The following is a 209,185-nucleotide window of genomic DNA, read 5'->3' as shown; positions in this document are numbered from 1 at the left end:
AGACTTTAAAGCGATTCCTGTTGTCACTACGGCCAATGGTAGTCAGATTACATTGGGCGATGTAGCAACCATTAGCGACACGTTTGAAGAAGATACCTTCAGTTTATCCCGCTATAACCAACAAAACTCGATGGGCATCCAGATCGTGATGGATGAATATAGCGATGTGGTTTCTATCGTTGCACAAGCTGAGCAAGTGGTGGAGAACTGGAAAGCGAGCAACCTACTGCCAGAAGACGTGGAGATTGAAAGCTGGTACGACAAAAGTACGCTAATCAAAGAACGCCTTTCATTGCTGGTGAAAAATGCACTCACAGGTATCGCGCTGGTATTTATCGTTCTGGCTGTTTTTCTAAACATCCGTGTGGCGTTTTGGGTAGCGGCAAGCCTGCCGTTTGTATTCTGCGGTACTCTCTACTTTATGACCGACTCGTTTATGGGCTTAACCATCAATGAGATGACTACCTTCGGCTTTATCATGGCACTCGGTATTGTGGTTGATGATGCGGTGGTGATTGGTGAGAGTATTTACACCACTCGTCGTGAACAAGGGGATTCACTCAAGAGCACCATTATTGGTACGCACAAGGTTGCGGCACCGACTATCTTCGGTGTTCTAACAACGGTTGTGGCTTTTGTCTCGATTGCGATGGTAGAAGGCAAGATGGGGCAAATCTACGCTCAGTTTGCATCGGTGGTTGCGATTTGTTTGATGTTGTCTCTGGTTGAATCTAAGTTGATCCTTCCTTCACACTTGGCACATGTTAACACGCAGCGAGGCGAGAAAAAGGGCATTTGGGGCCACATTCAACAAGGCGCTGAGAGCGGGCTAGATTGGTTCAATCATAAGGTTTACAAGCGCGCGATTAAGCTCGCACTTAATTTCCGTTATGCGGTGGTGCTAGGCTTTATCTCTCTGTTTATCTTAGTGGTCGGCATGCCGATGACAGGCGCAGTGCGTGTGGCTTTCTTCCCGGAGATCGCAGGCGACACCGTGACCGCAGACATTCGTATGTACAACGATACCAGCTTTGGTCAAACGCAAACCAACCTGCTTGTGCTAGAAGAAAATGCGAAAAAAGTGGATGCAAATCTGCGCGCTGAGTTTGGTGGTGATGAACCCGCTATCTCAAGCCTTCAGGTGATTGCAAGTGAAGATAAATCAGGAACCGTCACTATCGAGCTCGATGGTGATGTGATCTATAGCTCGGGTGATTTTGCTGAGCAATGGCTGGCTATGTCGGGTCAAATGGAAGGCGTTAAGAAACTTAAAGTGCTATCCATGAAGGAAATGGTTGATGCGTTTAAAGCGGAGCTAAAATCGAATGACGAAGCACTGCTTACTGAAGCGGCCAATAAACTGAAAGCAGAGCTACAAACCATTGCTGGTGTAAGTGGTATTGATGACAACCTCGATCTCGGTGAGCCACAGTATCGCTTTGAGCTGACAGAGCAAGGCCGAGCGCTGGGAATGGATACGGCAACTCTGTCGAAACAAGTTCTCCAGTCGTTCGGTGGTGACATTGTTCAGCGTTTCCAACGCGGCAAAGATGAAGTAAAAGTGCGTGTTCGCTACCCTGAAGACGCACGTCAAACTCTGGCAGATATCGAGTCATCAAGCGTACGTACATCGGATGGGACGGTCGTACCGTTGACGAGCGTAGCCAATGTGTTCTCTGACTATCAGCAGTCTGAGATCACACGCATCGACAATCAGCGTGCTGTCTACATCACAGCCTCGGTAGACCAAGATAAGATCGCATCGAACGAGTTAGTGACACAGCTACAAAACAGTATTGTGAAGCAGCTCAATGCCGATTACCCAACCGTGAAGATCGACTTTGCAGGTGAAGCCGAGCAACAGAAAGAGTCGACCGATTCAATGCAATCCACGTTTGTACTCGCACTTATCGGCATCTTTGCTCTGCTGGCGATTCCACTAAAATCGTATGTGCAGCCGTTGATTATTATGGTCGCGATTCCATTCGGTATTGTCGGTGCGATTCTCGGCCACTGGTTGAATGACCTAACGCTGAGTATTCTATCGCTTAACGGGATCTTGGCTCTAAGCGGTGTGGTGGTGAACGACAGTTTGTTATTGGTTTCTCGTTTTAACGAGTTAGTGAAAGATAAATCGTTGTCAGTGAAAGAAGCGATTCAGCAAGCATGTACAGGTCGTCTGCGTGCGGTATTACTCACCTCAATCACAACGTTTGCTGGTCTTGCTCCATTGCTGAGTGAAACCTCGATGCAGGCTCAGTTCCTAATTCCTGCAGCGGCGGCTCTGGGCTACGGTATCTTGTTTGCTACCGTGATCACTCTTGTACTTACCCCATCATTGCTGATGATTCAAAATGATGTAAAAGTACTGATTAGCAAAGCAAAAGCGCGAATCTCGGGTCACAGTGACCAACTAGAGTTGGCATAACCAAACGTTTTAGCCCTGCGCCACAATCGCAGGGCTTATTTAATCAAATACGAGCAACAACGCCTTACAGGGGAATCAATCATGGCTGAGAATCTACAACTACTGCTGGTGGAAGATGATATCGACCTCGCCACAGCCATCATTGATTATCTTGAACTGGAAGATATCCAATGTGACCACGCTGCGAATGGTCTGTCTGGCTACAACCTTATCGAGAGTAATCAATACGATGTGGTGGTGCTCGACCTCAACCTACCAAAGATGAATGGCTTAGAAGTGTGCGAGAAGATTCGTTCACAAGGCATTGATGTGCCAATCTTGATGCTTACAGCGCGTGACACGCTTGATGATAAGCTCACAGGCTTTTCCAAAGGTGCAGATGATTACTTAGTAAAACCCTTTGCCATGGAAGAGCTGATAGTTCGTGCGCAGGTGCTTTCTAAACGTCGTAGTGGGCAGGTCAGCAAACTCAAGGTAGAAGACCTTGAATTGGACCTTCAAGAGAAAAGCGCGACTCGAAACGGACAAGTCATCAAACTCTCTCCTATCGGAATTAAGCTCTTAGAGTGTTTGCTGCGGGAAAGCCCCAATATCGTCTCTCGCGACAAGCTTATGCAAAGCGTCTGGGGAGATGAACAGCCAGACAGCAATAGCCTAAAGGTTCATATGTTTAATCTGCGTAAAGCGGTGGATGGTAAGGCTGAAGATAAACTGATCCATACCATCACAGGCCACGGCTTTGCGTTAAAGCGAGAGATCGAATAATGAAGATCAGACCGAGTATCCGACTCTACTTTCTCATCGCTATGCTGGTCACAGGTGTTGGCAGCATCAGTGTCATGACCGTATCCGCGGTTAACTACTTCTTCTCCGGTATGGATATCGCAATGACAGGGTTCCTGCGCTCACAAGCGATGGAAATCCCGTTGGGAGAAAACAATACCCCGAGACAACTCGATGAGCTCACCATCGCCGCCCATTGGGAAGATTTACCGCAAGTCATCCAAGACAACATTGACCGCAACGAATTAGTCCCTAACCAGCTATTGAAGAAGGTGGATGGGATACCGGTTCTATCACCGCCCAAATTTGGTTACTTTGCCATGAAGGTCGAAGATTCAGGTAAGGTGAGATACGTTTCAATCTCTCTGAAGCATATAGATGATAATGGGGACTTGTTCCATGAAGAAGTCCCTCCATTTATGTATATCGTTTTGACCGGAATAGGGGCGATTGTTGTATTTGCCGCGGTATTGCTGTTGGTTCAGAAGAAGATTGCGACGCCAGTTGAGCAGCTAAGAGGTTGGGCTAAAGATTTAGATAAGGAACAACTCACTCAGCCCGTCCCGAATTTTCACTACAGCGAGTTGAACTCACTCGCTGAACTGATTCAATCAAGTCTTCGCTCGGTGCAAGAAAGCCTTGAGCGCGAGCAACGTTTTTTGGGATATGCGAGTCATGAGTTGCGAACACCTATCGCGGTGACACGCACTAATTCAGAGCTGTTACGTAAGATGATAATGAAGGGCATCAGCTCAGAGAAACAACTTGCCGTGCTAGATCGTATCGAGCGCGCCGGCTTTACCATGACCGATCTGACAGAAACCTTACTGTGGCTTAATCGACAAGAGGGAAAGTCCCTACCGAGTAAAACAGTTTGTGTTGGTGAGCTGACAAAACAAGTAGAGTCCGAGCTGCATTATTTGTTGCAAGGCAAGTCGGTAGAGGTAGATGTCAGTATTGATGAGACCGAATTAGTGCTGCCAGAGGGGTTGTGCCGAATCATTATTACCAACCTTATCCGAAATGCATTTCAGCATACTCAAAACGGTGAAGTGGAGATTAATCAAACGGTTAGCAAGCTATCGATTACCAACCGCAACAGCGATACGCACACCAAACAAGACGACCTCGGATTCGGGTTAGGGCTAGAGCTGACACAGCGGCTTATCGCGCAATACGGTTGGTACTATCAAGTCTCACAAGGTGCTGAAGGTTGGAAGGTTGAGGTAGACTTCGTCCAAATCAGTTAATTTGCGCTACCTCACACTTTTTGTACTAGACTAAAAAGGTGACAAAAAGTGTAGTTTGATCCATGCATCATTTTTAGAACCTCTATAAATCTTTCCGATTAGTTGCTATCCATTTATAAAATAAAGAAAAAACGCGCCAATGTAACAGTCTTGTTACATTGGGGTTACGTTTCGTTTCGTTAATTATTTATTCCATGAATAGACTCAGTTGGAGTTAAGTAACATTTGCTTAACATAATCCAATATAAAACATGGAAGATAATAAAAATGAAAACATCGAAAACCCTACTTAGTTTATCTATCGCCACTGGCGTTTCTCTAGCTGCTGCAACGGGCGTCTCTCAAGCGGGTGAAGTGGAAGTACTTCACTGGTGGACATCAGGCGGTGAAGCGAAATCAGTCGCCGTTCTCAAGGACATGATGGAGAAAGACGGCCATACGTGGAAAGACTTCGCGGTTGCTGGTGGTGGCGGTGAGAGTGCGATGACCGTATTGAAGACACGCTCTGCATCGGGTAATGCACCATCGGCGGCACAAATCAAAGGACACGATATCCAAGAGTGGGGCGAACTAGGTTACCTAACGTCGCTAGAGGGCAGTGCTAAGCAAGAAGATTGGGACGGCATTCTTCCATCGGTGGTGACGGACGTAATGAAATACGACGACGAATACGTAGCGGTTCCTGTAAACGTACACCGAGTCAACTGGCTATGGGCAAACCCTGAAGTTCTCGAAAAGTCGGGTACAACCGTACCAACTACCTTGGATGAATTCTTTGCTGCCGCAGAGAAGATTAAAGCTGCAGGATATATTCCATTAGCACACGGTGGCCAACCTTGGCAGGACGCAACGGTATTCGAAGCAGTTGCACTTGAGGTACTTGGTAGTGAAGATTACAACAAAGCCTTTGTCGACCTAGATATGGACGTACTGTCTGGCGACAAGATGGTCGAAGTGTTCACCAAGTTCCAAAAGGTCCATGACTACATCGATTCCAACTCACCTGGGCGTGATTGGAACGTGGCAACCTCGATGGTGATCAGCGGTGAAGCAGCGATGCAGATCATGGGTGACTGGGCGAAAGGTGAGTTCACTGCGGCGGGTAAAGTACCAGGTAAGGATTACGTGTGTGCGCCAGCACCGGGCACCGATGGGCAATTTACCTTCAACATCGATAGCTTTGCATTCTTTAACATCAAGGGTGAAGACAACCAAAAAGCGCAACAAGACCTAGCGAAAACCATCCTAACCAAAGACTTCCAAGAAGTATTCAACCTTAACAAGGGCTCTATCCCTGTACGTTTGGATATGGACATGGCGAAGTTTGACCAATGTGCACTGGATTCAATGGCAACCTTCAAAGCCAGTGCGGACTCAGGCGACCTTGTTCCTTCTATGGCGCATGGCCTATCCACTACAAGTTACGCTCAAGGCGCGATCTACGATGTTGTGACCAACTTCTTCAACGATCCAAAAGCCGATCCAAAACAAGCACCCGCAAAACTGGCTAAAGCAGTCCAGTCGGCGCTCTAACCCTTCTATCAACTCAATAATATGAACGACACTCACTCTCTAAAGTAAGGGTGAGTGTCGAGTATCAAAAAGGATGTTGCTACAAGGAATTATTATGGAGCACGTTTTGACTCATTCCCCCAATAAACCATCACCCGTGGTAAAGAAAAGCTGGGCGGATCGCTTACAAGTGTGGTTGCCTAAAATCGTCTTAGCGCCCACCATGCTTGTGACTGTGGTCTGCATTTACGGCTATATATTCTGGACCGCAGCGCTATCGATGACTAACTCTCGATTCTTACCGAGCTTTAAGTTTGTCGGGCTAGCGCAATACGAAAGGTTGATGGAAAACGACCGCTGGATCACCTCAATTACCAACTTGGGTATCTTTGGTGGCCTGTTTATGCTGATCGCTATCGCGTTAGGCATATTGCTGGCGATCTTCCTCGATCAGAATATTCGCAACGAAGGCGCAATCCGAACCATCTACCTCTACCCAATGGCATTGTCATTCATCGTGACCGGTACAGCATGGAAGTGGATATTAAACCCAGGACTTGGCATCGAAAAATTGATGCAAGATTGGGGTTTTACCAACTTCAAATTTGACTGGCTGGTGAACTCCGAGATGTCGGTGTATACCTTGGTCATTGCTGCACTGTGGCAATCATCAGGCTTTGTGATGGCGATGTTCCTAGCCGGGCTGCGCGGTATCGATTCATCGATCATCAAGGCTGCACAAATTGATGGTGCGAGCTTACCGACTATCTACATGAAGATAATTCTTCCGTGTCTACGTCCGGTGATTTTCAGTGCGGTGATCATCACCTCCCACATCGCGATTAAGAGCTTTGACTTGGTGACCGCAATGACTGCTGGTGGCCCGGGTTACTCTTCCGATCTCCCCGCGCTCTTTATGTATGCGCACTCCTTTACTCGAGGGCAGATAGGTCTTGGCGCCGCAAGTGCGATGATGATGCTCGGTGGGATCTTAGCGATTCTTGTCCCATATCTTTATTCCGAACTTAGGGAGAAGAAGTCATGAGCAGCGTAGTTTCTCAATATAAAGGGTTTAACCTTCCACGACTATTTATCTATGCATCGCTGTTATTTTTCTGCCTTGTGTACTTGATGCCGTTGATCGTCATGGTATTAACCTCAGTGAAAACCTTGCCAGATATCAAAGCGGGCAACCTGATGAGCTTTCCAAACGAGTGGGTCTTTGATGCTTGGTACAAAGCATGGGGAACTGCATGTACTGGGGTGAAATGTGAGGGTGTGAAAGGGTACTTCTGGAACTCCTTCCAAATGGTGATCCCAGCCGTAGCCATCTCAACCCTGCTTGGAGCATTCAATGGTTATGTGGTGACCAAGTGGCAGTTCCGCGGCTCTAACCTGTTCTTCAGCCTATTACTGTTCGGCTGCTTCATACCCTTCCAAGTTGTGCTGCTGCCAATGGCGACCGTACTGGGCAAGTTGGGGTTAGCAAACACGACCGTTGGCTTGGTCATGGTGCACGTCATCTACGGTATGGCCTTTACAACCTTGTTTTTCCGTAACTTCTATATCGGTGTACCGGATGAGCTAATCAAAGCCGCCAAGCTCGATGGGGCAGGGTTCTTTACCATTTTCTTCAAGATCTTATTACCGATCTCCACCCCAATCATCATGGTGACCGTGATCTGGCAGTTCACCGCCATCTGGAATGATTTCCTCTTTGGTGTGGTGTACTCGGGCTCAGACACTCAACCGATCACCGTCGCACTTAACAACCTCGTGAACACCAGTACTGGTGTGAAGGAGTACAACGTCGATATGGCTGCCGCGATCATCGCAGCGCTTCCTACTCTAATTGTGTATGTACTCGCAGGGAAATACTTTGTCCGTGGATTAACGGCAGGGTCAGTAAAAGGATAATTACAATGGCAACTTTAGAACTTAACAATATCCGCAAAACTTACCCGAAAGCGGAACAAGAGACCCTTAAGGGCATAGACATCAGCATCGACTCGGGAGAGTTCTTGATCCTCGTTGGCCCATCGGGCTGTGGAAAATCAACGCTGATGAACACCATTGCAGGGTTAGAGGGCATAAGCTCGGGAGAGATCGTGATCGACGGACGCGATGTCGCCAGTGTCGAGCCGAAAGATCGCGATATCGCCATGGTGTTCCAGTCCTATGCGCTGTATCCCAACATGACGGTACGCGGCAATATCGAGTTTGGCTTGAAGATCAAAAAGATTCCCAAAGACAAGATCGACGCCGAAGTCGAGCGTGTTGCTAAGATGCTGCAAATCGACCACCTGTTAGATCGCAAACCCTCGCAGCTTTCCGGTGGTCAGCGTCAAAGGGTCGCAATGGGGCGAGCACTAGCGCGTCGACCAAAGCTGTATCTGTTCGATGAACCATTATCGAACCTTGATGCTAAGTTACGTGTAGAAATGCGTCATCAAATAAAACGTCTTCATCAGCAGCTCAACACCACCATTGTGTACGTTACCCACGACCAAATCGAAGCGATGACCCTCGCGGATCGAATTGCGGTAATGAAAGATGGCGAGTTGCAGCAACTCGGCACACCTAAAGAGATCTACAACTCACCCAACAACATGTTTGTGGCTGGGTTTATGGGCTCTCCTTCAATGAACTTCATCAAAACCAAGGTGATGATCGATGGTAATGACACGCCGGTAATCAAAGTCAGCACCGAAGAGAGCAGTGAGCAAGATATCAAACTCCCAGAGAGTATGCGTGCTCACGACGGACAAGAGATTGTGGTTGGTCTGCGTCCAGAGCATGTCTGCGACAAACCAAGTGATGATACCTCTGCGAGTACCTTGCTCAACATGAAGCTAGAGGTATTAGAGCCAACAGGGCCGGACACCATCGCAATGATTAAGGTCAACAACCAAGAGGTAGCGTGTCGTCTTTCTCCGGAAAACGACGTAACGGTCGGTGATACCGCACCGCTACACTTTGATCTCTCTAAAGCGGTCTTTTTTGATGCGCAAACCGAGCAGCGAATTATGGTCTAACTAGACAGATCTTAACCAAAGCCGTCTCATGCGAGGCGGCTTTTCTATGCTAGGGCATTTGAATCAAGGTACCTTATTAACCGAATCTGTTTAAAGTTGAAGTAACGATAAATATTTCATGATCGAGCATGAAAAAATAGCGCGATAAAATTGATAAAAATCAATTTTTCCATACACTTCGCCATGCCAACAAAAACAAGAAAGTGATGTCATGAAATTAGAAACTGTCGATTACCAAGCAGACAACGCTGCTGAGCTGTTCGTTCAATCCCTACGTGAAACAGGCTTCGGCGTGCTCAAAAACCACCCAATCCCAAAAGAGCTGGTGGAATCTATCTACGAGAACTGGTACCAATTCTTCACATCAGAGCGCAAAAATGAGTTCGTCTTCAATACAGAAACTCAAGACGGTTACTTCCCACCAAGCGTATCTGAAGTCGCAAAAGGCCACACGGTTAAAGACATTAAAGAGTACTTTCACGTGTATCCTTGGGGTCAAATCCCAGAAGAACTCAAAGAACAGATCTTAGAGTACTACCAACGTGCCAATGACTTCGCTCAAGAGCTACTAGGTTGGGTAGAAGCACACGCACCTGCGGACGTAAAAGAGAAGTTTTCTATTGCACTATCTGAGATGATCAACGGTAGCCAACAAACATTGCTACGTGTGCTTCACTACCCACCAATGACGGGCGAAGAAGAGCCAGGCGCAATCCGCGCAGCAGCACACGAAGACATTAACCTACTCACTGTTCTCCCAGCCGCGAACGAGCCAGGCCTACAAGTGATGAGCAAAGAAGGCGACTGGCTAGACGTACCTTGCGACTTTGGCAATCTCATCATCAATATCGGTGACATGCTTCAAGAAGCATCGGGCGGCTACTTCCCATCAACCACCCACCGAGTGATCAACCCAACCGGCGCAAAACAAGAAACCTCGCGTATTTCACTACCACTCTTTTTGCACCCAAAACCAGAAGTGGTGCTTTCTGATCGCTACACTGCTCACGAGTACCTAATGGAGCGTTTAAGAGAGCTGGGGGTTATCTAACTCACTTTCGACTTAGGGTCAGTGTCGGAGACACGCTTTGCTGCAACAGTAGAACGTCACCAAGTATTAAAGCTGTAAATAAACAGCACTTAGCACGTTAGACTTTCTGTGTATTGGTTGCTCTAAATCATACGGTGAATCTGTCCCTAAGTTTTTATGTCGCTTTGTGTGCTTTGGGCATCGACCTTAAGTTAATAGATCTGCCCCTAAACCTAAGGGGCAAGTAACCTACAGTTTTAAATTTGAAGCCTTAAAAGCCCGTCAAATTGACGTTGCTATTTAAAATAATAGGGTTCTTATGGTCCATCAATTTAAAAATTCCTTCCTCTCAATTTCATTCTCAAAAAGACAATAAATGATGGTCGCTAATTAAGTGTTTGTTATTTAGTGTTTTTATTTTGGGCATACGCTTTGCTCTGTTCGTTATAGACATGGATGAATGGGAGAGCGAACATAATGAGAATACTGACACCCTTAATTGCAGCTGGTTGTTTATTCCCAGGGATGACACTTGCGTTAACGACTTCTGACTTTTATTTCGAATCAGGGGAAGAGAGCTTTAATTATTCTGCCTTGGGCAAACCGAACGATACCTATTCGATTGCGGACTCACTCCCTCAAGACGTTCTGGCTAATGTCTATTCTATGCTCCCCGAGGGAACGTATGTAAATACCGATTTCATTGCTCCGGAGCGCTACTCAAATATTGATATTGATGACGAGCTAAACGGTGCAGAGTTCGCGACGGCTAAAGTGACTTTTTTGAATGAGGGAGCCGGCTATCGTAACGTGCTCGGCTATTTCGTTTATGACACCAACAACCCACCTGAATCTATCCAGGATATATCAGAACATACCATTATTTTTCCAAATACTTCCAAAGCGCCCGATGGGGGAATGGTAGAGGGCGATACCATTGAACTGAGCGCAGAGTTGAGTGCGGGGCAAACTTTGGCTTTTTTCATCATTCCAAATGGTTGGGGCTGGTCTGGCTCATACAATAACATTAGTTCACTTGGCCCTTGGGGTACGCCCCTGTATAGCCACTCACTTTTAAACCCAGAGACAACGTCAAACTTGCGTCGTCACAATGTGGCTTTTCTTGATAGTCAAAATGAATTTTTAGTTTTGGGATTCGAAGATATTGTTCGCCCCGGTGGGGATAACGACTTTAATGATTTGCTGTTCACGGTTGAAATTACCCCTTTCACGGCGATCGACGGTGTGAATACCGATGGTTCGACGGATTCAAAATACGAGCCTTTGGTTCAACAAGACAGCGATATTACGCTGACATCGGTGTATCCAAGTGGTGATAGCTACGCCACCATTGCGTTTGAAGATCGTTGGCCGTTGATGGGGGATTACGATTTTAATGATGTGGTTTGGCGATACCAAATTACTGAACAATTGAATGGGCAGCGCGCAGTGAAAAATATTACTTTTGACTATACCTTACAAGCGATGGGGGCTGGGTATTCAAACGGGTATGGTGTTCACCTTCCTGGTGTTGATTTAGCTAATGTCGCTGATACCACTTTAACAGTGAATGGTGTTCCCGTGGAGCATTCCATTATCAAGCAGGGCGAAGCTGACCTAGTATTGGTTGTTTCGGAAGACTTAAAAGTAGACTTACAAAACGTGGATGAATTATCGGGCGAGTGTAAGTTTTACCGAACGCAGAGTCAGTGTATTGATATTCAAACCCCTGGCGCGCTGCAATATCAGCTTTATGTCGAATTTACTGAGCCAGTGTCTCGGGATACGGTGGGCTACCCTCCTTATGATCCCTTCATTTTCGCGGCACAATACATGTATCACGGGGACTTTACCAGTGAGGCTCCAGGGTTCAGTTGGCAAACTCACCTGAAACAATTCTCTGGTACCAATGGAATGAATGCTGCGTTCTTCAATACTTTTGATGATAAATCCGATGGTTTGGCGTCCTTTACAACGGCCAACAATATGCCTTGGGCGCTCAATATTCGAGACGACTGGAATCATCCAATGGAGCGTGTCGATATCTGTGAAGCCTATTTGGGCTTTGATGACTGGGTGGTATCTAGCGGTGAAAGTCAAAATGAATGGTACAAAACAGGGCAAGTGGGCTCATTCGTCTCTGCGGTCGGTGAGTAAGGAGTTTAATATGAAAGTATCTATATCGATGGTCGGCTTAATCAGTTTTACTGTACTTACCGCCTGTGGAGGTGGAGGTGGAGGGGGAGGTAGTTCATCCTCAACACCAAAAGCATCAGACGTTGATGGTGGAAACTCTAGTGGTGCTGGTGTTACTCCTGCTCGCGCGGAAGATATTGTTGCGGCGCGGGATTTTTCATTCGATGTGGGAGAAACGATTACCTTATCATTGGACTTTTCAGATGCGAATGAAGGGGCGCTTCACTTGTACTACAAGGCCGCTTTTGTCAAAGAGAATGGTGAGGTTATCCCTGATCCTGTTTCAAGAGTAACGACGGTCTACCCGGATTTGACTGATGAGGTAGAGCTAGAGGTGAATGGCAATTGGGAAATGCTGTATGCGCGCTGGGTTCCTATGAATAGCAGTGACTCTGAACAAGTGTGGAGCTTGCAACTAGGTCAGCCGAGTAATAGTTATCACCTTGTTTATTAAAGTGTAAATGAAAGCGTTCTTGCTTGTCATGATTTTCTAGATGGACTGGAAGGGCGCTTGTTTCCTGCAATCATGCCACTGCTGAGTTTTGAATCTCCTCAAGCCTTTGCTGAATCCTGGGTAGTGGCTTCAAGAGAGCCTCAGTCAGAGGCTCTTTTCGTTTTTTGATACTTCCTGTACCCAAAGACCAATATGGTCGTCACAACAAGCATTCTCGGAAATGATGTGAATGGCACGCTAGATGCGATGCCTGAAACACAATGATCGAAACCCAATCTCCCTTATTCCTCCATATAACTATTTCATAGTTTCATATAACAAATTGATTTATGTGTACGTCGTATGCATTATTGACGCAGGAAGAATAGAGTGGTTAAATACACGCCATCAACTGATGAGCAACATGTACCGTAATGGATGACCCGTACTGCTCTAATCGTCTCGATACACCAAGAAGAGTGTTAAGAGAAAAAAGAATCCATTATATAAGGTACGTCTAATCATGAAAAAAGCATTTCTACTGTCAGCTCTTGCTTCTCTAGTAATCTCGAATACTGCAATGGCGTCTAAGCGCGAAGATGTTGCACAATATCGTCTAGATACATACTCACAGGAAGAGTTGTCAAAAGAAGTGCACGGCATGCCTTATGGAGATTTCCTTCAAGGAATCGTAGTCCGCGAACAATTCAGTTCAATCGAAGGCGCACAAATCATCTACACTGGCGGCGAGATGACCATCACTCAAGTATGTGACAGCATCCAAATCGGCAACTGGTGTGTGAACCTACCTGCAACTGCGGCTGGTGTTGTGATTGAACAAGTTCTTGCTGAAGCTGGCTTTGACTTTGTTGGTGGAAATAATGAAGGTAATAACTCATTCTTGCCAGCACCAAGCCCTGGTCAACCAGCTGACGGTATCATTATCGTAGACCCAATCGACCCAGGTTTTGGTATTGATCCAATTGATGTAGGTGAGCCRGAAGATAARYTGATTGACCCAATTGATGTAGGTGAGCCWSAAGATAAGCTGATYGACCCAATTGATGTAGGTGAGCCAGAAGATAARCTGATYGACCCAATTGATGTGGGTGAGCCAGAAGATAAATTGATTGACCCAATTGATGTAGGTGAGCCWSAAGATAAGCTAATTGATCCTCTACCGGGAGATCCAAACTTTAATACACCAGTAATCATTGACCCACGTGAACGTACTCGTGAAGTAGAAGACAAGTACCGTCTAGATAACGGTAATAAAGATGGTAAAGGTTGGGATCTGTTGCATGATATTGCTCGTGACCAACAAATGAAGAATGCAATTTACCGATTCTCTAATGTCGCGAACCATCGTGGTGATATCACTGATTATGCTGATGAAAATCTGGATCAAATCAATGAACGTTTAGTTAAGTTTGGTTTGGAGCCAATTGAGCAAGGTAGTGATGTATATAGCAGCCTGTGGGAAGCATCAATTCGCCAAATCATGAACAAAGTTGATCAACTTTCGACTAAAGAAAAGCTGATGGCGATGGCTGTTATGGATAATATTGGAGTTAAACATTATTCTGATGATTCAAAATGGGGTGAAAGTAAGAGCTTTTTAGATGCTTATATCTCTTATGCTCCTGATGAGAGTGAGTTGAAAAAGCTTTACGAAACACTACCTCGTTTTAATGACAGCGATAAAGTGGGTGATAACTACAAAGACATTGAAGCGTTCTTAGAGTTAACGAACCCTGAGAAAAAAGCAGCGGTAATTACTTATTTACAAGCAGAAAAAGAGCAACGCAAACAAAACGTTAAAGACAACTTGAAAGCTCGTGGTGACAACATTCGTGATATGGATAGCGTGGCTGAACAAGTTAAAGCAATCAATGAAGCATTTGAGCTAGCTGGTATGAATGCATCAATAATGCATGTAAACGGAATGTATATGATTGCTTACGGTGAACAAGGTAATCAAACAAGCGTTGTTATTAACAATAATAATATCGAAGATGTTAAATCTGCGGTAAAAGCGAATGTACAAGGAACAGAAGGCCAAGCTCGCCGCCAAGCTCGTAGAGATAACCGTGGTGGTAGTAAGGCAAATAAAAACTCAAGCCGCCGCGCAAGCTTAAAAAGCAAAGCGAAAGCGAAAGGTTACAACGGTTCTCGCGCTAGAAAAGCAGCGCAAAGTCACCGTAACAAATAAGAGTTAAGTTAAACAAAATCCCTGAGCACCAAAAGTGCTCAGGGATTTTTTGTATTTGAGACGTCAGAAATGCAAAGAGCCTCAATCAGAGGCTCTTTTCGTTTTTTGATACTTCCTGTACCCGTAGACAATTCCTATCTGCAATATCTTTATAGACATCCAGACCATCAAAATCTCCAGTTTTGGTATCAAAGAGAGTCTAGTAGAAGAAATCGAGTTTTGCAGAGAGTTTTTTGCATTCCCAATGAGGAAGTCGTTCTAACTTGGGGTCAGTGTCAGGAACACGAATAGTATCAACAACAGTGCATCACCAAGTATTCCCGGTACAAACAGTTTAGCGCGGACTAGACACTGACCCCGTCCGAGAGAGTTGACTCAATTTAACTTGGGGCCAGTGCCGGGAACACGCATAGTATCAACAACAGTGCATCACCAAGTATTCCCGGTATAAACAGTTTAGAGCGAACTAGACACTGACCCCGTCTGAGAGAGTTGACTCAATCTAACTTGGGGTCAGTGTCGGGAACGAGCAAAGTATCAACAACAGCGCATCACCAAGTATTCTCGGGATAAACAGTTTAGCGCGAACTAGACACTGACCCTGTCTGAGAGAGTTGACTCAATTTAACTTGGGGTCAGTGTCGGGAACACGAATAGTATCAACCACAGTGCATCACCAAGCACTCCCGGTATAAACAGTTTAGAGCGAACTAGACACTGACCCCGTCTGGGAGATCTTCGCCTATCACGCAAATCAACGCTTTAACCCCTCAACCCCCGGTCCATCTCAACCAGCATCTCTCTAACATTCTCAAACTCACCAATCTCTAGTGTAGTTGAGCGGATCTGAGTACCGAACTTCAGCACTAGCTCGTTGTTGGCGGTTTGGACGTGTTGGTTGAATTCTTCACTTGGGGCCTTGGTGTCGATGAGCACGAACTCAGCATCGGAAATCCTCGCAACCATCGTATGCTTTAACTCCAATTGCGTTAAACTGGCGGCGATTTTTTGTAAATTGTCATTAAGAATGCGGAAGTTGCGTTGTTCTTTCAGCTTCACTAGCTCAGAAAATTGGAACGCTGCAACAAAGCCACTTTGCTGATTGTTGAGCTGTTTTTCTACTATACCCAAGAAATAGTTACGGTTGGAAATCCCGGTTATCTTATCAAGATACGCGACCCGAGTGAGATTATCAGACTTAGACTCAAGATCAGAAATGAACTGGTTGAGTTGGTGAGACATCGTATTAAACGCATTCACCAGAGTGGCGACTTCTTTCGTTTTTGGCTGCTTAACAGGTTGGTATCGAAGGTTAGAAGGAAAGCTCACCATGTGATCTTTCAGTTCCATCAATGGGCCCAAATGGCGCTTCAAGATAAAGTGAAAGCCTCCAATAGCAATAATGTTGGCAAGCAGAGTGATAAACACAAAACCGACCGATGTATTCCATAGGCGAATATAGGTAAAAAGCGGACTGGCTTCGATCTCCAACTTGGCATCAACCGTCCAGCCTGACGAAACGGATACCTCATGCTTGATCGGGTCAACCGCTAACCACTTGATAAACCAGTGCGGAACCGGGATCGACTCGTCTGGATACAAACGAGTGAGGTTAGGGCGGTCATCCTTAAAATCCAGTGTAATACTGCGATAATGCGAGCTATCAAACAGCGAATTTAAAAGCGCATCAATCTGGCCAATAGAAGAGGACTTAATCACTGGCTTCAACGCATAGCCAATTAGGCGTGCTGTGTTATTCAATTCAACATCTTGTTGCGCCAACAAGTGGCGTTCCGTCGCCTTAAAAGTGATGGCGACCATTAATGCTGAAAGAACCAACAGAATAACGGTTAACGCCAAAACTAACTGTCTGTGGAGGGTCATTTAACTTGCCTTGTCCAAATTGATTATAGGAAGCGCCATCTCAAGGTTACGTGACGATTCAATCACACGCACCCAAGGTTTAATCGTCGTCGCCTTGCCAATGGACTGGCCCTGACCCATCTGCTTCATTAACCAGATTTCCTTAACGTCAAAAGCATAGATCGGTTCAAGATCGGTTCTTTTAGAAGCAGGAAGAAGACGCTTGTCAATATTATCGAGGATCAAAGGTTCATCACTAGGCGAGGCTTGATACGCCAGCACCATATGCGCTTCTTGGTACTCTAAGGCGTTCACATACGTCATCTGAAGCTGCGATGGGTCAACACCCAAAAACACCAACGTATAGAACTTTGCTAGGGTGAAATCTTCACAATCACCGCCGCCAGCACCAATAAATTCGGCCATACTTGCCCAGTAGTCATCCTTTCCCCAAAGCTCAGCATCATTAATAAAAGTGAGTTGATTGAAGAAATCATTCACCCCTTCGATCTTCGTTTCGAGGTCCTCATCGCGAAGTTCTTTAACCAGTTCAACCCAATCAAACGCTCGACGATGCGCTTTATTACCGTATAGCAACTCGATTTTAGATACAATAGCCGGTATATCATTTGAAGCGAACAAAACCCTCGCATTAGGGGAGAGCGATAGCAGCGCAACCGAGCCGAGTGCCAGTGCACTAAGGCTAGATTTTACAAGGGTCTTGAGCTTATTCAGTGTTCGACTATCCATGTCAGTATCACTACACTTGGGGTTATATGGAATGTTATCCTTTCGTTAATGAAGTTACCGTACTATTGACCTTATCGTCAATTGTTACCTGATGAGAAATGACAAAAATCGGGGTCTCTATTCCATTAAATTAAGCATAGTCGCCGTGCAGCGTACTGTTTTTATAAATTAAACAAAATGATCAAAATAAAGTATAGATTTGGGTTTACTTGCGTGCGCGGTTGCATTAATATCTCGCCATCAATGCGGTCATGGTACGCATTGTTAAGGAAGGGGTCTCTAAGGAAGGAGTGATGGTCATTAACTTGCGCACTCTAAGAGCAGTACCTTAGGGGCGATAGCATACTCAGGTAGCTATGAATACGTACAATAACATTCGACTGGGTGAACAAGAATCCAGCACGCTTTTACGCGTAATCGACAGCGTCATCATCGTCGCGGTGCTATACCTTGCTTCCATGGTTTACCTGGGCGAGTTTACCCGCACCTACTACTTCGTTGGTCCAATGGCAGCCTTGCTGTTCGTGTTCTTTGGCGAAAATAACGGCTTATACCGCGAGTTCACCTCGCACTCAACCAGCAGCCATCTATCACCGATCGCCGCTTCTTGGGTAAAAGCGATCTTGTGTATCCTGCTATTGGCCTTCTTTACCCACTGGAGCCAAATCCACTCACGCATTGTGATTGGTACCTGGATGGTCACCGTACCATTAGCATTAATGGGCGTTCGCTATGTAGCTGATTCGCTACTCAAGCTGCACTTTAAAAAACACGCCTACAAACAAAAAGCGCTGATCGTCGGCCAAACCAATACTGGTATTAAACTGGCGAACGATATCCAAAAAACACAAAAGCATGGCCTAAAGCTGGTTGGCTTTTTTGATGACAGAACATCAGCACGCGATATCGATGCAGAACAGCTGGCGAACACAGGGATTGAACTTAAGGGCAATATCCATGAAGCGTTACGCTTGGCAAAATCTCGCGCAGTCCGTCACGTTTACATTGCCATCCCAACGTGGAACGCAGAGCGTGTACAAAACATCGTAAAACAGTTTTCTGATACCACGGCGCACGTTTACCTAGTGCCGGATATCAACACATTTGAACTGATGCAAGCGCGCTGGCGCAACATCGGTGGCAGCCCAACAATCAGTATTCAAGATACCCCGTTCTACGGTTTCTCGAGTGTGGTGAAACGTGTGCAAGACATCGTATTGTCTTCCATCATCTTAACGCTGATTTCACCGGTATTGGCCTTCGTTGCCATGGGTGTGAAGCTCTCAAGCCCAGGTCCAATCATCTTCAAACAGATGCGTTACGGCCTAGATGGTCAAGAGATCAAAGTGTGGAAGTTCCGCTCAATGTCGGTGATGGATAACGGAGCCGTAGTAAAGCAAGCTACCAAGAACGACGTGCGCGTCACCAAGTTTGGCCGCTTTATCCGCAGCACCTCACTCGATGAGCTGCCGCAATTCATCAACGTATTACAAGGCAGAATGTCCATTGTTGGCCCACGTCCCCATGCTGTTGCGCATAACGAGGAATACCGTGAAATCGTCGATAAATACATGCTGCGACACAAAGTAAAACCAGGCATCACCGGGTTGGCGCAAATCAGCGGCTACCGAGGTGAAACCGACACCCTAGAGAAAATGGAAAAACGTGTGGAGTTCGATCTCAAGTACATCCAACACTGGAGCCTACTTCTCGATTTAAAAATTGTTTTCCTTACCGTCTTTAAAGGCTTCGTAAGTAAAACGGCGTATTGATGCTTGTCATCGAAACCGTCCATCACTAAGTCATTCACTCTAAAACATTAAGAGTTAACTATGTTTAAACGAACAATCCTATTACTGCTTGCACTTGCAGGGACTAGCGTCAACGCTGTTGCTGCAGAGAATGGCAATTACATCTTAGGACCAGGCGATGTAATCAATATCACAGTCTATGGAGAAGAGGACTTAACGATCGAAGAGCGTCGCATCGATACGCGCGAGATGCTGGAGTACCCATACCTAGACAAAATCTCGACCAAAGGCAAAACGCCGGATCAACTGCAACAAGAGATCACCAACGGCCTAAAAGGACGTGTATTGATCAACCCACGTGTGAGCGTGAGCATCGACCAATACCGCAACTTTTACATCAACGGCGTGGTGAATAAGCCAGGTGCGTACGAATACCAGCCGGGTCTCACCGTCGAGCAAGCCGTATCGATTGCTGAAGGCTTTACGGCTAAGTACCGTAACAGTAAAGGCATTTACATCATTCGTGCGAATGAAACCAAAAACATGGATGGCGATGAACTAGAGGCTTATCTAGAAGAGCAAAAAGAGTCACGCCTATCGGATCGCGTAGGCCCGGGCGACACCGTGTACATCGTCACTCGACTCTTCGGAATGAAGAGATAACCCAAACCTGAATTGAAGCTAGCGCCCTAGGCAACAGCATTCCATTTTTATCCTTATTATCGCCGAGTAATTCAGATGCAATTATTAGCAAAAGACCAAACCATGAATAATGAAGAGGTCATCGATTTAGGTAAATACCTAATCCTATTGAAAAAAAGTTGGCTAAAGATCGCGATGTTCACCATCTTGGTCACCGCCCTAACCACCCTAGTGGTGTTTTCAATCACACCAAAATACGAAGCAACCTCAACGCTGCTTATCGAAGCACAAGCGCAAAAAGCCGTTTCGATTGAAGAAGTGGTGGGTATCGACTCTACACAAAAAGAGTACTACCTCACCCAGTTTGAGATCCTAAAATCTCAACAAATCGCAGAGCGCGTGATCGAGCAGCTGAAGCTTGAAGAGCGCCTAGAGTTCAACGCAACCCTAAGCACTGAAAAATCTGTAAAGCAGATGATCAAAGAGCTGCCGTTGTTTCAAGCGTACACCAAAGAAGAAGCCAAGACAGAAGCGCAAATCAAAGAAGCGATCCGTCAAAGTGCAATAGCTATCTTCTCTGAGAACCTAACGATCTCACCAATTCGTAAAACGCAGCTGGTCAACATCACCTTCATCTCAGAAGATCCAGTGCTTGCAGCAGAAGTGGCGAACGCAGTCGGTAACGCATACATCGATATCAATGTTGAAGCGCGTCTAGCCGCAACCAAAGATGCGTCACTGTGGATCAGCAACCGTCTAGAAGAGCTAAAGCAGCAGCTGACTATCTCTGAGCAAGCGCTAACGGATTACCTAAACCGAGAGCAACTGATTGATGACAGCGGCATCGATGCACTCGCAAGTGCGGAGATCAGCAGCCTAACGGAACGCCTAGCAGAAGTCACAGACCGTCGTATCGAAGTCGAATCGGCATACCAAGCACTGCGCTCAGGTAAAGGTCAAGACATCGCAGCCGTGGCGTCTATTCCAGTTATCTCTACCCACCCACAAATCGTCGAAATCCGCTCGATTCAGGTAGAAGCAGAGAAGAACGTAAAAGAACTTTCACTACGCTATGGCCCAGAGCACACCAAAATGCAGCAAGCGCAAGCAGAGCTACAGTCGGTGAAGACACAAGGCCAAGTGTTAGTAGGTCAACTACTAAAAGGTATGGGTAAAGAGCTCACGGCACTGCGTGGTCAAGAGAACCTACTCAACCAAGCGTTAGACTCTAAAAAAGGCGAGTTTCAATCTCTAACGGTTAAAAAGCGTGAGTTTGAAACCCTAAAGCGTGATGTACAGACTAACCGTCAGGTACTGAACCTATTCCTAACGCGTCAAAAAGAGACGACGGCGACCAGCGACTTTGAAGCAGCGAACGCACGCTTTACTGATTACGCTCGCGTACCTCAAGAAGCTGCAGCACCAAAGAAAGGCCTAATCATGGCACTAGCGATGGTCGCTTCAATGGGTTTTGCGGTTGTGATGGTCTTCCTACTGGATGCACTGCGTAACACAGTCACCTCAGTAAAAGACTTTGAAGAACGCTTTGGCCTAGTCCCACTGGGCGGCATTCCACAAGTGCTAGAAAAGCGCTTTAAGAAGAAAGACCTAGATAACACGGTATTTGATGACAAAACTAATCTACAGTTTGCTGAGTCAATCCGCTCTATCCGTACGGCAATTACCCTAAGCCAAATGGGCAGCGGTCGTAAACGCCTAGCAGTCACGTCTTCGCTACCAAACGAAGGTAAGACGACAACAGCAATCAACCTAGCAATGGCGTACGCCAAGATGGAAGAAAACGTACTGCTGATTGATGCAGACTTACGTAAACCATCGGTAGCGAAACGCTTTGGTTTGAAGCAGTACCAGCAAGGTCTAACCAACCACCTGCTAATGGGTACAGACCTAAACCAGTGTCTATTTACTGATGACATCTCTGGCCTAACGATCCTGCCAGCGGGTATGCTAACGCCAACCCCTCAAGAGCTACTAAGTTCAGAGAAGTTTGCCAACCTACTGGACGAGCTAGAGCAGCGTTTTGACCGCATCATCATTGATACGCCACCAACGCTACCAATCAGCGACACGATGATCATCAGCAAACTCGCTGGCGGCGTAGCAATCGTAGTGAAAGCCAACAGCACACGCACGGCAAGCATGAAAAACACGCTAGCGCGCTACATGAGCCAAGGCATCAACATCGATGGCGTTATCATCAACCAGGTAACACAAAAAGCACTCAAGGGCGATTCAACCTACGGCGGCTACGGTAAGTACGGTACTTACGGCACCTACGGCGAAAACCCAGCCAAAGCCTAACCCTAACTTAGCTAACTTGGGGTCAGTGCCACTGCATTATCTGTGACTCAGCCCCGTCATTCCCTACAGTGAGGAACGAGCGAGATAGGGAATCTCGCTTTTTCTCTTTCTGTGAGCGAAGCGTTCTATAGGGCGCAGCCCGTCCTACAAGCGAAGTGACCTAGAACCTGTTCTTTGAACTCCTCCCCTTAACCCCGAAACCCAAGGTGCCACCCAAAGCCAATACAAGGGGAGGCTGGGAGGGGTTGCTAGCAATGAATCGGGGCTATCTTGGGGTCAGTGTCAAGAATGCGCATAGCTCCAACAACAGTGAACTTCGAAGTAACCACAATACTTTCAGCATAGAGCACACCAGACACTGACCCCGTTCACCGCCCTCAAATCGACCACCAACTCCAGGGGTCAGAGTCACCGCATGATTCCGAACATTCAATGCGTTCAGAGCCGACTGCAACTCTGACCCCATTCACGCACCCCCGCTCTTAACTCCTCCCCTTAACCCCAAAACCCAAGGGACCACCCAAGCCAACACAAGGGGAGGCTAGGAGGGGTTGCTAGCGATAAACCTTTGCTCTTTCCCGTTCTTCCCACCTCTATAAAATAAATTCAAATTTGTGTACAAGGTACGCTTTACAATCAACGCAACCTTATGTATATTCTTTTCCGAAATCAATGCGTACCAATTACTCATTAATTTCGAAAAGAATCAAACAAAACTCTGACCCCATGGACGAAAGTCAAGAGTAAGCAACACAGAACAACACCGGGGCCAGAGTCATTTCATACTCTCTGCATTAACGATGCAGACCCCACAAATTTCCGACACCCACGGACGACCGTCGAGTAAATAAGCAAGCTCCTCCCCTTGAGCATCAAAGCCAAGGGATCTCCCAAGTTGATATAAGGGGAGGCTGGGAGGGGTTGCAAAGACAAAACACTATTTGCCAATACGTCAGAGAATAAAGAACGATGACACAACTTGATCAAATGCGAAGAACGCACCTCAAACAACTAGAAGCGGAATCTATCCACATCATTCGTGAAGTAGCAGCCGAGTTCGACAACCCTGTAATGCTTTACTCTATCGGTAAAGATTCAGCAGTCATGCTACACCTAGCACGCAAAGCGTTCGCACCAGGTACACCTCCGTTCCCTCTGATGCACGTAGACACCAACTGGAAGTTCAAAGAGATGATCCAGTTCCGTGATCAAATGGCAGAAAAGATTGGTATGGACCTCATCGTTCACCAAAACCCTGAAGGTATCGAAATGGGCATCAACCCATTCGTACACGGCAGCTCAAAGCATACCGACATCATGAAAACTCAGGGTCTAAAGCAAGCACTAGACAAATACGGTTTTGATGCAGCATTCGGCGGCGCACGTCGTGACGAAGAAAAGTCTCGCGCAAAAGAACGTGTTTACTCATTCCGCGACAAAAACCACCGTTGGGACCCTAAAAACCAGCGTCCAGAACTGTGGAATGTATACAACGGCAAAGTAGATAAAGGCGAATCAATCCGAGTATTCCCACTATCAAACTGGACTGAGCTAGACATTTGGCAATACATCTACCTAGAGAACATCGACATCGTGCCTCTATATAAAGCAGAGAAGCGCCCGGTAGTAGACCGTGACGGCATGTTAATCATGGTAGACGACGAGCGTATGCCAATCGAAGAAGGCGAAGAGATCCAAGAAAAGATGGTTCGCTTCCGCACTCTTGGCTGCTACCCGCTAACAGGCGCAGTCGAGTCAGAAGCAACAACGCTACCAGAAATCATTCAAGAAATGCTACTAACCACAACCTCTGAGCGTCAAGGCCGAGCAATCGACCACGATTCATCAGGTTCAATGGAAAAGAAAAAACGTGAGGGCTACTTCTAATGAGTCATGCATCTGATCTAATTGCTTCAGACATCGAAGCATACCTAAAACAACATGAAAACAAAGATCTACTGCGTTTCATTACCTGTGGTTCTGTAGACGATGGCAAATCAACGCTTATCGGTCGGTTACTGTTTGACTCAAAGCTGATTTATGAAGATCAAATGGCAGCAATCGAAAAAGACTCGCAAAAGTTCAACACCACTGACAAAGAGTTTGACTTAGCGTTACTAGTAGATGGCCTACAGTCTGAGCGAGAGCAGGGCATCACTATTGATGTGGCATACCGTTATTTCTCGACAGATAAGCGTAAGTTCATCATTGCCGATACTCCAGGGCATGAGCAGTACACACGTAACATGGCAACAGGTGCATCAACGTCGGATCTAGCGATTGTAATGGTTGATGCACGCCATGGTATCCAAACTCAAACGCGTCGTCACAGTTACATCTGTTCACTACTGGGCATTAAGCACATTGTGGTTGCAGTAAACAAGATGGACCTGATGGATTACAGCCAAGAGGTATTCCAGAAGATCAAAGCTGATTACCGTGAAATGACGAAAGAGTTAGATATTCAAGACCTACGCTTTGTACCAATTTCTGCACTAAACGGCGACAACGTAGTAACACCAAGTGAGCACATGGATTGGTATCCAGGTGGCACGCTAATGAAGCTCCTTGAAACGGTAAAAGTTGAGCAAGATAAAAACCTTGAAGACTTCCGTATGCCAGTGCAGTACGTGAACCGACCGAACCTAGATTTCCGTGGTTTTTGCGGCACCATCGCATCAGGCGTAGTTCGCCCTGGTGATGTAATCACTGCAATGCCATCAGGCAAGCAAAGCACAGTGAAGAGCATTGTGACCTTTGAAGGTGGAATTGACCAAGCCATCGCAGGTGATGCGGTAACACTTACGCTAAATGATGAAATCGACGTGAGCCGTGGTGATGTGCTTGTTCACAGCAACAACCTACCTAAAGTAAGTGATTTAGTCCAAGCAAATATGGTTTGGATGGGGGAAGCACCATTACAGACCAATAAAGAATATTTGTTTAAGTTTGCTGCGAAAACAGTTGTTGGCCGAGTATCAAAAATTAACAACGAAATTGACGTTAATTCTCTTGAGCTTAAAGCCAATAGTAATGAGTTAACAGCTTTGAATCTTAATTCTATTGGTTTAGTGGAATTAAACCTTAATGAAGCGATTGCCGTTGACCTATATAAGCAAATTAAACAAACCGGTGCGTTTGTGGTGATTGACCGAATGAGTAATGTGACGGTTGGTGCGGGGATGGTTAGTAAGCTGACAGTCGACAGTGATAAGTTGGAAGTTAAGAGAGAGTATACTGAGGCGGAGATTGCGTTAAATAAGTATGTTAGAGAGTTTTATCCGGAGTGGAGGTGTCTGAACTATGAATAATGAAAAAATAGATTTCATTGTTACTTGGGTAGATCAAACGGATAGTTCTTGGAAAGAGGATTTTTTAAGACATAAATCGAATATACAAGGTTTAGCTAATAATAATGATTCGAGGTACAGAGATTGGGATCAACTTAAATATTGGTTTAGAGGAGTAGCAAAGTACGCAAGTTGGGTGAATAAAATCCACTTTGTTACTTATGGGCACGTACCAAGCTGGTTGAACATAAAACATCCGAAAATAAATGTGGTAAAACACTCAGATTATATTGATGAAAATTACTTGCCAACTTTCAATTCGAGAGTTATAGAATTACATTTTCCAAAGATAGCATCGTTATCAGAGAAGTTTGTATATTTTAATGATGATTTCTTTATTGTAAATGATGTTGATAAAATTGATTTTTTTAAGAACGGAAAACCTCTTGACTACCTAGTATGCAATGCTGAGTTTGGGTCTGAAGAAAGCCCGACTAATATGAATAATTTAAGCTTACTTAACAAATTGGTTAATAAAAGAGATAAGAAATTAAACGAACTATTTAACTATAAATATTGTAAGTACAATATTAGGAATTTATTACTTTTACCATGGAAACAGTGGACAGGTTTTTATGAGTCTCACTTACCACAATCATACTTAAAGTCTGTTATTAGTGATGTTTATAATAAGTGTGATTCAAGTATAAGATTTACATCTGAAAGCAAGTTTAGAAGTAAAGAAAATGTGAGTCATTACTTGTTTAGATACTATCAATTGGTTACGAATAACTTTATTCCCAAAAACCCTGATGATCTAGGAGTTTTCTATAACTTATCACCAGATGATATTGAGAATATAAAGTTATCATTTAAAAGTGAAAAAGTAATAGTGCTTAATGACAATGATAGTATAAGTTCAATAGAGTACCTTTCCATGAAGGAGGAACTTGAACGTATTTTTATAGAAAAGTTTCCGTTTAAAAGTGAGTTCGAAAATTGAGGTTTGAACAAAAATATTATCAAATATTTTTAGCTGTGATACTAATTTTATTTGCTAACCAACCATTTATGGGTACTTCTTACGAAGGGCTGTTATTTACGCTGCAACCTATAGTTGTTATATGTTGTTTTATATATTTATTATACTTATTATTGTTAGGAGAGTTGCCTAGAATAATATTTTTATTGTGTTTTATGTGCTTATTTATTTTTTGTTTAAGTGCTGTTATGGCTCATTTAAATTATGAACAACCGATAATTTACGGTCTTCTTAAACAAAGATATTATCTAAATGTATTTATATGTTCCACAATATATATTTTGCTTATAAAAAAATATCTAACATTAAGAGATGTAAAACTAGCACTAGACTTAATTAGTATAATATTACTGATGTATTTCATGTATAACCACATTTTCTCAGACCCTATAAATTTTGTTTTATCTGAAAACAAAGATATAAAACTTCTAGGGATATACAAAGAAGGTTTTGGTATAAAGTTTAAATTTGATAGGTTTGTTATTGCATATTTATATTTTAGTTTTCTTTATGAGGTTTTAAAGAACCCTATTAACAAAATTGGTTATATCATTTTTTCTTTAATATTCTTCTATATTTTCTTTTTGGAAAAAGGAAGAACATTCAATTTTGTTATTATCTACACTTCAATAATAATATTGTTCTTGGAAAAAGAATACAGAAAATTGAAATTAATTTCATTTACTTCTATACCGTTAATTTGTTATTTGTATTCCATTGGTTTTTTTGAACCTTTTATTGACGCTTTTAAAGTGGTATTAACTGGTGAATTTGGGCTTGATAGTTCTTCTAATGTCCGCATAGAAACTTTTACCATAGCATTAAACGAGATGAAAACGGGATTTAATTGGTTATTTGGTATGGGTAATTTGAGTAATAATTACCATGACGGATTTAGAACGTTTTACAATCATTTTTTTCCTGTAGATATAGGTATATTTGGAGGAATGTTCTTATATGGGTTGTTAGGTTTTTTATTATATTATTTACCCATAATGTTTCTATCTGTAAAGTGTTTATTCAAATTTACATCGGTAGAAAATAAGTTCATTAAGGTATTGTTATATTTGCTCTTGTATAACGTTTTATATATCCAGCAATCTGAAGTATATTTTCGCTCAATGAATTTAATATTGATTTTACTCATAATAAGGTACTATTCACGATATGAAAATAAGTACAAAAGATAAAAGGATTCTTTTTCTTACGACGGTTATTTTTGAAAATCCTAAAACCGGAGGAGAGTTAGTCACTAACGGTATTATCAAGGAGTTAATTGAAGAAGGTTTTGATATTGATATAGTCGGATTTGCGAGAGAGAAAGTCAATGACAGAAATATTAAACTATTGATAGAACGACCAATAGAGTCTAGAGAAAATTTGTTTTTTTCTTTTGTGAATTTAATAAGAAGTTACCTTAATAATACGCCATATACATATTCAAAATATTACCATGGTGATATTGATAAATTTATTAATGATAACTGCGAAGAGTATGAGTACATTTTGTTCGACCACGGACAAATGCTTCAATATGTTGAAAGTGTTTACAAAAATAGAAATGTCAAATTGGTCTATATTTGCCATAATAAAGAAGACGAAGTATATAAAGGTTTGTCAAATTCTACATCAAACAAAGCTTTAAATAAGATATATACCAGAGAGTATAAACTAATTAAAGAAAAGGAAAGGAAGTTATCAAGTAGTATTGATGGATTGGTAGTGCTAAAAAAGGAAGATTCTGATGTATTTGACACTGATTTACCTTTTGTAGAGTTTAATGTTAATTTTGATATTAATATGAATGATGTCAATGATAACCCTATTTACGATGTAGTTATTCTAGGAACATGGACTTGGGAACCAAATAGAAAAGGCTTGGATTGGTTTATTAATGACGTATTGCCTTTAATTGATGGGTGTATAAAAATAGGGATAGGTGGTAAAGGGTTAGATAATTATAGTTTAGATTCTAGATGTGATATTTTAGGGTTTGTTGATAGTTCTTCGGAATTTTTGCATAGTGGTCGAGTTATATGTATACCTTCGATCGAAGGAGAGGGTGTTCAAATTAAATCCCTTGAAGCAATTAGCACTAAAAAGAAAATAATTGGCACATCTAAAGCAATGAGAGGGATTAATTTTTCAACTGACCAAGTATTAATTTGCGATGATGCGCCCTCCATGGCTAAAATGATAAACTCTAGTTTAGATTTTGAAACCTATATCAGAAGCTATAAGAAAGATAATAATAAGAAAATAGGTGTGTTTTTAGAGGGTTTATTATGATTAAATTATTCTTGGTTGGTGTGCCGAGATCGGGGACAACATTACTTCAAAGTATGATCTACTCTTCAGGTCAAGTATATTCAATGCCGGAGACGCATGCTTTTCGTCTTGGTAATAACAAGAACTTTAGTTCTGCTTATTATAGGTTTAGATTTTTAAATAGATTTGGTTTCTCTCGTGCTATCAAGGGTTTAATTTATAAAAAGGAATTTATATACAAGATTATAGAAGAGTTTGATTCTAAATCTGAAGGGTATATTGGTTGGTTGGAAAAGACACCAGATCATCTCTTCAATGCGAAAGAAATTTATGAGGTAGATAATTCTGTTAAATTTATTTTAATTGAAAGGGATTATAAAGATAATATAGCTTCATTAAAAGATATGTGGGAGAGTAAAGAAAAGTTTCGTATAAAAACAGCAATAAAAAATACATTTATCTTTCTTAGATTATATCTAGAGTGTGAATCGGTTCATCTCTTTGATATCAGAGAAGGTTTGTGGCTATTCAGAGCGATAGACCACTATAGAAAAGCTGTGAATTATATAAATAATAACGATTATTTATTTTTTAAAGTATCTTACGAAGATCTAGTTAATGACGCAGAAAAAACTTTAAAGAATGTATGCGATGAAATAAATATAGATTATTCAAATGATATGCTCAATTTTGAAAAGAACAGCTGTTCTTTAATAAATGAACGTGAGGTATGGAAGTCTAGGAATAGATCTAATGAACTAAAGTTAACAAATAATAAATATAATTCTTTATCTATGCGATCAAAATATTTAATAACCAAATTGGTTAAAGGCTGATTTAATGAAAAATATCATTTTTGCAAACACTAGGTTTGACTTTATAAATGTTGAACAACTGATCGATAATATAATTGGCAATAATAAGAAACCTACACTTGTAGTTACTCCTAATGTAGATCATATAATTAGGTTGAATAAAAATGAAGATTTGAAAAATTTATATTTAAGAGCAAATTACTCTGTTAATGATAGTAGATTTTTGTTTAAGATAATGAGTTTTTTTTCGTTGAATTTACCTACTCCTATTCCTGGAAGTGAACTTACATGTTCAATAATGAAAAGGCTAGATATTGATACAAATAACCAAATTACTATAATAGGCTCTTCAAGTTCAACAGTGTCTATTATTAAAGATAAATTTAAAAACATAAATATAAAGCATTACAATCCACCTATGGGGTTTATAAATGACTCAAAAGAAGTGAAGAGATGTATTGATTTTATAATTGATAGTAATTCCGATATTTGTTTTTTATGCGTAGGATCCCCACAACAGGAAATCTTAGCTAATAAGGCTTTGGATTTCGGGGCAACTGGTTCATTTTTATGTGTTGGTGCATCAATGCTATTTTTAAGTGGTGAGGAAAAGCGTGCGCCATTAATATTTAGACATTTATCTATGGAATGGTTATATAGGCTTGTTCAGTCACCTAAAAGATTGTACCGACGTTATCTTATCGATGGTTGGTATATATTCTACTTAATTTTTAGAGAATTGATAATTATTAAACAAAGTGAAGCATCAAAGATAGGCGGTGAGCATGAATAATATTGTACAACCAGTAATCATGGCCGGTGGGTCCGGAAGCCGTCTTTGGCCTTTATCGCGTACAGAGCACCCAAAGCAGTTTCTTTCTATTACAAGTAACGAAACAATGCTCCAGCAAACTTTACACAGAATGGAAGGGCTAGACCACTGTGCTCCTTTTGTTATTTGCAACGATGTTCACCGATTTCTAGTAGCAGAACAGCTACGTCGCGCAAACGTGATGCACAGCGGTATTCTGCTTGAACCAGTAGGGCGGAATACCGCCCCAGCGATTGCACTGGCTGCCCACATGACCCAAGTAATGGGCGATGATGCACTCATGCTGGTGCTTGCTGCTGACCACGTCATCAAAGACACCGAATCATTCCATAAAGCCGTAGAAGCTGCGATCCCTTATGCACAACGTGGCGATATGGTGACATTCGGTATTGGAGCGACCTCTCCTGAAACGGGCTATGGTTATATTAAGACTGGCGCTGCTGTTGAAACGGGCGGCTCGGATAAAGGGTTTACAGTTGACAGCTTTGTTGAAAAACCTGATCTAGAAACCGCAAAACAATACCTCCGTGACGGTAACTATTTATGGAACAGCGGCATGTTCCTATTCAAGGCGTCAGTTTATCTTGAAGAGTTAGCTAAACACCGCCCAGATATTTTTGAAGCTTGTGCCAAGGCACACGATAGTCACTTCAACGACCTTGATTTTATCCGTATGTCTCCAGAGCTATTTTCGGCGATTCCTGATGAGTCTATCGACTTTGCTGTGATGGAAAAGACCGATAAAGCCGTTGTGGTGCCAATGAATGCAGAGTGGAGCGATGTGGGTTCTTGGTCTGCGCTCTGGGATGTTAACGATAAAGATGATAACGGCAACGCCACTCGTGGTGATGTGTTGGCTGAGGATACTCAAGATAGCTTTATCTATTCTCAGAACAAGCTAGTCGCAACGGTAGGTGTTGAAAATCTGATCGTCGTTGAAACCAAAGATGCTGTATTGGTCGCAGATAAAGACAAAGTACAAGACGTGAAATCGATTGTGAACCGTCTTAAGTCAGAAGGTCGTAGTGAGTATCTGCAGCACCGTGAAGTGTTCCGTCCTTGGGGTTCTCACGATACCGTTTCTGAAGGGGATCGTTTTCATGTTAAGCAAGTACATGTGAAGCCAAAAGAGAAAACGGCACTGCAAATGCACTACCACCGAGCTGAGCATTGGATTGTGGTTTCTGGTACGGCCAAAGTCACCAAGGGTGATGAAACTTTCTTATTAAGCGAAAACCAATCGACCTATATCCCGATTGGTACACCTCATGCGATAGAAAACCCAGGCCAAGTACCGTTAGAGCTGATTGAAGTTCGTTCAGGCTCTTACTTGGAAGAAGACGATATTGTTCGCTTCGATGAGCAGGCGTCTAAATTTGGTGGAGATTACTGATATGTCTATTCAAACCCAATTAATAGCAAGTGAAGTATTAGCGCAATCTGGCGTGCAATTTGGCACCAGTGGTGCGCGTGGCCTAGTGACTCAGTTCACGCCTGATGTTTGCGCGGCGTTTACCCATGCATTTGTCGATTCAATGCGTGGTAACTTCGGTTTCAATCAGGTGGCTATTGCTATCGACAATCGTCCAAGCAGCCCTGAAATGGTACAAGCGTGTATCGCAGCACTAGAGTCACTTGATATTGAAGCAATCTACTACGGTGTTATTCCAACACCAGCGTTGGCTTACAAAGCGATGCAAGATGGTATGCCTTGTATCATGGTCACGGGTTCACATATTCCGTTTGACCGTAACGGACTTAAGTTTTATCGCCCTGATGGTGAGATATCTAAGCAAGACGAGCAAGCGATTGTGAGCTCTCGAGTAACGTTCTCAGCGATTAAAACGCTAGCCGAGTTAGAAGCAAGGAGTGCTGCTGCAGATGCTTATTGTGAGCGCTACTCTAGCTTGTTTGCCTCTGACTTTTTAGCAGGTAAGCGCATTGGCGTTTATGAGCACTCTAGCGCTGGCCGTGATTTGTATTTGGGTTTGTTTGAATCGTTCGGTGCTGAAGTGGTTTCACTAGAGCGCACCGATACTTTTGTACCAATCGATACTGAAGCGGTATCAGAAGCGGATAAAGAGAAAGCACGCAATTGGTCTGAAGAATACAACCTTGATTTTATCTTCTCGACCGATGGTGATGGTGACAGACCACTAGTTGCCGACGAATCAGGTGAATGGCTGCGTGGCGATATTCTTGGGTTATTGTGCTCTAAAGCTTTAGAAGTTGAAGCGTTAGCTATTCCTGTGAGCTGCAACACTATTATTGCCCAGTCGCCAGAGTTCAAAACGGTAAAACAAACTCGCATTGGGTCGCCGTATGTGATTGCAGAGTTTGTATCTTTAGCCGAAGAACATAAAAGCGTGGCAGGTTTTGAAGCCAACGGTGGTTACCTGCTAGGCAGTGATACCGTAGTGAACGGCAAAATACTGAAAGCGCTACCAACACGTGATGCAGTGCTTCCAGCCTTGATGCTATTGGCATTGTCGAGCAAGACAAACATGAACATCAAAGATTTGGTTTCCGCTTTACCGCTCCGCTTTACCCACAGTGATCGCATCCAAAATTTCGCTACAGAAAAGAGCGTAGCCATTCTGGAGAAAGGTAGAGAGAACCCTCAAGCCTTGGTTGAACATCTAGGCTTTGAGAATATCGGGGTTGAGAAAGTGGATAACACAGATGGCTTGCGCATGACATTGTCTGATTTGACAGTCTTACACCTTCGACCTTCGGGTAATGCACCTGAACTTCGTTGTTATGCTGAGGCCGAAACGGTTAAGTGTTCGAAAGGTATTGTTGAAAAAGCTTTGGAACAAGTTCAAGCGTTGTAGTTTGTGAAACAAAAAGACTAATTTATGCAACTATTACTCAAATCAATACAAGTGTTTGCTGTTCGAGGCTTCGGCGCCGCCGCGGGTTTCTTCATGAGCCTCGTGGTCGCCAACACCACCGAAGTAAGCCATGCGGGGGTATTTTTCTTTGCTCTGGCATTAGCTCAACTCGGTGGTGGTTTGATGGCATTCGGCTCTCCGAATGCACTGCTGAAAGTGGTGGGAGCAGATTTTGGTTCTAGTTGGCAACGTATAAATCAAGATGTCTCGATTGTTCTCAAAGCAGTTACTGTTCTAGCAATTATCGCACTCATCTTCACTTTATTAGCTCCAAATCAGATTGCTCAATGGTTGGGTATGCCTGAGCTTGCACCTATGCTACCAGTGATTGCATTGGCTATGGGTATGTACGCTTTGGTGCAGATTACTGCGGCTTTGCTTCAAGGTAAACAAAGCGCTGTACTTGCCAGTACAGTGCAAAACGTTATTGCTCAGCTTTCCTTTGTTTCGATTCTAGCGATATTGGCATTACTTACTTTGGTTCAAACCAGCGCTACCCTGATCAATGTGTATCTTTTTTCACTAATCCTAGCAGCGTTATTAGGTGCGTGGTCTTGGTTTAAAAACCCAGGAACATCATTCGATATTAGTGCCAAACTTTCACCCGAACTGAAAGCAAGTATATCAGCACTATTTATTGCACTTCTCATGGGTATGTGTGCTCAATGGGCAGGGCAGTTAGCGACAGCCAAGTACCTTTCGAGCACAGACGTTGCATTTTTTGCCTCTGCGCAACGCACAGCAACCTTAGCGAGTTTTGTGCTCATTGCGGTTAACTTGGTAGTGGCCCCCAAATTTGCTCACGCTTTCGACAAAGATAACGCACTAGAAGTTAACAAGCTCTCGTTGCTATCTAGTCGTCTCATGGTAACGTTGGCTATACCGGTTATCGCCTTTATGATTTTTTTCCCTGAGTTCCTAATGGGACTCTTCGGTGAAGAATACAAGGCAGCTGCTCCGTTATTGCAAATTCTGGCCTTAGGGCAGTTTATTAATGTGATTACTGGGTCTGTGGGATATTTGCTTAACATGACAGGCCATGAAAAAGACATGCGTAACGTTGTGTTGTTCTCTGGCCCACTAGCTATCGCACTTGCTTTTGGCTTAACCAGTCAGTTTGGTTTGATGGGCGCGGCCTATGCGACGGCTATTTCAGTAGCGACCCAAAACCTGCTTGCGGTTTGGATGGTGAAAAAGCGACTTGGTTTTAACACGCTCAATATTTTTAGAAAGGTCTAGCTGTTAGCTGACCGCTATAGGCTTTACGTCGTTATATGATTGATTCTCAATGGTTCATCGCCGGTTTGCTTATCGCATTATTGGTTGCGTTAGCGGTGTTTCAACTTCGCCCATTGCTTGCGTTCGCAGCAACGGGCGCGGCTTTGTTTGTGTTTGGTCTGGTCGAGCAAGAGGTCTATCTAAAAGGCTTTGCCAATAATTCACTCATTACTTTAATGCTTCTGATTGTTTGCAGCCTTGCGGTGGAGCGTACCTATTATGTGAAGCACTTAGGCAAGGCGCTGTTTAATGGCTCGCCGTTGTTGAATTATGTACGTTTGTTAGTAGTGGCAAGCGTTACCTCCGGTTTTGCCAATAATACTGCCGTTGTCGCCACGCTTATGGGCTGCATCAAAAGCCATTTTGCACATCAGGCATCGCGCTATTTATTGCCGCTCTCTTACGCTTCAATTTTGGGCGGCACGCTAACCTTAGTCGGCACCTCGACTAACTTGATTGTTTCAGGCTTTGCAGAAGAGTATGGGTTACGCTCGCTCTCGATGTTTACTACTACGCCTATTGCCATTGTCGTGCTGTTCGTGTGTTTAGTGTGTTTATTGATTGGGATTAAGTTACTGCCTATCAGCAACCAAGCAGGTCAAGAGCACAGTAATCAATACTTTCTTGAAGCGAAAGTGACTTCGTCATCGCTAGCCGGCAAATCTATTGTCGATGCTGGTCTACGCGAACTAGGCAATTTGTACCTCACTGAAATCGTTCGTGGGGATGCTGTGATTGCGGTGGTATCGCCGGATGAGGTATTGCAGAAGGGAGACAGCCTGCTGTTTAGTGGCGATGTGAAAGCACTCTCGACCATAGAACAGGTAAACGGGCTAGATGTTGTTGGGTTAACTACAGAAGAGTCGAGCCACAGCAACAATACCTGTGAGGTCGTTCTATTGCCCGATTCAGTATGCGTAGGAAAAAGCATCAAACAAGTGAAATTCCGCTCACTGTTTAACGCATCGGTCTTGGGCGTGCGCCGAGGCGATCACCAAATCTCTGGTGGGCTAGGGAATATCAAACTCAGAGCTGGAGATATGTTGTTGCTAACCGTCGGTAATGATTTTAAAGATAGACACAACCTAAAGCGTAACTTTGTCCTGCTTAACCCTGAGTTGTTAATCAGTGAGCAGCAAGAGTTGCCTAAACGTCAGTCTCAATGGGTATTAACTGGGTTTGCGGCTGTGATCGGTTTATCTGCTTGCAACGTGTTACCGCTTATAAAGGGGCTATTGTTGCTGTTGGGTGCCCTTGTATTAAGTGGCGTATTGAGTGTGCAGTACGTTCGCCGCCGTATTCCATTTGAGATTATCATTGTGGTCGGCAGTGCGTTAGCACTCGCCAATGCCATGCAAACCAGTGGCTTGGCGCAATCCATCAGTTCAGGATTGTTAGCGATGACCCAAGGCTACGGGGTGTATGGTGCGTTTATTGGAGTATTCTTGGTAACGCTGTTGTTGACCGAGTTGATTACCAACAATGCTGCCGCGGCGATCATTTTCCCAATCGCGATGACCACGGCACAGCAGTTTGGTGTCGATACAATGCCGTTCATTATGGCGGTAGCCTTTGGTGCCAGTGCAAGCTTTTTGTCGCCCTTTGGCTATCAAACTAACTTGATGGTGTATTCAGCAGGTAATTACACAATGAAAGACTACTTTAAGCTGGGCTTGCCTGTTTCTGTTGTCTATTCAATTACGGTGATTTTAATGATTCCTGTTGTGTATCCGTTTTAAGAGTCTAGTTTTCAGTTTTCAGTTTTCAGTTTTCAGTTTTCAGTTTTCAGTTTTCAGTTTTCAGTTTTCAGTTTTCAGTTTTCAGTTTAAGCAGTGATAGGTTTTTTATGACGAGTCCTTATAACAACAAAGAAAATATTACCGATAAATCAAGTGATGTGGTTTGGCACAATGCGACGGTCACATCAGAGCAACGTGCAGAGCAAAAGAAACAAAAGCCGGTTGTGCTTTGGTTTACCGGTTTAAGTGGTTCAGGCAAGTCTACCGTCGCTAATGCAGTAGAAGCGAAACTCATGGCATTGGGTAAACACAGCTATTTGTTAGATGGTGATAACGTGCGCCACGGGTTAAACAAAGACCTTGGATTTAGTGATGCTGACCGTATCGAGAATATTCGACGTATTGGTGAAGTCGCTAAGTTATTTGTTGACTCGGGTTCCATTGTATTGACGGCATTCATCTCTCCCTTTATTTCTGATCGTCAACAGGTACGTGACTTGTTAGAACACGACCAGTTCTTGGAAGTGTTTATTGATACGCCGCTAGAGGTTTGCGAATCACGTGACCCTAAAGGTTTGTATAAAAAAGCCCGTAGCGGAGAAATCAAAAACTTTACGGGTATCAGCTCGGACTATGAAGCGCCGTTGAATCCAGAGATTCATGTTAAGACGGCAGAGTTCTCTATTGAGCAGTGTGCTGAGCAAATCGTTGATGCGCTTATTGAGCGTAAATATTTTAGCTTCTAGCTTCTAGCTTCTAGCTTCTAGCTATCCAACCATAGGATACCCCATGCATTACGATGTATTTAATGGTGATGCCGATGGCATCATCGCATTGCTTCAATTAAGGCTGACACAGCCTAAACAGAGTACGTTGATCACTGGTGTGAAACGCGATATTAAATTACTCGCCCAAGTATCAAAACGTGATGATGTGAGTTCAGTGACCACACTGGACATCTCAATGGAGAAAAACATCGAATCGTTACAAAGCTTGCTAGAGCGTGATATTGAGGTGTTCTATTGTGATCACCACCGAACGGGGGATGTGCCAGCGTCAGACAAGCTTACTGCCGTGATTAATCTAGATTCTGAAGTGTGTACTAGCCTGTTGATTCACCAATATTTGGAAGATACACATGGTGATAATCCGTATGTCGCTTGGGCGATTGCAGGTGCGTTTGGAGATAACCTTATCTCGACGGCAATGGCGTTAGCGAATGTACATGGTTTTACTCAAGCGCAGATTGAGTTCTTGAAAGAGCTTGGTACGCTGATTAACTACAACGGTTATGGTGCGAGTTTGAGTGATTTGCACATTGAGCCTGCTGATTTATATCGTGAGTTGTTGAATTACCCAAGCCCGTTTGCACTTCTTGATGAGCCTACGTCACCTTATTACCGTTTAAAGCAAGGTTATGAGGATGACTATAAAAACGTCAATGCGTTGGTGCCAATCTATAACAGCGATATCTGCGCGGTCTATGAGTTTCCTGCTCAAGCGTGGGCAAGACGCACCAGTGGCGTATATGGCAATGAGCTTGCAAACTTGTCTCCAAGTAAGGCGCATGCCGTTCTTACTCTGAATCCAAGTGGTGAAGATTACACCGTGAGTGTGCGAGCGCCGTTAACCAATCGTGTCGGTGCCGATGAGGTGTGTACTCAGTTCCCAACAGGGGGAGGGCGTAAAGCCGCCGCCGGGATCAATCAGTTGCCGTTAGAGCAGAAACAAGCGTTTATTGATGCATTGAACGGTTTTTATTTGAACTAGTTTGGTGGACGGGGTCAGTGTCAGGTGTGCTCTGCGCTGAAAGTATTGTGAATACTTCGAAGTTCACTGTTGTTGGTACTATGCGCATTCTAGACACTGACCCCAAGATAGTCCGGATTAATCACGAACAACCCGTCCCTGCCCCCCCCTTGGATTGGCATTACCGCTCTCAATAGTTTGGTGATTAAGGGGAGGAGTAAGAGCAGGATCGAGAATGGGGTCAGAGTTGCAGTTAGCTCTGAACGCATTGAATGCTCGGGCGCATGCGGTAACTCTGACCCCGGGTTTAGTGTGTGCGTTGGGCTAGGTTGACGGGGTCAGTGTCGGGTGTGATCTGCGCTGATGGTACAGAGAATCCTTTGTTGTTCGATGTTGTTGATGCTGTGTGTGCTCTGGACACTGACCCCAAGTGAGTCTGGATTCTTCGCTGTAACCCCTAAACTTAACTTTTACTAAATAAAACTATGTCTATTTTCGAATCTTTTATCTTGGCCCTTATCCAGGGGCTTACTGAGTTTTTGCCCATCTCTAGCTCGGCACACCTTATCCTTCCCTCGGCTATTTTAGGTTGGGAAGACCAAGGCTTGGCGTTTGATGTCGCGGTGCATGTCGGCACATTAGCGGCTGTGGTGATCTATTTCCGCAAGGAAGTAATGTCGCTGCTAACTGCGTGGTTTGGCTCTGTGTTTCAGCGTGAGCACAATAAAGAATCTAAACTGGCGTGGTTGATCATTCTGGCTACCATTCCTGCGTGTGTATTGGGATTGTTGTTAGATGACTTGATTGAGTTGTATCTGCGCAGCGCGTGGGTAATTGCTACAACGACAATTTTGTTTGGATTGCTGCTTTGGTGGGTAGATAAAACCGCCAGCTTTAAGCAGGATGAATACCAAGCAGGGTGGAAGCAAGCTTTGATAATTGGCCTTGCTCAAGCAATGGCGCTGATTCCGGGGACTTCTCGTTCGGGCGCGACAATTACGGCGGCCTTGTATCTTGGCTTTACTCGTGAGGCAGCGGCAAGATTTTCGTTCTTGATGTCGATTCCAATTATTAGTTTGGCGGGAAGTTACTTAGGTTTGAAGTTGGCGATGAGTGATGTGCCTGTGGCGTTGGATATGCTGTCGGTGGGTGTGGTGACCTCATTCATTGCGGCTTATTTGTGTATTCACTTCTTTTTGAAGCTTATCTCTAAGATGGGGATGACGCCGTTTGTGGTGTATCGCCTGCTGTTGGGTGTTGGGTGTTGGGTTGATGGTGTTTTTAGCTAGTCAAAAGTAATTCAGTTTAATTGCTAACCTCTCATCTTGGATTAGCATTGTCGTTCTCGATAGTTCGGTGATGAAGGGGAGGAGAAAGAGCGGTGTTTTAAATTGGCGGACTCTGTGTCGAAAGAGTTTCGTTTATAACACTTAGCTTGAAGAGATGGCTAAAAAGGATCTTAATTATATAGTTATTTCTTCTAAATTTTAAATTTCCAAAGATATTATATTTTAAGGTTTTTATGAATAGAAATTTACAGATTGACACGCTACGTGGTTTAGCTTGTCTACTGCTCGTTAGTTATCATGTAATTGGCTCTAATCCTTATAATGGGCTTAGAGTATTAGATGGTTTTGTTAGAGATTTTAATGACATATTGGCATATGTCAGAATGCCATTATTCACATTTTTATCTGGTTTAGTATATAGCTTTCGACCATTTTTAAGTGGTGCTGGTGATTTTATAATTAAAAAAGCTCGAAGACTTTTATTACCAATGATATTTGTTGGTACAACTTTTGCTGTTTTACAGTATTTAACACCAGGTTCAAACGATAGCATTCAAAGTTGGTATCTTATTCATATCCTGCCTGTAGCCCATTTTTGGTTTATAGAGTCTTTGTTTCTATTGTTTTTGATAGTTGTCATGCTAGAAGCAACGAGTATGTTCTCAAGTATTGGTAAGTGGGCTTTAATAACGCTTATTTCTATTGCTTTTTACTTGTCCTCAATAAACATAGTGTACTTTTCGCTAAATGGGTTGATCTATTTGATGCCTTATTTTTTAATAGGTATGGGTGTTAATAGATACAAATTAATTAGTTATCTAAGCAAAACAACTTCCACATTTATCTTGATTTCTATCACATTGTTATTCTCTGCGATTTATTTTGGGTTTATAGATTATTCAAATAAAAGAGAATTACTTCCATTGATAGTAGGAATGTTGTCCTGTTCTTGTTTATTAGCTTTAAAGTTAGAATCTAAGTTACTAGCTAGTGTAGGCTCTTATTCTTATTCTATATATTTGTATCATGTGTTTTTTACAGCTTTTTCTAGAATAGTTTTGTTAAAACTTGGTCTGGGTGAGTATTTTTATATCTTATTTATGGCTTCTTTATTTATGGGGGTTATTGGCCCTATTTTAATTGAGCTCACATTTAAAAAGTATAATATTACACGTGTGTTGTTTTTAGGTATGCCAAAGAAGAAGTTAGTGTAACCCTCCCCAATAACCGTCACACTCCTCCCCTTGGATTAGCATTGTCGATCTCAATGTTTTGGTGGTGAAGGGGAGGAGTAAGAGCGAGTTCGTGAATGGGGTCAGAGTTGCAGTTGGCTTCGAACGCATTGAATGTTCGAATCATGCGGTGACTCTGACCCCGGGCTTGGTGGTTAAGTTGGTCTAGTTGGACGGGGTCAGTGTCGGGTGTGCTCTGCGCTGATTATACCGAGAGTCCTTTGTTGTTCACTGTTGTTGATGCTGTGTGCGTTCTAGACACTGACCCCAAGTTGAGAGTGTGGTTTTGTCTATTGCCACGTTCTTAGGTAGCGGCTTTGTTGCACCTCGTGGATGAACTGCTGTCCCAAGTGGTAGTAGTGCTGCTTGGTTTGCTCACAATAGCGCTTTTGAACATCGATGAAGATGTTGGCGTTGCGAAAGTGAGAAACAAACGTCGACTCACTGGTGATGTTGAACTTCTGTTTGATCTCTGCGTGGGTTAATGCCCTTGGGTAGTGGCGCAGCAGCAGTTGTAAGAACTGCTTTATCCTGCTAACAATCCTTGTGATCTTTTCGGTTAACACAGCCTTCTTTTCTGCTTCTGTCATTGTCGCTTGGGCGATGGTGTTTTCCATGTTCTCTCCTCCTTTGAGTTTTGTATATTGTTAATTCGGTTTTTGCTTTTTTCTTTTGCTCCTAACTTCTAGCCTCTAGCCTCTAGCCTCTAGCCTCTAGCCTCTAGCTTCTAACTTCTCTTTTGTTTCAATCAAAGCCTGAATCCTGGCTTGATACGGGTTAGGGGCAGCGTCTTGCTCATACTCAGCCAGTGCCTTAGAGACAATGTTGAGCATGCCTTTGGGTTTGCTTGATTCCAGTAGGTCACGGTGATGGTTGGCATCAAAACGCGATGCTTCTCCCGAGCTTGTACTATCGTTACGTCTCGGTTTTCGCTCTGACCGTGGATTGGATTTGACCTTGTTGGCCGAGCGTAGCCTTGCATGGTTGGTTTTGGCTTGGCGGCTGCGGCGTAGCCAACCATTCACAAAGTGGCCAATGTGCTCGATGGGTTTGCGTTTATCTGGATTGATGTATAACCACGCTTGCATGGCGTGAAGCTCTTGCAATACATCCAGTTCAGGATAGCTTTGTTTGAGTATGTGGTAGAACTCTGGATAAATCGGTGCGTTGCCCTCACTGGCCAGTAGCGCCATGATGGGCTTGGATGATGCCTCTGTGGTGCGATCTTGTTTCGATGCTGTTGGTGTTGCTGTGGATGTGGCTTTGGAACTGGCAGAATCCGATTCGCTCAACGCGAGTGTGCGCTGCTTAGCGTGTCCGGTTTTCTCTGGTGCAGAGACTTTATTAACATCGCTTTCTCCTGTTTTATGTTCTAAATGACAGGTTATGTGTGCCACTGTGTCACCCTCTGTGCTAGTCACTCTGTCACCCTGGTGGGTGTCAGATTGGCTCCATTCTTCCTTCTTAAAGTGTGGTGTTTTGTTTGATTCAGATTCGATATCGCTCTGTTCCATGTGCATACCTTCTGGCATGCGCAGTTGGTATAAGATGCTGCGCTGTCGGCCACGCTCATCAAAGCGTTTTACTCGGCGAATAAAGCCTTGCTGCTCTAATGCAATGAGGTGACGTTTTACGGTCCGCAGCGACACCTCACAATACTGGGCAAGGTATTCAGAAGAGGGAAAACACACACCACGCGCATCGGCGTTGTCTGCCATCTTGAGCAGGATTAACTTGCTGGTTGCTGAGCCGGTTTTGAGTGGCATGAAAGCGAGGATTAGCGGGACGCTCATTATTGATATTCCTTATCGCGTTGTTGCATAACAATCTATTAACAACACGATTCGAGCATCTAGGGGCAGATAAAAGTGCAAATAGTTAGCACTTATGGTTGATTTTTTAAGCCAGGTTGTATTGTCGATGCAAACGATACATGGATATAAGAACGCTGTTCGAGCGACCTCTCATCTTTGTAAATTCTTATTTTTTTCATGGTCTTATTCTGCCCCTAAATCTTTTTTTCGGTTTATTTTGCCTTCGTTTATCGCTGCGAACGCTTGTAGCGGCGGCTTCTAACAACGACTTTTTCTTTCAACTAAAAGGAGTTCTATGAAGGCAATCATCTCTTTGTTTATTGCGATGTATAAACCGAGTTCGGGGAGTGTGGAATGTCAATCTTATGCCACGCCTTTCTGTTCTGATGGCTTGAATGGTGCGGTTGGTGATTCACTTTGGCATAGGGTGGACTACAGCGACTTGTGTTGGGCGTTTAGCCGCGCTCGAAAGGCGAGTCCGGTTGGCTATTGTGTGCTCTATCTGCGCTATGTGAATGCGCATCCGGGTTATGCCAAAACGGTGAGTGACTTTTGTCGTCAGGTTCGTGATAGAAATTCGCTCCCGGCGGATCAATTGAGAAAGCGGCTCTATACAGAGCTGCAACAACAGGAGGAGACATTTTGCCAAGCGCTCAAGCAGCAATTGACGGAATTAGGCGTTCATTAATAGTGGCGGAGCCGAGGGTGAGCCAACTCGATAGGTCACTTCGATTTATAACGGTGCATTGCAGTGCGACTTGTGCCTCGCAAGATATTGGTGTGGAAGAGATAAGACAGTGGCACAAGGCAAAAGGGTGGCGCGATGTGGGGTATCACTTTGTGATTCGCCGAAGTGGGGAGGTGGAAATAGGGCGGCCGTTGAATCAAACCGGCGCACATGTGAAGGGGCATAACACGGGCAATATAGGAATCTGTGTGGTCGGTGGTGTGGATGCGAATCATCAACCGGAGGACAACTTCACTCTCGCGCAAAGAAAGGCACTGTTTGGTTTGATTGGTGAGTTGCAACAGCGGTTTGAGATCAGCGATGACAACGTAAAAGGGCACAAAGACTGGGGAGTGGCGAAGGCGTGCCCGGTGATGAAGATTAGGGGGGAAAGAGTTTAGTGCGCTTCGCTTAAGAACGGATTTCGTCCTATAGAGCGCTTCGCTATAGAAAGAGATGAAAGAGCGAGATTAATGACCCCGGGTTTTGGTGCTCACGTTGGACTCGGTGGACGGGGTCAGTGTCGGGCGTGCTCGGTGTTGAAAGCATTGGGAATGCTTAGTGGTTCACTGTTGTCGATGCTTTGTACATTCTAGACATTAATCCCAAGTGAGTCCGGATTATTCGCTGCAACCCCTCCCTGCCTCCCCTTGGATTAGCATCGTCGATCTCAATGGTTCGGTGGTTAAGGGGAGGAGCAAGAGCGAGTTCGAGAATGGGGTCAGAGTTGCAGTCAGCGCTGAGCGCATTGGATGCTCGGAATCATGCGGTGACTCTGCCCCCAAGTGAGTCCGGATTCTTCGCTGCAACCCCTCCCAGCCTCCCCTTGGATTGGCATCGTCGATCTCAATGGTTTGGTGACAAAGGGGAGGAGCAAGAGCAAGTTCTCGAATGGGGTCAGAGTTGCAGTTGGCCCTGAACGCATTGAATGTTCGGAATCATGCGGTGACTCTGACCCCAAGTGGGGTTTATCAACAGTTCCGAAATCAATAACCATGGAGGTTTAATGACTTTATTTGGACGTATGTTTGGCAGTCAATCGACGATTGATAAAAGCTTAGATGCACTAACCGACACAGGAGATGCGATGTTTTTTACTGATGAAGAGAAAGCGCAGCACAAACTGGCGCTGTTGAAAGCGTATGAGCCGTTTAAGTTGGTGCAACGTTACATTGTGTTGTTGTTTACTATTCCCTATGTCTCACTTCATGTGGTGGTGATCTTAGGTTGCATGCATGGTTATGAGTGGAAACCATTGGGCGAGATGATTAATGAAGCGTTCGGTTATCCGGTGTTGGCCGCGATTGGTTTGTACCTGACAGGTGGTGTGGTGAAGGGCAGAACATAGATTTTAAAGCAGATTTAGATCGCTTCGCTTCCAGGACGGACTTCATTTGAGAGCAGAGTTTAGAGTCTAGAACGGACTTCGTCCTATAGAACGCTTCGCTATAGGAAGAGCTAAAAAAGCAGGGGAATGAGAACGGGGTCAGTGTCGGGTATGCTCGGTGTTGAAAGCTTTGAGAATACTTCCTGGTTCACTTTTGTTGATGCTATGTGCATTCTAGACACTGACCCCAAGTAGGGAATGGTTTTGTCGCTAGCAACCCCTCCCAGCCTCCCCTTGGATTAGTATTGTCGATCTCAATAGTTTGGTGATGAAGGGGAGGAGCAAGAGCGGGTTTGGTGTTCAATTTGGGTTAAGTGGACGGGGTCAGTGTCGAGTTTGTTCGGCACTGAAAGTATTTGGAATACTTCGAGGTTAACTGTTGTTGAGGCTATGTGCGTTCTAGACACTGACCCCAAGTAGGGAATGGTTTTGTCGCTAGCAACCCCTCCCAACCTCCCCTTGGATTAGCATTGTTGATCTCAATGGTTCGGTGGTGAAGGGGAGGAGTAAGAGCGGGTTCGAGAATGAGGTCAGTGTCGGGTGTGCTAGGTATTGAAGACATGGGGAAGACTTCGAGGTTAACTGTTGTTGAGGCTATGTGCGTTCTAGACTCTGACCCCAAGTAGGCGGCTTCATCCTTAAATCGAAAATGTCTCGCTAAGAGTCAAAATAAGGTCTAAAATTAGCTCTTATTTAAGTGTGTTAATTGGTGTTGATATGAGACAAGTTTTAGCTGATTGTTCAGCAAGTATTTCTGAATTAAAGAAGAACCCAACAGCTTTGCTTAATGAAGCTGACGGTGCTGCTATTGCTATTTTAAATCACAACAAGCCCGCTGCTTATCTTGTTCCTGCAGAAACCTATGAGTTTCTAATGGATATGCTTGATGACTACGAACTTTCGAAAGTCGTAGAAAGTCGTCGTGGTGAGTTATCTGAAGCTGTAGAAGTCGATATCGATGACTTATAAACTTAAATTTCTGCCCGCTGCAAAGAAAGAGTGGAGCAAACTTGCTCCACCAATTCAGAGTCAGTTCAAAAAGAAATTAAAAGAACGCCTAGAAAATCCACATGTCCCATCTTCTAAGTTGCGTGGTTATGATTCTGTCTACAAAATCAAGTTACGCACAGTTGGATATCGCTTGGCTTATGAAGTAATTGACGATGAAATCGTCGTCGTTGTGCTAGCTATTGGTAAGCGCGATAAGGATGCTGTCTACAAAAAGTTAGCCTCAAGGTTTTTGTAGTGGGGGATTCGTTGCTGGTTCCGTAAATGGGGTCAGAGTTGAAAGAGCAGGTTCTAGGTCGCTTCGCTTGCAGGACGGGCTTCGTTTAAGAGCAGAGTTTAGGGTTTAGAACGGACTTCGTCCTATAGAACGCTTCGCTATAGGAAGAGCTAAAGAGCAGGGAAGCGAGAATGGGGTCAGAGTTGCAGTCAGCTCTGAACGCATTGAATGCTCGGAATCATGCGGTGACTCTGACCCCAAGTAGAGTTTGGTTTTGTCGCTAGCAACCCCTCCCAGCCTCCCCTTGGATTAGCATTGTCGATCTCAATAGTTTGGTGATGAAGGGGAGGAGCAAGAGCGGGTTCGAGGACGGGGTCAGTGTCGAGCTTGCTCGGCGCTGGAATACTTCGAGGTTAACTGTTGTTGAGGCTATGTGTGTTCTAGACACTGACCCCAAGTAGGGTTTGGTTTATCGCTAGCAACCCCTCCTTGCCTCCCCTTGGATTAGCATTGTCGATCTCAATAGTTTGGTGATGAAGGGGAGGAGTAAGAGCAGGTTCGAGAATGGGATCTTGCGCTTTGTTTAGCCAGCGAATGACCACTTTTGGATACCTCTTGTACCCCAATTATAAAATTCTCTGCAAATCCTGTTACTTTTATTTGCGTACATAGTACTCATTGGGTATAATGCGCTCCATTGCATTACCTTCCTTTATTCACTTAAAGGCTAGTACTGAACATTGTTGGTTGGTGAGTCATGGATTTGACCCGTTAATTACGCTACAGGACTAGCTTGCACGTTTGCCACTCGGCATTGCATCCAACCTAAATATTCTGAATGTTTTAACAACGTCATGCTGCACACAACTTTACGTTTGGTGTGGTGTTCTGTATATTTGCGCTAGTTTTGTGTATGAAGTACACAAAAAATAAAAAGAAGAGTTCTCATGATCAAACATTGTTTGTTTCCTGCTGCGGGCTACGGCACGCGATTTTTACCTGCAACGAAGTCGATGCCAAAAGAGATGATGCCGGTGGTGAATAAACCGCTGATTGAATATGGCGTTGATGAAGCCATTCAAGCTGGCATGAACAGCATGGCGATTGTAACGGGTCGTGGTAAGAACTCACTGATGGATCACTTCGATAAGAACTACGAGTTAGAGCATCAAATCAATGGCACTAACAAAGAGACGCTATTGGATGACATTCGTGAACTGATTGATGGTGCGAACTTTACCTACATTCGTCAGCGTGAAATGAAAGGCTTAGGTCACGCGATTCTAACGGGTAAAGAGCTGGTGGGCGATAACCCGTTTGCTGTGGTTCTGGCAGATGACCTATGTGTGAACGAAGACCAAGGCGTATTGGCGCAGATGGTTGGCTTGTACAAGCAGTTCCGCTGCACCATTGTTGCGGTCGAAGAAGTGCCAGCCGATGAAACACACAAATATGGCGTGATTGCTGGTGAGCACCTGAGTGATGACCTTATTCGTGTCACGGACATGGTGGAAAAACCAGAGCCGGGCACAGCGCCGAGCAACCTGGCGATCATCGGTCGTTACATCCTAACGCCGGACATCTTCGAGCACATCGAAAACACCACTCCAGGTAAGGGCGGTGAAATCCAAATTACCGATGCAATCCTTAAGCAAGCCGATGAAGGCTGTGTGATTGCGTACAAATTTAAGGGTAAGCGTTTTGACTGCGGGAGCGTTGATGGCTACATCGAAGCAACCAACTACTGCTATCAGAACCTTTATCTTCAAGACTCGCAAGTGGAGCTGAAGAAAGCGCCAACAGAGAAGCAAGACGGATAAATGTCTGATACTGATAAACAAACTCAAACCAATTCCAAGCCTTCAATGATTGGCAAGCTAGCGATGTTGATCATCCTGGCGGTGCTGTCTGTTGGGGTGATGGGCTACGCGGGCAAAGCGGCGATTGGCAACCTGTATGTGTTGTCGCTTAAAAGCGAGATTAAAGGCGTCGAGTCCCTTGTTCAAGAGGGTATTGCACCCTCTGTGGTGGATGCGCGTCAGCTGACGGAGAGCGTATTGGCTTGGGATGGTGACACCCCGAGTACGCTCACGTATGTGGCAAGCTTTGCTCGTTGGTTTGATCATTTGTTATCTCAATCAGAATCTGCACAACCCGATTCCGTGGTGGGAAATTCGTCTGAATGGATTGAACAAGCGATTCAGCGTCGTCCCACTATGTCGAATCAATATTTACTAAAAGCGATCGCGCTTTGGCAACAAGGTAAGCCCAAAGCAGACATCGCCCAGCAATATCAACTCGCTCAGCAGTTCGGCCCTTATGAAAAGGATGTCGCGCTGGCGAGTTTAGAGTTCTACCTAGCGTATTGGCCGCAATTGAACACCGAAGAGAAGGTGTTGGCGAGTCAGTATTTGCTATCTCCAAGAGATTACCGACTGGGTTACCGAGAAATCGGCCGAGTGATTCAACGTTCACCCAATAAGCATCGTGCATGCAGTCTATTGAGTTTTAACAACATTAAGATTCGTGAATGCAAAAGCTAAAGCCTGAAGCGACGGCGTTGCTTAACCGCAGAACTTTAATTCTGTTAGTGCTTGTGCTAGCGGGTGGATTGGCGTCGATGGCGAAAACATTTGGTGTATACGGCAACCTAGTTCGGGAAACTGAGTTGTTTCTGGGTGGAGACTGGGCATTGCACGCTGTGCTGTCTACGTGTCTTGGCCTAGTGGCATCATGGGCGACCCCTCCTCAGTGGTTGAATCGTCCATTTTTCATGGTGTCTCCAATTACTTTAGTCATTTTGGCGATGGTGATTTTGGATGAGAGCTTGCAGGCATTTAGTCCATTACGTGAGTTTTCGTTTGAAGATATGTCCATCAATATTGCTGGAGTTTGGTTTGGGACACTGTGTTACCTGTTGTGGATTCGTCTTTTCTGCTCTGAAAAGAAAGGTGGGGTGACCCCGCAATAGGCGTGAGCGCCGTTGTCGGCGTTCATTGGTTAAACGTTAACAATAATAAGGTTGTTTTATGAAGTTAAAAGCATTGGCAGTAAGCCTTGCTTTTGGTGCAGCAGTGGCAGCAGCACCAACGTTCGCAGCACCAGCAATGGACTCTGTAAAGATCCAAGAAATGGTTTCCGCTTCTGCACTTTCTGCTGAAGAGCTAGTGGTTGAGCTTATCGCTCAGTACCCAGAGCTTGCAGCAGCGATCGTTGAAGCAGTAGTAAAAGCGAACCCAGAAGCAGCGGCAGAAGTAACAAAAGCGGCAATGGCAGCAGCTCCTGAAGCAGCAGCTGACATCGCTGAAGTTGCTCGCGTAGCGGAAGTTCCAAACAGCGCGATCACTGAAGCTGCACTTGCAGCGGGCATTGACCCAACAGACGTAGCTGAAACACCAGCATCTGGTGGTGCTCCTGAAGCACCTGCAGCTCCAGCACCAAGCACTCCAAGCTTTGGCGGTGGTAACGGTTCTCCAGTTTCTGGTAACTAATCGACCGATTTATTGGTTGTGTGTCAAAGCTCTGGTTTGATCGAGAGGTGAAATCAGGGCTTTGTTTCGGGGCCAAATCAATGGGTATCAAGTGCGTATTGATATGGGTCTGAAGCGTAACAGCTTAATAGAGTCTAGAGCGCTTCGCTTAAGAACGGACTTCGTTTGAGAGCAGAGTTTAGAGTTTAGAACGGACTCCGTCCTATAGAACGCTTCGCTATAGAAAGAGCTAAAAAGCAGGGGTTCGAGAATGGGGGTCAGAGTTGCAGTCGGCTCTGAACGCATTGAATGCTTGGAATCATGCGGTGACTCTAACCCCTGTGTAGTACTCAAGTTGGGTTGGTTACTTCGCTAGCAACCCCTCCCAGCCTCCCCTTGGATTAGCATCGTCGATCTCAATGGTTTGGTGGTGAAGGGGAGGAGTAAGAGCAGGTTCGTGGACGGGGTCAGAGTTGCAGTCAGCTCTGAACGCATTGAATATTCGGAATCATGCGGTGACTCTGACCCCGGTTTGATACTCAAGTTGGGGTTGGTTACATCGCTAGCAACCCCTCCCAGCCTCCCCTTGGATTGGCATCGTCGATCTCAATGGGTCGGTGACAAAGGGGAGGAGCAAGAGCGGGTTCGAGAATGGGGTCAGAGTTGCAGTCGGCTCTGAACGCATTGAATGCTCGGGATTATGCGGTGACTCTGACCCCAAGTTAAGTTCGTCATCCTCGAGCGCGAGGCGACGAGTACATCGGGGATCTTGTGTTGTTTAGTGGAGTGGGTTCGCTTTTACCTTTAACCCGTAGCGAAGCGTCTCGTCATCTATAACTCGTTATTTATTATTTTGGTTTTGTCATGATTCGTTTTGAAAAAGTCAGCTACGCTTTGCTGCTGGTATTGATAATTTGGTTACCGATTCCACTGGCGTCTAATCGCGTGTGGGCGTGGTCTATTGCCGAAATTATGGTGGCAATCCAAACCTTGTGCCTGGCGGTGAGTTACTTACCGCAAGAGCGTGCGTTTCCATTTGCTCGCTTGAAGCGCTTTTCTTGGTTGCTTGTGCCATTGACGCTGTTCCAAGTGTGGAATGCCGTGCAGATCATCCCGTTAGATTTAGGTCTGTTGGCGCAAATTTCGCCAGCAACAGCGGAGATCTACCAAGTCGCGGGCGCTAGCCAAGGCGCATTGTCGCTCGATGTTCATGCTTCGACGACCTCGCTGGTGAAAGGTATTACTTATACGCTATTGGCCTTTAATGCCGCGATCTTAATTCATACACCAGCTCGCCTGAAAACTTTGGCAATGACGTTGGTGGTGAGCGGCACACTACAGGCATTTTATGGTGCGATGGCGGTGCTATTGGGTTGGAAATACTCGCTGCTGTTTGGCTTTAGAGAAAGTGGTATCGCGACGGCGTCGTTCGTCTATAAAAACCACTTAGCCAACTACTTAATGATGTGTTTGGCGGTGGGATCAGGTTTGATTGTTTCTCAACTGCATATCAGCCCATCGGGTAGCTGGCATGAGCGTATTCGCCGTTGGAGTGATGGCTTGGTGTCTCGCAAGATGTTTGTCCGTTTGGCGTTGATCATCATGGTGATTGCCTTGGTGATGACTCGCTCACGCATGGGTAACACGGCGTTTTTTGCTGCAACTACCTTGGGTGGCGTGGTGGCGTTGCTGTTCTTCAAAGACAAACCGCGTGCTTTGGTCCCGCTCATCGTGAGTCTGATTCTGGTGGATACCTTAGTGGTTGGCACCGTGTTTGGCTTGGATAAAGTGAAAGATCGCTTAGAGCAAACTTCGGTACTCAAAGAGACGCGTGATGAGGTGATTCAGTGGTCACTGCCGATTGTCGAAGAATACCCAGTAACCGGCACGGGTATGGGGAGCTTCTATTCCATCTTCCCTCGCTATGCCGATTTCAATATTGGTTTTTATGACCATGCCCACAATGACTATTTACAGTTCGCAGTAGAAGCGGGTGTCCCTGCTACGGCCATGTTGGGTTTGATGTGGATTTGGGCGGTGATCATTGCGATTCGCTCGATGAGAAAACGCAACAGCAAAACGCTACGAGGCTTGGCATTAGGCTGCTTGATTGCGTTGATTGGCATGTTGATGCACATCTCGGTTGATTTCAATCTGCAAGCCCCAGCAAATGCGATGACCTTCATCCTGATCTTAGTGATGACGGGTTGTACGCAAAGCATCAAGATTGCTCGTCGTTAGGGCCTTGGCTTTAACGACTCAGTTAACGAATAGGTTTTTCTATGTTTAATAAGATTTTGGTTGTCTGCATTGGCAATATCTGTCGCTCGCCTTTGGGTGAGGCCTTGCTGGCTGACCTTCTGCCTAATAAGCAGATTGCGTCTGCGGGCATCATGGTTGAGAAGAGTAACCTGGTTGGCAATGCAGCGGATGGCAACTCTCAAGAAATCGCTCAATCGGTGGGGCTCGATCTCAGCACTCACTCAGCACAGCAATTAACGCAAGAGCTTTGTGATGAGCATGATCTGATTTTGGTGATGGAGTCGGGTCACATTGATTTGATTGCGGATCTTGTACCGAACGCTCGCAGTAAAACGTTGCTGTTCGGGCAGTGGAGCGGTGATGCCACCATTACCGACCCATATAAGCGTGACATGGCAGCGTTTCAGTTGGCGTATCAGCGCATCTATCGTGCGGCTCATGCGTGGGCGAATAAGCTGCGATAAGTGGGAAACGTACAGACGTTTAGAACGTTTCGCATATAGCACTCAAACTGGGGTCAGTGTCAAAACTACATGCAGCCTCAACATCAGAGAACTCCGATGGTTTTGCTGTACTTGCAGCAAGGCACAAACTAGACACTGACCCCGATTGAACAATTAATTAAGAAGTTATGGCTCGAATTACCCAAGAACAACGTGATAAGAACAAGCAAGTACTTGATGATCTTATCTGGAAAATTTTCACTAACGAAGGCTGGGATGCGATCACTTATCAGCGTTTGGCGGATGAGTTTGGCAGCAAGAAAAGCACTATGCAGCGTTACTATCCGTCGCAAGACGATTTTCTAGATGGGATTCGTGGCCGACCAATGAAGCTACTGGCTGAACAGCTCGACACGTCTAGTCCAGAGGCGCTACTTGAATCGTGGTTTTCTGCGATGGAGCACCCTCATCTCGCAAATGTTTTTAGCATGGCTTTGAGCACTGCCGTTGAGCAAACAGGTAATCAATTTGCGGCACATGGCACTCAAAATTTGCGACGATTTTTGAACCAACACTTTGCGGAAGCAACCGCAGAGCAGTTGATATACGACATGTATGGCGGATTGATCGTAAATACAGCGGACGCAAAGGTAAATGAGGATATGAAGGAAGTGAGTAAGTAAGAATGGCTAGAATCACAAGAGAAGCACGAGCGCAAAAGAAGCAGGCATTGGATGATATTGTGTGGCAGGTGTTTCGCACAGAAGGTTGGAATGCGGTGACTTACCAGCGTGTTGCAACGGAAATTGGTGGTACTAAGAGTACGATTCAACGCTACTATCCAACGCGTATGGATTTTTTAGAAGCCATAGAAGGTCGAACTTTCCCTCTATTTGCCGATCGTTTTGACAAGCAGTGCCCAGAGCGTTTTTTACAATCATGGATTGCGAACGCTGTTGATCCTTTGTTTAGGAACACCTTTGAGCTGATTGTGAAGGATTCATTGATTGGTTTGAATGGCCGTCAAGCGCAAGCTGGCTTAAAGAACTTGCGCAAATTCATTACTAAACACTTTGGTGCCGAGCAAACCGAGCCATTGACGAAACGCGCAATTGGTGGATTAATGATCGCCTGTATCGACACACAAGTAGCCGCGTAATACTCTCTGTTACTCTATTGCTCGGTCTATATTGACCGACTCCTGTCACATTTGACCAAATCATGACTTTATAAACCTTAAACTGGTTGATGAATGTGTTAATTTAACTGCAAAGCGTACCTCGTAAACATTTCAAACGAGGTCTACAGTTAAATTAAGTTTGATAATTGGTCACTTACCTATGGCAAAGATTACTGCAGAAGAAAGAGCTCGTAAGCAAGAAGCGTTGAATGAAATCGTTCTGGATATTTTTTGGAACGAAGGCTGGCCCGCGGTTTCTTACGCGGAAGTTGCGAAGCGCTTTGGTACAACGAAGAGCGCTATTCAGCGTTACTACCCAAGCCACGAACACTTTGGCTTGGCACTGCAAGGTAAGGTGATGCCGATCATCGCCGGCCACCTGGATTGGTCTTCGAAAGATAAGTTTATGCAGTCTTGGATGGATGCGCTATCGAATAAAGAAGACCTGCGCTTTCGCCGTGTTTTAGAGCTACTTTTCCACGAAACACTTCGTGAAACCCCATCACCTCAAACTGGCGTCGGTGTCGATCGCTTTATCGGCAAAATCGCAGAAGCCTTTGGTGATCGCAGCGTTGCTGACGAGCTGTTCGGTAAGACGTTCTATTTCTTGATCAAGAACTAAAGCCACTTCACTTCACAAGTCTTAAATCAGGCTTGGTGGTCGGGGTCAGTGTCGGGTGTGCCCGGCGTTAGCAACCCCTCCCTGCCTCCCCTTGGATTGGCATAGTTGATCTCAATGCTTTGGTGAAAAAGGGAGGAGCAAGAGCATGATCGAGAATGGGGTCAGAGTTGCAGTCGGCTCTGAACGCATTGAATGCACGGAATCATGCGGTGACTCTGACCCCAAGTAAGGTTTGGTTTCATCGCTAGCAACCCCTCCCAACCTCCCCTTGGATTAGCATCGTCGATCTCAATGGTTCGGTGAAAAAGGGGAGGAGTAAGAGCGGGTTCCGTGGATGGGGTCAGAGTTGCAGTCGGCTCTGAACGCATTGAATGCTCGGAATCATGCGGTGACTTTGACCCCAAGTAAGACTTACTTCCATCACTCGCAACCCCTCCCAGCCTCCCCTTGGATTAGCATCGTTGATCTCAATAGTTCGGTGAAAAAGGGGAGGAGTAAGAGCAGGTTCGAGAATGGGGGCAGAGTTGCAGTCAGCTCTGAACGCATTGAATGCACGGAATCATGCGGTGATTCTGCCCCCCGGTTTGGTGCTCAAATCAGGCTAGGTGGTCGGGGTCAGTGTAGGGTCCGTTCTTAAGCGAAGCGCTCTAAAATCTGCCCCTAAACTTTCGTATGAAATTTTTAGGGTAATCCGTACGCTTTATTGTTGATCGTGTCGTCAATTACGCTTACTATATCAACTAAAGGGTACTTGGTACGCATATGGATATCATGTTAGTGCTTAACTAAAATAAACGCATATAGCAGACATGAATCAACAACAATCTTTATTATCGGCTTATCAGCAAATCAATCAGCTTTTTACTGACCTTTCTTTGGGTATGGATAGTGAAGAGCTCAACCAGCGAGTGATTGACCTCGCCAAGCAGTGGTTTAACGACGCGACTGTTTTAATCCGTCGTTCCACTCAATCTCTGAGCACATTGAAGCAATCATTATCAAGCTACGAACTGGCACGCCAGTCGTATATGCAGCAACTTTCTGCACCTTTGACTTCGAGTCAAGGTCGCCACTTTGGTGAGCTGGTGGTGAACAAGGTAGGCAGCGAATCGAGCGATGATGCGCAGCGACTGCAAATGCTGGCAGCTTTCTACACCACGGCACTTGAAAAGTTGGCGCTTGATGAGGAAGTGCGATACCAAGCCGAGCACGATCCACTCACGAACTGCTTGAACCGCAAAGCCTTGCTGACCAAATCGAAGGCCAAGCTGCACTCGGGTGCTCGCTATGTCGCAGCGTTTTTTGGTGATGTAGATAAATTCAAGCAGGTGAACGATCAGCATGGTCATGATGTTGGGGATGCGGTGCTTTGTCAGGTAGGTGACGTGTTCAACCGCACCTTCAAAGGGGTCGGTGTTAATGGTCGTCTTGGCGGCGATGAGTTTGTCGGTATCTACTACTCAGATAGCTATGAAGACATTCTAGAATTTAAGGCGCTGCTAACCGCTCAACTTAAGAATCAACCGCTGCTTTCTAAGCTGGGTATTGGTCTAAGTGTGGGTATGTCTATTTCGGTTGCCCAAGAGCTGAACTCGATAGAATCCTTGATCAAAAGAGCCGACCAAGACATGTATAAGTTAAAGCTTGATTCAAAGCAGAGTAGTGAACCTAATGAGCAGGAAAAAGGGCCCCGTCTCGATTACACATTGATGTTTTCTTCGGTCTCTGATTATTCTTGGTCATAAAGATATAGGGCGAGAAACCCTCACCTTGTCGAATACATTTAATAAGCCGCTTTTTACTCTTCTCTCTCTAACGTTTCAAAGTGTAACATTTAACGGAATGATGTTCTAAATCAAGAAAGCAGCATGTATTCTTATGGAATGTCGTACTTTATGTCTCTGAGGAATTTATGGCTCGTATATCTACTGAAGAAAAAGCTCGTAAACAGGCAGAACTGAATGCAATCATTTTGGATATTTTTTGGAATGAGGGGATTCAAGCGGTTACTTATGCAGAAATTGCAAAACGCTTTGGAACGACAAAGAGTACGATTCAACGATACTTTCCAACCAGTGACCATTTCCCTCTAGCTTGGGAAGGAAAGATTGGCCCAATCATTTCTGAGTTTCTAGATTGGTCCTCTAAAGACAACTTCGAAGCCTCTTGGATGCGCGCATTAGAGAATGAAAATGATGTTCGATTTCGTCGTATTTTAGAAGTAATGTTTGTCGAAGCGGCTAAAGTGAAATCGACGGAGCCAGCCAAAGTCGGAGTTGAACGTTTTAAGACAAAAATTACCCAAGTCTTTAATGATGAAACGGTAGCGCATCAAGTCTTCGGCCGAACCTTTTGCTACCTCATGAACGATTAGAGTTTTCCCTCTCTTGCAGCACAACAGAGAAAGAGAGGGATTGATGGCTATTTCTTCAGCACCAACGAGAAATTGACCGGTACACTGGTTGATATCGCAATATCGCCAACGGTGTTGGACACTTTTTCTAAACTCTCTTTTGGTATGCCAAAATCAAGGCCGTTGATCACCGTTGGTTTAACGGTAGAGACCATCATGTGATCGCCTGATTTCATGATATTGACGGTAAAGATCACATCCATTGACTGGCCATAGAGCTTGACCGACGCTGGCACCATTTTCTGCATCACCATATCCCCCTCTTTCATTACCTCGTCTGGGACTTTGGCGGACACTTCTACGTTCGGAAATTGTTTATTGTTGAAGAATAGATCGTTGAGTCGGTCATTTCGGATCGATACACCGGTATCGAGTGAACTGAGAGGAATTTCTATCATCAACATTCCATCATCCCCGACCTGGCCTGAGACTCCTGTGATAACAGACGGCTCGACAATGTACTGCTTTTTGATGGTGGCAAAGTTAACGGTTGAGAGTTCTTCATTCACTTGATAATAACTGGCGGAGATGGTGGAAAAACTCGTGGTCGCCATAAGAAGTGAGAGTAGGGTTCCGGCCTTTTTCATCGTTCTTTCCTGTGATTGAGTAAAACCTTGCTAAGTATTGACCAAATCTTGAGGTTTGTAGTTTTGATTATTGGCGTAATGGACAATAAATGGTGACTTTGTTGGCTTTGCGTCGATGAGACTCATATCAATCACGGCTATTTCTGGACATCTCATTAATGAGATTGGTATAAGATTCAACACAATCTTTCAAAGGCAGGCCATGGATAACATCAGTAGGGCCGGTCTTTCTATTCAAATGGAATCAAAGATGACGTCTAATAATCAGGTTCATTCATTGAACTATGTTCACAGGCTTGACGTGAACAGCTTAACCGCCGGTGAGCATATTCTTAACTTCGCGGTTGCGACCAATGCGATTGGTCAGTGGCAACATTTACCTGTGCGAGTTTTTAAAGGTGAAACAAACGGTTGCCGTGTGATGATCACCGCTGGCGTTCATGGTGATGAGCAAAACGGCATCATGACGGCGATGAAAGTGGCGCAGCGCTTAGTTGACCAGAAGATCGCTGGATGTGTGACAATTGTTCCGATGATCAATTTAACCGGTATTTTGCATCACAGTCGTGACTTCATTGCGGTTGATCCCGATACCTCGTCTTCGAATTTAAACCGCTACTTCCCTGGGAGTGCTGAGGGTAATGAGGTAGAACGTTACCTTCATTCGCTTTGGAATAACCTGCTATTACCCAATGCAGATCTGGCGATTGACCTTCACACTCAAACCACCGGTACTTGTTACCCGCTGTATATTTTCGCCGATTATCGTATTGAGCAATCTAAAGCGATGGCGCAGCTGATGAACGCCGATGTGATCTTAAATGACCCAGGCGAGAAGGGTGTGCTAGAGACGGCGTGGAATACTCATCACGTACCGAGTATCACGGTTGAGGTTGGATCTGGGCGTTACTATGAAGCTGAGTTAGTCGAGCGCGCTGCTGATGGGGTGATGAACATCCTGAAGTCGAAGCATGTGATTGCTGGCACAGCCGAGGTTACGGCATCTCCGTTAGAGGGTACAAAAACCATTAGCATCAAAGCGAAGCAAGGCGGATTCATTGAACCACAAGTGACGATGATGCAAGAAGTAGAAGAGGGGGAGTTACTCGCGATTCAATATGATGCGCTGGGTATTGAACTCAGTCGATATTATGCACCAGAGTCGGGTACAGTGCTGAGCCACAACCTTGAAACCCTGCGAGCACCGGGCTCGCTGGTGGTGAGGTTGATTAAGTAAGCTTGTGGAAGCTAGAACGCTTCGCTTTAGAACGGACTTCGTCCTACAGAACGCTGCGCTACAGAAAGAGCTAAAAGCGAGATTCCCTATCTCGTTCGTATGTCACTGTAGGGAATGACGGGGCTAGGGTCATTTATTTTGGGGGCCGAGTTTCCGTAGGGTTTGGTTTGTCGTTAGCAACCCCTCCCAGCCTCCCCTTGGATTAGCATCGTCGATCTCAATAGTTTGGTGGTGAAGGGGAGGAGTAAGAGCGGGTTCGAGAATGGACTTGGTGGACGGGGTCAGTGTCGGGTGTGCTTGGCGCTGAAAATATTGGAGATACTTCGTGGTTCACTGCTGTTGGTACTAAGTGTGTTCTAGACACTGACCCCAAGTTAACGACGTTGTTCTCTACGCGAATCGGCGAAGTAGGGAATGAATTCACTTTGGGTCAGAGTTTCCGTAGGGTTTGAAGTATCCAATGCAGATAGACTTGCGATGACTCTGACGCCGATTAAGATTGCACTTTGTAAGGCGTAGCTAGAAGTTATCTTGAAGCCCTTGTAAAATACTTTCTACCCAAAGAAACTTAAGATAACAGTTGAGGTTATGAAAATGGGAAATCCAGAACGTTGGAAACAGCGACTGCAAAATTTAAGTAAAGCTCAGCGACGACTAAGTCGAGCCTGCGATCAAGAATCCTACAATGAGTTAGAGCTTGCAGGACTTGTTCAGACATTTGAATTCTCATTTGAACTGATGTGGAAGACGCTGAAAGATTTGCTTGAGTTTGAAGGGTTTGACGTTGCATCGCCTAGAAGCGTAATTCGCACCGCTCTAGAGGCTAGACATATTGATTCTGAGCAGTGCGAAACACTACTCGAAGCATTAATGAAAAGAAATCTTCTCTCTCATACTTATGACGAACAGAACGTTTTACAAGCCCAGGAGCTGATTAAGTCCCAGTTCTCTCCTGTGATCCACGAAATTACTAAGTACCTTGAGGGTAAAAGTGGAAACTAAAGCTATATCCCCATCGAAATTTGGGTTAAAGCCACACCATTTTGAACTGCTCAATGAGGTGGTTTTTAGTCACTCAAAGGTTCGAAAGGCATGGGTGTTTGGGTCGCGAGCATTAGGGACTTATAAAGATAGCTCGGACATTGATATTGCTCTGGAAGGAGAGATGCTAGATCTTTCTATTATCGCTGAGTTGGCATTTAACCTCGAACAATCATCATTACCTTTCAAAGTGGATCTTGTTGTTACAAGTACAATTACCACACCAGAGTTGCTCGAGCACATTCGAGAACATGGTGTGCGAGTCAAATGATCTAGAGCGCTTCGCTTACAGAAAGGGCTAAAAGCGAGATTCCCTATCTCGTTCGTGCCTTACTGTAGGGAATGACAGGGCTTAGGTCTCAAATTGGGCTTGGTGGACGGGGTCAGTGTCGGGTGAGCTTAGCGCTGAAAATATCGGAGATAGTTCGTGGTTCACTGTTGTTGATACTGAGTGTGTTCTAGACACTGACCCCAAGTAAGGTTTGATTTGTCGTTAGCAACCCCTCCCAGCCTCCCCTTGGATTGACATCGTCGATCCCAATGGTTTGGCGGTTAAGGGGAGGAACAAGAGCGGGGTCGAGAATGGACTTGGTGGACGGGGTCAGTGTCGGGAGTGTTTGGCGTTGAAAATATCGGAGATAATTCGTGGTTCACTGTTGTTGGTACTAAGTGTGTTCTAGACACTGACCCCAAGTTAACGCCGTTGTTCTCTAACGGGAATCGGCGAAGTAGGGGATCTTAAAAGAGTCTAGAACGCTTCGCTTAAGAACGGACTTCGTCCTATAGAACGCTGCGCTACAGAAAGAGCTTAAGTAGGGTTTGGTTTGTTGTTAGCAACCCCTCCCAGCCTCCCCTTGGATTAGCATCGTCGATCTCAATGGTTTGGTGGTGAAGGGGAGTAAGAGCGGGTTCGAGGATGGGGTCAGAGTTGCAGTCAGCTCTGAACTCATTGAGTGTTCTGAATCATGCTGGTAACTCTGACCCCAAGTTAACTCACTCGTTCTCGAACGCGAGTAAACGAAATAGGGAATGCCCCCGATTGATCTCATTAATCATCGTCATCGCCCGAATTACCGTTGATGCTAATATCTTCGTTGTCATCGGTATCTGAGTCATTATCGTCGTCGGCGTTAGCGCGATTGGTGGTTGCCAGGCCGTGGAACTTGCGACGACCAAAGGCGAGTTTTTGGTACTTTTGCCAGGTCTTTTCTAGCTTGCTTTCTGCTTCGGCTTCTCCGCTGAGGACTCGTATTAGTTGGTTTTCTTGATCGGACTCGGGGAGGAGTGACCCATCGGTAAGTTGCCTTAGCGTATCGCCATAGTGGATGAGGATGTTCTCTTCAGCGATGGTGAAATCACCGGACTTAGCAAAGCCTCGCTTGAACTTGTTGTTATCGTAAAAAGGTTTTGTTCCTACACGGACATCGAACTCTGTCATAGCATTTCTACTCGCAAAATCTTTCTTCAATTTTCATTCAATAAGTGTTCGCAACACTGTTAGCGATTTTTGTGTCAGGGTGATGACAACGCACCCCAACACATTTCAATCTGAGCATAGAAAAAGAGTCTGAATTTTGCCAAGTAGAAATTTAAAATTTCAGTCCTAATGCTTTGAGTTCGTGCTCGACTTGTTCACTGTTAGCAAATTGGATGGCGTGAAGGCCTTGGTCAATGGCGCCTTGAACGTTGTAGGGCATATCATCAAGGAAGACACATTCGTGGGGAACGAGTCCGTGCGTTGAGCATAAGGAGTGGTAGATTTCAGCCTGAGGCTTCAGTAAATCCACCTCTGCCGAGACGGTTGCTCCATCGAACAGCGGCCAAAAATCATAGGTGTTTTTCAGATGCTCAACAATTTCGGTGACGTTGTCCGTTAGGGCATAGACACCATAGCCAGCCTGTTTCACTCGAGTTAATAATTCGACCGAGCCGTAGAGCAAAATTTGAGTTTGCTTGACGTAGTAAAACAGCTTTTTGGCTTCGTTCGCGGTGAGAATACCTTGTTCGACATAGGCCTGTTGAGCCTGTTCTTCTGTTAGTCGCCCTTTATTGAGGTCGAGCCAAATCTCTGTTTGAAAGATGCTTCGGGCTTTACTTTCTGGGTCGTTGATTTCACCAAAGGTGAGGCGGGTGATCTCAAGTGGGTTCCAGAGAACGATTACGTTGCCGATATCGAAAATGACATTCTTGATGTTTGGGCTTTGCATGGGCGGTCCAAGATGGGTTTTATTTAGAATCGTTACAGTGGCAAAGTTTGAACAGGATTTCTCCGTAAGGATTCACAGTTCTACTACGGCACAAAAAAATGCCGACATCAATGTGCCGGCATTTTATCATTCTCTGCTCTCTAGCTCTCTAGCTCTCTAGCTCTCTAGCTCTTTGGCTTGTCTCGGTTTGTGAATGCATACAGGCAAGGCACGACGATCAAAACCACAGGCAGTGAGAACAGTAAGCCGTAGCCTAGGGTTAACGACATAGGCCCCATATAGACATCGGTCCCCCCTAATCCATACGCTAGCGGCAACAGACCAACAACCGTGGTGAGGGAGGTTAAGACGATAGGGCGCAAGCGACTGACGGACGCCTCAGTAACTGCATCGAGCACGTTACTACCTTCAGATCTTAACTCGTTGATTCGGTTGATGAGTACCAGCGAGTTATTGACCACTACCCCCGTCATACCGAGCACGCCAATCAGCGCAAACATCGAGAGCGCTTGCATGTGAACCACGAGTGCCATTAGGGCAGATATCACGGCAAATGGAATCACGCTCATGACTAATAGTGGCTGCAGCATCGAGTTAAACATCACTGCAAGCACGAAGTAGATTGCCAGTAGAGCCGCAGGGAAGGCAACCATAAAACCACTCAGGGTTTCATCGGTGTTCTCAGCTTCACCACCAACATCAAGCGTGATGCTAGGCGCGTATTGGCCAGCAAGTTCGTTCAGTACCTGTTCACTCAATGCGGTTGAGCTTAACGCTTCATCAGCAATTTGTGCGGTAACCGTTACTTCTCGCACACCGTTGTAGTGTTTGATGAGACGTGGTGCTTCGATCGTCTCTACTTTTGCCAAGCGACTCAGTGGAACTTGCTTGCCTTGAGGGGTATAGATCTTAGTGGTCGCAAGGCGTTGGATATCGCGGTATTGGTCGTCCATGATCACTCGTATCTCGACATCTTGATCGCCGAGCCATGAAGAACTCACCGTATCGCCCTCAAACGCTAAACGCAGCGTGCTGGTTAGGTCGGATACCGTCAGACCGTATTTGGCAAGCCAATCGTACTGTGGGATCACGCTCACTTGAGGATCTTTTAGAGCCTCGCTGTGGTTGACCGAGTGTAGCCCCGGATGCTGCTCAAACCACTCTGATACAAGCGTGACTGCGTGTTGTCTTTCTTCGTCACTACCGCCCAATACTCGAAGCTCAATCGGTTCTCCTGGTGGTGGGCCACCCGCATCGACCGACAGTTTGATGAAGACCTCTTCCGGCTGTTCGCCCATTGAGTCTTTAATTGCCGCAATGATGTCGTCTGCAGTACGCTCACGAAGTTCGTAGTTCGTTAAAGTAATCGTCCCCTCACTGACCGGCGATGCGTAGGCGATCTCATACGAGACCAGTTCATGCTCTGGCAGTGTCGCTAGTGCTTGCTCCAGCGCTTGGTGGGATTCTCTTACTCGTTCCACTGGTGTGCCGGGTTGCACTTCGGTGTATATCTTGACGTATTTTGCCGCTTCACTCGGGAAGATATCGACCTTAAGTGTTGTCACTAGGCCAACGCTGACGCTCGCCACTAGCAATGCAATAACAATCACACTTTTTTTGAAGTGTAAGCAGCGAGTAAGGAGCTTCTGGTAGGCTTTGATTATTGCTTCAAAGCGGTCGGGTTTATCTTGAGGTGTGTTTTTCGCTGCCATTGATTTAGACAAATGGGCAGGCAGCGTAAAGGTACACTCCGCAAGCGAGAATAGCAGGGCAGCGATGACAGTGACCGGAATTACCACCACGACTTTCCCCATGGCTCCCGGGATAAACGCCATTGGGATAAACACGAGTGCCGTTGTTGTCAGGCTGGCAATGATTGGCTTGATAACTTTTTGCGTTCCGCTGATCGCAGCCTCGATACCTGTTTTTCCTCTCTCTTTTTCTTGATAAATACTCTCTGCGACAATCACGGAGTCATCCACGATGATGCCGATTACCAACAACAGTGCTGCCAGGGTGATGCTATCTAGGTTCAGGCCCGATGCCGATAGAACGATCATCACACCGAGGATACAGAATGGAATTGAGACCGATACCCAAAACGCAACTTGGCGTTTTAAGATTAGGCTCAATACCAGTAACACCAGCACCAACCCGATGCCGCCGTTGACAGACACAATGGAAAACTTATCTACCATGTCGTTGGCGAGATTAAAGCCTGACTGGAAGCCAAATTTGCCCCCGAGTCGTTGGTTCTCAGACTCCAATAAAGCCTGAATGCTTGAAACTGTGGAAACAATATCCGCCCCACTGCTGTTATTGATTTTAAATAACACCGAAGATTCGCCGTTGATCACGCCTTGCTCGGTGGCTTTAGCAAAGGTGTCATGTACAGTGGCGACGTCCGAGACTCGAATGACAGAGCCAGAAGGGAGCGCTTTGATGACGATAGCTTCAATCTCTTCGGCTGACGAGACCTGCGTCATGGTGACGATCTTCTGCTCGGTGATCCAAGACTCAACAATACCGCCCGACTCTGACAGGTTGCGTTGCTGAATGGCTAATCCGATCTCATCGAAGGTGAGTTGGTAACGGCTTACCTTCAGTGGATCGATCTCTACCCAAAACTCTCGGTCGCGATAACCCGACATGGTTACCGTGCTCACACCAGGCAGGGCTTTGACTTTCTTCTCGAGTTCGTAGGCGTAATGCTGCAATTCGCTAGGTTCGGAATTGGACTCGGTGAGGTGCACCCCGAAGCCATAAGCACCAAAGGAAGAGGTGTCCTCTTGAGTCAGTACTGGAGGGTTATTAATGCCTTTAGGCAAGCCGGTGACACGATCGATCGCTTGTTGCAGATCGCGCATGACCTTCGCAGCATCTGCGCTTGCTAGAAACTCCACTTCGATTAATGAGCGCCCATCAGTCGACTGGGACTGATAGAAATTGATGCCTTGAACGCTGCGTAACTCTTTTTCTATCGGGTTGGTGATATTGAGCTCAATATCTTGCGCGGTTGCACCTGGGTAGATGGTTTCGATAGTCGCGTTTTCAAACGCCACATTTGGGTATTCTTGAAGCTTTAGGGTCATCAATGAGCCAGCGCCGACCATCAGTACCATGATAGTGATGATGCGAGCGAGAAACGGCCGTTGAGCAAAATAGGCGATGAGGTTCATCCTATGTATCCTTATTGACTGATGGCCGAGTTTGATGCTGCTGCGCTAGACAGCGTGGTTGTCGCATGAATCGACATACCTGGCTTGAATGCACCAGATGGGTTAGCGATCTCGATTTCGACTGGGTACGCTAAGGTTTGTGCGTCCATTTCAACGCCAATGCGTTTGATTTTTCCGGTGAGAGTTTGTCCCGGCACCGATTCAGCCCAAAGCTCGACTGGTTGGCCGATTGTGAGTTCATCTAAGTCATGTTCGCTTGCTAGCAGTTCAACATTGAGCGTGTCGATATTGACGACGGTGTATAGCAGGTCCCCTTGATTCACCCAAGCACCTGAATCAACCGAACGCATCACAATATGGCCTTGGATATTGGATTGAATCTGGGTGTTTTTTAGGTCAAGTTCGGCTTTTTGTAACTCAACTTTTGCCAACTCGAGCTGTGCTTGAGCACTTAAGTAATCGGCTTTGGCAATATCGAGCTCATTAGGTGAAATACTCTTCTTCTCCCTTAGCTCGATGTAGCGTTTGTAGATTGAGTTCTTGAGTTGCAAGTCTGCCTCTGCCAGCGACACATTCGCTTTCTGCTTAGCGAGCTCAAGAATGAAATCTTGTTGTTTGATGGAGGCAATGGTTTGTCCTGCATTGATGAAGTCACCGCGTTGCGCCGATGTGCTCTCGACCACGCCGCTCACTTCAGCGACGATCTTTTGTGGAGATTTACTGGTGGTTTGGCCGATCAGGTCTATTGCGAGTGCGGCTGGGGCGGTGATGATGCTTGTCAGAAAAGAGGTTAACAGAATGGTTCTCATTTGGGTTCTCCCACAGTTTTATGAATGTATTATGAGGAGAGAGGTGTCGAGTTTTTGTCGAATGGGAGTGTTTTCTTGAATGAAAAAGGGAAAGGATTCGATCTTAATCGACATTAATTCGACACGATTCAACTATGATGTGGGGGTGATAAATTGATGAGTAGAGACGTATGTTACAAGGCGCACAGATCTTAGTGGTGGAAGATAATCCTGAGCTACAAGGCATATTGGCTGATTTTCTTGAAGTGAAAGGAGCTGAAGTGGATTTTGCCGATAATGGCGAGATGGGCTTTAACCTTGCGGCGGAGAACGATTTTGATGCCATCATCTTAGATGTGATGATGCCAAAGAAAGACGGTATGCAGGTCGCTCAAGAGCTGCGTAAGATGGGGAAGACGACGCCAATTTTGATGTTGACGGCGTTGAACGGCAAAGACGATCTGCTCACGGGCTTTGAAAGCGGCGTTGATGACTTTGTGACCAAACCTTTTCAGTTTCCTGAGATTGAAGCGCGCCTTAATGCATTGATCAAAAGGTTCAAGGGCCAAGTAGCGACAACGACGCTCAGTTACGGTGACTTGGTGATCAACGAGAAGACGCGCCAAGTTGAGCGCCAAGGTGACAAACTGGTGACCACACCGGTTATGTACCAAATCCTCGTGAGCCTAGTAAAAGCGCAGGGTGAGGTGGTGTCGAGAGATGCTCTAATTCATACCTTATGGGGTGAAGATGTTCCAGATAAAGATGTGCTTAGAAGCCACATTTATTTACTGCGTAATGTTCTCGATAAACCCTATGAAAAGCCGATGCTGAAAACCGTGCCTAAGGTCGGTTTCCGATTGGAGTTGTAATGCTGTTTTCTAAGCCGCGAACCAACAATATTGCTGCAGTACGTAAGCGCCTGCTGGTGACTTATGCGCGCATCGCCTTGTTTACCGCGTTTGTGGTCTCTTTTAGTTTCTCGCTTTATTTGGTGATTGCAGAAGAGTATCGGATTGCGGATCACCTCAAATCTTTTGAGTTTGTTGCTGAGCGTTATTATCAGCTCGAGCAAAAACCAAGTGCTCAAATCAGTCCAAACATTACTGCTTATTACTCCGAAACCGAATTACCCGAGATCATAACCCAGTCGGCAACACTTGAAGAGAATGAGGTTCGCCGTATTGGCCGACTCTATGAAGAAGGCCCAATGGTGTATTACACCAACTTTGTCTATAACGGAGAGACCATTCCTATGTATCTCACTATTGATGCCAAGGAGTTGGATTTTGGTGATGAGAACTGGGAAGTGATCATCATTCTTTCTGTGTCGATTATTGCCTTTCTCTTGGTGGTTCTAAAATTCTCGTTAAAGCGAGTTTTTGATGGATTGATGTTGCCGGTCGATGAACTCTCTAAACAGCTCAGTGATTCGAATAGTCAAAGTTTTTCTGTATCCAAGCATGCGATAGATGAGCTGAAGCAGCTAGCGGATCATCTCAATCAATATACCCAGATGAAAGATCGCGTGGTCAAACAAGAACTGATGTTTGCCAAGTACGCCAGCCACGAACTTAAAACGCCGGTCGCGGTGGTATTAGGGGCAGCAAACCTTCAATCCATGAAAGACGATCCGGAGTTTCAAGCCAAGCAAAGGGCTAGGATCATTGGAGCGGCCGAACAGATGCAGACCACCATTGAGCTGCTGCTTAATATTGTGAAGCAAGAGAATTCAGAGCAAGCCAAGTCTTTGTTTCCCCTAGGAGAGAAAGACATCTCACTCGATAAACAGCGCAGCAAGCTAACGAGTGGCGTTGAGCTGAATGTTATTGTCGAGCCAGGGATGGAGATCAATATGCCGCCACAGGTGGTGAATATGATTCTCAAGAATTTGGTCGATAATGCGGTACGTTTTACCGAGCAAGGCAAGATAGATATTGAGATCACTCCAAATTCGATCACAGTATTAGACACAGGCTCTGGATTAAACGAAGAGAACAGTACTGATCATGGTTTGGGCCTGCTCATTATTAAGCGCTTGTGCGATACATTCGGTTGGCACTTTGAGCTCAAAGATCGCGAAGAGGGTACTGGTTGCGTCGCTCGACTTAGATTTAATCCTTCCTAAAACATTCAGTTCCGAAAATGGCTAGCGCACTGAGTAGGATTCGTTACACTGCTAGGGTCTGTTGGCCTTTCGAGGTTAAATTTTGTTCGAGATAAAATCGTTTTAGGCGCGGCAAGGGGTGTGTAGCCTAGTCACTCTAAGTAAATACCCCTTAACAAAGCATAAAACGATTTTTGCGGGGACGCCTAGTTCGAACCCTTCGGGCAGCGTTTGTGCTTCATTTCTACTGCGTTATCGGCTTCTCATGTAGGCTAGCTACACATCAAAGCCTCTGCCTTGTAGAAATTTCCCACAAACTGCTGCAAAAACCAGCTCGAAATGTCAACAGACCCTAGTATCGAATCACTGCAATAGTAATCAGGGCGCTAACTTCATGACTCAACCTCATTTACATCAAGACAGTAGTAATGCGAGTCAGCATCAGAACTCTCAATGTAAGAGTTCTCAATACAAGATCTCTAAATACAAAAGAGCTAGGATGGCACGCGACCCGCGTTTTGATGGACGTTTCTTCGTTGCAGTAAAAACCACCAAGATTTTCTGCCGACCAATTTGTCCAGCCAATCTACCGAAAGAAGAGAATGTCGAGTACTTTGAGCATAGTTCGCAAGCGCTAGAAGCTGGCTATCGACCCTGTTTGCGCTGTCGCCCGGATAGTGCTCCGCAATCTTGGGCGTGGAAGGGAACGGAGACCACCTTTCAACGTGCAATGAGTTTGATTGATGATGGCGCATTGCAACAAGGTAGCTTGGCTGAACTGAGTGAACGTTTGGGCATTAGCGACCGTTATTTACGGCAACTGTTTAACGAGCATCTTGGGCTGTCGCCAAAGCAATACGCACTCTACCAGCAATTGATGTTTGCCAAACAGCTGCTGCACACCAGTCAACTGTCGATTACCGATGTTGCCTATGCGAGTGGGTTTAATAGTGTCCGACGCTTTAATGATGCGTTTGTGAAATCACTTAAGTTGGCTCCGAATCAGGTGAGAAAAGATGCCAAAGGCAGTGCTTCGAATACGTTAACCTTGTCTTATCGCGGTCAACTCAACTGGCAGCACATGCTTGATTTCTATCGACTTAGAGCGCTAGACGGGATTGAAACGGTCATTGAGGATGCTTATCAGCGTCGAGTGGAAGTGAATGGTCAACAAGCATGGTTCAGTGCCAAGAATACGGGTAAGGCACTGGAGGTCGAGTTTGAGATTGAGGACTTGAAACAGGTTCGTCACTTAGTGAAAGGGATTCGTCGTTTATTCGACCTTGATGCGGATACGGACGTCATTGAATCGCACCTAAAGCTTGTCTCACCCGAGCTTGTTTCGACTCAGGGGATTAGAATTCCTGGGGTCTGGAGTACATGGGAAGCGGGTGTGCGAGCGATATTGGGTCAGCAGGTCTCTGTCAAAGCAGCGATTGGTCAACTTAACCTGTTGGCTCAGCAGCTTAATGGTAATCAGCACTTTCCTACGATAAGTGAAGTGGCTAATGCGGATTTAGATTTTTTGAGAATGCCTCAAAGTCGTAAAGAGACGCTCAAGCGCTTTGCCATCTATAATTTAGACAATCCCAATACACACCCACAAGAGTGGCTAACGCTGAAAGGTATTGGCCCGTGGACGGTGAGTTATGCGTTGTTGCGTGGTTTGTCTGAGCCTGATTGCTTGTTAGATAAGGATCTGATCGTGAAGAGAGTCATGGATAAGTTCCCGAGTATTACCACGGCTGCGGTATCCCCTTGGGGCAGCTACGCCACCTTTCATTGTTGGAGTCATACATTATGAAGAAGTACACACGTTTTAACTCTCCATTAGGAGATGTGGTTATCCAAGCCAATGAGAAGGGCATTACCGGGGTTTGGTTTGAAACGCATACCACTCAGCCAGATGATTTGGGTGTTCACGATGATTTTGATTATTTGCTGCAAAAAGCAGTCGCCCAGCTGAAGGAGTATTTCTCTGGCCAGCGTAGTCACTTTGACTTGCCGATATCCACTCACGGTACGGATTTTCAAAATAAGGTTTGGCAAGCCCTGACGACCATTCCCTTTGGTGAAACCTGGAGCTATCAAGACCTAGCGGATGCGATTGGTAGCCCGAAAGCGGTGAGAGCGGTAGGGGCGGCCAATGGTAAGAATCCTGTGTCGGTCATTGTACCGTGTCACCGAGTGATAGGTAAGAATGGAAAATTAACGGGCTACGCTGGGGGAGTCGAGCGTAAGAAGCACTTATTGGTGCTTGAAGGGATTGAGATATAAGAGCCCTTTGCTTGAGAACGGACTTCGTCCTGTAGAACGCTTCGCTCTAGAAAAAAACGAAATCCCCAACTAAGTCGTTCCTGATTCTTGAGTATGACGAATCCAAGGAGGAGTAATTACTCATATTTATAATGAGCGAAAATATCTTTCACCTGATTTAGTATCCATTTTAATGTGGTGTCATTGTTGCTCACTTTGCGGTGGCTGAGGAAGATCGGGATCTCGGCCTTTTCCGTGAATGGGAGTGGGTGGAGTGACAGCGACAATGAATCTTTAAATTGGCTTGCGTGATGACGTAACGCCATACACACTAGGTCGCTATTCGATACCATATAGAGTGATGTCAGCATCGAGTCGCATTGATAGACAATGTTACGGGTATCTTTTCTGTCTTGCAGTAACGCACTGAACATACGCTGACGGTTACGCCGCGTGGTGTAGGCGATGTAATCTAAATCAAAGAAGCCTTCTTCATCATCTAGCTTGTGACCTTGTGGGTTATCGCCACTGCACACCGAGACGATCTCTTCTCTCAGTAATAGTTGATTTTCATAACCTTGAAAGTGGATAGGTTGGGTAGAAATAATAAAGTCCGCTTTACGCTGAACCAGATCATCGATCCACAGTTCTTCGTTATTCCCGCTTGATATGTTAACTAAAGAAATATCAAATTGAGATTCTGTGATGCGATTTAGAAGTTGTGTGTAGAAGAGCAAGTCTACGTCTTTGTGGCTCAAGAACGAGATGGTTCGCTTTGCCTTCGCTGGGTTTTTTAGAGCATTAGCTTGTGTGGACAGTTCTTCTACCGCAGGTTTAACGGCGTGATACAAGTTTAAGCCATTGGTTGTTGGTACTAATGTCACACCAGAGCGAGTAAAAAGTACGTCATTATAAAAATCATTGAGTTTAGAAATATTTTGACTGACGGCAGATGGCGTCACTCCAAGAGCTTTTGCGGCGTTAGACACCCCTTTCTCTTCGATGACCGCAATAAAATATTTAAACATGTTTAGATCCATAATGAATCGTAACTCTTTGTAATTGAACGACGTTTTTTATTATACCTCAAATCTATAAAAATTACTTAAATTTAGATTAAGTACAGCTAAATATATAACTGGTACTTTCCTTCCCCAGTTAAACCAATCGTTTACGTGAAGGAATTTATTGTGAAAAAAACGATCCTAGCTGGCATCATTGCTACCCTTTCTGCAACTTCTATCTCTGCTGCTGAGCTATACAAAAACGAAGATACGGTTGTATCTTTCGGTGGTGAAGTGGATGCTTACCTAGCGACAACTGATATCGAGTCATTGGAAACAGAGAATGGTGTTCAAAAGAAAGTATCTTCTGACTCTGACTTAGATACAAACGTTTGGGCTAAGATTCAGCTGAATGCTGAGCAAAAGCTAAATGAAGAGTTTACAGCGTTTGCCTCTTTTGAGATTGAATCAGGCTCTTGGTACGACGGCACTGACAATGATGCTCGTTTTGATGACGTTTATGTTGGTGTTAAAACTGAACAGTGGGGTGTCGCTGTTGGTGAAGTGGGTGACCTTGCAGACTCAAGTGATGCTATCGAAAAAGACGATATCACGAACGAAGGTAACTACATGGGTGGCATTGGTGGCCACAACAAAGAATCTTCTGGGCATGGTATCGTAGCAAAAGGCAATATTGCTGATTTCACACTTGTTGCGGATATCCACACTGAGTCTGATGATGGTATCGATAACCTATACGGTGTGTCTGCAGATTACTCGGTTAATGGTTTATCTGTTGGTGCTATGTTCCAATCTGGCGAAGTGTACAAAACAGATAGCGATGACGATTTCATTGCTGGTACAGATGTAGATTTTCAGGTTTATGGTGCATCGGTTTCTTACGAAATTAAGGGCTTTTACGCTGCGGTTACTTACGCAAACTTTGAAGGCTTAGATGGTTTCGGTTTCTTCGATACGAAAAATGATGATTTCGTAGATGGTTCTTCTCTTGGTCTAGCAGCAAGCTACACAATCGATAAAGCACGTGTTTACTCAACTTATGCAATGGCTGAACTAGATGAGTACACTAAATCTGGTGTATCTGTGGGTGATGGCGACGTAACGAACTTCGTTATCGGTGCAGATTACGCGGTAGCATCTAACATCACAACTTTTGTTGAGTACCAAACGGGTGAAGCTGACAGCGACGTAGTTGGCTCTACACACGGTGATTTAGAAGGTGAGACAGTAGTAGCAGGTGTTTACTACGCGTTCTAACCTTAGGTTTCCCCTAACGCTATAGATTTTCATAATTTTTTTAGGCTTTTTTTGCTTTTACAGAAGTGTCAAACCGTACCTTGGGCACTTCTGTTTTTTCGTTTCTGGCACATAGGAATTGTTTTACAGGGTTAAATTGACCCAGAATAATAAAGTGTGAACTAGTTCAACATTTGTTACGGAAAGTGATTAGAATACGCGACTATTTTGACGGTTTGTTATTCTTAAGGCAGTTTGTAATATGTTGAAACGAGAGCAGTTTGAGCTTTTGGCTCCTGGTGGCGACTTAGACTCAATTAAAGCGGCGATCGCTGCGGGTGCTGACGCTATCTATTGTGGTCTGGACCGATTCAATGCTCGTAACCGTGCAACAAACCTCACCTTAGAAAACCTCAAAGGTGTGCTAGAACTGGCGCATCAACATCGATGCAAGATCTTCCTGACGCTTAACGTTCTTATCCTTGAGAGCGAAATTCCAGCGATAGTCCGTCTTCTAGCGCAGTTAAATACTACCAAAATTGACGGTGTGATCGTCCAAGACCTTGGTCTGGCTTATATTCTTAAACACCACTTTCCCGACCTCGATGTACACGCTTCAACTCAGCTTAATACCCATAACGAAGGGCAGATTGAGTTCCTCAAGCAGTTAACGGCAAGCCGAGTGAACCTGTCTCGTGAACTGAACATCAATGAGATAAAACACCTTGCGCAGTTTGGTTTAGAGCGCGATGTGATGATGGAAGTGTTTGTGCATGGTTCATACTGCATTGGTTTCTCGGGTATCTGCTACATCAGTTCAAACCGCAATGGCGCATCAGGTAACCGAGGCCGTTGTAGTCAGCCATGTCGTGAAGAATATGAAGTGACGAAAACGGGTAGCCACTATCCGCTCAACCTTAAAGACAACTCTGCTTTTGGTGATTTAGAAGCGTTGGTGGATGCAGGCGTTTATTCCTTGAAAGTGGAAGGGCGTATTAAGAAGTCGCACTACGTATTTACTGTGGTTGATAACTGGCGCAAGCAGATTGATCGTTTGTGTGAGGGTGAAGCGCTCTCTGAGGACACTACGGAGCTTTACACGGTCTTTAACCGCGACTTTTCTAATGCATTTTTGCAAGGCAACTATGGCAAGTCGATGTATATCGATAACCCACGTGATCACGCAGTAAATCATTTCTCTGAGGTGTATAAGTGTCAGTCTTTAGATGAAGTGAAGCAGGTAAAACAAAAGCTCTACGATGATAAGACGGCGATAATTCAGAATGTCGAGAAGCAGACGGCTGATTTTGAGTTGAAGTCGAGTGCCGTAAATGGCTCAAGCTTGAAAGGAGCGATCGATGTCCCGGAGATCGCTAATATCGCACCATCTAAACCATTGGAAACATCGCCTAGGCTCTCAGTGCTGATCTCTTCTGAGAGTGACGCTTATCTTTCAAGTCGTACTGACCTTGATGTTTACTTCCAAATTCCAATGGGGTTAGCGGCTGAATATGAACGCATGGTTGAGCTGTTTAATGAATACCCTCAGTTGAAGCCATGTTTCCCAGCGATTCTAATCGGTGATGACTTTGCTGCAGCAAAAACCTTTTTGGAAGAGGTGAAGCCGGCAGCATTAATCACCAATAATTCTGGTGTTGGCTTTGAAGCGAACAAGTTAGGTTTGGCTTGGATCGCAGGTCCACAGATGAACAGTGCGAACTCGTTCACGCTGAAGTGTTTGGAACAAGAGTTTGGCGCTAGCGGTGCGTTCTTATCGAATGAGCTGAACAAGAAGCAGCTTCGTCACATAAAACGCTCTGATGCGATGCGTACTTTCTATAGTATCTATCACCCGAACACGCTACTAACGAGTCGCCAATGCCTTTTCCAGCAAACCGAGGGCTGTCGCAAGATAAAGGTTAACAAAGGGTGTTTGCGTCGCTGCGATAAACGCACGTCGATCATTAACCTTAAAGACAATCCTTATGTGATCCAGAAGCAGAAGGGCAGTCATAACTCGATCTACGCTGAGCACAATACACTGAACTTAGATTTTATTAATGACTTACCAAATTTGTGTACGGATGTACTGATTGATCTTCGCGACATTCAAACTGAAACACAAAACAAGATGACCAAGAGTGCGACAATCGATGGCTTCTTGGCATGGCTTAGCAGTGATGTCAGTGAGCGAGAGGTGGTTGCTTCTGAGCTAAGCTCTGCTATCTACCCGACAGCTAACCGTCAGTATGTAAAAGGTTTATAGTGATTGGAAGAGCGACGAACGAGTCGCTCTTTTTTCTTCAAGTAGAAGTGTATTTAATTTAACTCGCCTTACGATGAGTGAATAGGTCGAGCTCATCGATGTAACTCAGCGGCATCGGCTTGTAGTAGTAATAGCCTTGTATCAGTGAAACATCGAGTGACTTCACTAGCGATACTTCTTCTTCTGATTCTACCCCCTCAACAATCACTTTAGAGCCACTCATTGCGGCAATCTCACAAGTGAGTTTCAGCAAGTTACGCCCTTTTTCTGTCTTAGAGTTGACCACTAATGAGCGGTCGATTTTGACTTTATCGAACTCAAACTTAGATAGATAGCCAATCGATGAGTAACCCGAACCAAAGTCATCCAGTGCAATTGAAATCCCTTTGGCTCTGAGTTGGCTGAGCACGCCAAAGGTTAGCGCTTCATCCTTGATGAGGAGATCTTCGGTGATCTCCAGTTCCACTTGAGTTGCATCCAATTGGCTGACACTCACCAAATCGAGCAAGATCTGAGTGAAGTTTGGAATCAAGAAGGTATCGGGTGAGATGTTGATGGAGACCTTGAAGTCAGGGTTACTAGCAAATTGTGCGCTCTCTTCGAGTGCTTGTTTTACGACCCAGAGATCCAACTCAGCCATCATCCCGAGATTGGAGAAGTGCTCGATAAAATGAGGTGGGGTTATCTTTCCATCGTGGCCTTTGTGGCGGATCAGCACCTCCATAGAAACCACTTTGCTCTTGGTGACATCATATTGGGGCTGATAGAACAAGATGAAATCACCAGAGTTCTGCAGATTGCTGACCACTTTTTGCGAGTTTACCTTGGCATCGAGTTGCGATAATACGCTGTTATTACGACTAAACTCGCTCAAACCTTGTTGATAGAAGAATTGTTCAGATTTGATCTTTGGTAGCACCACTGAATCACCGCTTAGGCTTTCCATTCGACGAAAAAAAGGCAAGTAAATGGCCATACCCACGATAAGAATGATCACCTGAAGTGCACCGCCTGCAATGCTGTTACCTGTACCTATGTACCCACTAATCACTGGTGGAGTTAACCAACTCATCAGTTCAGAAATTGGTGGAACAAGTCCAAAATAGGTTGCGAGATAAGCGAGAATTAATCCTACGACTGGTGTAATGATGAATGGAATGATCATGATTGGATTGAACATGATAGGCAGTCCATAGATAACGGGTTCGTTGATGTTGAATACGCTCAGCAATAACACCGTCATGCCAAGTTTGCGATAGGTGCTGGTTTTTGAAAGAAACAGCATACAAAGCACCAAGCTGAGGGTGTTGCCGGCGCCGCCCATTCCCGCATAAAAGTCGAAGAAGTTTGAGGTAAAGATAGGAATATCTGTCCCAAAGGTTTGGTAGGCCTGGATACTTTGCGCGGTAAGTTCGTAGATCTCAGATTTGTAGGTAGAGAAGATCACGTGCCCATTGATCCCCACCGACCACAATAGGTTTCGAACAAGCTCATAGAACAAACCGTCGACCAGCGAATTTGGATCGAGGTTCGGCATCAGGTTTTCCCAATCTACCCATGAGCTTGATACGTTTAGTAGCAGAGTGCTCGCAACTAACACGGTTGCGATTGCTGCGCAGCACAGTGTCACCAGGCGAATCGATTTGTCGACCACGCTCGGCAGGTTCGTATCCGCAGCGGCATAGCGCGAGCTAAATACTTGTAGCACTCTGCTCACCACGAGCGGTAAGCAAATCGCTAAGAAAGTGTTGGGTGGAACAATGACTTCTGCCGTCATCATGCCCCATTGATGACAAATCAGAAAATAGCTCACGAGGGAAGAGATAGTGATCCCTTCTTTATTTTGGTGCTGAATAGCAGCAATGGCTTGCGAGTAGAAAGCAATCAGCAATATAGGAAACAGCTGAGAGGTCAATGAGGTAGCGGCATTGACATGCGCGCTGTATTGGAAAAAACCTAACCAGCTTAAAGCATTAGAGATGAGTAGTAATAGAGCACAGATTACAGAGATGGGTAACAGCTTTATAAAGACGTTACACAAGCCAATAAGGTATTGGCTTCTCGATATTTTGGAATAGATAGACTCTGAAATAGGCTTCATTACAACAACTAATTACGGGGCGCTGTTCTATATTTAAACCAAAAAGGCTTAATTCGTCTAGAGAAAAATGTTTTATAGGTGTTATTTTTGTTAACTTTATCAATAAAAGAATCTGTTCTAAGGTCGTTTTAATTAGTCGTGTTGCACATACGATATTGCAGACTGAGATAGCAGCTTAGTAACGATAGCTTTTGATGGGGGCTTGGTTTGGGTTCAATGTCATTGCCAACAAGCTCGTTGCTTGGATGCACGGTGCAGAAGGCTCTGTACCAGTAACAGAAGAGGAAGTTTAGCCTGGGCTACAAACGGCTTCGTAAGATACAAAAAAGCTTCCTGGCTGTGATTACAGTGCTGGAAGCTTTTCTAAATTAATCCGAGCTGATGCTAAATAGTCAACTGAGTAACGGATTATCGTTGCGAGTTGTTCGCAGGGCGCTTGTTACCTGTTGGTCTGTTTTGGTTGGTATTGCCGCTTGGCTTGTTACGACGATTTTGACCAGGCTTGCTCTTCGCAGGCTTACCATTTCCACCAGGCTTACTATTTCCAGTTTTGCCATTGCCAGACTTATTACCTGACGGCTTATTTCCCGGTGTTTTGCTGCCCGCTTTTGAGTTGTCTGCCTGTGGCTTACCAAAGTGACGCTTGTTCTTACCCGCGGGTTTGTTACCCCGAGCATTGCTGCCAGAGCGTTGGCCGTCGTTGTGTTGCGACTTACCCTTTTGGTTCGATTCAGCACCTTCACCTTGAGGTTTGTTCTTCTTCGGCTTTTTCGGTTTCTTTGGCTTGATCGGGCGAGTATCCAGTTTCGATTCAGGAAGAACATTGGTTGGTTTGTAGCCTTCAAGCTCTATGCGAGGTAATAGCTGCTGGATCAGGCGCTCAATGCCAAATAGCTCCGCCGCTTCATCTGCACATACTAATGAAATAGCATGACCCACTTCACCAGCGCGACCAGTACGACCGATGCGGTGTACGTAGTCTTCTGAAATGTTAGGTAGGTCGTAGTTCACCACTTGAGGTAGCTGTGGGATATCGATCCCGCGCGCTGCGATGTCGGTTGCTACCAATACGCGAATATCACCCGATTTAAAGTCTGCTAGTGCTCGAGTACGTGCGCCTTGGCTCTTGTTACCATGAATCGGTGCCGCAGTGATGCCTTGATCGTTTAGGTAGTAAGAAAGGCGGTTTGCACCGTGCTTAGTACGACAGAACACCAGAGTTTGCTGCCAGTTACCATCTTGAATCAGCTTGACGAGCATTGGTGCTTTTTTGCGTTTGTCTGCTGGGTAAATCACTTGCTCAACGGTACGTGCAGTCGAGTTAGCCGGGTTTACCGATACTTCTACAGGGTTGTTGACCAAACCTTTTGCTAGCTGACGGATTTCATCAGAGAATGTCGCAGAGAAAAGCAGGTTTTGGCGTTTTGCTGGTAGCAAATCCAAGATCTTACGGATGTCGCGGATAAAACCCATGTCTAGCATGCGGTCTGCTTCATCTAATACCAGAATCTCGAGTTGAGAAAACTTGACCGCATTTTGGTTGTAAAGATCGAGCAGACGACCAGGGGTTGCAACCAGTACATCAGTACCTTGGCGCAGCTTCATCATCTGCGGGTTGATCTTCACACCACCAAAGACAACGTTTGAGTTTAGGCGTAGATGACGACTGTACTTAAATACATTCTCTTGTACCTGAGCTGCAAGCTCACGAGTTGGGGTTAATACTAGCGCACGAACATGATTGCCTTTCGCTCGAGTACCGTTATCGAGAAGTTCAAGAATAGGAAGTGTAAAACCAGCCGTTTTACCTGTACCCGTCTGAGCTGCCGCCATGACATCTTTCCCCTCTAACACTGCAGGAATGGCTTGTTCCTGAATTGGGGATGGTTTGTCGTATCCTTGTTCTTCAATTGCTTTAAGGATTGGAGCGGAGAGACCCAGAGAGTTAAAACCCATATAAATGTACTCAAGTAATGATTGATTAGAGACTCAACTAGGGTGCGAACAGCCAAAATTGAGAAAAGTGCGCCATTCTGAGTCTTTTGTTAATGAACATCAAGCGCAAAAGTGGACGGTATCAGGTTAAAAATGTGATCTATGTCGCTAGAGTAGGCAAGGTATAAACGTCTAATTTGCTCTACGTCTTGTGCGAGATCTCTCACAAGGCTTGTAATCTCTATCTGTATCTCTACGGGCGGTTTGTATGAATTGTTATGCTAAGTTTATGTATTAATTAACTATGTCTATTTTGTGTTCGTATGATACGGAAAGAAAATGTTTTTTACGCGGTAGCTAAACGGACGGCGATAGGTAATATTTAAGTTGTCGACAGGGAGTTGGCGGGAACAGGAAAAACCTAAAGGATTGGGTATCTTCAGGATGAAGATTTGGTTAATCAGGATGATTGATCAGCATGGAAGTTACGTACTAGGAAAGTACATTGCTCATTAGGATGATGAGTCTTAGGACACCGCTAGGATGGCGATGAACAAGGATCAGGTTAAAGGATTTAGCCGTTTGTCATGGAATGATGCAGGGAGCACCTCTGTTACACAGAGTTAAGTGGTAAGGATTGCTACGAAAGAACAGACCCCGTTTAGCGCAAGCTAAGCGGGGTTTCCTTTTATATGGGACTTATTACTGTCCCAAGTCTTGAGTCAGCTCTCTTTCTTTAGTTATTTTTGTTCGTCACACGAGCAAGTTTGTGGTGCGCGCTGGTGAAGTGGTTTGCACTCAAGGCACCAATAATAGATAGCTCTCCTGCCAGACATAGACCAGCCGTGACCTCAGCAAAGGCTTTGGCATTGCCGCTTCCTGCCAAGCCTACAATATCTAAGCATGCTTTTTGGCTTGGAAGACCAGTTCCTCCACCGACGGTCCCAACCATGATGTTTGGCAAAGTAACCGAAGCGTGCAAGTCACCATCGCTATTTTTCTCTAGTCGAGTGATACCGACGGCTGATTCTGCAACGCACGCAGCATCTTGACCACAAGCAATATAAAGCGCCGCTAAGCCGTTCGCATAGTGACCATGTACGCCGATCGATCCACTTAAAATGCCACCCGTTGCCGATAACTTACAATAGTTAACCATGGTATCGACATCGGTATGTAAGCGCTTCTTCACTAATTCTTTTGGAATGATCACCTCGGCACTGACTTTCTTACCACGCACGTTACGTAGGCTTTGTGCGGTGGCTTTCTTATCGCCCGATAAGTTGGCTTCGACATACGCGTAGGTCGGGGTAATAGGCGAGTACTCAAGGATATGGTTGTAAACTGCGTTGGTCGCAATCGTCACCATGTTTTGACCAGAGGCATCACCGGTTGTGAACTCAAAGATTAGGTAAACGTTATTGGCTTCGATGTTCACACTGATATCCACCAAGCGACCATGACGAGTGGTTTGCTGTGCGATCGCTTTGAAGGTGTCGTATTGACTGGTTACCCAAGCGACGAATTGGCCCGCTTGTGCTAGGTTTTCAAAGCAAAAGCCGGGCGTGCGCAATACCGCTTCGCTCAAAAGCATTGCACTCACACCACCAGACTCGCTGATAAGCTGGGCACCGCGATTGTAAGAAGCAATTAATGCTGCTTCTGTTGTGGCGAGTGGCAGATAAAAGTCGTCTTGCGCAAACAGGCCGTTAACTCGCAGCGGGCCAACAAGGCCAACAGGCAGTTTTGCTGTGCCAATGAAGTTCTCTATGTTCTTTTGATAAGCAAGCATATCCTGCTCGGTTTTCTCATCGAACAGTTCTTGTTTTGCTGATTCTAACTCAAGTACCTTCCAACGCTTTTCTACCTGTTTTGGTGACAGGTAAGGGTTTTTAGATTGATTGGTGCGTAAAGGCTCGTGGCTTGGTGTGAGCCTTTGTTCAATCTCATGATGAGTCTCATCGTTAAATGAAGGGTGCGTTAGGTCTTGTCTTTGTAGATTCAGTTTTGGCATAGAGTCGGTACAGCTAGTTGGTGTGGCGCTAGTCTATAGCAATAGCGTCAGTAGTTAAGTCCATTGAGTGACTAATTTGTATCATTTGATGAGCGTACACTCGTAAGCTATTCATTCTATAGGTAAAGAGAATGAAAAGAACTCGTACCTTAGGAGTAACGATATTTGTGCCTCTATATCTGTTTATAAGCGGGAAAGTGACGATCTCTATCTAGCTTGTAAGAGATCTCTCACAAGGACTGTAGGCATTAATCACTTTGTTGTTGAGAACTATAATAAGTAACCTACTTAAGTGATTGATAGATATGGATTAGTATAAAATTCATTCATAACGATAAAAGAATTTTTCTATTAATAGGCTGGTATAAAACGTCATAAAAGGTAATATTTAACTTGTCGACAGGGAGTTGGCGGGAACAGGAAAAGCCTAAAGGATTGGGTATCTTCAGGATGAAGATTTGATTAATCAGGATGATTGGTCAGCAAGGATGTAAAGTACTAGGACAGTACATTGCTCATTAGGATGATGAGTCTAAGGACACCGCTAGGAAGGCGATGACTAAGGATAAGGTTAACGGATTTAGCCAATTGTCATGGAATGATGCAGGGAGCACCTCTGTTATACAGAGTTAAGTGGTAAGGATTGCTACGAAAGAACAGACCCCGTTTAGCGCAAGCTAAGCGGGGTTTCCTTTTTTGCACATCAACAAATATTCTCCATGTATTTACTGTGACGCTTTAGCCGATTCGAGAACTTTGGCTCGTAGCCACTGATGTTTAGGATCGTGGTTTCGCGAAGGGTGCCAATACATATGTGCGCATAAAGGTTCTGCAAAAAGGTTGTTGCTAAGTACCTTTACTTTGTGTTGCTGAATGTAAGGTTCCATAATTTTGCGCGGAAAGATACCAATGTAATCCGTGTTTTCAACAACTGCCAACATTTCTAATATGCCACTTGAATAACAAGCTATGTCTCTTCTAGAGAGGAGTCCATTCGCGTGATATTCCTTAGCGATCAGGAAAGGTAATGAGCTTTGCACGACAGAGTGTACAACATGCTTTTCTTGTATGAACTCTTCTTTTGTTATGCTGTCATCTTTCAATCTTGGGTGGTGTTCTCTACACAAAATACAGATATCGTCTTCTAAGAAAACCTGAGAGTTAAGGTTTGGGTATTGGTTGTGCTCAACATCAAAGATCAGGTCATAATTTTGATTTCTCAACAGACTGACTGCGTCTTCATTCACTAATGGCTCGGTACGTAATTTTGCGTTTGGCGCTTGCGTATTGATGAGAGAAGCCAGTTTGGGGGCGAGCTTTAAGTCAAGAAGGCTCAATGCGGAAATAGTAAACACGTGTGCGCATGATTGAGGGTTAAACTTGACGCTATTTGCCGCGGTAAGGCGAATTGCGTTCGCTGCTTTGGACAATTCTGGGTAGATATCGATTGCTGTGGGGGTAGGCTTTATTCCCCGCTTCTCTCTTACGAATAATTCATCTTTGAAAAGCTCCCTTAACTTAACCACACTTTGACTTACAGCCGACTGGCTGATGCCGAGCCTTCGAGATGCACCGGTATAACTCATTTCTTCCATGATCGCGAGAAAAGTGGGTATTAAGCTGAAGTCGGTATGTTTCATGTTATTTTTCTTATATTTACTTTGCTAGAAATGTTTGAGCGTATGACTGGTTTGGTTTCACCGCAGTCTTGATTATAAATTTATATAATTTAATAGTGCTAACTAATATTTTAATTTTTAGTTACATAAGTAAGGTGATGTGTGTTATCAGCCTTCTAATCACAATGAGTTATAGAATGGAGTGCATTTTTGTAAAGGAGTAACCTGTTGTTTGAGCGACAGGGTGGCCTCACGGGGTTGAAAGGAAGCACAAATGTTAGATGTATATATGTCATTGTGGCTGTTGTTTTTACCGTTACTGTTGTTTGTTGTTTGTTGTTTGTTGTTTGTTGTGCGATGGAATCGCCGCCATAAGCTAGACATTAACCAACTTGAAGTGGAAGTAAGATGTAAATCTATTCTCAAAGAGGTGGTCTATAATCTCAATGCTTCTCGATTAGCCATCGTTGCAGGCGCAATGTGCTCAACTGAATCTCAATTGCTGTTTGATAAGCTGTAACACTATTTTGAATCCAACCAAGAGCTACTGGATGAGTTTTTTGAATTAACCAACCAGTCTCCATCAACACACGCTATCCACTTGCCTTTGGCGCAGTTTGAGCGTTTTGCTCAGGACACGGTTTGTCCTTTAATCGTTCTAAAACATCATGAAGCGCTAGCAAAGCAATATCGATCCACCTCTCAGTTCAATACAGAGCTCGACCAAGTGGTGCAGCCTCCACTTTACGAGGTTATTGCTGAGGTCAATCGACATGCTAAACAAGCTGTACTTTCTGTAGAAACCGCTCTGCAAAACGAGCTCGGGGGCGAGTTTTAGCAGTGACAAGTTAAGGCGTTAGTGCGAATAGAGCACGCCTTTACCCCGCCGCTTTGCTTCATAGAGAAAACCGTCGGCTTTTATGATGGCGTCTGTAACGTTTTGGTCGATATCAATCTTAGCCAGACCCGCAGACGTTGACATTGCCTTTCCACAAAGCTCTTTGAGAGCTTGGTCTGTTTTAATCTTTTCTTGTAAACGAGCCGCTAACGTAACGATAGAATGGTGGTTCTCACCCCATAATATGACAATAAACTCATCACCACCGACGCGATAACACTCGTCATATTGACGTACATTGGCATGTAAAATCTCACCAATACGAATGAGGGTTTTGTCTCCGACGGGATGGCCTAAAGTATCGTTGATAACTTTAAAATCATCCAAATCTAATACCATGACACTTACGCATTGATTTACGTTGGATTTTCTATTTTTGTTAACGCGACGGTCTGCAGTGTCTAAAAACCGACGATTATTTAATCCCGTTAAAGCATCTTGTGCAAGTAAGTCTCTATTCGACAGATAATAACGAGAAAACAGAATGATCATCAGATAAAAGAACAACCAGAGTATGAAGAGCTCAATAGCGATGACAGAGACACTTGGAGTTTTTGTTGCTGTCGAAAACTGTGCAAGGAAACTAAGCACACTTTCTTTGTGGTTGAAGGTGATTAAAACAGCGATGGAGAGCATAACAATGTGCTTTCCTTTGACAATCAAATTAACGATTTTCATAGTCAGCCTCTTCGAAACCTAATTGTTCAAGTTAGTCATATCACACCGAAAGGGCTGCTACTGAACCATTGACTGTGGCCGTAACGCGCAAGAAGTTGGTTCTGATTATTGCATTGAGACTTGTGTAATATGCTTTTTATTTGACTTCGTACGGTTTCTTTTGATACTTGCCTTATATTGGCAATCTCTGAACAGGTCCAGCCGCGAAGAATATGGTGGAATACTTCTGATTCGGACGCGGTCAGTACGGGGAAGCCGGGCTTTCTATTCGTGTAGGACAGGTGCTCCCAGGCATTGAGTAGTTTCTGGTGTGATACCCATGAATTCGCCCAGGCAATTGCTATGTCAGAGATTAGACGGAGCTTTGAATATTCGTACTGACCTAATAGTGTGAAGCTATGAAGTAATATTGTCAGGTTGAAGTTGTAGTTGATCTTATCGGTGACCATATACAGGTTGGGAGAAGGTTCGGTAATCGTTAAGTTGGTTTGACTGAGCAAGGTTTGATCTATGAGATAATCGATATCATGATGGATGACCTTCCTTTCGTGCTGCACACTTTTCTTTAAGTAAATGGTGAGATTACTCTCGACTTCAGAACAGAAGTTTAGGCTTACCGATATAGGTTCTAATGTTTTAAGCACGGGTTTGTTTATATCGGTATATATAATCAGCCCTACATTGACAATACCAATGGATTCAAGGTTCTCCCTTAACTCCTTCTCGAAGAAGGTAAATGACAATCCGAGTTTATTATCGGCTTGTTTGGACTCTACGCTTGCATCCATGGTGTTGCTCCCTTCTTAACACTGGCTTCGGTCGCCTTTCAAGGACATCGAGCAGCCGTTTTTATTCTTCCCTCAATGAAAATGATACCGTTGTGCTTATTATGAAATCATCACCCTGATGGGTTACATCTATGGATTACATTCATGAAGGGTCATATTTATAAGGTCATTCTGTTGGGAATGAGAGTAATAAACAATACGCAATTTCTTATATGTAGTATAAGTTGGGCTAATTATATGAGGTTTAATTATTAGGGTGGGGATATTAAGGTGAAGAGGTGAGGGGGAATTATTGTTTAGAGACTATGAGCAACACACCGTTTTAATGACATGGTTGCTCATATCGGTAATGAATTACGTTTACGCAAACTCTTTTTGCAGGTAGCTGACGATATCCGAAGACTCATACATCCACTGAGTTTCACCTTCTTTTTCAATTCTTAGACAAGGCACTTTGATTCTGCCACCACCATTCTCAAGGTCACTTCGGTGCTGTGGGTTGGTCTTCGCGTCTCTTAAGTCGACTTTGATAGATTGACGCTTTAACTCACGGCGAACTTTGACACAAAACGGACATGCATCGAATTGATATAGAGCCAGTTGGCTCGCTTTATTGTCGGCGAACTGTTGATCTTCAGAGCTGCGCTTTACGCCACGTGGAGAGAAAATAAAATTGAGCAATAGAATGATACGACCCAGTATCCATCGTACAACTTTCATGATTAATCCTTGTGTTTTAGTTATTTATTGAGCCATTGGATTGTATCAATCAAGAGACGAAAGATCCGCAAATTGATCTAGATTAATTTGAGGTTAAATTTTGTACAGTTTTTGATTGCAGATTCATCGATCTGCTCCTAGTTTTAATAAACCACTCACAAACGGGAACCATCATGAAACGTGCAAATTCATCCTATCGTCTACAACTTATCAAGGAAGTCGCATTACGTCATCAGCAAACCAAATACACTGATCCGATGGCTCTCCGAATTGAACAGATGATGCATGAACAACCTGAACTCAATGATTTTGACGAAACTAAGCGAAACTTTAATGGTTGTTACTATGATGAGCACGCTGGTGGCTGGTTAAACAAAACGTGGCACTCCAAGTAGTTGAAATTTAATACTCTCTTTTTAGTTAATTCCTTGTCCATTCTGGCAATAATCACAAGGATGTGAAGCGCCAGTTGTCCTATTAGCCGTGAAGATACAATTTTCTATCCGAAATGCGTATAATCGCGGCTCTTTACATTCTACCTAACTCAGAGCAGTGAATGACTTTTTCTAAACTTGGCCTTAGTTCTCCTATCGTCGATGCGTTGAACACGCAAGGTTACGATTCTCCAACCTCAATTCAAACCAAAGCGATTCCAATTGCTCTACAAGGCAAAAACCTGATAGCGGCAGCGCAAACGGGTACGGGTAAAACGGCGAGTTTTGTATTGCCTATCTTGGAGCGATTAAAAGATAGTGAGACGAAAAAGAAGAAGCGCATTCGTGCATTGATCCTGACCCCAACGCGAGAGCTTGCTATTCAGGTTAATGACAGCATCAAGGCTTACGCTAAGAACCTGAATCTGACTTCTATGGCAATGTTTGGTGGGGTTGATGAAAAGCCACAGAAGCAAGCGTTAATCGAAGGCGTAGATATAGTGGTGGCAACGCCAGGTCGTTTGATTGACCTGTACGGTCAACGCGCCGTTTACTTTGAAGAAGTTGAAACTCTGGTTCTTGACGAAGCGGACCGTATGCTCGATATGGGCTTCATCGACGATATCAATAAGATCATCGCTCGCTTACCTGAGGATGTACAGAACCTACTGTTCTCTGCAACGCTATCAAACCCTGTACGTGAACTAGCACGCACGGCAATTCCTCACGCTGAAGAGATTGCAATCGCTAAACAAGCGGCGTCTAAACCCAACATTGAGCAGTGGATTACGACGGTCGATAAAGATAAGAAATCCGCACTGTTGAGCCATTTAATTAAAGATAATGAGTGGAAAAAGACGCTTATCTTTATTGAAACCAAGCATGGTGCGGCTAAATTGGTGTCCCAGCTAGAGAAGCGAGATATTAAGGCAGAAGCCATTCACGGCGGCCGTAGCCAAGATGCTCGTGCTCAAGTGCTTAATGATTTTAAAGAAGGTCGATTGGACTTCTTGATCGCGACAGGGGTTGCAGCGCGTGGTATTGATATTGAAGAGCTTCCACGAGTCGTGAACTATGATTTACCGTTCCCTGCCGATGAGTACGTTCACCGTATTGGTCGTACTGGGCGAGCTGGCGCACAAGGTGAAGCGATTTCACTTGTTTCTAAAGATGATTTCAAGAACCTGTGTATGATTGAAAGCCGTCTGGATCATCTGCTTGAGCGGCGCGTCATTGAAGGCTTTGAACCACGTAAAGCCGTGCCGATTTCTATCTTGAACTACGTTCCAAAGCACAAGCGTCAAAGTTAGGTTTAAGTTTTTAGTTCCTAGTTTCTAGTTCCTAGATTTTAATCTCTAGGCACTAGGAACTATGCTCTAGCTACTATGCATTAGCTTCTTGATTCTCCAAAGGTATCCCCGTTTATGCAAAAGCTATTGGTCGTGCTCGGTAAACGACTTTCTGATGATCAGCTGACTTTAGAAGGGCAGGGGCGTGTTGAAGCCTTGGTTGATTACCTTCTGAAGGTGAAAGATCCTTCGCTTGTCATCGCTTTCAGCGGTGGTGTGACGCAGGGTAATAGTGTGTCTGAAGCACAGGTGATGGTGGATTACTTCTTTGAACTCATCCAAGCGCAGAAAAGTGAACCGCTGTACCACTCCATCATTCTTGAGCAAGAGTCATTAAGTACGGTGCAAAACGTGCAGAACATTGCGGAAAAGATTGTTGAAAGCGAGTTGTTCTCTTCAGAGCAACCTGTCGAACTGACTTTCATTTCAAACGACTACCATTTGTCTCGTATGATGCAGATCCAACAGTGGATGGACGAGCAGGGGCTATTAAGAGTTTTGACAGAGCGAGCCAAACAGGTTGGCATTGAACTGATCATCGGGCGCAGCTTATCTGACCATATTGTTCTTCCCTACCCACATACTTCGCTAGCAGGGGAGCTGTTTTTGTTGGTTGATGAGATGACACCTTATCGTGTATTGCTTGAAGGTATCTTGGCTCAGGTATTTGAACGAGAGTTATTGGACGTCGCTCAGCCATCACATCAAATGGCGCTAGAAGCGCTGACCAAGATCAAGGTGCTATTGGCCAGCAATGATGACTTCCCTATGCTTGAAGTGATGCTACCTGTACTAGAGCGAACCATAGAGCAAAGCCATCAAGAGCTATACTCAAGTCACTTTCAAGAACGTAAACCAAGTGAAGCCCTGATCAGCAGTTGTTTGGCGTTTTTGGATACCAACCTGACCTTACTGAATCGTTACACTGACCCTGAAGTGCAATGTAAAGCATCTTGGTGGAAGTAAAACGATTAAAAAGCAGCCTTAATCGTAACCATAGAAATAAATCTCAATAAAAATGTGACTTGGGTCTTGTTTTTGTCCTGGTTTGATTTATCATTACACCAGTTCTGAAAATTAATTACATTTTTGTAAGTGGAGATCATCATGGGTTACGAATTAGGTTCTGCATATTTAGGTCAAATCGTTGCTAAACAAATGATTGAAGAAGCTCTATACGGAAAGCCAAAGAAAGTTAAGAAGACTTCTTTCTTCAAGCGTTTTGCTAAGAAACTATCTAAATAATTTAGACGTTTATTGAAACAAAATTACAAAAGCCCGTTGCTGGATAGCAACGGGCTTTTTGCATGATAGTGCCTAGTGCCTAGTTCCTAGAGGCGTCATTCCCTACAGTGCGTTCACGAACTAAGATAGGGAATCTCGCTCTTTTTGTTTGAGCGAAACTCCCAGATGGATATATCCCAATTGTGGTCTTAGGCGCTGCGCTCCATATCCACGACATTATCTGGAATACTCAGCTTCTTTTGTTCCTCTAACCATTTTTCTAAGTTGTCTGCACCACCAACGTATTGGTCATTGAGCCAGATCTGAGGAACGGTGACAGGCGTTTTTAAACCGATATGTGCCTTCACTTCTGGAATCATTCGGTATAGCGCGGCGCTCTCTTTCACCACGTCGTGGTACTCGTAAGGAATGCCAGCTTCATCAAGCAGCTTCTTGGCTTTGACGCAGTACGGACAGGTCGCCTTGCCGTAAACCACATTGCCCTTCATTGTGTCTCGTTTGGTCCATTCTTGAATGATGGACTGAACTAATACACCGCGGTTTAAGGCTTCACCCTGGCTAATGACCTTACCTTCGACCATTAGAATCGGTGCGTGCCATGCCCCTTTGGCTAATGGCTCCCACCAATGAGAAAGCCAATCTTTCACTTCCAGTTCAACTTTCACATCGGCGAGTTCGTTTTCAAAGGTATCCTTGATGATGTCCTTTGTTAGCGTACATTCACCACATGGAATGTTGACTTTAAATGGCCCCCAAGCGCCGGCCCAACGGTAAAGTGTTACTTTGATTGGCTTTGTCATTGCTACATCCTTATTCTTGTTGTCGCCATTTATTATGGCTCATTCCTTAGTAGAAAGGTGCTAGTGCTTTTTTATTTCAGCGTTATGCAGTTTTTTCTTTGCGTCGTTTTCCACCTTCCCATTGGGTGATGAAGGCCACCGCCCCAATGATGATGAACGCTCCTAACCAAAGGCGGCCAGGTGGAACCCAACCAAACACCATCCAACCCGCGAGCACATTCAATGGCAGTTTTGCGTGGTCAAAGGGTTGTACGAAAGAAGCATCGGCAACAGAGTAAGCTTTTACAATGGCCCATTGCGCGAGCGCGGTTAATGCACCGGCAGCAAGCAATACCAGCCAAAGTTCACCTGAGTCAGGCATTTTCCATTCCGGGAGCGCTAAGAAGAGGTTGAAGGGGGTGATCAGCACTAGCAGGTAAACCACCATCGTCGATGGAGAGTCGTCAGAAGAGAGCTTTTTCACCATCAGTGAGTAACATGCCCAGAAGAACGCAGCACCGACAGGTAATAGCGTTGCCCACGTAAAGTCATCGCCCCAAGGCTCTAGGATGATCATCGCACCACTAAAGCCAGCGATTGTCGCCCCCCAACGAGCGGCGCCGACGTTTTCTTTGAGGAAAAGCCCAGAGCCTAGGGTGGCAAACAGTGGTGAGGTCATGAGTAATGCAATGCCTTGCCAGATAGGGACAGGGTAGGCGAGTGCCCACATCCATAGCTGGATACCAATAACCGATAGGAAGACGCGGAAAATGTGCAGGCCCAAATGGTCGGTTTTAAGGGAGTTGCGAATTCCTAGTGTTTTTAGATACGGAAGAATAACGACTAGAGCGATAGCGTATTGAATCAGTGCGACCATTGTTGATGATAGGCCGTGATTGATACTCGCAATTTGCGCAAGGCTATTAACAATTGCAAACGCTAAGCCTGCGGTAAGCATCCAAGAGGCGCCTTGGATAGGAGAGTGTTGTGACATAACTTTTTTATCTCGATGGAAACTACGCACATGATACGGCGATCACAAAATGAAACCAATGGAAAGTACCGAACGAGTTAGTCTAAAAAGTTGAATGTCCTTACAAAAATGAATAAGGCCGAGCAATTGCTCGGCCTTAGAAAGAATCTAAATCAGGTTAGATTAGAAGTCGTAGCGTAGGCCTAGACGTAGTGAGTCTTCAGCGTCATCTAGGTTGTTCAGCTTGTAAGCTACGTATGAACGGATATCGCTGTTGAACTTATAAGTACCAGTGATTTCGAAGAAGTCAGAGATGTCACCTTTACCAATAACTGTGTCTAACTCTTGCCATTGGTATGCACCAATTAGAGAGAACTGGTCATTGAATGAGTACTGAGCTGCTAGTTCCACACCCGAAAAATCGCTCTTAACGTCATCATCTAGTTCGCCAGTAGTGTAAGTTGCGCCTACATACAGGGCATCCATTGAGTAGTTCACACCCGCAATGATTGCATTTCCAGCGCCTTCACCTTCGCCATTATCGTTTGCTGAGTAACCCAGACCTAGGCCAAGACCCATTGGCAGTGTGTAGATACCAGAGATACCGAAGCCATCTGTGTCTTTATCTTCGCCCGCAATGTAGCTTGCTTTCAAAGAAAGGTCGTCATTACCATATGCATAAGCGATGGTGTTGTTAATCTGCTCATTACCGGCATTGATGAATGCTTTTTGATCACCTGAGTAGGTTGAAATATCTGACATTTGAGAAATTTGTACTGCGGCTGTATCTTGGCGACCAAATGAAACCGCACCAAAGTCACCTTTAAGACCTGCATACATGTAACGTTGTTTGAAGTCTGTCTCTGAAGTTTTGTCAGCAGATGACACCACACCTTGCTCCGCTTCATAAAAACCAAAGCCCGACAAGTCACTTGTAATCTCGCTTTCACCGCCTACATTCAGACGAAAACGGCTGTTGTTAGCCATTGTACCGTCGATTTCACCACCGCTAGATGTACCAACGAAATCACCACGGAACTCAGCGCGACCACCGATTTTTAGCGATGTGCCGTCAGAGTTGTAAACCTCTGCCGCTAATGCTGAACCTGAAACAAATGCTGCTACCACTGCAGACGCTAATACTGCTTTTTTCATAATTTACTTACCTTTATTAAAATCCGTGAGCGTTGTGCTCTTCCGTTTCGAATGAGGCTAATCTAGGGCAGCCAAATGACGTTTTGATTTCTCAAAAGTGACATTTATATGAATCAGTAAAATAAATGGAACTTTTCGAAAATGGTCATTTGATTGCACATAGAAAGCGTAGTACTCATTCATGAAATTTATGATTAGGTTTGCAAATATTTCCCTTGAATGTATGGATATTGAGAATGTTTCATTTTCATACACATAAATGTGATTTGATTAACCAAATGTAGGGTGGTGATAGATAAACTGTTTGTATAAGTAAAATTGATATTGGGGAATTTTAAGGTTTAAGCCTTTGATAATTTTCTTATCTGGGTCACACAGATCTGGCACACACACTTAATAAATGTGATTTATGTCACTATAAAAGCGTCTTTAGTCTGTTTTATGGGTGACTTTAGCTTTTTGATGTGTTTTTTATTTTGATTTAAGTGTTTGAATTGTATGGATTAAGTTCTAAAGGAGGGGGTGTTGTTCAATTTTTATATCGTTTTATGCGAGAGCTGTGAACTTTATCGCTAAAGTGCATAACCATGTTAACCCGGCGCATCAACAAGCGGTTGAAACTATCCTAACTGATTGTTTTGACAGTTTTGTTTAATAACTATGAATTCGCGCCAAAGCTATATGGAAATCGATAAGATGAACAAAAAACTACTAGCGGTAGCAATCGCAGCAGCAGCATTCGGCACTCAAGCAGTTGCAGTTGAGCTTTACAACAACGACGGCACTACATTCTCTGTAGGTGGTCACGTTTCTGTAAACCTAAACGGTTCTGAGCAAGGCGATACAGATGTAGGTGCAAACTCTCCACGTATCAACTTCAATGCAACTCAAGACCTAGGTAACGGCTTCACAGCTGATGCTCGCGGTGAGTGGGCAATTAACTACCTTGACGGTGGTGAAGATACATTTACAACTCGTCTAGGTTACATTGGTGTAACTCACGATGAGCTTGGTCGTGCTGTAGTGGGTACACAATGGGCACCTTACTACGACGTAGCGGGTGTTACGGATATGCCAATCGCGTTTGCGAACGATTTCCTATATGAGCTTCACGGTGAGCTAGGTACTGGTCGTGCGGATAACATGGTTTCTTACCGCAACGGTTTCGACTTTGGTGAAGCTGGTGAGCTAAAATTTGGTCTAGGTTGGCAGGGTAAGCAAACTACGACTTACACTGATGAAGATGTACTACCAAATGGTGACATCCAATTCGATCGTTATGATGTTCGCTACGGTGACCGCACTCAAGCAACTCTTTCTTACTCAATCATGGGTGTGACAGCTGGTTACGCATACAACACTGGTGACCTTGAAGGTGAATCTCTAGACTTCAACACGTTCAGCCTAAACTACGGTTCTTACGGTAAAGGTCTATACCTTGCTGGTGTTTACCAAATGATGGAAGTGGCAGACTTTGAACAAGATTCATACGAACTTCTAGCTGCTTATGCACTAGCGAACAGCCTAAACTTCAGCGTAAACTACGAGAACGTTGAAGAGAAAGAAAAAGGCTTTGCTAAAGAAACAGCACGCGAAGAGATGGCTCTACAGGTTGAATACAACTTCACGCCTAAGTTCGTGGGTTACACTGGTTACCAGTTCGACCTAAACGACGACAACGGTCGTAAGACTGATGACAAGTGGACTATCGGTGGTCGTTACTACCTATAATCGAATCGGTTAAGATTTGAATACTTGAAACCCGCCAATTGGCGGGTTTCTTTTTATATGTCGAAAGTGATTTTATTGGACGAGCTTTTGGCTAATGAGCGCTTCTAGCTGATTATACTGGTCATAAATCTTGGCATGTTTCATTCGCAGTAGAGACGAGTTGGTATAACCATCATTCGCCATCGAAAGGTGAGCGTAGTCTGAATCGACACTGAACTTTAGGTTTGACTCGACTGATTTTTGAAACTGGGCTTTTAATATTGGGTCGACCTGCGTTTCCTGTAACGCTTTTCGTGTATTCACTAACTTCTCACCAGATAAACCCTCAAGCTTTAGCTGAAACAGGGCATGCAATCGCGCGTATTCTGCAAACAGTGCTTTATTTTGATTTTTAGAGCAGATTGCAAAGCGATTTTTTGGAGAAATCAGTGAGCAAGAGACAGACTCTTGAGATAGGTATTTGATGGACTCGTTGATAATCAGTTTATCCTCAAAATCCAACGATCTAGCTAGTGAGAGACTGGGAAAGAGAACCGCCAACAGTAACAAGTTCCTCATGGGTTAAGCCTTATGTGTTTTGTTTTATATTTTCTGAAAGTATACCTCGGCTTACCGCATCCTGTCTAATATATGAATTTGTATTGGTAGGGGCATGTTCCTTAAAGCACAAAGCCCATCGAATGACGGGCTTTGTAAGGGCAGTGGAGGTTCTGATTTAACGTCTTAGATAGACTCACCGTTTACAGTGACGACAACATCAATGTTACCGCGAACTGCATTCGAGTATGGGCAAACCTGATGTGCGATGCGTGTCAGTTCCAACGCGTTTTCTTGAGGAAGCTCTAAGGTCACATCTAGGCTGACCGTTAAGGCGAAACCACCTTCTGCATTTGGACCAATACCCACTGTTGCAGTAACAGGTGCGTCTTTGATGCTCACTTTACCTTCACGAGCCACATGCAGGATAGCGTTAGAGAAACAAGCAGAGTATCCGGCAGCGAACAGTTGCTCTGGGTTTGTTGCTTTACCTGTGCCGCCCATTTCTTTAGGGTAGCTTAGGTCAACATTAAGTAGACCATCATCAGTTGCTACGTTTCCGTTACGACCTGCTAGTGCTGTTGCTTTCGTAGAGTATAGAGTTGTCATTGTCATCATCCTTTCATTGTTGAATTTAAGTTGTGCGCTATCTAATTGTTTGCAATCTTATAATGAAGCTATCATTTGATCAAGTAGATTGTGTGCAATTTATTTTTTGGTATGCTTAGAGCGAGAGAGCTAGAAAATCAGAAAGGTGAGAGATGGATACATTAACGACAGCGATTGAAACCGAAGAGCAAGCATTACATCTGGAGAATCAAGTTTGCTTCCCGCTATACAGCGCTGCAAATGCGGTAATCCGTGCGTATCGCCCGTTGCTGGATGCACTCGACCTCACTTACTCGCAATACTTAGTTATGATGGTGTTGTGGCGAGAGAACGGTATTAACGTTAAAGAGCTAGGGGCGAAGCTGTATCTTGATTCAGGGACGTTAACCCCTCTTCTCAAGCGCTTAGAAGGCAAGGGGATTGTAATTCGCAAGCGGAGTGAAACCGACGAGCGAGTACGAGAGCTTTATTTAACCGACTTGGGACAAGAATTGAAACAGAAAGCACTCGACGTTCCCAAAGCAATGCGCTGCAAAGTCAATCTAGAGTTAGACGAACTCATTCAACTGAAACATTTATGTGAGAAGCTACTGTCTAAGCTTAGCTAACGAGACGGTTTATTCTTATCCTTCATGACGAGATCAATAAACCTCAGTCGGTCACAGTAATCGTTTGCTTAGTTTGATAAATTGATTAGCTTTTCTAGTTTTCTAGTTTTCTAGTTTTCTAGTTTTCTAGTTTTCTAGTTTTCTAGTTTTCTAGTTATCTAGTTATCTAGTTATCTAGGTGTCTGTTCTAATGTCACAAGTCGTCAGTAAGGAGTGCTGAGTGAAAACGGTCCGTTTTGAGAATGAGTGTGTGGTTCCATCGAAGGTGATTTGCATAGGAAGGAACTATGTTGACCACATAACTGAACTTGGGAACGCGATACCTGATGAAATGGTGGTTTTCAACAAACCCAACTCTTCCATTGGCAAGGTCTTAAAAGTCTTTCATCAAGAGCCTCTGCACTACGAAGCGGAAATCTGCTTACTGGTTCAAAACGGAGAGTATGCCGCTGTTGGATTGGGACTTGATCTCACCAAGCGCGGGCTACAATCTAAGCTTAAAGAGAAAGGTTTACCTTGGGAGCGAGCAAAAGCTTTTGATGGTTCAGCGATATTCAGCCGCTTTGTGCCTATTTCTCCTGAACAATTACCACACCTGACCATCGAGTTGGTGATCAACAGTATGCGCATGCAGAAAGGGCATGTAGAGCAGATGCTGTATCCACCTCATGTCATTCTTTCCGAACTCAACCAATACACGACGTTGGAAGATAACGATATTGTGATGACTGGCACGCCAAAAGGGGTTGGGCAGGTTCACCCTGGAGACCGCTTCGTTGGCCGCATCCAATACAAAGAGCAAACGCTGATTGAGGTGGAGTGGATCGCTGCGTAGGCTCTACGTCTATTCACACCGCCATTTTTCCTGTTTCTATACCTTGATTAGTTGATTAGTTGATTAGTTGATTAGTTGATTAGCCGAGGTTTTTTAGTTCGTGTTTGAACGTATCTAGCCATCTGGCGTTAACAATCATATTATGATGGCTCATTAATACGTTATTGGAGAGTAACCAGCATGACAATGGTGATTGTTGGTCATCGAGGCGTTGCGGGGCATTACCCGGAGAATACCAAAGTAAGTATTCAAGCAGCGATCGATATGGGATTAAAGTGGGTCGAGATTGACGTTCAGCCAACCAAGGATAATGTTTTGGTGGTGTGCCATGACCATACGATTGATCGTTGTAGTGATGGTATGGGGCGAGTGGATCAATACACCTATGCAGAGCTTCAAGAGTTTGACTTCGGTGGTTGGTTTGCGGATGAATTCAAGGGTGAATCGATCTACACCCTAAAAGAGTTGCTTGAATTGGCTGCTGAGAATGACGTTGGCCTCAACATTGAAGTCAAAGTAGACGAGCATGACCCTGAAGAGGTGACTCGACACCTTAAACAGCTGCTCGATGCCTCTCCTTTGAGTGACGAAAAGATCATTCTATCGAGCTTTAGTCATCATATTATGCGCCAGCTGCATACTCACTGTCCGGGTTACAAACTTGGCGTGCTAAGTGAACGTTTACGGCTGAAAGATTGGCAGTTGCTTGAAGAGATATCTGCCTTTAGTTGCCACCTGAACTTTCGATGGACCTCTGTTCGAGATGTCGAAAAACTAAAGCTGGCGGGTTACCAGGTCTGGTGCTTTACCGTTAATAATCCAGTAAAACTTAAACACTATCCAATGCTAGATGGTGTATTCAGTGATTATCCAGATCGCTTCATATAACGGCACTTAACGCGAAAAGAAGCCACATTTATAGTTAACGCTAATGGGTGTCGAATTGGTCGTCGTTGGGCAATTTCGGCATTCACCTAGGTAATAGATTAAGGATTGAGAGTGAGAACACCCTGTAAGGCAGCCTGTAAGAATGACGGTGGTATTTGTAGTGGTTGCATGCGCACTATGGAAGAAATTGGCCAATGGCGTCATCTCAGTGATGAAGACCGTGATAGCAAAATGGCCATTTTGGACAAATCAGACTCCACTCACACTTGCCCAACCTGTGGCGAAGGCGCGCATTGCGATATCGCCAAGGGAAAAGAGACATGTTGGTGTTTTGACTTGGAAAAACGTGATACGAGCTCAATAGAAAAGAGTGATACGTGTATGTGTCGTTCGTGTTTGTCTCGATTGCCGATAGAATAAATCTCAGGCAATAAATGTACCATTAAGATTGTATGGCGCTTCGGTATCCACTCTCGCTATTTTCTCTCTCGCGTTAATTCGTTGGTTTATATGACTAATGGTTTGTTTGAGTGAGTGTGATAACCAAAGGTTATTGCGCTTATAAGTACTGCTAAATGTTCAACCGCTGTTATTTCGAATAATCTACGCTCGTTCCCAGCCAGTAATAGAGAGTTCGTAATGTTCAAGTATAATAATCGACTAAAATTTGTTTCTTTAGCTGCAGCGATGATGCTTACTGCTGGATGCAGTTCTTCTGCTTTCGACTCTGATAATGAAAACTCAGCGCGTAACCGTGGCGCTGCAGGCGGTGCACTGCTTGGTGCAACCATGGGTGCTCTAGCGGGTGATGCAACCTTAGCGGCTCAAGGCGCGGCAGTAGGCGGCGTTGCTGGTGGTGTTGCTGGCTCAATGAAAGACTTAGACGATTCTCGCCAAGGTGATCGCAACCAAGTACTTGCCGATGGCATCTCTCAAGATAATCGTAGTGATGCTGAAAAGCGCGTAGCTGAACTAGAAGCTGAAATTCGCATCCGTGAGCTTGAGCAAAAGCTAGCTGAAATGGAAGCCGCTGATAAAGCGAAGGATACCGAAGAGGGTTAATCTTTCTTTGGTTAGAACACCGATTACACTAATACAACGAACAGAGGCTAATAAGCCTCTGTTTTTGTTCATGTCTACCTTTTACATCGCCTCTTAGCTTATCTTCTTAATTATTCTCAAAAATGAGAACCTATCGCGCAAAATCTGAACTGTTATTTTTTCTGCCTATAAAATGTTCTATGTTGGAGTCTACAACGATAGTGCAGTTTACTTGGTCAATAATTGGATAGGAGTCTGATTATATGAAAAAAATAGCATTAGCAGTGGTGGGTATACTTTGTGTTAGTCATGCCTCATATTCGAGCCCGTACCTAGGGCTTAAAGTTGGTAAAACCTGGTTTGATGACGGTTGTTCCAACGTTACCGATTGTGAAGACGACTCTGGGTCACTGGGCCTCTATGGTGGGTATCAATTCTCGGATTTTCTCTCCTTAGAAGCAGGGTATGACTATTTAGGTGAATATACCTTACAAGATGTCGACGATGATCGTATCCATGCCTTTTCTTTAGCTCCGAAGCTGTCCTTTGCAGTGACAGAGAAGTTGGATTTGTTTGCTAAATTCGGTGGTGCCTATGTCGATGTTGCCGGTGAAAGTGACGGTACTTATTTAGGAGCGGCTGGTCTTGAGTATCAACCGAATCATTCAAGCTCGGTGAGATTGGAGTACCAACATTTGTCTGATGTGAGTAATGACTACTTTACTTCCAACGTTGATACGGTTTGGTTGGGTTTTGCGTTCCATTTTGGTGGTTCAGACGATGAAGCAGAACCGGCTGCTACTGCTGCAACTCAGTCAGTTCCAGAGCCTGTTGAAGAAGTTGTAGAAGAGTCTGTTGTCACAACGCCTGTGGTAAAAAATTACGAGATGAAGGTAGTGGATTCTGGAAGTTTTGCTTTGAATAGCGCGAAGTTGAAGCCTGATAGCCAGCCGATTGTCGATGATCTTGCCCAGTTCATGAATCAATACCCACAATCAACGGTTGAGATCACTGGGTATACAGACTCAACCGGCGCTGTGGATTACAATCAGCAACTGTCGGAGAAACGAGCTCAATCGGTGGCGGATTCTTTGATGGAAGAAGGTATCGACGAATCTCGTATTACCGTCGTGGGAGAGGGTGAAAACAATCCTGTGGCATCGAATGAAACCAAGCAAGGGCGTGAGCAAAATCGCCGCGTAGAGATTGTTGTCCCGCCTTTTGAAGCCGTTGAATAACAACTAAGCAGAAACAGTTAGCCTCATGTATATGAACTCATTGCATGAGGCTTTTTTAGTTCGTGTGTTTATTCAATCGGTTTTGGAAAGTACTCTCCGTACATTTCCATAAAATCTCGACGGATCTCATGTTCCAGGTGTGGCGCTTTGTCTGTTGGGCAGAAGATCATGAAGTGCAGAACTTGTTCTCCTGTTCCGCCGCTGGTGATGTGAATGTGTGGCTCTGCACCCGGTAAGTCAACGCCGGCACGCTTTTCTATGATCGCATTATATCGACGAGCCACTTCGTTGAACGATTGGCAGTGGTCTTCAATCTTACCCAGTAGCGGTGGCAGCATTGGGTATAGGTTATTGAACTCTGGTACCACAATGGAAAAGCTGTGGTAAACATAGCGCTTCATGAAATTGAGGTTCTTCACTGGATAGGTGAAGAACATGCTGTTGGGCAGTGTCGCTGTCTTACCCGTGTAGTGGTATTGACCGTGATGTAGGTCTATCTCTTGAATCACGGTAGCCATCATGTTGTGTTCGATGACTTCTCCACACAGTTTCCCGACCTCTATCCAATCGCCAATACGGAATGAACGTGAACTTGCGCGTTGAATTGAGCCCGTAAAACAAAGAATGATCTCTTTAGAAGCGACGACGATAGCAACCGCAATGGCCGTTACTGACAGCGCAAACTCACTGATCTCCGACTTCCAAAGAACAAACAGTATAATCACGCTAAGTGCAAAGGTACCGTTCTTGGTACGCGACATCCAGCTGCGTTGGTCCTCGGTAATGAAGTCGACATCACCACGGATTCGCCACAATACCAATCGACGCACCAGCATGATGATGGTGATGATGAGAAGAGTCAGGGCGAATTTATGCTGGGTGAAAAAGTCGATAATGATTTGTAGATACGCCACTGCAGTTCAATCCTTTATTTGACCGGAGGAAGGTTATGTTACCCCCATAACTCACCATAATGTCATTGTTTTGTTTAAATTTTTATATTTTTTGATATTGAGTAGAGGTGATATATTCACCAAAGGTTTCACACCAGATGATGACGCTGCTGTATTGAGTGACATCCACGCTGCTTGGCACTTCGAGGGTGAAGCGGTCGAATGTTTTCACATCGCCAATGTTTACCATTGAGTCTTTATGAGTTGCGAAATCGGCTTCGGTCTCGATATAAGTGGGTGATAGGTAAAGTTTGTAGTCCGGACCAGGTGCAAGCTCGCCTTCGAATGCGACCATCCCTTGAGAGACCGAAATCTCGCCTTCCCCCCAGTGAAGGAAATCGCTATCTGCTCGTTCTTTGCTGAATTGCCCCGAGAACATTGCTGATTGTTGTACGCTTGCGACGCTTTGTTGGTCTGGTGATTCTGGTTGGATCAAAATGGGTAGGGCATAGACACCGAGTGCAAAACCAACCAGCAACATGGCGCTGTGCGAGATGAGTAACATCAACTTCTTCATAGGAACCTACCTTTTAATATCAAAGACTTGATAGCTTGAGTTAACTTTATGTTAACAAAGGTGGCTTCGCAAGATAAAAGCCAGTGATAGCGCTTAGATAACGTATTGTTCTTTACCTCCACCAAGTGGCCGACCATAATTCGCTTATGCATATAGAAACGCCTGTACTTGCCCCTGATTATTATCTCGCTAACTTCCAGCGTTTGGTTCGTCACACCTTGGATTATTACTCTGATCTTCTAACCAAGAGCGAGCATGATTGGATTCAACGATTTCAGCAGTTAGACCACGATAGCCAATGCTTGTTGGTGCGCTTAATGTCTCGCAAAGGAAAGTGGTTTCGTAGTGACAAGCTCAGCTACGATGAAATCGCCTCGACGTTACTATCATTGGATGCATTGCAAGAGGCGAACTTTGTCTTGCTGAGCCCTGACTTAGGTGCGCGTGACCTTTCATTGAGCGTGCTGACTAAACCTGAGGTGTTGGCATTGTTTCCTGAACTCAATAAAGGTTTGTCGAAAGGTCAGTTAATCGAAACGCTCTCGGATGAGGTGTTTGACTACAAAGGGCGGTTGGCCTTTACGGTGGTTGAATTGTTGGCGGATGAGGTTATCGATGTGCTGCTGATTCTGTTTTTTGCAAATCGCTATCAGGATCTGAGTCAATTTGTGCTGGAAGATCTAGGTCTCCATCGCTTTGAAGACTATCCTCTCAGCGTTGACCTACGTTTCTTCAATAGTCGAGAAGATATTGAACAGTTGAGAGCGATAGGCGCGGTTGCTGAAGCACACTATTTAATGGGCTCAAGGGATAGCGAGCAGTTAAAGCGGTGGTTGGAGGCGTTGCCTGATGAAGTCAATCATCGCCACGTATTAAGACAAAAGCAGCGCTGCATGAATGCCATTGCTAGAGACCTCGAGCGTGAGAAGCTCTATCCACAGGCGATAGCGACTTTTGAGCAAGCCCAAATCCCGCCTTCTCGGGAGCGACTCGCACGTATCTATGATGCTTTGGATGATGTCGATTCAATGCAAGAGTGGGTGACGTTAATCTTGGATGCTCCTTGGGATGTTTCAGAGTTTGAAGTGGCTCAACGGCTAGAAGCAAGGCTTAAACGCAAACAAGGCATCAAGGTTCCAAGAGCAGAAAAACCGAAAGTCGATGAGCTTCGGTTAGACTTGGATTTATCACAACAACGCGTAGAAATCGCAACTTTAGAGCACCTGACTACTTACGATAACCAAGTACTTTACGCTGAGAATACTCTGTTTAATGCTCTATTTGGTTTGGCTTTTTGGGATGTGATCTTCGCGCCAGTTGAGGGGGCATTCGTCAATGCTTACCAACATCGACCGAAAGATCTCTATCGCCGTGAGTTTGCACAGAAGCGTCAGCATGAGATTGATGAGGTATTTAGTCGCATTGAATCAGGCTCTATCGATTACATCGTAGAAAACTACGACCGTAAAGTTGGGATCAGCAATCCGTTTGTTTCTTGGAAAGTCGTCAGTAAAGAGTGGATCGAAACAGCGCTAGTACATATTCCGATGCAGCACTTGAGCGAGATATTTAAGGTGATGCTGACCGATCTCAAGCTATATCGAACCGGTTTCCCCGACCTGATTGTGTTTCGACATAGTGGTGCGAGTCGGGATTATGAGTTGGTGGAAGTGAAAGGCCCAGGTGACAAATTGCAAGATAATCAATGGCGTTGGATAAGGCAATTTCAACGCATTGGCGTGCCGGTTTCTGTTTGTTATGTGAATCAATAGTTAATTGAATATTTTACGGGCGGATAATTAGGGGTATTTGTCCAATTTTCCCTCGTTTTTGACGCAAACGTTTGATACCTTTGCCGCACAAAATATCCTGCTTCCAGAATGCTATGCCAAGCCAGTTTAGAATTAATAAAATCGTCGAGATCGGTGACACCCTTCACCGCAGTGGATGTGCTCCATATAAAGTAGAAAAATACACGCAACATTATGCAAAAAAGCATGGTGTGGATGTGATGATCCAAGCGACACCAACGACGATCAATTATCAATTTCCTGACGATAATAATGCGGTTGTGATGAAGCGTTTACAGCCTGCATCTATTAACCTCAGCTTGCTTGCCAATACGATTATTCGTATCAATCAACCAAGCAGTGAGCCTATCCCAGAGCCGATTCGCTATCCTAAGTGGGTGTTTGCGCTTGCCAATATGGGCATTCCACCGGCTTATTTGATGCTGGTGGGTAGCACGTTAGAAGCGATTGGTTGTTCGGTCCTGCTTGGCTTGATGGTGTTTATGTGCCAAGAGCTACTTCATTCACGTCGTGCGATTGCCGCAGACTTTCTTGCAGCGCTACTGACAGGTATTGGTGTTGCACTGATCAGCAGTACAGGGGTGCCAGTACCGGTTTGGGCGCTGTGTATTGCCTCTATCGTTCTCTTTGTTCCTGGGTTATCCATTGCTAACTCATTAGAGTGTCTTGCGTTCAATGATTTGGTGTCTGGAACCAGTTTATTGGGGCAGAGCTTTTTGACCTTAATAAAGCTGTTTGTTGGTATTGTCATGGGGCTCAATATCGGTGAAGCAATTTGGGGGCAAGCAGAGTCGCTATCTTATACCAACCAAGTTCCTGATTGGCTACATGTACTCGGTCTGCCATTGATTTCGGTGAGTATCGGCGTGATGTTTAATGCGCGCCCGTTAGATATTCTGCTTGGACTTCCCGTTGCCGTACTCGGCATGTGGGGCCCATTCTATCTCGGCTTTGACAGTGGTTGGGTTGTAGGTACGTGGATTACCACCGTATTGATTACCCTTTACGGTACTTGGCTGGCGAAGAAGATGAACCTGACGGGTTCCATCTACATTGTTCAGGGGATCATTATTCTGGTACCGGGTAGCCGTGTATTGGTGAGCGCGAGTCAGTCGGTGTTTGAGCAATCTGTTTTGCCAATCCCGAGTATTGGGCTCTCGGCGCTGTTTATGTTCTCGGCCATTGTCGCAGGGCAGGTGACGGCGTACTCGATTTATTCGCCGAAGATAGAGAGATAAGTAGGTTGCGGGACGAGCTTCGCTCTATGGATTATAGATTGTGAAGATAAAATGAGTTCTAAAGCTCGGGGTCAGAGTCCACGTAGGTTCATCTGCATTGAATAATGATGAACTAACTGAAACTCTGACCCCAAGTAAAGTCAGTACTGTCTAGGAACTAGGACCTGTAATCTAGGAACTATAAACTAGCGACTCATTTCTACTCACCATACTCCTGCGCATCTTGCTGTTTGATTGTCTTATGACCGTCTTCTGATACGCCTTGTTTCCAGTAGCTGCTGATGTAGATGTTTTCGCGGTCGACTTCTTTCTCGTTGCGGAAATAAGTGCGCAGTGCGCGCATTGAGTCGAATTCACACGCAACCCAAACCGAGACTTCACCGTCTAGCCAATCAAGCTCACGCACTTTATCTTCTAAAGATTCTTCCGTTACCCAAATGACCTCTAGGTTTTCTGGCACTTCAAGTGGTTGAACATCAGTTTGCTCAAGCACCTTAATCACTGCATAGCCTTTTGTATCGGCTGGCAATAGACGCGCTTTTGCCGAAAGAGCGGGTAGGGCGGTCATGTCTGCTGCCATGAAGAACCAATCAACATCGGTATTCAAGTCTTGGATAGCACCTGGACCTGCGATGAAGATCTGGTCACCAACTTGTGCATTCATTGCCCAGCGACCAGCAAAACCACATTGCAGGTCGTGGGTAATATGACGAACAAAATCAACTTCAATCGTTTGATTTTCATGTGAAATACGACGAATGGTGTAAGTGCGCATAGACGGGCGTTGTCCTTCACCCATGTTAGCGAAATCGATGTCCGTGCCACCCTCAGCATTGAAGATTAGCTTGATGTAGCTACCTTCACAGTCCTGTGGGAAGTTAGCCAGAGCTTCGCCTTGTAGCGTGATGCGCTGCATGTTTGGAGTAATCTGTTGTGTCGAAGCGACGGTCATCAGTTTTGGTGAGGGCTTCTTCTTTTTCTTCTGCATATCTTTTTGCATAACGTCCTTCATTTTCTAATTAGCTTGCGTTACTGAGTTAGCTTACGTTATTGATTTATGTGCGCTATTGACGCGCTGTTACTGATGTACAGTTATGATTGCTGACGAAGTTGGTTTAGGTATTTGACCCAACTTTCAGCTTGTTTTGATGGCTTGATGTCATTGGCTGCTTTCGCTTGAACCACTGCCTTTTCAAGATCACCAAGTTTGTAGTGTGCACGTGTCTTGGCCAGTGCAACCTGCTCTTTTCTGCCTTTCACTTTATTCAGTGTAGTCAAGGCCTGCTGATATTGACCTTGCTGGAGCAACAACTGTGCGGTTTCCCAATGGTACTTTGCATCGATGGCTGCGGCTTTTTGCCAGATGTCGATTGAGTTTTGCCACTCTTTAGCCATCTGCCAGTAGCGGGCTTGTTCGACAAGTAGGTCAACGTCTGAGGCTGCCTCTTCCAACTCACTGATCTCTAGCGCTGCTCGTTCAGGGATCCCCCGCTTTGCATACAGTTGAGCCAGCAGGCGTCTGTCGTTCTGGCTCAGTTCTAACCCTTGGAGTTTGGCTAAAGCCAGCGTATCGAGTGCAGAACGATGCTGGTTGAGTTGCATGTGTAAACCGACTAATTGACGCCAAAACTCAACGTTTTGAGGTTCGATATCAATCAGACGCTTAAGGGTGCTGATTGCGCCTTTCCATTGCTTCAACTGTAGCTGCGCTCCAAGCTTCAGAGATAGCGGCTGCTTAGGCTCTTCTGGCTTGGTTGTCAGGTATTTATCGGTTGCAGGAATTACGCTTTTCCACTCTTCGACTTGATAGTGCGCTTGTGCAATACGGAACCAGATATCGTCACCGTTCTGGTTTTCTGGAATGTTTTTCAGTAGCGCGTAATAGTGTTTTAGTGAGTTTTTGAACTGCTGATCGGTGAGGTAAAGATCCGCAAGCATACGCTCGGTGATCCATGCGTTCTCATCGCGCAGTAAACCACTCTCTACTGCATTGTTAAGCTGAGGTATGGCAAGGGTGGTTTGGCCATTTTGCCAATAAAACACACCCAGCATACGAGCCACAAATGCTTGGTCGTAAGCGCGACTGGTATCGATTTCCTTGAGTTTGGTTATCGCTTCACTCAATTGCTCGTTTTGTGCAAGCTCGTTCGCTTTTTGTACACGTACAGCAGTGTATTGGCTGAGTTGCTCCGCAATGCTATTTGCTGATGCGACAAGTAAACTCAGAGCTAGCCATAATCTGATCATTTCGCCAACTTAAACTCTAATTTAACCGACTGACCGTATTGTGGTACGGCTTGGCCGCCCTCGGTTTTCGGTTGATATTTCCATTTGGTAAGCGCACGCTTTGCTTCGCGGTCAAACACTCGACTTGGGTTAGATTCCACCACTTCAATGTCGACCGGTTTACCCGTGGAGTCGATCGTGAACTTCATGATCACGTATCCTTCCAAACCACGCTTTAATGCTCGTTGCGGGTAGCGAGGTTCGACGCGATAAAGTGGCAACACTTGTTGGTTAACACCAAAATCTCCAAACTTAGGGGCGCTAATCGCCAAGCCTTCCACCGCTGTATTTAGGCCCAAAGCAGGCTGAGCCATAGGTGCTAGCTGAGTCTGCTGGGTATCAACTTGAGAAGTCGGCATTTGCTCAGGCACTTCTGGCGCTTTGGGTTGCTCTGGAACACTGCGCTTACGACGTTGCACTTCCTGTTCGTTTTCAGCCATGACCATGTTAAAGCTCAGAGCCTCGCTCGGCTCAGGAGCTCTGCGGTGGCTGGTATCAACCATCCAAGCCATGAAGCTAAACAGTGCAAAGGCGCTCGCTAGGGCTAATGGAGTGGCAAGTAATAGTCGAACCACTACTTCTTCTCCGCTGCTAAAGCGATGCTTTTCACACCAGCACCCTTGGCTGCGTCCATCACTTTTACAACGGTACCGTTGTATGAGTGCTCGTCTGCTTGAATGACTAACGAAGCATCAGGCTTATCCAGTAGTAAATGTTCTAGGGTTGCCTGAACACGCTCTACATCAACCATACGTTTATCGATGTAGATATCGTTTGAAGAAGTCACAGCGATGAAGATGCCCGCATCCTTTTGACTGACCACATTTGAGGCCTGAGGGCGGTTTACTTCTACCCCAGATTCACGAACAAATGAGCTAGTAACAATGAAGAAGATCAGCATGATGAAGACGATATCCAACATAGATGTCAAATCGACTTGTGCTTCTTCAGATTTGTGGTGACGTCGACCAAGTCTCATCGGTGGCTCCTTAACGACTTCTCGAGTTTAATTTCGCGCACTTGGCATGCTTTCACTAAGCGGGCATGGAAGAACATGCCAGTTAATGCAGCAACCATTCCCGCCATTGTCGGTAGGGTTGCAAGTGAAATGCCTGATGCCATGAGCTTAGGGTTGCTGCTGCCTTGGTTTTCCATTACGTCAAAGACAGAGATCATGCCGGTAACGGTACCGAGCAGTCCAAGCATTGGACAAATAGCAACGAGCACTTTAATAAAGTTCAAATTCTGAAATAGATGGCGTTGTGCTTGAGCTAACCAACCTTCTCGAATAGAGAGCGCATACCATGAGTTCTGGTCCGAACGCGCATGCCATGCATCTGTCCATTCTTTACGTTGCTTAGGAAATTGAACGAACAAATAGATGAGTCGTTCAATGATCAGTAACCAAGTCAGCGCCACTACTCCGGATAACCACCACAGAACTTGGCCGCCTTGCTGCATAAAGCTTTGCAAGGCGATCAACCAGTCACTGCTGGATAGGCTTACCGGAAGTAGGGAGAACAAGCTGTCCATTACGCCGCCTTACCGACAGATGGGTTAGCGTCTAGATCTTTCTCTGCTTGCTCAGCAACCAGAGCGATGCCTTGCTTCTCTAGAATGTTGCGAATGTTCTCTGCTTGAGAGCTCAAAATATTGTGAGCCAGTAGTAAAGGCATAGCCGCAATCAAACCCAATACCGTTGTGACAAGGGCCATTGAGATACCGCCAGCCATCACTTTAGGATCACCATTACCAAATTGAGTGATCACTTGGAAAGTCTCGATCATACCTGTTACCGTACCAAGCAGACCTAACATAGGAGCGAGTGCAGCAAGGAGTTTCAGCATCGATAGGCCGCGTTCTAGGTGTGCTTGCTCATCTACAACCGACTCAAGCAGACGAAGTTCAAGCGCTTCTACCGTGCGATTCTTTGATGGATCGTATACAGCTAGAATTCGACCTAGAGGGTTATTACCAGGGGTTTGTGGATTCTTAAGCTGAGCGCGGATTTTTTGGCGCGCAATGAATAAGCTCACACCACGGAACAGAGCAATGATCAAACCAATAGCAAGTAGACCGAGAATGATCTTACCCACGACACCACCGGCTTGCAGGCGATCCATCAGGCTAGGGGTTAGGGCAAGTTGCTCTAACATGATGCCTCGTGATGGGTCGACAACGGTAATTAGTGTTTGACTATCAACAACTGGCTGCAGTGACTGAGCTGTAGGGCCTTTTTCTGGCTGCTTTACATAAGCACGTGCTTCTTGCTTTTGGCCGTCCCAAGCAAGGTAACCCTGCTCTGAAACTAGCCCAAAAGCACCTAAACGAATCGCTTCCACTTGTTGGCTTTCACCGTCACCATTGATGAAGCGAATCGTTGTTTCATCAACTTGCCCTGTGGCTTTGACTTGCTCATCTAACGCATTCCAAAGGCCTGTCAGCTGTGGCAAAGAGGGCAGTTTAGTTGCCGCGACAATGTCATCAACAATTGCTGTGTAGGATTGAGAACCCGCAGAAGTCACCGAACTTTCCAGTTCACCTTGAAGCTCTTTTGCGTTTTGGCGAACAACACCAAATACTTCACCTAAGCTACCTGTCTCTAGGCGTAGCTTCTCTTCTAGACGCGCAAGCTTGTCTTCGTTTTGGCTAAATGTCGCGGCTAGCGCATCATTTTGTTTTTGAAGCGTTTCGCGTTGTTTGGTTAATTCTGTACGCAGTGCTTTGAGTTCTGCCTCGGTTTTGTTGAACAGAGACTCACGAGTCGAGTTGTGCTTCTGCTGTGCACGATTTTCGACTTGCGCTTTCTGAGCTAAAGTCGTCTCTGCGTTCGCTGTACCTGTGAAGGCAAGCATAAGACCCAGAAGGGCAGAAGTGATTAGAGGATGCTTCATATTATTGTTCCTCTTGCTGTGATGTTGATGTAACAAGAGAAACAGGTAGCGTCACTAAGCTTGGCGCAGTTTGTTGCGCCGCGATGCTGTATGCCTTATCTAGCTCAGTTTTCAAAGATGAATCCAATGACTGCCACTCTCGCTGATTTGCATTCCAAGACCAATAATTGAGGCCATTGAGACTACGCGCGATGAGAGATAGGCGACCCATGTGCAATATATCGACTTCAAGCTGTTTGTCGTGGGTTGTGATCTGACCTTGGTACAGGCCAAGCTTGGTGCCGTAATCCAACTCGATTTGGTACGCCTCTAGGATACGACGGTACTTTTCTGCATCGGCAATGTCGGCTCGCGTCATCATGCTATCCAGCTTGGCAATGCGTTCTGCACGCTGCTCGGGTTTGATTGGCACATCTTGCGCTAGGTTTTGCTTAAGACCCTCGATCATTTGGTACATCAAAGGCACCACACCTTGGCGTGTTGACTTGATTTCGTCGATTTGACCTTCAAGGCTCGAGACTTCTTGCTCTTGGCTGACAACCAAAGCATTCAAGTGGTCTTGATAAACCTGCAGGTTTTTCACTTCTTGCTGAAGCTGTTCAATCTCAGCTTGAAATTTGATCGACTGTTCAGCGCTCTTATCGATGCGCTGTTGGCTCGCCGCAGAGGAAGCATTCGTTTTGCTCTGTACGCTCTGTGCATTAGTCAGGTCTGACGCCATTGCACTGAAAGGTAGGGCAATGAGGAGACCTAATGCGATAGGTGTCTTAAACATGTGTTCTCAGTTTGTGTTCTTGGGCTCTAGCGTTGTGCTCAATATTGCCCAGTTCCTTAACGTTAAAAGCCCACGCAACCAAAGTTGCGTGGGGGCTTTATGAATTTAGCGAATTAGAAGTCAGCTGTCATGCCTACGTAGTAAGTTCTTGGCTCCATTACGTAACCTTGGGCTTCAAGTTCACTTGATACAGCTTCATCGGTTAGGTTTGAAATACCAGCACGGAGTCTAACATCGTCATTAACATGATAAACCGTACCAAAGTCTAACGTTGTGTATGCGTCTTGCGTGATGTCGGTGTCAATCTTGCGTTCACCACGGTAATTAGCGCTGACGAAAGTGGTCAAGTCGTAAGTTGGATTCCAATTAACCTTCACCAGACCAGAATGCTTGTAGCGTTCTAGCAACTCTTCACCAGTAGATTTGTCTTCTGTATCTAGGTAGGTGTAGTTACCGTTGATGCTCCATTGCTCGGTAATTTGGAAACGACCAGCGAGCTCCGCACCTTGTACTACTGCTTCTGCGATGTTTTCGTAGGTGCGGTACGCAGTATAAGTGTCAGTAGTTCCAGACACCACACAGCCAGGCTCGGTGCTGTCGTACTCGTCGCCGTCTTTACAAATGATATCACCACGGTCGATCATATCTTCGATTTCATTTCGGAACAGCGCACCTTCTATTTCCCAAGTCGGTTGGCTGTAGATAGCTGCTAGCTCGTAGTTCCAGCTTGTTTCTGGTTTCAGGTCTTCGTTACCGTAAAGGTCACAGCCACCTTTACAGCTTGCTACAACGTATCCTGAATGGTTTTGTGTGAGTGAGGGTGCTTTAAATGCTTTACCCGCACCACCTTTGATAACAAGGTTTTCCGTCGTTTGGTGCACCAGATATACACGTGGTGAGAACTCTTCACCGTACAGCTCGTGCTTATCTAGACGACCGCCCAATGTTGCGGTCAGCTTGTCTGTTACTGTCCACTGGTCTTGGATAAACAGTGCACCTTGGTACGCCTCTGCTGAGCTGCCAGTAATGTTTTCTTCGTTGGTCAACTCGCTTAATTGGTAATCTACACCAAAGGTAACCGTGTGGTTATCACCTAGGTAAGTGGTAGCTGATGCTTCAAGGATTTGAGTTAGTTCTTCAATATCGCGTGTAGAGTTGCCTACATCTGCTGCATTTTTGTCAATCACGTTCTCGCGAGAGTAACGAACTTGTGTATCACCCCAACCCCAAAAACCAGTATGTGTTAGGGCTTGGCTGTTTCGTTTTACATTGGCGTTGGATTCGTTAACACCACCTGAGTATTCTGCAGCAGTATCACGTTCGTCGTCACTATAGCCAAGGTCAAGGTCGATGATTTGATTTTCTGTCGCGTGCCAAGAAAGCGTACCGAATAGGCTGATGGTGTCTCGCCCTTCGAGTGCGGTGATATCAGAACGGTCAGTAATTTCGCCTTTGTCATTACGGATACCAGTATACGGCTGCCATGCATCACGGCTTGTTTGGTTTACAGAAAAACGAGCAAATAGTTCATCTTCGATTAGTGCACCAGAGGTGGTGAAACCGACAGAGTGTTGTTGGCCACCGTTACCATCATTTGGGGTAGCGATATCAGTACTCAGACTTGACTGCCACTCGTTAGTTGGGGCTTTAGTGATGATGTTGATCGTACCACCCATACCGTCTGAACCGTACAGTGCAGACATAGGACCACGGATGATCTCAACACGCTCGATAGAATTAGCAGGGATTGTCGCTAAGTCAAAATCATTACCACGAATAATCGCACTTGCAGAGCTCATACGACGACCGTTAACCATAATCAGCGTGTAATCTGCATCCATACCACGGATAGATACCGTTTGGCGGCCAGCGCGTGTGCTGTCTAGATCCACTTGAACACTGGTTGCCTCTGCAACGATGTCACCCAATGTAATGCCAGGGTTGTTTTCAATATCTTCGGCAGTAATCACCGACATTGATGCTGGTGCTGTCTTGAGCGAGGTCTCAGTACGAGTCGCTGTTACTACCATTTGCTCGTCAGTTTCCATCTGAGCGGTTTCAGCGTGCGCGCCGAAAGTGATTGAAGAGCAAATAACAGCCACTGCCGCTGCTAATGGTTTGCGAGTGAAGATTGAATTCCCTGACATGATAATATTCTTAATTGTGAGTGTTAATGAGAATGGTTTGCATTAGATATTTAATTTGTGGATAGTTCAATATGAGTTTCATTCTCATTTAACATTCTCAGTATTCACTTTATGAATATAGTGATTTTTTATTATTCAAACTCATAGTCTTCATATGCTTATCAACGTGCTACAAAAACTGGCGACTGGCTACTGAGGGTACGTTTGTTTGAATACATCGCGAATCCAGCGACACATAGGGTCGTTGTGGAAGCGCTTATGCCAGTATAGGTACACGTCTTTTTCAGGATGGCGAAGTGGCTCGGGAACACGCTTACACACTAAATCACGCTGGCTGCAGGCCTTTTCCGCGAACGGAGTTGGCAGATGAAAGATGATATCTGTTGTTTCTGCGATATCTGGAGCGACGTTAAAGTTTGATAACTGTACAGGGACGCTGAGCTTACGTTCTTTATTGATGAGTCCAAGCTCTTTAAAGCGCGACTCAATAGAGAGTTTCTTATCACCTTGAATAGAGATCTGACCAAAATTCGCCTCAAGCATATCTTCAACTGTGATCTCTTTATCTGCTAGAGGGTGATTTTTATGCATCAGCAAGCGGTAATCACGACTGGTGACAAACATCCGATAGAGGTTTTGCTCTGAAGCGGTAGGCTCATGGGTTGCTAAAACGAAATGCACATCACCAGAGAGCAGCGGTTCGAAAGGGCGCTTAGGAATCGAATCAATATCCACCACCATGTTCGGCGCTTCGCGACGAATGTGCTCCATTACTTTAGGCATCAAGTGCGTCATTTGGGGCACTAGGCCAAAAAAGCGCACTGTGGTATCGCTCTCCGCGGGGTTAAAGGTATCGCCGTGGACCAACTTTTCTAGTCGCGTCAGTACCGAGTTAAGGTCTTGTTTGATGGACTCGGCTTTTGGCGTCAGTTCATAGCCGTAAGCGGTTCTTACTAGTAAATCATCGTTGAATACATTACGCAGCTTTTGTAATGAGCGGCTGACGGTTGGTTGGCTCATGTCTAGCGCCAATGCAGTATTGGAAACGTGTTTTTCTTCAAGTAGATGTTTAAGGATGACCAGTAGGTTTAGATCGATTTGAGCTAAATTCATTATGTGGATACTCATTATATCAAAAATGCTATTGACGCATATTGAACTTGTGATAGTGTGAACGCAATTAATAATTATTCTTATTTTGATCTAAATCAATTAGTCATACGGAAACGGTCATGCTACACAAAAACATTAAAAAACTACTGGTTGGTTCAGCGCTTGTTGCATTGAGCTCTTCGCCACTTTTCGCAAAAACGTACCAACACAGTTTAGGTACGGTAGAGATTAATGAAGTACCACAGCGAGTAGTTGTTTTGGGTTTTGGTAGCTTGGATTACCTTGATGCATTGGGTGTGACGCCTGTTGGTATGCCAAAGAGCTTATTGCCTGAGAACCTTCAACAATATAATACCGATGAGTTCACCAACACGGGTAGCCTACAGGAAGTCAACTACGAAACTCTGTTTACGCTGAAGCCTGACCTAATCATCGCGGAAGGTCGCATGGCGAAGATCTACAAAGATCTGAAAGATATCGCTCCTGTTTACATGTACCGTATTGATAGCACTAACTACTGGGAAACGACTCAGCAGCACTGGAATAACCTAAGCGAAATCTTTGGTAAACAAGCGAAAGGTGAAGAGTTAGTTGCAGACGTTCAAGCGCAGATCGATGCTCTGAATGCTAAAAACACGGAAGAGCCTAAGAAGGCGCTGACAGTGATGAGTAACGGCAGCAACATTACATCATTCAGCCCGGTAAGTCGTTTCTCGTTCGTTTACCAAGAAGCGGGTTTTGAAACATCTAAGTCTGTGAATGTGGCAGCGGAATCCCGTACTCATGGTGACTTGATTTCGTTTGAATATATCGCCGATGCGAAGCCTGACGTCATGTTGATTCTAGACCGTGACCAAGCAATTGGTCGCTCAAGTGGTAAAGCTAAGCAACTTTTTTCCAATGAGCTTGTTGAATCTACGCCAGCGGCGAAGAATGAACACATGATCTATTTAGACCCAGCGGCTTGGTATTTATCAGCTGGTGGTTATCACTCAACACAAGTGATGATCAAAGACCTAAACCGCGCTATTCAATAATACCTTTGAAGAAATCAACCTGATGGCCTGACGATGGGCCATCAGGTTTTCTATTATCTACCTACTATGAAATTGAACCACCTACTTGCCACCTTTGTATTGGTGATGCTAGCAATCGCATCGCTCTCTGTTGGTGTGGCTAATTTTACCTTTGCTGATTTGCTCTCTGGCGACAGTCACGCAGTTAATATTCTTGTGACCAGCCGTTTTCCACGGTTGTTGGCCATTATGTTAGCCGGTGCGGGGTTGAGTATTGCTGGCCTTATCATGCAGCAGATCGTTCAAAACCGATTCGCAGCGCCTTCTACAACAGGTACCATTGATTGGGCGATGTTTGGCTACATGATGGCATTGATTCTCTTTGCCGACATGAGCGGGTGGGTACACTTAATCACCATCTTTGCGTTTTCTGTGTTTGGTACCGTGGTGTTTGTTCGTTTCCTACAACGACTCAAATTCAAAAGTACGGTTATGGTGCCGCTAATAGGCATCATGTATGGCAACGTGGTTTCAGCGATGACGACTTTCATCGCCTATAAATACGATCTGGTTCAGGCGTTGGGTTCATGGACGGTGGCAAACTTTGCCTCAGTTTTGCGTGGTAACTATGAGTTTCTTTACATCGCACTGCCTGTTTCTATTTTGGCGTATGCGTATGCGAACAAGTTCAGTGCGGCGAGTGTCGGTGAGACCTTTGCTAAGAACATCGGCCTGAATTACCAACGCATTGTGATGATCGGCGTTATCTTGGTGGCGGTGTTGTCTTCATCGGTGGTGATGATCGTCGGCATGATTCCTTTCTTGGGTCTGATTGTTCCTAACATTGTTTCGCTATTTATTGGCGACAATATGCGACGTAACCTGCCATGGACCGCCTATACGGGCGTGATTCTTGTCTTGGTCTGCGACATCTTGGGTCGATTGATTATCTTCCCTTATGAAATACCGATTTCTATGATCATCAGCATCTTAGGTGGCGCGGTGTTTATCTATCTAATCTTACGAGACAAATCGAATGCCTAGTTCAACTCGAATGACCGGCTCTACTGGTAAAATAAGCACGACTGCAACTCGCCAGTTAGGAATGAGTCGATTAAGCAAAGATGGTTTAAAGCTCACGGTACTTGCATTGGTCGCATTGGCGATTTGTACGCTGTTCCTTGGAAAGGGGCTAACACCGGATAACTATCAGTTCTTCTTGTCACGTCGTATTCCTAAGGTATTGGCGATTGTGCTTGCGGCAATTGCGATTGCTTCGTCGTCACTGATTTTTCAAACCATCACCACTAACCGAATCCTAACGCCCTCTATTCTTGGCTTTGACTCTCTGTATGTGATGATCCAGGTTTTATTAGTTGCTGTGTTCGGCGGATTTAGTGCTGTGGTGATCGATACTAAGATCAATTTCATCATCGCAACCGGCATCATGATTGTTTGTGCCATGACGCTGTTTCACTTCTACTTTAAGGGTCGACAACGCAACATATTTACCTTGCTACTCATTGGTGTGGTATTGAGTAGCTTATTCAGTAGCGTGACGGGCTTTTTCACCATGGTGATAGACCCTGATGAGTTCACCTATATTCAAGGTTCCATGTTTGCGAGCTTCAACAATATCAGTTCAGAGCTGGTTTATTGGTGCACGATTCCAATGCTTCTGTGCAGCGCATATCTGTTTAGGCTATCCAATAAGCTCGATGTGATGTGGCTAGGCGTGGATAACGCTAAGAGCCTTGGCGTTGATACTCACAAACTGACGATGCAAGTGATGTTTGTAATTACCTTGATGATTTCTATTTCTACGGCGCTTATTGGCCCGGTTCTGTTTTTCGGTTTGATCGTGGTTGCGCTCACTCGCCAGCTTTTCTCTGGCTACCAACATCGCTTCTTGATTCTGGCAAGTGCGGTATTGTCGGTGGTGATGTTAGCGGGTGGCCAGTGGGTCGTAGAGAACCTATTTGATTTTGACACCACCATTAGCGTGATCATCAACTTCCTCGGTGGTGGTTACTTCTTGTATCTGTTGATGAAACATAAATTCGATTAAGGTCTGCACTCGTGATTAAAATTAGCGGATTAAGTAAACAATATAACGATAAATACGTGGTGAAGAATGCAGATGCACTTTTCCCACAAGGCAAGGTAACGAGCATTATCGGCCCAAATGGTGCGGGTAAAAGTACGCTGTTATCAATGGCAAGCCGACTGACGGACAGTGATGCTGGCCAAGTCGTTATTGGCGACAAACCTTTGGAACAATGGGACAGTGCCGACTTGGCAAAACGTCTTTCGGTTCTTCGTCAATCAAATAACATCAACATGCGCTTTACCGTGCGTGAGCTGGTGGCATTTGGTCGCTTCCCGTATTCCCAAGGTCGCCTAACCCATGAAGACAATCGAATCATCGATCGCGCTTTGTATCATCTCGATATTACAGAGTTACAAGATCGTTATATTGATCAACTCTCTGGTGGTCAGCGTCAGATGGCATTTATTGCTATGGTTGTGGCGCAGGATACCGATTATATATTTCTTGATGAGCCACTGAATAACCTCGATATCAAGCACTCAGTGGATATCATGGGCACGTTGAAAAAGCTCGCGGACAAACACAATAAAGCGGTTGTTATTGTTATTCACGACATTAATTTTGCTTCTTGTTATTCAGACAACATCGTGGCGATGAAGCTGGGAGAAGTGATTAAGAGTGGTACAGTAGAGGAAGTGATTCGCGAAGATGTGTTGAGTGAGATTTACGAGATCCCATTTAAAGTTCAAGAGATTGATGGAAATCGTATTTCACTTTACTACCGACGATAATAGCCTGATTCCCGACGACAATTAATCGTCTGTTAATAACACGAAAGCCACATTTGATTTTAACTCGTAGAAGAGAATCACTGTGGCTTTTTGAGCTTTTGACCAGAGCTAAAGAGGGGAGTAGTACTCGTAAACACGCACTTCCCAACCATACTGCATGTATTCATTATGCAACACACGTGCGACGTCTTTCGTCACAACCACACGTGACCAATGATCTAAATGACTTGTTCTAAACTCGAGCGTTCTCACTGACTTACCTTTATTAATTTGTATGATTAATTAACAAGGGTAACTATTCAAACTAATAAAAATGGAATTGTCGAAATTCCTAGCAACGTTATACCAGTCTTACTAGTTAGGTGTTCCGGTGGTTGGGGGAATTGGTATTAAATGCGATTAGTAACAGATTCGCGTGTGACGAGTTTGCCAGTCACAGGTCGTTTCGCATCGACAACACGGCCATCAAGGCACGAATCTAATTGTTCCATCGCCATTTCGACCAGTTGTTCAGAAGGGTAGCTGATGCAAGTGAGTGGCGGGTTTAGCTGGCTTGCTAGCTGTGAGTCTTCCAATGAAATCAACGATACCTCATTAGGCGTCGATAGGTTGAAATTACGCAGTAGATTCATCGCCGTTGCTGCTTGGCTATCACGCATCACCACGATAGCGGTAAATGGAGAGTAGCTGTTCAACAAGGACATGATGGCTTGTTCACTATTGCCGTTCGCACTCACAATAAGCTGACGGTTGATAGGAATCGCTGAGTTCTGCAGGCAGGTTTTGTAGCCTTCAATCACTTGCTGAGAGGCTGGGTTCTCATCATCCACCACGATAGCAATGCTGGTGTGGCCTTTACTCGATAAGAATCGACACGCACTTTCGGCAGCAAAGCGGTAGTCATAACCAATCGCTTGTTCGCTGGTGTTCGCTCCGCTATCAATCGCGATAACCTTGTCGTTATCGACGTTGGATACATTACCACCTAAAGTAATGATGGCGTCACAGTGGCGTTGGTTTAGCTCTTCAATACTACGGCGTTGCTCTTCACTTGTTTCTGCAAACTGCACCAGCATGTGCTTGCCCTTCGCTTTTAGCGACTTAGCGAGGAGAGGGAGGTAAGTGGAGACTTGTCCAGCATCACTTGAAGAGAGAATCACACCAATATAGTCAGAGCGTTGATTAGCTAGCGACTGGGCTGCCGCATTCGGGCGGTAATTCAGTTCTTCAGCTGCTCTAAGTACCGCTTCACGGCTTTCTGCTTTTACGCCACGACTTCCGCTCATCACTCGTGACACGGTCGCTTTCGAGACGTTTGCCAGTAGAGATACATCAGTAATCGTTGCCATGAATTAGAACCTTGTCGCCGTGAAATTTTCTGAAAATGGGAAATCGGTTCCCAAAGTTTTCACCAGTGTACTACTTTTCGTTGTTATTAACCAACAAACAAGGGCATGTAAATATACATGCCCTTAATGTCTGGTCGCTAATTAAGCTGTTTTTTTATGTAAGTCGATAAGCTCGCTAACCAGTTCTTTTGCCAACATTGACGTCATTAGATGGTCTTGCGCGTGAACCATGACTAATGTCATCTTTGTTTTGCCGGTACCTTCATCGGCCTCGATGAGTTTGGTTTGAACAAGGTGAGCTTGGTTGGCAAACTCTTGAGCCTCTTTCATTAGGCCATCTGCTTCTTCAAACTGACCTTGCTTAGCATGGCGAAGCGCTTCGTAACATAAGCTACGAGATTGACCAGCGTTAATGATGATGCCCATTACTTGTTCTTCTAAATCGATATGTTCCATGTTCTTTACCTGTTATTTGCTGGATGTCCCCACCTTTGACTTGGTTAGCTAGCACCTTTGCCAAAGTGCAGGTGTGGGAACATCAAAATATGAATTGAATTTTTAGCTCTCTACGGTGTGACCAATTAGAAACCGTTGTTTTGTGAAACTTGCGCAAACCACTCGCCGCTCTTCTTCACAGAGCGCTTCTGCGTTGCAAGATCGAGCTGGTAGAAGCCGTAACGGTTCTTGTAAGCATTTGACCAAGACCAGTTATCAATGAAGGTCCATAGGTGGTAGCCGAAGCACGAAGAACCCTCTTCGATACCTTTGTGCAGCCACTCTAGGTGTCCACGAATAAAGTCGATGCGGTAATCATCTTGTATTTGACCATCAACGAGGAACTTCTCTTCGCCTTCAACGCCCATGCCGTTTTCTGAGATGTAGCAAGGCAGGTTGCCGTAGTTCTCACGTAGGTTTGTTAGGATGTCATACACACCTTTCTCGTAGATCTCCCAGCCACGGTGTGGGTTCATCTTACGTCCTGGCATTTCATAGTAATCGAAGAAGTGCTCAGGCATGAATGGCGCATCTGGATGTACTGCGTTTTCGCGCGCTTTAACACGGCGAGGTTGGTAGTAGTTCACGCCTAGTACGTCGACTTTACCTTGCGCGATTAGCTCGCAATCACCTTCTTGAATGTCAGGCAGTTGGTCGTGTGCTTTCAGAAGTTCAACCAATTCTTGCGGGTATTCACCTTTTACTGTTGGGTCTAGGAAGCTACGGTTGAACATTAGGTCACAGATGTTTGCGGCTTTTAGATCCGCAGGGTTCTGTGAGCGCGGGTATGATGGAGTTAGGTTCAAGATGATACCGATGTTGCCATCTTGGTTAAGCGCGCGGTATTTAGCTACGGCTTTCGCGTGTGCTAGAACCGTGTGATAAGCCACTGTCGCTGCACGTTTGAAATCAACAACATTAGGGTAGTGGAAGTCGTAAAGGTAGCCACCTTCAACTGGCACGATTGGTTCGTTGAATGTGAACCAGCTCTTCACACGGTCACCGAACAGTTTGAAACACGTTTCTGCAAAGTTTGCGTATGCGTCTAATACTTCGCGGTTTTCGAAGCCGCCGATTTCTTGCATCGCTAGCGGCATATCGAAGTGGTATAGGCAGATGAAAGGTTCGATGCCTTGAGCCACAAGCTCGTTGATGACATTGTTGTAGAACTCAACCGCTTCTGCGTTGACTTCACCCGTTCCCTGAGGGATTAGGCGCGCCCAAGAGATTGATGTACGGAAGCTGTTGTGGCCGATGTCTTTCATCAATTGGATGTCTGACTTGTAGTTCTCATAAAAAGTTGAAGCATCAGTAGAAGAAACACCATTATGGAAACGGTTTGGTTGCTCTTTGTACCAGTGATCCCAGATGCTCTCACCTTTACCGCCCGAGAATGAAGCACCCTCTGTTTGAGTTGAAGAAGCCGCACTGCCCCAGCGGAAGTTTTCAGGGAATTGGAAGTTCATAACGATTACCTTGTAAGAGGGGGCAAGGTCGCCCCCTGAATTCAAATAGAAATGTTTAGTTTTATGTTTTGATTCGATTAAGCGGTAGCAGGTTGACCAGCTGCTTCTTTATCTTTGCTTTCTTGAGCCGCTTCTTGGTCAAGTAGCGTCTTCTCGTAAGCTTTTAGGAACGGTAGGTACATCACCGCCGACATCGCCATACAGATGAAGCACATAATCACAGGACTGAATGCCCAGTTAGCTGCCCACGATGCACCGATAGGACCTGGTGTTGTCCATGGCGTTAGTGATACCACACGCTCTACAAGACCCATATCCAGTGCAAACCACGCTAGGGTTGCGTTGATCATTGGTACAAGGATGAATGGTAGGAAGAACACTGGGTTCATGATGATTGGTGCACCGAACAGGATTGGCTCGTTGATGTTGAAGATCGCTGGAACGCTACCCATTTTACCAATCGTTCTTAGGTGAACCGCTTTACTGCGCATTAACAGGAACGCAAGTGGAAGCGTTGAACCTACGCCACCAATCAGTAGGTAGTGGTCCCAGAAGCCTTGAACGAAGATGTGTGGAATCACTTCACCTGCCGCCATTGCTGCTTGGTTTACAGAAAGGTTTGCCATCCAGAATGGGTTCATGATGCCTGTTACGATCAGCGCACCGTGAATGCCCGCGAACCATAGGATTTGACACACAAGTACCGCTAAAAGTACCGCAGGTAACGAATCTGATGCAGCAACTAGTGGCTGTACTAATGCCATGATTGCTTCAGGGATGATCATGCCTGTTTTTGCTTCAATGAATAGGTTCAGTGGGTGAAGCGTTAGGATGATTGCCATCACTGGAATCAGGATTTCAAATGAACGCGCAACACCGGTTGGTACTTCTGGTGGAAGTTTGATTGTGATGTTGTTGCGTTTTAGGTAGGCATAGACCTCAGTCGCGTAAAGCGCTGTGATGATTGCTGTGAAGATACCTTGACCAGAGAAGTACTGCATTGACATGCTGCCGTCCGCTTGAAGCGGAGCCGCTACCAGTAAGAATGCCATCAGTGAGAGTAGGCCAGTCGTCACAGGGTCTAGATTGTGGTGACGAGCCAAGCTTGAACCTATCCCCACCGATATAAAGATCGTCATGATCCCCATACTCAGGTTGAACGGTAGCATCAGCTGTTCACGATAAGTATCCGAAAAGTTGAGCCAAGATTGAGCAAAGCCCCAGCTTGTATCAGGTGAAAATGGAGGGAAAATGAATACCAGCATGAAAGAGCCGACAATCATAAAAGGTAATGCGGCAATGAAGCCGTCACGGATAGAGGTAACGTATTTTTGTTGACCAATTTTGCCAGCGATAGGCGTCACCTTTTGTTCGATGACGTTGACCATTTTATCGTATAAAGCACTCATGGTTTAGTTCTCATTATTGATTTAGAAGGAGGGGTGCCCTAACTCTTAGCAGCAGCGAAGGAGTTTGTAGGGGCGGGCACCGAGTCAGGAGTTAGCCGATTAGTTCAAGTGCAAAGTCCAAAACCTTGTCACCCTTTTGCATGCCGTAATCCATCATGTTGATTGGCTCAACCTTGATGCCAAATTGATCCGCCACTTTTTGCAAATCACCTTGCATGTACTTCACTTGAGGGCCAAGTAACACCACTTCGTAGTTAGATACTTGCTCGTTGAATTCGCTTGCACCAAATGCCTTGATGTTGGCTTCAATACCACGCTCTTGAGCAGACGCTTCCATTTTTTTTACTAGCAGTGACGTAGACATACCTGCAGAGCAGCACAGCATAATTTTTTTCATTTTTTGTTTCTCCGAATCTTGGGTTCCTTTTTACTATGCATCTATGGAAATAATTTGGAAACCGGTTTCCAAGTGATTTCCGGTTGCTTGTGAAAGCGATCACGAGAATGTGTCACTGAGATGAATATTTCGTGATGGAGGTAACGATCTCTTGCCGATCTTTCAGGAACGGTTTCCGCAAGAGAGGGCACTGCGGTATTCTCTGCCTCGAACTGATAACCGGTAAAACAAAATGAACCATTCAATAATGCGAGTCTTTGCCTCGCAGGTAGAACAAGTGATGAATCCCGTCGCTAAGCTACTGATGCGCAGCCAACACCTGATGGCGCTGCGTGATGGTTTCCAGCTCGCGATGCCGTTTATCTTCGTTGGTTGTATGTTTGTACCAATTATCTTTCCGCCGTTTGCTAATGCAGAATCCGCTTTTTCGATTCGGTGGTTTGAATTAGCAAACACCTTAAGACCGGTTTTATTGCCGACCTATCAGCTGACGTTGGGCGTGGTTGGATTAATCGTGGCGTTTGGTATCTCTGCGAGTTTGGCTAAGCACTATCAACTGCCTGAGCGTTTGTCTGGTTTGACAGGTTGTATGGCGTTTTTGATGTTGATTGGCTTTGATTCGTTAGGGCCAGATCAGATCCGCTACTTAGGTGGGGCTGGTCTATTTACTGCAATCATCGCCAGTATTTATTCAATAGAAATTGTCCGTCTGTTCATTCGTCAGGGTTGGTATATCAAGATGCCTGACGATGTGCCTATTCTCACTGTGCAAAGCTTCAAGCTGATGATTCCGATCTTTGTTGTTGTCACTAGTCTGTCGATCTTCAATGTCGGGATGGAAGCAAAATTTGGCGTTCATTTTCCGCAGTTGATTGAAGCGTTATTTAGGCCGCTTGTATCAGCATCTGACAGCTTAGGCGCAGTGCTTATCTCGATCTTTATTTGCCAGCTTCTCTGGTTCATGGGGATTCATGGGGCCTTGATTATTACTGGGATCATGAATCCATTTTGGATGTCTAACTTATTGGAGAACCAAGCTGCTTTGGAAGAAAGTGCCGTAGCAGTTCTTCCACATATCTACCTGCCGGCTTTCTGGGATTTCTTTGTGTTAGTCGGTGGTGTCGGTTCTACTCTACCGCTGGTTTATTTGGCGATAAAGAGTCGTTCAAATCAGTTGAAATCGGTAGGTAAGGTGGGTTTGATACCGACGATATTCAATATCAACGAGCCCATTTTGTTTGGCTTTCCCATCATTATGAATCCGCTCTTTTTGGTTCCGTTTGTCTTCGTGCCGATGATTAATGCCACCATTGCCTGGTTCCTTACGTCAGCAGAGATACTCGATAGGGTAGTGATTATGATTCCGTGGTCTGTACCGGCACCATTAGGAGCGGCCTGGGCTGCCAATGGCAGTGTGGTCAATGCTCTTATGGTTTTGTTTGCAATCGTCAATGCCTACTTCTTGTATCTGCCGTTCTTTAGAGCGCATGAGAAAATTTTGGTTGAGCAAGAAGCAGAACGAGCTGAGTTGATGCGTCAGTACCAACAAAAGAGTTAGTTTCTATTAGACGACTGTTTTCGCTACATCATAGGTGCAAAAAAGCCCATACAGAAATTGTGCTGTATGGGCAAAATGCAGTGGGGGTGAATTAGGTTGAGGTTTAGCTTTCGTTGACATCTCGGATGTAAGCAAAGATCTGTTTTACTTCTTGCTCTGTAAGCACCGCATTCCACGCTGGCATGCCTTCATTGCCATTGAGTACCGTATCAATCAACTCACTTTCAGTTTCAAACCAAGATGTTAACCCATCGTAGATATTTGAAGGCTGCTCAGATAGAGCCTTTCCTGCAATACCATCGCCATGACCTTTCTCACCGTGACATGACTGGCATAAAGTCTTGTAGGTATCTTCTCCATTCATTCCCTCAATAGCAAAACTAGGTGCAGTGACAAGCATTAAACTCGCGCCTAACAGAGCACACGAAGCGGCTTTCGCAGTTTGCTTAGCGATCTGTTTTACAGTGTGCTCTTTGGTGTGGAAAGTCGCTTTCGTTGGAGAAGTTAGGTATTTCATTGGATAGGTTCCTGGTTTCAATCTTTAGTTGGCTCTTATCTTACTCAGGGTAAATTTACGTAAAGTGAGATGAATATTCATATTCTGTTCATAAACAGGCTGGATGTCGGTTTAAAAAGTTTCCCTACCAAGCTCACACATTCATAAATACTGATTGAAAAAATTAAACAAATGTTTATAGTGCAAACAAATGTTTGGCTTGTGCCATTTTCTAAATGAATGCTGTGAGGTCGAGATGACAGAGCGTGAAAATGAAATCTTAGCGCTGATAAAACAAGATCCGATGATTGCGCAGCAAACACTGGCTGATAAGTTAGGTTGCAGCCGCAGTGCGGTAGCTGGGCATATCATGAACTTGACTCGCAAGGGAATCATTCAGGGGAAGGGCTATGTGATTGCACCCGAGCAATACGCGGTTGTAATTGGTGGTGCCAATATGGACCTTTGTGGTCGTTCGGCATCTGAGTTGGTGCTGGGAGATTCCAACCCTGGTACGCTAACGAGTAGTGCGGGTGGCGTCGGTCGCAACATCGCGGATAACCTCGGTCGCTTAGGCTCGAAGGTTCAGTTCATAGGTGCCATTGGTGACGATAAATGGGGTGAACAGCTTCAACAAGCGTGTCGCTCTGCCAATGTCGGTGTTGACCACTGTGTGGTCGTAACCGGTGCAACAACAAGTAGTTATCTATCCATCCATGGGCCTGATGGTGAAATGCAAATTGCATTGAACGATATGGGTTTGATTGATCAACTGAACGCAGAAACGCTGTCTGACCGTGATGGTGTGATCAATTGTTCATCGGCCGTAATTCTCGATGCGAATCTGAGTGAGAGTGCTCTGGATTATCTGTTTAGTATCCATAAAGACAAGGCGATCTTGGTCGATCCGGTCTCTTCGGTGAAGGCGAGCAAGCTGATTCCGTACTTAGACCGAATCCACACGCTGAAGCCTAATAAGATTGAAGCCGAGCTTCTGTCAGGGATGAAGATCACCACCAATGATGACTTGCCTGTGGTTGCGGAATCTCTGCACAACAAAGGCATCAAAAACTTATTAATTAGCTTAGGAAGCGAAGGCGCGTTCTCTAGCTCTGTAAAACAAGTAATTTCGGTAGAAGAGTCAAACTCAGAAAAAGAGCAGCGATTCATTCCGCCATCAGCAACACAAATCAACAACGTCACAGGCGCAGGCGATGCCTTAATGGCAGGCTTAGCTCATGGTCACATGAGTGCATGGTCGTGGCAGCAAAGCGTAGACTTTGCACTCGCGGCTGCATGTTTGGCACTCAAGGCCGATAAAACAATCAATACAACAATGTCCGAACACTCAGTTCAACGTTTATTAGAGGAAAATTCACCATGTTAGAGAACTACTTAGACATTCAACCAGAAGTAGCAGAAGCTCTTGCGAACAACCAACCTGTTGTCGCTTTAGAGTCGACCATTATTTCTCATGGTATGCCTTATCCACGCAACGTTGAAACTGCACTATTGGTTGAGAAAACGATTCGTGATCAAGGTGCTGTACCTGCGACTATCGCTATCATCGGCGGTCGTCTTAAAGTGGGTCTAGACGAAGAGCAAATCACTCATCTTGGTAAAGCAGGCACAGAAGTAACAAAAGTAAGCCGTCGTGACATTCCATTTGTTGTGGCAGGTAAGAAAGACGGTGCAACGACAGTTGCAGCGACAATGATCCTAGCGGAAATGGCGGGTATCAAGGTATTTGCTACAGGTGGTATCGGTGGCGTTCACCGTGGTGCTCAAGAGACATTCGATATCTCTGCTGACCTTCAAGAGCTAGCAAATACTAACGTCGCGGTTGTGTGTGCAGGCGCGAAATCTATTCTCGATCTTGCACTGACTCGTGAGTACCTAGAGACTCAAGGTGTGCCAGTTATCGGTTACCAAACAGATAGCCTTCCTGCGTTCTACACTCGTGAAAGTGAGCACGGTATCGACTACCGCCTCGATTCTGCTGACGAGATTGCGCTTGCATTGAAAGCGAAGTGGGAAATGAACCTAAACGGTGGTGTTGTGGTTGCAAACCCTATCCCAGAAGAGTTCGCAATGGCGCCTGAAATGATCACGGAAGCAATTGAGACAGCGCTGAAAGAAGCGGACGAGCAGGGTATCTTTGGTAAAGAATCCACGCCATTCCTACTTGCTCGCGTATGTGAATTGACAGGTGGTAACAGCCTAGATTCAAATATTCAGCTAGTACTGAATAATGCGCGTTTAGGTGCAAATATCGCGAAGCAATACTGCGCATAATAATTCAAGTCAATTGATCCTATATTAAACCGAGGCCATCTCTAGGCCTCGGTTTTTTTATATCTGAATAAGACAGCGAGCAAGTATCCATCTCTTAGCGTATTGAAAGTTAAGCAAAAACTCAAAATGTGACAATCAATTGGTATGTTGTTTTGTTATTCGGCATTTTTTTCACATTGGCGCTGATATTGTTAATCCGTCGATTCAAGGTTGAATAATAATTAAGAGTATCTTATGAACAAAAAAACGATCGCATTGAGCATTTTGTTGGGTTTAACAGCCGTTGGTTGTACTAATACAGATAACATGGACGCACACTCTAATTTCCGTGGTGAGCAAGCACTAGAAGCTGACCAATCTCAGTGGTTCCGTGAGCTACGCATGGAAGACTGGGAGAAAGTGGTTCCTAAAGAAGATATTCGTGAGGTGTTGGCTCGCATTGATTCTGGTGAGAAGCTGCGAGATTTTATTAACACTGATGAACCTGGACATTGGACGTATGAGTTTACTCAAGCGGCGGACCAATTAGCAGACTCAGCGGATGACTATGATTCATACCGCAAAGCGTCAATGATGTACCTGATTGCGTCTTACCCAAACCACATGACGCAACAAGAGCATAAAGCGATCGAACGTTCAGTGGATGTTTACCTAAAAGCAGAAGCCTTGAGCACAACGATTGATGTTGAGCGAGTTGAGATGCCTCTACCGACCGGCGGTTCGATCACGGGTCTGTTACACCTACCTAAAGGCAGCAACGAGCCAGCCGTGATTCTTTACACCGGCGGTGTCGATAAAATTTTGACTGAGCATCGCGATGCGATTCAAGGGTTGTTGGAACAAGGTTATGCAGTACTGACATTTGATATTCCTGGTGGTGGTCTAAATAATAATATCCATATTGAGTTGGGCAAAGAAGACCAAGCACACCAAGCGGCATTGGCTTATGTGAAGTCTGATAAGCGCTTGAATAGTGAAGATGTTGGTGCGCTGAGTTCTTCTGGTGGTGGTGTGCCATTGATGACCTTTGCCATCAATACACCTGAGCTTAAAGCCGTGGTTGCTCGTTGTGCGGTTGTGACCGACGTTCTGACTGATACGGAAGTGTTCTATCATGCACCGCTTATGTCGTCGATGTCTTACGCGTACCGTATTGGTGTGGAAGATGTGAATGACTTGAGTACTTACGGTAATTGGACGGTTCCTCTCGCGTTGATGACGAAGGGCTATAAAAATGATGTGACAGACGTACCCGTACTGGCGATCAACACCAAAGACGATATGGTAAACCCGCCAGCAGAGATGCAATATACAGCTGGTCTGTCGACAAAGGGCGAGGTCGCTTACTACGGTAACTCTGGTCACTGTCCTGATGGTGCAGAAGCAGAGCTCGCGATCACAAACTTCTTCGATAAGTACATGTAATCAAACGATTAGAATGATGTCTTTAACAAGCCGCCAATATTCTTGGCGGCTTTACTGTTTTTAAGTCTGCTGTCATTTATCGTTCGCGAAATGAAGTCAGCTATGTATAATGCCAATCGTTTGCTTCGTATAACCCCAATGATATGGTTTGGGGGTCTCTACCAGTTCCCGCAAAGTGCTGATTACGAAGAGTTGAGATCGCTCCTGCGTCTTACTCTTTGTATTTATGGCATTTGAATAATCTTTAAATTTTCATCTATACCTAGAGTAAGTGCACCCAAATTTACGATTAGGTGAAATATGACAGCATTTATCCAAGGTCTTCCAAAAGTCGAACTGCATTTACATATCGAAGGTTCCCTCGAGCCTGAACTCGCTTTTGAACTGGCAAAGCGCAACAATATCGACATTCCATACGAATCCCCTGAAGCATTGAAACTTGCTTATGAGTTTGAAGACCTACAGTCCTTCCTAGATATCTATTACCAAGGGGCCAACGTGCTTCAATCAGAGCAAGATTTCTATGACCTCACCATGGCGTACTTGGTGCGTTGTAAACAAGACAATGTCATTCACACGGAAATCTTCTTTGACCCACAAACACATACCGATAGAGGGATTGCTTTCGAAACCGTGTTCAATGGTATCCACCGAGCATTAGACGTTGGCGAGAGCGAACTGGGTATCTCCTCGCACCTAATCATGTGTTTTCTGCGTCACCTATCTGAAGAATCTGCCATAGATACTCTTGAGCAATCTCTACCTTTCAAAGATAAGATCATTGGCGTTGGGCTGGATTCAAGCGAGCTAGGTCACCCACCAGAGAAGTTTACACGTGTATTTAATATGGCTGTAGAAGCGGGCTACTTAACAGTGGCGCATGCTGGTGAAGAGGGACCCGCGCAGAACATTATTGATTCTTTGGAAATGCTAAAAGTCAGTCGTGTTGACCATGGTGTTCGATGCGTCGAAGATGACAAGTTGCTAGCACGTTTGATCGAAGAAAAGACACCACTGACAGTTTGCCCACTGTCTAACATTAAACTGTGTGTTTTTGATGATATGAAGCAACACAACATCGTTGAGCTGTTGAGAAAGGGCGTGGCGGTGACCATCAACTCCGATGACCCTTCTTACTTTGGGGGCTATATGACGGATAACTTCTTAGCGGTGAATGAAGCTCACCCTATGACTCATCAAGAGTTAGCACAATTTACCCTCAACGCGATAGAGGGTAGTTTTATTTCTGATGAAATGAAGAACCGTTACCGTGAGCAGGTGATGGATTACGTTTCTAAATTCTAATCTGAAGTTTTAATCATGCTTCCCTCTAAAAGCGAGCCTATATGGCTCATTTTTGAGTTTATGGTTCACAAATTATTGAAAGGATTCGAGATTCGCGTAGCGGTGCTCTATTCTTCATACAGGTTAATAACAAGAAAAGGATATTCATGGTTAGGTTAACAATACTTGCAACGGCCATTGGTTTGGCATCATTCAATGTTTATGCGGACTCTCAAGTCGCCGATTCGGTGGCTCCGGAAGCAACCAACGAGGTTGTCTCAAAGAAAGCGGTGGAGGCTGAGGAGTTCATTGTTACAGCGGCACATCCACTAGCGGTAGAGGCAGGTTATGATGTTCTAAAATCTGGTGGTAGTGCTGCTGATGCGTTGGTTGTCGTTCAAACGGTGCTTGGTTTGGTTGAACCACAATCTTCCGGTTTAGGTGGCGGGGGATTTTTGGTGTATTGGGATGCCAAAGAGAAGAAACTCACCAGCTTTGATGGGCGAGAGACAGCCCCGTTAGCAGCCAGACCCGAGTTGTTCCAAGATGAGAACGGTAAACCTCTTAAGTTCTTTGATGCGGTTGTCGGTGGACGCTCCGTTGGGACACCAGGCACCGTCAAACTGCTTGAAACCATGCATCAAAAATACGGTGATAAGCCTTGGTCTGAGTTGATGCAGCCTGGAATCGTCTTAGCGAATAAAGGCTTCGAAGTATCACCGCGAATGGCGGCTTCTATTGCTAACGATCAAGAACGTCTTGCTCGTTATCCCGATACCAAAGAGTACTTTTTCACTCAAGACGGCGAGCCCTTACCTGAAGGGCATTTGTTGGTGAACAAGGCTTATGCTCAGACTCTAGAGGCATTGGCTAAAGGGGGCTCTGAGCCATTCTATTCAGGCCAAATCGCTAAAGACATTGTTGCTAAGGTGACCTCGGTTGAAGACAACCCTGGCGTTCTGGCGATGGAGGATTTTGCGACCTATAAAATCCTTGAGCGGGATGTGGTCTGTTCTGCTTATCATCAATATGATGTTTGCGGAATGGGGCCACCGAGCTCAGGCGCTTTGACTGTTGGTCAGATCCTTGGAATCTCTAGTCATTTTGATTTAGCCAAACTCGGCGCAGACAACCCTACATCTTGGCAAATTATTGGTGATGCCTCTCGTCTGGCGTTTGCGGACCGTGGTCGCTACATGGCGGATACCGACTTTGTTCCTATGCCAGAAGGTTTACTGGATTCAGAATACCTGAAGCAGCGTGCGAGTTTGATTGAAGAAGGTAAAGCATTAACTGAGGTTTCGGCGGGTGAACCACCTTGGAGTATCAAAATGGCGATGGCGGATGATGAGTCTATCGAGCTACCAAGTACGACTCATATCGTGATTGTCGATGGTGAAGGCAATATCATCTCAATGACCAGCACGATTGAGAATGGCTTTGGCTCACGTGTGATGAGCAATGGTTTCTTGCTTAACAATGAACTTACCGATTTCTCGTTTGCAGCGCATAAAGATGGCTATCCCATTGCCAATCGAGTCGAACCAGGTAAACGACCACGCTCTTCAATGGCTCCCACTATTGTGATGAAAGAGGGTGAACCTTATATGGCGGTGGGCTCCCCTGGAGGTTCACGCATTATTGGGTATGTGACAAAAACGCTGATTGCTCATATCGACTGGGGAATGCCAATTCAGCAAGCGATTGAAATGCCGAACATGCTGAATCGCTTTGGGGCTTATGACATCGAAGCGGGGACGGATGCTGAGAAGTTTAAAGCGCCACTTGAAGAGATGGGATTCAAGGTCAACGTGCGAGACTTGAACTCTGGCTTACACGGCGTGGTGTTTAGCGATGGCAAGATGATTGGTGGTGCAGACTCAAGGCGAGAAGGTATTGTGTTAGGCGATTAATCGCAAAAGGTTACAGCCGCTCAATATTCAGTCTATTAAAGAAGCCGCGATGCAGAGTGTTATGCATCGCGGCTTTGTTTTGTCTCATTCCTATCAGTATTAGCTACTTTTACTTGATTTCCAACACCGCAGCTTCATAAGGTTTTAGCTGCAACTCATACAGTGAAGAGATGCTCTCGCCGTAGTTAGAAAGCAAGGTGTTAGCAACCTCATAATCGTAAGTACGCGTTATCGTGTCACCCGTGAAGTTAGCCAAAGTTAGCAGCTTAGTCCCTTCATGTTCACGGATGTACGCATAAATCTGAGCATCTTGTGGGTCAAGTAAGGTATGCACACCATACACGACCGCAGGGCCATAGTTTTCACTCTTACGCAAACTAATCAGTTGACGATAGTAATGATAAACAGAATCTTCGTCCTCATGGTTTTCTTTGGCGTTGATCTTGGTGAAGTTCTCGTTGATCGGTAGCCAAGGGGTCCCTGTAGTAAAGCCAGCATTATCGCTGTCGTCCCAGTGCATTGGCACTCGAGCGTGGTCACGTGAGAAGTCATTCAAGAAAGCAATCGCGTCTTCTGGTGCTACGTTTCGTTCCATCATCTTTTGGTAGTGGAACTTAGCCATCAGATCATTGAATTCATCAATGTTGTTAAAGTGCTTATTGGTCATGCCCAGCTCTTCACCTTGATAGATATAAGGTGTGCCGCTCATCATATGAAGTACGGTACCCAGCATTTTCGCACTGGTTTTACGGTATTCGTCAGAGTCATTACCGTAACGGGAAACGGCACGAGGTTGATCGTGGTTACTCCAATAAACGCTGTTCCAACCATTACCATGCAGATCTTCTTGCCACTTGGTCATGATCGATTTGTACTGAACCAAGTCGAAAGGTCTCTTCACGGCATTGTGCTCTTCGCGATCAATGCTCACATGCTCGAACTGGAAGATCATGCTGATCTCTTTACGCTCTGGACAAGAGTAGAAGCGACCGTCTAGCGTGCTAGTAAATGGTGTTTCACCCACGGTGATGACATCGTAATGTTGAAGTACTTCTTCATGCATCTCACGTAGGTATTGATGGCAAAGCATGTTGTTTGCCCAGTGCTCCCATCCTGCAACTCCTTTGTCGAAGATGGTTGCATCTGGGAAGTCAGAAGGTTTACCTATCATGTTGATCACATCCATACGGAAGCCACCTAAGCCTTTTTTCAGCCAGAAATGCATCATGTCGTACACGGCGTTTCGAACCTCAGGGTTTGCCCAATTTAGGTCGGGTTGTTCGTCGGCAAACAGGTGTAAGTAATACTGCTCAGTTTCTTCATCCCATTTCCATGCTTTAGGGGTAAAGAATGACTCCCAATTGTTTGGCTCAGAACCATCTTCTTTTGCATCTTTCCAGATGTACCAATCCCGCTTTGGGTTGTCTTTGCTTGAGCGAGATTCTTGGAACCATGGATGTTGATCAGAGGTATGGTTGACCACCAAGTCCATAACGATCTTGATGCCGCGTTTATCGGCCTCAAAAAGCAGCTTTTCCATGTCAGCCATGGTTCCGAACTCGGGTGCGATTTCTCGGTAGTCAGAGATGTCATAGCCGTTGTCATTCATCGGTGATTTGTAAACAGGGCTTAGCCAAATCACGTTCGCACCCAAGTCACGAATGTGGTCGAGTTTTTCAATGATGCCAGGAATATCACCCACGCCATCGCCATTCGAGTCGTTAAAGCTTCGAGGGTAGATTTGATAGACGACGGAATCGTGCCACCAACGCAGTTTTTTGCCAGAATCGGATTGTTGACTGCTTGTCTTGGTCATTTGGGGTACTCCTAGATCAACATTGTTTTGAAGTTAAGTTTGGCGCTTTTTGAATAAGTTTTTCGTATTTCTTCGCGCGAGCTTAAATTAACCATTATCTAGGGAGGGTTTTGAATCTGATATGGCTCGCAATTTGATGTGATTCATAAAACGGATGTAAATATGCTCAATTAGTTGATCGGAAACACACATTGCGACTGTTTGGTAAACAATTTCATCTTTTGTTGTTTATGTTAGAGCTATGGCTTATTGGAATAAGTCTTTAACACATAACAAGAAAAACATCATTCTGGTTTACGTATGGCTGAGTCCCCTTGTTTGAATTTTGCCCTGCGTAGATTGGTACCTAGTATCCAATACACGGAGTTAAACAGATGAAAACTACTCTACTTGCAGGCGCAGTTGCCCTGGCTGTCGCTTCTACATCCGCTTTTGCTGCAGACCTCATGTACGCACCAGGAGAAGACGATAGGTTCAACTGGCAAAGTTATGAAGAACTTAAGAAAGTCGACCTGAAAGGCGAAGTCATCACGTTAAGTGGCCCATGGCTTGGTCCGGATAAGGCATTGCTAGAAAGTGTCATCGCTTACTTTGAAGAAGCGACAGGCGCGAAGATCGAATACGCAGGCTCTGACTCATTCGAACAGCAAATCGCGATTGATGTGCAAGCGGGTAGTGCACCAAACATTGCTATCTTCCCACAGCCTGGTTTAGCGGCTGATATGGCATCTAAAGGCTTTCTAACACCACTGCAAGATGGAACTAAAGAGTGGATTGAAGAGAACTATGCAGCTGGTTCTTCATGGGTAGACCTAGGTACTTATGCCAACAAAGAAGGTAAAGAAGAGCTTTACGGCTTCTTCTACAAAGTGGATCTGAAATCACTGGTTTGGTACGTACCCGAGAACTTTGAAGATGCGGGTTACGAAGTTCCTGAAACTATGGAAGAGCTGAAAGCGCTGACAGAACAAATCGTTGAAGACGGCGATACGCCTTGGTGTATTGGTATAGGCAGTGGTGGTGCAACGGGTTGGCCAGCAACGGATTGGGTTGAAGATATGATGCTGCGCACTCAATCTCCGGCTGATTACGATCGTTGGGTAACCAATGATCTTAAGTTTAACGACCCGAAAGTGATTGAAGCGATCGAAGAGTTTGGTTGGTTCATGAATGATGATTTCGTTGATGGTGGTGCTCGCGCTGTGGCTGCGTCTGACTTCCGTGACAGCCCTAAAGGTCTGTTTAGTTCGCCAGCGAAATGTTATCTACACCGTCAAGCGTCGTTCATTCCAAGCTTCTTCCCTGAAGGTGTTGAACTGGGAGCGGATGCTGATTTCTTCTACTTCCCTGCTTACGAGTCTAAAGACCTAGGTAAACCAGTGCTGGGTGCCGGTACGCTTTGGGGTATCACCAAAGATTCGAAAGGGGCTCATGAGTTCATCAAGTTCCTTCAAACGCCAATCGCACACGAAATCTGGATGGCACAATCTGGTTTCTTGACACCGTTTAAAGGTGCCAATGTTGATGCTTACGGTAACGACACACTGAAGAAACAAGGTCAAATCCTACTGGATGCAACCACATTCCGCTTCGATGGCTCTGACTTGATGCCAGGTAAGATCGGTGCAGGTGCATTCTGGACGGGTATGGTGAACTACTCTGGTGGCGAGTCTGCAAAAGAAGTAGCGGATTCTATCCAAAACACTTGGGACGCAATCAAGTAGTCCTTTGCTTAAACAGGTACGCTCAACAGCGTACCTGTTGCTTTAGTTTAAGATATTGATTTGTCGATAGATTATAAATTTATAATTTGAGGTTGTGCAATGGACCAACTCTATTCGTCTATCTTCATCATGGTGCTTGGCGTTGCTGGCTGTGCGTTTTACTTTCTTGGAAGTAATTGGCTACTGACCGTTCTGTTTCCTGTCCGTGGTGTTTCTAATGCACAAATGGCCAAAAACCTCACTCGCGCGGCGGCTATCCGTCCGTGGTTGTTTTTAGGTCCCGCATTAGCTTTCTTGGGGCTTTACCTCGTTTACCCTGTTTTTGATTCCTTCATTCTTTCTCTTCACGACCGCTCAGGCGAAGAGTTCGTCGGTTTAGATAACTATATCTGGTTGATTAACGACCTAGAGTTCAGAGAATCTTTATTTAACAATGTGTTGTGGCTATTGGTTGTGCCTGCGGCTTCGACCTTTTTTGGCCTAGTGATTGCCGCGCTTACTGATAAAGTCAGCTGGGGCAACATCGCTAAGAGTTTGATTTTCATGCCGATGGCGATCTCATTCATCGGTGCTTCGATCATTTGGAAGTTTGTATACGACTACCGCGCGGAAGGTTCTGAACAAATCGGTATCCTGAACGCGATTGTTGAGTACTTTGGCGGTACCCCGACCGCGTGGATCACACTGCCTTTCTGGAATAACTTCTTCTTAATGGTCATCCTTATCTGGATCCAAACTGGTTTTGCGATGGTGATTCTGTCTGCAGCACTGCGTGGTATCCCCGAAGAAACCGTTGAAGCGGCAGTACTTGATGGTGCGAATGGTGTTCAGATCTTTTTCAAAATCCTCATTCCTCAAATTTGGGGAACCATTGCGGTGGTGTGGACCACGATCACCATTACCGTACTGAAAGTCTTCGATATCGTATTGGCCATGACCAATGGTCAGTGGAATACCCAAGTACTGGCAAACATGATGTTTGATTGGATGTTCCGAGGAGGCGGTGACTTTGGCCGTGGTGCCGCGATTGCGGTGGTGATTATGCTTGCAGTTATTCCTGTGATGGTTTGGAACATTCGTCAAGCAAATGCACAAATGGAGGGGCGCTAATGAGCGGTACCGTAAAAGAAGCGCGCTTTGGTTTGAGCAAATTAAGACGCTCACCACTACAGATTGTTGTTCATCTATCTGTGCTGTTATTGGTGATCCTTTGGACGCTGCCAACGGCAGGACTGCTGATTTCTTCTTTCCGTGATAAAGACCAGCTTGCTATATCGGGCTGGTGGACGGCGCTATCAGCGTCGGAACAAAACCTAATTGCTCGAACAGATCATCCAGATACACAGATTGAGCGCGATGGATTATTTGTTCTCGAAGGGAAGATTGCCGATAAAAATGGTGATCCTGTTGAGGTCATCGCTTTTGGATTCTCTTCTAAAGACCCTGCGGGTTTTGAAGTGGACGCTATTGCAGAGATGCGTAACGGCGGAACGTTAACAGTTTCTGCTGATGGCACTTACGTGATGACGTCTCCGAAGGAATTTAAAGGCTCAAGAGGGAAACGACTCTTTTATACAGCCATTGTTCCGCCTAAGTTCAGTTTGGATAACTATCGAGAGGTACTTACCTCGGAGGGGATAGGGCAGTCGTTTATTAACTCCCTGACCGTGACCATACCAGCGACCGTGATTCCAATCCTGATTGCTGCTTATGCCGCGTATGCTCTGTCTTGGATGAAGCTCCCAGGGCGTGGGTTGTTAATTGCACTCGTGGTTGGCTTGCTTGTGGTGCCACTGCAAATGTCACTAATTCCATTGCTACGTCTGTACAACGATATTGGTGCTTTCTTTGGTGTTGGAGCGAAAACCTATCTCGGGATATGGCTTGCTCATACCGGTTTTGGTTTGCCATTGGCAATCTATCTACTACGAAACTACATCTCGAACTTACCGAGGGAAATTATTGAGTCAGCTCGTGTGGATGGTGCAACCGACTTCGAGATCTTTATGCGAATCGTATTGCCATTATCGTTCCCTGCACTCGCATCGTTTGCCATATTCCAGTTCCTATGGGTTTGGAATGACCTCTTAGTTGCGACGGTGTTCTTGGGCGTAGGTGAAAACGAGCTTGTTCTGACAGGGCGCTTGCGTGAGCTACTTGGCTCCCGCGGTGGTAACTGGGAAATCTTAACGGCATCGGCGTTTGTGTCGATTGCAGTGCCATTAGCTGTATTCTTCTCATTACAGCGTTACCTCGTACGTGGTTTGTTGTCTGGTTCAGTTAAATAAGCATTTGAAAGACAACTATCACGAGATTTCAGATTTTAGAATTACGGAAGAATAGAAATGACAGGCTTAACGCTAAAAAATATTAAAAAAGCTTACGGTGAAACCGAAGTCATTCATGGAGTTGACCTTGATATTGACCAAGGTGAGTTCATCGTTTTTGTTGGCCCATCGGGCTGTGGCAAATCGACTCTACTGCGGATGATAGCAGGCCTTGAAGACATTACTTCGGGTGACTTGAGCATTGAAAACGCAGTGGTCAATGATATGCCAGCGGCGATGCGGGGTATTGCGATGGTTTTCCAAACCTACGCGCTGTATCCACACATGACCGTGTACGACAACATGGCCTTTGCAATGCGCATTGCCAAAGAGCCTAAAGACGAGATTGATCGTCGTGTTAATGAAGCGGCAGAGATGCTTCAGTTAACGCCGTACCTAGGTCGTTTACCAAAGGCGCTATCTGGCGGTCAGCGTCAACGTGTGGCGATTGGCCGAGCCATTGTTCGTCACCCTAAGGTGTTCTTGTTTGATGAGCCGTTATCGAACCTGGATGCGGCGCTGCGTGTACAGACTCGTATCGAGATTGCCAACCTGAAAGAACAAATGCCAGAAACCACGATGATCTATGTAACGCATGATCAGGTCGAGGCGATGACACTGGCTGACCGTATCGTTGTGTTGTCAGCGGGGCGAATTGAGCAAGTTGGCACACCGTTAGAGCTTTACACCGATCCTGCCAATGTATTTGTGGCAAAATTCATTGGCTCTCCAGCGATGAACATGATGAAGGGAACCATGAGTGCGACGGGTGAGGTGTCTAAAGTTCTCGTTGAAAATCAGCAAGCGATTGAGGTACCAATCAAGAGTGATGAAACCCTAAATGGTGATAACCTGCATATAGGTGTTCGTCCTGAAGATTTTAGACTGGCAGAAGGTGGTGATCCTGTACTCGCAGAAGGTAAAGTTCTGTTTGTCGAGTCTTTGGGTGAGGTGACACTGCTACACATCCGAGTTGAGAACCACGAAGAAGCGATAGTGGCCAAACTACCCGGCATCATGGATCTGCACAAAGGTGAGCACATCAAGCTATCGGCAAATATGGAAAAAGTGCATCTGTTCGATAGCAAAGAGATCTCTTTAAAACATCGTTAGCTTTCTACTTTGTAGCAGCGATTTGAACGACTCATCAAGGCAAGCGTAAAGCTTGCCTTTCTTATACAAACTGTAAGGTTAAATTCACAGATAACTTGTGCGGGAATGTGACGGTATTCTGTAGACATGCCGTACGGGGAAATATTATTATTACATCCTCATAACAAAAGCTATTTGGCACGGAGCTGTATCCCTATGTTCGGTAATCTTTCGCTGTTATGGAGTCGCTTCCAAGGATTACATCGCGTTTATCGTCTTACTGTTTACGCAGTACTTGTTTATCTTTTTTATGCACTGATTCTTGGTGTTGTTACGCCATATACCGTTAAGAAAGTCGCGCCTGAGAAACTGACTGAGCTGTTAGGCCGTAACGTCACGATCGAAGATGTTCGCGTGAATCCATTCACCTTAGAGGTCGCCATTCAGGGACTACGAATTCAAGAGCAGGACCAAGCCAAAACCTTTACCGGCTTTGAGTACTTGGGCACTCGAGTAAACTTTTGGCGTTCCATTCTTAATGCGGAGATAAACGTCGAATTTGCTCATTTAGATGGCTTTGAAGCTCATGTGGCTCGATTGAGTGAACAGCCGGCGTATTTTAACTTTACTGACATCATTGAGCATATCGAGGCAAGCGCTTCTGAAAGTGCCGTAGAGCCAGAAGAAGAGCAAAAACCTGTTGATAGAAACCAGCCTATCTTCCCTGTCTCTATTGCTTCATTGCAGTTGAATGACGCGGAATTCACTTTCCACGACCAGGTTACGGACGTCACCCTGAGTTATCCGAATATTAATTTCTTAATTGGTGGCTTACACACCCAGTATTTGTTGGAGCAGGGCGGTGTAACCAACCGGTTTAAGTTAGCGGTTAACGATATTGATAACGGAACGTTGCAGTTAGAGGGGCAAACCCAGCTTAAGCCATTCATTGTTGATGCAAACCTCGATGTGCAAGGTATTCAATTACCAAGGGTATGGGGCTTTGTCGATCACATGTTTCAGGCAAACTTAACCTCAGGCTTCGTCGGCTTTTCGTCCGATTTTTCTATCGTACAGTCTATTGGAACAACAGTTGAGCAAGACTCTCTCGATATTCAAACGATGAATGGCCAGTTCAATCTATCGGAGCTGTCCTTTAGCGACGAATCAAAAGCTGTGGTGAGCTTACCTGAACTAAAGATCTTAGATATCGCGACGAATGTAACGAATCAAATAGTTGAGATAGATGAGATCTCAGCGGTTGGGTTAGCGGTAGACGCACGTCTGAATAAAGACAAGTTGGATCTTGTCGAACTCTTTACCCCAACGTTACCTCCTGAAGTGGAACCCGCTCCAAGCGATGCTCAAGCGCCGTCCTCTGAAGAACAAAAACAGCCTTGGTTGCTTCAACTTGGTGGCGTGAACTTCTCTGACTTTGGTTTTGACATCCAAGAAAATGCAATCACCAAGGGCTTTAATCATTGGAGCATTACACCTCTAAATCTAAAGCTAGGGGAGTTTAAAAGCGATCTATCTAAACCTCTGGCTTTTGATTTTTCCACAGAGGTGAATCAACAAGGCTCGATCTTGGCTAAGGGCGAAGTGGATCTCATTAGCTTGGATGTGGAAGCACAGACTGAAGTGCAGCAACTATCGCTTAAACAGATTCAGCCCTTTGTTGCGACCACAGTCAATGCCACGATCAAAGAGGGCAAGTTAAGCACGAAAACTAAGGTTGTTCGCTCTGGATCCGGTAATGTGGTTGCATCAGGTAACGTTACGGTTGATTCACTCTCTGTCATCGACAACCGTTTGAAGACACCATTTGTAAAGTGGCAGCAACTGGCTCTGCATCAATTTAAATTTGATTTAAATCAGCAGCGCCTGGATATAGACACGCTTAAGCTAGACCAACCATATGCTCGCGTGATTGTTAATGAAGACAGCACGACCAACATCGGTGCCCTGGTCATTGCCAATGATTCAGCGAGCAAAGAGTCAGCGCCAAAAGGAAACCAACAACCGGATTCGCAAGGCTTTATGCTGAACGTTGGTAAAGTGGAGTTTGCTAAAGGCTCCGCATTTTTTGCAGATAACTCTTTGACGCCAAACTTTGCTACGGGTATTGAGCTTTTAGAAGGCAGTGTGTCCAATATATCGAGCAAGCCAGGAACGATGGCGAGTGTGGATGTTCGAGGTAGCGTTGATAAATACGCACCAGTTAAGATTGTCGGTGACGTGAATCCACTGCTTGAAAAACCGTATTTGGATCTGGACGTCAGCTTTGACGGCATTGAACTGACGAGCGTGAACCCATACTCTGGTACATACGCAGGTCGTTACATAGATAGAGGGCAACTCACTTTAGCGCTGAACTATCAGCTTGAAGATAATCAGCTTAAAGGAAGTAATCGAGTCGTAATTGATCAACTAGAACTTGGCGAGTCGAGTGAGAGTGATCTAGCGACCTCTTTGCCACTCGATCTTGCTATCGCCTTGCTACAAGATACTGATGGTGTAATCGATCTTGGGGTGGATGTCTCTGGTGATTTGAATGATCCTGAGTTTGGCATTGGAACGGTTATCTGGAAAGCCATCACCAATATCATAGAAAAAGCGGTGACTGCGCCGTTTTCCTTTATTGCTGGACTAGCAGGTAGTGATGAAGAGCTGAACATTGTTGAGTTTGAGTTTGGCTCAAGTGAACTAACTGATGAACAGCAAGAGAAACTAGCGACATTAAGCAAAGCCTTGATTGAGCGCCCTATGCTTAACCTGAGTGTCGATGGTGGTGTTGACGAGAAAGCCGATAGCCAAGCGTTAGTGCAAGTGGAGTTTAGGGCTCTACTGGCAGACCGAGCGGGTTTGACGCTAGAACAACTAGAGCCAACTCTATCAGCTAGCTCAACGCCTAACTCAGGTCCGCTTTCAGAGGCTTTACAAAGTCTATACAGTGAGCAATCAGGTCAGAGCGCAACGGTGTTAAAGCAGAATATTGCAGATGAAATCGCGCAAAAAGAACAAAATATTGAAGAAGTAGAGCTTAATAAGCGCTGGCATATTGCGATGTATAATCTGGTCTTAAATGAACAAGAGCTTAAGAGTGGTGCATTGGGCGTACTTGCACAACAGCGCGCACAGCATGTGAAAGCTTATCTGGTTGAACAGCAAAATATCGCGGCTTCTCGTATTTTCCTTAAAGATAGTCGCTTTGATATTGAAACCGATGCGAGTCAAGTGATGTTAACGCTTGAGCCATAAATGTAATTGTCGCTCTATGGATTTAAGCTAAATGGTTCAATGTAAATTACTGATTTAGTTGAAATGAATAATGAAAGTGCCAACTGAAAGGTTGGCATTTGTGTATTCATAGTACTTGCGCGCTTCCATAGTGACCCAAACAATGAGCTAATTACGAAGCTCTCTAAACGGAACGCTGTGTTATACTTATCAAGTTATTACCATTTGGCTCGTTATAGTGTTTAAAAAGTTATCGATTGTCTTTCTGTTACTGATTTCCTTGGTTTGTCGTGCAAGCGATACGGTATTGGCCGAAAAGGCAGGTAAGCAACACTATGATATCGCTATCACCGCTGACGACTTCGTTGCAAAGATCCTATTTGACTCGGTGTCTGAGGAGTTTGGTGTCGATGTGACTTACTATAGCTATCCAACTTTCGGTGATGTATTGGATGCCATTGAGTCTGGCGACGCAGATTTTGCGCCAAACGCAACCTATACAGGTGAGCGAGCTAAAACACTTTATTTCTCAGAGCCTACCAATATTGAGTACACCTACATTTTTAGTGAAGCGGGAGTTGAGTTAGAAAAGGTGGGTAGTGTTGCCGTACCGATTAACACGGTTTTTGGTCAGCTTCTACAAAATCAATATCCAGACCTGATTCTTCATTACTTTGATGAAACGGAGGATGCGAAGAGTTGGATTGAGCAGGATGAAGTTGATGCTATTGTTGCACCGATTAATTATCTCACCACCTTTATTTCCCTTGGGTTGCAAGCCAAGGTAGTGAATGACCGATTGGGTATAAAGCCGGTTGCTATTGTAACAGGTAGTGATGAACATCAGGTATTACTTGAGCGTGTCGTTGAGTTTATCCACTCTCCTAAGATGCAGCGTAAACTGCACCGTTCTATTTCTAATTATCAATTGGAGCTTCGACAAGCTTCACTGCGAAACGAACTTGCTAAAAGCAGTATCGAACTTGATGAGAAGGTCGACGTTAAGTTTGAAACCGTTAATCCGTACGTGATTTATGGAGAAAATGGTGAGTTAAGTGGTATTGCTGTTGATGTACTTCTCGAGGCTTGTGACATCTTATCGGTTCAATGCAATGTCCTGAGCAAAGAAAATGAAAGCTGGACGTTGATGCTTCAAGAGTTGTTAAACGAAAATATCGACATTATTGGCCCCATGTCGATATCTGAATCCCGCCGAAAGCGAGTGCACTTTAGCCGTTCTTTTTTTAGCCCTGAAATTATTTTGGTCAAGCGTTTGGGGTATAAGGATAACGTCTACCACCATGTATCTGAGCTACTGGCAGAAAGAATTGGAGTCATCGATGATGATTTTGCGATAGAAAAGCTCTCTTACTCCCTCCCTCAAAAAGAGTTTTTAGGCTATCCCAATCAAAATGCGCTGATATCCGCTTTACTCAGTAATGAAGTGGAGTACATCGCAATGGATAGGTTGACACTGAACCGCCTACTCCGTGATCGCACTTCGTTGTTGATCGGCGAAGCGAAGGCTATTGGTGGCTTCTACAGTGCCGAGCTTGCTTTTGCATTCCCTCACAACCAAAGGGGAGAAGAGCTGGCTGCGCTATTTAGTAAAGCAATCAATATCGTGAATGTTAGGTCTATTATTGAGCAGTACGATATTCAACCTCAGTGGCGAAACCTCTATAAAGCTGAACACGACTACAGTGTAAAGTTCAGTATGATCTTCATTTTGTTCGCACTTTGTGCTGCGGGTGCTTTGTATTCTTTACACCAGCAATCCATAACCGATCAACTAACAGGATTAAAAAATAGACGGGCGTTAAGTCGCAGAGCAAACCAAAATTTACCCTACGGAATAAAAGTACTCTATTTAGACGTCAATTCATTTAAACAAATTAATGATACCTATGGGCATGACTTTGGCGATAGGGTTCTCAAGCATGTTGCAATTGCGATTAAACACCATTGGGAAGGCCAAGCCTATCGTATTGGTGGTGACGAGTTTGTATTGGTGGGACGTCTTACTGCCGAGCAAACCCAATCAGCGATAGAGGAACTATCCGAAATACCGGTTAAAGATAATCTAGGCAATACAATTCAAGTATCTCTGTCTATAGGGTTTGCCGAAGGTTTGTCAGAAGGTGAATTATTTAGAGATATTCTTAAGCATGCCGATGAGAATATGTATGAACGCAAAAGGGGTATTTTATAAAACTCTGGGAATCTTATTGGAATAAATAATTTTCCTTTCTAACGAGTGCTCGAATTAGTAATTAATAATATCAATAACGAGCAGGTCAACGAAATATTGTGCGGCAAGCCTAATTTATGTAAACACAGTGTTAACAACTTACTTCTAAAGTATTAAATTCATCATGGTGCTGATAGTTGAGGTGTTGTTATGGGTGCAACGTTAGTGAAATTATATAAAAAGAACGATCTGGGTGCGCTCGAGTATGAGGCAGGGCTTAAGGATACTTACTATAAATGTAGTACCGTATTCAATGAAGCGAAGTCGGATTCTTCTGCTGTTGACAATGTCTGTTACCGTATTGATTTACTGAGTACACAAAAGGGTATTATTGCGTGTAAAGTCATTGTTGCTGGAGAAAAATTCACACTGCCATCTTAAGCTTGTTTGTTCGACGATACATTTTAATCCTATAGACCTTCCCACTTATGCCTAATCAAAGTTGTCGATATCATAGAAACTAATAGTTTCCATTTCTTTATACGTACAAATAATCTGCAATTAATAGACCCGAAAACGTTTCCCCTTGAGGTTAGTGATGTTGCAGTTAACAGAACACGAAATATATCAAAGAATTAATGAGCGGCAACCATTCGAAGCTGTGCTCAATGATGGCAGTCTTCGCATTTCTATCAGTGAATACCAACCGTATGTCGCAACTGTCCTTCATAGTGGACATCGCTTACGAGGCGAGATTGCCCCTGCATGTCTGTTAAGTGATGAGCAACGCTTTAAGCTAGAAGCGCCATACACGGAAGAACTTGTGTCCTCGCTTCCCGTGATCCTAGAACAGTTAGACTCGCTTTGTGAGTACGACCTAACTCTACCTGAACAATCAACCACAAAGCTTCATTACGAAGCCTCTGACGTTTGGGAAGAAAGTGCTCTAGCTTCCATTCAAGCCATCGCGGTTGAAAAGCACCAGACATATTACCGCATCTTTAATCATTTATTGACTGAGCTGAATAAGCTACACGGATTCTCCGTTGTGTATGACATCACGGCAGTGAGTGGATTAGATGCCGAGGATCAGCCGAACGATCGTTCTGAATTTGAGTTGGTGACTAACTGGGTCAATAAGCGTAAATGGTCTAAAGAAGTCGATAACATGTTGTCGCGTCTGCAAGCTGTTGAGTTACCTAATATTGAGGTTACAGCCATTTCTGGTGTGACGCAGGAACACAGTAATTATCAAGCTTTGTTTGTGAAGCAACACCTACCCAATACGCTAATGTTGCCAATTCGCATTAAGAAAGTGTTCATGAATGAAGTGAAGGGCGATCGTTTCCCATTGGTGATGGAAAAACTCAAAGAAGAGATGAAGTCGGTAATTTCAGGGCATGCGGCACAAACCATACTACGCAAGTCGAGCCGCAGAAAAGTCAGTCGGGGAGATATCCTCGCTTCTCGCCTGCCAAAAGAAGTATTGAAACTGGACCGTCAATTGTTTGCGATGGCGAAATCCATCAATACGCTGAATTACATCACACCGGCAAACTTGAAGCATGAAAAGCGAGCTTTCCTTCGCCGTCCTTTTGATTACCAGCCAAACTTTACTTATCGCCAGTTGGATCTCGATCCGTACAAATTCCGTGAACAGTTATATCGTTTGCCAATCGATGATGTAAGAGATGCCGATATTCAGAAGATGTATCGCCGCGTTATCGATCAGCTAGCGGTGAGAATTGACTTGCTGGCAGGCATTGGCACTGAAGAGTTCCGTTATAACTCATTGCGTTATTATGGTCGCCCTGAAGCGCAAGATATTGCCAATGCGAACTTTATTCTCCATGCCAAGAATATTGAGATCCCAAATGAACGTAATTACACAGCCAAAGAGGCGATAGATGCGTTTAAACAAGCGGCGGCAGACTATGGTGTGAACTGTAAAGTCATAGGTACCAATAAGATTATTGCACGTGCTTTGGTAAGTGGACAAACGCTGAAAGTAAACTTAGCGGCATGTTTTACGCAACAAGAGCTAGATGCCTTGATTCACCACGAACTAGGCGTTCACGTGCTAACAAGTGCGAATGCGAATGAGCAAACCTTGAAAGTATTAAAGCTTGGCTTACCGGGTAACACCCATAGCCAGGAAGGTTTGGCTATTTTATCTGAATACTTAGCGGGTTGTTTCTCTGTTGAACGCTTCAAGACACTAGCGCTTAGGGTACTCGCGGTTGAGAATATGGTTAAAGGTGAGCGTTTTAGCGATACATACAACCTATTGCGTCATGATTACGGGTTGGGTGAGGAAAATGCTTTTACTATCACTTCGCGCGTTTATCGTGGTGGTGGTTTTACTAAAGACTTCTTATATCTGAAAGGACTGAAGGATGCGGTTCAGGCTCATAAAGAAGGTGATTTAACTTCGATGTTTGTTGGTAAAACATCATTCGAATTTAAGCCCTTGTTAGATGAACTGATCACCCGTGAGATAATTCAGAAACCGAAGTTTGTACCCATCGCCTATGAGAACCCGGCAGAACAAAACGCAATCATGGAATATCTGATAGATTGCATCCATTAATCGCCATTCATTAATTGTCAAGATGAATGTTTTTGGGTGTTAATATTACAATCTCGCTATTAAACGAATTGAATAACTAGAAATCGCTTCAAATAAAGAGCCACATTCTCGTGGCTCTTGTTATTTATAAATTAATCAATAGGAGGTATATCATTTGTGATATACCTGGTTAACTAATCAGCAGTCTACCAATTAAATCGCGGTTTTAGTTGAAAACAGAAGGTTAAATATATAACTTTATCGTTAACCATTTTGAAAAAAATGATGTTGTTCAGGGAAGGAGAACGCGGTGTATCAAGGATATCGATTGGCGAAAGCTGACTCACCATATAAAGACCTATCGGTGCTGATTGTCGATGACTTCGAAGCAGTAACCCGCATTTTGTATAATGCTTTTGAAGAAATGGGCTTTAAAACTATCCATAAGGCTAAAGACGGAAAAGAAGCGATTATCCGTCTCGAAAACCAGCTGGTCGATATCATCGTCTCTGACTGGAAAATGCCGAAGATGGATGGCATGCAGCTTCTCAAATATACCCGCCGTGATGATTATTATAAGAGCATTCCTTTTATCATGCTCACGGGCAATATCCACCAAGGCGATGTCATTGAGGCTATTGAGGCTGGGGTTTCTGAATATCTTATTAAACCCTTTTCTAAAGCAGATTTAGCTGATCGCGTCCATAAAGCCTTTGTTTCCCCGATTCCTAAAAGTGCTATTTCGCGTCTAAGACATGAACGTGCTGAAAAGCAAAAGTCTGAAGAACGTACCATCCTTATCGTCGATGATGAACCGAACAACCTGCAAGTTTTGGGAGAGCTGCTTAAGGATCGCTATAAGGTAAAAGTATGCCGTAGTGGTGCGAAAGCGTTGGAGATTTGTGCGCAGATCGATCAACCAGACCTTATCTTGCTCGATATCATGATGCCAGAAATGGATGGGCTTGAGGTCTGTCGAGCATTGAAGGCTGACCCAGATACTGAGTTTATTCCTATTATTTTCGTTAGTGCATTATCGGAGACTAAAGATGTGGTGAAGGGGCTTGAGCTTGGTGCCCAAGATTATATCTCTAAGCCAATCATTCCTGAGATTGTGAATGCGCGTGTTGATACGCACATCCGTGCGGTTATCCAACGAGAAAAGATGAATCAACAGATGGATGCTTTGGTTAATGCGGCCCGCGTTCATGAAGATGTCGCGACCACTTTTCACCATGATCTGAGAAACCCACTTACAGCGATGCTTTCGACTATTCCACTGATTCAATTAGATGAACAATATAACGAAGAATTAGACATCGTTCATGAGCTCTCTGAAATCATGATGAATATGATTAAGAATCACGACATTATGGCGTCACTTGAGCGAGGAGATTACAACGAAGAACTGAAAGAGGTTACTTCGAACGATATTTTGGCTAAGGTTGCGGCAAGCTTCAAAGCGCTGTCGCAAAAGAAAAACATCAATATCGAAATGGATGTCGACCCTTCACATATTTACATGGGAGATGAAATGCTGAGTTTCACCATGTATTCCAACCTCATAAAAAACGCCATTGAAGCCTCACCAATGGATTCTCGTGTCTTAGTTAAGTCAGCCAGAATCGAGAACGAAATTGTTATATCCATTTTTAATTTTGGCGAAGTACCAATCAATATTCGCGGCCAGTTTTTCGACAAGTTTGTTACCAATGGCAAGTTAGATGGTATGGGAATTGGCGCATACTCAGCTAAGCTTTGTACCGAGGCTCAAGGCGGAAAGATTAAGCTGAACAACAAAGATGGTGTCGGTACGACGCTGACTGTTCGTTTTATGGCTGGTGAACAAATGCCATCAGAGCATGATTTTAAGGGCTAAGTTGATTAATCGACTAAAGCCAAGGAATAAATCCGAATTACTATCAATGATGATACGCGGCCTACGGCTCTATCTGCGTTGTATTGAGATAACTAAGTAGGTATTAACTATGTCACGCTTTTTGTTTCCTATATGGAAAAGGACATTGCGAAAAGTCACGAGCAGTATGCTGGTAGCGCTGTTTTTCTTTTTCACTATCTCAGCGCATGCTGAGGGTGTGAATACTCCTCAAGCGCAAGCTACCCCACCTGGTGAGTTGACCGAAGCTCAAGTTAAAAATATGGTCATTGAGCTCAAATATATCGATGAGGTATTAACCTCATCAGTACTGAGCTACGCTTTCTCAGGCGATCGTAAGTGGCTAGACCGCTACAACGAGTATGAGCCAAAGCTCGGTTTAATTATTAATACGCTCATCGGTAGCCAAGAAGCTGAAGACACTGAAGTCATTAGTGAACTGCAAGCTGCCAATCAATCTCTTATCATTCTTGAAATGGAAGCAATCGGCTCTGTTGCTGAAGGTGATAATCAAGCGGCAATGGCTATCATCAATAGTGATGAATACCATCACTATAAAAGCCGCTACATGGCGAATTTGTTGGCGCTAGCGGGTAACATCGAAACACGCGCGGCATTACGAGCAAAGTCGGCTTTGCAGGGCGATGAACTGTTCCTGACCGAGCAAGAACAAGCTTGGATCAAAAATAATAAGATACGAGTTGGTATCGAACACTGGCCGCCGATGTTATTTACTAACGCTGATGGCACCATGGGTGGCCTAGCGGGCGAAATTGTCGGTCAAATTGTCGAAAAAACAGGCTTACAGATTGAGCTCTACCAAGATTCATGGGTTAACCTGTTGGAAGGCTTCTATCAAGGCGAACTCGACTTACTTCCACACGCATACCAAATTGAAGAGCGTAAGCGTTACGGGCAATTCTCAACGCCATATTTCTTGGTGCGCGAACTTTTCTTTGTCAATGAACACGATACTCAGTTTAAAAAAGCGAGTGACTTAGCAAACGCCCGAGTCGCAATTTCAGAAGGTTATACCACGATCAATAAGATTAAGGTGTTGTTCCCAAATCTTGAAGTGGTTGAGGCGCCAGGAATTGACGAGGCGATTCAATTACTGCTCGATGGTAAAGTTGATGCCATTCTCGATGCTGAAACGGTCGTTCAAGATTGGATGGCGCGCAATAACATTTCTAACCTTCGTGCTATCGATGAGGATGTGGTATCGCCTTCAACCTTGCATCTCTTCTCGCATAAAAATCACCCAATGCTGCACAGCATTTTGCAGAAAGGGTTGGATTCACTGAAGTTGCGAGACTTGATCCTTACCAAAAATGATTGGATCAATCCGGTTCAACCGGCAGATTTAGCTGAGCCAGAGAGCATCATGGAAAAATTCTGGATGGTCTTCGGTATAGTCGTGGTCATTCTGGCTATCATCACGTGGGTGACTTCACGTGTGTTGCGTGCAAGTGATAAAGATCTTGCGACTAAGTTTGGTTCTAAAAGCTTTAAGCGCTCTTTATTCACAGGCTTAGTTGTTCTGTCTATTTTCTTGATTATTGGAGCGTCACTCATTACTCGCCAAGCAGAAGAGCAGAGTAAGAGTGCCTTGAAATACAGTTTAAACAACCTTCTCACTTCCACCCATGAACGAATGGCTATCTGGGTTAACTTTGAGCTCAATGCCTTAGAGCAAATAGGCAAGAGTAAAGAGCTTTCAAAGATTGTCGAAGAGCTGGTGGCGTTACCGCGTGATCGTGAAGTGTTGCTTGATTCCACGCTACAAAGCCAAACGCGCCGATTCTTCAAAGAGCGAGAAGGGGAGACTGGCAGCTACGGGTTCTTTGTTATCTCTCCAGATAAGATAAACGTCGCTTCTCGTCGTGATACCAATGTCGGTGATGTTAACGTCATTCATCAAGCTCGACCTGACTTGCTAGAGCGAGTGCTTGCCGGTAACAGTGTCTTTGTCCCACCTATGCGCTCAGATGTTTACCTTGAAGCGGCAGGTGAGCAGCTAGGTAAGCCTAAACCACCTACAATGTTCTTCGCCGCACCTGTATTGAACGAGTTTAACGAGCCCATTGCGGTCATCACCAAGCGTATAAACTTTGATGGTGTCTTCTCTACGGTTCTTTCTGCAGGGTTTATCGGTCGAAGTGGTGAAGCATATGCGGTAGATAGTTCCGGTCTACTTCTCTCTAATGTTCGTTTTGAAGATGACTTACGTGAAATAGGGCTCCTTGAAGAAGGTCAGCGTTCTTCACTCAACGTTAGAATCGCTGACCCTGGCACTAACTTATTGGATAACCCTCAGCCTGCTAACCCAAATTGGCCTTTGACCTTGATGGCTCAAAATGTGGTGAACAAGCAATCAGGTTACAACATCCAAGGTTATCGTGACTACCGAGGTGTTGAGGTAGCTGGTGCTTGGGTTTGGGATGAGAGCATCGGTGTTGGTTTTGTTGCCGAGGTAGACACGGAAGAATCTTATGGTCTGCTGAATACGTTCAAATACACCGTTTGGTCCATTCTCCTAGTCTCTTTAACGCTATTACTGGGAAGCACACTATTTACGCTTCGCATCGGTACGCGAGCGACTCGCGCTCTTGATCGTTCTAGAAGTGAATTAGAAGTGCTGGTGGCAGAGCGTACTAAAGACATGAAAGTGGCGATGCAGCGTACTCGAACCATTATTGATAACGCCTCTGATGGCATTATCGTGGTCAACGCTCAAGGAGAAATCCAAGAATTTAGCCCAGCGGCAGAGTCCATTTTTGGCTACGAACGTGAAGAAATGTTAGGTGAGAAAGTAGACGCACTCATGGGCGTACCTTTTCATCAAGAATACTCAACGCAAAAACTAGGACAAGAGAGTGACAACGTCCTTCTTGAGCTCAAAGGCAAGCGCAAAGACGGTGTTGAAGTCGATATTGAAGTGGCAGTAAGTGAAGCTCATATCGAACCAGAAGTGTTGTTCACCGGTATTGTGCGCGATGCAACTCAACGTAAAGAAGCGGAGCGAGAGCTGACTTTAGCGAAACAAAAAGCGGAAGAAGCGACGCAAGCGAAGAGTGATTTCTTGGCGAATATGAGCCACGAAATTCGCACACCGATGAACGCCATTATTGGTATGAGTTATCTTGCGATGCAGACTGACCTGACTCGTAAGCAAGCAGACTACGTAGGAAAGATTCAAACTTCAGCTGAATCCCTGCTCGGCATTATTAACGACATTCTGGATTTCTCGAAGATTGAGGCGGGTAAGCTGGATCTTGAGATGATCGATTTCAACTTGAATGACACTATCGACAATCTAGTTCAAATTGTGTCACAGAAGAGCCAACAAAAAGGTTTAGAACTCCTTCTCGATATCTCCACTGAGCTCCCGGTCGATCTGCGTGGTGACCCATTACGCTTGGGGCAGATCCTGATCAACTTGGTGAACAACGCGATCAAATTTACTGATCACGGCGAGATCATCATTAAAGCTGAATTAATAGGCCGTGGTGATAGTGGTGTGCAAATGCAGTTCTCCGTTCGCGATAGCGGTATTGGTATGACACCAGAGCAGCAAGCTCGTCTGTTCCAGTCATTCAGTCAGGCTGATGCATCCACGACACGTAAGTATGGTGGTACCGGTTTAGGACTCACAATCAGTAAAACACTGACCGAAATGATGGGCGGTAAGATTTGGGTTGAGAGTGAATCGGGTGTAGGTAGCGTGTTCTGCTTTACTGCAAACTTTGGTTTAGCTGAAACTCAGGTCGATCACCAAGTTCCACAAGCGAGCGATCTGACTGACCTTCCTGTGCTTATTGTGGATGACAGTATTGCAGCTCGAGAAATCTTATTTAATCTTTCTGAGAGCTTGGGATTTAAACCAGATCTTGCAGCTTCAGGGGCTGAGGCCCTCGAGAAGTTGAAGTATGCCGAATCAGAAGATAATCCATATAAACTGGTGCTAGCGGATTGGAAAATGCCCGGGATGAGTGGTGTTGAGCTTGGACGTGAAGTCAAGCAGCCTGGTTTCCTACAACACCCGCCGAAGTATGTCATTGTGACCGCTTATGACCGTGATGACATGCTTAAGCAGGCGGAAGATATTGATCTGGACAGTTCGATCACTAAGCCAGTCAGTGCTTCGACACTTCTTGATATCGTACTGAAAGTGATGAACAAGCAAGCTGACCGTCATGCTGTTAAGCAGCGTGGTAAGCTTGACTTCTCGGCAACCAAGTCGATATCTGGCGCCAAGATTCTTCTGGTTGAAGATAACGAGATCAACCAAGAGATAGCGATTGAGTTGTTGACCATGGCTGGACTACAAGTGACTTCTGCATGGAACGGTCAAGAAGCGGTAAACATGGTGAGTGAGCAAGCATTTGATGCTGTTCTGATGGATATGCAGATGCCTGTCATGGACGGTTATGAAGCGACACGTGAGATCCGTAAGAAGCCAGAATTTGCTGACCTGCCGATTATTGCAATGACAGCCAATGCAATGGCGGGTGATAAAGAGAAGTGTATCGCCGCGGGTATGAACGATCACCTTGCTAAACCTATTGACCCACAACAAGTTTTCAAAACGATTGCCGAATGGATTGGCGTGGATGCAGAAGCGATGGAAGAGGGCATTCTTACCGGTGGTTCTGATGAAGTATTTGAGGTTGAAGGCTTTGACAACGAAGCTGCACTTGGACGAATGGCGGGTAACGTTAAAGCTTATAAGAAGTCCTTGAAGCGCGTTGTCGAATCAGAAGCCGATTCGATTGAGCGTATAACATCTGCCATCGAAAACGACGATATATCCACGGCGGTGATTGTTGCCCATACGTTAAAAGGTATCGGGGGTAATATCGGTGCAAACTATCTTGTTCCACCTACGGAGAAACTTGAGCTCGCTCTAAATGCACAGAAAGAGCAGGGGACATGTGAATTGAGTGACGACGTCTCGGCTATGTTAGAGGAAACTCAAACGTTAGTGAGCAAGATGATTTTAGCCATCAATGACGCGCTGGCGAATAGTGAAACGCAAGGCCAATCCAATGCGTTTGATGCTGAAAGGTTTGACCAATTGATCACTCAATTGAGAATACAAGTAGAAGACTTTGATAGTGCCTCAACCGACACCTTTGATGAGATTTTAGATATGGTTGGTGTGGATGAATCTCAACCAAGTTGCCGAGCGATATCGGATGCGCTTTCAAGCTACGACTTTGATGAGGTCGAGCAGCATGTCGAAGAGTTTGTGGCGAGCGTTAAGTCAAACAACAACGGTTCTGGCTCAACGAATCTCTTGAGTAAAGAACAGCTTGTGACACGACTCAATGCCATCAAAGAGCAAGTCGAAATGTTTGACTCTGCGGCGGGAGATGCCGTGGATGAACTCCTAGAGTTCTCATTAGATGCTAATATAAGTAGTGACCTAGAATCGTTACGCGATAGTTTAGGGCAGTTTGACTTTGATAGCGGTGAAGCTCATTTAGATACGATTTTTCAGAAAATTTCTTAATCAGAAGAACCAACGATAGAGAAGCTGACCTAAATTCAGCCAAGTAAGGAAACAGTTATGTTAGATGTTAAAAAATCTACCATTTTGACGGTTGATGATACCGTAACGAATATTGAGGTAGTAAAAGGTGTTCTTTCTGATGAATATTTAGTTCAGGCAGCACTTAGTGGTGAAGTTGCACTAAAGATTGTGTCGAAAAGAAAGCCTGATCTTATCTTGCTTGATGTCATGATGCCTGAAATGGATGGCTATGAGGTGTGCAAACGCCTAAAAGAAAACGAAGAAACTCGCGATATCCCAGTGATTTTTTTAACGGCAAAATCCCAAGAAGAAGATGAGACTAAAGGCCTGTCGCTTGGTGCAGTAGACTACATTACGAAGCCGATCAGTCCGCCCATTCTCAAAGAGCGTGTTAAAAATCACCTTTTGCTGAAGGCTTCTCGAGACTTGCTTGCACAGCAAAATGAAGTGCTTGAAGTGAAAGTCGAAGAGCGAACCAAACAGCTCAGTGAGCTGCAAGATGTTGCAATGGTGGCAATGGGAGCATTAGCGGAGTCTCGTGATGCGGATACTGGTAACCATATCCGCCGTACTCAGCGCTACGTCAAGATCTTAGCCAAAGAGCTGGCTAAGAACGAAAAATTCAGAAGCTATCTAGTGCCAGAAGTCATTACAGCATTGTTTAAATCTGCTCCACTACACGATATTGGCAAGGTTGGGGTTGAAGACAGAATTCTACTTAAACCGGGTAAGTTAACCGAAGAAGAGTTCGAAGAAATGAAACTGCACACTGTCTATGGCCGTGACGCGATTGAAGCCGCAGAAAGCTCGATGGACCTAGCGGATAACTTCTTAGTATTTGCTAAAGAGATTGCCTATTCACATCAAGAGAAATGGGATGGCTCTGGTTACCCTGAAGGCTTAGCTGGCGAAGATATCCCTATTTCAGCGCGCCTAATGGCTGTGGCAGATGTTTATGATGCTTTGATCAGTAAACGTGTCTATAAACCTTCTTTCACTCACGACGACGCTGTACAGATTATTTTAGACGGAAAGGGAACGCATTTTGACCCTGATATGGTTGAAGCGTTCGAACGAGTTGTAGACCAATTCCAAGCCATTGCTGATCAGTATAAAGATTAACGTGTTTTGATGGTAAAAATATAACAGAGGGAAGCCATAGGCTTCCCTCTGTTTATTTCCGTATCTATGTTTCCTGAGTATTGTGAACCCGCTTATTTTTTCACTAAGCCGTAAGGCAGTGAGGTAAAGACCGCAGGGTGATGATCAATCGTTGGCGCTTGATTCACAGTTCTCCAATCAAGCAACATAATCGCAAGTACATTTCGGTGTTCACCATAAGTAAGGTCAAAGTCACCCGTGACTGAAGGGATCATACCTCTTACGGGGTCAATAGCCTTTTGAATCGCTAGACGCGTTTTTTCAACCACAGGATCGTCTGGTAGATCAGCCAGTAGGAAAGCAATACCGATTTCAGCGATAATGTCTTCCTTAGCACGAGCTAAGATCGTATCGATATGTTCACGGAAGTAGTCATAAATCCATTGATAGTCTTCTTGATTCACGTGTTTTTGATAGTACTCTGAGTTTGCAAAGATGATATGCGTCATGCCGTACAACTTGTTGTTGTATTGCTGTGCCGTCAAGGCAGAATCTTTGTCATCAGGGTAGGTTTCTTTGAATGCCTTAATGAAAGGTTCAACGACATCTTGTTCGCCTAACTGCTCAAGCCAGAACGCCTGGTTAGCCAACTGAGCAGCCCATGCTTTAATCATCTCTTGATTGGTCATGTACTTTTCAAAATCATAACGTCTCAGCACCTCACGAAGTTTTTCATCTTTCATGTGCTTGAGGCCGTATTCATTGGCACGAGCCATTGAGCCCAGTAGGTCAACACCTAGATAAATGTATTCTGGGTGGTGCTTGGAGATGTTGTAGCGACGAATGCTACGTTCGTCATCTTGCTCACCATATTTCGCAAGGCGCTTTTCTGAATATAGGATAATCTGCTCTGGAGTATGGACACTGTGTGAGAACCGATTGAGCCGGCTTGCTACTCGCGCCATATCACTCCATACCGCCGCAGAGTATTTGTCATCTTGGGTTTGACGATACATACGCAAACCATAATGGCCCTCTTTAAAAGCCGGTAGCGTGTAAAGTTTGGACTCGTATGTTTGGCGGATAATTGCAGCCGATTGCTCAAAAGATAAATTGTTCTTCTCTTGAACAACAGGGCTTAGGTTGTTATCCGTAGAATTGTTTAACTCGTCCTGAGTATTGGCATATAAATGTTGCGAACCGATGGCGAGCATCGCAAGCAAAAGTGTCGATTTAACAAATTGTGATTGTTTCATAAAAGCTGAATTCCATTCAGAAGAGTCATTACAAATTAGCAGTGACACCTACTCATTATGTGAGCCTACCGTTAAGAGTAGGTGAAGAAACATCCTTCGTCCTATATGAAGATGCATCTGCTATGACTCTTATGTATATCAATTAGCTATTTTTATATGTGGTTTAGGTCAAAGTTAAATTTTGTTTTATAACTATTTAGTTTTAATTGCTCATGACTTGGTCTTAAAGTTCAAAATTTGTTCTAACTTCATCTTTTTGATAACAGCTAGGTTGTCTTGGACAGACGTTACCCCTTGAACAAATCAAGCGTGCATCGGTTTCTAAACCGCGCTCAATCCAGTTTATATTGAGGATTTTCGCTATGGTGACTAAGTCTTTCTTAATTGGTTGGCTGATGGAGGCACTGCCTCCTCCCGTCACACACGCCGCTTGAAGTTCATGGGCGATAGATTGTGAGTCACCGCCTTGAGCATCGATTGCAGGGTTTAGGTCGATGCCTGCACAAAGCACTCGGTTGTTACCAGCAGGGTCTGTCATATTGATCGATTCACAGCAGTAGATGCGCGGTTCATCACCCACGTTGAGAATAGAAATCTGAGCAGAGCTGCCATTTTGAGGCTCTGATAAACGTCTAAACACCGCCCAATGCTGGCAAGGATCGCTGACCTTCCTCATATTTCCCCAGGGTAGAGGAATACCATTTCCTCGATAGACTGCTTTAAGCTTACCTGGTCCATAAGCATCAAAATAGTGCCAGTGTGGATAGGGGGAAACCACAGTCATTCGGCGCATTGCAACGGACGGGGAAACTCCGGCGCGTTTATGAACATCAATCTCATATCCCATGCGATCAAGCAATTGACGATATGGTACTTTAGGGCAGAGCAGTGCACCCGCGAAAAAACTGGATTCAAAGTCTCGCCATGCATGTAAAATATCTTGTGAGTTAAGCTCGGAGGTCGAATGCGTATCGCCGCTCTCTAACCAGCTATTTGGGTTACCTACGGTGAGGACATTTTTCAGAGCATCGCGACTGTGTAAGACACAGTGGCCAATATAAACAGACAGGTCGTACTTTAATCGAGTAGGGTAATCACGCAGAATCTCATTCACATAGATGGTGTTTGGTGGCTCAAAGAAGGAGGTCACTAACTGTTTACCGCTTATCCCTAACTCGTCCACCACATCTTTTGGCGTTCTCTTTACCCATTTAATGTAAAGCCCCATATCTGAAGCAATGTCCATCAGATCTTCGACCGCCATGCCTAGGCGCTTTAACCCGACATCCTCTGCTGCTCGTTCTAAGTCGGGGAAGTGGTTTTGTAGACTCTCTTGATGTGCTCGTATCAGCAAGTGGGCAAACTGCTTTCCGGTGATCCCTGCTTGGGAGAGCATTTCCGGGATAGCAATCTGTAAGATATTGTTTGAAAAAAGAAAGCTAGGTTCAAGTGCCATCCCGCTTATGCCACCACGATTGCCCTTAGTTGGTGTGATATCTTGCTGCTCAGGCTCATCATCAAGAAACCAAGCTGGTTCTTTTTGGAATACCTGTGCTATCACGCTGAGCATCTCAGAGCTGGGAACGCGCTTGCCTCTTTCTATCATGGAAAGATAGGAAACAGATGGCGCAGATTCTCGGTCTACACGCATGCAGCGAGCAGATAAATCTTCCATCGTAAGATGATTTCGTTTTCTCAAATTACGGATTTTTGTACCGAGAAAATGAGATTGTCTGATTAAACTTTTTGACTGCGCCATTTGTAAAATTCACATTGTAAAATTTTTGTTGTGAAATTGTAGTCAATTTTTCGCTAGTCTACATAGTAAGCAAGATCACAAATGCCAATGAAAACTAAACAAGCGTTTGGAATTTTTGCTCTAACACTGAATTAAGGCTCGTGATGAGGGAAAGACTATGAATATGCTGACAATGGATCACACAAAGAATCAAAATGATAAATCTGCATTTATTGCTCAAGCAGTCTTCGCAGTCGAGTCAATCAACGCACAGCAACAAACGGAGAAACAGACGAAAGCAAAGCAAATGCTCGATCAATTGTTTCCGCTTGAGAACGGTTCACACGGTGAAGTAACGAGTTATGAGATCGATTACCGTCACGTACAAGCATACTTTGCTGATGGCACGCACAGCGGTCTAAGGAACCCTGGTCAATTTGTAGCGTACACTGGGCACAAATGCTCACCTGACTCAATTCTATTCCGAGATAAAAGCGGCACTCACATGGACGTGATGTTTGCTCGATGTAAGGGAACAGGAAAACCCAAGCATGTTGAGATTAGCGATATCGAAATGGAAACCTGCACCACTTTTGGTGATATGCAAGGCGCCATGCCTGCAATCAGACACTGGATCAGCCTGGTTCAAGGGGATGAAAAGGGTAAGCCAAGAGCGTGCTCTGGTGATAAGGAGTTTACTGCTAAGAATGGAGAGGACTACCAGCTAGATTGCTGTTACGAAGTAAAGTAAAAGAGAATTCGTAAGAGTGAAAGGTCAGCATTTGCTGGCCTTTCATATTTTTGAAGACCTGTTAAATACTCTCACCGAGGCTAAAGTACGCCAAGACCTCGTTATCGCTGCTGTAGGTTATGTCCATACGAACGTTAATACGTTCCTTTGGTATAATAGCGTAGCGAAGGCCAACACCAACCATAGAGAGTGTTTCCGCTTCGCTAAAACTGCCAATTGGTCCATCAAAAACCTTACCAACTCCTGCGAATCCTACTGTAGAAACCTTATCAAGCCACTCATACCCAGAATTATTGATACGGTATCGATATTCAATCTCTGAGTTGACTAAATGAGCGCCTATATAGTTGCCTACCTCAAATCCTCTTTGAGTCTCTTTTCCTTGACGACCATAAGTTGTTAGCGCACTTTTGGGTGCTGTTTCTTTATCTAACAGGTAGCGACCGACTACTTTCAACGCGACGACATGATTATCTGAGGCATTGAGGCTGTGGAAGTGTCGATAATCTGCTGATATTGAAGAGTATGAAGCATCCTCTTCGTTGCCTAGCCAGCTACTATGGTCTTCGTAAGTGATTTTCCAAGCAAAGCCAGATGATGGGACGTAATAGTGGTCTCTTGTATCCCATAACAGAGACAGCCTTAAACCCAAGTCGGGTTTGAAGTCATTATCGGTAAAATCATTGAGGAAGCGAGTGCTTTCGTAGTTCACTCCCAAACCAGCATAGAGGTTAGGAATGATCTGATTGTAGACATCAGCGATCACATAGTAGGTCTCTTCAGTGATATCTAATTCGCCAGTGATATCTAATACGTCGGTTAACGTGAGGTTTGTGTGCCGAAAGCCAAACTCAGACACGAAACGAAGTTTATCGTTGTTGAGGAGTAGGTCTGTATTCCCAGTGAAGTAATAACTTTCATTTTCTGTATAGGTGAGAGTCGCCGAAATAGTGGAAGCACTTTTGGTATTTTCACCCGCATGGAATGCATAAATAGGGACAACAGAGACACCTGCACTCACGCTTGGGTCGTAAAATGGGATAGCTACAACCTTAAACGTATTATCAGGAATATTATCTGCAGCACGATGTACGGACGTGTTCTGATCATCAGACGCTGATGCTTGGGTTGCGATTAAAGCAGCAAGTAGAAGGGGTCTGAACATGTTGAAACTCTTAATCCGTTAATTACAAATGTGATACGTGATATTCACAATCGCCGTAATATTATCATACGGTATAAGAGAATAAGTAGTCTTATTAGCTTAGAACGATGTACTTATAAACAAAGAGCAGGGTTATTTCGTCGTTTGTGTTCTCTAGATAACGGTCATAGCCTCCCTTAGAGAGGCATCACACGGTTGCGTCCTAGTTGTTTAGCTTCATACAGTAACTTATCCGCGCGACTAAGTAGGGAAGTAAATGTCTCGTTTGGTTGTACTTCGGCTACGCCAAACGAAGCCGTGATCGATGAGACGCTATTTCCGCTTCGTTTGTCTTTGACAATGAGTTTTTCGATCGAACGTCGTGTAGCTTCCGCAAATTGTCGAGAAACGCGCAAACCTTTGTTTGGAATCACCAACGCAAACTCTTCACCACCATATCGGTAAGCGCTAATACCTTCACGACAGTTATTTTGTAAGCGCTTAGCAACAGCACGAATTACCGCATCGCCAAGTAAATGCCCATATTGGTCATTGAGCGACTTAAAGTGGTCGAGGTCTAAAATAACAAGGCTAAACTTTTGCCCAGACTTCATTAGAGCTTCCATGTCGTTGTCAAATGCCCGGCGGTTATAGAGGTTAGAGAGACCATCAAAGAGCGCGTCTTTCTGCACTTCAGCAAGCTGTTGCTTTAATCGATTAATCTCGCTTGTCGCATTGGTCAGCTGATTGTTAAAGAAGCTTGCTGAATTTCTGATCGACTTGGATTCTTTTATCAGATTACGCACCAAGCCCATCACCTCCTCCATTGACAAGCCTTCGTCTTCTACTCGTTCTAGATCAGAGAAGTTTTTGTCGATCATGTTTGAAAACGAAGTACTGTCCGTGAGCGTATCGTTCATTGAACTGGACAGCTCAGTTGCCATGATTTCCAAGCTCTGTTTAAGGTCACTGATGTTCGCTTCTTGGGGACCAGCAACATACTCTTTGTACAAGGCTTGGTTAGCACTTGGAGGGCAAGTACCGTGCTCTTGAACTACCTTATCCATAGAAGTGGTCAAATCGGGATTTGATTGATCCACATAGGTGTACCAGAGAGCATAATTAGACGGAGTAGTGGCAATTTTGTGTTGCATCATCAGTGGCACCACTTTCTTAAGAATCGTTGTTGAGTGTTTTAATTCTTCATTGCTCATTATGTTTTTCGTCTTGCTCATAGGTAATTGATATAGATGCTAATGGATCATATTTTTAAACTCAATGTGATCTTAGAAGTTCTCTTTAACTTGGAAGTGCATTCGCTCTTTAGAATAAGGGTGATCAAACGATAGCGACTCAGCATGTAAGTGGAGACGATTAGCTTTGATTCCATACAGGTCGTCACCAACTATGGCCATATTTAGACCGTGTTGATGTGCGCAATGTACTCTCAATTGGTGTGTTCGACCGGTTCTCGGGTAGAGGTAAACCTTGGACTGACCTTGTGCATTTATTGATAGGCGTTCCCAGTGTGTATCGGCAGGTTTACCATGCTCGAAACAAACCATCTGACGAGGTCGGTCTTCTAAATCACCACGTAATGGAAGCTGAATATCACCTTGTTCATCGGAAAGTGCGCCTGATAGCAATGCAACGTATCGTTTTTCAACATGTCGAGTAATGAATTGTTTTTGCAGACTTTTGTTTGCACGCTTGGTCAAAGCAAACACAAGTAGACCTGATGTAGACATATCGAGTCGGTGTAAAACAAACGGGCCTTCTACATTGGGAAACATCTCTTGTACACGAGTGTATGCAGAGTCTTTGATGAATCGACCAGGTACTGACAAAAATTCTTCTGGCTTGTTGATTACTACGATCGCTTCATCTTGATAAACCACTTCAATATCTTTGCCCTCGGCAGGGTTCTCTAACAATGGGTTATCATCGAGTTCCATACCTGTAAGCATGTGTCCCAGAATGGGTTGGCATTTACTCTGGCAGGATGGGTAGTACTTTTTATGCTGTCGAACCTCAGATTTAGGCGACACTCCCCACCAAAACTCTGCCATGCATATCGGTTTGAGGTTATGGGCAAACGCATACTGGAGTAATTTAGGGGCTGCACATTCCCCTGAACCTGCTGGCGGCACAGGGTTCTTTTCTTGAGCAAAAATATCGTTAAGGGATTGAGTTTTTCCTTCGATATTCAGAAATTGGTACTGCTCGAACAGTTTATGCTGCAGAGCGTTAGACAGTGCGGCACGTTTTGATTGCAATGTTTTTAGCTCTGTTTGCAAAGCTTCAAACTCGGCTCTGATTGTTTGCACTTTGTTAGCCCAATCTAGCTTGAGATACTTGAGTTGGTTTTTTTCTGCAACACTCTGCCTCCCCAATTCATCGACGAGAGCCTGGAAAGCTTCGTCATTTAGCTGGGCATTCGTTTGTTGAACAGCAGCCAGCGAACGCTTTTTCTTTCTTTCCGCACGCGTGATGACCATTGCAGCTTGTAGCTGAGAGATTTCATCAGCTTGTGACTGTTCTGCCTTAATGAGCTGTTGTTTCAACTGTTCAAATTTTGGATTTTGTTTAAGGGCATCAACTTGAGAGTTGATTTCAGTGATAGCCGATAGGTCACTTTTGAAGAAGCCATCGTTAGTCAACATATCAAAGACAGGAGGCACAAAGTGCGGGAGCAGGTTTTGGTCTGCAATCTTTCCTGAAAAGGCCGACAAGAACCCTAACTGACCCTGAGTGTTCTTTACCACCAATACACCGAACATTTTTCCTGTTCCGTTTTCTTCCGTATCTACACTCAGCTCGCCATTAAGGCCGAAGTTGTGCTGCCATTTTGTTTGAGAGGCCAAGTGCTCTTGTAGCTGTTCTGAAGCTAGCACGCTCAAAGGGTGTGGTTGATAGTAGAACGGAAAGGTAAAGCGTTCTGGTAACGTAATGTTAGATATATCGGCTTGGAAGGGTGTAAAGAGTTCTGTCAGGGTTTGCATGGTGAACAGCTGTCAATTTCATTTAGTAAAAATTCTACCATTTATAACAGGGAAGATCGCCCAATCAATTAATTGGGCGATGAGTCATTCTGGGTTATTTTGAGCGAGTTAAGCTCAGGTAGGTTCGAATAGACCCAAATGAAATGATCAAGTAAGCGAGTAGCTCTGTGCCTTCTTCCGCAATGTTTTTCACATCACGCACATAGTGTTCGCTCATCACACCTTTCCAAAAATTACCCATACCAAATAGGCGTGAGTAAACCAAAAGTAGCATCAAGCCAATGATCAATATGTTCATATAAGGTGAACGCAGAATTTCAGCCAGTTGATTGATTGTTCCACGAATGTCCTTTGCGGCATACGCGAGCGCGGCAAACGTGATGGCTAGGGCAGGGTAAACCCATGATCCGTGCGCGATCATATCAAACAAGAAGTCGAGTTCACGGATGAACATAACCAGGAAAAAACTCGCTATAAGAGTCGCAGCATGTTTTGTATCAGAGCGGTGTTTGCTCAGTAAGAAGAAGGCAAAAGCGCTAACAAGAAGTGAGAATTGCTCAAGCGTTTCAGTGATGGATATTTCACCTAGATTGTTCCCTAAAAGTACGTAATCTAGACGTATAGCAGCATTCACTAAAATGCTGATTGCTATGAAGATGAGCGCAGTTTGGCAACGCTTAAGAATGATTTTCGAAGCTGAGTCGGAAAATGAAAATTCATCCATAAATTTTTCTAATCCATAATTTATATTTGTAGAGCTTTTCATTATAGCAGCCTGTAAGTGAATGTGAACCTGGTTGATTATATCTGGTAATGTAAGGTTTCTGTCAGGAAAGTGTCAGCAAATGAACACTGTTCATTTACTGACGCTTAATATTGTTTTTAGTTGGAGTTAAAGGTTTGCATCAACAGCTTGGTTGCTGTCAGCCGTTGACCAGTCCCCACCTAGCGCTTTGTATAAACCCACGGTGACTTGCGCGGTTTGTAGTTTTGCTGCGACTTGTTGGTCTTGCATCACCTTTTGTTGGCGCTGAGCATCTAGCACCGCTAAGTGGTCAACCAACCCTGCTTTATACAAAGATTTCGCTTTGGTGACTGCTTTATCAACGGCAGCCGTTGCTTTATCAATTTTCTGTTGGTTTTGCTTACTGCGACCATAGGTGAACAGCATAGAGTCAACTTCAACAAAGGCAGAATCCACTACATGCTGGTAGCCTAGCGCTGAGGCTTTAAAACGCGCTTCATTCATTTCAACTAAAGCTTCACCTCGACCTCCATCAAATACGTTCCAACTAATGCCTGCAGCTGCTGCCCAACCAAAGGAACCACTGCTGAACAAGTCATCAAAGCTACCTGCGCTGACACCCGGTGTACCGGTCAAGAAGAATTTCGGATAGCGGTTAGCAACGCTGGCTGCAAGCTCTTCATTAATTGCGGCCATTTCGCGCTCTGCAATGCGAATATCTGGTCGACGTTCTAATAAATCAGAAGGAAGACCAACAGGTACCATCGCATCTAGACTTGGTAGGGCTTGACCATTTGCTAAGCGAATATCAATTTTCGTAAGAGGCTCACCTAACAAAACCGCAATGCGTTGTTTGTGAACTTGTTGAGCAATCTCCAGCTGCGGGATGATCGACTCTGTCGCTGCCAACATCGCTTGAGCTTGAGCAAGGTCTAGCTCAGAACCATAACCACTTCTCACTACTTTTTTCACCAGTTCGAGGGTGTGTTTTTGGTCTTCGATATTAGCTTGCGCGATTTCCATACGCTCATAGGCGCCACGATATTGCAGGTAGTTATGAATCAAGTCTGCAGTGATGAGTGTGGTTAACCCTTCACGATAGATTTCAGCTTGTTCCAGACGAATCTTGGCTGCGTTAGATTGGCGGTCAATACGACCGAACAAATCCGCTTCCCATGCGATGGTTGCCCCTAAGAAGCCACCATCGTGTTGTGGTTCAAGTAGTGTCATACCGGTTGCTGGCTGAAGGGCGTCCGATGCAGCGAAAGCAGGACCCAGCAAGGAGTCGTTCTCACTTAGTTGGTAGTTGTAGTAACCACCGCCCACGCTTACGGTTGGCACTTTGAAAGATTCAACCACGCTCTTATAGGAATTGGCCATCTTAATACGCTCGGAAGCCAGTTGCAGAGGGATGTTCTGCTGTTGAACATCCTTAACCAGTTGATTGAGCGTTTCATCTTCAAACTGAGTCCACCAATGGTTTTGAAGCTCTTCTGTCACTGTTACCTCTTGTTGATATAGGTAACTGTCAGACATTGAAACTTCAGGCGCTTTATAGTCAGGGCCGACAGAGCAGCCCGACAGTACGCCAGCAATAAGAAGGCTAATGAGTTTGATTGATGTAGGCTTGGATAGTTGCTTCATTGTCTTAGCCTTTCGTATTTGCTGTTAAGGTTTCTAATTGAACACTTGAATCATCAGTGTTCACGCTCGCTTCTTCGCCTTTATAGAAGAGTTTATAAAGTGCAGGCATCACAAACAGGGAAAGTACTGTTGCGGCTGCTAGACCCCCGATGATCGTCGCGGCCATCTGGTCAAACAGTAAGTCTGTTAACAACGGAATCATACCGAGAGCGGTCGTTAGCGCGCCCATCGAAATTGCCATCGTACGATTGACCGTTGCTTCTTTGATTGCGTCACTAAGAGTGCGACCATTGCGGCGTTCTAGTTCTATTTGATCCATCAACACAATACCGTTTTTGATAATCATGCCCGATAGGGTCACAGCACCAATCAGCGCCATGAAACCAAAAGGTTTATCAAGTAGCAGTAGGCTAAATGTTGCGCCTGTTGCTGCCAGTGGAAGCGTTGTGAAGATAATGACAGGCTGCTTAAAGCCGTTAAACATCGCGACTAGGATAATCACCATCAACAATAGTGCTTTAGGCAGTTGCAGCATGATATCGCTTACCGCTTTATGCTCGTCGTAATATTCGCCGCCCCATTCCATGCTGTAGCCTGGTGGAAGCTCAATCGCTTCAATTTGTTCTTTCACCGCATTTCTCACTGCTGCAGGAGTAGTGTAGCGACCAACACCGGCTTGAGCGGTAATGGTTTTAACGCGATCACGACGCCAAATCATGCTTTCTTCGCTTTGAAGCTCGAACCCGTCAACCACTTGACCAAGAGGAACACTGTTGGCACCGACAATTGAACGCACCGGCAATGTTTCGAGTGAGCTCATGTTGCGCTCTGTTGCGCGAAGTTGAATAGGGATCAGTTCTTCGTTTAGGTTCATACGACCCAGTGGCATGCCATCTGATGCTCGCTTCATAGCAAATGCAACATCTGCACGGTTGATTCCCGCATTGCGCATCTTGTCTTGGTTGATGATCGGAACCAGAATCTTGCTCTCTTGACGCCAGTCATCTCGAACGTATTTTGCGTCAGGGTGTTGAGCGAGAATGGCTTTGGCTTGATTCGCCAATCCATGAAGAACTTCAGCATCAGGGCCTGAGAAACGAGCTTCAACGCTAAATTTATCTGACGTTGCCAATTTCAAAGAACGGAAACGAGGCTCGGCATTCGGAAACTCTTTCGCCAGCCATTGGTCACCACGTGCGATGAGCGGGCTAATAGACGCATAATCGGAGGTGTTGATAAGTATCTGACCGTACGCCGCATCAAGTGGCTCTGGTTCAACGGTTACAGAGAAGCGCGGCACACTAGCGCCCACAGATGACGAGATGCTCTCTACTTCCGGCTGCTCAATTAGCCATTGCTCGATCTTCAACATGTCTTCAGAGGTTTGATTGATCTTCGAACCATTCGGCAGCCAGTAATCTAGGAATACGATAGGGCGGTCTGCTTGAGGAATGAAGTTAACCGCAATATATGGCACAGCCAGTGCTGTTACAGCAATCAGAGGAATCAGTGCACTCAATGCTTTTAGAGGGTTATCGACCGTCCACGAAACGCTTTTACGGTAGAAAGACTCGCCCTGTTTTTCCTCGTTTTTGCTCGGTTTAATGAACATCCAACACATGAGAGCAGTGAAGGTCATGGCAACCAACCAAGAAAACAGCAATGATGATGCGATGATTAGGAACACTGATGCGGAAAACTCTGCCGCATCGGTCTTAGAGAAGATAACCGGGCTCGCACCCATAATAGCGATAATGGTTGCGCCAAGTAGAGGTACAGCTGTCTCTTTCACCGAGTCAATGGCCGCTTGAGTACGTTCAATACCTTTGTTTAGCTTTACAACCATCATATCTGTAATAACGATCGCATTATCAACCAGCATACCCAATGCAAGTATGAATGTTCCGAGAGATACACGGTGCAGATCGATGCTCGCGATGTTCATGTAGATAAGGGTGAGCAGAATAGTCAGTAGTAGGCTTGTACCAACGATGGTCGCGCTCTTAAAGCCCATGAATACCAACAGAACAACAAATACAATCGCAACACTTTCCATTAGGTTACTAACGAAGTTATCGATCGACTTCTGAACTTCTTCTGGCTGGTAAGCAACCGTTGAAATATCCACACCTAGTGGCAGGGTATTTTCAAAATCACTGATGATTTCATTGATTTCACCACCAAGAGATACCACGTTGATGCCGTTAACTGGGCTAACCGCGAGTGTGACAGCTGGAATACCGTTAAAGCGGTTGATTGACATTGCAGGCTCTAGGTATCCCATAGTGACGTCTGCGACATCACCAAGACGTATCAAACCGGTACCGAGTTGGCTCACACCACCTTTGATCACAAGGTTGCGGATGTCTTCAAGTGACTGAAACTCACTTGATTGCTGGATACGAATACGATCAGAACCTGCATCGAAGCTACCTGCATCAAAGGTGAGGTTTTGTGCACGAAGTTGGTTCCATACTTGAGCAACTGAAATGTCGTATTGCGCTAAGCGTTCATCGGGCATTTCAACGTAAACCACACGTGGTTGAACACCGTGAAGCTCGATTTTCTTGATGCCATCAACCGTCTTGATTCGACGCTGTAGCTCTTCTGCATACTCTCGTAGCTCGTTTGGCGAGGCGTCTTTACTGTTGATGGAAAAGAGCATGCCATACACTTCAGAAAACTCATCCTGAACGATGCTGATTTGAGCCGTTGCTGGGAGTAGAGCCTTCATATCGCTGACTTTACGGCGAAGTAAATCCCACTCTTGAGGAAGCTCGGTAGAGTTCATTGATTCTTTCAAATCTACAAATACCATCGACATACCTGGGCGAGATAATGAACGAAGGCGGTTCAGTGAAGCCATCTCTTGAAGCTTGGTTTCAACGGTATCGGTCACTTGTTGTTCGACTTCTTCTGCAGAAGCGCCTGGGTAAAGGGTCACAACAACCGCGGTTTTTACCGTGAAGCTTGGGTCTTCCAACTTACCCAGATCGAAATAGGAATAGAGACCGGCGATGACACTCAGCACGGTAAAGAACAATAAGAATGTTCGCTGACGAATGGCGAATTCAGCTAAATTAAACATGATTGACCTACAGTGCTTTCACTTGGATTGAAGAGATGTTTTGCTGGTGTGCTAGATATGGCGCGCCGCTGACGACCACATAATCACCCTGATTTAGGTTGCCAGTTACGCAAGCGGTGTTTGCATCCAGAGATACGAGCTCTACAGGGATTTGCTGCGCTTGTTTATCTGCAACGGTGAAAACATGCTGAGAGGCTTTGCTGCCAACGAGCGCAGAGTAAGGTAGACAGAACGAATCATTCATTTGACCGATGTGCGTTGATAGCGTAACAGCCTTACCCGGTAAGATTGGTGCATCAGCATCGATAAGTGAGAAGGTTACCGAGTAGGTTTGCTTGATTGGGTGTGGCAGAGGAGCAATCTCTGTCAGGTAAGCTTGTAGTTGCAAGTTTTTGCCATACCAAGAAACTTGTGCTTGCTGCTTATCAGAGAACTGATGAATCAAGTTTTCTGGTACATCAATTTTGACTTCCAAGCTCTCTGGCTTATGTACCGTGAAGCTTGCCACGCCAGGCAATACTTGTTCGTATTGGTCGACATGCTTACGTGCTACTACGCCATCAAACGGGGCGTATAGCTTGGTGTAGCGAATAGAATCTTTTGCTCGTTGGATATTCTGTTCGACAACTTGAACTGCAGATTGAGCACGCTCATAACCGCTGATTGCACGGTCTAGGTTCACGTGTGCGATGGCATCATCATCAATTGCTTGCTGTACTCTTTCCAGTTCGACTTTAGCTAACTTAAAGGCTGATTTTGCTTCTTTTTGTCGCGCTTGAAGTTCTTTTAAGGTGACTTGGTAATCGTGTGGGTCGAGCTCGGCTAAAAGCTGACCTTTTTCAACGTCATCACCCATCTTTACATGGATTTTCTCAATAGTGCCTGGAACGCGAAAGGCTACGCGTGAACTGTCCGTAGACTGGATGGTACCCGTAAAGTGTTTAGTATTTCGATGAGAGCTAGGCAGCAGCTCAACGACTTGGATTGGGCGTTCTACCTTTTTCGGGGCAGTGGCAACAGATTCGCTGCACCCAACCAATGGCAGTAAAGCAACTGCGAGAACTGAGAGAGTAAGTTTTGATGACATGGTTAGCTCCTTAATTTTATAAAGCGCATCTTACAATCGAACGCTGTTCAAATAATCAGGAGCTAGTGGATCATACTGTCATACAAAACGAGACAATAGTAGGTTGTCTACTGATAAAGTCGTGGAATTTCCTGTGCGAGGTAGTCAATCAGTAGTTGTGCTGCGTGGGTCAGTGCCTTTCGTTGAGGGTAGAGAAGCCAAGCCTCATCCATTGGGTAGTCCATATGTTCTAGCAAGGGCACCAACTTACCGCTTTCGATCTCTTCTTGAGTAAGCATTGTAGGAAGAAAGCCGATACCACGCTCACGAAGCACTGCATCTTTCACAAAGCCAATACTGTCACTGACAATTTTCGGATTCACGGTGACATGTTGTTGATCTATCTGCCAATGGTTGTCGACGTCTCCGGTTGGCCAGCGGTAACAAATAAATTTGTGCGAACCAAGATCATCAAGCGTCTCTGGTCTGTTAAATTTCTCAATATAGTTTGGGCTTGCAACTAACACTCGTTGGATGTCGAGTAGCTTCTTTGCAACTAGGTTAGCGTTGTCGAGCTTACCGCCATGAATGGCGATATCGAGGCCTTGTTTATACATCTCAACCATACCGTTGCTGACGTTTCGGATGTCTAGTTCAATGTCGGGGTATTGATCGTGAAAGTGAAACAGAAGTGGTTGAAGAATGTCGCCGGTTTCAGGTAGGAGACCTATCTTTATGTGCCCACTTGGTTTTTCGGAGAGGTTGGCTGCGGCTCGGTTCGCATTGGCTAAAGCGTCCAGTGCTACAAGCAGCTCTTTGTGGTAAAGCTCTCCTGACTTAGTGAGAGAAAGACTACGTGTGGTTCTGAAGAACAACTGTAGATTTAGCGCCTTTTCTAAGTCATTGATGCGTCGGCTGACATTGGCTCGCGGCAGGTCGAGGGCATTGGCGGCTGCGGTAAAGCTGCCTAACTCGACTACAGTGGTAAACAGTTTAAGGTCTTCAACTTTCATTAGTGATACTGATTGCATTCATTTTTCGTGACTATATCAGCGAAGCTATCGAACACCAATGATTTATTAATTTGAGACTAGTGCCTGGTAGATTACAAATTGCAAAGCCGAGCACGTGCTCGGCTGTGTATTTACAGGTTTATATTATTGTATTTATGGACGTTCCCCAGCTTTCAATCGCTGCTCGATGTCTGCAATCACACCGGGTAGATCTGCGATTGTATCGATGAGGTAGTGAGGTGCAGATTTGATCAGTTTCTCACGCGCTTTTTCACGTGCAGCATCTAATGTCTCTGCATCTGCCGATTGGAATTCTTCAAAGGTCAATCCAGCTTCGTTACCAGAAAGTAATAAGCCCACCGTCCACATACCTGCGTTATGGCCTTCTTCAATACCCGGTGCTGAGTCATCCACTTTCACACACGCGTTTACATCCGTAATGCCTAGTTCAATAACGTTCTTCAACGCCATGAATGGAGCAGGGCGGCCGCCTTGAGGCATATCGTCTGACGCCACAACGTAATCAGGTTTGTAGCCGTAGTCTGCCGCGACAGGGATGAGTACGTCCATTACTTCACGAGGATAGCCAGAGCAAGAGCCAACTTTAACGCCTTTCTCTTTTAGGTTATCGACTACCTCGACTGCATTAAGAATGGGTGCAGCATGATCGGCGACTTTCGCTTTTTGCAATGGCATAAACGCAGCGTAGATTCGGTCTACGTCTTCTGAGCTCATTGGGTTACCAAACTGCTCTATCCAACGCTTGTCCACGGAAGGAATACGACCGACAGCTTGAATATGATCCCATTTCGCAATACCCATTGGCTCGCGTGCTTCTGCAAGGCTGATATCAAAATCAAAACCTTGGCGAAACGCTTCGACAAAAATACTGGTCGGTGCAAAAGAACCAAAGTCGACAATCGTGCCTGCCCAGTCAAAAATTACAGCTTGAATCGGTGAGTTGTTCATGGTGTTTCCCTATAAACCTGAGTGGAGTTTGTGGTTTGCATTGGCAATGGCTTCTTCAAATATCGCCAATGCTTCAGTCAGTTGTTCACGAGTGATAATGAGTGGTGGACTTAATTGAATGACGTTGCCTTGTGAAACCTTAAAGCTCAGCCCGTTGTTCAAGCATTCGTATAGAACGGCTTCGGCTTCGTCATAGGCTCGCTGTTTTGTGTCTCTGTCCGTGACCAGCTCTACCCCCCAAAGCAGTCCTATACCTCTTACATCGCCGATCAGTGGGTATTTATCTTTCATCTCTAGGAGTTTTTGTTGAACATAAAGACCATCTGCTTTGGTTTTATCGAGCAGGTTTTCTTGTTCAATGGCCTCCATGGTGGCAAGCGCTGCAGCACAGCCAATAGGGCTCTTTTCGTGGGTGTAGTGCCCCATAGAGATCTGCTCTGCTGTGTTGTACTTGTCTTTGGTGACCATCGCTGCAATCGGCACCAAGCCGCCACCAAAGCCTTTGCCAATACAGAGCATGTCTGGTTCGATATCGTAAGCCTGGTAAGTAAACCATTCGCCACTTCGACCCATACCGTTAGGGATGTCATCAATGATCAGCATGACATTGTGTTTGTCGCAGATTTCGCGGACACGCTTCCAGTAGGCTTTGCTTGGCACTTGAACGTCGGTGTTGCGCACGGCTTCAGCAATGAAAGCACCCACACCGCCTTCTTTCTCGATCACATACTCAAGATAGTCGGCATAATGAACGTCGCAGCCGTCTGGTGAAGGGAATGCGCCTCGATAAGAGACCGCTGGTGGAATACGTTCAACGCCTGCCATCAGTGGTCCCATCCCTTGACGAAAACACGCTTCACCACCCACAGAAATAGCGTCTAATGAAGCGCCGTGAAATGAGTCCCACAGCGAAACGACCTTAGAATTACCGGTTACGTGTCTAGCGAGCTTTAGTGCCATACCAACAGCGGACGTTCCGCCTGGTGCGAATAGAACTCGGTTGAGGTCGCCACCACATATTTGCGTCAGTTTTTCCGCACATTTGACCGCGGTCTCGTTAGTAAAGCGACGTGGAGAAAACGGTAGCGTTGCGATTTGTTCGCTCACTCGATTCAATACATGCGGATGACCATAGCCAAGTTGATGGACGTTGTTGCCGTGGAAATCCATGTACTTCTTACCCGTGGTATCTTGAATATAGATACCCTCTGCAGCGGTTAACGAGTCTAAACAAGGTGAAGACATCGCTTGATGAAGAAAGATATTAGCGTCACGTTGTAACAAACTCTGCGTTGCTTCATCATTGATAGATTCGTTCCACGCCTCACGGGCTGGAGTGGTATTGATGTCACCTTCGCTACGAAAATGAGTATGGTTGATCGATTGTTCCATGATTAAACCACCGTCTCTGCTTGTTTCCAGTACATAGATTTTTCAATCGCAGCAATTAAACGCTCAATATCGTTTGGGTAAACCTCACCAATGTTGCCAATACGGAAGCAATCGGCATTCGAAACCTTACCCGGATAAATCACGAAACCTTGCTCTTTTAAGCGGTCATAAAATGCTTTGAAGTCATACTCAGACTCGATTGGAGAATAGAACGACGTTATAATCGGTGAGTGCAGTGTTTCATCTAGAAGAGGTTTGAAGCCAAGTTCCTTCATCCCCGTTACCAAGGTTTTCTGGTTGGTTTGATAGCGTAGGTGACGAGCTTCAACCCCACCTTCTTCTTCAAGCTCAATCAATGCTTGGAAAAATGCGCGTACCGTGTGAGTGGGAGAGGTGAAACGCCACTTACCATGGTTGTTTTCCATACACTGCCATTGGTCGTAAAGGTCAAGGCTTAGCGAACGGGCTTGGCCTTTACATTCCACTAACTTATCTTCTTTAGCGATGACAAACCCAAAGCCAGGAACACCTTGGATACACTTATTGGCAGAGCTAATCATAAAGTCGATACCCAACTCGCCAATATCCATTGGAATGCCGCCAAAACTCGACATGGCATCAAGAATGACCGTTTTACCGTAAGATTTTGCTAGCTTAGAGAATGACTCGATAGGGTTGAGCATGCCTGTGGTAGTTTCACAGTGCACAATGGCGACATGAGAAATCTCTGGGTCGACGGTAAGTGCCACTTCTACTTCGTCAAGGCTAGGCTGGGAGGTTTCACCAGGTGCAATAATATGGCAAGGGATATCAAGGTACTGAGCAATTTGAGCGATACGTGCACCATAGGCACCGTTATCGATAATAAGGAGCTTTCCGTGTTTGCCCATAGCAGTTCCAATTGTTGCTTCGACACTAGCGGTGCCACTGCCTTGCATCAAAACTGATGTGTACCCTTTGTGTTTTGTCGCCAATTGAACCAGTTTGGTTCGAATAACCTCTACAACCTCTTTGTTGTAGTCATCATCCCATGTACACCAATCCTTGAGCATTGCCTGTCGCACAGTTTCAGAAGTAGAAAGAGGACCTGGGGTGAGTAAAAGATATTCGTTTTTCATCTTATAGCCTAGTAATGTTAAATTGGTATACACCAGAGTTGTAATCACAATAGCAAGGCTTAATTTGTCGCGTAAAGCCCCCAAAACCGATCTTCACAAAACTTTAATATCGACTCTGCTTATCGATAGATGAACTAAATATGAGTAAAACCTATTCTTTAAACTGCCACTTTTCATTCATTTTTTCGTCACACAGACTATTTAGGGTGTATTGCATCAACTGGTACAGACCAATGGAATGTTTTCTCTTGGTTTACAAAATACAACAAGTCTTAATTGGAGAAGATGATGAAAAACCGTTTGATGAAAGGATCGCTAGCTGCACTTGTTTCTTTGCTGGCAACAAATGCAATGGCTGCTCAAGAAGTGACGGTTTATACCGCGTTTGAAACGGATATCCTGGCTAAATACAAGTCAGCATTTGAAAAAGAGAACCCAGATGTAACGATTCGTTGGGTACGTGATTCAACAGGTATCATGACAGCGAAACTTTTGGCTGAGAAAAATAACCCACAAGCAGAAGTTGTGTGGGGCCTTGCGGGCTCTTCAATGGCTCTTCTAAAGAACGAAGGTATCCTGACTTCTTACACACCAAATGGTGTTGATGACCTTCGTGTGAGCCTAAACGACCCAGAAGGTGAGCAAGCTTGGTTTGGTAACGATGCGTTCTTTAACGCTATCTGTTTCAACGAAATCGTTGCTGAGCAGCTAGACCTACCAATGCCTAAGAGCTGGGAAGACCTAACGAACCCTGTGTACAAAGGTCACATCTCCATGCCAAACCCAGCATCTTCGGGTACAGGTTACATGCAGGTATCAGCTTGGTTGCAAAATATGGGCGAAAACCAAGCTTGGAACTACATGAAAAAGCTAGATAACAACATCGCTCACTACACACACTCAGGCTCTAAGCCATGTGTTGAAGCGGGTATGGGTGAAGTCGCTATCGGTATTTCTATGGCAAGCCGAGGCGCGCGTCTAAAAACACAAGGTGCCCCTCTAGCGGTGATCACGCCTGCAGGTATCGGTTGGGAATCTGAAGCTGTAGGTCTAGTGAAAGAGTCTGATGCAGCGAAGCGTGTTGTTGATTGGTCTATTTCAAAAGCGGCGAATGAGCTTTACGTAGAAATGTACCCAGTTGTTGGTCATAAAGAAGTAGAAGCAACAGTTACACACTTCCCAGATGTTGAAAGCAACATGGCGGAGATGGACTTTGCTCGCATGGGCAACGAGCGTGCTGATGTTTTAGCAAAATGGTCTGAAAAATTCGATGCGAAATCAGAGCCAAAGTCTTAATTAACGATTATTAATTAGCGATTGTTTATTAGAGCAATAATTAATCAAATAGCAAAGGAAGACTTCGGTCTTCCTTTATTGATCTTAATGGTGCAGTAAGTGAAACAACATTATTCATATTGGTTTAAACAAGCGTTAGAGCAGGAGTTTGGCTCTGAAGAGGCCGTTATTCGTACTCGATTAACAAAGGATGAAGAGTTTGACATCGCGATTGTTGGCGGTGGTTATACGGGGTTATGGACCGCGATTTTAATAAAACAACAGCAACCTGGTAAACATGTTGTAGTACTAGAGAAAGGGTTGTGCGGTATTGGAGCGTCTGGCTCTAATGGCGGTTGCATGCTGACGTGGTCAACCAAGTATCCAACGCTAAAAAAACTTTACGGTGAAGAGCAAGCTAAGTGGCTAGTTCAGGAATCAGAAAACGCAATTTACGAAATTGAGGATTTTTGCAAAACGCATGGAATTGACGCGCATCTCTATCGTAGAGGGACTTATTACACATCAACCAATGAAGCTCAAAAAGGTGGGATGGAGTCTGTTGTTAATGAGCTCTCACGTTTGGGTATTAACAGTTGGCGCAAATGCGACAAGGATTTAAAGCAAAAAGCAGGCTCTGAGCGACATATTGAAGGTTATTATTCTGAAGCAGCAGGCAGTGTGCAACCCGCGCTGTTAGTTCGTGGCCTGCGGCGCGTTGCGCTAGAGTTGGGAATCAAGATTTACGAAGATAGTCCAATGCAGAAACTCGAATATGGTCAGCCAGCAAAGGTTGTGACAGATAAAGCGACTGTTTCTGCTAAGCAGGTGGTGCTGGCACTAAATGCATGGATGTTAGATCATTTCAAAGAGTTCAAGCGCAGCATTGTTGTTGTGTCGTCGGATATGGTAGTCACAGATCCTATTCCTGAAACGCTAAATCAACATGGGCCAGAAAAAGGTGCCACGGTCGTTGATTCTCGAATCTTTGTCCACTACTACCGAGATACACGAGATGGACGACTGATGCTCGGTAAGGGCGGCAACAAGTTCTCTTTTGCCAACCAAGTCGACACCATGTTTAATCAGCCGACCTCTTACTTGCCCCTGTTGAACCGCTCTTTTCAAAAACTGTTTCCACAGTTAGAGCAAAACAGCTTTGCTTATAATTGGTCTGGGGGCTCTGATCGCTCTGTCACTGGTTTGCCGTTTTTTGGAAACCTAAAGGGGCAAAGCAACATCTTCTATGGGTTAGGATACTCGGGTAATGGTGTCGCTCAAACTCGGATGGGCGGTAAAATCCTTTCATCAATGGTGCTGGGGTTAGATAACCAATGGACGCGATGTGGAATGACGAAAGGTTCACTTGGTCATTTTCCACCAGAGCCGTTTCGATGGCTTGGTGCCATGATGATGCGTGACGCAGTAAGGCGGAAGGAAAATGCGGAAGATGAGAACCTCAAACCATTTTGGCTCGATAAACAATTGGCGAAGCTTGCGGGCCCTGCAGGTAAAGCGGATAAAGTGAACGGATAAGCCTTCATTAAGCTGCTCTTCAAGGGCAGCTTTCGTCTTTATGCAATACAACTGTCATTCACCTAATATAAATTTGTCACTCAATTGAAATGTTGAAAGCTTAGATTTGGTATATACCATCTTTGAGGTGCTAGAAATGAGCAATCAACCTTACCTAAACATTGAGAATGTTGTGAAGCAATTCGGTCAGTTCACAGCATTAAAAAACATCTCCTTAGCGATTGAAAAAGGGGAGTTTGTTTGTTTCCTTGGCCCGTCCGGCTGTGGAAAGACAACCCTACTGCGTGCTATCGCAGGCCTTGATTTACCAACTAGCGGCGCCATCGCACAAAACGGCAGTGATACTACGTTTCTTCCTCCAGAAAAGCGCGACTTTGGCATTGTCTTTCAATCATACGCTTTATTCCCCAACCTAACGGTTGAAGAGAACATTGCGATTGGTTTAAAGAACCAAGGGATGTCGACGAAGGAAACGCTTGAAAAAGTTGAATACTGGCTCGACATGATTGGCCTTCAAACATCGGGCCCTAAGTACCCAAATCAACTGTCTGGTGGTCAGCAGCAGCGTGTCGCTTTGGCAAGAGCACTGGCATTATCCCCAGGCTTACTTTTACTAGACGAACCCTTGTCGGCACTAGATGCTAAGGTGCGTGTTCATTTACGTGACGAGATTTGTAAGTTGCAACGTAAGCTTGGTATTACCACTATCATGGTGACACACGACCAAGATGAAGCGTTATCTATGGCCGATCGCATCGTGGTGATGAATCATGGTGTGATTGAACAAGTTGGCACACCACAAGAAATCTACCAAAAACCGGCGACTCGCTTTGTGGCTGAGTTTGTTGGTTCAATGAACTTCATCGAAACCTCTGCAGCAACGGATGATCAGGTGCGCATTGCTGAATCTATGCTGGTGGCACCAAAGCTTTCGAATCGTGTCATTCATCGAGGTGACCACTTTGACATGGCCGTTCGTCCTGAATGCCTCAAGTTTACTGACCGCATAACGAACTCAATTCCAGTGAAAGTTATAGCAATGGAATTCTTGGGTGCGTTTTATCGAGTGGATTGTCAGTTCCAAAACGACCTTCAAGCATCTGGCATCGTGATTGATGTACCAGTAGCGGTCGCACAAACTATGGATCTTAAACCTAGTGATGTTCGTTATGTTGAATTAGCGGAAGACGGGCTGCATGGCTTCGCGATTCCTGCTCAAGAAAAAGCAATCGCTGCGTAGTGGGTTAGGGAAATAGAAATGGAAGCAAAATCAATGGCTCTGAATACACCAACTCCGTTAGAGCGAGCTCAAGAAAAAAGTAAATCCATACTAGGTAGGTTAAGTAAAGACAATGTAGTGTTGTTTGGTCTGTTAGCGGGTTTATCGACCTTGATGATTCTGTTCATCTTGATGCCTATGTGGGCGATGATGACCAAAAGTGTACAGAATAGTGATGGTGAATTTGTCGGCTTAGATAACTTCGTCACTTACTTCTCGTCAGCAAGCCTTTGGAACTCGGTCACTAACACCTTTACTGTCGGTCTTATCGTGACCGCTGTTGTTGGAGTGCTCGCGTTTGGTTATGCCTACGCACTCACTCGTTCTTGTATGCCTTTTAAGGGGTTGTTTCAAGTGTTGGGTACCGCGCCAATTCTTGCGCCATCGTTGCTTCCAGCGATCAGTCTTATCTTTCTGTTTGGTAACCAAGGCATTGCGAAGCAAGTGATCGGCGGTCATTCGGTGTATGGTTTGATCGGTATCTCATTGGGATTGATCTTTTGGACTTTTCCTCATGCTTTGATGATTCTGACTACGTCGCTGAGAACATCAGATGCTCGCTTGTATGAAGCGGCGCGAGCGTTGAAAACATCGCCATTGAAGACATTTTTTGTAGTCACTCTACCTGCTGCCAAATACGGCTTGATCAGCACCTTAATCGTCGTATTTACCTTGGTTATTACTGACTTTGGTGTACCTAAGGTCATCGGTGGTAGTTACAACGTTTTGGCTACTGACATCTTTAAACAAGTCGTAGGGCAACAGAACTTTGCGATTGGTGCTGTGACCAGCATCATTTTGTTATTTCCTGCCATATTAGCGTTCGGTACTGATCGCTGGGTGCAAAGAAAACAAAAGAGCTTATTCGATACTCGCTCTGTGGCGTATCAGCCGGAGCCAAATAAAGGAAGAGATACGGCTTGTTTGGTCTATTGTTCGCTGATATCTCTGGCAGTGATTGCTGTACTTGGCATGGCAGTATATGGCTCATTGGTTACGTTCTGGCCGTGGAATAAAACGCTCACACTCAACAACTATAACTTCGCAGAAATGAGCACTTATGGTTGGAGCCCTTACTTCAACTCACTCACGCTTGCCGGTTGGACTGCGGTTATTGGTACCACGGTGATATTTGTTGGTGCTTACTGTATTGAAAAAGGTCGTGCATTTGGACCTGTGCGTCAGTTAATGCAAGTCTTGAGCGTGGTGCCGATGGCGGTGCCTGGTATGGTTCTCGGGTTGGGATATATCTTTTATTTCAATGATATAAACAATCCACTTAACGTTTTATATGGCACTATGGCATTCTTAGTCATCAATACCGTGGTTCACTACTACACAGTAGGGCACATGACAGCGTTGACTGCGTTAAAACAACTACCCGCTGAGATTGAAGCGACAGCGGCGTCGGTGAAAATGCCTCAGTACAAGCTGTTCTTTAAAGTGACGTTACCTGTTTGTTTGCCTGCTGTTCTAGACATTGCGGCTTACCTATTTGTTAATGCGCTGACAACCACATCTGCGGTAGTATTCTTGTATTCGACAGATACTATTCCAGCATCGGTTTCCGTTTTGAATATGGATGATGCAGGTCAAACTGGTGGTGCAGCTGCGATGGCAGTCATGATTATGTTATCCGCTGCGGTCGCAAAGATTGTTCAAATGACACTAGGGAAATGGTTAGAGAGTCGCACCCAAGCTTGGCGTAAGAGATAAGGAATCCAATGCAGTACGTAAAAATTAAAGATTCGATTGTGGAGCAAATAGAGGCGGGCATGCTATCGCCTCGTCAGAAGTTACCAGCAGAGCGTAAGCTTGCCGAATCTTTTGATACTACCCGTGTAACATTACGAGAAGCGTTATCTCTACTTGAAGCGGAAGGGCGAATTTACCGAGAAGACCGCAGAGGGTGGTTTATCTCACCTGAACCTCTGCGTTACGATCCTTCTCAGACTCTCAACTTTCCGAATATGGCATTGACTCAGAATCGTAAGCCAAAAACGGAAGTGGTGAGTGCGAAAGCCATACTGGCAGATAAGCATGCATCAAGACTGCTAAACCTGGCTCCGTTCTCTGACGTTTATCGCGTGGACCGAGTGAGATACTTAGAGGATCGACCGGTCGTCTATGTCACTAACTATATTCGTCCAGAGTTGTTTCCAAACTTGCTTGAGTACGACTTTGCGAGCTCATTGACCGATATCTATCGTGAGCATTTTGGTGTGACCTACACCAAAACACGCTATCGAATTAGCACGAGTTCTTTACTCGGTGAGACCGCACAAGCGTTAAGAGCGACATCAGGAACACCAGCGATGGTAGTCGAGCGTACCAACTACAACCAACATGGTGAGCTCATTGACTGTGATATCGAGTATTGGCGTCATGATGCCATTCGAATTGAATCAGTCGCGCAACTCGAGTCGTCGCTTTGATTTATATGCAGCTTTGAATCTAAAGCTCAGAGCTTAATGATTAACAGGCCTCTATCGCGAGGCCTTTTTTACACCTGTATTAGAGCAACACAGCTGAAAGGCACTGCTCTAACAATGTGAGCAGTTAAAAAGGATTAAACATAGTGGAATTGACGGCGATCGTCTTAGTGATTACTTCAGCATTACTGCATGCAGGGTGGAATATTTTAGGTAAATCGAACCAAAGCTCTGGTACCGCTTTTTTCTTAGCTTCTGGATTGGTCGCAGCCATTTTGTTAACCCCATACCTAGGTTGGTATCTGGTCACCGTTGGAATTGAAAATCTACCTGGTGTTTTCTGGCAACTGTTATTGCTTAGCGGGATATGTCAAATCATCTATTTACTCGGCTTAGGTATCGCTTATAAACAGGCGGATATTGGGGTGATCTACCCAATGGCTAGGGCAATGCCCGTACTGATGGTTGGGTTAGGTACGGTATTGATTGGATATGAGTTGTCATCGAACCAATGGCTAGGATTTATGCTTATCACCATAGGGTGTTTAATCGTACCACTAACAAGTTTCATAGAACTTAAAATTAAGGCGTATCTTAATGTTGGGGTGTTGTGGGCGTTTATTGCGGCAGTGGGCACAACAGGGTACTCAATAATCGATAAAGAAGCGTTGACGCTGCTCGATACGCTATCTTCGTCAACAGTCACCAGTAAACATGCATCGATTTTTTACCTCGGTATGCAGTTTTGGGCAATCGTCATTCCTTTGAGTTTATGGCTAATCGTAACCAAGCAGAATCAAGAGTTTCGTAATGCTTGGATGATTCGAAAAAATGCCACCATTGCAGGCATTATGATGGGAGCCACTTACGGCCTGGTATTATTTGCGATGACAATGACCGAAAATGTCTCACTCATCGTTGCTCTGCGCCAGGTCAGCATTATTTTTGGTGTTTTGATGGGGATCTACTTCCTCAACGAAAAGTGGCATGTCACCAGAGGAGTCGGAGTGATCTTAATTGCGCTCGGATTGATCGTTTCATTGTAATTAAGGCTCATTGATAGCCGGTATCGTTCATAACTAATACTTTCTGATTATATTTATTAACAAGCTTCTAACTTGTGATCAGCTTCATAGACTAAGCTGTATTGTTACCGGTAACATTTACATCAACGTTACCGGTAACATTAATTATAACAACCGGTATTCAACTGGAAGATACTGAACGTCACAGTGGTTTTCTGGAATGACTGAAACAATCCAACAGGGATACTCTTACTATGAAAGCGATGAACAAAACTTTGCTTGCAGCTACTCTAACCGGTCTTTTTGCAACGTCTGCTTTTGCAGCAGATTTCAACCTAAAGATTCAATCTTCTGATCCATCTGGCGACCTAAACTTCAAGGTTCAACAAAAGTGGGCAGAGCGTGTTGAGACCATGTCGAATGGCCGTATTGATATTGACCTTCTACCTGTAGGCGCGGTTGTTAAGCACACAGAAACGCTTGGCGCGATCAAAATGGGTATCCTAGATGGTCAGGTGACTGCAACGGGTTACTTCTCTGGTAAAGATCCAGCATTTGGTCTTATCGGTAACATGGTTGGTGCATGGTCTGATACGACTCAACTACTACAGTACATGAACTATGGTGGTGGTAACGAGCTAATGACAGAGCTGTATGCGCCATACGGTGTGAAGTTTGTTGGCGCATCAACAACAGGCGTCGAGTCTTTCATCTCTAAGAAGCCAATCGATGGCGTGGACGATCTTAAGGGTTTAAAACTGCGTGCTCCTGAAGGTCTAGTACAGCAAGTATTCGCTGCTGCTGGCGCAACGCCGGTTAACCTACCAGGCTCTGAAGTATTTACGGGTCTAAGCAAAGGCGTTATCGATGCTGCAGACTACACAGTATTCTCGACTAACCAAAAAGCAGGCATGAACGACATCGCTACGCATCCAGTTCAACCGGGTTTCCACTCGCTGCCTCTGATTGATATCTCTATCTCCCAGAAGAAGTGGGATAAGATGCCTGCTGACTTACAAACCATTCTACAAACATCGGTTCGTGACTTCTCTTACGATATGACAACCCAGCTAAAAATGGCTGACCAAGCAGCGGTTAAAGAAGCACAAGCTAACCCAGAAATTACGATTCACGATTGGTCTCAAGAAGAGCGTAAGAAGTTCCGTGAAATCGCGAAAGGTCAATGGAAAGTATTTGCAGAGCGTTCTCCAAACGCACAGAAAGTTTATGACTCTGTAACTACGTTCCTAGAAGATAACAACCTACTTTAATTCACTAACAGTGAAAGGGAGTCAGAGACTGTCCACTCTGACTCCAATACTTCTTGGAGGGCGCTTTGTCCTCCGTTTCTTTTTGAGAAGCCATAATTTCACAGCCCAAAGCTAATATTTCAGGCATAACGCTATGACAGACAACAACTCCCATGCGCCTCAAGAGCAAGAAGAACAACCAAGAAACTTTTTAGACCGAGCAATTATAAAGCTCAGCAATGTTCTAAGTTGGTTTTTCATCTTTACTGTTCTTATCTCTTTTTACGAAGTAGTGATGCGTTACGCATTCGATGCACCAACGACCTGGGTTCACGAAACCGCGTCATTTATTGGTGGTTCATTATTCATTGTTGGCGGCATTTACGCATTTGCGGCCAACAAACACGTTCGAGTTGTTCTTATTTACGATTCAGTTTCTTCACAGACTCGAAAGTATCTCAACATCGTTCACCACATCGTGGGTTTGGCATTCGCAGGCATGCTCGCGTACGCCTCTTATTCAATGGTTCAAGAGTCTTGGTTTGCTCCATGGGGTGACTTACGTCTAGAGACATCAGGCTCAGTTCTTAATGCACCATATCCAGCGCTTCTTAAAGGCATCATCTTTGTTTGCCTTTGTATTCTTGTTATTCAGTTTGTACTGCACCTTATCCAAGAGATCATGGGGCTAGGGAAGAAAGACGATGTTTGATTTATCTTCTATTGGTATCGCGTGGGGCAGTATCCTCATGCTGGTTATGATGATCGGCCTGCTACTAACGGGTATGCAGCTGGCATTTGTAACAGGCTTCGTTGCAATCTTCTTTACCCTATTTTGGTTTGGTCCTGACGCGCTCCCACTGATTGCGAGCCGTACCTATAGCTTTGCATCAGGTTATGTCTTCCTTGCGGTTCCGATGTTTGTCTTAATGGCCGCACTGCTTGACCGCTCTGGTATCGCAAGAGACCTTTTTGATGCAATGAAATCAGTCGGCCGAAGAGTTCGTGGTGGCGTTGCAGTTCAAACGCTTTTGGTAGCGGTACTCTTGGCATCCATGTCTGGTGTTATCGGTGGTGAAACCGTACTGCTTGGTATTCTTGCACTGCCTCAGATGCTGCGTCTTGGCTACGACCGTAAGCTAGCAATCGGTACAACTTGTGCTGGTGGCGCACTAGGTACCATGCTTCCACCATCTATCGTACTCATCATCTACGGTATGACGGCGAGTGTTTCAATCGGTGACCTATTTAAAGCCTCATTTCTACCAGCGTTTATTCTGGCAGGTTGTTACATAGGTTACGTACTGATTCGTTGTAAGCTAAATCCATCTCTTGCGCCAATCCCGAGTGATGAAGAGATTGCGGAAGACATGGAAAACCAACCAAGCTATTTCAAAGCGTTGTTCTTCCCATTGCTTTCTGTTGCAACAGTTCTAGGTAGTATCTATACCGGTGTTGCCTCGGTGACAGAAGCATCAGCACTGGGTGTTGTAGGTATCATGATTTCAGCGGCGATTCGTGGAGAGCTTAACTTCAGCATGCTCAAAGAGAGTGCCATCGCAACCATGCGTACTTGCGGCATGATCATGTGGATTGGTATCGGCGCGAGTGCTCTAGTGGGTATCTACAACCTGATGGGCGGTATCGATTTCGTTGAAGAAGTGATTCTTGGCCTAAGTGGCGGTAGCCCGCTAGCAACTCTGCTTATCATGATGGTTATCCTACTGGTTCTAGGTATGTTCCTTGACTGGGTTGGCGTGGCGCTTTTAACTATGCCTATCTTCGTACCAATCATCACAAGCCTTGGTTATGACCCAGTATGGTTTGGTGTGGTGTTCTGTCTAAACATGCAGGTGTCATTCCTATCACCTCCGTTTGGTCCAGCAGCATTCTATTTGAAATCGGTAGCACCGAAAGACATCAGCCTTGGTGAGATTTTCAGTTCACTACTGCCGTTTATCGCGCTACAGGTATTGGTGCTTGGCTTGGTTATCATGTTCCCAGAGCTAGCAATGTGGTGGAAATAGCCCACCACTTGAAACATCAATAAATATCTAACGAGATTGACCCGAATATATAGACAGCCTCCAGTGAGAGTTGGAGGCTAAGGATAGTATTGTCCAATGAAAGCGAAAAAAATCTTAGTCATGGGCGTTTCAGGCTGCGGTAAAAGCTTGATTGGTAGCGAGATTGCTAACGCTCTAAATCTACCATTTCATGATGGTGATGATTACCACCCACAAGCAAATGTGGACAAGATGGCGAAGGGTATTCCACTTGATGATGAAGACCGTCAAGGTTGGTTAGAAACCCTGAATAAGGTTTATACGGAGAACGAAGCAGCGGTGATTGCATGTTCGGCACTCAAGCCTGCATACCGCGACATTCTTCGCCAAAATAACGAAGAACTAGTGATTGTCTATTTACAAGGTAGCTTTGATACGATTTGGAATCGCATGAAAGTTCGTGAAGATCACTACTTCAATGGCTGTGCAATGCTTGAAAGTCAGTTTGAAGCCTTAGTTGAACCAGTGCACGGTGAAGCATTAATCATCGATATTTCACAAGATGTTCAAGCTGTGATTTGTGATTCACTAAACGCTATCAAGCGCCTTGAGGAGCTGAATTAATGAGCTCCTTAAATCTTTCACAATCAAACATCGCCATGATCGGCCTTGGTGTGATGGGCAAAAGCCTAGCACTAAATCTGCTTGACCAGGGCTTCAATGTAACCGGCTTTGATATTAGCGAAGCACACCGTGAGCGTGCAGATTCAGAAGCGAAAGAGTTAGCTCAGCAAGCAAATAAAGGCGGCTTTGTTAAGGCGGCAGATCTTAAGCAAGTTCTCGACTCGCTTGTTAAGCCTCGCGTGATTGCGCTATCAGTACCAGCAGGCAACATTGTTGAAGCTGTCATCGATGATCTGTTGGCAGCAGGATTAGAGTCAGATGACATTGTCATTGATACAGGTAATAGCTTGTGGACTGACACCGAAGCACGAGATCAGAAATATCACGGCAAGTTGCGTTTCTTCTCAACGGCTGTATCTGGTGGTGAGGTTGGCGCGCGTACAGGCCCTGCTCTGATGGCTAGTGGTGATAAAGATGCGTGGAACTACGTGCAGCCAATGTGGGAAGCGATCTCTGCAAAAGTGGACGAGAACGGTTTGCCGGTTGGCCAGTTTGATAAAGGCGAACCATGTGCAGCGTATCTTGGCCCAGCGGGTGCTGGTCACTATGTGAAGATGGTGCACAACGGCATCGAATATGCCGACATGCAGCTTATCTGTGAGGTTTACCACTTTATGTATGATGTGCTTGATATGTCAGCACAAGAGATTGGTGGAGTCTTCGCGAAATGGAATCGGGGTGTACTTAACAGCTACCTGATGGAAATCAGTGCTGACATTCTACAAACACCAGACCCTGTCACTCAAAAGCCATTTGTAGAAATCGTGCTTGATAAAGCAGGGCAAAAAGGCACTGGTCTCTGGACAGCGGTAAACAGCCTGCAAGAAGGCGCACCAGCACCGACGATTGCTCAAGCGGTATTTGCACGTGCTCAAAGCGGTCAGAAGTCAATTCGCGTTAACGGTTCTAAGCTTTTGAAAACCCATGTTCAGCCGCAGTGTGGCCTGAGTAAAGAAGAGACAATCGCAGAGCTTCATGATGCCCTTTACTGTGCAAAGCTATCGGTATATGCACAAGGTTTTGATTTGATGAATGCGACTTCAATCAAAGAAGGATGGGATCTCGATTTTGCTCATATTGCGAAGATCTGGCGTGCTGGATGTATTATTCGTGCTATTTTCCTGCAAGACATTACGAACGCGTATCAAAGTGATGCAAACTTAGAAAACCTATTATTTGCGGATCGCTTTGTTGAAGAGGTACACAACCGCTCATTTGGTTGGCGAGCAGCGGTAGCGAATTCGGCATTGACTGGTATTCCAATGCCAGCCATCAGCTCTTCGCTGAGTTATTTTGATGCATTGCGTTGTGAGACTTTGCCAGCCAACTTATTGCAAGCACAACGAGACTACTTTGGTGCTCATACTTATTCACGACTAGATGAGCCAGAAAGCAGCAAGTTCCATATCACATGGAGTGAGGCTGAGCGTAAACAGCTTATTTTGTGATGGTTTAGAGCGCTTATCTAATAGATAGGCGCTTTTTCTATTTATCCCTGAGTGATAATCAATACAATAGATATCAGGGAGTTGCTCGAATGGAGTACCCGTTAGTTAGGTTTAGAAGAACAATGTCAAATAAGAAAAAAAGACCAACATTACAGGACATCGCAGACCGAGTCGGTGTCACTAAGATGACTGTTAGCCGCTGCCTTCGCGATCCATCATCTGTTTCGGAAGCGATCAAAGATAAGATTAATCAAGCGGTGGAAGATCTCGGATATATTCCCAATCGAGCTCCAGATATCCTTTCCAACGCAAAATCCAACGCCATTGGCGTGCTGGTTCCCTCGCTAACCAACCAAGTGTTTGCGGAAGTGATTCGCGGTATAGAATCGGTCACTACACCGGCGGGCTATCAAACTATGATAGCCCACTACGGTTATAGCGAAGAGAAAGAAGAGCAGAGTATCGCTTCACTGCTTTCCTACAATGTCGATGCCATTATTCTTTCGGAGAATGTTCACACCGAACGTGCTCGGAAGATGCTAGAAACTGCTTCAATCCCTGTGATTGAGATTATGGACTCAGTCTCACCGAATATAGAGCAATCGGTGGGTTTTGATAACTTCGAAGCATCGCGTCTAATGACGCAAACCATGCTAGAACGTGGTATTGAAAATATTGCTTATCTAGCGGCGCGAATGGATGAACGTACCCGTTTGAAAATGGCCGGTTACTCGCAAGCCGTTTTTGATGAAAACAAGCAACCCATCACTGTTCAAACAGAAGATGCTTCCTCCTTTACGTTGGGGGCTAAATTGTTAGTTGAGGTGTTGGATAGGTACCCTGAATCGAAAGGTGTTGTTTGTACCAACGATGACTTGGCAATCGGTGCATTTTACGAATGTATGCGTCGCGGCATCAAAGTTCCAGAAGAGATGGCGATTGCCGGCTTCCACGGTCACGATATCACGCTTGCGATGACACCAAAATTGGCAACCGTAATCACCCCTCGTGAGCAAATTGGCTCAATCGCAGCAAGTGAAATCCTTGCTCGTCTCAAAGGCCAAAAAGAGTGGCAAAAAATCATCGACCTCGGCTTTGAAATAGAGGTGGGGGAAAGTATTTAGGTTTGATATCTAAACTACTCTCTGGTTTTTATCCATAATTCAGGAGGTATCCTCCTCCTGAGTATCCCAGTCCACAGCGTCCTTATCCGCAGGGTTGGATGAAATATTACGTCCGTGAAAAGTGTGATTGAAATATCATGCCCTAAGCTTTTAAATACTTAACGTATTTGTTGAATCTAAATATATATAGCACTTAATAATACCACTGAATATCTTGGTGGGTGCGATTGTCATCTTTTTATATTTCCAATAAGTGCACGTTATTAAGTTAATAAGCATTCCTTATTGTAAATATTATTGAAGTGATATTAGTTTTATATTTGAATGAAAGGATGTTATTTAAGAATCAATAATATATAAGGATTAATTTTGAGAATTAATAAGCTTGCGTTAATGATTGCATTGGCTCCAAGTATTGCAATGGCTTCTTCTGATACAAGAAGTATTGCTATGGGCGGTGTTGGCGTTGCATCTTCTGGTTATTTAAATGCGAGTTTTCATAATCCAGCATTAGCCGCAAAATACGGTGAGAGTGATAACTTTGGAATGATTCTTCCTGTTGTGGGTGCACGTATTCATGATGGGGATGATCTCGTTGATAAGATAGACCGATTTCAAGATCTAGATGACTTGGTTGACGGCAACCCTAACTTGGAAGATGAATGGCGAAAAGCGCTGAAAGATCTGGATAATGGCGTTCTGAGCAGTGATATCAATATTGGAATGGTTGCTGCTATACCTAACAAATACTTAGCGGCTAACTTCTTTGTCGGTGGTGAGTTATCTGTTTTGGCCAGAACATTAATCGCTGACGAAGACTTAACAGCATCACCAGGTGACCCACTGAATTCTACCGTGACAGCACTTGCGGGTGGAACAGTCGATGTCGGTGTTTCTTTAGCTAAACCGATTGAGATTAGAGGGCATGAATTATTATTAGGTGTTTCTCCAAAGTTCCAAAATATTTACGCCTTGCATAATACTAACTCCGTAAGTGATTTTGATGATGACGATTTTGACTTTGATGATGATTATAGTGAAAAGTCGGCATTTAACTTAGATATAGGCCTAGCTTATCAAATTGATGAATCAATAACGTTAGGGTTTTCAGGTCGTAATTTGATTGATCAAGAGCTTAAAACTAATCGCAGCTATGGAGATACTTATACATATTTAGTGAGACCCGAATATACGATTGGTGCTGAATATGATAAAGGCTGGTTTAGCGTTGCTGCAGATATGGATTTGAATCGAAGAGATTACTTCAAAGAGTTAAATTATAAGACGCAGTATACGCGCATCGGTGCTGAATTAAATGGCTGGGATTGGGTCGCTGTTCGTGCTGGTTATCAGTACAGCATGACGGATTCGGCAGAAGACTTACTTAGCTTCGGATTTGGATTCACACCATTTGGGATCTTTGGTTTAGATTTAGCGGGTCAGCTAGGCAAAGATAATCACTATGGTGCGTCTGCGCAATTCGTCTTCACCATATAATTTCGATACCAGCAGAATAAGGTGTTCTGCTGGTATTTAGTTGCCCGTTAGAAGTTGAAGCTTTCAATTGATTGTACAAGCTGAAGCGCCTTTTCCTCGGCCAAGGTTCTCTTGTGATAAACCCCCACATTCCCGACTTTGTTTTCTTTGGGGTGTAATGCGACCAATCCAAAACTTTCAAGCCATCCAGCTACTTTGCCGGTATAGGGCATGATCGCGTCCGACATTTTCAACATATCGATACTCGCAAGTAGTGAATCTACTTCGTAGGTCATTCCATTGCCACGCTTATTATTGCCGTGAAGGTGGCCTTGGTTACCATCGAAACTACTTAGTGCATCATTGAGTAAAGAAGTATATCGAGAGTGGGTGGGTGTGACCTCCAGAACTGGGAAGCTGCAGCTCTCTTCGTCCCATTCGAAGTGCTTTGATTTGGTTTTTACCAGTGGGTGGTCAGCTCGCACATAATAGGCTTCAATATCCTGAAAAAGTGGCTTGAAAGTGACAGGGAAGCGTTCTTGTAATCCAATGACTTCGTGGCCGATAAATAGATCAATATCGCCCTGAATCAAATGCTGCATCAAGGATAGGTTGTTACCGAACTCGATATATAAAGAGCTTTTCGGGTATTGATGATTGAAGTCATGTATCGCTTCTTTGACAAATAACTCCCACCAAGCCTCGCCAACACCTAGCTTCAATTTACCCATTTCACGCTGCTGCATATCTTGTAGCCGGTGCAAAATGTCTAGGTGCTTATCTTGCTGCTCTTCTACATACGCAAGGAAGAGCTTTCCATAGTCTGTGAGTTCTACCCCCTTTGAACGTCTGATGAGAAGTGGGACGCCGATTTCAGCTTCTAGCTTTTTAATCGCAGTAGTAAGAGTCGGTTGGGTGACATGTAGGCGTTCTGAGGCTTGTTTGATGGAGCCAACGCGAGCAACCATTAGGAAGTATCGATAGTTTCTGTTCATCTGTGTTTTTACAATTGAGCTTATACAAAAGGTGATGCGTTTCGTGTTATTAATATTTTCAATATCACAGCAAAAACTTTCAATTTTCTCTGTCACAAAATTGCACTTATGATGGAGTCAATTTAGATATTTATTGTTAGGTAAGGCTCAAGATGGACTCTTTAATCGTCAATGACCAAAAGTGGTGGCACGATGCGGTTGTGTACCAAATTTACCCACGCAGTTTCTGTGATTCCAATAACGATGGTATTGGTGATCTTCCGGGCATAATCAGCAAGCTAGATTACATTGCTGACCTAGGCGTTAATGTGATTTGGTTGTCGCCAGTGTATCAATCTCCAATGGATGACAATGGTTATGACATCTCCGACTACCAAGCGATCGCAAAAGAATTCGGTAGCATGGAAGATATGGAAATGCTGTTTGCAGAAGCGAACAAACGTGACATCAAGATCGTGATGGATTTAGTGGTGAATCACACGTCTGATGAGCACCCTTGGTTTAGATCGGCAAAAGAATCGAAAGATAGCCCATACCGTGATTTCTACATCTGGCGTGATGCGAATGAAGATGGCAGTGCTCCGAATGATCTGGATTCTATCTTTGGCGGTAGTGCGTGGGAATGGGATGAAGCATCACAGCAATATTTCTTCCATTTGTTCTCGAAACGTCAGCCAGATTTAAACTGGGAAAACCCTAAGGTTCAGCAAGAAGTTCACAAGATGATGAGCTGGTGGATCGATAAGGGTATCGGTGGGTTCCGCCTTGATGTGATTGACCTAATCGGTAAAGAAGTGGACAAAGGCATCACAGGGAATGGTGATCGTTTACACCCACTACTCAAGCAGATGAACCAAGCCACTTTTGGTGGAAAAGATCTACTCACAGTTGGTGAAACTTGGGATGCCACTCCGGATATTGCTAAGCTTTACAGCGCTCCAGAGCGTGAAGAGCTCTCAATGGTATTCCAATTCGAACATATCACTCTTACTTGGGGCGATGGTGAGAAGTGGAATCCGATTAAGTTGGAACTAAAAACATTCAAAGATGTATTGACCAAGTGGCAGGTAGAGCTCGCAGATAAAGGTTGGAACTCGTTATTCTGGAATAACCACGATCTTCCTCGTGTGGTATCAAAATACGGTAACGATAAAGAGTTGCGTGTAGAGTCGGCTAAGATGCTGGCAACCTCGCTACACTTCTTGAAAGGCACGCCGTACATTTACCAAGGCGAAGAGATTGGCATGACCAACGTCGCGTTTGATACTTTGGAAGAATACAAAGACATCGAAACGTTAAACTTCTATAAGGTGAAGACTGAGTCCGGTGTCTCACATCAACATATGATGCAAGCGATTCATGAAAACAGCCGTGATAACGCACGTACGCCAATGCATTGGGATGCGTCACAGCACGCAGGTTTCACTCAAGGAACTCCTTGGATTCAGGTGAACCCTAACTACCCAGAAATTAATGTTGAATCAGCGTTGAATGACAAAGCGTCGATCTTCTATCACTACAGACAACTTATTGCTCTGCGTAAGGCAAACCCTGCGATTGTCTATGGAGATTTCACCCCGGTTTGGGCGGATCACGAGCAGATATTTGCTTACCAACGTGAATTTGATGGTGAACGAATTTTGGTGATTAATAACTTCAGTGAAGATCAAATTACAGTCGACGTTCCTGAATCGTATCAGGCAATGCAGGTAACAGACCTTATTCACAACTATCAACCACACCTAACGCTAGGTACAAGTTTGACACTTAAGCCTTATGAGTCATTTGCGATTAAGTTGTAGTTTTTATCGTCAATAACCTACTGAACAAGGGGAGCTTAGGCTCCCGTTGTTGATTCTCGAAATCGAGCTTTCAAGATGAAAAACAAGATTAATATTTATCAGGTGTTTACCCGTCTGTTCGGCAACACCAATACGACAAATACGCCATGGGGTACCATGGAGCAAAACGGGTGCGGTAAGTTCTCTCACTTTACTGACAAAGCACTATCTGAAATCCATAAACTCGGCATTAGCCATATCTGGTATACCGGCGTACCACACCATGCAGTGATTCGTGATTACCGAGAGTTTGGTATCAGTAGCGATCATCCTTCGGTAGTGAAAGGCCGTGCAGGCTCTCCGTATGCGGTGAAAGATTACTATCAGGTGAATCCGGACCTTGCGAACGATCCTGCTAATCGAATGCAAGAGTTTGAAGTCCTGATCGAACGTACTCATAATAATGGCATGAAGGTCATTATCGATATCGTACCGAACCATGTGGCTCGCCGCTATGAAGGGTTGAATAACCCTGAGGGAGTGCGCGATTTTGGTGCTGATGATGACACGAATGTCGAATACCATCGCGACAACAACTTCTACTACATCCCAAATCAAGGTTTTGAGCTACCAAGTATTCCTGACCAGTTCTCGCCTTTGGGGGGGGAAGGTCACCCTGATATGGCAACACCATTCCAGGAATATCCAGCTAAATGGACGGGAAACGGTTCTCGATTAGCGAAGCCTGATTTTGATGATTGGTATGAAACCGTCAAAGTAAACTATGGTGTTCGACCGGATGGCACGAAAGACTTCCCTGAATTACCTAATGGGTATGAGAAAGAAGATCATCAGGCGCACTTTGAGTTTTGGCAACAACATGATGTGCCAAGTTCTTGGATCAAGTTCCGAGATATCGCGTTGTTCTGGATAGATAAAGGGGTGGATGGTTTCCGCTACGATATGGCAGAGATGGTGCCAGTCGAGTTTTGGAGCTTCATGAACTCGAGTATTAAACAGGTAAACCCCGATGCATTTTTGATGGCTGAGGTGTATCAACCCGATCTATATCGTGACTATATCCACTTGGGTAAAATGGACGCGCTGTACGACAAAGTAGATTTGTATGATGGTCTTAAAGCCGTTATGCAAGGAAAAGCCTCTACCAAGACCATTGGTGAACTCCAGTCTGAGATGCTCGACATCGAACAACATATGCTGCACTTCTTGGATAACCACGATGAGCAACGTGTAGCCGCTCCAGAGTTCGCGGGTGATATGGAGAAAGGCCGTCCTGCAATGCTAGTATCTGCACTTCTGAGTCGTTCTCCAACCATGATTTACTTTGGCCAAGAAGTGGGTGAGGCAGGTAAGGAAGAGGCTGGATTCGGTCAACCAAGTCGTACTTCTATATTCGATTATATCGGTGTTCCAGAACATCAAAAATGGATGAATAACGGCAAGTTTGATGGGGAAGGTCTGCCTGAACAGCAAAAACAGCTGCGTTCTTTCTATCGACGCATATTAACCTTTGCTCAATCTAACCCAGCATTACTCGGTGAATACTATGACCTCTATCCAATTAATGAAGCAGAGCTAGGAGAGTCGTGCCATTTGTTTGCTCGAACCAGTGACCAACAGTTGGTGCTTGGGGTGAGCAACTTCTCAGACTCTGAAAGTAAGAAAGTTAGGTTGCTGATCCCAGCAGATGTATTGCAACAACTGCCGTTAAAAGATGGCCGTTATACACTTCAGGATGAGGTAGGGTTAGCCCATGCTAGCACGATGATGGTCGAAGGTGGGCAGGGCGTAATTGACCTGAAGTTGAAACCTTTGGCCGCTTCTGCGTATTGCTTAAACCTCTAGAGGGATTTGACTTAAAATCTATCTTTGGGCTTGTTCACAAATTTAACCTTTGAGAACAAGCCCATTTTCGTTGTGTAACCCGGTTTTTTCACAATAATAGCCATGATATAAATATTTCTTATATCTTTGTCCTATAAAACTATTTCTCACCCATCTCTAATCTTTCTAATATTGTTGCAAAGAAAAACATCAATGAATGGATTTGCAGTCGCAATCCAAGCATGAAGCAAAGGAAAGAATAATGAAACGTGCGGTTAAAACTCTTACTCTTAGCGTATTGTCGGGTGTACTCTCGGCGCCTGTGATGGCAATGGAAGAAGGTGAAATCACGATTTGGATCAATGGTGATAAGAGCTATGAAGGCCTTGCTGAAATTGGTAAACAGTTTGAAGAAGATACAGGCATCAAGATTGTTGTCCAGCACCCAGAAAAGCTTGAAGACAAATTCCAACAACATGCCGCAACGGGTGGTGGCCCTGACGTCATCATTTGGGCTCACGATCGTTTTGGTGGTTATTCACAAGCAGGTCTTCTGAAAGAGATTCGTCCAAGCAAAGAGTTCAAAGAGAAGCTGACGGACTTTAGCTGGGATGCAGTAACCGTTAACGGCAAGATCATGGGTTACCCACTCGCTATTGAAACACCATCGCTAATCTACAACAAAGACCTACTACCTGAGCCACCAAAGACTTGGGAAGAGCTACCTGAAATTCAGAAGAAAATGCAGGAACAAGGCAAGCAAGCGATTATGTGGGATGTAAAAAACGCATACTTCACATGGCCGATGATCTCTTCAGGTGGCGCTTACGCGTTTAAGAAAACTGACGGTGGCTACGATGCAAAAGCGACAGGTGTGAACAACGAAGCGGGTGTTGATGGTCTTCAGTTCCTCGTTGACATGGTTAACCAAGGCGTCGTGAATCCTGATATGGATTACTCGGTATCAGAATCAGCGTTTAGCCAAGGAAATGTAGCAATGACCATTAATGGCCCATGGTCTTGGGGTAACTTGGATAAGCTTGGTGTGAACTACGGTGTAGCGGTTCTACCAACATTGAATGGTGGTAAAGGTAATCCATTCGTAGGCGTTCTGAGTGCGGGTATCAATGCAGCAAGTCCAAATGGTGACCTAGCAGTAGAGTTCTTAGAAAACTACCTATACCAAGATGACGCTCTGAAGATCATGAACGATGACAAACCGCTTGGTGCCGTTGCTCTTAAGTCTTTCCAGAAAATCCTTGAGAGTGATGAGCGGATTAAATCAACGATGATCAACGCTGAAAATGGCGAAATCATGCCGAACATCCCTGCGATGACCGCTTACTGGTACGCAGAAGGTGCAGCCATTGACAACGCTATGGCCGGCAAGCAAACAGTGAAAGAAGCACTAGACACAGCAGCGAAGCAAATTACTAAGTAACCTCAGCTCGGGATAATTTAAGCCATTCAGCACAGCTTCTTAAGCGCCTAACTTCGTTAAAATCAACACAATAGACAAGCTATTGACTTATGATTTTGCCTTGTTTTGCATCTTAATTAACTGCACTGACTGATGAGTTAAACTATGCTTATGAAAATATTAGCTTTTTAGACTTTCTTATCCCGAGCTGAGGTTAAGTAACAAAGCTTCTTAAAAGTAAAACCCATTCTTGTAACGCAAGGGTGGGTTTTGTTGGTTTAAAGGCGATAGTTTCAGAAGATGGTCTTTCATAGGTTTTGCGAACTTATGACTTTGCAAATCATGCAATCTCGATTACATTAACCGCCAATAGTCGGGGGGCGAGTGCATTTATCTGTACTTGCTGAGATCGGAAACGAGACCCGTTGAACCTGATTCAGTTAGTACTGACGTAGGGAACTATTCGCACTTTACTCTTATGTTCGATTGCTCTTGGTTTAGGTTATTTCTTGCCTCTAGAATTGAATATCAGCACTAATGCGCTGTCATTGCGCACTTCAGTAAGGTCGGTGCTTCCTCTGTCTTTAGATAATTGAATCTTTTAGATAGATGGAACGACCATGACCCTTAATTCAGAACTCAAACCTTTAGCCTCTGAGGCAACACCTGTCGTTTTAACCATTGCTGGTTCTGACAGCGGTGGCGGTGCAGGTATACAAGCCGACATTAAAGCGATGTCCGCAACGGGCAGCTATGCTTGCTCTGTCATTACAGCGATCACATCCCAAAACACGCTAGGCGTTTCAGCCATTTTTCCTATCCCGCTTGATCACGTTGAAAGCCAGATAGACGCAGTATTTAGTGACCTCAATGTTGTAGCGGTGAAAGTCGGGATGCTGGCTGACTCCAGCATAATTCAAGTGGTTGCTCGCAAGATCAAACAGTACCAACCTAAATTCTTAGTGCTCGACCCTGTAATGGTGGCGACAAGTGGTGATTTGCTACTAGAGCAATCGGCGATCAGCACGCTAAAACAAGAGCTGATTCCACTTGCTGATATCATTACGCCAAATCTGCCAGAAGGTGCAGCGCTCACCGGTAAACCTGTACCTGAAAGCGAAGCCGAAATGACAGCAATGATTGATGAGCTGCGAGCTCTCGGTTCGAAGGCAGTGCTATTGAAAGGTGGGCATCTAGAGGAAGATGAAAACAGCAATGACCTTCTGATTCTGAAAAAATCAGATCAGCTTATCAGCGCAAAACGCTTCCTAACTAAAAACACACACGGCACTGGTTGCACACTCTCCTCAGCGATTGCTTCTTACTTAGCTCAGGGTCATTCCTTATTAGAAGCAGTGAAGCTTGGCAAAGCCTATATCTCACAAGCGATAGCTCATGCTGATGAATTGGATATTGGTCAAGGCCATGGCCCAGTTCATCACTTCTACCAACTCAAGCAATCCGAATCCGTTCAACCGGAAGCCGCAGATGCTTGATAGCAACTCTGCAATGCCACTTCCTGCAAGCGGAAAAGTGAGCATAGATGTTAAAGGAGCATCACTGCGTTATCTCGATAGTGATGCGCCAACGCTTTCTAATCTCAATCTGATATTCGATGCCAATAAGTGGACGGTGCTATTGGGACGCAGTGGTTGTGGCAAGACAACGGTACTTCGTTACCTTGCCGGTCTGCTGGACGATAAGATTGAATTCAGTGGTGGTTTTCATACTTCAGATACAGAGCCATTAAACGGCAAAGTCGCCTACATGGCTCAGCAAGATCTGCTACTTCCGTGGCTAAGTGTTCTAGATAATGCCTGCTTAAGCAGTAAGTTTGATGGTAGTTCGTCATCCTTAAACACTAAGCAGAAAGCTAAAGAGTTATTGGAGAGAGTTGGCCTTGCTGATTATCTCGATGCCATGCCAAATCAGCTCTCGGGCGGTATGCGTCAGCGAGTGGCATTGGCAAGAACGTTAATACAAGAGAAACCCGTTGTATTGATGGATGAGCCGTTTTCAGCCCTTGATGCCGTAACTAGGTATAAGTTGCAAACTCTCGCTGCTGAGCTTCTTAAAGAGAAAACAGTTGTTCTCATCACGCATGATCCGCAAGAGGCGGTTCGACTCGCGGATACGCTTTACGTTCTCCACGGATCTCCTGCAAAAGCGGAGCAACTTGGTGTGCCAAGCAGTCAACCTCCAAGAGTAATAGACGGCGAATGTGCCAAGCTTCAACAAACCATTTTGGAACAGTTGGAGGTCGATTATGCTTAATGCGAACACCGCCAACACTGTCTCAACAACGCAGACTACTAGCTCTAAAGAACGTGTTACTCAGCCAATGGTTCGAGTGGTGGTTAGTACCTTAGTCATCCTTGGGCTATGGCACGGTGTGGTAGTCGTTTTTGATATGCCAAGCTTTATTCTTCCTGCTCCCTTGGACGTACTGATTAAGCTCGTAGAGCGCCAAGATGTTCTGCTGAAACACACTTGGGTCACCGCACAAGAAATCCTATTAGGTTTATTACTTGGTTTGATGATGGGGCTGTTCTTTGCGTTGCAAATGCTGCTGTTCGAGCCCTTGAAGCGCTGGCTACTACCTATCTTAATTGCAAGCCAGGCAATCCCAGTATTCGCCATCGCACCAGTGCTGATGCTGTGGTTAGGCTATGGCATTGCATCCAAAGTGGTGATGGCTGCAATCATTATCTTCTTTCCGGTCACAACCTGTTGCTACGACGGGCTGCGTAATACGCCAACGGGTTATCTCGACCTTGCCAAAACAATGGGTGCGACTAAATGGCAATTGCTTCGTCATATTCGTCTGCCTGCCGCTCTGCCAACACTAGCTTCGGGGATTCGCGTTGCAGTGGTCATCGCTCCCATAGGTGCGGTAGTCGGTGAGTGGGTTGGCTCTAGTGCGGGTCTTGGCTACCTAATGCTGCAAGCCAATGCACGGATGATCATTGATGAGATGTTCGCAGCGCTTTTTATCTTAGCAGTGCTCTCTATCTCTCTTTATTTTGTGACTGATCGTCTTCTTAAAAAACTCATCCCTTGGGAAAGCCACTAGGCTTTCTCAACGCATTCACTGAAAAGGAAAATATTGTGAATACTCCCCATCAGAAAAAACGAAAATTACTTTCTATACTCGCTGCTACCGTTGCCATGCTGACTCCTCTGAGCGCATCCGCAGCTGAGAAGAAACTCACCCTAATGCTAGATTGGTTTGTAAACCCAAACCACGGCCCAATCGTGATTGCGAAAGAGCGCGGCTACTTTGCAAAGCAAGGTATTGAGGTTGAGATTCAAGAGCCTGCTGATCCAAGTACGCCAGCCAAACTTGTTGCTGCGGGTAAGGTGGATTTAGCGGTTTCATACCAACCAAGCCTAACCATCGATGTTGCAGCAGGTCTTCCACTTGTTCGCGTTTCAACACTAATTGCAACGCCACTTAATACGCTAATGGTGTTGGATAACGGTAAGCATGACTCACTTGCGGATTTAAAAGGGAAAAAGATAGGCATTGCGATTGCAGGCAACGAAGAAGCGACCATTGGTACCATGCTTGCTCAGGAGAACGTTAAGTTTTCTGAGGTTGAAACCATTAACATCGGTTGGGCGCTGTCGTCTTCACTCGCTTCTGGCAAAGTCGATGCGATTTGGGGTGGTCTACGTAACTTCGAAACCAACCAATTAGAGCTAGAAGGCTATAAAGCGAAAGCGTTCTTCCCAGAAGAACACGGCGTCCCTGCCTATGATGAACTTGTGTTTGTTGCCAATGCTACACAACATGACAAACAAGCGATTCAAGCCTTCAATAAAGCCCTTGAACAAGCAACGACTTACATTGTGAATCACCCGAAAGATTCTTGGAAAGAGTTCGTCGCTTACTCGCCAGACACTCTAAATAACGAGCTAAACCAACGAGCATGGAACGACACGTTAACACGATTCGCTCTTCGTCCATCTGCCGTTGACCTAAAGCGCTACGATGACTACGCCGAGTTTATGTACCAAAAGGGCATCATTAAATCTCTGCCAAAAGCACACACTTACGTACCAGAGTTCAAGTAGTCGTCTGTAATAGGAATCCCAATGAAATACCAAGATTTAATCCAAGCATGTCAGAGCGATTGGCAACAATACGTTGAGCACGACTTTGTTCAGCAACTCGCGAAAGGCACGCTCGCACAGCCATGTTTTCTGCACTACCTAAAACAAGATTTTCTGTTCCTAAAGCAATATGCGCGGGCTTATGCCTTGGCAATTTATAAGGCCAAAACACTATCGGATATGCGACGAGCACTGCCAAGCGTGCATGCACTGCTTGATTCGGAAATTGCTCACCATGTTACCTACTGCGAGAAGTGGGGGCTGACAGAATCCGATCTAGAGAATGAACCTGAAGATTTCGGCACAGTGGCGTATACCCGTTATGTTCTGGATGCTGGTATGACTGGCGATCTTGTCGATCTTTATGCGGCTCTAGCACCATGTTCTATCGGTTATGCAGTGATTGGTAAAGCATTACTGGAAAGTTCGGATACCGTATTGGAAGGTAACCCATACCGCAGTTGGATAGAGCTATATGGCGGTGAAGAGTTTCAGTCTGGCGTGATGACGGGTGCAGAATACTTCAACCAACACCTGGCTGAAATCGATATCAACAGCGAACGTGGGCAGAACCTAATCCACATTTTTAAAACCGCCACTCGTATGGAAATCGCGTTTTGGCAGCAAGGCTTGAATGCGCAAGCATAAACAAGAAATAAGAATCATAAGGAGCACAAATGCAAACCCAAACTATCATTCAACACCTAAACGCGGTTCGTGAGCAAAAACCTCTTGTAGTGAACATCACTAACTATGTGGTGATGAACAACACAGCTAACGCACTGCTTGCGATTGGCGCTTCTCCAATCATGGCTCATTCAAAGCAAGAGCTTGCAGAGATGATGTCGTTCTCTGGCGCTTTGGTTATTAACATCGGCACGTTAGACAGCGTTTGGACACCTCGCATGACTTATGCGGTAGAACAAGCAAATGCCAACGGCAAAGTGGTGGTGCTCGATCCTGTAGGCTGTGGTGCGAGCAAGCTGCGTACTGAAACATCACGCGAGATTGCCCGTCTTGCCGACAAATTGATCATTCGCGGTAATGCGTCTGAAATCATCGCGCTTGCAGGCGAACAAGCACAAAGCAAAGGCGTAGATGCCCTTGATAGCAGCGATGCCGCACTTGGCGCGGCGCAATGTTTGGTTGTTGAATACGGCGCTAACGTCGTCATCTCTGGTGCTACGGATTATGTGGTGACAAAAGATCAAACCATCACCTTAAACAATGGTCATGAAATGATGCCTTACGTGACGGGCATGGGTTGTACTTTAACGGCATTAACAGGCGCATTTGCTGCGGTGGGTGATGTTACTGGTTTGGCTGCGGCTGCAGTACTTGGTGTAGCTGGTGAAATTGCAGCGGAAAACTCCCGTGGACCAGGCAGCCTGCAAATGAACTTGCTTGATGAGCTATATCAGCTTGATGAAGCCACGCTGCTACAGCGCTTAAAGATTCAATAATCAGAGTACGAGTATGAATCCATATAAACTCTACCTTGTGACCGATGATCAACAGGATCTAGAAACGCTCAAGTTCGTGGTGAAAGAAGCCGTAGCTGGTGGCGTGACCATGGTGCAGGTGCGCGAAAAGCATGGTGATGTTCGAGCCTTTATTGAACGTGCTCAAGCAGTGAAAGAAATACTTGCAGAAACAAATGTGCCGTTGATCATCAATGACCGGGTAGATGTTGCGTTAGCAGTGGATGCCGATGGCGTCCATCTTGGACAAACCGATATGCAAGCAACAACCGCACGTAAGCTCATTGGTGATGACAAGATCTTAGGTTTATCCATTGAAACCCAAGATCAGTTGGAAGAAGCCGATTCACTGCCCATTGATTACATTGGTCTGAGTGCAATATTCGCGACGCCGACCAAAACCAACACTAAGACGCACTGGGGAATTGAAGGGCTTAATAAGGCATTAAGTCAAACTCAGTTACCTATTGTCGGTATTGGCGGGATTAATGAATCGAACATCCCACAGCTTGTGGCGTCTGGCGTTCATGGTCTCGCGCTTGTTTCGGCGATTTGCCACGTAGAGAACCCAAAGCAAGCAGCACAGCACTTGTTAGGACTAATGGGTTAGCTTGATTTGGTATTCGGCAAGCGTAAACAAAAAGAGCTTACCCGCGGGTAAGCTCTTTTAGTTAGAAAAGAAATCAATAAGATTAACGTTTGAACGTTACTGCTTCTTCACTTCCAAGCGTGATAGATGTTTGCGCTGGTTTGGTTTCTGCAATGACCTTACCGTGACGAACAGAGTAGCGCACTGGAGTTTGGCGACGTACCGCATCAAAACCGTTCTCAGCAGGAAGGATAAGTAAGCTACCTGCTTTGCCTTCTTCAATACCATGAGTGTCTTGAATGTTTAACGCTTTTGCAGAATTTGTGCTGATCAACTTCAATGATTCATTGATTTGGTCGTAACCCATCACTTGGCTGACATGCAAACCCATGTGCAGAACTTGCAGCATGTTCGCCGTACCTAGTGGATACCAAGGGTCAAAGACATCATCGTGACCGAAACAAACGTTGATACCAGCGTTTAGCATCTCTTTCACACGTGTCATACCACGGCGTTTAGGGTAATCGTCGAAGCGACCTTGTAGGTGGATGTTAACCAGTGGGTTTGCCACAAAGCTAATACCAGACGTCTTCAGAAGACGGAACAGACGAGATGCATAAGCACCGTTGTATGAACCCATTGCTGTCGTGTGGCTTGCTGTCACTTTGTCACCCATATTGAACTTGTGTGCCAGTGCAGCCAAAGTTTCAACAAAGCGAGACTGTTCGTCATCGATTTCATCACAATGCACATCGATCAATCGGTCGTATTTCTGTGCGAGTTCGAAGATGTAGTGCAGTGACTCAACGCCGTATTCACGTGTGAACTCGAAGTGTGGGATTGCACCAATCACATCGGCACCAAGTTGTACCGCTTCTTCAAGTAGCTCTTTGCCGTTCGGGTAAGAAAGAATGCCTTCTTGAGGGAATGCTACGATTTGGATATCTACCCACTCTTTCATCTCTTCACGAACTTCAACCATCGCTTTGAGTGCGATAAGTGTTGGATCAGAAACGTCTACGTGCGTACGAACGTGTTGAATACCGTTAGCAATTTGCCACTTAAGCGTTTGCTTCGCGCGAGTTTTTACATCTTCAATCGACAAAAGTTCTTTGCGCTCGGCCCAACGTTCAATACCTTCAAAAAGCGTACCTGAGATGTTCCAGTTAGGCTCACCTGCAGTTTGCGTGGTATCTAGGTGGATATGAGGCTCACAGAAAGGAGCGACTGCTAGGCCGCCCTCTGCATCAAGGATATCACCGTTATAGACGATATCTGCTTCATTGTCTGTGATTTGCTTAAATTGACCATTCTCAATCAAGATTTGCTTTAGGCCTTCTTGATCTTGAAGCTTTGCGTTTTTGATCAATAGCGTTGTCATCATGCTTCCTTACGCAGCTTGTTCTTGCTGCGCTTTTTTATTTGCTTGTTTGTTAAGGACAGGGTTTAGGATAGCGTAACAGATTGCGCCGCCTAGTACTGCATTTACAGGTACAACACCTGGTAGGAATTTACCTGCTGCAACACCCACAGCCACTGCAATGATGCCTGCCCAGTTTACTTCTTTGAATTGAGCCGTTTCGAAGTTTGCGTAGCGCTTACGGTTCATTAAGAAGTCAGCAATGATCACGCCGCCGATTGGTGGGATTGCTGTTGACAGGAAGGTTAGCCAGCCAACGAAGTTGTTGTATAGCCATAGAGCAAATAGAGTACCGATGATGCCGTTCATGATAGACATCATAGTAGAAGACTTACCTGTGATGTTGGAGAAGCCTAGGCCTGATGCGTAAAGTGCATTTTCATTTGTTGTCCAAATGTTTAGACCAAGCACGATGATTGCTGGAAGAAGCAGGCCTTGTGCGATCATCACGTCAGAGATATCAGCATTACCTGTCGCTGCAGCGCCTGCTGCACCGAAGATGAACATCAGAGAGTTACCAATGAAGAAAGCAATCATGGTTACAAGCACAGCGCCCGCCGGCTTCTTACCAAAGCGAACGAAGTCAGCTGTTAGCGTACCTGCAGAGACAAATGAGCCTACTACCATCGCAAGAGCAACAGAGAAGTCCATCGGTGTTTCTGGCTGAATCAGTTTTAGTTGCTCAAGACCACCCACGCTGTCCACGGCCATAGATACAGAGTAACTACCTAGGATTGCGATGGCTGGCACTGCGATTGCAGATAGGACCATCAGCGCTTTGATACCAAAGTACACCGTTGCCGTCATCAGGATGCCGGATACGCCGATAAGAAGATTAGTATCGATACCTGTCGCTTTGTGAACAGGGATAGCAAACATTGCCACGCCAACACCGAACCAGCCCACTTGAGTACCGCCAAGTAGTGCAGAAGGAAGCCAAGAGCCTTTAGTACCAAAAGAGAAACGAGCAAGAAGGTGAGTAGAAAGACCAGTAGAAGAGCCAATGTAACCAAGGAAAGAGCAGTAGATGCCGAGGATGAGGTTACCGATAAGAACAGCTAAGAAGAAATCATCGAATGAAAGACCAGTACCAAGAGAGCCACCTGTCCACATACTTGCGGAGAAGAAAGTGAGTCCTAGCATTACCATGGTGAGTGAAGCGACTCCTTTCCTTGCCGTTGCCGGCACGGGTCCCAAGCTGTAGTTATTATCCGCAGCCATCTTAAATACCTCCGCAAAGTTTTAAAAATTAGTGCCTGTATTTCAGGCAAACGTGCGCATTATGGTGATCTAAATCACACTGTCAATGTGTTTTTTATTACTAAAACGTTTGCGTGAAACTGTACAAATAATTTTAATAATATAAACAATGGGTTAGATATTTAGTTTTGAAGGTAAGTTTCTCAATGAAATGCATTACTTCAGAATAACACTGGATGAAACTCTTAACTTAGAAGAGGGATTGATGCAATGTCTATATGAACTGCGTTCTATATAGCTAGATTGTCGTTTTATAAGTGACAACTTAGCACTACGTTCTTTTCAGCAGTCGTGAGAGCATCGCTTCTCTTCGAATATCGAGAATCTCATCAATGATTTTTTTCTTGGTATGAATACCAAAGTGGTTTGCGTAGTTGTGAATTTGAGTGACTTCTTCTTTTCTTAGGTTGTAAACATCACGTTTGAGTTGGGTTTTGGCTTCGCTCTTAATTAAGCCTTTTTGTTGAAGAAGAGAAACGATTTGTTCGTCGAGTGGGTGTTTAGCCTTAGACATACTGCTTTGTATTTATAAAATTAATTAGGTCGAGAGGTAAGGTAATCATCGATCGTTTCAATTTAATGAATAGAAGTGGTTGTGAACAAGTTTTAAGCAAGGCTGTCTTTTTAAAGAAGAATGTCATAGAATGCGCGCTTGATTCGTTGAGTGGTTCATCAGTATTTGAATCTAAAAACGTATCAAACTCATCAATTTATAGTGTCTCTAACTTTCAATTAGTAGTTTAGATAGGACGCTTAATTTTCATGTGTTGCTTGGTATGCAACACCACTGTAAAGGACATAAAATGCCTGTAATTACACTTCCTGACGGTAGTCAACGTCAATTTGATAACCCAGTTTCTACTCTAGATGTCGCTGCTGACATCGGCCCAGGTCTTGCGAAAGCAACCATTGCTGGCCGTGTTAACGGTGAGCGTGTTGATGCGTGTGATCTTATCGAGAACGATGCTGCACTAGAAATCATCACGGCTAAAGATGAAGTGGATGGTCTAGAGATCGTTCGCCACTCTTGTGCTCACCTTCTTGGTCACGCGATCAAGCAGCTTTACCCTGAAGCTAAAATGGCGATCGGTCCAACGATCGACAACGGCTTCTACTATGACATCGATATGGAGCACTCTTTAACGCAAGAAGACTTAGAAAAAGTTGAAAAGCGTATGAAAGAGCTAGCGAAAACCAAATATCAGGTTATCAAGAAAAAAGTAAGCTGGCAGGAAGCACGCGACACATTTGAAGCGCGTGGCGAAACTTACAAAATGGAAATCCTTGACGAGAACGTTTCTAAAGACGATCGTCCAGGTCTTTACCACCACGAAGAATACATCGACATGTGTCGTGGACCGCATGTTCCGCACATGGGTTTCTGTCAGCACTTCACGCTACTAAACGTTGCAGGTGCATACTGGCGTGGTAACAGCGATAACAAGATGCTTCAACGTATCTACGGTACTGCTTTTCACGATAAGAAAGCACTTAAGGCTCACCTAACGCGTCTAGAAGAAGCGGCTAAGCGTGACCACCGTAAGATCGGTAAGCACCTAGACCTATTCCACATGCAGCAAGAAGCACCGGGTATGGTATTCTGGCATCACAATGGTTGGTCTATTTTCCGTGATCTAGAAGTATTTGTTCGTCAAAAGCTGACTGAATACGATTACCAAGAAGTAAAAGGTCCTTTAATCATGGACCGTGTTCTGTGGGAACGCTCTGGTCACTGGGACAAATACGCAGAAGCAATGTTCACGACTTCTTCAGAGAACCGTGATTACGCACTGAAACCAATGAACTGCCCAGGTCACGTTCAGATCTTCAACCAAGGTCTTAAATCATACCGTGATCTACCGCTACGTATGGCTGAGTTTGGCTCATGTCACCGTAATGAGCCATCAGGTGCACTACACGGTATCATGCGTGTACGTGGTTTCACTCAGGATGATGCACACATCTTCTGTACTGAAAGCCAAATCCAAGACGAAGTGACGTCTTGTATTAAGATGGTTTACGATACGTACCAAACATTTGGTTTCGACAACATCGTTGTTAAGCTATCAACACGTCCAGAGAAGCGTGTAGGTTCAGACGAGATCTGGGATCAATCTGAAGAAGCGCTTAAGCAGTCTCTTGAAGCAATGGAAATTCCATACGAGATTCAAGAAGGTGAGGGTGCATTCTATGGCCCTAAGATCGAATTCACACTATATGACTGTCTAGATCGTGCATGGCAATGTGGTACAGTTCAGCTAGACTTCAACCTACCTGGTCGTCTTGGTGCGACTTACGTTGACGAAAACAATGAGCGTCAAGTGCCAGTAATGATTCACCGTGCAATCCTTGGTTCTCTTGAGCGTTTCATCGGTATTCTTATTGAAGAATACGCGGGTTTCTTCCCAACGTGGTTGGCACCTGAACAAGCAGTTGTAATGGGTATTACAGACAAACAATCTGAATACGTACAAGAAATTACGAAAAAACTGCAAAAAAGTGGATTTAGAGTAAAAGCGGACTTGAGAAATGAGAAGATTGGCTTTAAAATCCGCGAACACACTTTGAAACGTGTTCCGTACATGTTGGTTTGTGGCGACCAAGAAATGGAAGCTGGCGAAATCGCAGTACGTACACGTAAAGGTAAAGACCTAGGCAAGTTTAAAGTGGATGACTTTATTTCTTACATCCAAGCCGAGGTTTCTAGCCGTAAGCTCAATCTGGAGGAATAAGCTATTAAAGGCGGAAGACGTGGCCAACAACCGGCCAAACAAAACCAGCATCGTTTAAACGGTGAAATTCGTGGCGTTCGTGAAGTTCGTCTAACAGGCGCTGACGGTGAAGCCGTTGGTATCGTTTCTATCCAAGAAGCGCTTGATGCAGCTGTTGAAGCTGGTATGGATCTCGTTGAGATCAGCCCTAACGCCGAGCCGCCAGTTTGTCGTGTGATGGACTACGGTAAGTTCCTCTTCGAGAAGAGCAAAGCTGCGAAAGAGCAGAAGAAGAAGCAAAAACAGATTCAGATTAAGGAAGTAAAATTCCGTCCTGGAACTGATATCGGAGACTATCAGGTAAAACTACGCAACCTGACGCGTTTCCTTGAAGACGGCAACAAAGTGAAGGTAACAATTCGCTTCCGTGGCCGCGAAATGGCTCACCAAGAGATCGGTGTTGACGTTCTAAATCGTTTGAAAGAGGACACAGTAGATTTAGCTGTTGTTGAATCTTTCCCAACGAGAATTGAAGGTCGTCAGATGATCATGGTACTGGCCCCTAAGAAGAAGTAATTAACGGCTTTGCAAGTAATTGAACTCAGCTGCCGTAAGGTGGCTGGGTTTTGTTCGCCCTAATTACTATTGTTTTAATCAACTCAACAATGCGGAGTTATTCATCATGCCTAAGATGAAAACCAACAAAGGTGCTGCTAAGCGTTTCAAGAAAACTGCTGGTGGTATTAAGTACAAGCACGCTACAAAACGTCACATTCTGACTAAGCGTACTACTAAGAACAAGCGTCAGCTACGTCCAAATGCACTACTTCCTAAAGTTGAAGTAGCAGCAGTTGCTCGTATGATGCCATACGCTTAATTCTTTTTAGTTTATCAATCGTTTAGTTTAGGAGAAGCATAATGCCTCGCGTAAAACGTGGTGTACAAGCTCGTGCACGTCATAAGAAAGTTCTAAAACAAGCTAAAGGTTACTACGGTGCACGTTCACGTGTTTACCGCGTAGCTTTCCAAGCAGTTACTAAAGCTGGTCAATACGCTTACCGTGACCGTCGCAACAAGAAACGTCAATTCCGTCAACTATGGATTGCACGTATCAACGCGGCATCTCGTCAAAATGGTCTATCTTACAGCCGTTTCATCAACGGTCTTAAGAAAGCATCTATCGAGATCGATCGTAAGATTCTTGCTGACATCGCAGTATTCGACAAAGCAGCATTTGCTGTTCTAGTTGAAAAAGCGAAAGCTGCTCTTTAATAGAGTTAGTTATTAGGATTAAGAAAAGAGAGCCTCGGCTCTCTTTTTTATTGCCTGCTGTTTCCTGAATTAAAAAAATAATACTCTATAAGTTAGATAAAGGGCTACGAACACCACTTGCTCCTCGGTCCAGAACATGGGTATATATCTGAGTCGTCTTAATATCACTATGACCTAATTGTTCCTGCACGGTTCTTATGTCCGCGCCAGATTCCAGTAAGTGAGTAGCGAAACTATGCCTTAGCGTATGACATGTGACATTCTTTTTAATCTCTGCGTCAGCAGCAGATTTTCGTACCGCTCTTTGGAGCGCTGATTCATTGATGTGATGACGCCTAGTAAAACCCGTCTCAGGGTCAACCGATAGCTTTTGTGAAGGGAATAAATAGTGCCAATTGAAATCAAAGGGGGCTTCTGAGTACTTTCTTGACAACGCATTTTTCATCCAAACGCCGGCATACCCTGGTGTTTTCATATCTTTATCGAAATAACGTTTAGCGAGAGACTGTTGCTCTAATATTAGGGGATGTAGTTCCGTTGCTAATGTCACGGTACGATTTTTACCACCTTTACCTTGCCACACTCTAACAGCACCATAATCAAAGTCGATATCATGAATTCGCAACCTCACACATTCCATTAACCGTAAACCAGAGCCATATAAAAGCTGGATATGCAGTTTGAAGCGTGGATCTATATGATCAATGAACCGTTTCGTTTCAGCCTTTGTAAGAACAACAGGCAATTTCCTGTCTACAATGGACTTTTTAAACTTTAGTGCAGGTTCTAAAGGTGATTTAAAGTAGTCACGATACAAAAAATTAATCGAATTCAAAGCGAGAGCTTGGGTTTTAGCCGCTACTTTCTCATTTACCGCAAGATGTGTAAGGAATAGCTCTACGTCTGCAGCATTTAGATTTCGAGGGTGCTGCATGTTTGAAAAGACAATGAATTTCTTTATCCAACATAGATAGGCTTCGACAGTTTTACTCGCGTAATGCCGAGTGAACATATAATCTTTGATGCTTAATAAAAATTGAGACTTCATAACTAGCACTGTTTATTTATACAATATATGTACTCTATGACGTCCTTAGCGATTAAGGCGAAAATTGCCATCTAACAGTGAAACTAGTCACGATAAATCATAACCATATTACAAGTATTTCATTGTCTTAGGTGGTATCTTAGACAAATACACTAGAGAGAAAGATGGCAATCCGTGAGTTGGAATGACGGCATATTGCTGTTTAGATAGCGTTAGCCGTATAGGGAAAATGGAGATATCTGTGGACTATTATAGAGAAGTGTTTAACAGAGTCGGGTGGTTCATCCCACCCTACGTTAGATATGGTTATCTCATGGATATCCTCAAAGAAGTAAACCAAAGTGAAGATTCAAACCTTGAGAATTTACTATGTCACATATACAACGAAGACAACTTAGCGGCGATGGTGGTCGATAGATATCCAATCGTACCTTTTATCTCTGAGTATTCAGAAATCATTAGTGAGTCAGTTAAAGCTCATTTTTTAGGGTTACATCATATTGCTACGTCAGGCTTAATACCGGTAGTGGAGGGAGCAGCTCGAAATATTGCCGAATCCAAAGGCATCAAAGCTGACTATATAAAGCAGGTTTTTATACAGCTTATAGATCATACCCAAAATGATGTAGTTGATAATCAGTTAGGAATGGTGTCTGAAATCGTTCCAATGCTAGAATCATTTCAAAACTTTGCAACAAAAAATTTATACGCTAATTCAAAGAGCTACCCTTTTAGAGATAATACAAATCGTCATGGCATTTTACATGGTGCATATAGTGATGAAGACTATGGATCCCCGCTGAACTTCTATAAAGCAATTAGTGCTATAGATGTTCTATGTTTTATCGTATCAATAAGGGCTCCAATTTCATTTTTTGCACCTGATGTGACTCATAAGTCTGAAAGACTAAGTAAAATGTACAGGCTTTTAAAGTCTCTCGATAAAGTGGAAATATACGGCTAACAAAGCATTTAAGACGGATTCTCAACGCTTGGCAATTTCGGTTTAGGTCAGCTTCAGTGCTAAAAGTGGCAAGGTTTAGGGTTGGGTGGTCGCGTTGTTCACCTATATGGTCTCCCCCGGTTTTGCAAGTCAGCAGCGTGATTAAAAGTGCAGGTTAACTACCATATATACGGCCTGTTTTAGCGGCTATTGCCTTGGCCAAGATGAGGCAGTCGAACACGCAGTCCTGATCAACTTATCGACTTTAAAAGCCAGTGTGAGCATAAGGTTTTCAACGTGTAGGATTTATCCTGTTATTCATCTCACTACGTACTTTGCAAAGGGTTGGTGGTGCATGGTGTTTTATGCTGGTTGATACTCTTCGTTTTT

178 protein-coding genes and 2 riboswitches are annotated in these 209,185 nt (G+C 44.9%); of the genes, 119 read left to right on the top strand and 59 right to left on the bottom strand.

Annotation, left to right across the window (positions count from 1 at the left end; translation table 11 throughout):
• The 11 genes from DPF91_RS00885 to DPF91_RS00835 form a co-directional block, all read left to right on the top strand.
• Positions 1–2,428, top strand: a 2,428-nt coding sequence (locus DPF91_RS00885; RefSeq protein WP_164683970.1) for an efflux RND transporter permease subunit, incomplete at its 5' end; no start/stop codon positions are given.
• Between the two features lie 81 nt (positions 2,429–2,509).
• Positions 2,510–3,193 carry a response regulator transcription factor gene (locus DPF91_RS00880; RefSeq protein WP_117232546.1) on the top strand — a complete coding sequence of 228 codons (684 nt, stop codon included), beginning with the start codon at positions 2,510–2,512 and terminating at the stop codon, positions 3,191–3,193.
• Complete coding sequence (locus DPF91_RS00875) at positions 3,193–4,461, top strand: sensor histidine kinase (protein WP_117232545.1); 1,269 nt, start codon at positions 3,193–3,195, stop codon at positions 4,459–4,461. Before DPF91_RS00880 ends, DPF91_RS00875 begins: the two co-directional genes overlap by 1 nt.
• A gap of 267 nt (positions 4,462–4,728) precedes the next feature.
• A complete protein-coding gene (locus tag DPF91_RS00870; RefSeq protein ID WP_117232544.1) occupies positions 4,729–5,994 on the top strand; it encodes an ABC transporter substrate-binding protein in 1,266 nt (421 codons plus the stop codon).
• 94 nt (positions 5,995–6,088) lie between these two features.
• Entirely contained in the window at positions 6,089–7,018 is a 930-nt protein-coding gene (locus DPF91_RS00865; RefSeq protein ID WP_117232543.1) for a carbohydrate ABC transporter permease, read from the top strand.
• Positions 7,015–7,890, top strand: coding sequence for a carbohydrate ABC transporter permease (locus tag DPF91_RS00860; RefSeq protein WP_117232542.1), 876 nt, complete (start codon positions 7,015–7,017; stop codon positions 7,888–7,890). Before DPF91_RS00865 ends, DPF91_RS00860 begins: the two co-directional genes overlap by 4 nt.
• Before the next feature lie 5 nt (positions 7,891–7,895).
• Positions 7,896–9,008 (top strand): ABC transporter ATP-binding protein, encoded by a 1,113-nt coding sequence (locus DPF91_RS00855; protein WP_117232541.1) that lies wholly within the window; start codon positions 7,896–7,898, stop codon positions 9,006–9,008.
• A gap of 211 nt (positions 9,009–9,219) precedes the next feature.
• Positions 9,220–10,059, top strand: coding sequence for an isopenicillin N synthase family dioxygenase (locus DPF91_RS00850; RefSeq protein WP_117232540.1), 840 nt, complete (start codon positions 9,220–9,222; stop codon positions 10,057–10,059).
• Between the two features lie 456 nt (positions 10,060–10,515).
• On the top strand, positions 10,516–12,195 hold the full coding sequence (locus tag DPF91_RS00845) for an LruC domain-containing protein (protein WP_164683968.1): 1,680 nt from the start codon (positions 10,516–10,518) through the stop codon (positions 12,193–12,195).
• 10 nt (positions 12,196–12,205) lie between these two features.
• On the top strand, positions 12,206–12,688 hold the full coding sequence (locus DPF91_RS00840) for a hypothetical protein (protein WP_117232539.1): 483 nt from the start codon (positions 12,206–12,208) through the stop codon (positions 12,686–12,688).
• Between the two features lie 502 nt (positions 12,689–13,190).
• On the top strand, positions 13,191–14,879 hold the full coding sequence (locus tag DPF91_RS00835; protein WP_117232538.1) for a hypothetical protein: 1,689 nt from the start codon (positions 13,191–13,193) through the stop codon (positions 14,877–14,879).
• A gap of 762 nt (positions 14,880–15,641) precedes the next feature.
• On the opposite strand, the gene DPF91_RS00830 is transcribed toward DPF91_RS00835, so the two are convergent.
• Positions 15,642–16,763 (bottom strand): LapD/MoxY N-terminal periplasmic domain-containing protein, encoded by a 1,122-nt coding sequence (locus DPF91_RS00830; RefSeq protein WP_117232537.1) that lies wholly within the window; start codon positions 16,761–16,763, stop codon positions 15,642–15,644.
• Entirely contained in the window at positions 16,764–17,492 is a 729-nt protein-coding gene (locus tag DPF91_RS00825; protein WP_117232536.1) for a transglutaminase-like cysteine peptidase, read from the bottom strand.
• A 356-nt stretch (positions 17,493–17,848) separates the two neighbouring features.
• Between DPF91_RS00825 and DPF91_RS00820 the strand changes: the two genes are divergently transcribed.
• The 18 genes from DPF91_RS00820 to DPF91_RS00735 all read left to right on the top strand — a co-directional run bounded on the left by DPF91_RS00820 (position 17,849) and on the right by DPF91_RS00735 (position 40,617).
• Positions 17,849–19,264: an undecaprenyl-phosphate glucose phosphotransferase gene (locus DPF91_RS00820; protein ID WP_117232535.1), complete on the top strand. Its 1,416-nt coding sequence runs from the start codon at positions 17,849–17,851 to the stop codon at positions 19,262–19,264.
• A 60-nt stretch (positions 19,265–19,324) separates the two neighbouring features.
• Positions 19,325–19,906 carry a polysaccharide biosynthesis/export family protein gene (locus DPF91_RS00815; RefSeq protein WP_117232534.1) on the top strand — a complete coding sequence of 194 codons (582 nt, stop codon included), beginning with the start codon at positions 19,325–19,327 and terminating at the stop codon, positions 19,904–19,906.
• A gap of 75 nt (positions 19,907–19,981) precedes the next feature.
• On the top strand, positions 19,982–22,207 hold the full coding sequence (locus DPF91_RS00810; RefSeq protein ID WP_117232533.1) for a GumC family protein: 2,226 nt from the start codon (positions 19,982–19,984) through the stop codon (positions 22,205–22,207).
• 969 nt (positions 22,208–23,176) lie between these two features.
• On the top strand, positions 23,177–24,094 hold the full coding sequence (cysD, locus tag DPF91_RS00805) for a sulfate adenylyltransferase subunit CysD (RefSeq protein WP_117232532.1): 918 nt from the start codon (positions 23,177–23,179) through the stop codon (positions 24,092–24,094).
• Positions 24,094–25,518, top strand: coding sequence for a sulfate adenylyltransferase subunit CysN (cysN, locus tag DPF91_RS00800; protein WP_117232531.1), 1,425 nt, complete (start codon positions 24,094–24,096; stop codon positions 25,516–25,518). Before cysD ends, cysN begins: the two co-directional genes overlap by 1 nt.
• Positions 25,511–26,500, top strand: a complete 990-nt coding sequence (locus tag DPF91_RS00795) for a hypothetical protein (RefSeq protein WP_117232530.1) — start codon at positions 25,511–25,513, stop codon at positions 26,498–26,500. The genes cysN and DPF91_RS00795 overlap by 8 nt, the downstream gene beginning before the upstream one ends.
• A 227-nt stretch (positions 26,501–26,727) precedes the next feature.
• Positions 26,728–27,729 (top strand): hypothetical protein, encoded by a 1,002-nt coding sequence (locus DPF91_RS00790; RefSeq protein WP_123766746.1) that lies wholly within the window; start codon positions 26,728–26,730, stop codon positions 27,727–27,729.
• The gene (locus DPF91_RS00785; RefSeq protein ID WP_117232528.1) at positions 27,707–28,828 is read left to right on the top strand and encodes a glycosyltransferase; all 1,122 of its coding nucleotides are present in this window, start codon (positions 27,707–27,709) and stop codon (positions 28,826–28,828) included. The genes DPF91_RS00790 and DPF91_RS00785 overlap by 23 nt, the downstream gene beginning before the upstream one ends.
• On the top strand, positions 28,825–29,643 hold the full coding sequence (locus DPF91_RS00780; protein ID WP_117232527.1) for a sulfotransferase family protein: 819 nt from the start codon (positions 28,825–28,827) through the stop codon (positions 29,641–29,643). The genes DPF91_RS00785 and DPF91_RS00780 overlap by 4 nt, the downstream gene beginning before the upstream one ends.
• 4 nt (positions 29,644–29,647) lie before the next feature.
• Positions 29,648–30,415: a WecB/TagA/CpsF family glycosyltransferase gene (locus DPF91_RS00775; RefSeq protein WP_117232526.1), complete on the top strand. Its 768-nt coding sequence runs from the start codon at positions 29,648–29,650 to the stop codon at positions 30,413–30,415.
• 1 nt (position 30,416) lies between these two features.
• Positions 30,417–31,847, top strand: a complete 1,431-nt coding sequence (locus tag DPF91_RS00770) for a mannose-1-phosphate guanylyltransferase/mannose-6-phosphate isomerase (protein ID WP_117232560.1) — start codon at positions 30,417–30,419, stop codon at positions 31,845–31,847.
• Between the two features lie 7 nt (positions 31,848–31,854).
• Positions 31,855–33,288 (top strand): phosphomannomutase, encoded by a 1,434-nt coding sequence (locus tag DPF91_RS00765; RefSeq protein ID WP_277392886.1) that lies wholly within the window; start codon positions 31,855–31,857, stop codon positions 33,286–33,288.
• Positions 33,289–33,312: 24 nt separating this feature from the next.
• The gene (locus DPF91_RS00760; protein ID WP_117232524.1) at positions 33,313–34,587 is read left to right on the top strand and encodes an MATE family efflux transporter; all 1,275 of its coding nucleotides are present in this window, start codon (positions 33,313–33,315) and stop codon (positions 34,585–34,587) included.
• Between the two features lie 35 nt (positions 34,588–34,622).
• Positions 34,623–36,365: an SLC13 family permease gene (locus DPF91_RS00755; RefSeq protein WP_117232523.1), complete on the top strand. Its 1,743-nt coding sequence runs from the start codon at positions 34,623–34,625 to the stop codon at positions 36,363–36,365.
• A gap of 107 nt (positions 36,366–36,472) precedes the next feature.
• Positions 36,473–37,111 (top strand): adenylyl-sulfate kinase, encoded by a 639-nt coding sequence (gene cysC, locus DPF91_RS00750; protein WP_117232522.1) that lies wholly within the window; start codon positions 36,473–36,475, stop codon positions 37,109–37,111.
• A 43-nt stretch (positions 37,112–37,154) separates the two neighbouring features.
• Positions 37,155–38,135 (top strand): DHH family phosphoesterase, encoded by a 981-nt coding sequence (locus DPF91_RS00745; RefSeq protein ID WP_117232521.1) that lies wholly within the window; start codon positions 37,155–37,157, stop codon positions 38,133–38,135.
• Positions 38,136–38,599: 464 nt separating this feature from the next.
• Positions 38,600–39,403 (top strand): undecaprenyl-diphosphate phosphatase, encoded by an 804-nt coding sequence (locus DPF91_RS00740; protein WP_117232520.1) that lies wholly within the window; start codon positions 38,600–38,602, stop codon positions 39,401–39,403.
• A gap of 233 nt (positions 39,404–39,636) precedes the next feature.
• On the top strand, positions 39,637–40,617 hold the full coding sequence (locus tag DPF91_RS00735; protein WP_117232519.1) for an acyltransferase family protein: 981 nt from the start codon (positions 39,637–39,639) through the stop codon (positions 40,615–40,617).
• Between the two features lie 308 nt (positions 40,618–40,925).
• On the opposite strand, the gene DPF91_RS00730 is transcribed toward DPF91_RS00735, so the two are convergent.
• Together DPF91_RS00730 and DPF91_RS00725 are read right to left on the bottom strand one after the other, a co-directional pair.
• The gene (locus DPF91_RS00730; RefSeq protein WP_117232518.1) at positions 40,926–41,252 is read right to left on the bottom strand and encodes a hypothetical protein; all 327 of its coding nucleotides are present in this window, start codon (positions 41,250–41,252) and stop codon (positions 40,926–40,928) included.
• Between the two features lie 96 nt (positions 41,253–41,348).
• A complete protein-coding gene (locus DPF91_RS00725; RefSeq protein WP_117232517.1) occupies positions 41,349–42,428 on the bottom strand; it encodes a helix-turn-helix domain-containing protein in 1,080 nt (359 codons plus the stop codon).
• A gap of 316 nt (positions 42,429–42,744) precedes the next feature.
• On the opposite strand from DPF91_RS00725, the gene DPF91_RS00720 reads away from it, so the two are divergent.
• The 16 genes from DPF91_RS00720 (at position 42,745) to DPF91_RS00640 (ending at position 56,139) form a co-directional block, all read left to right on the top strand.
• On the top strand, positions 42,745–43,137 hold the full coding sequence (locus DPF91_RS00720; protein WP_117232516.1) for a hypothetical protein: 393 nt from the start codon (positions 42,745–42,747) through the stop codon (positions 43,135–43,137).
• Entirely contained in the window at positions 43,122–43,577 is a 456-nt protein-coding gene (locus tag DPF91_RS00715) for an N-acetylmuramoyl-L-alanine amidase (RefSeq protein WP_241033729.1), read from the top strand. Before DPF91_RS00720 ends, DPF91_RS00715 begins: the two co-directional genes overlap by 16 nt.
• A gap of 605 nt (positions 43,578–44,182) precedes the next feature.
• A complete protein-coding gene (locus tag DPF91_RS00705; protein ID WP_117232513.1) occupies positions 44,183–44,524 on the top strand; it encodes a hypothetical protein in 342 nt (113 codons plus the stop codon).
• A 756-nt stretch (positions 44,525–45,280) separates the two neighbouring features.
• A complete protein-coding gene (locus tag DPF91_RS00700) occupies positions 45,281–45,532 on the top strand; it encodes a type II toxin-antitoxin system Phd/YefM family antitoxin (RefSeq protein ID WP_117232512.1) in 252 nt (83 codons plus the stop codon).
• On the top strand, positions 45,522–45,809 hold the full coding sequence (locus tag DPF91_RS00695; RefSeq protein ID WP_117232511.1) for a type II toxin-antitoxin system RelE family toxin: 288 nt from the start codon (positions 45,522–45,524) through the stop codon (positions 45,807–45,809). Before DPF91_RS00700 ends, DPF91_RS00695 begins: the two co-directional genes overlap by 11 nt.
• A 926-nt stretch (positions 45,810–46,735) precedes the next feature.
• A complete protein-coding gene (gene galU, locus DPF91_RS00690) occupies positions 46,736–47,608 on the top strand; it encodes a UTP--glucose-1-phosphate uridylyltransferase GalU (RefSeq protein ID WP_117232510.1) in 873 nt (290 codons plus the stop codon).
• The gene (locus tag DPF91_RS00685) at positions 47,609–48,331 is read left to right on the top strand and encodes a hypothetical protein (RefSeq protein WP_117232509.1); all 723 of its coding nucleotides are present in this window, start codon (positions 47,609–47,611) and stop codon (positions 48,329–48,331) included.
• Positions 48,319–48,759 (top strand): VanZ family protein, encoded by a 441-nt coding sequence (locus tag DPF91_RS00680; RefSeq protein WP_117232508.1) that lies wholly within the window; start codon positions 48,319–48,321, stop codon positions 48,757–48,759. The genes DPF91_RS00685 and DPF91_RS00680 overlap by 13 nt, the downstream gene beginning before the upstream one ends.
• Before the next feature lie 58 nt (positions 48,760–48,817).
• Entirely contained in the window at positions 48,818–49,279 is a 462-nt protein-coding gene (locus tag DPF91_RS00675; protein WP_117232507.1) for a hypothetical protein, read from the top strand.
• Between the two features lie 843 nt (positions 49,280–50,122).
• The gene (locus DPF91_RS00670; protein ID WP_117232506.1) at positions 50,123–51,499 is read left to right on the top strand and encodes an O-antigen ligase family protein; all 1,377 of its coding nucleotides are present in this window, start codon (positions 50,123–50,125) and stop codon (positions 51,497–51,499) included.
• A gap of 41 nt (positions 51,500–51,540) precedes the next feature.
• Positions 51,541–51,984: a low molecular weight protein-tyrosine-phosphatase gene (locus DPF91_RS00665; protein WP_117232505.1), complete on the top strand. Its 444-nt coding sequence runs from the start codon at positions 51,541–51,543 to the stop codon at positions 51,982–51,984.
• A gap of 167 nt (positions 51,985–52,151) precedes the next feature.
• The gene (locus tag DPF91_RS00660) at positions 52,152–52,646 is read left to right on the top strand and encodes a TetR/AcrR family transcriptional regulator (protein ID WP_117232504.1); all 495 of its coding nucleotides are present in this window, start codon (positions 52,152–52,154) and stop codon (positions 52,644–52,646) included.
• Positions 52,647–52,648: 2 nt separating this feature from the next.
• A complete protein-coding gene (locus DPF91_RS00655; protein ID WP_117232503.1) occupies positions 52,649–53,122 on the top strand; it encodes a TetR/AcrR family transcriptional regulator in 474 nt (157 codons plus the stop codon).
• Between the two features lie 181 nt (positions 53,123–53,303).
• A complete protein-coding gene (locus DPF91_RS00650) occupies positions 53,304–53,765 on the top strand; it encodes a TetR family transcriptional regulator (protein WP_117232502.1) in 462 nt (153 codons plus the stop codon).
• A gap of 809 nt (positions 53,766–54,574) precedes the next feature.
• Complete coding sequence (locus DPF91_RS00645; protein WP_117232501.1) at positions 54,575–55,510, top strand: GGDEF domain-containing protein; 936 nt, start codon at positions 54,575–54,577, stop codon at positions 55,508–55,510.
• Positions 55,511–55,677: 167 nt separating this feature from the next.
• Positions 55,678–56,139: a TetR family transcriptional regulator gene (locus tag DPF91_RS00640; protein WP_117232500.1), complete on the top strand. Its 462-nt coding sequence runs from the start codon at positions 55,678–55,680 to the stop codon at positions 56,137–56,139.
• A 47-nt stretch (positions 56,140–56,186) separates the two neighbouring features.
• Here the strand turns inward: DPF91_RS00640 and DPF91_RS00635 are convergent, their stop codons facing one another.
• Complete coding sequence (locus DPF91_RS00635) at positions 56,187–56,765, bottom strand: YceI family protein (RefSeq protein ID WP_117232499.1); 579 nt, start codon at positions 56,763–56,765, stop codon at positions 56,187–56,189.
• A 250-nt stretch (positions 56,766–57,015) separates the two neighbouring features.
• Here DPF91_RS00635 and DPF91_RS00630 point away from each other — a divergent pair, with 250 nt between their 5' ends.
• From DPF91_RS00630 to DPF91_RS00620, 3 genes are all read left to right on the top strand, one after another.
• Positions 57,016–58,002 (top strand): succinylglutamate desuccinylase/aspartoacylase family protein, encoded by a 987-nt coding sequence (locus DPF91_RS00630; protein ID WP_117232498.1) that lies wholly within the window; start codon positions 57,016–57,018, stop codon positions 58,000–58,002.
• 594 nt (positions 58,003–58,596) lie between these two features.
• Positions 58,597–59,004 (top strand): HI0074 family nucleotidyltransferase substrate-binding subunit, encoded by a 408-nt coding sequence (locus tag DPF91_RS00625; RefSeq protein ID WP_117232559.1) that lies wholly within the window; start codon positions 58,597–58,599, stop codon positions 59,002–59,004.
• Positions 58,994–59,314: a nucleotidyltransferase family protein gene (locus tag DPF91_RS00620; RefSeq protein ID WP_117232497.1), complete on the top strand. Its 321-nt coding sequence runs from the start codon at positions 58,994–58,996 to the stop codon at positions 59,312–59,314. Before DPF91_RS00625 ends, DPF91_RS00620 begins: the two co-directional genes overlap by 11 nt.
• A 777-nt stretch (positions 59,315–60,091) precedes the next feature.
• Here DPF91_RS00620 and DPF91_RS00615 read toward each other — a convergent pair.
• From DPF91_RS00615 to DPF91_RS00600, 4 genes are all read right to left on the bottom strand, one after another.
• On the bottom strand, positions 60,092–60,481 hold the full coding sequence (locus DPF91_RS00615; RefSeq protein WP_117232496.1) for a MaoP family protein: 390 nt from the start codon (positions 60,479–60,481) through the stop codon (positions 60,092–60,094).
• Between the two features lie 151 nt (positions 60,482–60,632).
• Positions 60,633–61,250, bottom strand: a complete 618-nt coding sequence (locus tag DPF91_RS00610) for an HAD family hydrolase (RefSeq protein WP_117232495.1) — start codon at positions 61,248–61,250, stop codon at positions 60,633–60,635.
• A 164-nt stretch (positions 61,251–61,414) separates the two neighbouring features.
• Entirely contained in the window at positions 61,415–64,429 is a 3,015-nt protein-coding gene (locus DPF91_RS00605; protein ID WP_117232494.1) for an efflux RND transporter permease subunit, read from the bottom strand.
• A gap of 11 nt (positions 64,430–64,440) precedes the next feature.
• Complete coding sequence (locus DPF91_RS00600) at positions 64,441–65,238, bottom strand: efflux RND transporter periplasmic adaptor subunit (RefSeq protein ID WP_117232493.1); 798 nt, start codon at positions 65,236–65,238, stop codon at positions 64,441–64,443.
• A 170-nt stretch (positions 65,239–65,408) separates the two neighbouring features.
• Between DPF91_RS00600 and DPF91_RS00595 the strand changes: the two genes are divergently transcribed.
• From DPF91_RS00595 to DPF91_RS00580, 4 genes are all read left to right on the top strand, one after another.
• The gene (locus DPF91_RS00595; RefSeq protein ID WP_117232492.1) at positions 65,409–66,089 is read left to right on the top strand and encodes a response regulator transcription factor; all 681 of its coding nucleotides are present in this window, start codon (positions 65,409–65,411) and stop codon (positions 66,087–66,089) included.
• Positions 66,089–67,345, top strand: a complete 1,257-nt coding sequence (locus tag DPF91_RS00590) for a sensor histidine kinase (protein WP_117232491.1) — start codon at positions 66,089–66,091, stop codon at positions 67,343–67,345. Before DPF91_RS00595 ends, DPF91_RS00590 begins: the two co-directional genes overlap by 1 nt.
• A 478-nt stretch (positions 67,346–67,823) precedes the next feature.
• Positions 67,824–69,128: a DNA-3-methyladenine glycosylase 2 family protein gene (locus tag DPF91_RS00585; protein ID WP_241033727.1), complete on the top strand. Its 1,305-nt coding sequence runs from the start codon at positions 67,824–67,826 to the stop codon at positions 69,126–69,128.
• A complete protein-coding gene (locus DPF91_RS00580; protein WP_117232489.1) occupies positions 69,125–69,601 on the top strand; it encodes a methylated-DNA--[protein]-cysteine S-methyltransferase in 477 nt (158 codons plus the stop codon). The genes DPF91_RS00585 and DPF91_RS00580 overlap by 4 nt, the downstream gene beginning before the upstream one ends.
• A gap of 116 nt (positions 69,602–69,717) precedes the next feature.
• Here DPF91_RS00580 and DPF91_RS00575 read toward each other — a convergent pair whose 3' ends face one another.
• A complete protein-coding gene (locus DPF91_RS00575; protein ID WP_164683966.1) occupies positions 69,718–70,608 on the bottom strand; it encodes a LysR family transcriptional regulator in 891 nt (296 codons plus the stop codon).
• 162 nt (positions 70,609–70,770) lie between these two features.
• On the opposite strand from DPF91_RS00575, the gene DPF91_RS00570 reads away from it, so the two are divergent.
• The gene (locus DPF91_RS00570; protein ID WP_117232487.1) at positions 70,771–71,862 is read left to right on the top strand and encodes a porin; all 1,092 of its coding nucleotides are present in this window, start codon (positions 70,771–70,773) and stop codon (positions 71,860–71,862) included.
• A 244-nt stretch (positions 71,863–72,106) separates the two neighbouring features.
• Positions 72,107–74,107: a U32 family peptidase gene (locus DPF91_RS00565; RefSeq protein ID WP_117232558.1), complete on the top strand. Its 2,001-nt coding sequence runs from the start codon at positions 72,107–72,109 to the stop codon at positions 74,105–74,107.
• 58 nt (positions 74,108–74,165) lie between these two features.
• Here DPF91_RS00565 and DPF91_RS00560 read toward each other — a convergent pair whose 3' ends face one another.
• The 4 genes from DPF91_RS00560 to DPF91_RS00545 all read right to left on the bottom strand — a co-directional run bounded on the left by DPF91_RS00560 (position 74,166) and on the right by DPF91_RS00545 (position 81,797).
• Entirely contained in the window at positions 74,166–76,208 is a 2,043-nt protein-coding gene (locus DPF91_RS00560) for an EAL domain-containing protein (RefSeq protein WP_117232486.1), read from the bottom strand.
• A 408-nt stretch (positions 76,209–76,616) separates the two neighbouring features.
• The gene (locus DPF91_RS00555) at positions 76,617–78,164 is read right to left on the bottom strand and encodes a DEAD/DEAH box helicase (RefSeq protein ID WP_117232485.1); all 1,548 of its coding nucleotides are present in this window, start codon (positions 78,162–78,164) and stop codon (positions 76,617–76,619) included.
• Positions 78,165–78,879: 715 nt separating this feature from the next.
• Complete coding sequence (locus DPF91_RS00550) at positions 78,880–80,157, bottom strand: hydroxymethylglutaryl-CoA reductase (RefSeq protein ID WP_117232484.1); 1,278 nt, start codon at positions 80,155–80,157, stop codon at positions 78,880–78,882.
• 725 nt (positions 80,158–80,882) lie between these two features.
• Positions 80,883–81,797, bottom strand: coding sequence for a LysR family transcriptional regulator (locus tag DPF91_RS00545; RefSeq protein ID WP_117232483.1), 915 nt, complete (start codon positions 81,795–81,797; stop codon positions 80,883–80,885).
• Between the two features lie 253 nt (positions 81,798–82,050).
• Between DPF91_RS00545 and DPF91_RS00540 the strand changes: the two genes are divergently transcribed.
• Together DPF91_RS00540 and DPF91_RS00535 are read left to right on the top strand one after the other, a co-directional pair.
• Positions 82,051–82,296 carry a hypothetical protein gene (locus DPF91_RS00540; RefSeq protein ID WP_117232482.1) on the top strand — a complete coding sequence of 82 codons (246 nt, stop codon included), beginning with the start codon at positions 82,051–82,053 and terminating at the stop codon, positions 82,294–82,296.
• A gap of 81 nt (positions 82,297–82,377) precedes the next feature.
• Complete coding sequence (locus DPF91_RS00535) at positions 82,378–82,614, top strand: hypothetical protein (protein ID WP_117232481.1); 237 nt, start codon at positions 82,378–82,380, stop codon at positions 82,612–82,614.
• An 18-nt stretch (positions 82,615–82,632) separates the two neighbouring features.
• On the opposite strand, the gene DPF91_RS00530 is transcribed toward DPF91_RS00535, so the two are convergent.
• The 3 genes from DPF91_RS00530 to DPF91_RS00520 form a co-directional block, all read right to left on the bottom strand.
• Positions 82,633–83,352 (bottom strand): GGDEF domain-containing protein, encoded by a 720-nt coding sequence (locus DPF91_RS00530; protein ID WP_117232480.1) that lies wholly within the window; start codon positions 83,350–83,352, stop codon positions 82,633–82,635.
• 35 nt (positions 83,353–83,387) lie between these two features.
• Entirely contained in the window at positions 83,388–84,140 is a 753-nt protein-coding gene (locus tag DPF91_RS00525) for a helix-turn-helix transcriptional regulator (RefSeq protein WP_117232479.1), read from the bottom strand.
• Between the two features lie 360 nt (positions 84,141–84,500).
• Entirely contained in the window at positions 84,501–84,860 is a 360-nt protein-coding gene (locus DPF91_RS00520) for a glutaredoxin family protein (RefSeq protein ID WP_117232478.1), read from the bottom strand.
• A 173-nt stretch (positions 84,861–85,033) separates the two neighbouring features.
• On the opposite strand from DPF91_RS00520, the gene DPF91_RS00515 reads away from it, so the two are divergent.
• The 4 genes from DPF91_RS00515 to DPF91_RS21985 all read left to right on the top strand — a co-directional run bounded on the left by DPF91_RS00515 (position 85,034) and on the right by DPF91_RS21985 (position 87,888).
• A complete protein-coding gene (locus DPF91_RS00515) occupies positions 85,034–85,255 on the top strand; it encodes a hypothetical protein (RefSeq protein WP_117232477.1) in 222 nt (73 codons plus the stop codon).
• Positions 85,256–85,416: 161 nt separating this feature from the next.
• Positions 85,417–86,604 (top strand): DEAD/DEAH box helicase, encoded by a 1,188-nt coding sequence (locus DPF91_RS00510; protein ID WP_117232476.1) that lies wholly within the window; start codon positions 85,417–85,419, stop codon positions 86,602–86,604.
• A 114-nt stretch (positions 86,605–86,718) separates the two neighbouring features.
• Positions 86,719–87,609: a YdcF family protein gene (locus DPF91_RS00505; protein WP_117232475.1), complete on the top strand. Its 891-nt coding sequence runs from the start codon at positions 86,719–86,721 to the stop codon at positions 87,607–87,609.
• 141 nt (positions 87,610–87,750) lie between these two features.
• Positions 87,751–87,888, top strand: a complete 138-nt coding sequence (locus DPF91_RS21985) for a hypothetical protein (RefSeq protein ID WP_164683964.1) — start codon at positions 87,751–87,753, stop codon at positions 87,886–87,888.
• Positions 87,889–88,076: 188 nt separating this feature from the next.
• On the opposite strand, the gene DPF91_RS00500 is transcribed toward DPF91_RS21985, so the two are convergent.
• The 3 genes from DPF91_RS00500 to DPF91_RS00490 all read right to left on the bottom strand — a co-directional run bounded on the left by DPF91_RS00500 (position 88,077) and on the right by DPF91_RS00490 (position 90,795).
• A complete protein-coding gene (locus DPF91_RS00500) occupies positions 88,077–88,688 on the bottom strand; it encodes a glutaredoxin domain-containing protein (RefSeq protein WP_117232474.1) in 612 nt (203 codons plus the stop codon).
• 82 nt (positions 88,689–88,770) lie between these two features.
• Positions 88,771–89,661: a DMT family transporter gene (locus DPF91_RS00495; RefSeq protein WP_117232473.1), complete on the bottom strand. Its 891-nt coding sequence runs from the start codon at positions 89,659–89,661 to the stop codon at positions 88,771–88,773.
• 162 nt (positions 89,662–89,823) lie between these two features.
• The gene (locus DPF91_RS00490; RefSeq protein ID WP_117232472.1) at positions 89,824–90,795 is read right to left on the bottom strand and encodes a porin; all 972 of its coding nucleotides are present in this window, start codon (positions 90,793–90,795) and stop codon (positions 89,824–89,826) included.
• A 696-nt stretch (positions 90,796–91,491) separates the two neighbouring features.
• On the opposite strand from DPF91_RS00490, the gene DPF91_RS00485 reads away from it, so the two are divergent.
• Positions 91,492–92,526 (top strand): porin, encoded by a 1,035-nt coding sequence (locus DPF91_RS00485; RefSeq protein WP_117232471.1) that lies wholly within the window; start codon positions 91,492–91,494, stop codon positions 92,524–92,526.
• A 72-nt stretch (positions 92,527–92,598) separates the two neighbouring features.
• Here the strand turns inward: DPF91_RS00485 and DPF91_RS00480 are convergent, their stop codons facing one another.
• Positions 92,599–93,084: a hypothetical protein gene (locus DPF91_RS00480; protein ID WP_117232470.1), complete on the bottom strand. Its 486-nt coding sequence runs from the start codon at positions 93,082–93,084 to the stop codon at positions 92,599–92,601.
• Between the two features lie 165 nt (positions 93,085–93,249).
• The gene (gene ohr, locus DPF91_RS00475; protein ID WP_117232469.1) at positions 93,250–93,672 is read right to left on the bottom strand and encodes an organic hydroperoxide reductase Ohr; all 423 of its coding nucleotides are present in this window, start codon (positions 93,670–93,672) and stop codon (positions 93,250–93,252) included.
• Between the two features lie 152 nt (positions 93,673–93,824).
• Between ohr and ohrR the strand changes: the two genes are divergently transcribed.
• From ohrR to DPF91_RS00445, 6 genes are all read left to right on the top strand, one after another.
• Positions 93,825–94,280 carry a transcriptional regulator OhrR gene (ohrR, locus tag DPF91_RS00470; protein WP_117232468.1) on the top strand — a complete coding sequence of 152 codons (456 nt, stop codon included), beginning with the start codon at positions 93,825–93,827 and terminating at the stop codon, positions 94,278–94,280.
• A 220-nt stretch (positions 94,281–94,500) separates the two neighbouring features.
• Positions 94,501–95,115 (top strand): fumarylacetoacetate hydrolase family protein, encoded by a 615-nt coding sequence (locus DPF91_RS00465; RefSeq protein ID WP_117232467.1) that lies wholly within the window; start codon positions 94,501–94,503, stop codon positions 95,113–95,115.
• Positions 95,116–95,295: 180 nt separating this feature from the next.
• A complete protein-coding gene (locus tag DPF91_RS00460; protein ID WP_117232466.1) occupies positions 95,296–96,003 on the top strand; it encodes a glycerophosphodiester phosphodiesterase family protein in 708 nt (235 codons plus the stop codon).
• A gap of 111 nt (positions 96,004–96,114) precedes the next feature.
• The gene (locus tag DPF91_RS00455) at positions 96,115–96,423 is read left to right on the top strand and encodes a cysteine-rich CWC family protein (protein ID WP_117232465.1); all 309 of its coding nucleotides are present in this window, start codon (positions 96,115–96,117) and stop codon (positions 96,421–96,423) included.
• 267 nt (positions 96,424–96,690) lie between these two features.
• A complete protein-coding gene (locus tag DPF91_RS00450; protein WP_420855565.1) occupies positions 96,691–97,065 on the top strand; it encodes a glycine zipper domain-containing protein in 375 nt (124 codons plus the stop codon).
• 242 nt (positions 97,066–97,307) lie between these two features.
• On the top strand, positions 97,308–98,282 hold the full coding sequence (locus tag DPF91_RS00445) for an OmpA family protein (RefSeq protein WP_117232463.1): 975 nt from the start codon (positions 97,308–97,310) through the stop codon (positions 98,280–98,282).
• 68 nt (positions 98,283–98,350) lie between these two features.
• Here DPF91_RS00445 and DPF91_RS00440 read toward each other — a convergent pair whose 3' ends face one another.
• Together DPF91_RS00440 and DPF91_RS00435 are read right to left on the bottom strand one after the other, a co-directional pair.
• Complete coding sequence (locus DPF91_RS00440) at positions 98,351–99,196, bottom strand: mechanosensitive ion channel family protein (RefSeq protein WP_117232462.1); 846 nt, start codon at positions 99,194–99,196, stop codon at positions 98,351–98,353.
• 82 nt (positions 99,197–99,278) lie between these two features.
• A complete protein-coding gene (locus DPF91_RS00435; RefSeq protein ID WP_117232461.1) occupies positions 99,279–99,752 on the bottom strand; it encodes a DM13 domain-containing protein in 474 nt (157 codons plus the stop codon).
• A gap of 146 nt (positions 99,753–99,898) precedes the next feature.
• Between DPF91_RS00435 and DPF91_RS00430 the strand changes: the two genes are divergently transcribed.
• Positions 99,899–101,524, top strand: coding sequence for a VRR-NUC domain-containing protein (locus DPF91_RS00430; protein ID WP_420855564.1), 1,626 nt, complete (start codon positions 99,899–99,901; stop codon positions 101,522–101,524).
• A gap of 113 nt (positions 101,525–101,637) precedes the next feature.
• Entirely contained in the window at positions 101,638–102,801 is a 1,164-nt protein-coding gene (locus tag DPF91_RS00425) for a threonine/serine exporter family protein (protein ID WP_117232460.1), read from the top strand.
• 199 nt (positions 102,802–103,000) lie between these two features.
• Here the strand turns inward: DPF91_RS00425 and DPF91_RS00420 are convergent, their stop codons facing one another.
• The 9 genes from DPF91_RS00420 to DPF91_RS00380 all read right to left on the bottom strand — a co-directional run bounded on the left by DPF91_RS00420 (position 103,001) and on the right by DPF91_RS00380 (position 112,016).
• Positions 103,001–103,801 (bottom strand): siderophore-interacting protein, encoded by an 801-nt coding sequence (locus tag DPF91_RS00420; RefSeq protein ID WP_241033726.1) that lies wholly within the window; start codon positions 103,799–103,801, stop codon positions 103,001–103,003.
• Positions 103,802–103,893: 92 nt separating this feature from the next.
• A complete protein-coding gene (locus DPF91_RS00415) occupies positions 103,894–105,048 on the bottom strand; it encodes a tetratricopeptide repeat protein (protein WP_117232459.1) in 1,155 nt (384 codons plus the stop codon).
• Positions 105,045–105,662, bottom strand: coding sequence for an energy transducer TonB (locus DPF91_RS00410; protein WP_117232458.1), 618 nt, complete (start codon positions 105,660–105,662; stop codon positions 105,045–105,047). The genes DPF91_RS00415 and DPF91_RS00410 overlap by 4 nt, the downstream gene beginning before the upstream one ends.
• Positions 105,662–106,066 carry an ExbD/TolR family protein gene (locus DPF91_RS00405; RefSeq protein WP_117232457.1) on the bottom strand — a complete coding sequence of 135 codons (405 nt, stop codon included), beginning with the start codon at positions 106,064–106,066 and terminating at the stop codon, positions 105,662–105,664. The genes DPF91_RS00410 and DPF91_RS00405 overlap by 1 nt, the downstream gene beginning before the upstream one ends.
• Positions 106,063–106,620 (bottom strand): MotA/TolQ/ExbB proton channel family protein, encoded by a 558-nt coding sequence (locus tag DPF91_RS00400; RefSeq protein ID WP_117232456.1) that lies wholly within the window; start codon positions 106,618–106,620, stop codon positions 106,063–106,065. Before DPF91_RS00400 ends, DPF91_RS00405 begins: the two co-directional genes overlap by 4 nt.
• A complete protein-coding gene (locus tag DPF91_RS00395; RefSeq protein ID WP_117232455.1) occupies positions 106,620–107,981 on the bottom strand; it encodes a MotA/TolQ/ExbB proton channel family protein in 1,362 nt (453 codons plus the stop codon). The genes DPF91_RS00400 and DPF91_RS00395 overlap by 1 nt, the downstream gene beginning before the upstream one ends.
• A 1-nt stretch (position 107,982) precedes the next feature.
• Positions 107,983–108,756 (bottom strand): DUF3450 domain-containing protein, encoded by a 774-nt coding sequence (locus DPF91_RS00390; RefSeq protein ID WP_117232454.1) that lies wholly within the window; start codon positions 108,754–108,756, stop codon positions 107,983–107,985.
• Between the two features lie 113 nt (positions 108,757–108,869).
• Complete coding sequence (locus DPF91_RS00385) at positions 108,870–110,903, bottom strand: TonB-dependent receptor domain-containing protein (RefSeq protein ID WP_117232453.1); 2,034 nt, start codon at positions 110,901–110,903, stop codon at positions 108,870–108,872.
• A gap of 189 nt (positions 110,904–111,092) precedes the next feature.
• The gene (locus DPF91_RS00380) at positions 111,093–112,016 is read right to left on the bottom strand and encodes a LysR family transcriptional regulator (RefSeq protein ID WP_117232452.1); all 924 of its coding nucleotides are present in this window, start codon (positions 112,014–112,016) and stop codon (positions 111,093–111,095) included.
• Between the two features lie 119 nt (positions 112,017–112,135).
• Here DPF91_RS00380 and DPF91_RS00375 point away from each other — a divergent pair, with 119 nt between their 5' ends.
• The 4 genes from DPF91_RS00375 (at position 112,136) to DPF91_RS00360 (ending at position 115,873) form a co-directional block, all read left to right on the top strand.
• Entirely contained in the window at positions 112,136–113,053 is a 918-nt protein-coding gene (locus DPF91_RS00375; protein ID WP_117232451.1) for a siderophore ABC transporter substrate-binding protein, read from the top strand.
• A 66-nt stretch (positions 113,054–113,119) separates the two neighbouring features.
• Positions 113,120–114,076, top strand: a complete 957-nt coding sequence (locus DPF91_RS00370) for an ABC transporter permease (protein ID WP_117232555.1) — start codon at positions 113,120–113,122, stop codon at positions 114,074–114,076.
• Positions 114,077–114,137: 61 nt separating this feature from the next.
• Entirely contained in the window at positions 114,138–115,100 is a 963-nt protein-coding gene (locus tag DPF91_RS00365; protein WP_117232554.1) for an iron chelate uptake ABC transporter family permease subunit, read from the top strand.
• Positions 115,101–115,111: 11 nt separating this feature from the next.
• Positions 115,112–115,873 carry an iron ABC transporter ATP-binding protein gene (locus tag DPF91_RS00360; RefSeq protein ID WP_117232450.1) on the top strand — a complete coding sequence of 254 codons (762 nt, stop codon included), beginning with the start codon at positions 115,112–115,114 and terminating at the stop codon, positions 115,871–115,873.
• Positions 115,874–115,981: 108 nt separating this feature from the next.
• Here DPF91_RS00360 and DPF91_RS21980 read toward each other — a convergent pair whose 3' ends face one another.
• From DPF91_RS21980 to DPF91_RS00335, 6 genes are all read right to left on the bottom strand, one after another.
• Positions 115,982–116,125, bottom strand: coding sequence for a hypothetical protein (locus DPF91_RS21980; protein WP_164683962.1), 144 nt, complete (start codon positions 116,123–116,125; stop codon positions 115,982–115,984).
• Positions 116,126–116,262: 137 nt separating this feature from the next.
• Positions 116,263–117,222 (bottom strand): LacI family DNA-binding transcriptional regulator, encoded by a 960-nt coding sequence (locus DPF91_RS00355; protein WP_117232449.1) that lies wholly within the window; start codon positions 117,220–117,222, stop codon positions 116,263–116,265.
• A gap of 141 nt (positions 117,223–117,363) precedes the next feature.
• Positions 117,364–117,669, bottom strand: coding sequence for a PTS N,N'-diacetylchitobiose transporter subunit IIA (chbA, locus tag DPF91_RS00350; protein WP_117232553.1), 306 nt, complete (start codon positions 117,667–117,669; stop codon positions 117,364–117,366).
• Between the two features lie 134 nt (positions 117,670–117,803).
• A complete protein-coding gene (locus DPF91_RS00345; RefSeq protein ID WP_117232448.1) occupies positions 117,804–119,183 on the bottom strand; it encodes a glycoside hydrolase family 1 protein in 1,380 nt (459 codons plus the stop codon).
• Positions 119,184–119,260: 77 nt separating this feature from the next.
• Entirely contained in the window at positions 119,261–120,592 is a 1,332-nt protein-coding gene (locus DPF91_RS00340; protein WP_117232447.1) for a PTS sugar transporter subunit IIC, read from the bottom strand.
• A 91-nt stretch (positions 120,593–120,683) separates the two neighbouring features.
• Positions 120,684–120,989, bottom strand: a complete 306-nt coding sequence (locus tag DPF91_RS00335; protein WP_117232446.1) for a PTS sugar transporter subunit IIB — start codon at positions 120,987–120,989, stop codon at positions 120,684–120,686.
• A gap of 232 nt (positions 120,990–121,221) precedes the next feature.
• Here DPF91_RS00335 and DPF91_RS00330 point away from each other — a divergent pair, with 232 nt between their 5' ends.
• Positions 121,222–122,547 carry a PTS sugar transporter subunit IIC gene (locus tag DPF91_RS00330; protein ID WP_164683960.1) on the top strand — a complete coding sequence of 442 codons (1,326 nt, stop codon included), beginning with the start codon at positions 121,222–121,224 and terminating at the stop codon, positions 122,545–122,547.
• A gap of 103 nt (positions 122,548–122,650) precedes the next feature.
• On the opposite strand, the gene DPF91_RS00325 is transcribed toward DPF91_RS00330, so the two are convergent.
• Positions 122,651–123,064 (bottom strand): c-type cytochrome, encoded by a 414-nt coding sequence (locus tag DPF91_RS00325; protein ID WP_241033725.1) that lies wholly within the window; start codon positions 123,062–123,064, stop codon positions 122,651–122,653.
• 235 nt (positions 123,065–123,299) lie between these two features.
• Here DPF91_RS00325 and DPF91_RS00320 point away from each other — a divergent pair, with 235 nt between their 5' ends.
• From DPF91_RS00320 to ggt, 5 genes are all read left to right on the top strand, one after another.
• Entirely contained in the window at positions 123,300–124,430 is a 1,131-nt protein-coding gene (locus DPF91_RS00320) for a PfkB family carbohydrate kinase (protein ID WP_117232444.1), read from the top strand.
• Positions 124,424–125,338: a pseudouridine-5'-phosphate glycosidase gene (locus DPF91_RS00315; RefSeq protein ID WP_117232443.1), complete on the top strand. Its 915-nt coding sequence runs from the start codon at positions 124,424–124,426 to the stop codon at positions 125,336–125,338. The genes DPF91_RS00320 and DPF91_RS00315 overlap by 7 nt, the downstream gene beginning before the upstream one ends.
• A 234-nt stretch (positions 125,339–125,572) precedes the next feature.
• A complete protein-coding gene (locus DPF91_RS00310; protein WP_117232442.1) occupies positions 125,573–126,763 on the top strand; it encodes an alpha/beta hydrolase in 1,191 nt (396 codons plus the stop codon).
• Positions 126,764–126,868: 105 nt separating this feature from the next.
• Positions 126,869–126,968: riboswitch (purine riboswitch) on the top strand.
• 95 nt (positions 126,969–127,063) lie between these two features.
• A complete protein-coding gene (locus DPF91_RS00305) occupies positions 127,064–128,068 on the top strand; it encodes an adenosine deaminase (protein ID WP_117232441.1) in 1,005 nt (334 codons plus the stop codon).
• 146 nt (positions 128,069–128,214) lie between these two features.
• Positions 128,215–129,960 carry a gamma-glutamyltransferase gene (ggt, locus tag DPF91_RS00300; protein WP_117232440.1) on the top strand — a complete coding sequence of 582 codons (1,746 nt, stop codon included), beginning with the start codon at positions 128,215–128,217 and terminating at the stop codon, positions 129,958–129,960.
• A 109-nt stretch (positions 129,961–130,069) separates the two neighbouring features.
• Here the strand turns inward: ggt and DPF91_RS00295 are convergent, their stop codons facing one another.
• Positions 130,070–131,776 carry a glycoside hydrolase family 13 protein gene (locus DPF91_RS00295; protein WP_117232439.1) on the bottom strand — a complete coding sequence of 569 codons (1,707 nt, stop codon included), beginning with the start codon at positions 131,774–131,776 and terminating at the stop codon, positions 130,070–130,072.
• Positions 131,777–132,150: 374 nt separating this feature from the next.
• On the opposite strand from DPF91_RS00295, the gene DPF91_RS00290 reads away from it, so the two are divergent.
• The 11 genes from DPF91_RS00290 (at position 132,151) to DPF91_RS00240 (ending at position 153,474) form a co-directional block, all read left to right on the top strand.
• Positions 132,151–133,500, top strand: a complete 1,350-nt coding sequence (locus DPF91_RS00290; protein ID WP_117232438.1) for an ABC transporter substrate-binding protein — start codon at positions 132,151–132,153, stop codon at positions 133,498–133,500.
• Positions 133,501–133,599: 99 nt separating this feature from the next.
• Positions 133,600–134,610 carry a carbohydrate ABC transporter permease gene (locus DPF91_RS00285; RefSeq protein WP_117232437.1) on the top strand — a complete coding sequence of 337 codons (1,011 nt, stop codon included), beginning with the start codon at positions 133,600–133,602 and terminating at the stop codon, positions 134,608–134,610.
• Positions 134,610–135,788, top strand: a complete 1,179-nt coding sequence (locus DPF91_RS00280; protein WP_206355523.1) for a carbohydrate ABC transporter permease — start codon at positions 134,610–134,612, stop codon at positions 135,786–135,788. The genes DPF91_RS00285 and DPF91_RS00280 overlap by 1 nt, the downstream gene beginning before the upstream one ends.
• A 57-nt stretch (positions 135,789–135,845) precedes the next feature.
• The gene (locus DPF91_RS00275) at positions 135,846–136,940 is read left to right on the top strand and encodes an ABC transporter ATP-binding protein (RefSeq protein WP_117232436.1); all 1,095 of its coding nucleotides are present in this window, start codon (positions 135,846–135,848) and stop codon (positions 136,938–136,940) included.
• Positions 136,941–137,135: 195 nt separating this feature from the next.
• Positions 137,136–140,180 (top strand): DUF748 domain-containing protein, encoded by a 3,045-nt coding sequence (locus tag DPF91_RS00270; protein WP_117232435.1) that lies wholly within the window; start codon positions 137,136–137,138, stop codon positions 140,178–140,180.
• A gap of 217 nt (positions 140,181–140,397) precedes the next feature.
• Positions 140,398–142,371 carry a GGDEF domain-containing protein gene (locus DPF91_RS00265; RefSeq protein ID WP_117232434.1) on the top strand — a complete coding sequence of 658 codons (1,974 nt, stop codon included), beginning with the start codon at positions 140,398–140,400 and terminating at the stop codon, positions 142,369–142,371.
• A 204-nt stretch (positions 142,372–142,575) separates the two neighbouring features.
• Positions 142,576–142,791 carry a hypothetical protein gene (locus tag DPF91_RS00260; RefSeq protein WP_123766745.1) on the top strand — a complete coding sequence of 72 codons (216 nt, stop codon included), beginning with the start codon at positions 142,576–142,578 and terminating at the stop codon, positions 142,789–142,791.
• A 157-nt stretch (positions 142,792–142,948) separates the two neighbouring features.
• Positions 142,949–144,940 carry a flavohemoglobin expression-modulating QEGLA motif protein gene (locus DPF91_RS00255; RefSeq protein WP_117232432.1) on the top strand — a complete coding sequence of 664 codons (1,992 nt, stop codon included), beginning with the start codon at positions 142,949–142,951 and terminating at the stop codon, positions 144,938–144,940.
• A 289-nt stretch (positions 144,941–145,229) separates the two neighbouring features.
• On the top strand, positions 145,230–146,798 hold the full coding sequence (locus DPF91_RS00250) for a response regulator (RefSeq protein WP_241033724.1): 1,569 nt from the start codon (positions 145,230–145,232) through the stop codon (positions 146,796–146,798).
• 145 nt (positions 146,799–146,943) lie between these two features.
• Entirely contained in the window at positions 146,944–152,331 is a 5,388-nt protein-coding gene (locus tag DPF91_RS00245) for a response regulator (protein WP_164683958.1), read from the top strand.
• A 57-nt stretch (positions 152,332–152,388) separates the two neighbouring features.
• Complete coding sequence (locus DPF91_RS00240; protein WP_117232430.1) at positions 152,389–153,474, top strand: response regulator; 1,086 nt, start codon at positions 152,389–152,391, stop codon at positions 153,472–153,474.
• Positions 153,475–153,566: 92 nt separating this feature from the next.
• On the opposite strand, the gene DPF91_RS00235 is transcribed toward DPF91_RS00240, so the two are convergent.
• Together DPF91_RS00235 and DPF91_RS00230 are read right to left on the bottom strand one after the other, a co-directional pair.
• A complete protein-coding gene (locus tag DPF91_RS00235) occupies positions 153,567–154,709 on the bottom strand; it encodes a DUF3541 domain-containing protein (RefSeq protein ID WP_241033723.1) in 1,143 nt (380 codons plus the stop codon).
• A gap of 223 nt (positions 154,710–154,932) precedes the next feature.
• Positions 154,933–156,468 carry a DUF3612 domain-containing protein gene (locus DPF91_RS00230; protein WP_117232429.1) on the bottom strand — a complete coding sequence of 512 codons (1,536 nt, stop codon included), beginning with the start codon at positions 156,466–156,468 and terminating at the stop codon, positions 154,933–154,935.
• A 157-nt stretch (positions 156,469–156,625) separates the two neighbouring features.
• Between DPF91_RS00230 and DPF91_RS00225 the strand changes: the two genes are divergently transcribed.
• The gene (locus DPF91_RS00225) at positions 156,626–157,198 is read left to right on the top strand and encodes an aldolase/citrate lyase/malate synthase family protein (RefSeq protein WP_117232428.1); all 573 of its coding nucleotides are present in this window, start codon (positions 156,626–156,628) and stop codon (positions 157,196–157,198) included.
• A 61-nt stretch (positions 157,199–157,259) separates the two neighbouring features.
• Here DPF91_RS00225 and DPF91_RS00220 read toward each other — a convergent pair whose 3' ends face one another.
• The 11 genes from DPF91_RS00220 to phnW all read right to left on the bottom strand — a co-directional run bounded on the left by DPF91_RS00220 (position 157,260) and on the right by phnW (position 172,379).
• Positions 157,260–158,363 carry a BamA/TamA family outer membrane protein gene (locus DPF91_RS00220; RefSeq protein WP_117232427.1) on the bottom strand — a complete coding sequence of 368 codons (1,104 nt, stop codon included), beginning with the start codon at positions 158,361–158,363 and terminating at the stop codon, positions 157,260–157,262.
• A 176-nt stretch (positions 158,364–158,539) separates the two neighbouring features.
• A complete protein-coding gene (locus tag DPF91_RS00215) occupies positions 158,540–159,556 on the bottom strand; it encodes a GGDEF domain-containing protein (RefSeq protein WP_117232426.1) in 1,017 nt (338 codons plus the stop codon).
• A gap of 72 nt (positions 159,557–159,628) precedes the next feature.
• Positions 159,629–161,344 (bottom strand): RluA family pseudouridine synthase, encoded by a 1,716-nt coding sequence (locus tag DPF91_RS00210; RefSeq protein WP_117232425.1) that lies wholly within the window; start codon positions 161,342–161,344, stop codon positions 159,629–159,631.
• 94 nt (positions 161,345–161,438) lie between these two features.
• Positions 161,439–162,110 carry a hypothetical protein gene (locus DPF91_RS00205; RefSeq protein ID WP_117232424.1) on the bottom strand — a complete coding sequence of 224 codons (672 nt, stop codon included), beginning with the start codon at positions 162,108–162,110 and terminating at the stop codon, positions 161,439–161,441.
• A gap of 126 nt (positions 162,111–162,236) precedes the next feature.
• Positions 162,237–163,733, bottom strand: coding sequence for an efflux transporter outer membrane subunit (locus DPF91_RS00200; protein ID WP_117232423.1), 1,497 nt, complete (start codon positions 163,731–163,733; stop codon positions 162,237–162,239).
• 4 nt (positions 163,734–163,737) lie between these two features.
• The gene (locus tag DPF91_RS00195) at positions 163,738–166,821 is read right to left on the bottom strand and encodes an efflux RND transporter permease subunit (RefSeq protein WP_117232422.1); all 3,084 of its coding nucleotides are present in this window, start codon (positions 166,819–166,821) and stop codon (positions 163,738–163,740) included.
• A 7-nt stretch (positions 166,822–166,828) separates the two neighbouring features.
• Entirely contained in the window at positions 166,829–167,908 is a 1,080-nt protein-coding gene (locus tag DPF91_RS00190) for an efflux RND transporter periplasmic adaptor subunit (protein ID WP_117232421.1), read from the bottom strand.
• Between the two features lie 107 nt (positions 167,909–168,015).
• Complete coding sequence (locus DPF91_RS00185) at positions 168,016–168,900, bottom strand: LysR family transcriptional regulator (RefSeq protein WP_117232549.1); 885 nt, start codon at positions 168,898–168,900, stop codon at positions 168,016–168,018.
• Between the two features lie 153 nt (positions 168,901–169,053).
• Positions 169,054–169,869: a phosphonoacetaldehyde hydrolase gene (phnX, locus tag DPF91_RS00180; protein ID WP_117232420.1), complete on the bottom strand. Its 816-nt coding sequence runs from the start codon at positions 169,867–169,869 to the stop codon at positions 169,054–169,056.
• Between the two features lie 9 nt (positions 169,870–169,878).
• Complete coding sequence (locus DPF91_RS00175) at positions 169,879–171,261, bottom strand: aspartate aminotransferase family protein (RefSeq protein ID WP_117232419.1); 1,383 nt, start codon at positions 171,259–171,261, stop codon at positions 169,879–169,881.
• A gap of 2 nt (positions 171,262–171,263) precedes the next feature.
• A complete protein-coding gene (gene phnW / locus DPF91_RS00170; protein ID WP_117232418.1) occupies positions 171,264–172,379 on the bottom strand; it encodes a 2-aminoethylphosphonate--pyruvate transaminase in 1,116 nt (371 codons plus the stop codon).
• A 285-nt stretch (positions 172,380–172,664) separates the two neighbouring features.
• Between phnW and DPF91_RS00165 the strand changes: the two genes are divergently transcribed.
• The 13 genes from DPF91_RS00165 (at position 172,665) to DPF91_RS00105 (ending at position 187,935) form a co-directional block, all read left to right on the top strand.
• Positions 172,665–173,675, top strand: a complete 1,011-nt coding sequence (locus tag DPF91_RS00165; protein WP_117232417.1) for a putative 2-aminoethylphosphonate ABC transporter substrate-binding protein — start codon at positions 172,665–172,667, stop codon at positions 173,673–173,675.
• A gap of 99 nt (positions 173,676–173,774) precedes the next feature.
• Positions 173,775–175,190, top strand: coding sequence for an FAD-dependent oxidoreductase (locus tag DPF91_RS00160; RefSeq protein ID WP_117232416.1), 1,416 nt, complete (start codon positions 173,775–173,777; stop codon positions 175,188–175,190).
• 136 nt (positions 175,191–175,326) lie between these two features.
• Complete coding sequence (locus tag DPF91_RS00155) at positions 175,327–176,430, top strand: putative 2-aminoethylphosphonate ABC transporter ATP-binding protein (protein ID WP_117232415.1); 1,104 nt, start codon at positions 175,327–175,329, stop codon at positions 176,428–176,430.
• A gap of 18 nt (positions 176,431–176,448) precedes the next feature.
• On the top strand, positions 176,449–178,185 hold the full coding sequence (locus DPF91_RS00150; RefSeq protein ID WP_117232414.1) for a putative 2-aminoethylphosphonate ABC transporter permease subunit: 1,737 nt from the start codon (positions 176,449–176,451) through the stop codon (positions 178,183–178,185).
• An 8-nt stretch (positions 178,186–178,193) separates the two neighbouring features.
• Entirely contained in the window at positions 178,194–178,904 is a 711-nt protein-coding gene (phnR, locus tag DPF91_RS00145; protein WP_117232413.1) for a phosphonate utilization transcriptional regulator PhnR, read from the top strand.
• A 143-nt stretch (positions 178,905–179,047) separates the two neighbouring features.
• Positions 179,048–179,947 carry an EamA family transporter gene (locus tag DPF91_RS00140; protein WP_117232412.1) on the top strand — a complete coding sequence of 300 codons (900 nt, stop codon included), beginning with the start codon at positions 179,048–179,050 and terminating at the stop codon, positions 179,945–179,947.
• A 233-nt stretch (positions 179,948–180,180) separates the two neighbouring features.
• On the top strand, positions 180,181–181,197 hold the full coding sequence (locus tag DPF91_RS00135; RefSeq protein WP_117232411.1) for a TRAP transporter substrate-binding protein: 1,017 nt from the start codon (positions 180,181–180,183) through the stop codon (positions 181,195–181,197).
• Between the two features lie 133 nt (positions 181,198–181,330).
• The gene (locus DPF91_RS00130) at positions 181,331–181,888 is read left to right on the top strand and encodes a TRAP transporter small permease subunit (RefSeq protein ID WP_117232410.1); all 558 of its coding nucleotides are present in this window, start codon (positions 181,331–181,333) and stop codon (positions 181,886–181,888) included.
• Positions 181,881–183,203, top strand: a complete 1,323-nt coding sequence (locus tag DPF91_RS00125; protein WP_117232409.1) for a TRAP transporter large permease — start codon at positions 181,881–181,883, stop codon at positions 183,201–183,203. Before DPF91_RS00130 ends, DPF91_RS00125 begins: the two co-directional genes overlap by 8 nt.
• Before the next feature lie 96 nt (positions 183,204–183,299).
• Positions 183,300–183,806 carry a gluconokinase gene (locus DPF91_RS00120; RefSeq protein ID WP_117232408.1) on the top strand — a complete coding sequence of 169 codons (507 nt, stop codon included), beginning with the start codon at positions 183,300–183,302 and terminating at the stop codon, positions 183,804–183,806.
• Positions 183,806–185,314 (top strand): NADP-dependent phosphogluconate dehydrogenase, encoded by a 1,509-nt coding sequence (gene gndA / locus DPF91_RS00115; protein ID WP_117232407.1) that lies wholly within the window; start codon positions 183,806–183,808, stop codon positions 185,312–185,314. The genes DPF91_RS00120 and gndA overlap by 1 nt, the downstream gene beginning before the upstream one ends.
• Positions 185,315–185,436: 122 nt before the next feature.
• Positions 185,437–186,438 carry a gluconate operon transcriptional repressor GntR gene (gntR, locus tag DPF91_RS00110; RefSeq protein ID WP_117232406.1) on the top strand — a complete coding sequence of 334 codons (1,002 nt, stop codon included), beginning with the start codon at positions 185,437–185,439 and terminating at the stop codon, positions 186,436–186,438.
• A gap of 369 nt (positions 186,439–186,807) precedes the next feature.
• Complete coding sequence (locus DPF91_RS00105) at positions 186,808–187,935, top strand: conjugal transfer protein TraF (RefSeq protein ID WP_241033721.1); 1,128 nt, start codon at positions 186,808–186,810, stop codon at positions 187,933–187,935.
• Positions 187,936–187,982: 47 nt separating this feature from the next.
• Here the strand turns inward: DPF91_RS00105 and DPF91_RS00100 are convergent, their stop codons facing one another.
• Positions 187,983–188,909, bottom strand: coding sequence for a LysR family transcriptional regulator (locus DPF91_RS00100; RefSeq protein ID WP_117232548.1), 927 nt, complete (start codon positions 188,907–188,909; stop codon positions 187,983–187,985).
• Positions 188,910–189,061: 152 nt separating this feature from the next.
• Here DPF91_RS00100 and DPF91_RS00095 point away from each other — a divergent pair, with 152 nt between their 5' ends.
• From DPF91_RS00095 to thiE, 10 genes are all read left to right on the top strand, one after another.
• Positions 189,062–190,711, top strand: coding sequence for a glycoside hydrolase family 13 protein (locus tag DPF91_RS00095; protein ID WP_117232404.1), 1,650 nt, complete (start codon positions 189,062–189,064; stop codon positions 190,709–190,711).
• 75 nt (positions 190,712–190,786) lie between these two features.
• Entirely contained in the window at positions 190,787–192,556 is a 1,770-nt protein-coding gene (locus DPF91_RS00090) for an alpha-amylase family protein (protein ID WP_117232403.1), read from the top strand.
• A 241-nt stretch (positions 192,557–192,797) separates the two neighbouring features.
• Positions 192,798–193,976 (top strand): maltose/maltodextrin ABC transporter substrate-binding protein MalE, encoded by a 1,179-nt coding sequence (gene malE / locus DPF91_RS00085; RefSeq protein ID WP_117232402.1) that lies wholly within the window; start codon positions 192,798–192,800, stop codon positions 193,974–193,976.
• A gap of 343 nt (positions 193,977–194,319) precedes the next feature.
• Positions 194,320–194,430, top strand: a riboswitch (TPP riboswitch).
• A 145-nt stretch (positions 194,431–194,575) separates the two neighbouring features.
• Positions 194,576–195,451, top strand: coding sequence for a bifunctional hydroxymethylpyrimidine kinase/phosphomethylpyrimidine kinase (thiD, locus tag DPF91_RS00080; protein WP_117232401.1), 876 nt, complete (start codon positions 194,576–194,578; stop codon positions 195,449–195,451).
• Positions 195,444–196,229: an ABC transporter ATP-binding protein gene (locus DPF91_RS00075; protein ID WP_420855563.1), complete on the top strand. Its 786-nt coding sequence runs from the start codon at positions 195,444–195,446 to the stop codon at positions 196,227–196,229. Before thiD ends, DPF91_RS00075 begins: the two co-directional genes overlap by 8 nt.
• Complete coding sequence (locus DPF91_RS00070) at positions 196,222–197,028, top strand: ABC transporter permease (protein ID WP_117232400.1); 807 nt, start codon at positions 196,222–196,224, stop codon at positions 197,026–197,028. The genes DPF91_RS00075 and DPF91_RS00070 overlap by 8 nt, the downstream gene beginning before the upstream one ends.
• A 95-nt stretch (positions 197,029–197,123) precedes the next feature.
• Positions 197,124–198,032 (top strand): ABC transporter substrate-binding protein, encoded by a 909-nt coding sequence (locus DPF91_RS00065; protein ID WP_117232399.1) that lies wholly within the window; start codon positions 197,124–197,126, stop codon positions 198,030–198,032.
• A 21-nt stretch (positions 198,033–198,053) separates the two neighbouring features.
• Positions 198,054–198,719 carry a thiaminase II gene (gene tenA / locus DPF91_RS00060; protein WP_117232398.1) on the top strand — a complete coding sequence of 222 codons (666 nt, stop codon included), beginning with the start codon at positions 198,054–198,056 and terminating at the stop codon, positions 198,717–198,719.
• Between the two features lie 29 nt (positions 198,720–198,748).
• Positions 198,749–199,534 carry a hydroxyethylthiazole kinase gene (gene thiM / locus DPF91_RS00055; RefSeq protein WP_117232397.1) on the top strand — a complete coding sequence of 262 codons (786 nt, stop codon included), beginning with the start codon at positions 198,749–198,751 and terminating at the stop codon, positions 199,532–199,534.
• Between the two features lie 13 nt (positions 199,535–199,547).
• Positions 199,548–200,162 (top strand): thiamine phosphate synthase, encoded by a 615-nt coding sequence (thiE, locus tag DPF91_RS00050; protein WP_117232396.1) that lies wholly within the window; start codon positions 199,548–199,550, stop codon positions 200,160–200,162.
• An 82-nt stretch (positions 200,163–200,244) separates the two neighbouring features.
• Here the strand turns inward: thiE and DPF91_RS00045 are convergent, their stop codons facing one another.
• The 3 genes from DPF91_RS00045 to DPF91_RS00035 form a co-directional block, all read right to left on the bottom strand.
• Complete coding sequence (locus DPF91_RS00045; protein ID WP_117232395.1) at positions 200,245–201,522, bottom strand: cytosine deaminase; 1,278 nt, start codon at positions 201,520–201,522, stop codon at positions 200,245–200,247.
• 9 nt (positions 201,523–201,531) lie between these two features.
• Entirely contained in the window at positions 201,532–202,782 is a 1,251-nt protein-coding gene (codB, locus tag DPF91_RS00040) for a cytosine permease (RefSeq protein WP_117232394.1), read from the bottom strand.
• 310 nt (positions 202,783–203,092) lie between these two features.
• Positions 203,093–203,335: a hypothetical protein gene (locus tag DPF91_RS00035; RefSeq protein ID WP_117232393.1), complete on the bottom strand. Its 243-nt coding sequence runs from the start codon at positions 203,333–203,335 to the stop codon at positions 203,093–203,095.
• Positions 203,336–203,624: 289 nt separating this feature from the next.
• Here DPF91_RS00035 and thrS point away from each other — a divergent pair, with 289 nt between their 5' ends.
• The 4 genes from thrS (at position 203,625) to rplT (ending at position 206,804) form a co-directional block, all read left to right on the top strand.
• Positions 203,625–205,553, top strand: coding sequence for a threonine--tRNA ligase (gene thrS, locus DPF91_RS00030; RefSeq protein WP_117232392.1), 1,929 nt, complete (start codon positions 203,625–203,627; stop codon positions 205,551–205,553).
• Between the two features lie 3 nt (positions 205,554–205,556).
• Positions 205,557–206,108, top strand: coding sequence for a translation initiation factor IF-3 (gene infC / locus DPF91_RS00025; RefSeq protein ID WP_117232391.1), 552 nt, complete (start codon positions 205,557–205,559; stop codon positions 206,106–206,108).
• A gap of 106 nt (positions 206,109–206,214) precedes the next feature.
• Complete coding sequence (rpmI, locus tag DPF91_RS00020; RefSeq protein WP_038201401.1) at positions 206,215–206,409, top strand: 50S ribosomal protein L35; 195 nt, start codon at positions 206,215–206,217, stop codon at positions 206,407–206,409.
• A 41-nt stretch (positions 206,410–206,450) separates the two neighbouring features.
• On the top strand, positions 206,451–206,804 hold the full coding sequence (gene rplT / locus DPF91_RS00015; RefSeq protein WP_004401084.1) for a 50S ribosomal protein L20: 354 nt from the start codon (positions 206,451–206,453) through the stop codon (positions 206,802–206,804).
• A gap of 85 nt (positions 206,805–206,889) precedes the next feature.
• On the opposite strand, the gene DPF91_RS00010 is transcribed toward rplT, so the two are convergent.
• A complete protein-coding gene (locus tag DPF91_RS00010; protein WP_117232390.1) occupies positions 206,890–207,852 on the bottom strand; it encodes an integron integrase in 963 nt (320 codons plus the stop codon).
• Positions 207,853–208,165: 313 nt separating this feature from the next.
• Between DPF91_RS00010 and DPF91_RS00005 the strand changes: the two genes are divergently transcribed.
• On the top strand, positions 208,166–208,816 hold the full coding sequence (locus tag DPF91_RS00005; protein ID WP_123766744.1) for a hypothetical protein: 651 nt from the start codon (positions 208,166–208,168) through the stop codon (positions 208,814–208,816).
• The last annotated feature ends 369 nt before the right edge of the window (positions 208,817–209,185 follow it).

Source organism: Vibrio maerlii (assembly GCF_003415655.1).
In the GTDB taxonomy this organism is placed as follows: domain Bacteria; phylum Pseudomonadota; class Gammaproteobacteria; order Enterobacterales; family Vibrionaceae; genus Vibrio; species Vibrio maerlii.
The sequence above is the reverse complement of the archived record's forward strand: the minus strand, read 5'-3'. Positions and strand labels throughout refer to the sequence as shown.

What these genes read in the sequence shown, in the direction of transcription:
- DPF91_RS00880 (WP_117232546.1), top strand. Translation starts at nt 2,510, where the DNA reads ATGGCTGAGAATCTACAACTACTGCTGGTGGAAGATGATATCGACCTC.
- DPF91_RS00875 (WP_117232545.1), top strand. Translation starts at nt 3,193, where the DNA reads ATGAAGATCAGACCGAGTATCCGACTCTACTTTCTCATCGCTATGCTG.
- DPF91_RS00870 (WP_117232544.1), top strand. Translation starts at nt 4,729, where the DNA reads ATGAAAACATCGAAAACCCTACTTAGTTTATCTATCGCCACTGGCGTT.
- DPF91_RS00865 (WP_117232543.1), top strand. Translation starts at nt 6,089, where the DNA reads ATGGAGCACGTTTTGACTCATTCCCCCAATAAACCATCACCCGTGGTA.
- DPF91_RS00860 (WP_117232542.1), top strand. Translation starts at nt 7,015, where the DNA reads ATGAGCAGCGTAGTTTCTCAATATAAAGGGTTTAACCTTCCACGACTA.
- DPF91_RS00855 (WP_117232541.1), top strand. Translation starts at nt 7,896, where the DNA reads ATGGCAACTTTAGAACTTAACAATATCCGCAAAACTTACCCGAAAGCG.
- DPF91_RS00850 (WP_117232540.1), top strand. Translation starts at nt 9,220, where the DNA reads ATGAAATTAGAAACTGTCGATTACCAAGCAGACAACGCTGCTGAGCTG.
- DPF91_RS00845 (WP_164683968.1), top strand. Translation starts at nt 10,516, where the DNA reads ATGAGAATACTGACACCCTTAATTGCAGCTGGTTGTTTATTCCCAGGG.
- DPF91_RS00840 (WP_117232539.1), top strand. Translation starts at nt 12,206, where the DNA reads ATGAAAGTATCTATATCGATGGTCGGCTTAATCAGTTTTACTGTACTT.
- DPF91_RS00830 (WP_117232537.1), bottom strand. Translation starts at nt 16,763, where the DNA reads ATGACCCTCCACAGACAGTTAGTTTTGGCGTTAACCGTTATTCTGTTG.
- DPF91_RS00825 (WP_117232536.1), bottom strand. Translation starts at nt 17,492, where the DNA reads ATGGATAGTCGAACACTGAATAAGCTCAAGACCCTTGTAAAATCTAGC.
- DPF91_RS00820 (WP_117232535.1), top strand. Translation starts at nt 17,849, where the DNA reads ATGAATACGTACAATAACATTCGACTGGGTGAACAAGAATCCAGCACG.
- DPF91_RS00815 (WP_117232534.1), top strand. Translation starts at nt 19,325, where the DNA reads ATGTTTAAACGAACAATCCTATTACTGCTTGCACTTGCAGGGACTAGC.
- DPF91_RS00810 (WP_117232533.1), top strand. Translation starts at nt 19,982, where the DNA reads ATGCAATTATTAGCAAAAGACCAAACCATGAATAATGAAGAGGTCATC.
- cysD (WP_117232532.1), top strand. Translation starts at nt 23,177, where the DNA reads ATGACACAACTTGATCAAATGCGAAGAACGCACCTCAAACAACTAGAA.
- cysN (WP_117232531.1), top strand. Translation starts at nt 24,094, where the DNA reads ATGAGTCATGCATCTGATCTAATTGCTTCAGACATCGAAGCATACCTA.
- DPF91_RS00795 (WP_117232530.1), top strand. Translation starts at nt 25,511, where the DNA reads ATGAATAATGAAAAAATAGATTTCATTGTTACTTGGGTAGATCAAACG.
- DPF91_RS00790 (WP_123766746.1), top strand. Translation starts at nt 26,728, where the DNA reads ATGGCTCATTTAAATTATGAACAACCGATAATTTACGGTCTTCTTAAA.
- DPF91_RS00785 (WP_117232528.1), top strand. Translation starts at nt 27,707, where the DNA reads ATGAAAATAAGTACAAAAGATAAAAGGATTCTTTTTCTTACGACGGTT.
- DPF91_RS00780 (WP_117232527.1), top strand. Translation starts at nt 28,825, where the DNA reads ATGATTAAATTATTCTTGGTTGGTGTGCCGAGATCGGGGACAACATTA.
- DPF91_RS00775 (WP_117232526.1), top strand. Translation starts at nt 29,648, where the DNA reads ATGAAAAATATCATTTTTGCAAACACTAGGTTTGACTTTATAAATGTT.
- DPF91_RS00760 (WP_117232524.1), top strand. Translation starts at nt 33,313, where the DNA reads ATGCAACTATTACTCAAATCAATACAAGTGTTTGCTGTTCGAGGCTTC.
- DPF91_RS00755 (WP_117232523.1), top strand. Translation starts at nt 34,623, where the DNA reads ATGATTGATTCTCAATGGTTCATCGCCGGTTTGCTTATCGCATTATTG.
- cysC (WP_117232522.1), top strand. Translation starts at nt 36,473, where the DNA reads ATGACGAGTCCTTATAACAACAAAGAAAATATTACCGATAAATCAAGT.
- DPF91_RS00745 (WP_117232521.1), top strand. Translation starts at nt 37,155, where the DNA reads ATGCATTACGATGTATTTAATGGTGATGCCGATGGCATCATCGCATTG.
- DPF91_RS00740 (WP_117232520.1), top strand. Translation starts at nt 38,600, where the DNA reads ATGTCTATTTTCGAATCTTTTATCTTGGCCCTTATCCAGGGGCTTACT.
- DPF91_RS00735 (WP_117232519.1), top strand. Translation starts at nt 39,637, where the DNA reads ATGAATAGAAATTTACAGATTGACACGCTACGTGGTTTAGCTTGTCTA.
- DPF91_RS00730 (WP_117232518.1), bottom strand. Translation starts at nt 41,252, where the DNA reads ATGGAAAACACCATCGCCCAAGCGACAATGACAGAAGCAGAAAAGAAG.
- DPF91_RS00725 (WP_117232517.1), bottom strand. Translation starts at nt 42,428, where the DNA reads ATGAGCGTCCCGCTAATCCTCGCTTTCATGCCACTCAAAACCGGCTCA.
- DPF91_RS00720 (WP_117232516.1), top strand. Translation starts at nt 42,745, where the DNA reads ATGAAGGCAATCATCTCTTTGTTTATTGCGATGTATAAACCGAGTTCG.
- DPF91_RS00705 (WP_117232513.1), top strand. Translation starts at nt 44,183, where the DNA reads ATGACTTTATTTGGACGTATGTTTGGCAGTCAATCGACGATTGATAAA.
- DPF91_RS00700 (WP_117232512.1), top strand. Translation starts at nt 45,281, where the DNA reads ATGAGACAAGTTTTAGCTGATTGTTCAGCAAGTATTTCTGAATTAAAG.
- DPF91_RS00695 (WP_117232511.1), top strand. Translation starts at nt 45,522, where the DNA reads ATGACTTATAAACTTAAATTTCTGCCCGCTGCAAAGAAAGAGTGGAGC.
- galU (WP_117232510.1), top strand. Translation starts at nt 46,736, where the DNA reads ATGATCAAACATTGTTTGTTTCCTGCTGCGGGCTACGGCACGCGATTT.
- DPF91_RS00685 (WP_117232509.1), top strand. Translation starts at nt 47,609, where the DNA reads ATGTCTGATACTGATAAACAAACTCAAACCAATTCCAAGCCTTCAATG.
- DPF91_RS00680 (WP_117232508.1), top strand. Translation starts at nt 48,319, where the DNA reads ATGCAAAAGCTAAAGCCTGAAGCGACGGCGTTGCTTAACCGCAGAACT.
- DPF91_RS00675 (WP_117232507.1), top strand. Translation starts at nt 48,818, where the DNA reads ATGAAGTTAAAAGCATTGGCAGTAAGCCTTGCTTTTGGTGCAGCAGTG.
- DPF91_RS00670 (WP_117232506.1), top strand. Translation starts at nt 50,123, where the DNA reads ATGATTCGTTTTGAAAAAGTCAGCTACGCTTTGCTGCTGGTATTGATA.
- DPF91_RS00665 (WP_117232505.1), top strand. Translation starts at nt 51,541, where the DNA reads ATGTTTAATAAGATTTTGGTTGTCTGCATTGGCAATATCTGTCGCTCG.
- DPF91_RS00660 (WP_117232504.1), top strand. Translation starts at nt 52,152, where the DNA reads ATGGCTCGAATTACCCAAGAACAACGTGATAAGAACAAGCAAGTACTT.
- DPF91_RS00655 (WP_117232503.1), top strand. Translation starts at nt 52,649, where the DNA reads ATGGCTAGAATCACAAGAGAAGCACGAGCGCAAAAGAAGCAGGCATTG.
- DPF91_RS00650 (WP_117232502.1), top strand. Translation starts at nt 53,304, where the DNA reads ATGGCAAAGATTACTGCAGAAGAAAGAGCTCGTAAGCAAGAAGCGTTG.
- DPF91_RS00645 (WP_117232501.1), top strand. Translation starts at nt 54,575, where the DNA reads ATGAATCAACAACAATCTTTATTATCGGCTTATCAGCAAATCAATCAG.
- DPF91_RS00640 (WP_117232500.1), top strand. Translation starts at nt 55,678, where the DNA reads ATGGCTCGTATATCTACTGAAGAAAAAGCTCGTAAACAGGCAGAACTG.
- DPF91_RS00635 (WP_117232499.1), bottom strand. Translation starts at nt 56,765, where the DNA reads ATGAAAAAGGCCGGAACCCTACTCTCACTTCTTATGGCGACCACGAGT.
- DPF91_RS00630 (WP_117232498.1), top strand. Translation starts at nt 57,016, where the DNA reads ATGACGTCTAATAATCAGGTTCATTCATTGAACTATGTTCACAGGCTT.
- DPF91_RS00625 (WP_117232559.1), top strand. Translation starts at nt 58,597, where the DNA reads ATGGGAAATCCAGAACGTTGGAAACAGCGACTGCAAAATTTAAGTAAA.
- DPF91_RS00615 (WP_117232496.1), bottom strand. Translation starts at nt 60,481, where the DNA reads ATGACAGAGTTCGATGTCCGTGTAGGAACAAAACCTTTTTACGATAAC.
- DPF91_RS00610 (WP_117232495.1), bottom strand. Translation starts at nt 61,250, where the DNA reads ATGCAAAGCCCAAACATCAAGAATGTCATTTTCGATATCGGCAACGTA.
- DPF91_RS00605 (WP_117232494.1), bottom strand. Translation starts at nt 64,429, where the DNA reads ATGAACCTCATCGCCTATTTTGCTCAACGGCCGTTTCTCGCTCGCATC.
- DPF91_RS00600 (WP_117232493.1), bottom strand. Translation starts at nt 65,238, where the DNA reads ATGAGAACCATTCTGTTAACCTCTTTTCTGACAAGCATCATCACCGCC.
- DPF91_RS00595 (WP_117232492.1), top strand. Translation starts at nt 65,409, where the DNA reads ATGTTACAAGGCGCACAGATCTTAGTGGTGGAAGATAATCCTGAGCTA.
- DPF91_RS00590 (WP_117232491.1), top strand. Translation starts at nt 66,089, where the DNA reads ATGCTGTTTTCTAAGCCGCGAACCAACAATATTGCTGCAGTACGTAAG.
- DPF91_RS00585 (WP_241033727.1), top strand. Translation starts at nt 67,824, where the DNA reads ATGGCACGCGACCCGCGTTTTGATGGACGTTTCTTCGTTGCAGTAAAA.
- DPF91_RS00580 (WP_117232489.1), top strand. Translation starts at nt 69,125, where the DNA reads ATGAAGAAGTACACACGTTTTAACTCTCCATTAGGAGATGTGGTTATC.
- DPF91_RS00575 (WP_164683966.1), bottom strand. Translation starts at nt 70,608, where the DNA reads ATGTTTAAATATTTTATTGCGGTCATCGAAGAGAAAGGGGTGTCTAAC.
- DPF91_RS00560 (WP_117232486.1), bottom strand. Translation starts at nt 76,208, where the DNA reads ATGAAGCCTATTTCAGAGTCTATCTATTCCAAAATATCGAGAAGCCAA.
- DPF91_RS00555 (WP_117232485.1), bottom strand. Translation starts at nt 78,164, where the DNA reads ATGGGTTTTAACTCTCTGGGTCTCTCCGCTCCAATCCTTAAAGCAATT.
- DPF91_RS00550 (WP_117232484.1), bottom strand. Translation starts at nt 80,157, where the DNA reads ATGCCAAAACTGAATCTACAAAGACAAGACCTAACGCACCCTTCATTT.
- DPF91_RS00545 (WP_117232483.1), bottom strand. Translation starts at nt 81,797, where the DNA reads ATGAAACATACCGACTTCAGCTTAATACCCACTTTTCTCGCGATCATG.
- DPF91_RS00540 (WP_117232482.1), top strand. Translation starts at nt 82,051, where the DNA reads ATGTTAGATGTATATATGTCATTGTGGCTGTTGTTTTTACCGTTACTG.
- DPF91_RS00530 (WP_117232480.1), bottom strand. Translation starts at nt 83,352, where the DNA reads ATGAAAATCGTTAATTTGATTGTCAAAGGAAAGCACATTGTTATGCTC.
- DPF91_RS00525 (WP_117232479.1), bottom strand. Translation starts at nt 84,140, where the DNA reads ATGGATGCAAGCGTAGAGTCCAAACAAGCCGATAATAAACTCGGATTG.
- DPF91_RS00520 (WP_117232478.1), bottom strand. Translation starts at nt 84,860, where the DNA reads ATGAAAGTTGTACGATGGATACTGGGTCGTATCATTCTATTGCTCAAT.
- DPF91_RS00515 (WP_117232477.1), top strand. Translation starts at nt 85,034, where the DNA reads ATGAAACGTGCAAATTCATCCTATCGTCTACAACTTATCAAGGAAGTC.
- DPF91_RS00510 (WP_117232476.1), top strand. Translation starts at nt 85,417, where the DNA reads ATGACTTTTTCTAAACTTGGCCTTAGTTCTCCTATCGTCGATGCGTTG.
- DPF91_RS00505 (WP_117232475.1), top strand. Translation starts at nt 86,719, where the DNA reads ATGCAAAAGCTATTGGTCGTGCTCGGTAAACGACTTTCTGATGATCAG.
- DPF91_RS21985 (WP_164683964.1), top strand. Translation starts at nt 87,751, where the DNA reads ATGGGTTACGAATTAGGTTCTGCATATTTAGGTCAAATCGTTGCTAAA.
- DPF91_RS00500 (WP_117232474.1), bottom strand. Translation starts at nt 88,688, where the DNA reads ATGACAAAGCCAATCAAAGTAACACTTTACCGTTGGGCCGGCGCTTGG.
- DPF91_RS00495 (WP_117232473.1), bottom strand. Translation starts at nt 89,661, where the DNA reads ATGTCACAACACTCTCCTATCCAAGGCGCCTCTTGGATGCTTACCGCA.
- DPF91_RS00490 (WP_117232472.1), bottom strand. Translation starts at nt 90,795, where the DNA reads ATGAAAAAAGCAGTATTAGCGTCTGCAGTGGTAGCAGCATTTGTTTCA.
- DPF91_RS00485 (WP_117232471.1), top strand. Translation starts at nt 91,492, where the DNA reads ATGAACAAAAAACTACTAGCGGTAGCAATCGCAGCAGCAGCATTCGGC.
- DPF91_RS00480 (WP_117232470.1), bottom strand. Translation starts at nt 93,084, where the DNA reads ATGAGGAACTTGTTACTGTTGGCGGTTCTCTTTCCCAGTCTCTCACTA.
- ohr (WP_117232469.1), bottom strand. Translation starts at nt 93,672, where the DNA reads ATGACAACTCTATACTCTACGAAAGCAACAGCACTAGCAGGTCGTAAC.
- ohrR (WP_117232468.1), top strand. Translation starts at nt 93,825, where the DNA reads ATGGATACATTAACGACAGCGATTGAAACCGAAGAGCAAGCATTACAT.
- DPF91_RS00460 (WP_117232466.1), top strand. Translation starts at nt 95,296, where the DNA reads ATGACAATGGTGATTGTTGGTCATCGAGGCGTTGCGGGGCATTACCCG.
- DPF91_RS00450 (WP_420855565.1), top strand. Translation starts at nt 96,691, where the DNA reads ATGATGCTTACTGCTGGATGCAGTTCTTCTGCTTTCGACTCTGATAAT.
- DPF91_RS00445 (WP_117232463.1), top strand. Translation starts at nt 97,308, where the DNA reads ATGAAAAAAATAGCATTAGCAGTGGTGGGTATACTTTGTGTTAGTCAT.
- DPF91_RS00435 (WP_117232461.1), bottom strand. Translation starts at nt 99,752, where the DNA reads ATGAAGAAGTTGATGTTACTCATCTCGCACAGCGCCATGTTGCTGGTT.
- DPF91_RS00430 (WP_420855564.1), top strand. Translation starts at nt 99,899, where the DNA reads ATGCATATAGAAACGCCTGTACTTGCCCCTGATTATTATCTCGCTAAC.
- DPF91_RS00425 (WP_117232460.1), top strand. Translation starts at nt 101,638, where the DNA reads ATGCCAAGCCAGTTTAGAATTAATAAAATCGTCGAGATCGGTGACACC.
- DPF91_RS00420 (WP_241033726.1), bottom strand. Translation starts at nt 103,801, where the DNA reads ATGCAAAAAGATATGCAGAAGAAAAAGAAGAAGCCCTCACCAAAACTG.
- DPF91_RS00415 (WP_117232459.1), bottom strand. Translation starts at nt 105,048, where the DNA reads ATGATCAGATTATGGCTAGCTCTGAGTTTACTTGTCGCATCAGCAAAT.
- DPF91_RS00405 (WP_117232457.1), bottom strand. Translation starts at nt 106,066, where the DNA reads ATGAGACTTGGTCGACGTCACCACAAATCTGAAGAAGCACAAGTCGAT.
- DPF91_RS00400 (WP_117232456.1), bottom strand. Translation starts at nt 106,620, where the DNA reads ATGGACAGCTTGTTCTCCCTACTTCCGGTAAGCCTATCCAGCAGTGAC.
- DPF91_RS00395 (WP_117232455.1), bottom strand. Translation starts at nt 107,981, where the DNA reads ATGAAGCATCCTCTAATCACTTCTGCCCTTCTGGGTCTTATGCTTGCC.
- DPF91_RS00390 (WP_117232454.1), bottom strand. Translation starts at nt 108,756, where the DNA reads ATGTTTAAGACACCTATCGCATTAGGTCTCCTCATTGCCCTACCTTTC.
- DPF91_RS00385 (WP_117232453.1), bottom strand. Translation starts at nt 110,903, where the DNA reads ATGTCAGGGAATTCAATCTTCACTCGCAAACCATTAGCAGCGGCAGTG.
- DPF91_RS00380 (WP_117232452.1), bottom strand. Translation starts at nt 112,016, where the DNA reads ATGAATTTAGCTCAAATCGATCTAAACCTACTGGTCATCCTTAAACAT.
- DPF91_RS00375 (WP_117232451.1), top strand. Translation starts at nt 112,136, where the DNA reads ATGCTACACAAAAACATTAAAAAACTACTGGTTGGTTCAGCGCTTGTT.
- DPF91_RS00370 (WP_117232555.1), top strand. Translation starts at nt 113,120, where the DNA reads ATGAAATTGAACCACCTACTTGCCACCTTTGTATTGGTGATGCTAGCA.
- DPF91_RS00365 (WP_117232554.1), top strand. Translation starts at nt 114,138, where the DNA reads ATGAGTCGATTAAGCAAAGATGGTTTAAAGCTCACGGTACTTGCATTG.
- DPF91_RS00355 (WP_117232449.1), bottom strand. Translation starts at nt 117,222, where the DNA reads ATGGCAACGATTACTGATGTATCTCTACTGGCAAACGTCTCGAAAGCG.
- DPF91_RS00345 (WP_117232448.1), bottom strand. Translation starts at nt 119,183, where the DNA reads ATGAACTTCCAATTCCCTGAAAACTTCCGCTGGGGCAGTGCGGCTTCT.
- DPF91_RS00340 (WP_117232447.1), bottom strand. Translation starts at nt 120,592, where the DNA reads ATGAGTGCTTTATACGATAAAATGGTCAACGTCATCGAACAAAAGGTG.
- DPF91_RS00335 (WP_117232446.1), bottom strand. Translation starts at nt 120,989, where the DNA reads ATGAAAAAAATTATGCTGTGCTGCTCTGCAGGTATGTCTACGTCACTG.
- DPF91_RS00330 (WP_164683960.1), top strand. Translation starts at nt 121,222, where the DNA reads ATGAACCATTCAATAATGCGAGTCTTTGCCTCGCAGGTAGAACAAGTG.
- DPF91_RS00325 (WP_241033725.1), bottom strand. Translation starts at nt 123,064, where the DNA reads ATGAAATACCTAACTTCTCCAACGAAAGCGACTTTCCACACCAAAGAG.
- DPF91_RS00320 (WP_117232444.1), top strand. Translation starts at nt 123,300, where the DNA reads ATGACAGAGCGTGAAAATGAAATCTTAGCGCTGATAAAACAAGATCCG.
- DPF91_RS00315 (WP_117232443.1), top strand. Translation starts at nt 124,424, where the DNA reads ATGTTAGAGAACTACTTAGACATTCAACCAGAAGTAGCAGAAGCTCTT.
- DPF91_RS00310 (WP_117232442.1), top strand. Translation starts at nt 125,573, where the DNA reads ATGAACAAAAAAACGATCGCATTGAGCATTTTGTTGGGTTTAACAGCC.
- DPF91_RS00305 (WP_117232441.1), top strand. Translation starts at nt 127,064, where the DNA reads ATGACAGCATTTATCCAAGGTCTTCCAAAAGTCGAACTGCATTTACAT.
- ggt (WP_117232440.1), top strand. Translation starts at nt 128,215, where the DNA reads ATGGTTAGGTTAACAATACTTGCAACGGCCATTGGTTTGGCATCATTC.
- DPF91_RS00295 (WP_117232439.1), bottom strand. Translation starts at nt 131,776, where the DNA reads ATGACCAAGACAAGCAGTCAACAATCCGATTCTGGCAAAAAACTGCGT.
- DPF91_RS00290 (WP_117232438.1), top strand. Translation starts at nt 132,151, where the DNA reads ATGAAAACTACTCTACTTGCAGGCGCAGTTGCCCTGGCTGTCGCTTCT.
- DPF91_RS00285 (WP_117232437.1), top strand. Translation starts at nt 133,600, where the DNA reads ATGGACCAACTCTATTCGTCTATCTTCATCATGGTGCTTGGCGTTGCT.
- DPF91_RS00280 (WP_206355523.1), top strand. Translation starts at nt 134,610, where the DNA reads ATGAGCGGTACCGTAAAAGAAGCGCGCTTTGGTTTGAGCAAATTAAGA.
- DPF91_RS00275 (WP_117232436.1), top strand. Translation starts at nt 135,846, where the DNA reads ATGACAGGCTTAACGCTAAAAAATATTAAAAAAGCTTACGGTGAAACC.
- DPF91_RS00270 (WP_117232435.1), top strand. Translation starts at nt 137,136, where the DNA reads ATGTTCGGTAATCTTTCGCTGTTATGGAGTCGCTTCCAAGGATTACAT.
- DPF91_RS00255 (WP_117232432.1), top strand. Translation starts at nt 142,949, where the DNA reads ATGTTGCAGTTAACAGAACACGAAATATATCAAAGAATTAATGAGCGG.
- DPF91_RS00240 (WP_117232430.1), top strand. Translation starts at nt 152,389, where the DNA reads ATGTTAGATGTTAAAAAATCTACCATTTTGACGGTTGATGATACCGTA.
- DPF91_RS00235 (WP_241033723.1), bottom strand. Translation starts at nt 154,709, where the DNA reads ATGAAACAATCACAATTTGTTAAATCGACACTTTTGCTTGCGATGCTC.
- DPF91_RS00230 (WP_117232429.1), bottom strand. Translation starts at nt 156,468, where the DNA reads ATGGCGCAGTCAAAAAGTTTAATCAGACAATCTCATTTTCTCGGTACA.
- DPF91_RS00225 (WP_117232428.1), top strand. Translation starts at nt 156,626, where the DNA reads ATGAATATGCTGACAATGGATCACACAAAGAATCAAAATGATAAATCT.
- DPF91_RS00220 (WP_117232427.1), bottom strand. Translation starts at nt 158,363, where the DNA reads ATGTTCAGACCCCTTCTACTTGCTGCTTTAATCGCAACCCAAGCATCA.
- DPF91_RS00215 (WP_117232426.1), bottom strand. Translation starts at nt 159,556, where the DNA reads ATGAGCAATGAAGAATTAAAACACTCAACAACGATTCTTAAGAAAGTG.
- DPF91_RS00210 (WP_117232425.1), bottom strand. Translation starts at nt 161,344, where the DNA reads ATGCAAACCCTGACAGAACTCTTTACACCCTTCCAAGCCGATATATCT.
- DPF91_RS00205 (WP_117232424.1), bottom strand. Translation starts at nt 162,110, where the DNA reads ATGAAAAGCTCTACAAATATAAATTATGGATTAGAAAAATTTATGGAT.
- DPF91_RS00200 (WP_117232423.1), bottom strand. Translation starts at nt 163,733, where the DNA reads ATGAAGCAACTATCCAAGCCTACATCAATCAAACTCATTAGCCTTCTT.
- DPF91_RS00195 (WP_117232422.1), bottom strand. Translation starts at nt 166,821, where the DNA reads ATGTTTAATTTAGCTGAATTCGCCATTCGTCAGCGAACATTCTTATTG.
- DPF91_RS00190 (WP_117232421.1), bottom strand. Translation starts at nt 167,908, where the DNA reads ATGTCATCAAAACTTACTCTCTCAGTTCTCGCAGTTGCTTTACTGCCA.
- DPF91_RS00185 (WP_117232549.1), bottom strand. Translation starts at nt 168,900, where the DNA reads ATGAAAGTTGAAGACCTTAAACTGTTTACCACTGTAGTCGAGTTAGGC.
- phnX (WP_117232420.1), bottom strand. Translation starts at nt 169,869, where the DNA reads ATGAACAACTCACCGATTCAAGCTGTAATTTTTGACTGGGCAGGCACG.
- DPF91_RS00175 (WP_117232419.1), bottom strand. Translation starts at nt 171,261, where the DNA reads ATGGAACAATCGATCAACCATACTCATTTTCGTAGCGAAGGTGACATC.
- phnW (WP_117232418.1), bottom strand. Translation starts at nt 172,379, where the DNA reads ATGAAAAACGAATATCTTTTACTCACCCCAGGTCCTCTTTCTACTTCT.
- DPF91_RS00165 (WP_117232417.1), top strand. Translation starts at nt 172,665, where the DNA reads ATGATGAAAAACCGTTTGATGAAAGGATCGCTAGCTGCACTTGTTTCT.
- DPF91_RS00155 (WP_117232415.1), top strand. Translation starts at nt 175,327, where the DNA reads ATGAGCAATCAACCTTACCTAAACATTGAGAATGTTGTGAAGCAATTC.
- DPF91_RS00150 (WP_117232414.1), top strand. Translation starts at nt 176,449, where the DNA reads ATGGAAGCAAAATCAATGGCTCTGAATACACCAACTCCGTTAGAGCGA.
- phnR (WP_117232413.1), top strand. Translation starts at nt 178,194, where the DNA reads ATGCAGTACGTAAAAATTAAAGATTCGATTGTGGAGCAAATAGAGGCG.
- DPF91_RS00135 (WP_117232411.1), top strand. Translation starts at nt 180,181, where the DNA reads ATGAAAGCGATGAACAAAACTTTGCTTGCAGCTACTCTAACCGGTCTT.
- DPF91_RS00130 (WP_117232410.1), top strand. Translation starts at nt 181,331, where the DNA reads ATGACAGACAACAACTCCCATGCGCCTCAAGAGCAAGAAGAACAACCA.
- DPF91_RS00125 (WP_117232409.1), top strand. Translation starts at nt 181,881, where the DNA reads ATGTTTGATTTATCTTCTATTGGTATCGCGTGGGGCAGTATCCTCATG.
- DPF91_RS00120 (WP_117232408.1), top strand. Translation starts at nt 183,300, where the DNA reads ATGAAAGCGAAAAAAATCTTAGTCATGGGCGTTTCAGGCTGCGGTAAA.
- gndA (WP_117232407.1), top strand. Translation starts at nt 183,806, where the DNA reads ATGAGCTCCTTAAATCTTTCACAATCAAACATCGCCATGATCGGCCTT.
- gntR (WP_117232406.1), top strand. Translation starts at nt 185,437, where the DNA reads ATGTCAAATAAGAAAAAAAGACCAACATTACAGGACATCGCAGACCGA.
- DPF91_RS00100 (WP_117232548.1), bottom strand. Translation starts at nt 188,909, where the DNA reads ATGAACAGAAACTATCGATACTTCCTAATGGTTGCTCGCGTTGGCTCC.
- DPF91_RS00095 (WP_117232404.1), top strand. Translation starts at nt 189,062, where the DNA reads ATGGACTCTTTAATCGTCAATGACCAAAAGTGGTGGCACGATGCGGTT.
- DPF91_RS00090 (WP_117232403.1), top strand. Translation starts at nt 190,787, where the DNA reads ATGAAAAACAAGATTAATATTTATCAGGTGTTTACCCGTCTGTTCGGC.
- malE (WP_117232402.1), top strand. Translation starts at nt 192,798, where the DNA reads ATGAAACGTGCGGTTAAAACTCTTACTCTTAGCGTATTGTCGGGTGTA.
- thiD (WP_117232401.1), top strand. Translation starts at nt 194,576, where the DNA reads ATGACCCTTAATTCAGAACTCAAACCTTTAGCCTCTGAGGCAACACCT.
- DPF91_RS00075 (WP_420855563.1), top strand. Translation starts at nt 195,444, where the DNA reads ATGCTTGATAGCAACTCTGCAATGCCACTTCCTGCAAGCGGAAAAGTG.
- DPF91_RS00070 (WP_117232400.1), top strand. Translation starts at nt 196,222, where the DNA reads ATGCTTAATGCGAACACCGCCAACACTGTCTCAACAACGCAGACTACT.
- DPF91_RS00065 (WP_117232399.1), top strand. Translation starts at nt 197,124, where the DNA reads ATGCTGACTCCTCTGAGCGCATCCGCAGCTGAGAAGAAACTCACCCTA.
- tenA (WP_117232398.1), top strand. Translation starts at nt 198,054, where the DNA reads ATGAAATACCAAGATTTAATCCAAGCATGTCAGAGCGATTGGCAACAA.
- thiM (WP_117232397.1), top strand. Translation starts at nt 198,749, where the DNA reads ATGCAAACCCAAACTATCATTCAACACCTAAACGCGGTTCGTGAGCAA.
- thiE (WP_117232396.1), top strand. Translation starts at nt 199,548, where the DNA reads ATGAATCCATATAAACTCTACCTTGTGACCGATGATCAACAGGATCTA.
- DPF91_RS00045 (WP_117232395.1), bottom strand. Translation starts at nt 201,522, where the DNA reads ATGACAACGCTATTGATCAAAAACGCAAAGCTTCAAGATCAAGAAGGC.
- codB (WP_117232394.1), bottom strand. Translation starts at nt 202,782, where the DNA reads ATGGCTGCGGATAATAACTACAGCTTGGGACCCGTGCCGGCAACGGCA.
- DPF91_RS00035 (WP_117232393.1), bottom strand. Translation starts at nt 203,335, where the DNA reads ATGTCTAAGGCTAAACACCCACTCGACGAACAAATCGTTTCTCTTCTT.
- thrS (WP_117232392.1), top strand. Translation starts at nt 203,625, where the DNA reads ATGCCTGTAATTACACTTCCTGACGGTAGTCAACGTCAATTTGATAAC.
- rpmI (WP_038201401.1), top strand. Translation starts at nt 206,215, where the DNA reads ATGCCTAAGATGAAAACCAACAAAGGTGCTGCTAAGCGTTTCAAGAAA.
- rplT (WP_004401084.1), top strand. Translation starts at nt 206,451, where the DNA reads ATGCCTCGCGTAAAACGTGGTGTACAAGCTCGTGCACGTCATAAGAAA.
- DPF91_RS00010 (WP_117232390.1), bottom strand. Translation starts at nt 207,852, where the DNA reads ATGAAGTCTCAATTTTTATTAAGCATCAAAGATTATATGTTCACTCGG.
- DPF91_RS00005 (WP_123766744.1), top strand. Translation starts at nt 208,166, where the DNA reads ATGGATATCCTCAAAGAAGTAAACCAAAGTGAAGATTCAAACCTTGAG.